Genomic DNA, 230,686 nt, shown 5'->3' on the forward strand with positions numbered 1-230,686 from the left:
CGCGCGCTCGCCTCCATCACGACCAACACGGCCTCGACCGACCCGCAGGCGCAGGACGTGATGAACCACGTGGTCGGCAGCATTCCCGATCATCTGGCAATCGGCAGCCATGTGATGACAGCAAGCGGTCTGGTGTTTGACGGCTTCCTTCTCATGGCCGTCGCCGCACTCGGCGCCACCGTGTCCGCGGTCGCCGCCCGCAATATGTGACCGACCGGCCGGGGCTTTCATGATCCGGTTCAGAAACGTTACCTACCGGCACGGACCGGGACAACGCCAGCCCGGCCCCAGGTCCGGTCGCGAGGCGGTACCGCCCGTCCTTGACAATATCGGCTTCAGCATCCCGCAGGGTGCGTTCTACTGGCTGACAGGCCCTTCAGGCGCCGGCAAGTCGAGCCTGCTGCGTCTGGCTCATGGCGAGGTCATGCCCTCATCGGGCGAAATGGAAATCCTCGGGGTCAATCCGGCCCGCGTCGGGCGCCGCCAGCGCGCCCAGCTCAGGCAACGGATCGGCTTCATCCCGCAGGATCTGCGATTGCTGGCCGAGCTCGACGTCCTCGATAACATTGCCCTTCCGCTGCGCCTGGCAGGCGAAGACGATACCCATATAAGACGTGAGGTCCAGTCGATCCTCGAATGGCTTGGCCTCGGACCGAAGCGCCATCGCTATCCCGATGCCCTTTCAGGAGGCGAGAGGCAGCGTGTGGCCATCGCCCGCGCGCTGGTCGGGCGCCCTGCGCTTCTCCTGGCTGACGAGCCAACCAATGCTCTGGCCGAGGGCCAGAGCTGGCAACTGATCGAAGCGTTGCAGGCCTTGAGCAGGAGCGGCACGACGGTCGTCGTTGCGACCCATAACGAAACGCTGCTGCGCGCCCTTCCGCTGCCTTCCATTGCTCTCTCGAATGGCAAACTGGTGCATCCACTACTACCGGGTACAGGGGCCGATACCAGCGGGAATGTCTCCGCGTCAGACAGAACGCTGCTGACGCGATGAGACGCACCCTGCCCGACGGGCTGCATCTTGGCAGACGCGACCATGGTCTGATTCCTGTCATCGCGGCTGTCACCGCCATTGCGACCCTGGCCCTCGGCGGATGGAATGCTGCGCGCAGCCTGTCACAGGAATGGGCACATGGTGCGGCGCAGCAGGTGACAATCGAAATCCCGAACATTTCGGGCGACGCGCAGGCGGTTTCAACGAAACTCGTGGCTGTGCTGAAAAGCGATCCGGGCATTGAGGCGGTCGAAATTCTACCCGACGCCAAAGTGCAGGAAATTCTGCGACCCTGGCTCGGGGCCATGCAGGCAAATCTCGCCGACCTGCCCGTCATTCTCTCGCTGACCCGACGTTCCAATACGCCGCTGACGGACCTGCCGGTCATTCTCGACACCATCGCGCCGTCTGCCATCATCGAGGATAATGTGCGCTGGGGCGAGAGGCTGATGCTGCTGGGTCAGAGCCTGCAGGCCTGCGCCTGGCTCGCTGTCATACTGGCAGGCTTCGCCACGGCCGGGGTGACGACCCTGTCGGTGCGCATGACCCTGATTGCGAGACGACGGACAGTGGAAATCCTGCATAGCCTTGGCGCGCGCGACGGCCTGATTGCGCGGCGCATCGCATGGCGCAGTGCCGTGCTCGGCGTATCGGGGGGACTTCTTGGCACCCTGCTCGGCGGAGCGACGCTTGCGATTCTTCATCGCCTCATCCAGCCATTTCTCGATCAGTCGCGCGCGGGCCTTTCGATCTGGCCGCAAGGCTATGAGGAATGGATGAGCCTCTGGTCGGGTCTGCCTTCATCGCTTTTTCACTCTCTCGCCTCTGTTCCTCTGCTGGTTGCCGCGCTCAGCTTCATTGTTGCGCAGGTCACTGTCCGCCTCTGGCTGCGGAGGCTGCCGTGAGGTTCTGGCTTGCGCTGCCTCTGATGATTTTTGTTCTCGCCATCGTCTGGTGTGCGGGGTTTGCCTGGTTCTGCGTGGATGCCCTGCAGCCACCGGCCCATCCAGTGCATTGCGATGGTATCGTGGCCCTCACCGGGGGGCGTGACAGAATCGAGGCCTCACTAAGCCTGCTCGATAAAGGCGTAGGAGACAGATTGCTGATTTCCGGTGTCGGGCCTCATGCCACGCTGAGCCAGCTTGCCGAGCATGCCCCCGTGCCACTGACGCCCGAGCTCGCCGCTCGTATCACGCTGGGCAGACGCGCTGTCTCGACCATAGGCAATGGGTCGGAGACGGCCAGCTGGGCGCGTGAGAACAGGATTCACTCCCTGCTGGTCGTCACCGCAGGATATCACATACGCCGCGCCATGCTGGAGCTGCATCGCGCGGCGCCCGGCATCATTCTTCATCCCTATCCGGTGCGCTCGCCGGTTCTGCGACGGAGACCGGATCGGGCGACAGTCCTCCTGCTCTTTCACGAATACATGAAATGGATCGGCTCCAATCTCGGCCTGTCACGCGGCGTGAACATGGCCCCTCGCGCCTGACCGGAACGCACCGTTCGGACATTGCCCGACCGATCTCTCAGTTCCGGGTAGCTGGCGTAGGGCAGCAGAGAGAATTCCCTCATGCCGTGCGATGCTCTAGTGAACGTCGCACAGGGAAGCGACCATCAGGGGGAGTGCATGACCCGCATACGCGCATCACTATTCGTCACCTATTTCATTATCCTCACCCTGCTGATGGGACTGGGGGCCATGCCGATCCGCCTCCTGCGTCGCCGGTCGCTTGCCTTACGCTATGCACAATGCTGGTCAGCCCTGACACTATGGGGGCTCAAGAATTTTTGCCGCATCAGGATCACGGTCACTGGCAAGCACCACCTGCCCACGGGTCCCTGCCTTATTGCCTCACAGCATCAGTCCTTCTTCGACGGTTTCATCTGGATGATTCTGGTTCCACGACCGGCCTACGTCATCAAGCAGGAACTGACGCGCATTCCCTTCATCGGTCCGATGCTGGTTCTCTCCGGCATGGTCCCGGTTGAACGGGCTGCCGGTGCGAAGGCCCTGCGCGCCCTGATGAAGACCACACAGGAGCATTTCGATTCGGGGAGGCAGATCATCATCTTCCCCGAGGGCACGCGGACTCCCCCCGGGGAGCGCGTCCCCCTCCAGCCCGGGGTCGTGGCACTGGCCAAACAGGCTTCGGTACCCGTCATCCCGGTCGCAACGGATTCAGGGCTCCATTGGCCGCGCCGCGGATGGCTCATGCAGCCGGGGGAGATCACCGTGGCAATCGGCGAAGCGCTTCCCGCCAGTGCGGGCCGCCACTCGCTGATCGACTCGATCTATCGCAGCTGGGACAGGCTCAGCGCAGCAAGCGGCCTTCCCGTCCCTGTGGATAACTCTGTGGACTCGAGGCGTTGAACAGGGGAGCAGCTGTGGGAAAGGCGGTGCGCAACATGGGAAGCGCCGCTCATCGGGATAGCGAGCCAGGAAGAAGGCGAGTCAAGAGACAATCGCCATAAAACCTAGAGTTTCCGCGAAAAACTCGCAGGTATCCGTTACGGTGGGCGCATCTAACACACGGGCAAGGGCTTTCATAGCCCTCACAGCGAGACTCTTTTTTTTCCGCAAGACGCGCCATCCGGGATCTGGGGATAATTTGTGCAGTTTCTCATGACAACTGTGAAATTGAGGCTCCGCTCATCGCGATGGCACAATATTGGATGGCGAATGCGGGTATGAAAAAGGCTCTCTTCTTCTCCTTTCTCAGTGTGACCATTGTGTTACTCGCGGTGCTTGGTCTGGATGCTTATGGCATCGGCCATCTCGCGAGGCGCGTGGAGTCGTCCGTGCCCGAGCTGGCGGCAAAAGGGTGGCATCTGTCGTGGCGCGCGGAGTCGCGGCAATGGCGTCCATGGGGCTCGAAACTCATTCTGTCGGGCGTCTCTCTCCATGACAATCAGGGTCATGGCTGGATTGGCCAGTCACTCTCACTCGGGCTCGATCCGTTTCATCCATCTGACGTCATTCTGCGCTTTTCAGGGCCTCAGCTCCTGCGCGTCTCCAGCGCAATCGATCTGACAACGGGAGAGGCGACGGGACGCTTCTCTCCGGGTTCGAATACTCTCTTCCTGCGAACCCCGCTGGTCACAGCTTCGGCGCTGCCGGTCACGGAGATCGAAAGCGTGATCCTTCGCGACGTGACAATAAGAGTCGTTCCCGGCCTCGATGCCGAAAATCCTGTGCCTGCCTGGGGAATCGACCTTCACGCCGGTTCCGCCTCGCCACAGTTTCGCGGCAGCATTGCTTCGGAGTCCGGCGCGATGGCCCATCTGGCGGCCCTCATGCCGCTTATGCCGCCACCGCGCGATCTTCATGTGGCGATTGCCGCACTCCGCCCGCGGAAAGCTTCGCTCGGGATCTCCGGGCCATATGAACGCTATTTAATTCAGGACGCTGCAATCACACTCGGACCGCTATCCTGCGTCGCCCGTGGCACGCTCGGCAGCGATGGGGCCGGCACTCTCTGGGCGCACCTGTCTGGCTTGCAGGGCTTTACCCGCTACTGGATTGCCCGCGCGCCGGAAATCCTGCGCGCCCTGCCGGCCAGCGCCCCGTTCCTGCATAGCCTTGATGAACAATCGGCAAGGATACCAGACCAGTTTGACCTGCCCGTTCCGGTAGGCGGCGATGACATTTTATTGCAAAATCACTTTTCCACGATAATAACAGGGCATTCTCGATGAACCGGAGGGGAAGCTGACGCCTTATGGGCGGTGGCAGTTAACCATTCCCCTTCACGACTGGCCTTGATGGCCGCGGATCCCTGCAATGCCTGACATGAGTGCTCTCTTCCTCGCACGATTGCAATTCGCGTTTACCGTCGGATTTCACATCGTCTTTCCCGCCTTCTCCATCGGTCTGGCAGCGTTCCTGGCCGTGCTCGAAGGGCTTTGGCTCAAGACGGACAAGCCCGTCTATCTCGACCTCTTCAAATACTGGCTGCGCGTCTTCTCGGTCGTGTTCGCCATGGGCGTCGTCTCAGGGCTGGTGATGTCCTATGAGTTCGGCACCAACTGGTCGCAGTTCTCGCAAAAGGCGGGGCCAATCCTTGGTCCGATGCTGGCCTATGAGGTCATGACCGCCTTCTTCCTCGAAGCAGGCTTCCTCGGCGTGATGATGTTCGGGCTCAACCGCGTGGGCAAAGGGCTGCATTTCGCGGCAACCTGCATGGTCTCGATCGGCACGCTCATCTCGATGAGCTGGATCCTTGCATCCAATTCCTGGATGCAGACGCCCCGGGGTTACAAGATCGACGCCGCGACGGGTCGTTTCCTGCCAGCAGACTGGTGGGCCATCGTCTTCAACCCGTCTTTTCCGTTCCGCCTCGTGCACATGGCGCTGGCCGCTTTCCTGTGCGTGGCCTTCATCGTGGGCGGCGTAGGGGCTTGGCATCTGCTCAAGGCCAAGCGCCAGAAGCGCCAGCCGACCGATGCTGTGAAGGTCATGTTCTCCATGGCCATGTGGATGGCTGCCATCGTGGCCCCGCTGCAGATCCTTGCGGGCGACGCCCACGGCCTGAACACGCTGAAATACCAACCTGCCAAGATCGCGGCGATGGAAGGCGACTGGGAGAGCGAGAGCCGTGCGCCCGAACTGCTGTTCGGGGTACCGGACATGGAACATGAGGTGACCCGCTACAAGATCGGCATTCCGCTCGTTGGCTCGCTGATCCTGACGCACAGCCTCGACGGCAAGGTGCCGGGCCTCAAGGATTTCCCGAAGGACCAGCGCGCGCCGATGTATGTGGTGTTCTACACCTTCCGCGTGATGGTGGCCCTTGGCAGCCTGATGGCCCTGCTTGGATTCTTCTCGCTGTTCCTGCGCTGGAAGGGCGGGTTCTATACCAACCCGATCCTGCTGCGCGGCGCGCTGCTCATGACGCCTGCCGGGTTCATCGCCCTGCTTTGCGGTTGGGTCACGACCGAAGTGGGCCGCCAGCCCTTCACGATCTATGGGCTGCTGCGCACCGTCGACAGCGTCTCACCCGTGACACTGCCGAACATGGAAATGTCCATGGTGGCCTTCGTCATCGTCTATTTCATCGTCTTCACCGCCGGTATCGGCATCCTGCTGCGCGACTTCGCCAAGGAACCGAGCTCGAACGAGCCTGAGCCCCCGCGCGATCAGCCGCATCGTGCCGCTGGTATCACCCAAGTCTCTCACCACCCGGCGGAGTAAGCGATCACCATGAACACCCTCGCCTATTGGTTGCCCATTATCTGGGCAACCCTCGCCTCTCTGGCCATCTTCATCTATGTCTGCCTCGACGGGTTCGACCTGGGCATCGGCATCCTGTTCCTCGGCGAGCACCGCAAGGAACATCGTGATGTCATGGTCAACACCATCGCCCCGGTCTGGGACGGTAACGAAACCTGGATGATCTTCGGGGGCGCCACGCTTTATGGCGTGTTCCCCGTGGCCTATGGCACGATCCTGCCCGCGCTTTATCTGCCCATTCTCTTCATGCTGCTCGCGCTCATCCTGCGTGGCGTGGCGTTCGAGTTCCGCGTCAAGGCAAGCGGTATTTTCGGCATGGGGTTCTGGGATCGGTCCTTCTGCATCGGCTCGCTCGTGGCGTCGGTCATGCAGGGCATCATTCTCGGTGAACTGATCATGGGCGTGAAGGTCGAGAACAATACCTTCGTTGGCAGCGCCTGGGACTGGGTCGCCCCCTTCCCGCTTTTCTGCGGCTTTGCCGTGGCTGTGGGCTATACCCTGCTGGGTGCAACCTGGCTGGTGTGGCGTACGGAAACCGATCTCAAGGCGGTCATGCAACGTCTTTCGGCGCCGCTCGGTCTGGGCATGCTGGTGCTGATTGCCATTGTCTCGGTCTGGACGCCCTATCTGCACGCGAACTACATGCACCGCTGGACCGATTTCCCCGAGATCGTCTGGGTGGCCCCCGTACCCGTCGCAGTGATCGCTCTGGCTGCGCTCTTCTTCCTGTCGCTGCGCAAGCAGACAACGCGCCTGACGCCCTTCCTCTGCGCGCTGGGTTGGTTCTTCCTGTGTTTCTCGGGTCTGGGCATCAATGTATGGCCCTATATCGTGCCGCCCACCGTCACGATCTGGTCGGCGTCATCCCCGCCGGAGAGCCAGCTGTTCCTTCTGGTCGGTGCGTCGATCCTGCTGCCGATCATTCTGGCCTACACCATCTATTCCTACTGGGTATTCCGCGGCACCGTGACCGCCGATCAGCACTACCACTGACTCAGACCACACGCAGTCGACCCCATCCGAACGACGCGGTTCGGATGGGGCCTGCCTCAAGGGAGATCGATCATGCCAGTCACTGCTGCTCCACGGTCCTTCCTCGCCCGGCTTGGCTGGTTTGTCGGGCTATGGGCAGCCGGGGTCGTCACGCTCGCCATCGTTGCGACCCTGATCAAGATGATCATCTTCCATCAGTTCTAGGCAGAAGGCGTGAGATGAGGGCGTACATCGACTGCCCTCATCCCGGCATTATGGGCCGCCTCGAGCCCCTCTTCCGTATCCTCGAAAACGAGACAGCGAGCCGGAGCAACATTGAGGCGTTCGGCAGCCAGAAGATAGAGATCGGGAGCAGGCTTGCCGTGCTTCACGTCTTCGATCGTGACCACAGTATCGAAGAGTTCCAGCAGATCGAGCGTCTGCAGGGTAGACGTCACCGCCGATTTCATTCCCGCTGACGCAACAGCCATCGGCACATGGCCGAACTGCTCACGCGCAATCGTGGCGGCAAAACCATGCTCGCGCAGCTTGTCCAGATGGTTCTGGTAGAGCAGCTTGCAGCGCGCCAGCAGGGTTGGCCGATCCAGGGTAAGGCCGAAGCTCTGTTCATACGCATTGAACAGCTTGTCACTCGACAGCCCTGTTCGGGCAAAATACCAGTCCCGTTCCAGCGTGTAGCCCACCTCACCCAGCGCTTCCTGAAAGGTCAGGAAATGCACAGGCAGGGTATCGGCGATCGTCCCGTCACAATCGAAAATGATCGCGTCGAATACGTGATCGTCCAAGGAAAATTCGGACGTCGCAGGATTGGTCCCATCGTCATCGGATATGGCCGCACTCATGATCGGTTTGCTTTCCTTCAGAAATTATCCTTGGCCCGACGCAGCGCGGCAAATTCGGCGACATCGCGCGCTCTCAGGAATAGATTGGTCTGGCGCTCTAGCCCGAGGGTCACAGGCACTGTGGGGCGCCCTTGCGCACGCAGCGCGTTGACTTCCTGAGCGCGCTGTTTGAGCGCCATAGTATCGGGCCCGTGAGCAAGCGCGAAAGCCGCGTTGGACGCCGTATATTCATGCCCGCAACAAATAAGGGTTTCATCGGGGAGAGAATCGAACCGCCTCAGGCTGTCGAAAAGCTCCTGTGCAGTGCCTTCCAGGAGCCTTCCACAACCGAGGCTGAAGAGCGTGTCACCACAAAACAGGGCGGGAACGGATCGGAAATAGAAGGCGATGTGACCGCGTGCATGACCCGGTGTGGCGATCACCTCACCCAGATCATGCCCGATCGCGATACGGTCCTCGTCATGAAGCAACAGATCGAGTGGCGGCAGGCGCGCCTGGTCGGCCTCAGCCCCGGCAATGCGTGCGCCATATTTCCGGCGCAAGGTCTCAGCCCCGCCGATATGATCGTCATGATGATGGGTCAGGAGGATCAGGTCCAGCCGCCCCTTCCCAATCACATCGATCACTGGTGCGGCCTCCCCCGGATCGACCACAGCGACGGCGCCGGTCTGGGGATCGGTCAGTAACCACGCGTAATTATCCCGTGCGAAGGGAACGGCTCTGATTTCGAGACTCATTGTCCTGTCTTCCTTCTGTTCGCTGATTTGGCTTGTTAGCCATAGCCTAGCCTCACTCGAAGGCTAACGTATCCTCACGCCTGTGAGATCAAATCGGTCAGGCACGTATCCATCTTGCTGCCCTCCGGATGACCGTGACCAACGTGGTGAGACGCGAATAAAATGCTTGGTTGTCGTCAGCGCAGTCTTCTTTGCGCTTAGATGCACAGGCGAGGATCCGCCTGCTACGCCCATGCTTCAATCGCGTTCCGGCGGCGCTCTCTACTCTGCCCCCTCTGGCCGCCGGGGCCGGTTCGGTCTAGCCTGCGCGCCATGCCGAAGCGTATCGCCCAGCCCATTCCACCCGATGCCGCCGGTTTCTATGCCAGCCGGCGCGGCGAGCAGGTCACCTCGCTTTTGATGGCGCGGCTTGCGCCTTTACTCCCCGACCCACGCGGCCTGCGCGTTCTTGGCCTCGGATTTGCGCAGCCCCTGCTCGCTCAGTGGCGCGGGCTCGATGAGGCAAAATGGGTGGCTTCGGCGCAGCTCGATACCCCGCTCACGCGACGTCATGGAACCTCCTTTTCCAACCTTCCCTCCTGGCCCTCCTGCCTCGTCGCACCGGACTGCCTGCCTTTCGACGATCTGAGTATCGATCTGGTTGTCATGGTCCACGGGCTGGAACTGGTCGATCCACAGCCACTCCTGCGCATGGTGTGGAAGCTGCTGGCCGATCATGGGCGGCTCGTTCTGGTCGTTCCCAACCGGACAGGGCTTGCCGCCAAAGATGACACGCTGCCTTTCGGGCATGGCAGCCCTTTCTCGGCCAGCCAGCTTGATCGCGCCTTGCACCGCGGTCTATTCCGGGTCGAAGCCAGCGCGTCTGCCCTCAGCGCGCCGCTCGGCCTGTTGTCGCTGGGCGAAAAGACCGCGCTAATAGCCGACAAGGCCGTTGGCGCTTTGGGGCGTCGCCTTGGCGGCGTACATCTGGTCAATGCCTGCAAGGATCTCTACTCCGGCATGCCAGTGGAAGCGGAGCGCGCGACGCTGGGTTTTGCCCGTCGTGTCACGACCCTTGCCAGCTCGGCCAGAAGCTACCCAAACCTGCCGAAACGGCGCAAAGCTTGACCCGAAACGCAGGTATCGTAAGACTGCGCTCATGTCCCTGATTCAATCGATCAAATCCGTTCTGGCACCGCCGCACCGCGCTGCCTTCCCCTTTCTCGCGCTGACTGGCGGGTTGACCCTGCTTGGCCGCGCGACACCGTGGCGTGCTACGCGGATCATCGGCAATCTGGCGCTGGGCGGGTTCGGATTCTGCCTGTATTTTTTCCGTGACCCGAAGCGTTTTCCGCCTGCGCGCACAGACCTCGCTCTGGCTTCGGCCGATGGCCGCGTGGTATCTGTCGAACTCGCCACACCCCCTGCAGCGCTGGGCATGGGCAGCGAACCTGTCTGGCGCGTGGCGACCTTCCTCTCGGTTCTGAACGTGCATATCAACCGCATGCCCGCCGCCGGTACGGTCACCAAGATTGCCTATCACGCAGGGCAGTTTCTCAATGCGAGCCTAGACAAGGCCTCCGACCTCAACGAGCGCAACGAGGTTCGCCTGACCTTGGAAGATGGCCGCCACCTGGCGGTGGTCCAGATTGCGGGTCTCATCGCACGTCGTATCGTCTGCTATGTGGATGAAGGCAGCGTGGTCGAGCCGGGTGATCGCTTCGGTCTGATCCGCTTCGGCTCGCGTACCGATCTGTACCTGCCGCCCGGCGTGACCCCGCTGGTCAGCACGGGCCAGATCATGGTCGGTGGCGAAACCGTCATCGCCCATCTCTGAAACGCCCCTGATCATGTCCGAAGCACGCCCCGCACCTGTTGCTGACCTTCAGGTGCAAAGCTCTGGCGGTGAGGGCGCTGCCCCTCTGAGAACGGGGCGCAAGCGCCGCCGCCTGCGGCGTATCCGCCCCCGGCGTGTGCGTGTGCGTGGTCCGTCCTTCAACCGGCTCATCCCGAATTTGCTGACCATGCTCGGGCTGTGCGCCGGGCTCAGTGGCATGCGTTACGGGCTTGAGCAGCAATTTGCCTATGCGGCTGCCGCTCTGGTGATTGCGGCCTGTATCGATGGACTCGACGGACGCATTGCCCGGCTTCTGCATGGCACGTCGCGTTTCGGCGCCGAATTCGACTCGCTTTCCGATTTCGTCTGCTTTGGGGTGGCACCGCCCTTCCTGCTCTATCTATGGACGCTGCATGAAAATGGCGGACGCTATGCGTTCGTACCCTGCATCTTTTTCACCGTCTGCATGGCCCTGCGTCTGGCCCGGTTCAATGCGAGCCTCGATGACGACGAAAAACCGGAATATTCCTACAGCTTCTTCACAGGCGTTCCCGCGCCTGCAGGGGCAGGCATCGTCCTCTTTCCCATCTTTCTGGGGCTGGAGGCGGAGAAGATGCACTGGCCTCTTATTGACGGTCTGGCGCGCTCTCCCCTTCTGGCCGCAGGCGCTCTCATCCTGACGGCGGCCCTGCTCGTCTCGACACTGCCGGTCTGGTCTTTCAAGAATTTCAAGATCGCCTCACGCTATGTGCTGCCGCTCATGCTCGGCACGCTGCTTTATGCCGCGATCCTGCTGGCCGATCCCTGGCTTGCCCTGGCGGCAGCAGGCATTCTCTATCTGCTCATGCTGCCTTTCAGCCGACGCAGCTTCCATCGCCTGAAGGCTCAGGCCGAGGCGCTTTCGGAAGATATCCCCGAAGCCTGAACCGCGCCGAGCGGACAGGCCGGATCAGGGGGCGACGCCTCCCCCTGACAAGCCCGGGCTCAGAAAGCGAGTTCGACCTGACCACCAAACTGACGCGCCTCGTTGTAATAGCCCTGGAGGCCCGTCGTAACGCCCAGCGTCTTGAAATACACATGCTGCTCGGCAAACAGGTTACGCGCCCAGAGTGAGAACGTGGCCTTGCTGCCGGTATTCCCCAGCCGCACATTGGACACCGCCACACGCCCGTTGACGATCAGGCCGCTATCCCCCTTTGGCTGATAGACGTTTTTAGGATTGCCTATCCCCAGATAGACCGGATCGGTCGTGCTGGCATAATAGCCGCTGTCGATATTTCCATCGAGATGCGCAAGCAAGGTAAAGCCCTGAAACGGTCGAACGTAATCCACCTGAAAGCTCCCCGAATGCGCCGGCGTGTAGCTCTGGTAGATCGGCACCAGCATCGGGCTGACCACGCCGATCGAGTTCGGATAGGGGTTCGCGGTTGAGGGGATATGCACGTAGTTATAGGCGTAGGAGAACCCGATCGTCAGGTAGCGCAACGGGGTGACATTCAGCTCCGCTTCGACACCGCTCAGATCGCCATGGCCGGGCGCGTTGATGGTCGAGGTCGTCGTGCGCGTCGTCAGCTGATTGCCGATCTGATAAGGTCGGCTGAAATCGACCTGGATATCCTTGTAGTCCCCCCAGTACCCCGCAACATTGAAACGCGCGCGGTGATCGAGAAACTCGGTCTTGGAGCCGACTTCGAACATCGAGACCGATTCAGGGCCGAAGGCTTCGTAATCCTGCGCACGTGAATTGGCACCACCCGGCTTGTAGCCGGTGCTCCATTTCCCATAGAGCAGCACATGCCTGGTCAGGTCGCCGCTGATTTCGAGCAAAGGATCGACGCGCGACCATCCGGCATCGAAATCGATCGGGCCCGAGACGCCCGCCGTATTCACGGGGGCCTTGTTATTGACCGTGGTCAGCGTCCCCTGCTTGCCGTCATGCGACCAGCGCAGCCCTGCGGTGAGATGCAGGGCGTCGTGCAGTACGGGCGGGGTATAGACGGCGTTACCATAGACACCCCAGCTCCTGGACGTCACATGGCTGGCGCGATCGATGGGTTGAAGGCTCCAGTCATCATAGGCCGGGCCGGAAAGCAGCTTGTAGGCACTGCCCGCCGCATCGGTGAACTGGTTGGTGTAGAAGGCCTGCGCATTATCGGAGGCATGCTCGCGATAATAGACGAAGCCACCCTGGTATTTCAGGCGCTTGGTATGTCCGAAGGCCTGGATTTCCTGACTGATCTGGTTCTGCCAGAATCCCGCGAGCGAATTACGCGCAAAGTTCATGCCGAGGAAATTGCCCGAGATATTGGACATACTCCCTGAAGCCATGCCGTTATCGAACTGGCTCTGACTGAGGGAGCGATAAGCCGTGATCGAACGAAATGCCAGATATTGGGGTATCGCCTTGTAGTCGAGCGTCATGCGATGCCCGCTGTTTTTTCCGATGCTCGGCCGCTCGGGCACGCCGATATTGGCCTCTTTGGCGCGCGCAGTCTGCAATGTCGCGAGTTTGGCGAGCTTGTTCGACCCGCCTTTCAGCAACTGCATCCACAGCGTGGTCGTGCTGTCATAGGAATTGTCATAGGCGTAATCGGCGGAGAAATTATCGACCGGGTGATAGAGCGCCTCAACATGCACGCCATGCTTGTCATACTGGTTGAACCCGCCCGTATCCGGCAGCGGATTCGAGACAAGGGGCGAGCGATGCGCGGTGACCGCATCGACCTTGATGGCGAGATCGTGGAAGGCGGGCAGATCGAGATGCAACTCGCCCTTGTTGCTGCTGTAATTGCCGAAACCGCCCACCAGGCGCATTCCGAATTTTCCGGTTGGCTTGCGGGTAATGATGTTGAGCGCGCCAGCCTCGGTATTACGCCCAAAAAGCGTCCCCTGCGGGCCCTTGAGTACCTCCATGCTCTCGACATCGAACAAGGCAGTACCCAAAGCCTGAGGACGCGCGACATAGACGCCATCGATATACACGCCCACGCCCTGGTCTCGTGCGGGCTGGTTGCTGTCCCCGAGAACGCCGACGCCGCGAATATTCACGACCAGTGCTGAATTACGGCCCGAGAACTGGGCAATACGCAGCGAGGGGATGGAGCCATCACCCAGATCGACCAGAGAGACGACATGACGATTGGCGAGTTGTTTGGCACTGAAAACCGTGATCGATGCCGGATCTTTCTGAACGTTGCGCCCATGACCGGTGCCGGTCACACTGATGCTTTCTGGCGTCGCACCATGCGCTGCGCGCTTCTTCGCCGCCAGATGTGGGGCTTTCGAGGAGGGGGCTGCTGCGACCTGCGCCGGGTCTCTCGCAGCACCATCGGTCGTTTCCTGCCCGGCGGCACCCCGGCGGCTGGCCGGATGACGTTTGGTTTTTCTAGGAACCTCACCCCGACGAACAGATCCGCCGGTCATATCCTGGGGGGCGCCCCTCCCGGAAGGAGCGCTGACCGGATCAGCCCCGCCTGCGCGACCCGATGCCAATCCACGAGACGGATCGTCCTGACCTGCATTCCCCTGCGGGGCAGCGGCGTATGCCGAACCGGTACAGCAAAGAAAGGTGACCACAAGGCACAGTCTCTTACCTCTCAACACAAAACTCTCTCCTGACCGGGCGGTGCCATGACGCACCATCCGGACTCATCTCGAACCGACCAAATTCCCGGCAGGGCAACGCCGAAACAAACCGTAACGGGAGAGTTTCCATTAATTCGAAAAACGAATAGTTTCGTGGCGAAGTAAGTACGAACAGTGAATAGATTATTACACTGTCATAATTTTTTAACTATTTACGATAACAATATTCATAAACCTACCTGATCCGCGCTTCGCCTACGGATGCCTTGCAGAAATGCAGGTCGGGCCTCTGTCAGATTGCCCTATCGGCAAGAAGTGATCTTTCCCGGGTATCTGCCGTGGAGCGGATCTTGCATACGGATTCTCGAGACGCCGCGTCCTCAAACAGGAACCTCTGATCGGAACTGCATGGGCCACAGCAGATCGCAGTCAGCCCCTCTGAGTCGCATCCTGCCATGTCAATCTGAGTGGAATGATCTCCATAAACATCGATGTCTCACCACGCGGATCGGATGGATATGAAAACCCGCCTCCCTGTCACGGGGGCCCCGTCAGAGGGCGCGGTCGACTTCCTCTTCGATGTCATGGAGACGTCGGTAATCGATGCGATAAACGCCTTGCCCGTCATGGATCACCATATCGACGAAGCGCATTCCGCGAATCATGCGGGCGTGGTCATAGCTGCGTTGCAGCAGAACGGCCTGGCCTGTGGCTTCATCCGTGCCGCGCACAGTCACCAGAATTTCGGCGTGGGTGGCATCGAGCTGTTCGAGACTCAACAATGTGAGCGGGCTGGTACTGTCGATCGGATGCACCAGAGTTTCGATGAAGCGCAGTTCGGGCACCTGGGACTGGAGCAGTTTCAGCGGCGAGAAGATGCGTGTCGGGTACCCGCCCTCTCCGATGACGAACTGGGAAAGCGAGAGCTGGACCTCCATGGCCAGAACGGCGCTCTTGCGTGAATTGGCAAGCCTTATGCAGAGCGCAGGCGGGCTGGCCTGCTGGCTGATCACCCCTACCTGACTGAACAGGATCTGGGCGCGCGGCCTCGAGAATCGCGCGAACACGACACCGGTCGACAGCGCATTGATCATCATACCGAGCAGGGCTTCGATTGAGACAAGCGCGTTCGCGATGTGGCCGGTAGGGGCCATGACCCCATAGCCAACGGTTGAAAGTGTCTGCACGCTGAAGAAGAACAACGCCAGCAGATCGAGGTCGGCAGCGTTGTTGATATGCGCATTGCACAAGCGATAAAGCAGCGCAAAAGCCAGATTGATGACCACGTAAGCAAGGGTGGACCACCCCATGAAACGGGGCCAGGACGTGGTCAGGGCGTGGTGGTAGAGATCTGTCCAGAAATTACTGCCGATACCCACACGAATAACAGCCGAGCGGTCATGTTGCTGAACGGCATCCAGCGCATTTTCCTGCCCTTGAAGGGGCAACCCTACCCGTCCCCTGAGCAGCCGGCTCCATTCAACCGGCCCCTTCTGGCGGTGGTCGCCCTTCATGATTTTAAGCCCTTGTTTCGCTCAGGCCAGCCCAGCTTCCTCAAGGCGACGCAACACAAGGGCGCGCCCCATGAGCGGAAGAAGCGCATGCAGTTCCGGCCCGGCCTCTTCACCTGTCAAAGCGAGGCGCAGCGGATGGAACAGGGCCTTGCCCTTGCGGCCTGAGACCTCCTTGAGGGCGTTGATCCAATGCTTCCAGACTTCGCCATCCCAGGGTTCTGCCGGCAGGGTTTGCCGGGCTTGTGCCAGGAACTCCGCCTCACCGCTCAGGGAGGGTGGCGCAATCTCGCCCTGCACCACGTCCCACCAGAAAGCGATCTCGCCGGTCAGATCGACATTGCCGCGAATGGCGTTCCAGAAGGCCTCGCTCGCGCCCTCGGGTAGACGAGTCCTTACTGCCTCGAAGTCGAGGGTGTGGAGCAGGCGGCGATTGAGCCCAAGCAAATGCTGCATGTCGAAACGCGCCGCAGAGCGCGAGACATGGGAGAGATCGTAGCTGGCGATCGATTCCTCCAGTGTCATCGGCACCGGGTCATCCGAGCTGCCGATCTTCGAGAGGTAGGAAACGACAGATTGCGGCTCCATGCCGTCATGACGCAGAGCACGCAAGGAGAGGGAGTCGAAACGCTTGGACAGCTTGCCACCGCCCTCGTCCAGCAGAAGCGGCAGATGGGCGAAGGTAAAGCGTGATGGGCGGCCGCCCAGAGCCTCGATGATGTCGAGCTGCACGCCCGTGTTGGTGATATGATCCTCGCCCCGGATGATATGGGTCACGTCGAGTTCCATATCGTCCACGACCGAGGCCAGGGTGTAGAGCACTGTGCCATCGGCGCGCACCAGAACAGGGTCGGAGATGGCCGTCAGCTTGACCGACAGATCTCCCATGACCAGATCGCGCCAGCTCTTGTGCCCGTCCGACAGTTTGAACCGCCAATACGGCACCTTTCCATTGGCCTCGGCCCGCTCGCGCTGATCGGCGGTCAGGCGCAGCATGGCCCGGTCATAGATCGGGGGCTTGCGTGCCTTCAGCCGCGCCTCGCGCTTGGCCGCCAGTTCCTGCTCGCTCTCGAAACAGGGATAGAGCCGACCGGACGCCTTGAGGGCCTCTATGGCCTTGGCGTAGCGATCCAGGCGCTCGGACTGATGCGCCATTTCGTCCCAGTCCAGACCGAGCCATTCCAGATCGGTCTTGATGCCCTGCTCATACTCCGCCTTCGAGCGTTCCAGATCGGTATCGTCGATGCGCAGCAGGAATTGGGCACCATGCTTGCGGGCATAGAGGGCGTTGGCAATGGCCAGACGGGCATTACCAACATGAAGATAGCCGGTCGGGCTGGGGGCGAAGCGCAGTTTCATGCTGCTTCTATGCCAAGCGCGCGGGCAATTTGCCAGTGCCCGTGCGCGCCGGGCACGATCAGAATGTCAGGCGCATTCAGAAAACGCGCGAGAAACCGGCGCGCTGCAACTCGGCCAGTGCGCCCAATGCGCTGGGTGTGACAATCGCCCGCTTGTCGAGATGATTCGTGAGCTGCGCCGCAAGCTGCTCCTGTGTGGGATTGCCAGGCACGGCACCCAGTGCCAGCAGACGCCCCGCATGAGCCCAGACCGCGTTATGGCAGGCCAGAAACACAACGCCGCGTGCCTGGAGAGCCGGAATACCGCGCCCCGCCGCGCCATACGCGCCCAACTCGTCCTGATGGTGGCGAGAGCTCCCCGTCGCGCTCTGCTTGAGCGGCAGCGGAGATTGCCCCGGTGAGGTCAGGCGGGCGAGATCGAATTGCGACCACGCGGCCTCGTCATACAGCGCAAGCTGCGCCTCGCCCCAGAGCGCCATGACCAGAAGCGCATCGGGATGACCGAAGGCAAAGATCTCGCTGTTCAGAAGATTTTGGGCCTCGACGGGCCAGGATCCGGAGAGGGCAGTCCCCGTCCCGATCATCCGTTCCGCCCCGCGATAGGCACGCAGGGCATCGAAGGCGACATCGTCCCACAGATCCGGATGATCCAGCAGCCGAGGCAGCGTCGCGAACTCACGACGACGCGGCAAAGCGGTCAATTGGCGGCTCAGATCCGGCAGATGGGTTTCGGGGGCCGGGGGCGCGGGGGTCGGTAGCACAGGCTGTGCGGCCCGTGCGGCGAAAGGAAGAACGGCTCCCAATGAGGCAGCGGCAGTAATGAGCTGGCGACGCGGCAGGATCATCAGAGCTCTACCTCCTCGTCATCCTCCACAAGTCGCCGCGGGTCGAGGGTACGCCAGTCACGTTCCATGGGGGTGGCGGGCGTCGCGGCGAAATCCTCGAGTTCCGAGGCCGATTTCCAGCCATCGTCTCCCGCTTCGACCACAATTGCGTCCTCCCCGAATGAGAACCAGGCTTCCAGAACCTCACGCCCGACAGCCCCACCGACGCGGCAGCGTTCCACGCTGTCGCGCACATAGGCGCGGGCATAGGCATTGGCATGGGCGAGGTCCTGGAAGTCCTTGACCTCCTCCACAATACCCTCCTCGGCGCCACCCGAATTATCGAGAATCCTGACAAACCAACCGCGATCGGGTTCCGCTTCTGAGCTGCTCATGCGCCATTCTCCTTGGACTTGCTTTGTATCTTCTGAAGGAGGAATTCACGGCCGACCTTGACCCGCTTCTCCCCGTCATAAGCGACGATATCGGCGGTGGCGTAGGTTTCGTTCCATTTGACCGGGATGAACGATCCGGTGCCGACCACATCGAGCGGGGCGTGGGAGTCGCGCATGGTCATGCATTTCTCGAGGCCGAACCCCGAGGAGACGATGATCTTCACCTCCGTGAAGCCCGCCGCGTTCAATTGCTCACGCATCCACCAGATAGCGGCTGCCGAAACACCCGTCCCGACCAGATCCTTCAGCTCATGATCGGAGCGATAACGCCTGATCGTGCCCGGCGTATGGCGTTCCAGCACGGCATAGGACGACTGGGGATCAAGCCCCTCGATGAAGCGGCCACCATGGGTGTCGAGACGCACACTGATGCGCCCCTGCGCCGCCAGTTCCGGGAAACGATGGCACACGGCCAGCGCATCGGTGATCTCCTGACCGAAATAATCGACCAGCACCACCAGCGGATCGTCGGGATAGACCTCGCGATACATCTCGGCGGCGCGCAGCGTGGAGCCGGCATAGCCGATCAGCGCATGGGGCATGGTTCCCAGCCCGTGATCCTGACCGAAGAACGCCGCCGTTACGTCATTGGCACACCCGACAAAACCACGCGCGCCCTCGCGTCGTGCAGCGCGTGACCCGATGGACGCCGCATAGCCCATCATCTCCTGCATTTCGAACCCGGCGCAATGACGGGCCTCCATGGCCATGAAGGCGGCATCCGGCAAAGCCAGCGCCATCTGATAGGCATTATGCGCAGCCACACAGGCCGAGCCGAGCTTCTGAAGCAGCAGGGTTTCCAGCGGAGCAAGCTTCGTGAAGGGGCCTGTCAGATAGAGCAGGGGCTCTCCTGCCCCGACCCAGCTTCCTTCCGCCGAGATGATGTCGATCGCGACCTCGAAATCCTGCTCGCGGGCCACGTTTTCGAGCCAGGCCACCATGAGCCCGTGTGCTGCAATCACCGGGCGCCGGATGAACAGCGCATAGGTGACCTCACACTCGCCGAAGCGCGACACAATGGCCTGTGTGCGATTGAAATACGCATCCGTCCGTGCCGCGATTTCGCCAGGCGTCAGCGAAAGTCTGGGGCTGAGCGCCGCATCGAGTGCGGCGCGTCCCTCATCCGCCTTGGGCGGGGTCATCCCCGAAGCGCCCCGTGGTCACGGAAATGGCCCGTCAGTTCCTCGGCGAGGAGAAAGGCCATCTCGAGTGACTGCTCGGCATTGAGGCGCGGATCGCAGAAGGTTTCGTAGCGCCCGGCCAGGTCGGCCTCGGTCAGGCACTGGGCGCCGCCCACGCATTCGGTCACGTCCTGGCCGGTCATCTCGATATGGATGCCGCCCGGACGGAGCCCGGCCTTCTGGAAGACGGAGAAGAAACCCTTCACTTCGCCCAGAATGGAGTCGAAGGAGCGCGTCTTGACCTTGTCAGCCGTGCTGATGGTGTTGCCATGCATCGGGTCGCACAGCCATGTGACGGTGCGACCGCTTGCCTGGACCTTGTCGAGCAGAGGCGGCAGGAAATCCCCAACCTTGCTGGCACCCATGCGCGAGATGAGCGTAATGCGTCCCGCCTCATCCTTCGGATTGAGGATATCGAGCAGGTTTTCCAGATCGTCCAGCGTGGTCGTCGGCCCGACCTTGATGCCGATCGGATTGCCCACGCCACGCAGGAACTCGACATGCGCCCCATCGGGCTGGCGCGTGCGATCGCCGATCCAGAGAAAATGGGCCGAGCAATCGTACCAGTTCTCGCTCAGGCTATCGATGCGCGTGAGTGCCTGCTCATAGGGCAGAAGCAGCGCCTCATGAGACGTATAGAACTCGGTCTCGTTGATCTGGGGGGCGCTCTGGTTGAACCCACAGGCCCCCATGAAGGAGAGCGTCTCATCGATGCGCTGGGCCAGATCCTGATAGCGCTCGGCCAGAGGCGAACGCTTGACGAATCCGAGATTCCAGCGATGCACCTCATGCAGATTGGCATAGCCGCCCGATGCGAAGGCACGCAGCAGGTTCATGACGCCGGCAGACTGGAAATAACCGGTTTCCATGCGTGCCGGATCAGGCAGGCGGGCGGATTCAGTGAATTCCGGCCCGTTGATGATGTCACCGCGATAGCAGGGCAAGGTGACGCCGTCCTGCGTCTCCGTGTCGGAAGAGCGCGGCTTGGCATATTGACCCGCCATACGGCCGATCTTGATGACCGGCACCTTGGCTCCAAAGGTGAGAACGACCGCCATCTGCAGGAGCACACGGAAGGTGTCGCGCACGATATCGGCCGTAAACTCGTTGAAGCTCTCGGCACAGGCTCCGCCCTGCAGCACAAAGGCCTCGCCACGCGCTGCCTTGGCAAGCTGGCTCTTGAGGCGCCGCGTCTCACCCGCAAACACCAGTGGCGGATATCGCCGCAGACGGGCTTCGACAGAGTCGAGCGCGGCTGCATCCAGATATTGGGGCGCCTGGCGGATGGGGTGCGACCGCCAGCTCGACGGCGTCCAGCCGGCGTGCGCAGCGGATTCGCGGTTCGGGTGCATGAGAGCGTCTTCCTTTGGTTGAAAAAAGGGAACTTAGTATGGAGCGTAATGGCCCATACGCCTAGGGGCTATCCTGCGCCCTCACCCGGCGGAAGGTGAGATTCCATCGCAGCGCGCCGGTCAGCGGGTGCATGTCCGGTTTGAGCGGGGCGATGCCGTGATAAAACAGCCGTGACCGGCCGCCCCAGACGACGACATCGCCGCTCAACAGGGGGATCTTGCGAACGGCGTCGGTTCTGGCCACCCCGCCGAACAGAAACAGGGCCGGAACCCCCAGAGAAATCGAAACGATGGGGCTTTCCAATGCCTCCTCGTCACGGTCCTGATGCAGCCCCATCCGCGCGCCCGGTTCATAGCAGTTGATCAGACAGGCTTGCGGCGTGAACCCGTCAAAACCTGCCTCCTGCGCCAGATCACGCGCGAGCCGGGCCCATTCCTGAGGCAAATCCGGCCAGTCCTTGCCGGTCAGGGGGTCAACGGACTCGTAACGATAGCCGCTCCTGTCCGAGTGCCAGCCCAATTCGCCACAATTTGTCATGCGGACCGAGAACTGCCGTCCACCCGGTGTCTGCAAACGGCGAAGGGGAGAAAAAGCGGCAATCGTTTCTATCGTCTCGATCAGGCTGCGTTCCTGGTCGAGCGCCCGCCCGGGCAGGAAAGCGGCGCCCGGTCCCAGAGTCTCGGTCTGACGTATCGTCTTGAAGAGGTCGTCCATCACGATAGGCTCTTGCCGCCTCCGATCTCACGAATTACTTGGAGTCTCTGACTGCGCCAGAGATCGGGCTTATTTCCGAAATGGCAACCACCGTTCCTGTACGCCTTGCCGAATGGGACGAAACTGCAAGGGAATGCTTCGATGTCAACGCGCCGACGCGCCGCCTTACTGGCTGCCTCTCTTTTCGCCCTGCCCGCCGGAACGGCTTTCGCCCAGTTCACCGGGCAGAATGCTCCAAACGAGGCCCATGCCCCGCAGAACACGGCCAATGACACGGGCGTGGAATATCATGGCAAGGGCGAGCATCTGACCGCCAAGGGGCGTCACTCCCTGCCGCCCGGCTATCAGGAAACGCCGAGCACCGAGTTCCAGCACGGTCCCGATCCGGATCACGCCGATAATGTGCAGCGCGATGCGGTGACCGGTGCGGATCTGAGCAAGTTCGGCTCGGCCTATTCAAACAGCAGCCCGGTCCAGAGCGGTCAGTTGGGCGACGCCTCGGGCAATGGCTGGGTTGCTCCGCGCTGATCTTCTGACTGCGCATTTTCCCGAAGCATTCTCTTGATGCGCTGGCTTGCAAACCGACGCGACACTATGAGGCTTGCCCTGGCCGGCCTCACGCCCCGGTGAAAACGCTTCCCTGAACCGGGCAGGAACTCCCTGCCTTGGTCCCGGTTCTTCCTTCCGGAATCACCGCCCCCTATGACGGGCGAACCGGAAAGGATGAGACCATGCCCTCTCTCAAGCTGCGCGACGGAAATTCTCTCCATTACAAGGATATGGGTGCGGGTCGTCCTGTCCTGCTGGTCCACGGCTGGCCACTTACCGGCGATATGTGGGAATACCAGACCCTGGCGCTGCTCGAGGCCGGATACAGGGTCATCACCTATGACCGTCGCGGCTTCGGTCAGTCGAGCCATCCCTTTGGTGGCTATGATTATGACACCCTTACCGCCGATCTGGCCGAGCTGATCGAAAGCCTGGACCTGACAGACCTCACGCTCGTCGGGTTCTCCATGGGGGGCGGTGAGGTCGCACGCTATTTGAGCCGATACGGCACGACGCGTGTCGCAGGCGTCGCCCTGATCGCATCGGTCGTGCCCTATCTGCTGCAGGACAGCAGCAATCCCGACGGTGTCCCTGTCGACGTCTTCGCGGATTTCAAGGCCCAGATACGGCGCGACCGCTTCGCCTTCCTGGCCGAGTTCCTCAAGAGCTTCTACGGCGTGAGCATGATCCGCAAACCGGTCAGTCAGGCGCTGATCGACTGGAGCTTCACGCTGGGTATCATGGCAAGCCCGAACGCCACGCTGGACTGTATCGACAGCTTCAGCCGCACCGATTTCCGCCCCGATCTGGCGGCTTTCACGGTGCCTACGCTCGTCGTGCATGGTACGGGCGACAAGACCGTGCCCTATGAACTGACGGGCAAGCGTGTGAAGGATCTCGTGCCCCATGCGCGCTATGTGGAGTATGACAGCGCCCCGCATGGCCTCTTTGCGACGGATGCAGAGGCCCTCAACCGCGATCTTCTGTCTTTCCTGTCCGGCACGACCCTCTGATACGCGTCCCACCCGGGCATTTCCCTGCCCGGGTACCCCGCACGACATCCACCGTGTAATCAATCGCGTCGTTGGCCGTATCGTCGGCCTGGCCGCAGGCTTTGTCGTGTACGGTATGACGGGCCGTGTCATGGGTGAAGCATGAGGCGATGTGAGATCAGCCCCTCGCCTGCGCCATGTCGGGAGAAGGTAAGGTAGCTCCTGTTTCCTCGGCAACATCACCAACCGGGCACCATCGCCAACCGGGCACCATCAATAAAGAGCCACAGCGCCGTTCGCGCTCAAGGTCTATCTTGTATCCATAGTTCATGGACGCATGAGAGGGCCGTCCTTTGTCTCACCTGAGAGGACTGAACCCGGGGCTTATCCCGGGGCTGATCGCGGTCGCCCTGCTGTGCCCTTGCACGGCCTGCGGTTGGGGCGAACGGACGCATGGCGTCATCAACCGCACGGCCATCGATACACTCCCAGATGACGGCCCCGTCTATCTCAAGGCGCGAAAGACGCTGATCACGCGATCGGCCACGTGACCCGACACTTGGCGCGCCGCAAGCGAGCTCTTCTCCAAAATGGCAGAAGACCCGAACCATGGCTGGTTCCGTGAGCAATTCGCCTTCATGACCGCCATCCCACGCTCGCGCATGGAATGCCTGTTCACCCTTTATCGCGAGCATGAACGCCTCGTCCGGAGCGACCCGGGCACGGCACAACGCGTGAACATACGCTGGACCGGCACTTTGCCTTATGCGGTATTGGAGGGATATGGCCGTCTGGTCGCCGATATGCGGCTCATGCGGGCGTTGCGCCTGGAGGGCATGGACACCAAGCCATTCGAGATCGATACGGCGTTTCTGGTGGCCTGGATGGGGCATTATAACGCCGATAGCTCTCAGCCCCTGCATGTCAGCATTCATCATGATGGCTAGGTCGGGCCGAACCCGGCGCATTATACCCGCGATCCAGCCGTTCATGGGCGGCTCGAGACCGATTACGTCAACCTGATCGGCCTTTCGGAACGCGATATTGTCCCGCATCTGCCGCCGGTCGCGCATCAGCACGGCGATGTCTTTACCGCCGTGCTCGCCTATCTCGACCGGTCGCATCGGGATGTCGAAACCGTCTACCGCCTGAACCGGGACGGCGCATTGCGCGACGTCGGCAATCGGGAGGCCCGGAGCCTTGTCTATGAGCGTTGTGCCGCGGCATCGGCGATGCTGCGCGATCTGGTGACCCGCGCTTGGAAAGAGAGCGCCCTCTCCCCCCTTCCGCCAACCCATCCTGACGATCCGGACAGCCTTGGCTACGACCCTGCCACCGGATCGGCTCCGGCGCCTCTGTCGAGAGAACTGCCCGAACCCGTGCGCCACGCGGCTCCCTAGCCTCAGCCGATCACCTTGAGGCACGAGACGCATGCGGCCCCCAGCCGGATAAAGTGTGTGGCTTGCCGGGTTGGGAGCGATTTGGGAGGCGGTTCAGGAACGGGGCGTGCGCTCACGCTGGCGTGTAGGCGTGCGCATGGTGACAAACTCTTCCGCTGTGGTCGGGTGAATGCCGATCGTGCGGTCAAAATCGATTTTCTTGAGCCCGGCCGTGACCGCAATGGCGATGCCCTGCATCATCTCTGCTGCCGCATCGCCCATCATATGCGCGCCCACTACTTTCTGGCTTTCACGCTCGACGATCAGCTTCATGAACGCCTTGCGATCCCGCCCGATCAGGGTCTGGCGTAGAGGACGGAACGCGGCAGTGAATACCTCGATATCCGCCTTCTCCACGGCCTCCTCTTCCGTCAGGCCAACACTGGCGAGGGTCTCCGAGAAGAACACGGCCTTGGGTGTCGTCTCGAAAGACCAGCTTCTGGTCTGACCGGCATACAGGGTTTCGGCCAGGATATGACCTTCCGCAATCGCGACAGGGGTAAGATTGATCCGGTCGGTCACATCGCCGATCGCGAAGATATTGGCGATATTGGTCGCCGATCGCTCATCGACAGCAACGGCGCCATTCTTGAGCGTCACGCCGACGGCTTCCAGCCCAAGCCCATCGATATTGGGTTTGCGTCCGGTTGCGAAGAAAACAAGTCCGGTCTCGATGCTCTTGCCATTGCCGAAGGTGACACGATAGCTGGACTCGCCCAGTTTCTCGATCCGCTCCGGGCTCTGACCCGCATGAACCGTGATGCCATGATGCGGCAGCGCCTCATGCAGTTTCTCGCGCAGTTCCCGGTCGAAGCCGCGCAAAGGCAGGTCCTGACGAAAGACGAGATCGACCTGCGACCCCAGCCCCGCGAAAATCCCGGCGAACTCGACCCCGATATACCCGCCGCCGATGATGCAGATACGCTCCGGGCGCGCTTTTAGATGAAAGGCCTGATCGGAGATGATAGCGTGCTCCGCGCCCTCAATGGGGGGGCGCGTTGGGCGTCCGCCCGTGGCAATCACGATGCGCTTGGCCGTCACCCGCCTCGGTTCCGCCTGCTCGTCCAGCGGTCCCGGGCCGATCTCGATGGTGTTGGCGTCGATCAGTTTGGCCCGCCCGATAAAAAGCTCGACCCCTGCCTTGCCCAGCATGGATTTGTAGATCCCGTCGAGCCGCTCGATTTCCTTGTCCTTGGCGGCGATCAGTTTCTGCCAGTCATGCGCGCCGGTTCGGATATCCCAGCCATAGGCGCGGGCGTCTTCTGCGGCCTCGGCACCTTCGGAGGCATAGACCATGAGCTTCTTGGGTACACAGCCCAGATTGACGCAGGTCCCGCCCCAATGGCGGCTTTCGGCAATGGCGACCTTGGCCCCGTTCTGTGCGGCGATACGCGCAAAGCGGACGCCGCCCGATCCGGCACCAATTACGAAAACATCGAAATCCGGCATGAAGCCCCTCCCCCAAATGAAACGCGGCCGGGAAACCTCCCGGCCGCGCATGGCATGTTCAGTCGTCTGTCTTGCGCCCGTTCAGAACGGGGCGAGAGGGCTCAACGTTCCGCAAAGGCCTTCTCGACCACATACGAACCCTGATTGCTCATATTGCCTTCATCAAAGCCCATGGAAAGGAGGAGCTTTTCGGTATCGGCCAGCATCTCGGGCGACCCGCAGATCATGACGCGGTCATGCTCGGGGTCCAGCTTGGGCAAGCCCAGATCCTCGAAGATCTTGCCGTTCTCGATCAGCGTGGTGATACGATCCGTGACCGCAAACTCCTCGCGCGTCACAGCCGGATAGTATTTGAGCTGCTTGGAAACGAATTCGCCCAGGAATTCGTGGTTCGGCAGATCGTGGCGGATATGGTTCATATAAGCCAGTTCGCCTGAGACGCGTACGGTATGGCTCAGCACCACATTCTCGTAACGCTCATAGCATTCCGGGTCCTCGATCAGGCTCATGAAGGGCGCAAGGCCCGTGCCCGTCGAGAGGAAGTAAAGGTTACGGCCCGGGCGGAGATTATCGAGCAACAGCGTGCCCACCGGCTTGCGACCGACGAGCACGGTATCACCCACTTTCACATGGCGCAGGCGCGAGGTCAGAGGACCGTCTTCCACCGCGATGGAGAGGAATTCGAGTTCCTCCTCGTAATTGGCAGAGACGATGGAGTAGGCGCGCAGCAGCGGCTTGCCTTCAACCTCGATGCCGATCATCGTGAACTGACCGTTTTCGAAGCGCAGACCGGGGTCGCGGGTGCAGGTGAAGGTGAACAGACGATCGGTCCAGTGATGGACGCTCAGAACCTCGCAGGCCTGAAGATGCCCATATTCCTTGCTGGGCGGTGCCAGACGATACTGGCCGGGATGGCCCTCAACAGGCAGGAGCCCCGAAAGCGGCTCGGCAATAATGGGCATCGGCAGGGAGACAGGCGCGTTCATCGGCACTCTTTCGCAGGGAGCAGGGGGCGGGCGGTCTGACACCGCCCAAAGTGGCGAAATTTCTAGAGCATCCTTCCGCCGTTTGAAAACCCCACAGCCTCGTCTGTTCTAAAATATTACGACGATTTCGGATGCGTCCTTGCGATAAACTGCGACACGTTATCGTGCATTTCCTTCAGCGCAGGCAGATGGGCGTAGACCATATGGCCAGATGCATATTGCCTGATCTCGACATTCTTCGCGAGGGCGCGTGGGATCGGGAGATGACGCATCTCGTACACACCCTCGAAGTACGGGGTGCCAAGATCGTAATAGCCCTGGTTCAGCATGACCTGCAGTGACGGGTTGGTTTTCATGGCCATGGCAAGGTCTGGCAGCACGTTCGGCTCCCCGCGTGCCGCGCCGCGCTGGTCGGGCTGCTTGTGGGTGAAGCTCCATTTGCCGATGCTATGGGCGCTTACGCGATATTCCATATAGCCATCGCCGAAGGACGGATCGGCCCCGTAATGCAGCGTCTTGCGCGCGTAATCATTGAACGCCGCGACATAGGCCGATTCCATGGCCGCAGATTGCGGATCATAGGCGGGCCGCTGGGCCAGCGGGTCCAGGCTTGGTCCCGAGAAGCGGCTGTCGAGGCGACCCGTATCCTGCCCCTCCTCACCCAGCAGCGTCTTGGCGAATTCACCGCCATTCACGCGCAGATCGGCCTTGATCAGGTAATCGACCGGCAGACCGGTATAGCGATGCAGCTTCTCGGCCGTGGCCTTGAGCTTCTCGTCGCTGATCCCGGTGCCATCCTGCAGGGCGGAGGTGTAGTCGGTCAGGGCAAAATGCTCGACCTCGGCAAGGAAGGTTTTCAGATCGGCAGGCTGGTCGGGCAGCTTGTGATGATACCAGGCCGTCGCGGCAAAGCTCGGCAGGCCCAGCACATAAGGCTGATCGTTGCTCGGATTGTTCTGGGCGCGATCGATGGAGTTCCCGTAATTCAGGATCTGCGACAGCAGGATCACGCCATTGAGGTCTATGCCCTTTTCCGATGCCAGCGCATTGGCGACGATGGCCGAGCGTGTGGTGCCATAGCTCTCGCCGAAGAGATATTTAGGCGAGTTATAGCGCCCGTGACGGGCCAGAAACTGGGCGATGAAATCGGTGAAGGCGGCGGCATCGGGATCGGTGCCGTAAAACGCCTTGTCGCGATCCTTGCCGATCACGCGACCGAAGCCCGTGCCCGGCGCATCGATAAAGACAAGATCGGTCGAGTCCAGCAGGGAATCGTCGTTATCCACCAGCTTGTACGGCGCGGCGGGGGTGTGCACGTCGTCCGAGGTTACGACGCGCTTGGGACCGAGTGCGCCCATATGCAGCCAGACGGTGGAGGAGCCGGGGCCGCCATTATAGATGAAGGTGATGGGCCGGTTTTCGGGATGCGCACCCTTCTTGAAATAGGCAACGTAGAAGATCGAAGCGACGGCCTGCGGGGCTTTAGGGTCGGGGTTGGCGTCATCCCAGCCGTCGGGATGAACAATCAGCGTGCCGGATTCTGCCTGATAGGGAATAACCTGACCGCGAATGGTTGCGCTACCATCACTCAGAACATGCTGCGGCTTCATCAGATAGGCGGGGCCGTGTACCTCGCCGGGGCCACCATCGGGGCCAGGCGGAGGGGGTGGCGGGCCCATATGCGGCGGCGGCATATCGGGGGCCGCCAGAGCGGTGCCGCCCATCATCGCAGCCAGAGCAAAAAGGGATGAAAGTTTCGGGGCTTGCTTGAACCGCACCGGGTTCTCCTTGTGTCACGTCTCACAGGATACGCCGCAGCGTATCGTTCCGGTTGCGTATAGGAAGGCGAAACGCCCGTAGCCGCAAGTCTCCCGTTGCAGCAAACCGTGTCATAACGCACAAACGGATTTATGGATTCAGCACTCTCCCCCGCCGATCACGCGCTCTCTGTTGCGATTGAGGAAACCGGCCTCTCGCCCAGCCCCAAGGAGGAGCCGCGCCTTCTCAAACTGATCGCGCGCAGCCTCGTACCGGGGACGAACACCATCCTCGCTTCGGAATATGAGCGGCTGATCTGCGACGTCCGGCGGAAAGACTGGGCAGCGCAGCTCATGAACCTCACCCGCCGCGCCGGCGAGCTCTGGATCAGCAAGGCGGATATGCTCGACGCCGTGAGCCGGGTGCATGACCCGCGCGCGACGCCGGAGCTTCTGCGCGCCACGCTGGACGACACCCTGGCCGCGCGTTTTCGCGATATGGGCCATACGCCACGCGATGTGCTTGAGGCCGTGCAGGCCGATCTGACCGATGCAGGCACTTTCCTCTCGGGCGGGCAGATTGATCGCCTGGCCCAGATCATTGCCTCGGCTTTCGGCGTGGAAGATACAGGCTTCGAGGCTGAGCTGATCGCAAGCGAGAAAGCGCGTCGCGAAGAGGAAGAGCGCATCGAGGCACGCGCCGAGGCACGCCGCAAGCGGGAAAACGAGCGCCTCAAGGCATGGGAAGAGAGCCTTGTCGGGTTCGATCAGGTGCCCGCCATCCTGCATTGCACCCCGCGCGAGGCGCTACGCTGGATTGCCGAGAACCGCCTGCTGGTCACCCGCCGCACTCCGCAACCCGACGGTACAGAGAAATTCGAGTTCGATCCCGAAATTCTCAAGCGCCTGCGTTCGCAACTGGCCGAGTGGCGCGGAGGAGAAAAAGGCACGCCGGCTCTTGCCGGGCGCAAGGTGGGGAATGCGGTCATCGCCCGTGTGGCGGCGCTTGATCGTTATGTGGCGCATTTTCGCACGGCGCGCTCGCTCAAGCGCCGTATCACGCTGGTCACCGGCCCGACCAATTCGGGCAAATCCTACACCGCGCTCAATGCTCTGGCGAATGCCGAGAGTGGCCTCGCCCTCGCGCCGCTGCGCCTTCTGGCGCATGAATTTCGTGAGTCCCTGCTGTCTCGCGGCGTCCCTGCCTCGCTCGCCACAGGCGAGGAGCGCATCGAGTTTCCCGGGGCGCGCCATCTGGCCGCAACGGTCGAGATGTGCCCGTTTCATAACCCGGTCGATGTTGCGCTGATCGATGAGGCGCAGATGCTTATGGACCCGGACCGTGGTGCCGCCTGGACAGCTGCCATCATGGGCGTGCCAGCGCGTCATCTGTACATACTGGGCGCACCGGATTGTATTCCGCTCATCAGGCGTATTGCCGAGCTTTGCGATGATCCGCTGGACGAGATCAGCCTCGAGCGCAAATCGCCGCTCCGTGCCGCGAGCGCCCCTCTGCGCCTGCGCGATCTGGAGGCGGGCGATGCACTTATTGCCTTCTCGCGTCGCGAGGTTCTGGACCTGCGCGCCGAGCTGTTGACGCTGGGCAAGCGCGTGGCCGTGGTCTATGGCGCGCTGAGCCCTGAGGTGCGCCGTGCCGAAGCCGCGCGATTCAATAATGGCGAGGCCGAAATTCTGGTCGCGACCGATGCCATCGGCATGGGGCTCAACCTGTCCATCAAGCGCGTCGTGTTCAGCGCGTTGCGTAAATACGATGGCAAGCAGACACGTGACCTGACGGCGCAGGAAATCAAGCAGATTGGCGGGCGCGCCGGGCGCTACGGGCATCATGAAAACGGCGTCGTCGCCGTGCTGGGCGAGGCGGGCACACCGGCCCATATCCGCAAGATGCTCGCCGCACCGCCGGAGCCCATCACGGAACTGCGCCCCCTTGTGCAACCGGATGCCGATATCGTGCGCGCGGTAGCCGAGGAAATCGAAACCGATAGCCTTTACGGCGTGCTCGTGCGCATCAAGCGCGCCGTGTTGCGCGCCGATGACCCGAATTACCGTCTGGCCGATATGGATCAGGCTTTCGAGATCGCCTCGGCGCTGGAAGGTGTGGAGAGGCTCTCCCTTACCCAGCGCTGGGTCTATGCCATGTGCCCCATCGATGAGCGCGATAACGGCATTTCGCGGCTGGTTGGCTGGGCCAGCGATCATGCGGCGGGGCGTCGTGTCCCGCCGCCCGGTACGGGGCGTCTGGTTCAGCCCTCTCAGGCTGGGCGTGAAGAGCTCGAGCGCGCCGAGAAACGTCATAAACGTCTGGTGGCATGGCGCTGGCTGTCCCTTCGCTTTGCCGATGCCTACACAGACAAGCAGGCCGCTGAGGACAACACGACGGCGCTGAATGACTGGATCGAGGCCGTGCTGCGTCAGCAGAGCCGCGAGCGCGAACATCAGAAACGCGCCGTGCCCGGCAGGCGTGGCGGTGCCAGGGGCTACGGTGACCGTGCCGGTGGTGAGCGATCAGGAGGTGACCGTTCAGGAGGTGACCGTTCAGGAGGAAGCTACTCCGGTCCCGGACGTGGTCCCAGACCACAGGGGCGCCACGCCCATGGTGGTGGGCGTGAGGGGGGGAGCGAAAACAGCGAACGCCCAACTGGCGGCGCTCCCGGCAAGAAGCGTTTCAAGGGGGCAAGCGGCGCCCGCAAGGGCTCGAATAACGGACGCAGGCGCGGCTGAGGCCGCTTCTCGGCTCCTGCTATTCCGTGTCGTACCCTCCCCTTGCTGCTCCATAAGCCTCACGGGGCCGGGGACTCACTGCTGAGGCATAAAATCAGAAGCGTCGTATCGCTTCGCCTCAGGGGCAGGGTCGATGCGTGGGCCTGAAAGGGGATCGACGCCTTGCCCTTGCCTCGACAGATCGAGTCGCTCGTCGATTCGCAGAGCGTCTCAGCCAAGCCTCGAGCCCTCCTCAAACCGCCATTTTCAAGACATTTAAGCGCAGCGAGATGATGCCGCGCTAAAAATTTTCCGGAAAACGACGCAAAAAGTTCTTCCATTCTTCACAAAAACCGCGCTAGCGTTTCTTTGCGGCAACGGAGATTGCTTCAAGTAATTCTTCAGAAATAGTTCTGAAGATGAAAGCAAACTTTGGAATCCGCAAAATAGTGCGCATCCTGCGCCATGTGAAGAAGGAATACAGATATGTCGTCTGGTTTTTCCGTAAGCACATTTTCGCCGAAAACTATGACCTCGGTCCGGGTTTTCTTTGCAGATGCCAAATATAAAGGAGTTGGCCCACCGTAAAGGTGCGCCTCGGCCCTCCGCCTCCTGCATGAACAGGCCATGCGCAGGGCCACTCTTCCTTCCAATGCCCCTCAGATACTCTCGGCTTTCCAGTTTCGCTTCTTTGTCGACCTTCCAATACCGGGATTGAGACAGTTGCACGGGTCCAGATCCCGGTAGTGAGACAGTATCGCCTCCCCCGCCTCATAAAGATGCCCCAGATTATGCTCTGCCGGATAACGCGCGCCGCGCGCATCGAGCAGACCAAGCATCTCGTGCTCTACTGCCTCAGCGGATTCTCCCGGTTTCAGCACATAGTCCTGATGCATCACATGGCACAGGAAGTGCCCGTAATGGAGCGTACGGGCGATACGCGCTTCGAGTGACGCTGGCAGGGTTTCGAACCATGCGCGGTCATTGCGCCTGAGCGCTACATCGAGAGCCACGATTTCTCCCGCTTTTTTCCCATGGACCGCGCGATATCGCAGCGCCGCACCGGCGGCAGCGAAACGATGCAGAAAGGCGCGCTTGCCCTCATCAGGGGTACAGGCGAACCATCCTCCTGTCTCGCCCTGCATGGTTATCCTCAGATGCTCCTCTATTTGCGGTGCGAGGCGCGACGACACGCGAAGCATCAGGTGATGCGCGAAACGTTTTTCGAATTCCCGCATCTTTGCGGGTATCTGCTGAGGCAGGAGCCGGCCCAGCTTCTGCATGAGCCGATCGGTCGCATGGTCTGGCAGAAAATCAAATCGGCCGAGCAGATTGTCGATCCACGCCTTGGCGGCAAAAAGACGCGGGATGGACCGCGTGCCGATGGTGCGGATAAGCGCCACCGTATCGCGGCCATATTCCTCGGCGATGCGAAAGGCATCGCGATGCATGTATTCACCTGCGATGGGCAATTCGTCATAGGTTGTCAGCAGATGGCGGCGCAGATCTTCCAGCGCATCCGTGCTGTTCGTGCCGATATAGAAGACCCGGCTATCGACCTCTGCCGGGAAGCTGTCGACGCGCACCGCAAATACGATGAGCTTGCCCGCGCAACCCGATGCCTCAAACCAGCGCTTTTCGTCCTGATTGAAGCGCGCCGGGGTTTCGGCGTCCACATCACGCACATGGGTGACATAGTCCTGATCATGGCCCTTCGCTCCTGACCATTCGATCTCGTCGCGGGTGAGAGCACCGCTTTCAAGTCGGGTCAGCGCCTTGATCGGGTCCGGATCCAGACGGACCCCGAGATGGTTGACGAGTTCGAGTCGGCGATCTTCGGTCACCCGCGCGAAAAGCGCCATCTCAGTATAGGCCGGACCGCGCTGCACCAGAGCGCCGCCGGAATTATTGCTTATCCCACCGAGGACCGACGCGCCGATGCAGGAGGAACCGATGACTGAATGCGGCTCGCGCCCATGGCGAGCCAGTGTGGTTTCAAGCTTGTGCAGCGTCGTACCCGGCAGACAGATCACCTGCCTGCCACCGGCCAGCAGATGCATCCCACGCAGTCGGCGCGTATTGATGAGAATGACCGGGCGATCATACTCGTTGCCATCGGGCGTCGAGCCTCCGGTCAGACCGGTATTGGCCGCCTGGACGATCATGATCTGATCGGCCGCCACGCAAAGCTCTGCCACGCGCCAGAACTCGACGAGGGTACGCGGCCGGATCACGGCACGTACCTTGCCGTCACCGAAGCGGAACCCCTTCGTGTAGGGCGCAGTCGCATGAGGCGCGACAAGCACATGAGGCGTCCCGACAATTTGCCGAAGCAGGACCAGAAGGCGGTCCGCGTGAATTGTAGGTTCGGTCAGGCGCATGAGGCTCATCCTTTCAGCATCGTCGGAAGAGCGCGCGCCCTGCGCCGCAGTGAGGCACAGTGAACTTTTCCCGCCCTGTCGGCAGCCCTTTCAGGCCATACGGCCCGTTTCCGACATCTCGGGCCCTTGCCATCATTCCTTCCGCGTCCCCCGATGTACCGTAGCAGCGCATCGGATTCCGCAGTTTTTCGCTCTCCCCCTGTCAGGACAGAACCTGACCCCGAGGGCTCATCGACGATCGCACCGGCAGGAAAGCGCCACCGCGACCCCTGCGGCGCCAGGGGGCGAGCGTCTGATCTCAGGCCTTCAGCCGATCCGCGTGATCCCGCCCATATAGGGATGCAGGGACGCTGGAATCTCGATAGCCCCCTCCGCCGTCTGGCCGTTTTCCATGACCGCAATCAGCGTGCGCCCGACTGCCAGGCCGGAGCCATTGAGCGTATGCACGAAGGCGGGCCCGTTTTCGGTACGGTAGCGCGCATTCATGCGGCGTGCCTGAAAGTCGCGCGTGTTGGAGCACGACGAAATCTCGCGCCATGCCTTCTGTCCCGGCAGCCAGCCTTCGAGATCGAAGGTCTTCGCGGCGCCAAAGCCAGTATCGCCCGCGCAGAGCAACATGCGCCGATACGGTATGTTCAGCCGCTCCAGAATCGTCTCGGCGCAGCGCGTCATGCGCTCGTGCTCATCCGCACTGGCTTCGGGAGTCGTGACCGAGACCAGTTCCACCTTGCTGAACTGGTGCTGGCGCAACATGCCACGCACATCGCGACCGGCGGACCCCGCCTCGGAGCGAAAGCAGCTTGAGAGGGCCGTCATGCGCAAAGGCAATGCTTTCGCATCGAGAATCTCGCCTGACACGCTCGCTGTCAACGGAACCTCGGCGGTCGGGATCAGCCAGCGACCATCCGTTGTCTGAAAGGAGTCCTCAGCGAATTTCGGCAGCTTGTCGGTGCCATACATCGCTGCGTCATTGACCAAAAGCGGAACGATGGTTTCGCTATAGCCGAATTCCTGCGTGTGCGTATCAAGCATGAACTGACCGAGCGCGCGTTCCAGCCGGGCCAGCGCCCCACGCAGCACGGTAAAGCGCGCGCCGGAAAGCTTGGCCGCAACCGGAAAATCCATCAGGCCAAGCTGCTCACCCAGTTCGAAATGCTGTTTGGGCTCGAAGTCGAAAACCGGAACCTCGCCCCATTGATGAACGACCTGATTCGCCTCCTCATCACGCCCTTCCGGCACGGTGTCATCAAGACGATTGGGAAGGCCTGCGAGAATGGCGCTGATCTCGCCCTCGATCTGAGAGGCACGGACCTCGAGAGACGCGATATGATCACGCAGTTCGACGGCTTTTTGCTCGAGCGCGCCGGTGTCCTGACCGGTCTTCTTGCCCTGGCCGATTTCCTTGGCCAGCACTTTGCGCTGTGCCTGCTGTTCCTGCAGCGCCTGGAGCGCCGAGCGGCGCTCCTCGTCACGACTGACCAGGTCATTGGCAACCGGCGACAGGCCACGACGGTTCAGAGCTGCGTCGAAACCAGCCGGATCGGCGCGGAGGGCGCGCAAGTCATGCATTTCAGTCTTATCCCGTCAGTACGTGGTCTTCGGTTCTTGGTCTTCTGTGTACGGTCGTCGGCGCCTAGTCGCTTTCGGCAGGGCGCGGCTCGGCAAACCGGGCCGTGACGATCGAGATTTCATACAGAAAGATCAGGGGCACGGCGAGGCCTACCTGGGTAATCACATCGGGCGGCGCGAGCACGGCGGCAATCACGAAGGCCCCGACAATGGCATAGCGTCGGAATTTCTTCAGCCCAGCAGCAGTAATGATCCCGACACGTGCCAGGAGCGTGAGCACCACAGGCAGCTCGAAAGCAACACCGAAAGCCAGGATCAGCTTCATGACCAGGGAGAGGTAGTCCGACACCTTGGCCTGAAGTTCGATATGCATGCCATGCGAACCCGCCGGTGCGGTCTGAAACGACAGAAAGAAGCGCCAGGCAATCGGAAAGATGAAGTAATAGGCCAGCGTCGCGCCGACGAGGAAAAGCACCGGGGTCGCGATCAGGAAGGGCGCGAAAGCCCGCTTCTCATTGCGATACAGGCCCGGCGCGATGAAGATCCAGGCCTGCATGGCGATGATCGGGAAGGACAGGAACGCTGCACCGAAAAACGCCACCCGGACATAGGTGAAAAACGCCTCCGAGAGGGCGGTATAGATGAGATGCGGCTCTTCCCCCTGCTGACGCATGATCCGCGCGAGCGGGTCAGCAAGAAACAGATAGATCTGCTCCGAGAAGTGGTAACAGACCAGAAAGGCGACAATGAACGCGGCCAGAGACCAGATCAGCCTTTTACGCAGCTCGATCAGATGATCGAGGAGCGGCATCGCCTTGTCGTCGAGGGAATCGTTGTTCGTCATGGCGCTGCCGGAAATTCTGTCTGTGAGGGCTGGGAGTCGGTGGCGTCGTGACCGGTCGATCCCGTGACGGGAACCGTCTCGTCGAACTGGCCCGACACAGAGGGCGGATCGAGCGCGATACGTCGCCCGTTATGGATGACTCTGAGCGGGGGGATAATGGCCGGTGCATGCCATAGCGTCTCTTCGTGACGCAGGCGTCTGGCTGTGGCAGGCGGCAGAATGGCGGGGCCCGGTCGATCGGTGGGCTTTGTCTCGGCAGCCAGAGGCTCCGTATGGGTCACACCCGGACCGCTGACCGGCAGGGACGGGCTTGGCGCCTGACTGGCCAGGGCGCCCGTCGCACCTGCCGGAGCCGAGAGCGACGGCGGGGGCGTGAAATCGAGGCTCTTGCTGATCGTCTGATCGGAATCGATAGTGCGGGCGATGCGGTCGCGAAAGTCGAACCGCTTGAGATCGCGCAGATGATCGCGCGCCTCGCCCAGATCGGCCTCGCGGATCATCTCATCCACATGGCCCTGAAACTCGGACGCCATGCGGCGTACGGCCTTGATCCCCCGGCTGACGGCGCGAATGGCGGTCGGCATGTCCTTGGGGCCGATGAAAACCAGCGCCACGACAACGATCAGCGCAATTTCCGACCAGCTAAAATCGAACATGTTCCCCACTCATTCCAAAACTGCGCCCTGTACCTGCGCACACCCCGACCAATGCCCGCTTGGTCATGCCTGCAGACTGCCTTTCTGGGTCACGACACGATCATTGCGGCCCGACGCATCCGGGTCGAGCAAAAGCTCCTCCCTGCGTGGGAGCGCCCCCAGATCGCTCAGGCCGAAACTGCTCAGAAAATGGGCCGATGTGCCCCAGAGAATGGGCCGCCCCGGTACTTCCTTGCGCCCTTTGGGCATGATCAGTCCATCCTCGATCAGCGTGTCGAGCACGGTCTGACTCAGCGAAACACCGCGTATGCCCTCGATATCGGCACGGGTGCAGGGCTGATGATAGGCGATGATGGCGAGCGTTTCCATGGCGGAACGGCTGAGACGGCGCGGTTTCTCCACCACGCGGGTCAGAGCAGGCGCGATTTCCGGACGCGTGCGGAACTGCCAGCCGCGCGCGACGGCCACAAGCTCGACCGCATGATCGTCGTAGCGCGTCATGATAGCTTGCAGCACAGGCCCAAGCCCTGCCTCGTCTGCTCCCTGCGCCACCATGAAAGCCTTGAGCGCGTGCTCGGAGACCGGCTCAGCGCTCGCGAAGATCAGGCCCTCAACCAGCCGGGTGAGAGCCTCGAAATCAGACATGATGAACGCTTTCATATCGGGTCGCTCTCTTGGGCGCCATTGCCGGAAGGAGGGCCATGCGTCAGATCCTCTTCCCTGTCCTGCGGCGCACGAAGCATGATTTCGGCAAAGGAACTCTCCTGCCTGAGTTCCACGGCGCCGCTTTTCGCCATTTCCAACCCTGCCACAAGCGCGCTGGCCATGGCCGCCGCCCGCGCGCGCGGTGAGCTTGCGGATTGGGCAGGCAGGAGTGCTGTCAGCTTCTGCCAGCCAGCAATTTCGCTGGCATTGAGCAGACGCTGAAGCGCCGAGACAGCTTCGGTCACGGTCCAGTAGCGAGGCCGGGGCGGGGCATAAAAGCGTTTGCGCCCGCGACGACGCGTCATGGCCAGATAGGCGCCGATCAATCCCATCAGATCGACACGCAGCCTTGAGCGGTCGATACGGGTCATGTCTTCCGAACAGCCGCGCGCAAAAACATGCTCGCCCAGGCGGGGGCGCTCATCGAGCCACAGGGCCAGGGCGCGTATGGTCTCCAGTTCCTGCAGTCTCGTCTGCAGAAGACCGGCAGCCTCTTCGGCCTCGCCATCGGGTTCGTTCTCAGCCGGAAGGAGCAACCGGGATTTGAGCCAGGTCAGCCAGGCCGCCATGACGAGCCAGTCTGCCGCCAGCTCAAGCCGGATCTGCCGGGCCCCCTCAACGAAGGCCAGATATTGCTCGACCAGTTGCAGGATCGAAATCTGCGCCAGATCCACCTTCTGGGCACGGGCCAGATCGAGCAGCAGGTCGAGCGGCCCCTCGAAACCGGTGAGGGAGAGATGGGGCGCGGTTTCCTGCTCCACATCCGACAGAAAGACCGATCCCCCCTCACCCATACCGATCAGAAAACCGCCGGGGTGCAGGCAATGGAGCGCGCATGCAGACGCACACAAAAGGCGCGCGCTGCCTGGGCCGTGTCGAACCCGCCAACGCGCAGGCGATAGAAGACGTGACCATTGATCGTCTTCTGCTCGATCATTGGGGTGCGATCGGCCAGCAGGTCGGTGGCCTGCTTGCTCAGCTTGCCCCAGGTCGCCTTGGCATCCGCCTCGCTGCCGAGTGCGGCAAGCTGCACCATATGGCCGCCGGAAGCCTGTTTGGCGGAGGCCGAGGCCTCCGCAGTGGGGGCCGCCGGGGAGGCCGGAGGGGACGCAGCCGGAGACGTAGCCGAGGTACCGGATGCGGCCTCATGCTTTGGTGCAGGCTGGGTCTCGGATGCGTCATCGGGCCCGGATGACGTTTCAGGAGCCTTGCGGGGCGCGGGCTCCGGCTTCGCCGTCAATGCCGAACCGGTCTCAACGGGTGCTGCGGCGGTATTCCGCGCAGGTGCAGCCCCCTCGCCGCCGGCAGCGCTCTCGGCCGGGGCATCGGGCGCATTCCCAGCCGCATCCTTCGCCGACGGGGCCGCTGGTGTCTCTGGCGCAGCGCGGGCGGCAAGGGCTTCGGGTCGGGGCTGTTCGGGTTCAGGAGCCAGATGCGCTTCGCCCTGCCCTGTCACATCCAGATCGGTACCGTCGCCCATGATCTGCATCCCGCCCGGATCGGCCGGACGATCGCGCACGGGGCCAGGAGGTGGGCCGATGACAGGAATACCGCCCGAATGGCCGCCAAGCAGCGACCAGCCACCCACCCCGATGACCAGCAGGGCACCAAGCCCCGCTGCCCCGTAAACAAGGCGGCGCGTCAGGGCATCCGAGCCCAGCAAGGCCGAGAGCCCGCCCGCAGACCCTGCAGTACGACGACGGAAAACCGGCTCCTCGTCATAATCGGCACTCAGACGCTCGCGGGGCGGCGCACTACGACCCGCTTCCCGCGGGGCGGCTCCGGCGTCATCGGCATAAGAAGGCGGACGCGTGTCAGTAAAGCGCGGATCCCGCGAGCGACGTTCGGCATCGTCGTTCTGGCGAGGGCGCTCATAGCCGCCCTCATCGCCCGTGCGGTCGTCCCGCCAGTCCGGCGTGTCGTCTCTCATCGCATCTCCTCAACCGGCTCGACACCGAGAATGGCCAGACCACAGCGCAGCACGCTGGCAACAGACGCCACGAGCGCGAGCTTGGCCAGACTCGCCGGGCGGTCCTGCTCATGCAGGAAGCGCAGGGTCGTATCCTCACGGCCCTTGTTCCACAAGGCGTGGAAATCGGCCGCCAGTTCACCGCAGTAATAGGCGATACGATGCGGCTCGCGCGTCTGGGCCGCGCCCTCGACAACGCGAGGAAAGGTAGACAGGCGACGCAGCACGGCAAGTTCCACATCCGAGGCGAGGCGCGACAGGTCTGCCTCGAGCAGCGAGGCATCCGACGTCACCTCGGCTCCGAACATCGCCTCGGCGCTGCGCATGACCGAGCGACAGCGCGCATGGGCATACTGCACGTAAAACACCGGATTATCGCGCGTCTGCGCCACGACCGCATCAAGGTCGAAATCCATCTGCGCGTCCGCCTTGCGGGTCAGCATTGTGAAGCGCACGGCATCACGACCGACCTCGTCCAGCAGATCGCGCAGAGTCACGAAAGTGCCCGCGCGCTTGGACATGCGCACGGGCTCGCCGCTCTTCATGATCCGCACAATCTGGCACATCACGACTTCGAATGCGGTCTTGCCATCGGTCAGCGCGCTGACGGCGGCGCGCATGCGCGAAACGTAGCCGCCATGATCGGCGCCTAGCACGTCGATCAGCTCGTCAGCCGCTTCGGCCTTCTTGGCATGGTACCCAATATCATTGGCGAAATAGGTATTGCTGCCATCCGACTTGCGAAGCGCACGATCCACATCATCGCCGAACTGGGTCGAGCGGAACAGCGTCTGGGGCCGCGGCTCCCAGTCTTCAGGCGTCTTGCCCTTGGGGGGCTCGAGCACGCCCTCATAAAGCAGGCCCTTCGCATCGAGGGCGTTGATCGCCGCGTCCACACGGCCACTGGCGAGCGTTTCGGCTTCCGAGGCAAACACCTCGTGATGAATACCAAGCAGGCCCAGATCGGTGCGGATTTCCGCCATCATCACCTTGAGCGTCGCCGCGCGCACGATGTCGAACCAGACCGAGGGATCGGCGGCCTGTCCCTGATCATTGGCCAGCGCCTTGCCATGCTCTGCCGCCAGAGCCTCACCCACGGGGATGAGATAATCGCCCTGATATTGCAGCCCCGTGGGCGTGAGCGCTGCAAAAGCCTCGGCATCGACCGCCGTGCCGATGGCCTGAAGATAGCGCCAGTAAGCCGCCCAGGTGAGCGCGATGACCTGCGCACCGGCATCGTTGATGTAATATTCCTTGGTGACGGCGTGACCCGTCTTGGCCAGCAGATTCGCGAGCGCATCGCCCACCACGGCGCCACGGCAATGACCCACATGCATCGGCCCTGTCGGGTTGGCCGAGACATATTCCACATTCACGCGCTTGCCCGCACCCAGACGCGACTCACCGAAGCGCGGCCCTGCCTCGATCACGCTGCGGACGACCGATTGCAGCACGTCGGGGCTCAGGGTCAGGTTCACAAAACCGGGGCCCGCCGATTCCGCCTTCGCGACGCCGGGCAGTGCGGTCAGGAGCGGGACCAGATCGGCAGCGATATCGGCCGGGCGGCGACGGGCGAATTTCGAGGCCAGAAGGGCCGCATTCGTGGCCATATCGCCGTGGGACGGATCACGCGTCGGGGTCAGTTCGACACGCGCGGCAATATCGTCAGGAAGATCGGCCACCACCGAGCGCAGCGCCTCGCGCACCTGATTCTGGTAGCGGGCGAAAAGGCAGTCTGTGGTGGGCGTGATGGTATCGGACATGAAGGGCCTTGCGTTCCTGACGTGTATTCTGCTGCCTGTATCAACCCAGCACGGAGAGTTCCGTCAACCGTCGATGTTCATCCATCGCAAATCGATCGGTCATTCCGGCGATATAATCGGCGACGACGCGCCGGCGCCCGTTCTCATCGCCTTGTTGCGCCTTGTCGCGCCAGCCATCGGGCAGCAGGCTCGGATCTTCGGCCAATATCTCGAAAATGGCGGTGAGCGCCAAGCGGGCCTTGCGCGTCATGCGCTTCACCTTCCAGTGACGATACATCCGCGCATAGAGGAATTTGCGGATTTCCTTGTTCTCCAGCGCCACCTGCGCGCTGAACCCGACCACCGGGCCGGAAGCCTGACGGATATCGTCAGAAGATTCAGGCTTCAACGCAGCCAGATTGGCGCGTGTGGTGGTGGTCAGATCGGTCACGAGCACATTGATGACCTGCCGGATCGTCTCGTGCCGGATGCGACGCTCGCGGTCATAGCGCTCCCCTGCCCGCGCGCCGCTCAGAGCGCGCTCATAGGCCTGACCAACGATCGGAAGACCCGCGATATCATCGAAGCTCAGCAATCCGGCCCGCAATCCGTCATCAAGATCGTGCCCGTGATAGGCGATGTCATCGGCCAAAGCCGCAACCTGCGCCTCGGCCGAGGCGTAGCTGCCATAATCGAGATGATGCTGGGCGTCGTAATCGAGCAGATACGGGGTGGGCCGCTTGACTGGCCCATTATGCTTCGCAAGCCCTTCCAGCGTTTCCCAGGTCAGGTTGAGCCCGTCGAAGGCATGGTAGCGCCCCTCGAGCAGCGTCACGAGCCTCAGGGACTGGGTGTTGTGATCGAAGCCGCCGAAATCCTGCATGCAGGCTTTGAGCGCGTCCTCCCCCGCATGGCCGAAAGGCGTGTGGCCGAGATCATGCGCCAAGGCCAATGCCTCGGTCAGATCTTCATCGAGTCTGAGCTGACGCGCGATCGAGCGGGCAATCTGGGCCACTTCGAGCGAATGCGTCAGGCGCGTGCGGAAAAAATCGCCCTCATGATTGATGAAAACCTGCGTCTTGTATTGGAGCGTGCGGAACCCTGCAGAATGGATCACACGGTCACGGTCGCGCTGCCAGGGCGAGCGTGTCGGCGCATCCTCTTCGGGGTGGAGACGACCACGCGCGGTCTCGCGACGCACGGCATAAGGGGCGACATCCTGACTGATCATCCACACTCTCCACTTTGCCCGCTTTAAGAGCGTGGCTACGCGCATTATATGGGAAAACATGAGCCAGACCACGCCCCCCTCCGACGCGGCCCAGACGGGTCGCTTTTCGGTCTCGCCCGGTGCCGCCGCCCGGATTGTCGAGATCATTGCCCAGCAGGACGAGCCCGAAGGGCTGGCCCTGCGCGTGGCTGTGCTCGCGGGGGGGTGCAATGGATTTCAGTACCAGTTCAAGCTGGAAACCGGGCGCGCATCGGATGACGTGGTGATTGATCAGGATGGCGCTACCGTGCTTGTCGATCCCGTGAGCCTCGATCTGCTCGAAGGGGCGCAGCTCGAATTCGTGGACAAGCTGATGGGGGCGCATTTCACGGTGACCAACCCCAATGCGGCGTCATCCTGTGGGTGCGGTACGAGCTTTTCCCTCGCATGAGCTTCACTTTTGCAAGCTGGAACGTCAATTCCATACGCCAGCGCGAGAAACACGTACTCGACTGGCTCGACCGCAAGAAGCCCGACCTGCTCTGCCTTCAGGAACTGAAATGCGAGACGCATCTCTTTCCGGCAAGCTTTGCGGAAGCAGGGTATCATCCGGTGGTCGTGGGGCAGAAAGCCTATAACGGCGTGGCGATGCTCTCACGTACACCGGTCGAGATAACACATGAGAAGCTTCCCGGCTTCGACCATGACGTGGCGCGCTATGTCGAGATCCGCGTGTCGGGAATGGTGATCGGCAATCTTTATCTGCCGAACGGCAATTCCGGCGGGGCGACGGGTTTTGCCACCAAACTCGAATTCTTCGACGCCCTCGCCCAACGAGCTCAGGCTCTGCTCAATGCAGAGGAAGATTTCCTGTTCACGGGAGATTTCAATGTCTGCCCCACCGACGAGGATTTTGCGCCGGGCGCGCTGAGCCCCGATGACGCCCTTTTGCGGCCCGAGAGCCGGGCCGGATGGCGCCGCCTGCTCTGGCTCGGCCTGACTGATGCCCTGCGGGCGATCCGCCCCACCGGGAGGGACTACACATTCTATGATTACCAGAACGCCGCCTTTCAGCGGAATGCCGGGTTACGCATCGATCACGCGCTGCTCTCGCCACGCCTGACCGAGCGCCTCGTTTCGGTCACACCCGACCGGGACGAACGGGCAAAAGACCAGCCTTCGGATCATATTCCGCTGGTCGTCACACTGGCCTGAGCGAAAGGCGCGGAAAGCTCGTCGGGATCAGATGATCCCGTCACGATCGGCACCACCATGCCCGGCGATGACGCCGCTGATGATCTGCAATGCGGCAGCGAGTTCCGCGCGGCTCCCGGGCGCGCCCAGACACAGCCGAAGCCCGGTATCGGCCTCGCGCGAAACACCAGAGGCTTCAGGAGGCGTCACCTCCACCCCTGCGCGCAACAGCCGCGCCGTCACGCGTTCGGCTTCGATCGCGGGCATGGGCAGGAAAGCATGGGGCGAGTGTGCGGCACCGGGCCTAACCACAAGAGCGCCAAGTTCGGTCTGTGTCATGATCCAGCGCGCGGAGGCCTCATGCTGGATCGCGCTTGCCATGGCCTCAATGCGGCCATCCTCGACCCATTGCATGAAAATCAGCGCCCCAAGGGCGGGCGGACAATAACCGAAAGCCCTGATCCCTCGAATCAGACGCTCCCTCGGTAATTCCGGAGGCAATGCCAGAAACGCCAACCGGAGGCCCGGGCAGATTCCCTTGGACAGGCTGACGAGATAGAGCGTTCGTTCCGGGGCGAAGCTGGCAATTTGCGGTGGGCGCAAAGAATAGGCGTAATACGCATCGTCCTCGAGGATCAGAAGATCCCGCGCGCGTGCGACCCGCGCGATATCCTGACGACGCTGAGCTGACATTGTCCGTGTGGTCGGGTTATGGAGCGTGGGAAGGGTGAACAGCATCCGGCTGCCCGTCTCGGCCGCTGCGCGATCGAGAGCATCGGGACGTATACCCTCCTCATCCATCGCGACCCCATGCAGCCTGAGCCCCAGATGCTCCGCCGCCATGCGCGCGCCGTAGAATGTGGTCGACTCACACAGAACCGTATCACCCGGCCCGCAAAAGGATGAAAACGCCAGCGCAATGCCGTGCTGCCCCCCATTGCACTGGATCAGGTTTTCCGCGGCTACATCGAGACCATAACTGTCAGCGATCCAACGCGCTGCGGCGTGCCTCACAGGAGCCAGGCCGGGACCCTGAATGTAATGCAGCGCCGGGTCGAGCGCGCCACGCTTCGTGAGCTGAGACAACGCAAGATCGAGCTCGTGCATCAAAGGCACGGGCGGTGGCGTGTTGCACCGTAGATCAATGATCCCGGCCCGCCCCCCGGCGCCGCGCTCGAGGGCAGGCACATCCGGGACAGGAGAGGACGCCCCCCTGACGAAAGACCCCCGACCGACATGCGCCACCAGAAGGCCGCGCCGCTCGGCTTCGGCATAGGCCCGGGTGACGCTCCCACTGCTGACACCGAGGCGAAATGCCAGATCGCGCTGAGGTGGCAGGCGTGCCCCCGCAGCGAGCGCCCCGCGCCTGACGTCGGCGGCAATCGCATGGACCAGCCGCTCGTAGAAAGGTGCCGGACCGGCTTCGATCTCAGGATGCCACATCTGGGGATTCACCCTTACATTGTAATGGTTCAATATACCGATTGCGATTCATAAAATACCGATCAAAATAATACAATCGAATCGATTCGTTATAATTGTATCAGTACAATAGAGGAAATCATGAGACATCCCTGTCGAGCGAGCAGCGCCTTACGCTGCCCGCCTGAACCCAGCCCCTTACCTTCAGGGTTTGGTGCCATACTCGGCGCCGTGACGGCATTGCTGATCGCAAGCATGCTCGCGGGTCTTCCCACGCCCTGCCATGCAGCCACGGAGGATGGCGATGACCAGATCGAACGGATTCCCGTCGCCTATGAGGCCTCCGATCTCACCGATCCGGTACGCGCCAGGAAGTTGCTCTGGCGTCTGGATAGCGCCTCGCTGCAGGCATGCGGTGCCATGGATGGCATGTCGCTCCCGATGCAGAAAGCGGTCGAACGCTCGGCCTGCCACCGCACAAGCCTGACCGCTTCGGTCTCTTCGCTCCATAGCCCGATATTGTGGCAACTGGCCCGGGACATGATCGGGACGCGCGGCGTCACACAGGAGGCACCCTGATCATGAAGCTCGCTTTCCATATGGTCGATGTCTTCGCGACTGGCATTTTCAACGGCAACCCATTGGCGGTTATCGTCGGCGCGGACACTGTCTCCGATGCACAAATGGCGGCCATCGCCAACTGGACCAATCTCAGCGAGACGAGTTTCCTGCTCGCGCCCCGATCGGACCAAGCCGATTATCGTGTGCGAATCTTCACCCCGCATTCTGAATTGCCGTTCGCCGGGCATCCCACACTTGGCACAGCTCATGTCTGGCAATCGCTCCATGGTGCGGCGAGCAGCGAGCGCATTGTCCAGGAATGCGCCGCGGGGCTCGTTTCCCTGCGCCAGACAAGCGGAGGACTGGCTTTCGCGGCACCGCCCATACAGCGTTCCGGTCCAGCGAGTCCCGCCGAGCTTTCCCGGGCCCTTAACGCCCTCAGACTCCATCCAGACGATATTCTCGATGCGCGATGGGCCGATAACGGGCCGGGCTGGCTGGCTCTGCGCCTGCGTAGCGGTGCTCAGGTCCTCGCGGTGGAGCCGGATTGGGGCGCGCTGATCGGCCAGAAACTGGGAGTTGTCGGCGCCTGGGAGCCAGCCGAGCACCCGTATGGCGCGCATGTCGAGATCAGGGCTTTTGTCGGGGAGGACCCTGGGTATGAGGATCCTGTCACAGGAAGCCTGAACGCGAGCATCGCCCAGTGGCTGATCGAGGAGGGGCTGGCCCCCGACAGCTATATCGCTGTGCAAGGAACGGTTTTGGGCCGCGCCGGTGCTGTCTCTGTCGAAAAACGGGGGGAAACAATCTGGGTAGGTGGACGCACGACAACCCGGGTGACGGGCACGATCGACCTGTGACAGGAGACGCCACGGCGCCGCTCCGGCTCGGCCTGTCCCGGGCGGCGGCGGACACCTGACGGGTCAGCGGGTCAGCGGGTCAGCGGGTCAGCGGGTCAGCGGGTCAGCGGGTCAGCGAACATGACGCTGCAGGCAGCGGGGTCAGGCTGTCAATCTGGCCCGACAAGACATAATCCCCGAAATCGATGAGAAGTTTATCCTCCACGCCGTTGGTCCAGAGACGATCACTGTAGGTCGAGTCCGGCAGAAGGGTGGCATCACCGCCACCGAAGCTTGCAACCGATACGGGCACGGCCATGCCTCCTGCGAAAGCCGGGCTGTCGAATCCCGGCGTGGCAGGGGCGAGGGTGCCAAGCGTCACGTAATTGGGCGTTGACCCATCGGCGGATGCGCCGTCGAAAATCTGGCTTTGAAGATGCAAAGCCCCCTTACGGGCCGCCTCAAGCAGTGTCCCCGTAAACTGGACCGGAAAAACCGTTGCCGCCGGCAGGGTGATCGTTTTCGTGTCAGGCTTGGTGAAATGGACCACCACCTGCCCATGACGTTGACGAATGGCCTCACCTGCCGTCTCGCTGGTCGTTTCCCCATCCTGGCTTTGCACCGTGCGAAAAAGGAAACGACGCCCGTTCTTGTCTTCCAGCGTAGCGGATTGATAGGTCACCACGCTCGTGCTGCCATCGCCGCTCATGATCTGGACTTCCAGCTTTTGGCTGGACGACCAGGAATCGCATGCATCGCGCAGCTGGTAGCTCGCCTTTCCTCCCGCTGCGACCAGCGAGCCTGCTTTGAGTCGGGCGAGGTTGAGCGTGTAGCTGATCTTGTGCGGTAGAAGCGCCCCCGCAACCGGCACGGCATCACGCCGCGGGGAAGCCGCGTGCGCGGGGAGTGCGGCAAGGCCGATGACCATAGCCGCAGCGAGGCGTGTCCGTTTCACCCGCGCTTCTCCGTTTTCGCCTCAGGCCTTCTGATCGGCGCCCTTATCGGCATCAGCCCTCTCGCCATCGCCCTTGACCATCGTAGCTTTGGGCTTGGGCGGCAGAATGGCGAGGGAAAGCTCCTTGAGACGGGCAGGCTCGACCGGAGCCGGAGCTTCCATCATCAGGTCTTCGCCGCTTTGATTGAGCGGGAAGAGAATCACCTCACGGATGTTCGGCTCATCGGCCAACAGCATCACGATACGGTCCACACCCGGTGCCGACCCGCCATGCGGTGGGGCGCCGTAACGGAACGCGTTGAGCATACCACCGAAACGGGCCTCGACCACATCCTCTCCGTAGCCGGCAATGGCGAAGGCGCGGATCATGACTTCCGGCAGATGGTTACGGATGGCACCCGAGGACAATTCGATGCCGTTGCAGACGATATCGTACTGATAGGCCTTGATGGTCAGCGGGTCCTGCGAGTTCAGCGCCTCTAGCCCGCCCTGCGGCATGGAGAACGGGTTGTGCGAGAAATCGACCTGGCCCGTTTCCTCGTTGCGCTCGAACATTGGGAAATCAACGATCCAGCAGAAGCGGAAGGCATCCTGCTCGATCAGATCGAGTTCCTGAGCGATGCGCGTGCGCACCTGTCCCGAGAACTTGGCCACGGCATCGCCTTCGCCTGCGGCGAAGAACACGGCGTCACCCGCCTTGAGGCCACAGGCTTCACGAATAGCCTCGACGCGATCAGCTTCCAGATTCTTGGCAATCGGGCCCTTGCCGCCATCTTCCTCGAAAATGATGTAGCCAAGACCGCCCGCACCGGCATCACGCGCCCAGCTATTGAGCTTGTCGAAAAAGCCACGCGGACGCGTACCGGCACCGGGGGCCGGAATGGCGCGCACTTCGCCGCCATTGGCAGCGATACGGGCAAACAGGCCGAAACCGGAATTGGCGAAAGCTTCGGTGACCGTACTGATCAGCAGCGGATTGCGCAGATCGGGCTTGTCGGAGCCGTACAGGCGCATCGCGTCGTCATAGGGGATACGACGGAACGGCGCTGTATCGACCTTGCGGCCCTGTCCGAACTCGGCAAACAGACCGCTCAGCACGTCTTCCAGAACCGCAAACACGTCTTCTTGGGTCGCGAAGGCCATTTCGAAGTCGAGCTGGTAGAACTCGCCCGGGCTGCGATCGGCACGTGAGGCTTCGTCACGGAAGCAGGGGGCGATCTGGAAGTAGCGATCAAAACCCGCCACCATGGCGAGCTGCTTGAACTGCTGCGGCGCCTGGGGCAGCGCGTAGAACTTGCCGGGATGCAGACGCGCCGGGACGAGGAAGTCACGTGCGCCTTCCGGCGAGGAGGCCGTGAGGATAGGCGTCTGGAACTCGGTGAAGCCATGGCCGATCATGCGCGCACGCATGGAGGCAATGACCGCCGAGCGCAGGCGGATATTGGCGGCCATCTTCTCACGACGCAGGTCGAGATAGCGATATTTGAGGCGCAGATCTTCGGGGTAGTTCTCGCTGCCAGCCACCTGGAAAGGCAGCACAGCGGCGTGGGAGCGGACCTCGATTTCACGGGCACGCAGTTCGATGGCACCGGTCGGCAGATGCGGGTTGCGCTGGCCGTCCTCGCGCACCACCACCTCGCCTGTGACCGTTATGACGCTCTCGACGCGCAGGCGCTCGACCGTCTCAAGAAGCGCCGTGCCGGAGGGAATGACGATCTGCGTCATACCGGTCTGATCGCGCAGGTCGATAAACAGAAGTCCGCCATGATCGCGCTTGCTGTGCACCCAGCCGGAAAGACGGACACTCTGCCCGGCGTCACTTTCGCGCAGGGCGCTACAGCTATGGGTGCGATAGGGGTGCATGGGCGTCTTCCTGATTCGTGACCTCGGGGGTGCGGGGGTGTTCCCCCCGCGAATGAAGCGCAGGAAGCCGCTCCACCCCTTCTCTGTCAAGCATCGTCGAAGGTGACGGCCGCCTCGCCCATCTCTTTTGGGCGCGAGGCTGCTGCCAGACCCACTATTTTATCCTGCGCAACATACTCAGCCATGAAATCGAAGCTCTGCGCCGTGCCATCGATCTGCACGGCGTTATGCGGCTGCGGCCAACCCAGATATTCGATCTTGCGATCATATTGCTGGGTCCAGAACCAGGGCGTAGGCAGGTCGCCCCCCGGCAAGCCGAGCATGGTGCGCGCGGCAATACGGGCCTGACATTGCGCCGTGCGCCAATGCTCGATGCGATAGCGCTGGCCCTCATGGCTCATGCTTGCGATATCGCCTGCCGCATAGACATGGGCACCGACACGCATCGCTTCGTCGACATCGATCCCGCCCTGATCATTGATGGCGTAGTCCGGCAGGAAATCGAGCACTGGCTCCGCGCCAATCCCGGCAAGGACAAGCGTTGCGCCGATACGCGTCCCGTCATCGAGTTCGACGCCGCTGACCGCCTCCCCTCCCGTGATGGCTTTGACCTTGCGCGAGGGAATGAAGGCCACCCCCTTTTCCTCATGCAGGCTGCGCATGGCGCTCGCGATATCTTTGCCCAATTGCTTCTCAAAAGGCAGCGCGCTCTGTGACACAACGGTGACCCCCGCACCGCGCTTGCGCAACGCCGCAGCGGCTTCCATGCCGATAAAGCCTGACCCGATGACGACGACACTGGTCTTCTCATCGACCGAGGCGATGATCGCGCGTGCATCTTCAGCGCTGCGCAACAGCTTCACACCAGAAAGGGATGCTCCGGGAATGTCGAGTGCCCGTGCGCGCGATCCAGAGGCGATCAGGATATGATCGGGCGTGAGCGTCTCTTCAGACCCAAGCGAAAGCGTGCGTCCCTCGATATCAAGCCTCGTCACACAGTCGGTGATGCGCTCGATATTATTGGCCTCGTACCAGGAGTCCGGGCGTAAGGCAGGCGGGGCTGCGTCTTTCTCACCACTGCCGAGCACCATCTTGCTCAGTGCCGTGCGATCATAGGGAAGCTCGGCCTCAGGGCTGATCAGCAGCACGCGTCCGGCATAGCCTTCCTCGCGCAGGGTGACGGCAGCGGCTATGGCGGCAGCACCAGCCCCGATAATCGCGACCGTATCGTGCTCGCGCATGGGAGCAGGCGGCTCGCGCCTGATAGCCTGCTTGCCCACAAGAACGCGCCCATCATGGACCTCTACCGGGTAGCGGTTGAGAGGATCCAGAGCGGGTGGCGCGATCAGCCTCCCACTCTCTGCGGAAAAACTCGCCTTGTGCCAGGGGCACACCAACTGCACATCGCCATGCCGTGATTTACAGGCGACGCCCTGCTCCATAGGCGCACCCTTATGCGGACATTTGCCGTCAAAGGCGCGTATCCCGTCTGTGGAGCGGTAGAGCACCAGCGCCTTGTCACCGATGCTGACGGGAGTGATGACCTCGAGGGGGAGGTCATCAAGGGCCAGAACATCCGTCCAGTCCAGCAGGTCTTGGCTCATCTTGCATCCAGTTCGATCAGGAATTTCGAAGCGATACCGGATGCAACGTGAGGAATGGGCTCGGGTTGAGGCGGTTCCTTTCTTTCGCCTGAGAACAGGTATGATCCCGGCCTCGGAAAAAAACGAAAGACCGGTCGATCCGTCCCAGTTCCTAGCCCAGTGCCTCTGTCAGGAAACGGCGTACTGCGGGATTTGTCCGACCGAAGGAAAGCGGCGTGACGCTGACATGATGATCGGCGATGGCCCTGGTTTCCGTACCCGGGGCATCGCCCTCGTGATCGCGTCGCAGATGGAGCCAGTGATAAGCCATGCGGCGTACATCCTCACGCGCAACGATATCAATATCGCGCAGCAATCCCCTGCCCTGCTCGGTCACCATGAGCCCCTTGGCCTCCTGAGCGTCACAAGCGGGGAAATTCACATTGAGGCAGCAGGGTTCGGGCAGAACGAGGGAGGCGAGCTGGCGGATGATATCGGGCGCGAGAACACGTGCCGTCTCCCATGGCACCTCTTTCATCGGGCTGAAAGCCTGGCTGAGGGCAAAAGCAGGCAGGCCAAGCAGCATGGCGGTCATCGCAGCGCCGACCGTACCCGAGAACACGGTTTCGACCCCCAGATTGGCGCCGCGATTGATACCGGACAGGACGAGGCTCGGCGGTGCATCGCCCAGGATCTGCCGTGCGGCAATTGCCACACAATCACCGGGCGTACCATTCACGGAAAAGCGTCGCGGGCCATGCTGATGGACGCGTAGCGGATCATGCAGGCTGAGCGCGTGGGAGATACCACTCTGATCGCGCGCAGGCGCCACGACCCAGACATCATCCGAGAGGAGAGACGCGACCTCGAAGAGCACCGAGAGGCCGGGCGCATCGATCCCATCGTCATTGGTAAGGAGGATGCGGCGAAACAGGGGAGAACTCATGGCATGCGTCCTTTGACTGAGAGGCGGAACAGGCAGGGCCAGCACTCCCCGGAGTCTGGCACAGCGGACGCGCAGGCAAAAGAAAACCCGGCACCAAAGCCGGGTTTTCACTGATCAAGTCGACGAGATTTACCGTGTCGACGGGGTTTCAGAAGGAGTCGTCACCCCAGCCACCACCGCTATCGCCGCCCCAGTCACCGCCATTGTCGCCGCCACTATTGCCCCAGTTATCGGCGTCATAAGACTGGCCCGCATCCTGGCCGCTCCCTGCAAAGGGATCGTTTCCGCCACCGGCGCCATAGTTGTTGTTGATGATCGTCTCACCCCCGCCGAAACCTCCGGCAGCATCACCGCCATGATGGCCCGAGAACAGGCTCTCGATGGCATTGGCCGCCAGCATACCCCCGGCAACACCTGTGGCCGTGGTCAGGGCCGATCCGAGAAAGCCCGACCCGCGCTGCTGGAACATGCCGGGTGAGTAGCCCGGGGGAAGATTGGCCTGCGGCGGCGGGGCATAGCCCTGGCCATACCCCTGGCCGTAACCTTGCTGCGGCTGCCCGCCCCAGCCCGGCGGTGGGCCAGCCTGCTGCGTCCGATTACCCCCACCACCGAACAATCCACCAAACAGGCCGCCACCACCCTGCGGGCGCTGCTGCTGAGCCTGCTGCAACTGGGACTGCGCCTGCTGGAGCTGGAATTCGAGCTGACGGATGCGATTCTGCGCTTCGGCCAGCGCTACCTCCTGCACCACGGCCATCTGGGTCACGCGGTAACGGGCTTCGGGGTATTTCTGGAAATTCTCCCCGATCCAGCGATCGGCTTCCTGATCGATGGGCGGCAGATTGGCCGGGGCCTGAGAGCCACCGAACCCGCTATTCGGCGCCCCGCCGACGCGGGCGACGAACTGCGAAATAAGATCACGCTCTTGCTGGTTCATGGGGATGACTCTCCATCCGGTCAAAATGATAATGCTTATAATGTGGTCGGGGGCCCCAAGAGTTGCAAGAGGCCTATCCCGAAGGCGTCAATCCTGCCCTTGGATAGGAACCAACCGATCTGTGCATCTTGCTGAAGAGCGGGAGCGTGATTGGCTTGTTTCCCTCCTCGGGGTAGAACGGACCGACTGAACAAGACCGGAGCCTCGATCCTTGACCCCCTTGCCCGAAAACGGCGGACGCCCCCTTTCCTTTCAGGATCTGATCCTGCGCCTGCATCAGTTCTGGTCGGCACAGGGCTGCGCCCTGCTTCAGCCTTACGATACCGAGCTTGGGGCGGGCACGCTCTCGCCGCATACAACGCTGCGGGCATTGGGGCGCAAGCCATGGAAGGCCGCTTATGTGCAGCCCTGCCGCCGGCCCTCGGACGGGCGCTATGGTGAGAACCCGAACCGGCTTCAGCATTATTATCAGTATCAGGTGCTGCTCAAGCCGACGCCCGAAGACAGTCAGCGTCTGCTGCTCGACAGCTACCGGGCCATCGGGATCGATCCGGAAAAGCACGATATCCGCTTTGTGGAAGATGACTGGGAAAACCCGACAATCGGCGCCTGGGGGCTGGGCTGGGAAGTCTGGTGCGACGGCATGGAAGTCACGCAATTCACCTATTTCCAGCAGGTTGGCGGCATTCCGACCGTCGTCCCTTCGACCGAACTGACCTACGGCCTTGAGCGTCTGGCCATGTATGTGCAGGGCGTCGAGAATGTCTATGACCTCGACTTCAACGGTCAGGGTCTGAAATACGGCGATGTCTTCCTGCGCGCCGAGCAGGATTATTCGCGCCATAATTTCGAGCTGGCCGATACCGAGATGCTGATGCGCCATTTCCGCGACGCCGAAGCGGAATCCGTGCGTCTGGCTGAAGCTGGCGTAGCCCAGCCCGCCTATGACCAGTGTGTCAAGGCCAGCCATCTGTTCAACCTGCTCGACTCACGCGGTGTCATTTCGGTGTCCGAGCGCGCCTCCTATATCGGGCGCGTCCGCAATCTCGCAAAGCTCTGCTGCGAAACCTGGCTTGCTGGCGACGAGGAGTCGAAATAATGGCCGAATTCCTTCTCGTTCTCGATTGCGAGGAAATTCCTGCCCGCATGCAGGAAAGCGCCGGTCAGGATCTGGCGCGTCTCGTTTCCGAAGCCCTTTCTCCCCTCTCCCCTTCGGACATCACCCCGTTCTGGGGCGCACGCCGCATCGGCGTGGTCATGCAGATTGCCGAGCACATTGCCGAAACCACCCAATCCGAACGCGGCCCGCGTGAGACGGCGCCCGAACAGGCTTTGGCGGGTTTCCTGCGCAAACATGGTGCCGAACGCGATGCCCTGGTGCTCGAAAACGGTTTCTGGGTGCTCAATCGCACGCTGCCCGCCATCAGTGCCGCCCAGCAGATTGCCGCAACACTCCCTGCCCTGTTCTGGCGCTTTCCCTGGCCCAAATCCATGCGCTGGGGCCGTGGCAGCCTGTTCACCTGGGTGCGCCCCTTGCGTCGCATCGTGTGTCTGCTCGATGGAACCCTCGTGCCTTTCACCCTGGCGACCGAGAGTGATGACGCCCATGGTCTGAGCGCGGACGCGCAGAGCGAAGGCCATCGTTTCATGGCGCCGGGCGCGTTTACCGTCTCCTCCTACGCCCAGCTCACCTCCGAACTTCTCGCCCGCAAGGTCGTGCTCGATCCGGAAAAGCGCCTGTCGATCATCCGCGATGGTCTCAAGACGCAGGCCGACAAGGCCGGTCTCACGCTTGTCGAGGATGAGAAGCTGGTCGAGGAAGTGTCGGGCCTGGCCGAATGGCCGGTCGCGCTCCTTGGTCGGATCGACGACGCCTATATGGATCTGCCGCCTGAGGTGATGCAGGTCTCCATGCGCATCAACCAGCGCTACTTTGCCCTGCGCAACGCAGACGGAACGGCAGCCCCGCATTTTGCCTTCATCGCCAATATGGATTTCGCCGATGGCGGTGCGCTGACCATCGCCGGTAATGAGCGCGTGCTGCGCGCCCGCTTTGCAGATGCGCGCCATTTCTGGGATCTCGACCGCAGGACGAAACTGGCCGAACGCGTGGCCGCGCTGGATGGGGTGACCTTCCATGCACGGCTTGGCAGCCAGGGCGCGCGCGTACGGCGTGTCGTGGCGCTGGCCGGTATCGTCGCTCAGGCGATGGGTCTCGATGCGCAAGCCCAGGCTCAGGCCCAGCGCGCGGCCCTTCTTGCAAAAGCCGATCTGACGACCGGCATGGTCGGCGAATTTCCCGAATTGCAGGGTGTGATGGGTGGCTACTACGCCCGTCATGATCATGAGGGCGATGCAGTTTCCGACGCTGTGGCCGAGCATTACATGCCCCGCGGGCTGAACGATGCCACGCCGCGCGCCCCGGTCTCGGTGGCCGTCGCACTCGCCGATCGTCTGGATCTGCTAACCGCCTTTTTTGCCATGGGTGAAACGCCGAGTGGTTCGGGCGACCCCTATGCGCTGCGTCGCGCCGCGCTCGGGATCATCCGTATCATCCGCGATAACGGGCTACGCCTCGACCTGACAGCGCTCATCGCTCAGGCCGCACAGAACCTGCCTGAAGAGCTGCGCGACGGTGGCGAACTCGAGAGCCTGCCCGGCTTTCTGGCCGAGCGTCTGCGTGTGCAGTTGCGCAGCGAAGGTGAGCGTTACGATGTGCTCGCCGCTGTTCTGGCCGGTGGTCTCGATGGTGATCTGGTGCGGCTGCTTGCCCGTACTGCAGCCTTGGCAGAAATGGTCGGCACCGATGACGGGCGCAATCTGCTCGCAGCGGGCAAGCGCGCAGCCAATATCCTGCGCATCGAAAACCGCAAGGACGGCCCGCATCAGGGCGCGCCAGACAGCGCGCTTTATGTTCAGGATGAGGAACGCGCCCTCGGTGAGGCGCTCGCTTCAGCGCAGTCGGCCATTCACGCGGCCCTCGGTCAGGAGCGTTTTGCCGAGGCCATGATCGAGGCAGCATCACTCCGCCCTGTGCTGGATCGCTTCTTCGAGGTCGTGACTGTCAATGACCCCGAGCCTGCCCGTCGTCTGAACCGCCTGCGCCTGCTGGCGCGGATTGGTGAAACCCTGACTGAAATTGCCGATTTCAGCCAGATCGAAGGCTGAGCGTCACCGCCCCACCGTTTCACCCGGTGGGGCAAGACCGTGCCCTACCAGACTGGCGTTTTGATAAGCCGGTCCAAAAGCCCCTATGGCCGCGCCCGTTACGGGATCATGGCCGGAGGTGCCTTCCCCGATGGGAAGGAATTGTTTCACGAAATCGACGGCTTTACCCGCGGTGGTGCGCCTTATCGGCGGGGCTGCCATGGCACGGGGCAATGGTGCGGGTTCCCACTGCACAGATCCTGCCTCTGACGGGGATCCCCGCGACGCTGGAGAGGCAGTCGACGGCACCTCGACATGAAGCGGCAAGACAGTCGAAAAACCGCGTGCCATGCACACACCGCTGCTGGCAGGCATACCGCCGAGCGTCACGGTCGCAAGCGTCAGGCACAGGTTCTTGTTCCTCATTTCGGGACCCTTTACTGCCGGGAGTACGATCAAACCGTTATTCTCGAGCCCAACGCCACTAAAAAAGGAGAGAATGGCAGACGCAACTCATCAGAGGCCCTCCGAAAGAGCCTTCCTTCTTTTCTCCGCGCGTATGAAAAAACGTCTTCTGAGATCATCGAGCAGCCAGCTGCCTGCGCGCCCCGGGGCACGATCGCGCATGGTCGCAGCGAAGATACGTTTTGGGGCCGGGGCATCCGGGTCATCATCGACAATCTCAAGCCTCACCAGCCTGCCATCGCGCAGCGAATCCTCGACGAGATAATCGGGCATACGGCACCAGCCGAGCCCGCCCAGAAGAAAATCGAAGCGCCGACCCAGTTCGACAAAGCGCCAGCATCTTGGGCTCAGAACCCCGTATTGGGGGCCGCCGGGTGAGGACGAATCAGACAGAACGAGTTGAACATGCTCGGCCAGATCAGCCCGTGTCACCGCCCGGTTCAAACGGGCCAGCTCATGATCGGCAGACACGACGGGCACCAGCACAACGTCGCAGATCGGCACGGCAATGAGATCATCGGGTAGGCCGAAAAGCAGCACACAGAGCGCCAGCGAGGCATCGCCCTGACGCAGACGCCGCTCGGCGCCCCCCCAGCCCCTCGGTCGAGAAGCTGACGGGCAGATGGGGAAACTGCTCTTCGAGGGCGCGCAGGCTCTTGATGAAGGCCCCGGTCGGCACGAGGGGGTCGATGGCAACAGCGAGTTCCGGCTCTACCCCGTCCCTGATCGCTGCGGCGAGCGCCCCGAACTGGGCAGCACCGGACAGGACACGACGTGCCTGCGCTACCAGAACCCGCCCCATTTCGGTCAGAATGGGACGATGGCCCGACCGGTCGAACACGACAACACCCTGCGTCGTTTCAAGCGTGGCGACGGCCTGGCTGATGGCGGATTGTGCCCGGTTGAGCCTCCGACCGGCAGCCGAGAAACTCCCCGTCGCGTTGATCGTGACCAGCACGCGCAGCTGATCGAGGGAAAGCGTTCCCAGCATCCATCACCCCACACGATAGAGTCCATCGGTTTTTTATCACTGATAGTGAGAGAACAGACAGGATAGGCTTGCTCTCATGCAACCCAGCTTCTTCATCAATCACGGCGGTGGTCCGTGCTTCTTTCTCGAACCCGGACCCATGCGCCGTGCCTGGGCTCCTCTGGAAGCCTATCTCGCTGGCTTCGCCGCAAGACTGCCGAAGCAGCCGGATGCGCTACTGGTCATCTCCGGCCATTGGGAAGACAGGGTGCCGCGCATTCATTTCGGCGGGTCGCCATCGCTGCTCTACGATTATGGCGGGTTTCCGCCTCACACCTATGCGCTGGAATGGTCCGCGCCGGGGAGCCCCGCCCTCGCCGCTCGTATCGCAACCCTGCTCGACGATGCCGGTATCGAAACCGCACGCGAAACGACACGCGGCTGGGATCATGGCGTGTTCATACCGCTCAAGATCGCCTTCCCCAAGGCAGAGATCCCCGTGGTTCAGCTCTCGCTACAGCAGAATCTCGACCCAGAGGCGCATCTCGCTCTTGGCCGCGCATTGGCGCCGCTGCGGGCCGAAAATGTGCTGATCATCGGCAGTGGCCAGTCCTATCACAATATTGGCGGTTTTTTCTCAGGCACAACCTCCGATCCGGCTGCGGAATCTTTCGATCGGTGGTTGCGGACAACGATGAACAACCCGGCCACGCGCGAGCAGGCATTACGAGACTGGCGCCACGCTCCCGGTGCCCGCGCCGCCCATCCACGCGAAGAGCATCTTCTGCCCCTGATGGTTGCTGCTGGCGCCGCAACAGGAGAAGCAGCCCATCTGGATTTCGCCGATACGGTGCTCGGCAAACCGCTTTCGGGCTACCGCTTTGGATAAAACCAGCCTTCCATGACTGCTCTGGCGCCCTCACCTTGTGCGGGGTGGGCCATATCGCGCTGAGGCATCGACAACAATGCGGTCTGGTTTTTACCGGGCGTCATTGTCGCTTATGATGACCAGGAGACGAATAGCGCCATCCGAAAGACGGGCAATGACGCTCCTCATCGTTTCGATTTGCTCCTAGACGCATTGGAAACGGTCATGGCGAGATTTGCACTTATAATCCTGGCGTTCGTCCTGATCGCTCTTGTCGCCGATATAGGCGTCATCTTTATCAACGGATTCAGCATGCCCTCTGACGAGGCATCCGTAGCAGTCATTCTTGGCAATGAGGTTTATGCCGATGGCACCCCCTCTCCCCGCCTCCAAGCGCGACTGGATCAAGGGGAGCTTCTTTATCAGACAGGGAAGGTCAAACGGATCATCGTCAGTGGGGGCGTTGAGGAGAATGGTCTGAGCGAAGCTCAGGTCATGGCTCGCTATCTGTCGGCGCATGGCGTTCCATCGGATGTGATTGCCATGGACGATACGGGACGCAACACGCATCTGTCCGCCGTAGCGCTATCGAAAATGCTCAGCCGAGAGACTCCCATCATCGTGGTGAGCCAATGGTTCCACATAGCGCGAACCGAGTTGGCGATGCGTCAATGTCACTTCACCAGGATATCCGGCGCAGCACCGCATTATATCGATGCCAGAGATATCTATTCTCTTTTGCGGGAAACACTCGCCCTACCCTATTACGCAGTCACCCATAAGGGCTGTTGACGCCTTGAATTGAGCTATGACGACATTGTCTCGATGGTTTGAGGCAGGCGTAAAATCACGAGCGATCGCGGTGGATGCTGGACGGCTACTCGGTTCCCTCGCTGAGCGACCGCATAGTGCACTATCGGTCAGCACAGGGTATCGAGAAATCGAATTTTTCGAACGTTTCCACCAAATCAATCAGTTGGATTGATTTAAAACACTGCCGGATACTCGGCCTTACAGAAAGCAGTGAGGCAGATCATGACAGAGATCCACGATATCGCGATCATTGGCGGGGGCGCGAGTGCAACTCTCTTGGCGTGGAATTTGCGCCACCGGCACGGCCTGGGCTGCGTCGTGATCGATCCTACCGACCAGCCAGCCCTCGGTCTGGCCTATGGCACACGCAGCGTCGAGAATTTGCTGAACGTCCCTGCCAGCGGCATGAGCGCGCTCGCGGATGAGCCGGGCCATTTTCTTGACTGGCTGAGACGGAAGATCGACCTGCAGATCGACTCACAGGCTTTCATTCCACGGGCCATCTACGGGCTCTATCTGCAGGATCTGTTTCGTCAGGCGCGGCCGCTTCATCTGCGCGCACGGGTCACGAGGCTGTCCGGTGACGCCGACATCACGACATTGCATCTCGATGCCGGGACTTCCGGCGCAGGGTATTGTCTGCGCGCGCGCCATGTCGTTCTGGCGCTTGGGCATTTTGCGCCCCCTCTCCTGCCCGGCATCCCGACAGAGCTGGCGGGCGGCGGGCGCTATCATCATCAGGTCTGGGCGCAGAACGCACTCGAGGCAATCGCACCGGAAGACCCGGTGCTGCTGATCGGAAGCGGACTGACCGCCATCGACCAGATCATGCAGCTTCGGGCGGCAGGGCATAGCGGCAAGATAACGGTCATTTCGCGCCATGCCCGTTTTCCGCAGCGCCACGCCCCGGCGCCGGTTCTTTCAGCGCCTGTGATCGAACCCGGCCAGTGTGCGCCCTGCTGCACCGCCTATCTGCATCGCCTCAATACCGCATTGAAACAGGGCATTCCGTGGCGCGCCTGTATCGACAGCCTGCGCCCGGTTACCAATGATCTCTGGGCCGCCCTGCGGCCTGACGAGCGGGCACGTTTTCGGCGCCATCTGCAAAGGCGCTGGGATGTCGTGCGCCATCGCATGGCCCCCCGCATCGCCGAAGCGCTCGATGTCGAGCTGAAAAGCGGCGCCGTTTCGCTGAGCGCAGGGCACCTGCAGAAAATCACGACCGTCGCAGGCGGGTTATGCGTGACACTGCGCTGTAACGGGCAGCTCGAACGCGTCACTGTCGCCCATGTGCTCAACTGCACCGGACCGAATCTGCGTTATGACAGGGTAGACTCGCCGCTCCTGCGCGACCTGCTTGACAGAAAGCTCGCCCGCTGCGGTCAGGGTGGGATTGGACTGGACACAACGCGCGACGGGAAGGTTATCGCGGCCGATGGCACGGCGCGGCTGCCGCTTCATACGCTGGGGCCTGCGCGACAGGGCACGTTGTTCGAATCCATCGCCATTCCCGAAATACGTGGTCAGGCCTATGATCTTGCCCTGACACTCGACGGGCTTCTGAGCGGAGCCTCACCTCAGGATCTGTGCGCATGATAAGCCGATATACCGATCACGCCGCCAATGAGCGCACATTTCTTGCCTGGGTCCGCACGGCGCTTGCCATGGTGGCCATTGGCTGCATGCTGGCAAAATTCACCATCTTCCTTCGGCTGATCAGTTCCGAGCATCCCGATGCCATGCCGGCCATGTCGGGATCCTCGGCCTGGGTCGGCGTGCTGACGATTTGCGCCGGACTCATGCTTCTGCCCGCAAGCTGGTGGCGCTTTCGCAAGGTGAAGGCCGCTCTCTCTGCCGATGAGCCAAGAGAAATCGCCCTCAACGGGCTGGAAGGGCTGTTCTGCCTGCTCCTCTCCCTGCTGGTCGGCGCCATTCTGCTCTCGCTTCTGGGGGTTCTGCCCTCGTGACACTTGAGCAGCTGCGCATCTTCATCGCCGTCGCCGAACGACAGCACATGACGCGCGCGGCCGAAGCGCTCGCCCTGACTCAATCGGCCGTGAGCCATGCCATCATGACGCTGGAAAACAGCTTCGGGCTGCAGCTCTTCGACCGGGTCGGTCGGCGCATTCTGCTGACAGATGCCGGCAAAATCTTTCTGCACGAGGCCCGCGCCGTACAGGCAAGGGCCGGCGCCGCCCGCGCCTGTCTGGAAGATCTGGGCGGGCTGCGTACGGGCAGGCTGCATGTCTGGGCCAGTCAGACATTGGCAAGCTACTGGCTGCCCGCGCGCCTCAACCGTTTTGCGGCACTCTATCCCGATGTGACGCTGGGCATGACCATCAGCAATACGGAAGAGATCTGCGCTCAGATCAGCGCTGGCACCATAAGCTTCGGCCTGATCGAGGGCGCCCCCATCGGCCCGTCTGTCAGAACCGAAACCCTGGCACGCGATCAGCTGCTGCTTGTGGTGAGCCCCGAGCACCCCTGGGCAGAATCCCCACCTAGGATATCGGCACTCGACCAGACGCCCTGGGTGCTGCGTGAGAGAGGCTCAGGCACGAGGGCGAGCTTTGAAAAGGCCCTTCAGAACTGGGGCCTTGCCACAGACCGGCTCGATATCGTCATGGAGCTGCCCTCCAACGAGGCCATCGCCACCATGGTGAGCACTGGTCGCGCCGCCACGGTGCTTTCGGCGAGCGTGGTTTCAGGACTGATTGAGAACGGTTTGCTCTGCCCCGTATCGATGCCGTTTCCGGATCGGCATTTTGCCCTCGCCTGCGGCGCGCGCGCCCTGTCTCCGGCAGAGCAGGCCTTCTGCACGCTTCTGCGTGGTGAGGCATCGCGCACTTCCTGAAACGCTCAGGCCAGCCAGACGAGACGAACGCGACGATGAGGCTGGGCAAGCACTACGGCATTCTGCCCGAAAAGGCGCGCCAGAATACGCGCCTTGGGGAGTGGACAGGCCACCGCGAAAAACGGCTCAGACCACGCGCGCCAGCTCCCTTCACCGCACCATGAGGGGGTTCGACCCAGTCGCGCCTGCAATTGTCGCATGAGACGGGCGTTGACCCCATCAGGCAGACGCTGCCCGCTGGGGTTGCAGGCGCCGACAAGAACAAGGCTTCTGACGTCATACGGCCAGTCTGATGGCCGCTGCCGGATATGAAGCACAACTGGGCCGATGGCATAGCGGGTGCGACGATAGGCCGCTCTGGCAGCCGGGGTTGGCGGCCTGACGCGGCTCACTCCGCTACCGGATCAGTGATCGTCACGTGCTGCTGGCAGATCACGATCATTGCGATGCACCCAGGAGGAAAGCAGCAGACCAAAACCGAACATCATGGTCAGCATGGCCGACCCGCCATAGGAAATAAGCGGCAGCGGCACGCCGCCGACAGGGATCACTCCCATGACCATGGAAAGATTGACCGCACAATAGAGGAAGAAATCAACCGAAATGCCAAGGGCGAGAAGCCGCCCGAACTGGTTGCGGCTGCGCATGGACATGAGCATACCGCCCACAACCAGCAATGCCAGGAGTCCTATGACGGATACCGCGCCTGCATATCCCCATTCCTCACCGATCATGGTGAAAATGAAGTCGGTCTGTTTTTCCGGCAGGAAATTAAGCTGGCCCTGCGTTCCACGCAGATAGCCCTCACCCCACATCCCGCCCGAGCCAAGGGCGATCTTGGACTGAATGATATTATACCCCGCCCCCAATGGGTCATGCTCGGGATGCAGAAAAGTGTCGATGCGCGCTTTCTGGTAGTCATGCAGATGGGCGTAGATGAACTTACCCAGAAACGGTACGGGGGCGACGAGCAGGGCGATCTGCCACAGACGCATACCGGCAGCGAAGAACATCGTCGCGCCGATCAGACCGATAATGACCGCCGTGCCCAGATTGGGTTCTTTCAGCACAAGCCCGACGGGAAGGAGCGTCAGCAATGCTGGAGGTATCAGGCGCAGCGGATTGCCCATGCGCTTGTGGTCGATACGATGAAACCAGCTTGCCAGCGCCAGAACCAGCGCGATCTTGGCAAACTCGGAAGGCTGGAACTGCAGCCCTGCCAGATTGATCCAGCGCTCGGCTCCCTTGCCCACATGGCCCATGCGAAGCACGAGCGTCAGCAATGTCACCGCACCGAGATAGATGGGTATCGAGAGGAGACGCAGCACGCGCGGGCTTGTCAGCGCCACCACAATCATCATGACCAGACCGAAGCCGAAACGTACGATCTGCGGCCGGGCGAAAGGCTTGGCGGTGCCGCCTCCTGCGGAGTAGAGCGCCAGATAGCCGACCCCGGCCAGAGCGCAGATGAGCAGCACATAAAGCCAGTTGATCTGAAGCAGCTTGCCCAGAAGCCGGAAACTCGGCTCTGGACGCCACAGGCGTTTCTGCCAGTTCATTACTCTGCGTCCGCGACGGCCTGACCGGGGGCGTGATCGTGATTGACCGGATCGCGCTGGAGCGTATCGGTCATGATATCGCGTGCCAGAGGGGCAGCGGCATCGGCGCCACCATTTCCGTGCTCGATCACGACCGCAATGGCATAACGCGGGGCGTCATACGGTGCGAAACAGATGAAAAGCGCATGAGGGCGTTCCTCCCAGGGGAGGTTCATCGAATTAAAATGCCCGCTCTCACGCAGCGCCCGCGACACACGCCTGACCTGAGCCGAGCCGGTCTTTCCCGCCATTGCCACATCCGGGATGTTCAGTTTGGCTTTGGGCGCCGTTCCGCGAGGGGCGTTGACGACATCGAACATGCCCTGACGGATGACCGAAAGATGCGCGTCGGGAATATCGAGCACGGGAGCGGCATCGAGCGGCGTATGCTCTGAGTCGCGCTCATTGATCTTGCGCACCAGATGCGGCGTGACGTTACGTCCGGACGCGATGCGCGAGACATAGGTGGCAAGTTCGAGCGGCGTGACCTGCACGAAACCCTGACCGATACCGGCATTGACGGTGTCACCGCCATTCCAGTGGAAGCCATGTTTCTGGCGCCATTCGGGCGTCGGGATGACCCCTGCCCGCGTATGGGGCAGCTCGATGTCCAGCTTGGTGCCCAGCCCAAAGCCATTGGCCATGGCCTTGATCGGTTCCATGCCGATCTTGCGTGCCGCCAGATAGAAATAGACGTCGCAGCTATACATCAGCGCCTGCTGCATGGTGATGCTGCCATGCCCCCAGCGCGACCAGCAATGGAAACGGACTCCGCCCATATCGTAATAGCCTGGGCAGGTAAAACGGTCCTGCGGGCTGACCAGACCGGATTGCAGCGCAGCCAGTGCCACGGCGGGCTTGAAGGTTGAGCCCGGCGGATAGACACCGGCCACAGTCTTGTTGATCAGCGGCGTGCGGACGTTATTCGTCCATTCGATCCACTGGGCATGGCTCACGCCGGAGTCGAACAGGGAGGGGTCGAAGGACGGTGTGCTGACCATGGCCAGCACCTCTCCATTGCGGCAATCCATCACCACAACACTGGCAGCCTGATCGCCGATGCGGTTGAGCACCATCTGCTGCAACCCGGCATCGATGGTCAGAACGACCTCGTCACCCTGCTGACCGTCGACGCGATCCATCTCGCCCATGACGCGGCCCTTGGAGTTGACCTCCATTTCGACAGAGCCCGGCGCGCCGCGTAACAGATCATCCTGCGTCTGCTCGATACCGGCCCGACCGGCGCGCATGCCCGGCAGGGCCATCATCGGGCTGGAGGCCACGTCGCGTTCATTGGGAGGCGCGACATAACCGACGATATGAGCCAGTTGCGGCCCATAGGGATAAAGGCGGGTCGTACCGACATCGATCAGCACGCCAGGCAGGCTCGGCGCGTTAAGCTCGATACGCGCCATGTCATCCCAGCTCAGGAAGTCCTTAAGGGCTACGGGCACATATTTGCGAATATGACGCAAATCGCGCTCGATCCTTGCCTGATCGCGATCGTCCAGCGCGATGATCTGGCCGAAACGCGCGATTGTCGCGTGGATATCGGTCGTTTCCTCGGGCATGAGGAGCGCGCGCCAATTGACCTTGTTGCCCGCGAGCTGGATGCCGAAGCGATCGACGATCTGCCCGCGCGCCGGAGCGAGAAGACGCTTGCTTGTACGGTTGCGCGCGGCGAGATCGCGCAGGTGATCGCCCTCATGCACCTGCAGATCGTAGAGCTTCTTGCCCAGAACGCCGAGCACACCCGCCTGGGTGGCGAGCACGAGGAGCGCGCGGCGCGTGAAGACACCGCGCGAGGGTGTTACCTCCTCACGCTTGCTGCGGGACCGGGATGACTGCGGGCGCTTTGACTTCATCGCGTGGCAACATATCCGCGATAAAGAACGGGCATGGTTACGCGTTCGCCTGTCGGGCGTCCGGTCGGAAACGCTACGCTGCGACGGAACATCATGCTCAAAACCGGGCCTTCAGGCTTGTTCAGGGTCTGCCACCGTGCGACGCGCCCAGGCAAAAAGGGCGCTCAAAGTCGGATAGATACCAATTGTCACCGCAGCCTGAAAGAGACTCGGCCCCGGTGACAGGAACGTCAACGTCCCGATACACGCGATGATCCATCCAAACAACGACAAAACAAGAGCCAGCCCGCCCAGCAAGGCCCAGGCAAAGAGAAAGCTGATCCGGCTGAGACCGTAGCGCCACAGATGCGCCACCCCGTGAAAGACGAGCAGGGAAAACAGAAATACGCCTGGCGGCCCGAAACTGAGCATTTCGCAAACGAGACCGACGCAGAAGGTCATGAAAGGAGTCATGGACTGGGGGCGATGGGCCGACCAGAAAAATACCGTCGAGGCGGCAATACCGAACGCCAGTTCGCTCTGTCCCGGAATTCCGAGCCCGGCGGACAACACGAACGCACTGATCACAATGAACAGTGACGGCAGCAGCGCACGCATCAGCTGGTCAAGGCGACGGCGTAATGTCGGCCGGGGGGCGATGCCGGGATGGATATCGGGGGCGTGACGATGGGTGACCATGCCTAGCCCTGCCCCCTGATTGGCTTCTGGAACGGCACGAAAGGCAGTTCCGGCGCAACGGGCATGGGGGGCATGAGCCTGACCCGACCAGGCGCATCGGGGCCGGCGTGATCGGCGCTCATATAGTTGAAAACGCGAACGATATCAGGATGGTCGAGCGAGGCTTCGGGCACCACCACCGGGCTGCCGGGGCGTACGTAATGCACGGTGCCCACCACAAGCCCACCGGGCATGCCGGCAAAGGCGCCATGCTCACGTCCGTCCGGTGCGGGCTGCTCGCCCGTCACCACGCGTTCACCCTCTACCGGACGGTTATCCTGCGCATAATAGATCAGTCTCGGATAAGGCGAGCCATCGCCGGCCATGATCGCATTTCCGCGCGAGGCGGTCAGCATGACCGGGATCCGGCTGGCATCGTCATTGATCATGAGAATGCGCACGGTGCGATTGCCGGTTTCAGTGACGCGGCCGAGCAGCCCTGCCGCGTCGAGCGCCACATCCCCCGGCACGATATCATGGTCCTCTCCCACGGCGAGAAGGATAGACCGCCAATACAGCCCTCCGGCATCGCGCAGCGCGTGGCCACTCACGTAGTTCGGGGCGTTGTCAGGGATCCAGTGAAGACTGGCCTTGAGCTGGGCATTCTCATTGGCCAGGGCAACGGCTACGTCATACCAGCGGCGCAGCTTCTGGTTCTCTGCGCGCAGCCGGGCGTTCTCGCCCGCGATGTCGGTCAGACCCACAACCGACTGCTTCCATTGCGAAAAGACGGTTTCAGGCGCGGCCATGAGGCGATAGGCGGGAGAAAGCCCATCGGCCAGAGCCAGACGAGCGGAATCGACAACAGGCCGACGTGTCAGGCCGAGCATGATCAGCCCGATCGCCAGCACGAAAAAAAACGGCAGCATCAGCTTCGCGAGTGCGTGTCGCCCCTGAATCGACAGCATCGACGGGATGCTCCCTGGCTATCAGTACATCGAGATCAGGACATTCCGCAGGCGACGCATCTCTTCCAGCGCGCGCCCCGTGCCCAGCGCCACGCAGGACAAAGGCGACTCCCCAACCGTCACCGGCAGGCCCGTTGCATTGCGCAGCACATCGTCCAGACGATAGAGCAGCGCGCCCCCACCGGTCAGCACAATTCCCTTATCCACGATATCTGCAGCGAGTTCGGGCGGCGTATTTTCGAGCGCCGTGGTCACGGCATCGACAATCTGCATCACCGGCTCGGCAAGGCTTTCCGCCACCTGGGCCTGGCTCACCAGCACTTCGCGCGGCACGCCATTGATCAGGTCGCGTCCCTTGACTTCCTTGACCGGGCCAGGATCACGCGGGTCGTCAGGCAGACATGCCGAGCCGATATCGATCTTGAGGCGCTCTGCCGAACTCTCACCGATCAGCAGATTGAAGGTCTTGCGAATGTAGGAGATGATCGCATCATCCATCTTGTCGCCACCCACGCGCACCGAGCGCGCATAGACGATACCGCCAAGAGAGATGACAGCAACCTCGGTCGTTCCGCCACCAATATCCACGATCATGCTGCCGGAGGGCTCGGTCACGGGCAGGCCAGCCCCGATTGCGGCCGCCATGGGCTCCTCAATCAGCATGACCTTGCGTGCGCCTGCGCTTTCCGCGCTCTCCTGGATTGCGCGACGCTCGACGGCTGTCGAACCCGAGGGAACGCAAACGATGATCTGCGGGCTGGCAAAAGCGCGGCGATTATGGACCTTGCGGATGAAATGCTTGATCATTTCCTCCGCAACTTCGAAATCGGCAATCACGCCGTCACGCAGCGGGCGAATAGCTGTGATGTTGCCCGGGGTACGCCCGACCATCAGCTTGGCCTCTTCACCGACAGCGAGGACCTGCTTCTTCCCTCGCACCTCGGCTATGGCAACAACGGATGGCTCGTCGAGCACAATGCCGCGTCCCTTGACATAAACGAGCGTGTTGGCGGTGCCGAGGTCGATAGCCATGTCTGCCGACATGAGACCCAGCAGACGTGAGAACATTCAAGCCTCCTGGCCGAAAGATTTGCGCGCGCGGGTCGCGCCCTGGCTTCTTGTGACCGGCCCCCTCGCTGGCGAGGGAGGAAAGCCCGGAGGCAGAAAAGTCATGACGCGAGATATTCTGGCGCAGGGCTTACCGGGGCCAAGAGTGGGGAGCAAGACCCCTCGCGGGAAAATTGCAGTTTAATGACCACAATCCCGTTCCCATGCCCTCTGACACCCCAACAGTTACCTTGCGTTACAAACCATCCCTGATCCGCCATTTTCGCGCCATGCTTAAAACGTGCCGCCGACGCCTTGTTGTGAGCAACCTGTTCACGACTGAGTGGCCCGTGAAACCGGGTGAAAACCACTCCGTTCTGACGGTGTTGATTGAATGAACTAGGATACCAAGACAATGACCAAGCGTGTTTCTTCTCTCCGCCCGAGCAAGCTTCTGGCCCTTTCGGCCTGCGCGGGAATGCTCGGCCTGAGCGCGTGCGGCAACCCCTACGATCCAGGCGCGCGTGCTGGCTCGGGCGCCCTGATTGGCGCTGGCGGTGGTGCAGCGATTGGCGCTCTTGCCGGCGGCGGACGTGGCGCAGCCATCGGCGCCCTTGCAGGCGGCGCCCTCGGTGCGGCTGGCGGTGCAGCAACCACGCCAAACCGTCCGCGTTCCGGCTACTGATCTGATTTGACTGAGAGAGACCCATGACTGCGTCTGCACTGACTCCGAACAGCTTCCCGAGACGGGTCGCCGCAACAATGGGAGTTGCCGGTTTGTGCGCGCTGCTCAGCGGATGCGGCAGCCCTTATGACCCCGGTGCGCGCGCCGGGTCGGGTGCCTTGATCGGCGGCGGGGCTGGTGCAGCCATTGGGGCTCTTGCCGGAGGCGGTCGCGGGGCCGCTATCGGCGCCCTGGCCGGCGGCCTTGTCGGTGCTGCCGGTGGCGCTGCCACCACGCCGAACCGGCCGGGCGGTACATACAGTCAGGGCGGGTACTATAATCAGGGGGGCTATTATAATCAGGCACCCCAGCAGGCCTATCCGCAGCAATATGCCCAGCCCGGCCAAAACGGCTATGCCGCACCTGCCTATCCGGCACAGCCCCAGGCAGCCTACCCGCAAGGTTATCCGCAAAACGGATATCCCGCAGCGCAGGGCTACCCAGCCTATAACCAAGGCTATGGCAGCGGGTACTGACGGCGTATCTTCCGGTAAACTGCACGAGATTCCGAAGTGTTGATCAGATACTCCCGATCCCTGTGAACAGGGATCGGGAGTATATCTGCAATAAGCTCCGGCGGAAGGTTGAGGGGCCTTCGGTGGCCTTCCAATGCCAATCGAAGTCCCCTTGGGCTTATTCCTGCGCTCCTAGCCGGGATAAGGCGCGATACACGAGCGGGTACTCCCTATCGAGGGTCCTGCACCTCATAGGCCGCGCTTCCTCCGATTTCGGACATTTACAAAAAAAAGCGCCGATCAGCATGAGCAGTCGGCGCCTTCAGCATGGGCGGATTATCGGACGGTCTGAATGGGAAACGCGGGTCGGCCGCGCGTCCCACACCGCCTCCCGATCAGGCTGTGAGCGCCTCAGGCTCGCTGCGGGTACGCTTGATCAGCAGCTTGTTCAATGCATGAACATAGGCGCGCACGGCTGAAACGACGGTATCGGCATCTGCGCCCTGCCCATCCACCATCTTGCCGCTTTCCTGCAAACGCACCGTGGTCTTTGCCTGCGCATCCGTACCCTCGGTTACGGCACCGACCGAGAACAACTCGAGCGCAGCTTCGTGCGGGAAGATTTCCCCAATCGCCTTGAATGCTGCGTCAACCGGGCCATTGCCTGTCACCTTTGCACTGCGTACAGCGCCGTCGACCAGCAATTCGAGCTCGGCCTCGGCGGGACGGCGCGAGCCTGCATGAATGTCGAGCGAGACGAAGCGGATACGGTCGTGATCGCGGGTTTCGTCATCGACAAGCGCACGGATATCGTCGTCGAACACGGTCTTCTTCTGGTCGGCGAGAACCTTGAAGCGCTCGAACGCATCCTGGATTTTCTCATCGGCCAGCTCGTAGCCCAGGGTCTTGAGCTTGTCGCGAAAGGCAGCGCGTCCCGAATGCTTGCCCAGAACCAACGAGGTCTTGCTCCAGCCTACGCTCTCCGGGGTCATGATCTCATAGGTGGCGGCGTTTTTCAGCATACCGTCCTGATGGATACCGCTCTCATGCGCGAAGGCATTGCGCCCTACGATGGCCTTGTTGGGCTGCACATCAAAACCGGTGATATTGGCCAGCAGGCGCGAGATCCCCAGCAGTCGCGGCGTCTCGATGCGGTTCTGGAACGGGATCTTGTCGCGGCGCGTGCGGATGGCCATCACGATTTCCTCGAGCGCCGCATTGCCCGCGCGCTCACCGATGCCGTTAATGGTGCATTCGATCTGACGCGCGCCGCCAGCAACTGCCGCCAGTGTATTGGCCACGGCCAGTCCCAGATCGTTATGATTATGCGTTGAGAAAATCACCTTCTCCGCGCCCGGCACGCGCTCGCGCAGCATGGTGAAGATGGCCTGCAATTCTTCCGGCGTGGTGAAGCCCACCGTGTCGGGGATATTGATCGTGGTCGCACCATGGCGAATGGCCGTCTCGACGCAGCGGCACAGGAAATCGGGCTCGGTGCGCGACCCATCCTCGGCCGACCACTGCACGTCATCAGTGAAATGCCGTGATGCCGTGTTGCCCTGGGCAATCAGCTCCAGCACCGTCTCCGGCTCCATGCGCAGCTTGTACTTCATATGAAGCGGCGACGTGGAGATGAAGTTGTGAATACGACGGCGCGGCGCCTTGGCGATCGCCTCCCCCGCAGCCTCGATATCGCGCTTGCCGCCGCTTCGGGCCAGGCCGCACACGACCGACTCACGCACGGTTTCGGCAATTTTCTGCACGCTTTCAAAATCGCCGGGAGAGGCCACGGGAAAACCGGCCTCGATCACGTCGACACCCAATTCCTCCAGCGCCTTTGCCATGCGGATCTTCTCTTCGAGATTCATCGAAAAGCCGGGTGATTGCTCACCGTCGCGCAGGGTGGTGTCGAAGATGATGACGCGGTCGTGAGCAACCGTGCCGAAGGAAGGATGGGAGATGGTCATGGCAGTCTCTTTTCGTGGCTTTGGACAACAAGATCGTGAACCCCCTGAACGCGCCGGAAGACCCGGCGGCGAAATGCGCTCAGGGGCAGATAAGTCGAAGCGTACGAAGGAGGAGGCCCGGGCACAGGTCAGCGCGTGCGTCGGCACGGGATCCTATGCTTGAGAAGGGCGTCGGAATGTCCATGACGCTCTTCCTACTGCAAAAGACGCGGTCTTGCCTAGCGCGAGAGCGACAATTTCTAGCCCGCGCGCGCAATATTCGTTGTTGTGGAAGCAAAATAGCGATCGATCGCTGCGCTCATGGCACTGGCCACCTGCTGCCGATACGCGCCCTGACGCAGAGCCGCTTCGTCATGGCGGTTGGACATGAACCCCATTTCGACGAGCACCGACGGAATATCGGCGGATTTCAGCACAACGAAAGCAGCGTGCCGTGCGGGGTGGCGCAGCAGGCCGATACGCGGCTGGAATGCCGAGACAACACTGGCCGCCATATGAGCGGAGCCGCGCCGGGTCTCCTCGTTCACCAGGCTCGCCAGAATATCCTGCACCTCTGATGACATGCCATGAAAGGCAGGCCCGGCAAAACGATCCGCACTGTTCTCGGTCTGCGCCAGTGAGGCTGTCTGCGCATCGGATGCACCATTGGACAATGTGTAGACGCTGGCACCGCGCACATCGGGATCGTGCAGCGCATCGGCATGCATGGAGATGAAAAGCTGGGCCTTGTGCCGATGCGCCAGATCGACACGCCCCTCCAGCGGAATGAAATGATCGTCCGCGCGCGTCATCACCACCTCATAGCGGCCTGCCAGCTTGATCTGACGATACAGTTCCTTGGCCGCCGCCGCAGCGATGTGCTTCTCATAGGTGCCGCTCACACCGATCGCGCCAGGGTCCTTCCCGCCATGGCCAGGGTCGAGCATGATGACGGGACGTGGCGGGGCAGCCTCACCGACCACTGCAGGCGCCCTGGTGGGACTATGGGCCAAGGCATTATGCGCTGGCTTGTGCGCGACGCTCTTGTGAACTGCAGTCTTGTGCCCCGAGGCGAGCCCTTCGAATGGCGTCATCAATGCCCCGGCGATGAACGAGCCGCCGAGCAGATGCGCCACCTGACGGCGGGTCGGATCGAAAACGGGCATGAGCAACCTCAAGCAGCAAGAGCAATATCCCACTCTTCTGGCGCAGAAATGCGGTGTCAACATGGCAGGGCCGAGCGTCTTGCACGGATCGCGGTTTTACGTCATCCTGTGGGAGAAGGATCACGAAACGGTCGATCCGGTCGCAAAGACAGAGCCCTGCACAAAAGGGTTTGTTTCCATGCGCCCCTCCCGTTTTCCGCCATGCTTCATGCGCCATCATGGTTTGCAAGAGCCCTCTCTTCCCGCTGGCATAGCCGCAGGACGTTCACCGGGGTCAATCTTCAAACCCTGGGCGCAGATGACAACTCGCAGGGGCCGCATGAAGTCTGCCAGTCTCGTTTTGTGGAAAACTACCGGAGCAGGCGTAGCCCCGCGTCCGACGCTGTTCCGCGAGCGCTGGTCCGATGGCCCTTTATCACAAACCACGCCTCGACATTCTGCCGCGCGTGCTGGAACAGCCACTGTGTCTGCACAGGGCTCGGATCCGGCCGTGACAAAGGCTGACCGGAGTCTCCCAATTTATGAACAAGCGTATGCTGATCGACACCACCCACGCGGAAGAAACCCGCGTCGTGGTTATGGATGGTGATCGTCTCGAAGATTATGACATCGAAACGTCGTCCAAGAAGCAGATCAAGGGCAATATCTACCTCGCCAAGGTCATTCGCGTAGAGCCGAGCCTTCAGGCCGCCTTCGTCGATTACGGTGGCAATCGCCACGGCTTCCTGGCTTTCAGCGAAATCCATCCGGATTACTTCCAGATTCCGGTTGCCGACCGCGAAAAGCTGCTCGCCCTGCAGGATGAAGATCTTCGCGCCGATGAGCGCGCCGAGAGCGAGCAGGAGGTGCAGGCCAGCACCGAGGCCGACAGCGCCGAAACTGTCGAGACAGAAGAATTCGAAGCCCGCCCGGAAACGGTCGGTGGCGAGCACGATACCGGCGATGAAGGCGCAGCCGCCCGTCGCACGGCGCGCTTCCTGCGCAACTACAAGATTCAGGAAGTTATCCGCCGCCGCCAGATCCTCCTTGTGCAGGTCGTCAAGGAAGAGCGCGGCAACAAGGGTGCGGCACTGACCACCTATGTCTCGCTGGCTGGCCGCTATTGCGTGCTGATGCCCAACGCCCTGCGTGGCGGCGGCGTGTCGCGCAAGATCACCTCGGACAGCGATCGCAAGCGCCTACGTGACATCATTGCCGAGCTGGATCTGCCACGTGGCATGGCCATGATCGTGCGTACGGCCGGCGCCCAGCGCCCCGGTCCCGAGATCACCCGCGACTGCGAGTACCTGCTGCAGCTCTGGGACGATATCCGCAATCACACGCTCTCATCGGTCGCGCCAACGCTGATCTATGAGGAAGCCAATCTGATCAAGCGCGCCATTCGCGACCTGTTCAGCAAGGATATCGAGGAAATCATCATCGATGGCGAACCGGCCTGGAAGAATGCGCGCGAATTCATGCGCCTTCTGATGCCGCATAACGCCAACAAGGTGAAACTCTGGCGCGACCAGAGCCAGAGCCTGTTCGGCCGCTATCATGTGGAAGGCCATCTGGACGCGATCTTCTCGCCCACGGCCCAGTTGAAGTCGGGTGGCTATCTGGTCATCAACCAGACCGAAGCCCTGGTGTCGATCGACGTGAACTCGGGCCGCTCGACCGGCCAGCGCAATATCGAGGACACAGCGGTCCGTACCAATCTCGAAGCCGCCGAAGAAGTGGCGCGTCAGCTGCGCCTGCGTGACCTCGCTGGTCTTGTCGTGATCGACTTCATCGACATGGAAAGCCGCAAGCACAATGCGATGGTCGAGAAGCGCCTCAAGGATGCGCTGCGCTCGGATCGTGCACGTATCCAGATCGGCCAGATCTCGCATTTCGGCCTGCTGGAGATGTCGCGTCAGCGTCTGCGTCCCTCGATTTCCGAAGCGGTACTTGTTCCCTGCCCGCATTGCCAGGGCACGGGTCATGTCCGTGGCGTCGAGAGTGCCGCCCTGCATGTCCTGCGCGCCGTCGATGAGGAAGGCCTGAAGCAGAAGGCCGCTGAAATCAGCGTGCACATCACCTCCGGGATCGCTCTTTATATCTTCAACAACAAGCGCGATTGGCTTGCCGAGATCGAACAGCGTCACCGCATGCGCGTGTCGTTCCAGCCTGATGACAGCCTGACCCCTGCCGATCTGCGTATCGAGCGTCTGCGTCCGCAGGTGCCTGCCGAGCCGCGCGCGGTCCAGGAACGTGCCATGCCGGAGCGTGCCGGTCATGACGCTGGCGTCCAGGTGGAGCCCGCAACCTTCATCGAGCACGAAGAAGAGCCCGAACAGGAGCTCGATGCCGCCCAGTCCGGGGAAGCCCGCGATGAAAACGGTCGCGAGGAAGGTGGGCGTGAAGAAGGAGGTCGCCGCCGCCGTCGTCGTCGTCGCCGCAATGGCCGTCGCTCCGACGAGTTCCGCGAAGGACAGGGCCGCGATGACCAGCAGCGCGACGCCACTGCCGGAATCGAGGAAGAGGCCGAGGTTGAGGAGAACGCTCCAGAACAGGCTCCCACAGAGGAGAGCAGCCTGAGCGAAGCCGAAGCCCTGATCGTGCCGGGACGTCGTCGCATGCGGACGCGTCGCGTTTCCCGCGAGGAACGCGCCGAACCTGCCCGCGAGGCACGTCCGACCGAAGAGCGTCGCAACGCGCCGGAGCGCAAGGAAACGCGCTGGGAAGGGCCGACCCCGGCCAATCCGTTCGGCGGTGCCTCATTCGATATCTTCGACATGATCGAGCAGGCCGAATCGCGTCTGGGTGCACCTTCCGCGCTGAACACGGAGCCGAAGCCGACCCTGGCTGAGTCCATCCCGGCCGAAGCCCCGCAGCCTCCTGCCGAGCCGAAGGCCGAGACGTCGCGTCACGGGATCGAGGCTGAAGGGCGAAAGAGTCGCTCGCGTCCGCGTCGTCGTCCTGTCGCTGCCGAGGTCAACGAGCCCGCGCCTTCCGCCCCGGTGGCAGAAGACGCCCTGCCCGTCCCCGAGCCGGTCGCTGTAGCCGAGGCCGATCAGGAGAAGCCAGCCCCGCGTCGTCGCGGTCGCCCGCGCAAGACCCCGGTAGCCGCCGAGATCGCCGAAGGATCGGGCGAAACTGCCGCGGCGCAGGTTGAAACCTCTGTCGTTGTCAGCGAGCCCGAGGCTCCGAAGCCCCGCCGCGCGCGTGCACCGCGCAAGGCGGCCAAGGACGATGCGGCTCCTGTCGAGACTGAAAAGAAGGCCCCGGCGAAGGGTCGCGCGAGCCGCGCCAAGGCAAAGGTCGAAGAGACGGCGCCGGTGGTACAACCCATCAATGTGGATGAAGTGGCACCTGCCAGACCGCGCACAGGCTGGTGGAAGCGCTGATCATCGTCAGCATTTCAGGCGAAGAAAAACGGGGCGGTTCACACCGCCCCGTTTTTTATGCGCCTTCAGCAGGATCGCGCCATAAGCGTATTTTGCCCCTTTTTGCTGGGGACAACTCGATGACGACGCATTTCGTGGCTGACGGTTGAGCGCGCCGAAACGATAGGGCTTTCGACCGAGGGGCGGTCCCCTGTCTCCCGGGGTTACCCTTCTCGCCATTCGCGGTGGGAGACGCGGCTTCGTGCTTCGACCAGCGCCGTATTGTTCCTCGGCAGGGGCTTTTCCGCGGGATCGGTTTTCCTGTCGTCCCTCTTTGGGAAATCAGCGACGCTCACCTGTGGCGAACTCCCCGCAGGATGTTTTCCCGGCGGAACTCTCCTCGAGCCAGCCAGCCTGCCTCAGATGGGCGACCTGAGCACGGGCAACCGGTACCACAAGCCCGTTACGCAAGTGCAGACGCAGGGATCTGGGTGTTCCCTCCCAGCGCTGTACAGCACGCCGCGCAACCCACCAGCTTCGATGCACCTGCAGACCGTCATGTCCCGATTGCCGGGCGACAGCTTCCCGCAGCACGCCGTGCACAAGGCGCGAGCCCGAAGTGAGATGGCAACGTATGTAATGATCCTCCATCTGAAGCGCGTCGATCAGTTCGGGCCTCGGCCACGACACGCCTATGCGTGTCGCCTCCTCCAGCATCACAGGGCCAGCGGACGCCGCAATCTGGCTCACCCCCGACGGGACCGGAGTGCCCCGGGAGGGGGTGTCTTTAAAAGCTGTTTGCCGGCGCAGGGGAGAGACCCGTTTGCTTCGCCACTGCTGCCAGAACATCACACTCATCACACCAGGCAGTGCAATCGCCAATACCTGAAAATACCAGACCCACCAGCCGGGCAGGCGTGTCTCGATCCCGGGCCAGATCGAAAAAGCCAGATCTCGGGTGATCAGGGTCTGGACCAGACTCAGCAGCACGGTGCCTGCCGCCGCCCCTGCCCAGTGCAGGCGGCCCCAACGCATAATCGGCAGCCTGCGCAATAACATCATTGGCCCGGCGTAAAGCCCGAGCCCCGCCATGATCGAGGCAATCCAGTAGGCTACACGTTCGAGCATGCCGGGATTCTGATAACTTCCATAGGGCCCGAGAACTCCTAGAAAGACCCCTGCTCCCAGGCACAGGGCAAGAGCGCGCAGGAGAAGACGCGGACGAGGCGCGCGTGATTCAGTTTCCTGACCAGGAGAGGATAGAGCGCGGGACTCCAGATCGCCTCGTATCCGTTCCACCCTGCCTGTCTCCTCGCGCCCTCTTCGTCGTGCTGCCCACTGCAAGCCCGCCCTCAGGATGCCTTGCCTGGCGAAGCTTGCAAACCCTGCCCATTGGGACCGTCGCCCGCTCGCCCATTCGCGAAAACGCGCTGGCAAGAGGCAGAAAACGGCGGTTTCTGGCCTTTCCCAACAGGAGCCTGCCCCTCATGTCAAAAAGCCTTCGCTACTCTTTCCTCGCCTTGATCCTCGTCGGCAGCCTCAGCTCTGCCATGGCGAAACCTTCCGTTTCGGAAGGCACGACGCGTCCAGCTGTGGGATGCCAGCATCTCATCACGCCAGAAGGGCTCGAGCTCGGCGTCTGGTATCCCAGCCTGGGCACATCAGAATCACAGATGCTTGGCCCTTATGCTCAGAAATGCGTGGTCAATGGCCCTCTCCAGGGCGAAAACCATGCGCTGATCGTGATCTCGCACGGCACTGGTGGCTCATGGACGAGCCACCTCGATACGGCGGCCGCACTGGCCCAAGCGGGATACGTCGTCATGGCATTGACCGAACCCGGCGATAACTGGCGAGATACAACGCGTGTGACCGATCTTGCTGGCCGGACTCGTGCCATGAGTACCGCTCTCAGTTACATGCTCTCGGCATGGCCGCTCTCAGGGCATCTCGACCGGAATCGCATCGGGGCTTTCGGGTTTTCCGCTGGAGGGCTGACTGCCCTGCTCGCCGCTGGCGCACGGCCGGATCTGACACGCATCGGTCCGTGGTGCGCGGCCCATGCCGCAAGCTTCACCTGCGCCCTGATCCACAAGCAGGGCTCGCCCGTGAATACCCGCCTGCCCGCGTTACAGGACAGGCGCTTCAAGGCCATGGCGATTGCCGCCCCGGCTCTTGGATTCACGATGACGCGCGCCTCTCTTTCCCCTGTGACGCTGCCCGTGCAGCTTTGGCAGGCGATGGATGATACCATTCTGAGCTCCCCCGGATCGGTAGAGCCCGTGCGCGACAATCTGCCATCGTCCCCCGAATTCCATGAAGTCAGCAGGGCCGGACATTTCGTTTTTCTCGCTCCCTGCCGCACTGGTTTCGAAGCAATGGCGATCTGCCAGAGCTTGCCCGGGTTCGACCGAAGCAAATTTCATGAAGCTTTCAATGCCGCAATGAGACGGTTTTTTGATCGTACCCTGCTGGGCGGCACAGAACAGAGCGCGGGCATGCCCACCCGATGATCGATGGCGGCGCGTGCCTTCGGATGTCACAATATCGGGAACAAACGGCATGGTATGTCGGGCGGAAGGCATGACAGCCCTCCTCGACCGCCATGTCTATCAACCATACAAGTCAGCCAACGGCGTCAGCCTTGCCCGCTTAGCTTGTCAAAAACCGAAAGCCCTGACGTCCCCGGCCGCGTGGGTCAGCGACAGACGCTCGGGGCGCCTGTTGCAGCAATATACGTACCGGTCAGCGGGTTGAAGCAGGCATTCTGCGGGCAGGAACTGCCCGAGGCCAGACCATCGCTGAAAACCTGTCCGCCCATGCGGTTCGTTTCCTGCTGTACCGCGCCGCAAAGAGGTGTATTCACAGGGGCAGAGGGGTCGTTGGTCAGTTGCGCCTCATTGGCGGGGGGCGGTGTCTCCACTGTCATGCCAGGGGCAAAATCCTGCGGCGGAATGCGAGCATGGGCCTGGTTCTGCACAGGTTGTGGCGACGGCGCCTCTTCGCACCCGACCAGAAGCGCGAGTGACAGCATGGCTGCTGCGGCTGTCCTGAAATGTGAACGCGTCATAAACCCAGATCCCCCTGTTCTTCCTTTTCCGTGCCCACAGGGTCGAGGCGTCCGGAGCGTATGCCATCGGCGAAACGGAGCGTGATTGCTCCGCCGCGTGGCCGCCCCGAGGCTGTCGTCACCGGTTTGCCTCGTCCATCCTGCACCAGCGCATAGCCTCGCGCCAAGACGGCCTCGGGCGAAACTGCCTCGAGACGTCCCGCAATACCGGCCAATCTTGCGCGATCAAGCCCCAGTCGGGCCGTCAGCGTCTCGGTGCCGAGACGGGCATGGGTGAACCCTGCCCGCTCCTGCTGCATCCGGTGCCGTATACCGGCAGCGAGAGCCGCACTCGCCAGATCGAGGCGAGAGTTCTTCTGTCCGAGAAAATGCGCTGCCGAGGGCACGCGCCCCGTAAGGCTCATGAGCCGCTGCCGCGCGCGCGCGGCTACCATGGGGAGCGCAAGTTCGAGACGCTGCCCACGTTCGTCAAGGCGAAAACGCGCGGTTTCCAGCAGGCTCGGCAGGTCGGGCAGACGCGCACTTACCTGGTCCTGACGCGCTCTGGCCAGTTGCAGCTGGCGCGACAGAGCCCCTGCCAGACGCGCACTACGATGAGCGAGATCCGCCACCATTTCCGAACGCAGCGGAACCGCCATTTCTGCCGCGGCTGTCGGGGTCGGGGCCCGGCGATCCGACACGAAATCGATGAGCGTCGTATCGGTTTCATGCCCGACGGCTGAAATAAGCGGAATGGGGCAGGCTGCCACGGCGCGCAGAACGCGCTCATCGTTGAACGCCATCAGATCCTCAAGCGACCCGCCCCCGCGCGCAACGATCAGCAGATCGGGTGAGAGATCCCGCCGGAGGCCCGAGCTTGAAAATCCCTCAATGGCCGCGGCGATCTGGGCCACCGCCCCTTCGCCCTGCACTGCCACAGGCCAGACAAGCACCGACCGGGGAAAACGGCGCGACAGAGTGGTCAGGATGTCATGCAGCACCGCCCCACGGCTCGAGGTCACCAGACCGATCAGCCGAGGCAGGAAAGGCAGCGGCTTTTTGCGCTCGTTATCGAACAGGCCCTCGGCCAGCAGCTTCTGACGCAGCTTCTCGATCTTGGCGAGAAGCGCGCCCTCGCCCGCGAAGCTCATCTGATCGATCACGAGCTGGTAGCTCGATCGGTCGCCATAGGCCGAGACCCGACCGGTTGCGATCACCTCGATCCCGTTCTCCGGCACCAACCCCAGACGCGACACCGAACCACGCCAGACCACGCCCGAAATCTTGCCGCCCTGATCTTTCAGAGAAAGATAGATATGACCGGAGGGATAGCGTTTGAGCTCGGTAATTTCGCCACGGACACGCACACGGCTGAAACTGCCTTCGAGCGTGCGCTTGATTGCGCCCGAAATCTCGCTGACCGAATATTCGGGGACATTCCCGCCCGCGCTCTGTTCGTTTTCGCTCATGCGCGCAGTCTATGCTACGGAACGCGGGCTAGGACCAGTCAGAACAGGAAGAATGACGATGCGGGTGTTACTTGTCGGATCAGGCGGACGCGAACATGCTCTGGCGGCCTGTCTGTCCCGCTCTCCCGAACTCGAGGCGCTTTATATCGCCCCCGGCAATCCGGGCATGGAGCCGCTCGGCACGCTGGTGCCGCTCGCCGCTGATAACGTGACAGGACTCGTGGCTTTCGCCCTTGAACAGCGAATCGACCTCGTCGTTCCGGGTCCTGAAGCCCCTCTCGTAGCCGGGCTGGCCGATCTCTGCGCCAGCGCAGGAATTGCCTGTGCCGGGCCGAGTCAGGCCGCCAGCGCCCTGGAGGGCAGCAAGAGCTTCACCAAGGACGTCGCGGATGCCGCCGGCATTCCGACCGCGCGCTGGGAGCGCTTCGAGGAGGCCGAACCCGCCCTCGCCTTTGTCCGTCGCCGTGGGGCTCCCATCGTGATCAAGGCGGACGGTCTGGCAGCAGGCAAGGGTGTGATCGTGGCCCAGACGCTGCAGGAAGCCGAAGCCGCCATCATTGATATCCTGACCGATCGCAGCTTCGGGGAGGCCGGGGCCAGCATCGTGATCGAGGAGTGCCTGGTAGGTCAGGAGGTCTCGCTCTTCGCCTTCTGCTCGGATGGCGAAGCCGTTCTCATAGGCGCTGCGCGCGATCACAAGCGCATTGGCGAGGGGGATACCGGCCCCAATACGGGTGGCATGGGTGCGATTGCTCCCCCTCCCCATTTCGATCGCGAGGCACAGGAAAAGGCGCTGGACATCATGGTGCGCCCCATGCTGGCGGAGATGGTGCGCCGAGGCACGCCCTTCCGGGGCATCATCTTCGCAGGGCTGATGCTGACTCAGGACGGTCCCAAGCTGATCGAATATAATGTCCGCTTCGGCGATCCCGAGGCTCAGGCGCTGCTGATCCGTCTCGACTCCGATCTCCTGCCCGTTCTCAGAGCGCTGGCCAAAGGCCGACTGGATGACGCCGCCATCCGGTTTGCGAATGATGCTTCGATTTCGGTCGTTGTGGCGGCACGCGGTTACCCGGGAACGCCAGTGAAGGGGGGAACGATACGCGGGATCGACCGGGCCGAGGCCGTGCCGGGCGTATCCGTGTTTCAGGCAGGAACAGCCCTGAAGGACGGAAATCTCGTCGCCGCGGGCGGTCGTGTACTGACCGTCTGTGCGCGGGGGGAAACCCCGGAAATCGCGCGGGCCCGTGCCTATGAGGGTGTGTCGGCTCTCGAATGGGCCGATGGCATCTATCGCCGCGATATCGGTATCTGACACATGATGGGATGAGCGACTCATCGTTCATCCCGACCAGCCCGCAAGGGCGCCTGCCTCCCGAGCAAAGCTGCTCTCCTGTCAGCGACGCGGCCTCGACATTCTTCCGTTTCTCAACGTCAGGATCCGCCCGGTTTGCGGACGCTCCAGCCTGCCAGATCTCGGGTGATACCGGGACAAGCGATTCATAGCGCGTGCCAAAATCGACAGCCCTCCGACGCGCACCCTGGCTCAATTGCCAGAGCCGAACACCCCCGATCCTCGCTCCTTTCTCACTAGAACCCGCATGCGAAACGCCCGATGAGGAAATCATCGGGCGTTTGCTGTGCTTTCGCTAATCTGTAGGGGAACCGCTCCCTCGAGGACGCGGATCAGATCCTGCCTCAGTGATACTCCGTCATTTCGACAGGGGCTTGGGGCTCGAGTTCCGACGGGTCCATTTGACCTTTTTGCGCAAACGACGTGTCCGCATGATTCCATCCTTCCTTGTCACCCCGGACTTGCAAAGGGGCATGATCGCCCAGGATCTTCATGATCCTGGCTTCGGTAAGGGTAGAGGGGTCGATAGTCACGACAACTGGCTCGTTGCGCAGGCGGCTCTCTCGATACAGCGCCTCCTGCTGCGCTCTTCTCTCGGTTGGCGGTGGATGATCGTTGATCAACCATGTCCACGTTCCGGAAGGGCGATGAAACTCGTTTTCGGGGCGGATCGCCGCATCGGGGTCAGCCCCGATCGCCAGGCGATACTGGTGGATGGATTCTGACGGAATGTCACAAACCAGAAGGTCATCAACGGCGATCTGGGCATGACGGGCGGTGTCGAACACCGCCATGATCGTATGCTGCATCATCGTAAACTCCGTGGCGTCGCGATAGGATCGACGACAGCATCACGTTACACGATAGATCACCAGTAAAACGTTCTTCACGTTATTTTGAGGTTATATATAACAATATTACTGAACGTCCATTGCGCGAGAAGCACGAAACGCTTCGCAGCCGCGACATCGCAAAGCCTCGCTCCCCGTCTGTTTTTACGACTTCGAACGACCCGAAAGAGTGCTCGGTGCCTGCGGAGCATCGAATCTCGCCAGCCATGTGAAAATCATCGGCACTGCAAAATATCGGCGATTGCCATTTCAGCCAGGGATCGTGAAGATGACTTTGCGGGCTTTCGTCCTGGCATCATGAACCGATACGAGCAGTAAAAGCAGGCAAGGAGCGCATAATGATGCCGGATGACCTAGCAGGAATGATGGCGGCCCTGTTCATCATCTTTGCCGTTGCAGTCGTATTACTCAGCCTCCTGATCTACCTCATACCGGCCATCGTCGCATTCTATCGCGACCATGACGCCAAGTGGGTCGTCCTGATCCTGAATGTTGCAGCTGGCTGGACGTTCATCGCCTGGATCGCCCTGTTTGTATGGGCCATCTGGCCCGAAGACGCCGTCAGGCATTCGCGCCGTTCGCCCTGGGGAAACGTCCCCACACCACCTCCCTACCCTGCGCCCCATGGTCTTTCACCCGAGGCGCATCTGGCGGCCATGAACAGGTTGCAGGACCTGTTCGAACGAGGTCTCCTGACCCGCGACGAATTCCGGGCGCATATGAAGGCGTTGCTCGATCCCGCCATTTAGCAGCCCCGATCGCGGGCGCTCCCGTTTGTAGCGAACGTGACAGGGTCGGAGCGCGCCGCGTCATCTGGCTTCGCGCCACGATTGCACCATTCCTGCGCCACCAGGCTGCCATCATTCCTGCCAAGTAATGAATGCCGTGCAAGGAGTGCTTATGAACGCCTCGATCGACCATGATGGGGCGTTTCCTGCGCGCTACGCCGGACGCAATGCCGGAATCGACTGCCTGCGCGGTCTCTCCATACTTCTGGTTGTCATCCATCACCTCGCCCTGCGTTTTCCCCTGACGGAAACCGGCCTGGTTCATATCCTGCCCCTGCGCGTATTGCGCATGCTGAACTGGGGCGGGATCAAGGGCGTGACGATCTTTTTCGTCATCTCCGGTTTTCTGATCACACGCCATATGCTGGAGCGTTCGGTCCGTCCAGCCGCCCTCTCACTGCGCGATTTTACCGGGCGGCGTATAGCGAGGCTTCTCCCCTGCCTTCTGGCGCTGATCGTCGTTGCCTGCATGCTTGGTCTTCTCGGCGTGCCCAGTTTCGTTCCTGACCATCCGGGTCAGACGCTCTGGGGCGCAGCCTTGTCGGCTCTCACCATGCATCTCAATGTCTATGAAGCCGAGACAGGGTATCTCCCTGCCTATTGGGATGTCCTCTGGTCGCTCTCGGTCGAGGAACTCTTCTATCTGGGTTTCCCGCTGATTTGCGTGACCCTGGGACGCACGCCGAGGCGTCTTCTTGTCTGCGCCGCCTTGCTTGCCCTTGCCGCTCCCTGGTTCGACTGGTCCCTACGCAATGCCTCGGAAATCTGGCAGGATAAAGCCTATGGACCGGGGATGAGCGCCATCGCGACCGGCATCGTCGCAGCCCTCCTCCTGCCGCGTGTCCCGGCCTATCCGGAGCTCGACAAGGAGAAGGCACAGCGCGGGCTGTCCATGCTTTGCGGCAGTCTGGGCTGCGCTGGGATCGTGCTTTATCTGCTTTGGGGTGCGCAAATTTGGTCGATACTCTCCTGGGTCACTCCCCTGTTCTTCAATACGGCGATCGCGCTCACGCTCTGGGCCCTCGCGCGCGGATGGGGCGCTCATGTGACGCCTAGACGTACGGCGTGGCTCAGGCAGTGGGGGCAACGAAGCTACGAACTCTATCTGAGTCATATGTTCGTGCTGATGCCGATCATTGCCTTTGCCCATGCAGCGGCCATATCCACGCGCTGGGCGTGGGTCCTCTATCCGCCGACACTGCTGCTGGTGTTCTGGCTGGGAAGCGCAATTGAGCGTTTGTACTCGAGACCGCTCGATCTTTATCTGCGGCGCAGGTTGATCGCCCCCCGATGCGGCGCTGGTCCGCAGGCAGAGTTCGCCCACCCAAACGCGGACGCTATTGCACCCAGATCCGTGAGATCAGCATGTGATTGAGCAGGGAATAATGGTAATTGCCCAGCCGTCTGGAGACGAAATCGACATAACGCATCTGGATGAGCGGGACGAGCGCGCTCTGTTCCATGGCGAGGCTACCTGCCTGCTCCCACAAGCCTCGTGAGCGTTCGGCCTCCAGGCTGTGCTCTGCCTGAACCATCAGCGATTGAAGCTCCGGGTGACAAAACCCGCTGGCATTGGTCGAAGCCTCGCTATGCGGGCGCGCATTCTCGCATCCGAGCAACGCATCCAGAAAGCTCGAGGGCGAAGGGTAATCGGCATACCAGTAGGACAGACTGATCTGGACATGATTGTCCGAATTGCGGGCATAGCCCTCCGCTGTGGCGGGGGTCATCGGTCGTACGCTGGCCTTGAACCCAAGGCTTTGCAGCATGTTGCGCAGATAGACGCCCATCCCCAGCGCAATGGCCTGATTGGGCACAACCAGCGTCACGCTTTGCCCCGCTCTCCCGCTCCGGCGAATCAGGCTCCGGGCACGGTCGATATCGGGCCCCTTCCATACACCCTCCGGCGTTGCCTTGCCGAAGCGACAGGGGATATCAGCCCCGGCAATGCCATGCGGGACAATCTGGCACAGAGGTTCAGCAATGGCCGAGCCGCCATAAAGAATGGCCATGGCATGACGGTCCACCGCGTGATTGATCGCCTCACGCACCTCCAGAGAGTCGAAGGGCGGCTCGTGAACATTCAGCGCCAGATAGTAGAGCCCCAGCAGAGGCTGGAGATGGACCTGGCTTGTGTAGCGCGCGCCCAGTTCGCCCAGCCGGTCCTGCGGCTTGGCATCGAGCATGGAATCGTACTGCCCCTGCTCGATAGCTGTCACCTCAGCCTCATCGGACAGGCCAAAATCATAAAGAATATAATCGACAAAGCCTTCACTCTGCGCATCGGGATTCCAGACCCGGAAATAGGGATTGCGCCCTATTTCCATACGATGCGACGGGTCATAGGCGGTGATGCGATATGGCCCGGTCCCGGGAATGGGAGTGAGTGCCGATTCAGTTGCGGGCGTTTCTTTCGGCAGGATCACGGCGTGCGGAAACGCCAGTTTCTGGAGGAACTCGCCATCGGGCTCGACCAGATGGATGGTGATTTTTCTGGTTTGGGGATCGGCGCTGACCCCTTCGAGCGCGCAATGGGCCGGATCGGTCAGACAGGCTTTCGCACCGACAATATTGCCGTAAAAGGACAGGGCTGTCGGGCTGCCCACGCGATAGATGCGCCGCAGCGATGTTACGACATCATCGACCGTGACCGGCGCCCCGTTCGAAAAGCGCAGATTGTCACGCAGGCGAAATACCCAGACCAGGCCGTCGGGACTGACTTCAGGCAGGGTCTCGGCCAGATCGGGCACGACCTCGAGCCCGCCCGTTCCGTCTGCCTGACGATAGGTGACCAGCCCGTCATACATGTTCACGAAGAGCTGGATATATTCACTGGTGTAATTGATCTGCGGATCGAGCGTGCCGCCGGGGGCGTCGGCGGTGAGGCGAAGGGTTCCGCCGCGATGCGGGCTATCCTGCGTGATCCCGTTATCCCGCGATGCCTCGGGCCCAGCCATCGGCACGTCCGCCTGCACCGTGGGGGTACGCTCCGCCCCGGCGAAAGCCACACCGCAGGATGACGCAGCGAGTATGGCCGCTCCGATCCCGGCTCTCACACCCGACGCCGCGAAATGGCGGGGCCAGAAACGAACGGTGCGCCTTGGTATCAAACCGGTCTCACCCCCTGTGGGCGAGTTGATGAATGCGCGTCACCAGCGCTTCGGTACCGGCAGTCGAGTCCAGTGTGCCTGCATAGCGCCCCTGCGGGTCCATGATCACGATACGGGGCGAAGGGAGGTGATAGGCCGTGCCGTCATCGGCATGGACCAGCTCGTTGGGCGCGTGGAATTCCTTCGCAACACGCTCGATCATGCTGGGCGAGCCGGTGAGCGGCACGACATGATCGCCCAGTGGCAGGGCATATTTCTTCAGATCGTCGGACTCATCATGAAGCGGATCGAGCGTGATGGCGAGCGGGGCGAGCTTGATCCCCTCACGCGCCAGAGCGATTTTGGCATCGCTCATGGTCTTCAGCACCGGGCCGCAAAGTCCCTTGGGGCAATGGGTATCGAAAAACCAGACCAGAACCCAGCTCCCCCTGAAATCACCCTCGGTGACATTGCCCTCACCCAGCGCCACCAGGCGGTAACTGCCCCCAATCTCGTTCCCCTGCGTGGAGACACTGGCACCGAATTTTTCGGAGAGGCGGTATCCGCTCCAGCTCAGCGCCAGAGCAAGGATGAGCACGACGATCGCGATACGCGGCGCGGTCCATGTCCTGCGGGGATTTTTGCTCTTGTTCATTGGTTAATGTGCTTCCGCCCAGTTCGCGCCAATACCTGTCTCGACCACAAGCGGCACGCTCAGCGTCGCCGCCTGTTCCATCTCCAGGCGCACGAATTCCGCCAGAGCCTCGGCCTGAGCGGCACGAACCTCGAACAGCAATTCGTCATGCACCTGCAGGAGCATTCTGGCGTCGAGCCCGCTCTGTGGCAAGCGCCGCCCCAGACGCACCATGGCGCGCTTGATGATATCCGCCGCCCCACCCTGAAGCGGCGCATTGATGGCCTGACGCTCGGCATAGCCGCGACGCGCGCCGTTCTTCTCGTTGATCCCGGGCACATAACAGCGCCGTCCGAGCGGCGTCGTCACATAGCCATCGCGCTTCGCATCGTCCTTGGTCCGGTCCATGTAGTCTCGGATCCCGGGATAACGCGCGAAATATGCGTCGATGTAGCGTCGGGCTTCCCCCGCGGGAATGCCAAGCTGCCGCGCCAGACCGAAGGCCGAGATACCGTAGATAATCCCGAAATTGATGGCTTTGGCGCGACGACGCGTCAGGGAGTCCATTCCCTCAAGCGGAATGTTGAACACCTCGGACGCGGTGCGGGCATGAATGTCCTGCCCCAGCGTGAATGCCTCCTTGAGTGGCCCGATATCGGCCACCTCCGCCAGAAGGCGCAATTCGATCTGCGAGTAATCGGCCGAGACGAGAACATAGCCCTCCTCGGCAATGAAGGCGCGGCGGATACGTCCGCCCTCTTCCGTCCGGATCGGGATATTCTGCAAATTGGGATCGTTGGAGGACAGACGCCCGGTAGTCGTAATGGCCATCTGGAACGACGTGTGCACGCGATGCGAGCGCGCATCCATCTGCTGGACCAGCGCATCGGCATAGGTCGATTTGAGCTTGGCGAGCTGACGCCAGGCCAGAATACGCGCGGGCAGATCATGCCCCGCATCCGCAAGTTCCTGAAGCACGGAGGAATCCGTTCCCCAGGCACCGGCCTTGGTCCGCTTGCCCCCGGGCAGATTCATCTCGTCGAACAGGATCTCCCCAAGCTGCTTGGGTGAGCCCAGATTGAAGCTCCGCCCGGCGAGCTGGTGAATCTCGATTTCCATCTCGGCCATGCGGCTGCCGAAATCAGCAGACATGCGTCGCAATTCGGCGGCGTCGAGCTTGACCCCCGCCTGCTCCATCGCCGCGAGGATGGCGATCAGCGGGCGCTCCATCGTCTCGTAAAGCGCCACCGCCTGACGCTCACGCAGTTGCGGCTTGAGAACCTGCCACAGGCGCAGCGTCACATCGGCATCTTCCGCAGCATATTCCGTCGCACGCGCAATAGGCACTTGCGCGAAAGGCACGCGGTTACGACCCGTGCCGGTCACGCTGTCATAGCTGATGGGGTCATGGGCCAGATGCAGCCGTGACAGCTCATCCATGCCCTGTCCATGCTCGCCCGCCGACTGGGCATAGGAGATCAGCATGGTGTCGTCGACAGGGGTGATCGTGCCGATACCCGCATGGTCGAGAACGAGCAGATCGTATTTGGCGTTCTGGAAGATCTTGAGCACCGACTCATCCGCCAGAAGCGGACGCAACGCCTCGAGCACCGCCTCGACCTTGAGCTGCCCACCCGCCGGGTGTTCCAGCGTGCCCTCATGACGCAGAGGGACATAGGCCGCCTCGCCCGGTGCCACGGCCAGAGAAAGGCCAATCAACGTGGCCTGACGGGCATTGAGGCTGTCGGTCTCGGTATCGACCGCCAGATAGCCGGTCTTGCGTGCCTTGCCGATCCAGCCTTCGAGCGCCTCCATTGAGAAGACCGTCTCATAGGGCCCATAGGGCTTGTCGCCCCCGGAGGCAGGTTCTGATGCCGCGTCCGGGTTTTCCTGTGCAGCTTTTGCAGGACGCGGCGCGGCGAGCGCTCCCAGCCCCATGCGCTGAATGACGGAATGGAACCCCATCTGCTCAAGGAAGGCGCGCAGCACCGGGCCATCCGGCTCGCGGCAGCCCAAGGCCTCGACCGGTTCAGGCAGAGGGACGTCACGCGCCAGTGTGACCAGTTTGAGTGAGATGCGCGCGGCTTCGGCATGATCGATAAGAGATTGCTGGCGCTTGGATTTCTTCATATCCGGCGCCGCAGCCAAGATGGATTCCAGATCGCCGAATTCCTGCACAAGCTGTGCTGCGCCCTTGGGGCCGATACCGGGCACTCCCGGCACATTATCGGTCGGATCGCCCATCAGGGCCTGCACATCGATCACCCGGTCCGGCGCCACGCCGAATTTGGCCTCGACTTCGGCCAGCTTGATCGGCTTCTGCTTGATCGGATCGAGCAGGGACACTGCCTCGCTCACGAGCTGCATCAGATCCTTGTCAGAGGAGACAATGGTGCAGCGCCCACCGCTCTGCTCGATGGCCTCGGCATAGGATGCGATGATGTCATCTGCCTCGTAACCGGGCAATTCGATCATCGGGACGTTGAAAGCCCTGGTCGCATCCCGGATGAGCGGGAATTGCGGGCGCAGATCTTCCGGCGCCTCGGGACGATGGGCCTTGTATTGCGGGTAGATTTCGTTGCGGAACGTATGACGCCCGGCGTCGAAGATCACGGCCAGATGCGTGCCGACATGATCGCGCAACAGGCGTTGCAGCATATTGGTAAAGCCGAATACCGCATTGACCGGCACCCCTTCCGGGCTGCTCATGGGCGGCAGGGCATGGAAGGCGCGGAAAATGAAGCCCGAACCATCGACGAGAACGAGATGGGTCTTGCTGCTCATGCGGCATCCGATCGGCGTGAAGGCTGCAATTCTGGCGTCTCCTGTCTGGGCTGGCATCGTGAGGGCCAGTGTGACTCTGTCGTGGCCGGAAGGTGATGGCCTCCCTCTGGCCAGCGCGTCCCGAGGACGCAATACTGTCCCGATGATACGAGAGTTCCGCCCGCATTCAAGCTGCCCCTCTGCGCGGCGGAATCCTTCTTTACCCTGCCCCTCTTTCGCGCGCCTCGCCGGGATCTCGCTCGGGCTGGCAAAGCTGGGAAAATTTTTGGGCAAAACCGTCCGTCAGAGCGCGCGCCTCCCGGCCCTGCCGCCATGCTTCGGATCCAAAGGCCTGCTTTGGATGCTGCCTGCACTCGTGGCGGGCTGCGTCGCCCCGCCGCCCAGGCACGCTCCCCAGCCACGTGGACAGGAAGCGGCGCTCATTCCGGCAACTACGACCCTGACCCTGTCCGATGGCGCGCGCGCGCCGCTGCGGATATGGGCTGCGCACGGCCAGACACGCGCTGTCGTGCTGGCCTTACACGGCTTTGGCGATAGTCGCGACGCCTGGGAGTTCTCTGCCCCGCAGCTCGCCGATTCAGGGATAGAAACCATTGCCCCGGATGCACGCGGCTTTGGCGAGACAGCGAGCCGTGGCCGATGGAGCAGCACCTCCAGACTGGTTCAGGATGCCCGTGAGGAATTCCGATGGGCGCAGCTTCGGAACCCCGGTATCCCCCTGTTCATCATGGGCGAAAGCATGGGGGGAGCGATAGCCACATTGCTCGCCTCCTCCCCGGCCAGTCAGGGGATAAGCGGTGTCGTTCTCGTTTCACCCGCCATATGGCGCTTCGACCCGCTCTCACGTCTTATCCTGAACAGTATGGACTGGATGGCTCCTGACTGGGTGTTCACGGGCGCTCATGTACCGGGAGAGCATATTGCAACGAATAATCTGGCAGCATTGCGTCGGCTCTATTTCGACCCGCTCACGCTCCATGGCTACCGGCTGGACACACTGCGCGGGCTCGTCGATCTGATGGCGGCGGCCGAGGCCGCTGCACCGCGCATTCATGCCCCGGCGCTGCTGCTGTATGGGGATCTCGACCAGATGATTCCTGCCGCCCCGATGGCCCGGTTCTGGCAGCATCTCCCGCCGCATACGCGCAAGGATCTGGTGCCAGGCGGCCATCATCTGCTGCTGCGCGACCGCAACGGGCGCAACGCCACAGCCGATATCGCCTCCTGGATCCTGACCCCGGACCGCCTCCTCCCCTCGGGAGGCGACAGCGCCACCGCAGCGTGGATGGCCGGTGACCCCGGGCATGAGGGTCCGTTCTGAGGGCGCGGTCTGGAGTGCTGACCTGACTAGGCCTGTCACGTCCGTGGCATCCTCAGGCAGCCTGATTCGCGAATATGCCCGGCGCAGAATTTGGGACTGGCGCGCTTTGGGGAATATGGCTATGAAGCGATCCAGCGGGACCCGTAGCTCAGCTGGATAGAGCGTCGCCCTCCGAAGGCGAAGGTCGAAGGTTCGAATCCTTTCGGGTCCGCCATATCTTTAGAAAAATCGATGCAAGTCAGGGCCTCGCGCTCAGGTATGACTGTTGCCGTCAAAGGCTGAAGAATGCTCCAGTTGCGCGACGCGATAACGAGACTCTGCGCCTGCCGCTGTCATGGTTTCATGGCGTCAGTGTTTGCCGCATGCGAGCAAAATGACCATCAGGCAGAACCCCCACGAATCTATGCGCTATTTCGATGCCCGGGCAGCCAATGGTCTCCAGCGGCGGGCTTTTTCAGCATGGTAGCTCTGCTGCCGTGGATAGGCCGGAGGATGCGCATTTCCCCGATGCTGACCCATCGGAGGAACAAGCTGCCCCTGTTTCGAGACTTCAGATCGGAGAGTCTATCGCAGGCGGGCTGCAGGAGCCCCCGTACCAATCTCCAAGGCGTAGCCGCCCTCCCTCACCGGGAAGAAATGGGGCTTCGACGCAACGCCTTTGGAAAACCCTCTCCCGACGCCCTTCCCCGCCTCCGGGTAGTACAACTCGAGACGCTCAGTCCTGCAAGGCAGCTTCGGCCAGTCGGGCATCCGTCTCGCCCTCGCCGCCACTCAAACCCAGCGCCCCAATCACCGATCCGTCCTTCACGATCGGTACGCCACCTCCGGCAGGAAGCATATTGGGGAGTGTCGCGATCATGGCCTTGCCTGCATGGAGGGCTCTTTCCATGTCCTCCGTAGGGCGCAGATAGAGCGCCGAGCTACGTGCTTTCATCATGGCAAGTTCGATGCTGCCGAGTTGCGTGCCATCGTCTTTCTTGAAAGCAACGAGGTGCCCCCCGGCATCCACCACCGCAACGGCCACACGGACGCCCCGCGCGCGGGCCAGAGCAAGGGCACGATCGATATAGGGGAGAGCGAAATCGAGCTTCATCGGGTCACTTTCTGGTTTTTTCCGGCCGATTCCTGACCGGCCAGCCAGCATAGGGGCAAATGAGGCCCGCGCCTGATCACTCAAAGGCGAGGTTTGTTGCGTCTGCAAACCGGACGCACCGGTAAACCTTGGCAGCGTCAGAAAGACCTTATTCGATGCCGACCGCTCCGGCCGCTCCGACCGCGAGTGCCGCCACTGATACGGAAGAAAGGCAACATGACGACACGGTGAACCCCTTGGGGACAACAAACCCTTCAACTCGCACTAGCAGGCCATCGCTCGGGCGATCATTGTTGCCTATCCCGTTGGAGGGCAGAGCCGATACTCCCACCCGCCCCTACTCGCAGCAGCAGGGCGAGTCAGTGGTGAATGAAACCCATGCCCGTCTGTAAGGCAGTTCGCGCAATTTCCGGCCAGAAACTTCCCCCGGACGGGCCGCCGCCTCGACCCGACCTCGAGCCGCTGACGGAATATGAAGCATCGCTCGACTGCGAAGCGCTGTCATCCATGTCAGGGGGCGTGCGTGAGGCACAACCTGCAAGAATAAGGCTCACGGAAATCATGACGATCGTGCCGCGTCGCTTTCCAACCCCTGTGACGCCCACGGCTTTCGGCGTGCAGAAGCGCTCTTCGCGCATTGCATGATGGCAAGCGCTGGCAGCCTTGCCCGGCGCCGCGCCTTTCCCGCCCATGGCGCGATCAGGAGGCATCGCTGAACTCATCGCCGCGCCCCGTCATCATCCGGAGGAGGCGGAGGCGGAGGCGGACGGCATCCATGAGGCGGATGCGGCGGCGGCCCGTAGCCATCTCCTCCCGGCGGTGGTGGGGGTGGTCTGCCACCCTCTTCATCCCCAGGCGGTCCCCGTCCATCGCGGGGGGGTGGCGGGGGGCGCCTGCACCGTTCGTCTCCACGCTCGCCCTGTGTCGCTGTGACCGTGTTTGCGCCAGCTTCGGGTGAAGCTGTGTAAACCTGGCCGTTATAGACGGTGTTGCTCTGGGCATGCGCATCGGCGATCTGGAGCGTTGAAAAAAGCAGGAACAGAGCGGTTGTCTTGACCCGGTATGGCATGGACTGAAGCGACCTGACGTGAAGTGACCCAGCCCGTATGGCAGGCCAGGTCATATCGCACGAGGAACGAAGGGAAAGGGAGTGTAACGAACCGCTCTGCCATGGATGCACCGGCGCACGGTGTTCCGGCGATGCACGACACGGCCATGAATGGCTTGGCTTGCAGCGCCTCGGCCAGTCTCTTCACAGGCGTTCTGGCCTTTCCTCTATAAGCTGAATGAAGCCGAAGAGGCATCTTCCAAAGATAGGGCACACCGCGCCATATCGCCTGACCCCGTCATTCCGGACCGGCTTCTTGCACATGTCATGCTGAGATTTTCATCAGGACCAGACCGGACAGGATCAGCAGAGCGGCGCTACAGCGCAGTATTGTGAATGCCTCGCCGAACAGGAGCACACCGACCAGAAACGCTCCGATAGCGCCGATGCCGGTCCAGATCATATAGGCGGTGCCCAAAGGCAGGGTCTTCATGGCCCAGCCGAGCAGGGCAACGCTTACGACCATCCCTGCCAGCGTGATGAGGCTCGGCCCCAGACGCGTGAAGCCCGCCGACTGCTTCATGGACGCAGCCCAGATAATTTCACTCATTCCTGCGAAAAGCAGCGCGATCCACGCCATGGCGTTCCTCCATCGATCGGGTTCCGCCGGGCCGTCCCGGTCTTGAAGCTCGCATGGAGGCAGGAACGTCGTCGCTGCTCGCCCGCCTATAGCCTGAACGGCATGGGGGTTCAATGGTGTCGCATTCCTCAGATATCCAAGCCGCACAGGCACCAATCAGCCCTGCACACCGGCAGGACCCAAAGCCCCCTGCCCCTGTGTGCAGAGCGTACGCAGGATCGCCTCAAAAGCGGTGACCGCTCTGTTGGGCGTCGCGCGAGCCAGAGCCATGGCAATGGTGGCGCGCGGCATAGGGCCGGAGATCGGGTGAAACGAGACTCCTCTGGCATGGATCTGGCTCAGATAGGAGGGCACGATCGCGACGCCCATACCGGCGGCAACCATGGGGATGATGGCCGCCACTTGCGGGGCGTGCTGCCCTAATTGCGGGGAGACGCCTGTCTGCAAAAAAGCGGCGATGATCGTATCGTAAAACCCCGGCCCCAGATGGCGCTCGAACAGGATGAGCGGGTCGCCCGCTATATCGTGCAAAGAGAGTTTGCGTGCCTTGTGCCGGGCATGAGAGGAGGGCAGCACGATCATGGTGGGCTCGTCCATGAGCGGATGCACGACGATCTGCGGGTCGAAAACCGGCGGGCGGATGATCGCAACATCGACCTGGCCGTTCCGCAACGCCGCGCAGAGCGCTGGCGTGTTGCTCTCTTCAAGCGTCACCTCAACGCCTTTTCGCGCCTGACGGAAGCCCTGTATGGCAGCCGGGATCAGCGGATGCAGCGTGACGCCCCCGGCCATGCCGATACGCAGGGAGCCTTCATGCCCTTCTGCCAGCCCCCGTGCAAAGGAGCGAAACTCCTCCGACAGGGCGAGAATGGTGCGAGCCCGGTCCAGAAGCTGTTGCCCGGCCTCAGTCAGGGTCACGCCACGCCGCGAGCGCTCGAACAGGCGAACGCCCAGATCTTCCTCGAGCCGCTGCACCTGCTGGCTCAAGGGAGGTTGCGCCATATGCAGCCTCTCTGCCGCGAGAGTGAACGTGCCACTCTCGGCAATCGCGACAAGATAGCGCAGGTGCCGAAGCTCCACAGCCATATCTCCTGAATATGGAAAACCGTTGGACTATATATTTTAAGTCTTCTCCCGCAACATCTAGGCTGTCCTGCGACAAGCAAGGGAGCGAGACCTATGACCTATACGGTAGGGAAGTATCTGGCTGAGAGACTGACCCAGATCGGCATTGCGCATCATTTTGCCGTCGCGGGAGATTACAATCTCGTTCTGCTGGACGAATTGCTCAAACAGCCGGCGCTCGAACAGGTCTATTGCTGCAATGAGCTCAATTGCGGTTTCGCCGCCGAGGGCTATGCGCGTGCGCGCGGCGCTTCGGCTGCCGTGGTCACCTTTGGCGTCGGCACGATATCCGCCATGAACGCCCTTGCTGGCGCCTATGCGGAAAACCTGCCCGTCATCGTGATTGCCGGCGGCCCAAATTCGAATGATCACGGCTCGGGCCATATCCTGCACCATACCCCCGGCACGACGGATCTCGGCTTCGAGTATCGTATGGCGCGTGAAGTTACCTGCGCCGCAGAAATGATCACCGATGCGGCATCAGCTCCGGCAAAGATCGATCATGTCCTGCGCACAGCTCTGCGTGAGCAGAAGCCGGGCTTCCTGAGCATTGCCTGCAATATTGCCAATGCCCCCTGCCCCCGCCCCGGCGCGGCAGGGTTCCTGCCCCATCTGCGCGACAGTGACCCTGCGAGCCTTGCTGCCGCACTTGATGCCTGCGTAGCCTGGCTGGCGGGGAAGGAAAAAATCGTGCTTCTCGTGGGCAGTCGCCTGCGCGCCGCCGGCGCGCAGCAGGCCGCCATCCATCTGGCGGATGCACTGGGATGCCCGGTTACCATCATGGCAGCCGCCAAGAGCTTCTTTCCCGAAACCCATCCCGGATTTCGTGGATTGTACTGGGGAGCCGTGAGCGATCCGGGCGCACAGGAACTGGTCGAGAATGCCGATGCTGTTCTGTGCCTCGCCCCTATTTTCAACGATTATTCGACCGTGGGGTGGACAGCGTGGCCCAAGGGGCCGCATGTCGCCTGTCTCGATTCCGAGCGCGTGACGGTGGCAGATCACAACTTTGATCGCGTTGGGCTCGCACCCTTCCTCGACTCATTGGCCGCAAGGCTGAAAAAGCAGCCGACCTCGCCGCCCGGCGCACCAGCCGCTACCGCCAAACAGCCGCCACCTGTCTTCGCGCCCCTGCCTGCAGCCCCGAATGCGCGGCTGACCAATGACGAGATGATGCGCCAGATTCAGCTTTTGATGACGCCCGACACCACCTTATGTGCCGAGACCGGGGATTCCTGGTTCAACGCCCAGCGCCTTGGTCTGCCGGAAGGCGCACGCGTGGAGCTCGAAATGCAATGGGGGCATATTGGCTGGTCTGTCCCGAGTTGCTTCGGCAATGCCATAGGCTCACCCGAACGTCGTCATCTTCTGATGGTGGGTGACGGATCCTTTCAGCTGACCGCGCAGGAAGTGTCTCAGATGGTGCGAGAGAAACTGCCTGTGATCATCTTCCTGATCAATAATCGGGGATATGTCATTGAAATTGCCATCCATGACGGGCCTTATAATTACATCAAGAACTGGGATTACGCAGGCCTGATGGAGGTATTCAATGCGGGAGAAGGCCACGGTCTTGGATTGCATGCCGCAACAGGTGCGGAACTTGAGGCAGCCATCCAGCGCGCCTGCGCGAATACACAAGGCCCTACCCTTATCGAATGCAGCCTCGAGCGCGATGACTGTACCCAGACGCTCAGACAATGGGGCCAGGTCGTCGCCCGGACGAATGCCCGCCCGCCACACATCTCTTGACGCGTCGCGCTGACCTGCACCCTCAGACCCATTGAAACGAGGCGCCCGAGCGTCTCCCTCCGGAAAGATACCATGATCATCTCTGCGCCTACCGATTATCGTGAAGCGGCCAGGCGGGCCCTCCCCCGCTTCCTGTTCGATTACATCGATGGCGGGGCCGTAACGGAACAGACGATGCGCGCGAATTGCGACGCGCTCCAGGCCATACGGTTCAGGCAAAAGGTTCTGGTCGGCGCAGGCGCTCCGCGGCTCGACACCACCCTTATGGGGTCTCGCTGGGCGGCGCCCTTTGCCCTGGGCCCGGTCGGCGCGACCGGCATGTATGCGCGGCGGGGCGAGGTTCAGGCAGCGCGAGCCGCGGCGCGGGCGGGCGTCCCCTATGCCCTTTCCACGGTTTCTGTCTGCGCCATCGAGGAAGTCGCCCGACATGCTTCCGGGCAGCTCTGGTCCCAACTCTATGTCCTCAAAGACCGGGGCTACATGAAAAACGCGCTTGAACGCGCCTGGCAGGCGGGCATGAAAACGCTGGTTTTCACGGTCGACATGCCCACACCGGGCTCACGCTATCGCGACAGACATTCAGGCATGTCCGGCCCCTATGCCCCATTGCGGCAGTATCTGCAGGCGCTGCGGCACCCGCGCTGGGCGCTGGATGTCGGGCTGAGGGGGCGTCCGCTCTCCTTTGGCAATATCGAGGCCTATACGGGCCGCCCGATGTCGATGACCGATTATATGGGCTTTCTCAGCTCGAATTTTGATCCGACCATACGCTGGCAGGACCTCGAATGGATACGCGAGAGCTGGAAGGGCAAGCTGGTCATCAAGGGCATCCTCGACCCGGATGACGCGCGCGATGCGCTGCGCATGGGGGCCGATGGTCTTATCGTCTCCAACCATGGCGGCCGTCAGCTCGACGGTGCCCCCCCGACAGCGGAGGTTCTGCCTGCCATTGTCGAGGCGGTGGGCGACCGGCTCACCGTTCTGGCCGATTCCGGCATACGTTCGGGACTAGATGTCGCACGCATGATCGCGCTCGGTGCACAGGGCGTGCTTCTGGGTCGCTCCTATATCTACGCGCTGGCGGCAGAGGGACAAAAAGGCGTGCAGCGCCTCATGGCCCTGATCGCCGCCGATCTGAAGGTGACCATGACACTGATCGGCGCCGGCTCGATAGAGGACATCACACAGGACAAGATCGCCAGGCTTTCACGGGATATTGGGGCGCTGCCATCCCCGCACAGAGTCAGTGCCGTTGCGAAAAAGCCTTCGACTCCGACGGCGCGCAAAGCCCGCACTCGGCAGAACATCCCCGCAGGTTCGTGAACTCATTGCAAAGCAAGCGGGATGAGTGATGGCGGATGCCGGTCACGCCGCATCGGGTCCCTGCTCGTCCTTGCTGCAAAGAACATTCCCCGACGTGAGGATGTAATCGGGCGTTGTCGTAGGACACCACCGTCCCGAAGGGCGATCTATCGGTCCCCTTCCCAAGTGGCGCGTGGGGGCACAGAAATCGTGAGCCGTGAACAGGGCAACCCTGGTGGTGCCCCGTCTCTTTAACTCGGGTCGGCTTCAGCCCCGTTCCCCTTCCATGCTTCCCCGGGAGGCCAGAAGGCCGCGGGACCCACGCCCAGAAATATTTTTCGACGGAGATTCTCATGTCCGGACCAGTTTTGAGGGCCGTTCTTGTGGGTTTTGGTTATGTCAGCCAGACCTTCCACGCCCCATTTCTCGCTTCTTTGCCAGAATGGCGTCTGCATGGTGTCGTTTCGCGCCGAAGCATTGCTCCTGACAGCCTTCCCCCGGAGTGCCGGGTTTATAGGGATGCCGAAACCGCGTTTGCAGATCCGGATGTCGATCTGGTGGTGATCGCCACACCCAATGATACGCATTTTCCCCTTGCATGCGCCGCCCTGCGTGCTGGCAAGCATGTTATGCTGGAAAAGCCTTTTGCGCTGTCGCTCCAGGAGGCGCGTGAAATCATCGCGACGGCGCAGCACCACGACAGGCAGCTCTGCGTCTTTCATAACCGGCGCTGGGATAGCGATTACCTCACCATACGCGCCGCGATCGACAGCGGCAGGATCGGCCGTATTGCGCATTTCGAGTCGACCATCGACCGTTTCAGACCTGCCGTGAGGGATCGCTGGCGTGAAGGCAGCGCGAAGGGGGCTGGCGTCCTGTACGATATCGGGCCGCATCTCATCGACCAGACCCTTCAGATTTTCGGCCTGCCCGAACAGGTTTATGCCTCCCTTGCCCTGCAGCGCGACAATGCCCTGAGCGATGACTGGGTGCATCTTGTGCTGGAATATGATCGCTGCCGCGTCATCCTGCATACGGGCTCCCTCGCAGCCGCCAACGCGCCGCGCTTCGTGGTGCACGGAACCGCGGGATCCCTGATGAAACGCATCGCTGACCCGCAGGAATCCCAGCTACGCGCCGGAATGGTGCCCGGCGATGCCGAATGGGGATGCGACCCCGATCCGTTGCAGGTCTTTCACGAAGAGAACAACGCGCAGAAGGAGCCCGCCATTCCGGGCGACCAGCGCGAAATCTACCGGCGTCTCGCCAAAGCGATATCCGGTGAAGGCCTCAACCCGATAAGGCCCATCGAGGCGCTTGGCGTGATGGCCGTCATCGAGGCCGCGATGGAATCGGCAAGAGGGAAACGCGCTGTCAGATTGCCCCTCACAGAGGAAGAAAAATCCGCGTGGTGAGGCGTGCAGCCTGACGCAGATATCCTGTGCCGGGAGCTATCTTCCGGCACAGGACGGAGCTGCGACGGGCTGTAAATACGTCCGTCTCATGGGAGATCTGCGTCGGGGGAAAAGGAGGAAGCGTTCTGATTCCACCAATGCTGATCTCACCACTGAACGTGTTTCCCGCCAATCAGAGCGTGGCGCGCTCCATGGTCTTGTCGAGTGTATTGATTTCCAGAGCCTCGATAAGAAAATCTGTCCCCTCTGCGCTCAGATAGAGCCGATCGAATGGCTGCTCAGGATAGACCAGAGCCGTAGCCGTCTCGAGATACTGGTTTGCGTAAAGCTCGAAAGCGCAGCCATCGAGAATGAGATGGAGATCGAGCGTACGACGATCGGGATAAAGCGTCGTATCGACAGGCGCCGAGAAACGCCCGGTGAAAAAAGCGTGATCAAAGCCCCGCAGCTTGCTGCGGTCGAGCCAGATCTGCGAGGATGGCACATCATATCCGACCGAAAGCCTCTCCCCGCCCGCATTGGCGAAAGCGAGTTCGAAGCGATTGATCGTCGGGCCTACCGGTCCATGCTCAACGGGACGTGGCATGGCCGCCGTCAGGCGGATGACCAGTTCAATCGCCCCGGACTCCGGAAGACCGATCTCCCGTCGGGATGCCTCGTTGAGAGAGAATGCGCTTTCGCTCAGCAGGGACTGACGGAATGGCTCGAGCCCTCGTGGAACCTGAACGAGGCGAGGATAGCCATGGGTATCCTGACGGATCGACATCGTGCGCGGGAGGGTCATGACCCCGCGCCAGTCTGGCGTGGGCAGCTCCTGACAATACTGCCAGTTCCCCATCCAGGCGATACTGACGGCCTCGTCATCCGGCATGTTGCTCCAGACCTGAAGCGCATAGGCATCCTTCGCAAAATCGGTAAGGCGCAGAATGCCATCGCATGGCGTAAATGCTCGCCCGTCGAAATTGCCAATGAAATATTGGGTGACGCTTCCACCCATCGGGCTGCCGGGATTGATCGAAACGAACAACACCCAGCGGCGCTTGCCACCCTCATCCCTGATCTCGATCAGATTAGGGCATTCATAATTGACCGTGGGCAGCCCGGCGGGCCCGAAATGGCTGAGGACCGTCCAATCGATCAGATTTGTCGACCCGTAGAACCCGATCCGGTGTCGATCGACCTCGGCAATTACCATCACCCATTGAGCGCTCGGTTCGTGCCAGAGCACCTGCGGGTCGCGAAAATCGGGGCTTCCGATATCGAGCACCGGGTTGGACTCATATGAGGTGAAACTCTGTCCGTCATCATGGCTGACCGCCAGATACTGGCTCTGACGCGTGGGGAGGGATCGTGTGTAGAGCGCGACGATGTTGGGTCCGTCAAAGCCGTCGAACAACCCGGATGTATTTTCGGTATCAAGCAGCGCACACCCTGAAAATGCCTGCCCTTCAGGCGTATTGTGCAGGGCTATCGGCTGGTCTTTCCAGCTCAGGAGATCATGACTCGTGGCATGACCCCAGCAGATCTCAGCCGAATACGCTGCCTTCGGGTTGTGCTGATAATAAAGGTGGTATTGCGTCCCATCGAAAACGAGCCCGTTCGGGTCGTTCATGAACCCGGCAACCGGCGTGAAATGGATGCCGGGCCGCAGGAAATCCAACGAGTCAGGGGACCGTAAATCCGGTTTCTTACCAGTCATATTTCCTCCGTTTTCTTCCAGGCTAACGAGACAGTCTCGACAGACATGACCACCGGTGCCTCAACTCGATATGCTCCAGCACGTGCCTAATCCCGGTTCACAAAATTGTCGCTGCGGCCCCGATCACGGCGGCGCTCGCAATACAGCCTGTTTCTTTACACTCTACGCTGTCATCAAGTGGCCGCTATCGATCGACGCGCAGAATCTTTCCCAATCTGCACGGGTCTGCGCAGCATAGCCCGTCGAGAAATCCGCGACAGCCTCGGCAAAGCTGTCGCCCGAGCCCAGATAACCGTGGATCATCGCGACATCGCCTGACCGGGCATGGGCACGCGCGAGCGCCCTGCCGCATAGAGCAGCATAATCGTCCAGCCCTTCCTGGGCTACATCGGCCCCGATGGCGGCAAGCCGACTATCCTTGAGGCGGCGCACATAGAACTGCTTGTTCGCCCCGTCGAAACGTCTGCTCTTGCCGGGCTGCTCCGCAGTATTGGTGTGGGTCCATCCAAGGAACGTATCGGAGGTTGCCTGCATCAGTCGCTGCCCGGCAACCACGCGCTGCCCCTGATTGGCGAAAGACGGCCCCTGGACATGAGCGGCAAGAACCGATTCCTGTGCTTCCTTGATCTGGAGCAGCAAAGTCTCTCCATCGGCGGTGGCGAACAGACCGATTGCGCAATAGGTCCCTACGCTGCCGACGCCTACAACCTTGAACAAGGTATCCTTCAGACGATAGCGCGACAGCAACAGGCCCCGCTCGGGAGGCTGGGTCGCGAGATAGCGATCGAATGCTTCTCTGATCGTGTCGTCCTCATCGGGCAGGCGCATGACGAGGGGTGGTTTGACCTTGAGGTGCGGGATATCCTTGTCGAACGAGACAAGACCGAAATGGGCGCGTGCGCTGTCCAGTCTCGCCTCAAGACGGTCCCGTATCGATTTCCTAGTATGCTTGTCCGAAAAATCTTCAATGGCAGAGGCCAGATCGATCCGGTCGGCCCAGATCTCAAGCGGGCTCATCGGCGCAAGACGCGCCATTTCACCCTGGTACGTGGCGGCCATGATGCGAGCATTTGCACGCGCCTGTTTCTCCGGGAGCCCGTTTTCAAGGCTAGCCAGTACGAACGACGCTCCCAGGCGCTTGAGGTCCCATTCGAAAGGAGCCGGATAGGTCTCATCGAAGTCGTTGATGTCAAAAACGGCCAATCCGTCTGTCGAGGCATAGCTGCCGAAATTGGCCAGATGACAATCGCCGCAGCTCTGGACCATGACACCTGTAGAGGCGGTGCTGGCCAGATCGGCCGCCATCACGATGGCACTTCCGCGCAGAAAGGCGAAAGGCGAAGCGCGCATGCGCTCATATCGGATCGGCAGGAGGGACTGAATACGGCTTTGCCCCTGCCCGGCGAGCAGACTGACCGGATCGGCCCGATCCGCAGGGGGAGACCATTCGGCCTGGGCACTTCGCGACAGGATCTTGCGCAGATGGCGCCCTTGCGCGTGTCGCACCTCTCGCGTCTCCAGATCATCCAGATGCATTCTGGTGGGAGTCGTGGGCTTTCGGGCTGCGCTCCCCGATCGTGGTGTGACAGCGTTCATGCTTCGGGCTCCCCCAACGGACCTGTTCATTTGCTCATGGGCAATAAGATCAAACGTCACGAAACCCGGATTGCTTCATGAATTTGCTGTCAGGTGGATCGGGGTCACTCAGAGGACGAGCAAAGCCGCAGCGAGCGCTGGAATGGTGAGGAGCATCCCGTACCGCATGAAGCGCCAATAGCTCATATCGAGATCGTGCTTACGCAAAATGATCAGCCAGAGCACTGTGGCAAGCGAACCACTCAATGTGAGGTTTGGCCCAAGATCCACTCCGATCAGAAGGGCATCCTGTAGACGTCCGCCATGCGAGGCAAGCTCGGGCGCAACCTGCGCCGCCATGAGGCCCGAGGGCAGATTATTGATCAAATTGCTCAACAGAGCGAGGCCGAAACCGGTGACCAGAACCGCGGAGCGTCCATGACCGAAAGCCAGGATCATGTCTCCCAGACGGTGCAGGATACCGGTCTGTTCAACCGCAGAGACCAGAACGAAAAGACTGGCGACAAGCGGAAAGACCGACCAGGAGATCTCGGTCAGGGCCGGGAGAGGCGAGGCACGGCGCAGCAGGGTGACAACCACACCCAATCCCAGACCGCCAATCGCCGTGGCCCAGCCAAGAGACCCGTGAAGGAATGAAACCGCGGTCAGCGCAATACTGATCCCCAGCAGCGCCCAGGCCGTGAATTGCGCAACGCGATCGAGCTGTGGCAGCCCCTCGGTTGTTTCGAAATGCGTGGCGACCGAACGGCGCACCATGGCGTAAAGCGCCACGAAACTGACCCCGAGGGCAATGCAGGAAGGCAGCAGGAACCGACCCAGCCAGGGGACAAGACTCGGAGGGGCGCCTCCATAGATCACCAGATTGGCCGGATTACTGATCGGCAGCAGAAAACTGGCCGCGTTGGCGACAAAGGCACAGGCGAGCAACGCAGGGAACGGGTCTATTTCTGCCTTGGCCGCCACAGCGATCACTGGTGGGGTCAGCAGAATGATGGTCGCATCGTTGGAGAGGAAGGCCGTGGTCAGAATTGCCACGCCGAAGATGATGAGGAACAGTCTGCGGCCCAAACCCTGTGCATGGCGCAGCGCCGCCGCCGCCAACCAGTCGAAGAGTTTCTCCTGCCGCGCAATTTCGCTCAGGATCATCATACCGAACAAGAAAAGATAAACTTCCTTGCCCGATACGACGGCATGCCAGGCGACGTGCCAGGGCTCGAGCCCGCACACGACAACCAGCAGGGCTGCAATGCATGTCCAGAGTGCCTCAGGGAGTTGCCACGGGCGAAAAAGCAGCCCGCCCACCGCCAGAAGACACAGCGCCCAGAGAAGATCGTTTTCCATGGGAGCGTCTCAGGCCGGAACCGCGCTACGGCCCTGTTCGTCCGGATCGCGCGTCTCGGGCATCAGCGTCAGAAAGAACAGCAATGCCAGAACTGCAATGACGGTGAGAGACAGGAATCCGGCGCGATATCCTTCAAGCTGAACGACATATCCCCCCAGCAGGTTACTGAGCGCGCCGCCGATCCCGACGCTGAGCGCCACCATTCCCTGGAGGAAATTGAAGCGCCCGGTGCCATGGGTCAGATCGGCTGCGATAATGATCGCGATCACGCCGAAAATACCGGCGGCAATACCGTCCAGCACTTGGATTGCGATAATGGCCGTGGGCGCATCGAACCACGAAAAAAGTAATCCACGTATTGGCAGGATCGCATAGGCCAGAAGGAAAATGGGCTTGCGTCCGATACCCCCAGCCATGGCCCGTCCCACTGCCCAGGCCACCAACATCATAACGAATTGCGCAACGATCACACAGGCACTGAGCGTAACCGTTTCGGAGCCAGGATGGCTCTTGGCCATGACCTGTCCCGCAAACGGCAGCATGGCCGCATTGCCCAGATGGAACAGAACGATGGCACACAGAAACACCCAGACAGGGCGGCGCCCCAGAAGGGCATCGAGGGCGACGGGAGGATCGTTCGACTCATCCTCACTGCCTCGAGCAACTTTCTGGTCGATCTCCTTCGGGCGGATCAGGAGCAGTGCGACCGCGCTGGCGATGGCCGAACCGCAGACGAGGTAGAAAATCCAGTTCAGGCCCCAGTACTGGCCACACAGACCGGCCAGCGCCGCAGAGGCGAACGAGCCGAAATGATTGATCCCCTGATTGCGACTGATACGCCCGGGCAGGCGTCGGCGCCCGACAAGCCCCAACGAGATAGCGGCCAAGGCAGGCGGAATGACCGCAGCGGCGGCACCCATCATGATCTGGGCGGCAATGACAGGCGCCATACCGGGGAGGGCAATGATGAGGATGCAGGCCAGCGCCGTGATCAGCGCCGATACCGCAACGAGTGCGCGCTTGTACCGCGTGGAGTCCACGAGCAGCCCGGCGGGGATCTGACACAGCGCTGTGGCAAGACCTGTCATGGCCATGGCAACGCCGATCGGCCCTGCCTGCCAGTGACGCGCACTTGCGAGATAAACGGTCAGATAGGGCCCGACACCATCCTGAACATCCGCAAGAAAGAAGTTGGTCGCATCCAGACCGGTCACGCTGCTGGCAGAAGGACCTTTGCCGGTCGTCATGGGAGCGGGGCCGCTGGCGGTATCTGAATTGCTCACTGCTGTTCCTTCATGCCCCGTAACGAAGCGAAATCCTGGAAATCCGGCCCCGATAGGCGCGATCCGTTACTTTCATGCAACGCAAGTTTCCGGCATCGCTGCGGCTGGTTCCGGGTTCTGATATGCCGTTCCCCCACGGGGAACACGACACCACAGGCCGGACGATCCGGGCAGAACGGTGGCAGCGCAAAGATGTTCCTTGCCCCAACCCGAACCTGTTGGGATAAAAGAAAAAAGCCGGGCTTCTGGCACGCACTTCAAGCCGATCCACCGTGGGCGTGGGGCGCTGAGCACCGCTCAGGGCCGATAGGGCGTCCCTGCGTTGTTGTGACAGGAGAACGATGTGAGCATGTGCCTACGGATCATGGCCTGGCTGGGCTGCGTCACCCTCGTCCTGATCGGGCTAGCCCGACCGCTCTGGAAATCCCATATCGGGCTTTTCCTGTATCCGGACCATCGATGGGCGTTCGGCATGATTGCAGATACGCATAGGGCGACCGAGCTTCTGGGCCCCTGGATGTCACCTGTCTGTTTCGGTCTTGCGTCCCTGCTCTGGCTTGGCACCGATCGGTCAGAGGAGCACGGCTGATCCTGTCCTGCCTCGTCTAGCGCTGGTTGTGTCCGGTCAGACCTCGCCATAGCGGGCAGCCCAGCGAGGTGAGATCCAGCGGGCCGCCAAAAACAGGCACAGGGCAAAGATCATGACAGAGCATATGACGCTCGCCATGGCCGCCCCCGTCACGCCGAACAGCGTGAGAAGCGCTGCGAGAATGGCGAAGTAGAGAGCGATCACCGCAAGGCGATATTTCAGGATGATCGCCAGACGCCCCATGACGGTCAGAAGCGTCTCGAGCGGGATGATGCAGACTTCAAGCAGGGCACTCGCCACCATGAGCAATATGATCGGCAGCTCATGGGCGAAGTTGTCATGCAGCATCAGATGCAGAATGGCCCTGCCGCCGAGGATGGCGACCAGAAAAGCCAATACCGAAAATCCGATGATCACCAGCGCCAGTCTTCGCGTCACGTGACGCAGATCCTGCCAGTTCTGGTTGTCGCGAAATCGGACAAATTCGGGATACAGGCTCGGAATCATCATCTGCGCGGGCTTGGCGAGACCATCGCAGATCTGCTTGGTCACGCGATAGATCGCGACATCTCTGGCGCCCAGTATGGCGCCGATGATGAGCGTGCCTCCCTGACGAAACAGGGCGTCCAGGATCTGGTTGACGCTGACCCTGAGCGTGAAGCCCCAGATTCCCCTGATATCGGCAGCGCTCGACAGGCAGGAGAAAAAACCGATATCCCGCCCCATCTGACGTCGCAGCAACACAAGCCCGCCGAGGCTCGTGACGACGAAAAGCGCGAACTGGTGCAGAAACCAGATGAACAGAAAGAACTCGAGCGAGGCGTGCAGCAGATAACCGACCAGATAGCCCGCTGTCCGTACGCAGGTTGAAACAAAATCGAACAGAGCGGCCAGACCGAACCGGTTGCTCAGCCTGATCAGCCCGGTTGACCATCCCGTGTTCATGAAAGCGACGGTTGCCATCATCCATGCGGCATCTTTCCTGACCTCCGGCGCCCATCCAAGAAGCGAGCTTCCGGCAAGCCCGATGACGATCACACCACCCACCAGCCCTGTGGCGCCACTCAGCATGTCCGAACGCATGCAATACCCCAGGACGGGCATGAAGCGACGCCGGTCACGCGCCTCGAAAGCAGCCGCGCCGTAATGCAGCAGGGTCTGCCATGACTGCAGATGAGTCATGTCCGAAACCAGCGTCACAAAGGTGGTGATCAGCAGCAATACGCCAAAGCCATGCAGCCCGAGCGTATGGGCCGCCCAGGCCACATAGGCGAAGCTGCACAGCGCGTTGACGATCCTGCTTGAGATCAGGAAGCCGGTATTGCTGAAGATACGATGCAGCGCGGAGCGTGGTTCAGAAGCCATGGAGCGGCAAAAGATCGTGACGTGCCCGATTTGTCAAAGGTCGGCTTTCATCGGGAGTGTGTTACCGCAGGATGTGACCAGGCCGAATGTGAGATGTCGACAGCCGCAGCTTGCTCAATCTTCGTGTCGCCCGGCTGCATCAGGGAGAGATAAAGCCTGCCGCCATAAGACACGTGAAACGGTGCAACCATCTCCGCCAGAGTGTCGCAGTCAGGGGCGGGCTCAGCCAGGATTTCGCACAGCGCCTCGGCCATCGCGTCAGCATCGCGTACAGGCACGCTTCGCCCGGCAATCGGGCCGGTCAGCAGAGCCTCGACGGCAGGAGAGCAGCGTGTGGAGATCACCTGCCGCCCTGCGGCCAGGGCTTCGAGCAGAACCGCCCCATAGCTCTCGCAATGTGAGGAGAGGACGAAAACGCGCGCCTCGTCCAGATAAGGCCTGATGGACGGGACATAGCCTGCGAACACCACGCGCCCCGCCAGACCGAGTTCGTCCACGAGTGCCTCGAGCCTTGCGCGTTCGGGCCCGTCGCCGCACAGGACCAGCTTTGCGGCGAAGTAACGGTTGGCGACCAAAGAGAACGCCCTGATCAGGACATCGAAGCCCTTGATCGGCACAAGGCGTCCCGCAGCCAGCACAGTCATGGTATGGGCCGGTGGTGCGCAGGGCCTGCCCTCGTCCCACAGGGCGGGAAGAGGCACGACCTCCACAGCATCGCGGCCGATGATACTGCACGTCTTGCGAGCGAGATCTTCGCTAAGCGTGGTGATACGGTCGGCCCCGCGCAACAGCCAGCGCATACGCCAGTCATATCCCGCCTGTTCGAGAGATGACCGACCTTCGCGGCAAACAGGGGAACTGACCTGTGCGACCACGAGCGGGCGATGCGACATCCTGAGCGATTTCAGGGCGGGGATAACCGGCCAATGACTGTTTCCGGGCACGTAGCAACGATCAATGGCCCGCGATGAAAAAACGCTCCGGGCTTTCATCGCCAATGCCCAGGCAAGGACCGTATCGCCTAGCCAGGCCGGAAGTCCGAGATCGACAATCTCGATCGCCGGATCGACAAGTTCACGGAGCGGTCCCTCTCCACGACCGACAATGAGAACGACATCCAGCGACAGGGAAGCCCAGTAATTGGCAAGACCGATCGCGACGCGTTCACTCCCGCCCAGACGGAAATCACGCAGGACAATCCCGATTGAGGAAATGGCGGCTCCAGCCGGGCTGAACGCAGCGGGGGAGGAAATGGACATGAAATATGCGCGCAAGCCTGAGGACCGATTGAGCACCCATGCTGACATGATTTGACACAAGATACAATGCGTTACTTTCGATCACAGACGAAAATGGCCCCGGGCGATTGAACGCCCGGGGCCGTCACGCCGTCACAGAGACTGGATTCGGTCAGTTATGAGGGGTATTCGCCTCGGGTGCCGGAGCATCAGAGGGGGCCGATTTGCCGGGCTGTGTCGAATGTTCGACATCATAGGCCGTGGCTTTCTCCTCATAGCTGCCCTTCGCCCCGGGATGATCCTTGTCGTAAAGGGCGGCTTTCTGCTTCGCTTCCTTGCGGTATTCATGACGCTTGTACATCCCGGTGGCGCAGCCGCCCACGGCGCCCAGCACACCATGATTGACCAGATGCCCCCCGACGGCGCCGGCAGCGCCATATTTCAGGCAGCCACCGGGCTCCGCCTGGGCAACCGAAAGCGTCGCGACTGGGGCCGCTGCAACCATCAGCGCGGTCAGAAGCGCATAGCCAGAAACATGTCGCATGGAAGTTGTCCTTTTATCTGCTGGCCATCCCTCTTTTCAGGGATGGCAGGGTGGATACAACGCGAGCAAAGGCCGGTGGATCAGATTTCGACCTGATGACCGATCTCGACCAGACGTTCGCGCGGCAGGGTGAACCGGTCAGAGGCCCGCACCGCATTGCGATAGAGAAAGCCGAACAGGATACGACGCGGCGACACCATTTTCGGAGTTTTCAGATCGGGCACCACATCGTCATCCCCGGCGAAGAACACGACCTTGTCGAGTTCGAGCGTACATCCCTGTTCCTGCGCCTGACCCAAAACATAATAGAGGTTGGGAATTTCGACGAAACCAAAGGTGACATTGATCTGCCACAGCCCGCTGCCGACTTCTCTGACCGTCATGCGCTCGTCAGCCGGGATGCGCGGCACGGTATCGAACTTGACGTTGAGAATGACCACCTGCTCAGGCAGGCAGTGAAAGTCAGCCACATGGCGCATCACGATGGGGGGCAAGGCGCTCTCGTACCGTGAGAGAAACACCGCTGCCCCCGGTGTCCGAATGAGGTCGCCATCACGCAGTTTTTGCAGCACCTTGTCAGAGCGCTCGCCCAAGGGGGCGAGCCCCGCACGCAACAGGATGATACCCCGGCGCCAGGTCGTCATGATCACGTAAATAAAGAGCCCGATCAGAAGCGGGACATACCCGCCCTTGTCGATCTTGAGCAGATTGGCGACGAAGAACGCCACATCCACAACAGAGAAGCACAAGGCGACGGGGAGGGCTTTCCAGAGCGGCCATTCCCAGCGCTCGCGCATCACGTCAAAGATGAGCAATGTCGTCATCAGCATGGTGGTGGAAACCGCCGTGCCATAAGCCCCGGAAAGAGCGTCCGAACTCTTGAAGCTGAGCGCAATCAGCAACGTGATGACCATGAGCAGCCAGTTGACCACCGAAACATAAATCTGACCGTATTCGCTATCCGAGGTCTGCCGGATATTGAGACTGGGGAACCATCCGAGCTGCATTGCCTGCCGCGTGAGCGTGAAAGCCCCGGTGATGATGGCCTGACTGGCGATGATCGTTGCGAAGGTCGCAAGCACTACCATGGGCAGAACCAGAGCATGGGGCATGGTCGCGAAGAACGGATTGTCCTTGATCTGCGGATGGCTGACGAGAAAGGCCGTCTGACCCGCGTAGCTCAGCACAAGCATGGGCAGGACGATCACCGCCAGGGCCAGACGCACACTCGGACGCCCGACATGACTCATATCGGCATAAAGCGCCTCGGCACCCGTTACCGAGAGAAACACCGCGCCCAGAATGATCAGGCTGTTCGCACCATGCTCGTACAGGAAATGCAGGCCATAGAACGGGTTGAGACCGATCAGCACCGAGGGATCGTGAAGCAGAGAGAACAATCCAATCCCGCCAATGGCGAGAAACCACACCAGCATGATCGGCCCGAAAACAGCGCTGATACGCGCCGTGCCTAGCGGCTGGATGGCGAAGATACCGAAAAGGATGATCGTGGCGACGGGCAGGATGTAAGGCTGCAGGGACTTAGTCACGACCCCGATCCCTTCGATTGCGCTCAGAACCGAAATGGCCGGGGTAATGGCCCCGTCACCATAGAGCAGAGCGGCACCGAACAGCCCCGCTGCAGCCAGCAATGTGCCACGCGTATACCAGTGCTTGCCGAACGCGCCACCGACCAGGGAAAAGAGTGCGAGGATGCCGCCCTCACCCTTATTGTCGGCACGCATGACGACGGTGGCGTATTTGATGGCCACCACCAGGATCATGGTCCAGACCAGCAGGGAAAAGCCGCCAAGCAGGGTCGACCGATCGGTCGAGCCCGTGTCGTTCAGAACGGTCTGAAGGGTGTAAAGCGGGCTGGTTCCTATATCACCAAAGACGATACCGAGCGCCGCCAGAGCCCCCGGCAGCACTTTTCTTTTTTCCTCGGCCATAAGGCTCCCCGTTGGTCGTTATGGGTAGAATTCCCGCACAAATGAAGCCTGTCAGTCGTGGTGATGGGCGTCACCATCCAGCAATTTGACGTCGATGATCATGGCGCCGGAAAAATACATGGGCTTGACGAGATGCTTGATGATGTAGTGCCCATCGCCACCCTGAATATGGACTGGCACCGTGATGTCGTATCCCGAGAGCCGGGCGTCATAGGTGGCGTCAGAACCATTAAGCGTAACAAGGGCGGTCAGTTCATCGTTTGTCATAATTTTCTCCGCAAACCGTCTCGGTCTGGGATGAAACGAGACGCCCTGCTACCCGGTTGCAGGGCTTATCCGGTCTGCCAGCCATAGCCGATGAAGGCAATGCGACGCCCTGCGGGCATATCCTGCACCACGATGATCTGGCGTTCTTCCAGATAGGCCAGCTGGCGTCGCGCCCTTCCGAGAGAATGGGTGCCATAGGCCTCTGCAATCGCTTCATCGCCGGGGCAGGAAGCGCCATCGAGTGCGGCGCGCGCCAGAAGCAGGACTACGCCCTGCACGTCTTCGGGCAGGGAACGGGCGATATCGAGTGCCTGTTGCCAGCTTTCCTCCTGCGCCTGCAGGAAGCTGGATCCGGAACGCACGCTGGCCAGAAGCAGACGGAAAGCGCCAAGGTCGAGCACATTGCGGCTGAGCCGTTCGATACGCGCCCGCAGCTGGAAATCCTGATAAAGCGTCGCCAGGGGCCGATAGGCCGAGTCCGTCTCGGCGATCACAGCTTCCGTCAGGCGCCAGAGCAATTCGGGTGCCGCTTCCGCCTCTGGCACGGCCTCTTCAACCGGGGCAGCCGCGCTATAGGCATCGAGTTGCGCCAGAAGGTCGGGAGCCGGGGCGCGACGCTCTCTCGGGCGGGGCATTGTTTCAACCACGGGCTCGAGAATCAGGCTGTAATTATCTTCTGCAGGTCGGGCCTCGAAAGGGGTCAGCACGGGGCCGGTCGCATGGCTGGCTGTCTCGACGGTCCCGATCGTGACCATGAGCGGCCTGCGGCTGAGCGCAGGCCCCAGCGCCATGAACTGACCGCGCGCGAGATCGCGGAATCCCTCTGCCGTGCGGCGCTCCATACCCAGAAGATCGGCGGCGCGCAGCATGTCGATATCGAGAAAAGTGCGCCCCATAAGGAAGTTCGACGCCTCTGCCGCAACATTCTTGGCAAGCTTGGCCAGACGCTGTGTGGCGATCACCCCCGCCAGACCGCGCTTTCGACCGCGGCACATGAGGTTGGTCATCGCCCCGAGCGAAAGACGACGCGCCTCGTCGGAGGTATCGCCGCTCGCCACCGGCGCGAAAAGCTGCGCCTCGTCCACGACAACGAGGACCGGATACCAGTGCGCCCGCGGGGCCTCGAACATGCCGTTGAGAAATGACCCTGCCGCCCGAAGCTGCATTTCGGCTTCGACCGATTCCAGATTGAGCACCACAGAGGCGCGATGCGCGCGAGCGCGCTCACCGGCTGCGCGCAGTGTGGCCTCTGTCTGCTCCGACGCGTCGATGACCAGATGGCCGTATCTATCGGCCAGAGTGACGAAATCCCCCTCCGGATCGACAATCACCTGCTGGACGAGCGTAGCCGTCTGCTCCAGCAAGCGGCGCAGCAGATGCGACTTTCCGGACCCCGAATTTCCCTGCACAAGCAGGCGGGTTGCAAGGAGTTCGGTCAGGTCCAGCTGGACATCCGCGCCGTCTCGGCCACGGCCCATGGTGATGGATACGCTCATGGCGCTGTCCCTAGCGCAAACCGACCCCGAAGTCAGCCATGATGCGCGGCTTCCCGCTGCGCTGCCAGCCAGCTATCCGCCCCCTCGGCGGCCGCACGCCCGGTCGCAAAGCACGCCTGCAGCAGATAGCCCCCGGTAGGCGCCTCCCAGTCCAGCATCTCGCCAGCCACGAACACACCCGGGTGCTCGCGCAGCATGAGATTCGCGTCCAGTGCCGCGTGTCTGACACCGCCCGCTGTCGAGATTGCTCTGGCAAGTATATCCGGCGCAGTCAAAATGAGAGGACAGGCCTTGATCAGGCCCGCGAGAGCGCGATTGCCCTCTGCCTGTCCCCCGCCAGCCGTCGACATCGCCTCGCGAATCAACCAGCGCGCGACGGGCGAGAGCCCGAGACGACGCAGACGATTGGCCTGACTCTCTCGCGCGCGGAAACCATCCAGTCGTACAGCTAGAATCTCCGCATCCATGCCGGGGCGCAGATCGAGCGCGATGCGCAGACGCCCCTCGCGCGCCAGAACCTCGCGCCAGGAGGCCGACAAACGATAGACTGGCGCCCCTTCAATGCCTGTACGGGTGATGGTGACATCACCGCGCGCGCTCTGGCCTGCTCCGGTGAGCGTGACCGAATGCAATACCTCTCCATGAAACTGGGTGTGAAACGCCTCCGGAAGGGCGGTGAGAAACCCGCAATTGGCAGGCACTAGAGGCGTGACCGACCCAGGAGGCAGCAAGCCGGTCCAGTCACCATCGCTCCCGAGACGGGGCCATGAGGCGCCTCCCAGCGCCAGGATGACCGCGCTGGCCGCCCGGGTCACGGCACCGTCGGGGCTGTTGAAACGAAGCGCGCCCTGCGCATCCCACCCCTCCCAGCGATGACGCAGCGCGAAGCGCACGCCCTTTTCGGCAAGGCGCGCCAGCCACGCCCGCAGCAAAGGAGAAGCCTTCATGGCCTGCGGGAAGACGCGCCCGCTCGACCCGGTAAAACAGGGCTGGCCAAGCGCTTCGGCCCATTGTCTCAGCGCCTCAGGCGGAAACCGGTCGATCATCGGGGCCAGCCAGTGGCGCGCCGAACCGTAGCGGGTGAGAAAATCCTCTAGATTCTCGGCATGGGTCAGGTTCAACCCGCTGCGGCCTGCCATGAGGAACTTGCGCGCGACACTGGGCATCTGGTCGTACACGACAATCTCACGCCCCTGCGCGCGCTGGGGTGCGCTCAGCCATTCGGCAGCGGCCAGACCGGCCGGTCCGGCCCCGATAATGGCAATGGGTTGTCTCGTCTCCATGAGCGGCATTTAGGCCTCTTCACCAAATAGTGCCATAGACAGTCCCGATTACCCCTTGAGCCTTTCAAGGGAACCGCCACATCATCCGGCGCGCTGCCTGTCAGACCGGTATCAATTGTCTGATCGAGCCTGTTATTCCCTTATCGTGATCCTTCAGGACCGCCCATGATCGCTCTGAACTCAGAAGCCCTCTCGACCCTCCCCCCCAGCGTCGAGAGATTTTCCTATGATCGCGCCTCCCTGAAAACCGGGATCGTCCATCTCAGCGTCGGTAATTTTCATCGTGCGCATCAATGCTGGTACGTCGATCGCCTTCTGGCCGAGCCGGGCCAGGAAGGCTGGGGCTTCTGCGGTGTCGGGCTGATCGATGATGCGAACGAACGCCTCAAGCTTGAAGCCTTCCCGGCGCAGGATAATCTTTACACCCTCACCCGCTACGCTCCTGATGGAACCGTACGCCATCAGGTGATCGGCTCGATGCTCGATTACCTTTTCGCTCCGGCCGACCCGCAGGCAGTCCTGGCCCGCATGGCCGACCCCGCCACCCGCATCGTCTCGCTCACCATCACAGAAGGCGGGTATAATCAGGATCACGCCACAGGTGCCTACAAGCTCGCCACCCCGCTGACACAGCGTGAACTTGCCAATCCCGATGCCCCTGAATCCGCCTTCGGCTTCATCGTGGGGGCGTTGCGCATGCGCCGTGATGCCGGGATCGCGCCTTTCACTGTCATGTCCTGCGACAACCTTCGCGATAACGGCGTGGTGGCCAAGCGCTGCGTGATCAGCCACGCCAACGCCCTCGATCCTGAACTGGGAGCCTGGATCGAGACGCACGTCTCCTTCCCGAGCTCCATGGTGGATCGCATCACCCCGGCAGTACTCAAGGAAGACGCCGAACGCGTGAATGCGGAATGCGGTGTGATCGACCGCCTACCCGTGATCTCCGAGGAGTTCGCCCAGTGGGTTATCGAGGACAAATTCGTCAATGGCCGTCCGGCGCTCGAGACGGCGGGCGCGCAGATGGTCCCCGACGTTCACCCCTATGAGCTGGCCAAGGTGCGCATGCTCAATGCCTCGCACTCCATGCTGGCCTATCCCGGCCAGCTCTCGGGGCTCGAGACTGTGCGCGATGCGATCATCGACCCGCAGATCGGCCATCTGGTCGAGAGCTTCATGACCTGCGATGTCATTCCGCATCTCTCCGCCCCTGCCGGGATGCCACTCCCCAACTATCGCGATCTGATCATCGCCCGGTTCAGCAATCCCGATGTGGGCGACAGGCTGGCCCGCATCACAGGCGATGGTGCCAGCAAACTGCCGGTATTCCTTGCCCCAAGCTGGAACAGGCTGGTCGCTACCGGGGGCGAGTTACGCCGCATGGCATTCGTTCTGGCCTGCTTCATTCGCTATCTGCATGGGCGGACCGATCAGGGCGAGGCCTTCACCCCGTTTGAGCCGGCGCTGTCCGAGAGCCAGCATGCCCTCGCCCGGAGCTGGGACAGCGTGTTCAGCATGACGGTGTTCGAGAGCTTCGCCCTCGAGCCGGTTCATATCAGTCTCATTCGTGAAATGGCCGAAAGCATGGAACAGCGCGGCACGGCTGCCGTTCTGGGTGAGGTTCTGGCAGAAACCGGTCTACCGTCCTGAGAACACGGAAGGCGTGACCGCTCTGCCGCTTGGAGATGAGAAGGCAGCTTCATGGTCACGCAATCTGCATCCACCCGATATTCCGGCCCTGATTTCGCAGGGGGCAGCCTATCGACGCTCGCTGCTATCAAGCCTAGCGAAGCCAGAGGCAGGCTCGTATGGCGCTGTGCTTCCGGTCTGGGTCTCACGCTCGCGCTTGGCTTCGCCGCACCGGCAGTACAGGCGAGACCTCTCGACTCCCTCTCCGGCGCGACAAGCTGGATCAACACCCCGCCCCTGACCGCCGACGCTCTCAAGGGCAAGGTGGTCCTGGTCGATTTCTGGACCTATTCCTGCATCAACTGCCTGCGCGAACTGCCCTATGTCGAAGCCTGGGCCGCCAAATACAAATCCTACGGGCTGGTGGTGATCGGCGTCCACGCCCCGGAATTCGCCTTCGAAAAAAATCTCGACAACATCAAGAAGGCCGTTGGCCGGTTTCATATTACCTTTCCGATTGCCGTCGATAATGACCGGGCAATCTGGAACGGCTTTAACAATGAATACTGGCCCGCCGCCTATTTCGTCGGGGGCGATGGCAAGATCCAGGCGCATCATTTCGGAGAGGGCGATTATGCCCAGTCGGAACATCTGATCCAGACGATGCTGCATGAAAACGGCGCAGCCAATGTCCCGGACGACCTCGTCCATCCCGATGGCAAGGGAGAGCAGTCGGAAGCCGATCTCTCTGCCATAGGTTCACCTGAAACCTATATCGGCTATGAACGTGCGAACCACTTCATCTCGACAGGTGGTGCCGTTCAGGACTCAGCCAATGATTATGTGGTCGATTCACCCCCTGCCCTGAATGACTGGGGCTTGACCGGAAACTGGACAATCGGGCCTGAATCCGCGCGGTTGAACAAGCCAGGCGGGAGTATCCTGTTCCATTTTCATGCGCGCGATCTGCATCTGGTGCTCGGACCGAGCAAGCCAGACATGCCGGTGAAGTTCCGGGTCACGATCGATGGCCATGCTCCGGGAGTGATGCATGGCAGCGATTGCGACAGTGAGGGGATGGGCATGGTCACGGGTCAGCGGCTTTATCAACTGGTCCGGCAGCCGGATGACGCCGTGAGCGACCATGTCTTTCGCATCGAATTCCTGTCGCCAGGCGTCGATGCCTTTTCCTTCACTTTCGGCTGACCCTTCAGCAGGCGGCCGCAAGCCGCCTGCCAGATCCTGTGGAAAACGGATCAGAAGCTGGTCGACACCGTACCCGTCATGGTGAAACGTGCGGCAGTCATGAAGGAGTTACCGTAACCGGTATAAGGGGCAAGGCTACCGCTATAGACGGTGCTCGGGTCCTTCGCGCTGTAGATTGCGCCCATCGCACCGGTGCGCACAATCGAGCCAGTCACGTTGGCAAAATTCAGCTTGATGGTGGGGGATTGGGCAATCCCGACCGGCTTGAAGCGATAACCAAGAGAGATCGTATTGGTCACGAAGCCCGGCATGCGCTGGTCGCCCGCGACACTGACGGATTGCGGCCCCGTATAATGCAGGCTCGCATTGCCGAAGAAGCCGGCATATTTGTAGGTCAGACCGAAATTGGCCAGGACGCGGGGCGCCATGATCGCCTGCGTGCCCTTCGAGTTCAGCATGACATTCGTGTAGGGGTCGAACACATTGCTGTCTTGCACGGCGTGCAGATATTCGACCGAGGCATAGGGGCTGAACCCGTGAACCGGTCGCCCCGAGATCATGAAATCGAAACCGCGCATATGTTGGTTACCGATCGAGAATGGCGCGAACTGGTTCATGCCAAGATACTGGTTCACGATGCGATTGGTGACATTGTAATTGAAGAACGATGCATCCAGAATGATGTACTGGTCATGATACCGGTAGCCCAGCTCTTCCTTGATCGAATACTGGTTCTTCGGAATCGGCACGCTGGTATAGAGCCACCCCAGATCCACTGCGCTGGGCTGGCGGTAATCGCCTTCCGCATTCAGATAGACCTGATTATGCTCATCGATGGTGTATCCGACTGAAAGCTGAGGCAACGGTGCCGTCCTGTTATTGGACATGCGACCGTACAAATCCTTGTTCCAGGTATTGGACATGACAAACTTGAAGCCTGCCTGAATATCGAGCTTGTCGTTCAGATATTTGGCGTGATCCTCGACAAACAGACTATGGATTTCCGTGCCTGCATTCTGCTGATCACCGGCATCGATACGATAGGCCGCCCAGTTGGGGCTGGGCGCCGCGCCGTTATCCTGCGTGTAGCTCGTGGGATAGGATTGCTGGGTGTAGTTGTTTTCGTACCAGTATCCGAACGAGACATGATTGTGACGGTCCACGTCTACCCCGAACTTGGCCGTGGCTCCCCGGCGCTCCGTCGCACCCTGAAGGAAGTAACTGGTGACATTGCGCGTGGTGCCGTCGGCCTGCGTGACAGTGCCACCCGGTGAGGCATCCCACCCGCGACCGATGCTGTAATAGGGCTGCAGGTCGAAGGCGAGGGGGCGCGTCAGGACAATATGAATAGGGGCAGAGAGAAAGACCTGATTCCAGTAATCGGTATTATTTTTCCAGTAATTTATGTTGTTCGAATTTGCGGAACGTCCGTACCCCTCGCCAGTATGCTTGTATTTGTAGAATTCCTGCGCCGTCGGGTAATTGTCGATCGTGAAATCTTCCCAGTTCCACGAAACGAAAGCCTTCGCGAAAGACCCGTTCCTCCACTGCTTGTTCAGACCGAAATCGACATGACGACGATCATTGATGCCCGCCCCCATCCAGCTACGCGTATGGGTATTCGAGAACGACACATAGCCTCGCACACCGCTATGGCCGATCTCACCTGTTTCCAGACGGATGAACTCGCGCGAGAGGTTGTTGGTGCCATAGGAAAAATCGACCAGCCCGCCGAATTTCTTGTCAGGCGTATGGGTGGTTTCGTTCATCGTGCCGCTGGCAGCCGACATGACGGGGAGAGCGGTTTCCGAACTGCCGGGCGTGAGAGAGACGGATTCAACGTTCTCCGTATCGATATTCTCGGTGATGTATTTCGCTGCGGCGGCCGGTGCCCCATCGACAAGAAGCGCCATATCCAGATCGGTCAGACCACGCGTCTGGATCTGGCCACCCTGCATGCCATAGGGGTCGGGCGTACTGATGCTGACACTCGGCAGGTTCTGGATCAGGTCCAGCGCTGTGCTGGAAGGATTGCGCATGGAGATATATTCATGATCGACCGTCTGCACATTGCGTGGCGCGTGTTCGATACGCATCATTCCGCCACCGCCATTCAGCGCCTGACGTGAGGTGGTGACCGAGATCTCCTCTGCCTCCTTGGCCTCAACAGCATGTTTGCGCGCAGGGCCGCCAGATGCCCGGGAGTGCGCGGGCGAAACAGGACGAGCATGCGTCCGCGCGTGGCCGGAGGCAGAGACCAGAGGTGTTGCCGCGAGGGCGACGTTCTGGGAGAGGCAGGTCGCCGAAGCCAGAAACACCGCAAGCCCGGCCTTACGCTTCATCCGGCCAAATACGTACGCCATCGAGACCCTCTTCACAGTTTCGGAAAGTTTTCTGAATTATTACTTCAGGGACACAAAGTTACATCCCTGCCGCATCACAACGCAGCTTCCTGTCTGCACGAACACAAGCAGGTATACAAGTCAAAACCATGACGGAATGTGTCGACAATGGAATGATACGGTTGCGTGTGTGGCTTTCGCGGCTGTTGAGTGGGGCTCTCAGGAGGTCACTCAGAGAGGGGCAGCTTCAGCGCATCAGGTGTTCTGCGCGTGCCTGACCAGGCAAAAGCGGAACACGATCCCGCAAACGCCTGAAGGGCATCCCGTGCTTATCCATGCTCAACTCGACGGGAGAGAGGCTCGATAAGCCCGCAACTTGCGCGCTAACGCGATGGCCCCCCGTAGCACGCAAGAGGACGATATCAAAGATCGATATCGAGCCCTATATCAAGGGCTTTCACGCTGTGGGTCAGCCAGCCCAGAGACAACACATCGACACCCGAGGCCGCTATGGCGGGGGCGGTCTCGGGAGTAATCCCACCCGAGGCTTCGGTCAGGGCGCGCCCCTTCACCATTTCTACCGCACAGCGCAACAGCTCGGGGGTCATGTTGTCCAGCAGGAAAACATTCGCACCGCCGCAGGCCAGAGCCGCCTCGAGCTGGTCGAGCGTATCGACCTCGAGCGCAATCGCCATCAGATGGCCCGCGCGCTGACGGGCCGATTTGAGCGCGGAGGCGACACCGCCGCAAAGGGCAATATGGTTATCCTTGATCAGGATGGCGTCATCGAGCCGGTAGCGATGATTACTGCCTCCCCCCGCCTTGACCGCATATTTCTGCACGGCGCGCAGGCCGGGTAGCGTCTTTCTGGTGCAGCAGATGCGCGCCTTGCTGCCCTTGACGGCATCCACAACCTGCCGTGTCGAGGTCGCAATGCCGCTCAGATGCGAGAGCAGATTCAGGGCTGTGCGTTCCCCACCCAGAACGACCTCGGCAGGCCCTTCCACTTCCGCCAGGATATCACGCGGGACGATGCGGGCGCCGTCTGCCTTGAGCGCATTGAAGCTGATCTGCGGATCGAGCAGGGTGAAGGCCAGCCGCACGCCAGCCATACCGGCTACGACACCCTCATGGCGCGCTCTGAAAACGGCGCGAAGGCGCTGACCGGGATGGACGATTGCCTGTGAGGTCGCATCGCCCCCGGTGCCGAAATCCTCGGCGAGACCGGCACGAATGATGGGCTCCCACATCAGATCGGGCAATGGCGGAAGGGATAGGGTCATGCGGGTTCAAGGCTCCGTTCCTGAAGGCCGATATCCTCCAGGGTAAAATGAAAACGTCCGGCGCAGGCAGAATCCTCCCCATCCACACGCCAGTGGCTGCCACGACTCTCCCGTCGGCGTAGCGCAGCGGAGGCGATGGCAGCCCCGACCAGTGCATGATCGTCGCGGCTGGCGAGCGGTGTGAGATAGCTGGTCAGGGCCTGCAATCCCTCACGGTCGCGCAGAATGCCTGCCCCGCGATCCATCTGGGGGCCGAAACTGGCCGAGCTGAGCCGCGGGGGCCGAATGGGGTTCTGGCAGGAATGGCGGTCACGGGCTGCGTTGTTCACATCCCATGCAACGGCCCGCCCCATCACGAAAGCCTCGAGCAGGGAATTGCTCGCCAGCCTGTTGGCACCATGCAGCCCCGTGCACGCCACCTCGCCGCATGCCCACAAACCGGGCACACTGGCCCTGCCATGCAGATCCGTTGCAACGCCGCCCATATGGTAGTGAACGGCAGGGCGTACCGGGATCGGCATACGGTCGGGATCGATACCGTATTGGGCACACACGCGCGCGATACCGGGAAATTGCCGCGAAAAGACCTGCTTCAGGCCTTTCCCGCCGCGACCGCTGCGCGCATCGAGAAAGACACGATGACCGTCGAGACGATGTCGTGCAATCGCTCTCGAAACGCGGTCGCGGGAATGCAGCTCGTCGGTGAAGCGCTCGCCTGTCTCATCGATCAGGACGGCACCGGCGCCGCGCACTGCTTCACTGATCAGGGGGGAACGACCGCCACCGGTCTCCACATCGAGCGCAGTAGGATGGAACTGTACGAATTCCATGTCCGCCAGCCGGGCTCCGGCACGTGCCGCAGCAGCAAGCCCCCGACCGGTATTGCTGGACGGGCTCGTGGCGCCGACATAAAGCGCCCCTGCCCCGCCACAAGCCAGGATACAATGATTGGTAGGGATGAATTGCCCGGTATTGAGCCACACACCGCGCACCCGCCCCTCGATCACATGAATATGGTCGAGCGTCACCCCATCGAGCACAACGATACGCGATGAAGCCCGCACCTGCGCAATAAGCGCCTGCATGATTCCGGCACCCGAGCTGTCACCGCTCACATGGGCGATGCGCGCGCGCGAATGTGCGGCCTCGAGATGCAGATCCAGATCGGTCTCGCCCTTGCGTGTGAAGGCAACGCCCCAGTCAAGCAGGGTCGCGATGGCAGAAGGCCCCGCGCCAATGATGGCTTCGACCGCCCGGGTATCGCACAACCCGTCACCCGCCTCGATGGTATCGCGCATATGCAGCGCCACATCGTCATCATTGCCGATAGCGGCGGCCAGACCACCCTGGGCCAGTGCACTCGCGGCATCCTCCCCCAGTGGCGAGGGGCTCAGGACCACGCAGGGCCGATCCAGATGCAGGGCAGCAGAAAGCCCGGCAAGCCCCGCCCCTGCGATGACCGGCCAGCCTGCAAAGCGGGTGAGCGTCATCATCCTGTGTTCCTCAGACCGCCAGCATGCGCTCGACAGCCCGTCGCGCCTGCGGAAAGAGCGCATCCGGGATGGTGACTTCCTCTTCCATGGTCTCGAGCGCGCGCCGTATCGCCGGCAGAGTGATGCGCTTCATGTGGGGGCAGAGATTGCAGGGGCGAACGAATTCGACCGCAGGATTGAGCGCCGCCAGATTATCGCTCATGGAGCATTCGGTCACCAGCAGGACCTTGGCAGGCTGCCGGACCGCCACGAATTCCATCATCCCCGCAGTTGAGCCTGCATAATCGGCCTCAGCCACCACCTCGGGCGGGCACTCCGGATGGGCCAGCACCACCACGCCCGGATGCATACGCCGATACTGACGGATTTCGAGCGGGGTGAAACGCTCATGCACCTCGCAATGACCCGGCCATGTCAGCATCTCGATACCGGTCTCGTTCTGGATGTTCTTCGCCAGGAATTCGTCGGGAATCATGATGACACGCGGCACACCAAGGCTCTCGACAACCTTCTTGGCATTTCCCGACGTACAGCAGATATCCGTCTCGGCCTTCACCGCGACGGAGCTGTTCACATAGGTCACCACAGGCACACCGGGATAGGTCGCCTTGAGCGCGCGCACATTCTCGGCCGTAATCGACTCTGCCAGTGAGCACCCCGCCATCGAGTCAGGGATCAGGACGGTTTTCTCGGGGTTCATCAGCTTGGCGGTCTCGGCCATGAAATGCACGCCCGCCATGACGATCACCTGTTCCTGCGTGTTCTGGGCTTCACGCGCCAGGGCAAGGCTGTCGCCACGGATATCCGAGATACAGTGGAAGATTTCAGGGGTCTGGTAGTTATGCGCCAGGATCACAGCATTGCGCTCGCGCTTCAGGCGCAGGATGGCCCGGATATCGTCAGCGAAATTCTGCTCCCAGTCCTCTCGCGTCATGAGCCGCGAGACCGGCGCATAGAGTTCGTCGCTGCGGTCTCTGACGAGGGTCATCTGATCCATAAGATCCTCTCCACTGATTTATGCTCTCATTGAGCATAATAGGGATAAAAACGTTAGGACCCTTACATTGGGTCAGGCGGGACCTTTGTCAAAGCCACATTGGCGTGATTGGTGCTAAATTCCCCATGGACGCCTTCACGCCGAGCGGGCGATGGGCAGTTTGGAGCCCATCAACTGACGGGTTCCGATAACTTCGCGGCGGAAACGGTAGAGCCGTGCAGGACGGCCCTGCGGCTGGACGGCCGCCTCGCCCGTTTCCTCGACGAGTTCCTGCGCGAGGATGAGACGTCGGAAATTCTGCTTGTGCAACGGTCGTCCGGCAATCGCCTCGACCGTCCGCTGCAACTGCCAGAGCGTGAAGGTTTCGGGCATCAGCTCGAACACAACGGGGCGGTACCGTATCTTGGCGCGCAGACGCGCCAGAGCCGTGGCGAGGATACGCCTCCTGTCTGAAGGCATGGATCGTCCGGGCACCAGCCAGACCCCGGGATTGCGCGATTCCGGCAAGAGCTCCGCCTCCCAGAGCAATTCATAGCGATGAAGCACCAGCTCATCGTTCCAGGGTTGACCGTCCAGCCCGAAAGTCTCGGCACAGCGCCATTGACGCGCTGCATCGCGCCCGGCCCAACCCGACAAGGCACGGGCAATCTCCGCATTCAGGCTCTCCGCGCCGTTTTCGCGCCAGCTCTCCCAGGGGAAATACTCATAGAGACCACGCCAGCCCTCCTGAGCATCCTCAAGCCTTGTCAGGCCCATATAGGAAATACGGATCAGTCGAGGCTCATCCGGTCCCTCCGTGGCATCCAGTGCCTCGGCGAAGGTGTAGAGTTGCTCGATATGGCCCAGATGACACTGGGTCTGCTGCTCGACCCATAATCTCATGCCGCGCTGCAACGAGCGATGGCCTGTCTCGAGCGGACCTGAAGGAAGATTGCGCCCCTGATCGAGCGTGAGCACGAGCGGTTCCTCGTCCTGGACGGCAATCAGCACCGCGACGAGTTCGGAACGTATGGCGCTCATGCTGTCACCACGCGGCCGGTCGTCAGCACGAGCAGCGCACGCAGGATATCCTCCGGTGCAGGAGGGCAGCCGCGCAGGGCAACATCGCAGCGTTGCATACCGGCCAGCCCGGCCTCCATGATCCCTCCTAGCACGGCGTAATTGGTGGCAAACGGCCCCGCGCCCAGGGCGCAATCCCCGATCGCAACCACACCTTTGGGAGACGGCATTGCAGCCCAGCGGGCCTGAAGGGCGGGAAGCATGGCACGCGTCACCACACCCGTCACGAAAAGCAGCTCCGCATCGAGCGGCGTCTCGACAAAACGGATGTCATGACGCGCCAGATCATAAGCCGCCCCCTGAAGAGCCTGCGTTTCTACCAGACAACCATTGCACCCACCGCCCGCCACGACGTGCAGTGTCAGGGGGCGCGGTGCCGGCGGGAGCGCGCTGCGAGGCCGCCATTTGTGAGCGTCCAGAAGGGCGCGCAGGAATATCATGGACAGGTCCGCTCATCTCGTTCGTGGTGATCAAGACCATAACCCCGGCTCTGGAAAAATCCCATCATGTCACCCGACTTCGCCCAGCATATCCCGACCGAATGGCACCGGGCCATCCTCGATGCGCCTCATGTGAAACGCTGGCTCAGGGGCATAGAGAAGGCCTTCGAGGTGCACAGGGTCACCATACGGGATGCCGTGCGCTTTGGGGATCGCATCGGCTTCGTGTTCGCCGAAGCCGAGGCATTGCACGATGGTCAGCCCGTTCCGCGCTACGCCGTGCTGCGGGGCGATTCTGTAGGTATCCTTGTCGTCGTCAACCCTGGGTTGCCATCTGCTCGCCTGCTTCTCACCAGCGAGCCAAGACTGCCGGTCGCAGAAAGCGCCCAGATATCGCTCCCTGCCGGGATGATCGATGACGGCGCAGTGGAGAGCGCAGCCCTGCGCGAATTTGCCGAAGAGACAGGGATTACCCTTGAGCTCCGTGCAGAGGCGCTGATCGAGCTCGGCACCTACACCCTGTCACCGGGCGGGTGTGACGAGCGCATTACCCTGTATGCCCTCGAACTCGCTTTGAACGATGCTGAGATGGCGGCGCTCGAGCATCGCAGGACAGGGCTTGCTGCGGAGAACGAGCAGATCACCCTGCGTCTTCTGCCGCTCGATGACGTGCCAGCACTCGTCACGCAGGATGCCAAGCTGCGCCTTGCATGGCACCTGTATGTCGCCCGGAACGGGCAGTGAGAGGAGGACCGGACGTGTCCGGGCAAAACTCCCGTCTTCGTCGTTTTGCCCATGACGATGTCCTGAACTTGCGGTAAGGCGAATGAATGACCCAGACCGACGCCCTCCCCCCTGATGCCGACGCCCTGCTCGCCCTTGCTGCAAGACTGGCCGATGAGGCTGCCACGCTGATCAACGAGATTCGCGACCGGGGATTCGAGACGATCATCAAGGCCGACAAGTCGCCGGTCACGGAGGCCGATCAGGCCGCAGAACGTCATATTTTGGCCGGTCTGCGCATGGCACGCCCGGATATTCCGGCTATCGGTGAAGAAGAGATCGCCAATGGTCACCTCGCCGAACCTGGGGAGATCTACTGGCTGGTCGACCCGCTCGATGGCACGCGCGAATTCGCAGCCGGGCGAGACGATTTCACGGTCAATATCGGGCTGATCTATCGCAATCGCGCGGTTCTGGGCGCCATGGCCCTTCCCGCTTACGGGCAGCTCTATACGGGCCTCGTCGGTACTGGCGCGTGGCGTCGCGACAGCCGGGGCAACACCCCGATCGAGGCCGTTCTGCCCCCGCAGGAGGGGCTTCGCATTCTCGCGTCGCGCCATTATGCCGATGACCCGCGCCTTCGGGAATGGCTGGCCGGACGCAAGGTGGGCTCTTTGGGCAATATTGGCTCAGCCGCCAAATTTGCCCGTGTGGCGGAGGGCGCAGCGGATTTCTATCCCCGCCTCGGCCCGACCATGGAGTGGGACACTGCGGCACCGCAGGCTATCGTCGAGGCAGCAGGGGGACACGTGCTCGATGAGCGCGGTGTTCCACTGGCCTATGGCAAGCCGGGCTGGTTCAACCCTCCCTTTCTGTGCACAGGCCGCCAAGCTGAGCCGGAGATGCGCGCATGACCGAAATCCTCAAAGCCGATCCGGACAGCATTGCCCGCGCGGCCTCCCTTCTTCTCGAGGGCAAGCTCGTGGCGTTTGGCACCGAAACAGTCTACGGGCTCGGCGCTCTCGCGACCTCGAATGCCGCAGTCGCGCATATCTTTGCCGCCAAGAACCGCCCGCGTTTCAATCCGCTGATCTCCCATTTTGCCAGTGCAAAAGCCGCCTTCGACCATGTCGAGGCGAATGAACTTGCCTCTCGTCTGGCGGAGGCCTTCTGGCCGGGCCCGCTGACCATGATCCTGCCGCGCAAGAGCGGCTCCACCATCTGTGACCTTGCGACCGCAGGCCTCCCGACCATTGCCGTGCGTGTACCGCGCGGCAAGACGGCCCTGGCTCTGCTTCAGGCTGTCGGACAGCCTGTGGCAGCGCCTTCCGCCAATCCGTCCGGGCGCGTCAGCCCGTCAGACGCCTTTCATGTGCTGCGCAACATGCATGGCCGCATCGATGCCATTCTTGATTCCGGTCCTTGCTCCGTCGGACTGGAAAGCACCGTGATCGATCTCTCTCGCGAGGTCCCTTTCCTGCTGCGTCCGGGCGGGATCACCCTCGAAAAGCTCGAGGCAATCTGCGGCACGATACGCAACCCCGATGATTATGCGACCAAGCTGCCCTCCTCACCTGGAATGCTGGCATCGCACTATGCTCCGGGCCTACCGGTTCGTCTGAGTGCAGAGAGCGTGGACGAGCACGAGGCGCTTCTGGCGTTCGGCCCCACTCTTCCGGGTGCGGGGCTCGTCTATAATCTGAGCGAGCGCGGCGACCTTGAGGAAGCAGCATCGCGGCTTTTTGCCGGGTTGCGTTTTCTCGATGGTGAAGGCCAGAGGCGCGGGCTCAAGACCATCGCCGCCATGGCGGTTCCGCGCCAGGGTCTTGGACTGGCGATCATGGACCGGTTACGCCGTGCCGCGAGCCCTCGCCCGATGGCAGGTGGCGACGATGACGATCTGGAGAGCATGATCGGCTGATGTCGGGCGCTTTCGACCCCAAGGAGCTGAAAGTCCTCTCCGATATCCTTGCCCTCGTCCTTGAGGAACAGGAAGGGCAATCCGTGGCTGCGCTCAATGCGCTGCGTTCGCGCGCGCGCAAGAGCGGCACAACGGGCGGCGCGCTCAAGAACCTGTTTGTGGCCATCGCGCCGAACCCGCCTCAGCGTGCAAAGCCCAAGCCCCGTGCCACCAAGACCGAGACCGGTCCGGATGTGCTGGCCGCGCGCCAGCAGATCGTGACCCTGACGAATAACCTGCGCCAGATGGATCTCGAGCTACGCAATTCACGGGCGCGTCTCGAATCTGTGCGTTCCGAACTCTATCAAACCCAGCAATCGCGCGCCGAACTGCAATCACGCCTCCTGACACGCGAGGCCCGGAAGCCCTATTTCAGTACATTGATCTGGTGCGGATTTGCTGTGGGCATCCTGATCGGTATCGCGGGTACACAGTTCATTCATTCCGTCGTGGATGTGCCGCGTCCGGACAAATCGATCTACCTGCACTGACGCCCGCGGTGAGCATGAGGCCATGCTCCGTCGAGGGCAGAAACGGCCCAAAAAGCACGGCCCATAAGCCCGCCTTGCGTTGTCAGTTCAGTCCTGAAGGCCACCCATGACAGGCGTCAGATGGGCACGGCTCCTGCTGGTTCGACGCACCGGCGGGCGCGGCTGACAGGACAGGAGATACAGCCCCACCGTGAAAATCAGGTTCGACAAGATCATGAACAGATCGACCAGCATTAGCGCGCCCGGATCGGAAACCCCTCCCCAGAGAGAAATGATCAGGAACACGATGGTGAGCGGCCTCATGCCCAGCAGGAGAGATCGCAGCGGATTGGCCTGACCCGGCCTGACAAGCTGGCGCATCTTGGTGATCGACAGAAAAAAGGCACAGAAGATCAGCCAGTTCAGGATATTGAACACCGAACTGCCCAGTGAGGCGAGACCGCAGAAGCTGAGCACCACGATTGCCGCCAGAAAGAAGAGGATCGCACCGAGTTGCAGGCTCATGCCGACATCGGCAGCGGGCGTCTTTTCCGGCAGCCGGTCCGCCACAGGCTGAAAGACCCGATCGAGAAGCCAGAGATCGGCCCGGTTCACAGTTTCGACAAATCTGGACATGTCGCCCGATTTACCCTGCAATCCGTGCAGGTGCATCAGTTTTTTTGAATATGCCTCTCTTGGCGAAAACCGGAGACGGTCCCCGCACAGGGTATTCCCTGTTGCAAGGAAGATGCTGGAGCACGCGAAGAAAATATCCATCTCCAGCATTGTAACAACGAGCAATGGATGGCACTAAAATTCAATACGGTTCAATAACAAGAAATGGTCGCTGCCATGACCCTGCCGGTCGACATCAATCAGCTGTCCAAAGGCTATGACCGCAAGCCGGTGCTGGAGAATATCTCGCTTGCCCTGCCTCAGGGCAGCATCACAGCTCTGCTCGGTCCCAATGGCGCGGGCAAGACAACGCTGCTCGGCTGCCTGCTGGGCCTCCTCGTCCCGGATAAAGGGCGTGTATCGCTCTGGGGCGAGAGTGCAGGAGATCTGTCTGCATTGTCACGCAGTCGCATCGGCTTCGTACCGCAGACCCTCACCGGCCTGACCTGGTTCCGTGTCGGTGAATTGCTCGATTACTTCGCCGCCTATCGGGACAATCCCGAGGCCGCAGAAGACAAACGCTGGGCCGATTGGGCAGGGCTTGATCGCAAATCCCGTATCTCTGCCTTGTCGGGCGGTGAGAGACAACGCCTCGCGATTGTTCTGGCCCTGCGTTTTTCGCCGGATCTGCTCATTCTGGATGAGCCGGTCGCCAGCCTCGACCCCCAGGCACGACATGATTTCATTGCGCTCTTGCACGAGACAGCCCGACAGCGCGGCGCAACGATCCTGCTTTCCTCTCACATCCTGTCCGATCTGGAACGGCTCTGCTCGCGCTTCGTCATTCTGAGCAGAGGGCGCATCGTGACGGCGTTCGAGGATGAAGACCTTCAGCGCAGCATACGGCATCTCGCCCACGCGCCGGACGCGGCACTGGGTCTGAGCATCATGGCGCAGGCGGCCGATGGCAGCGTCTGGGTGAAAGGCTGGACGCCTGCCCATGAAGGGCTCAGCCTCGAACGCCTCCCCGGTGATCTCGAATCCCTGTTTCTGGCGCTCACGCGATGAGAGACTGCCTGACTGCACTGCGCCTCTACGCTTCGCCTGTCTTCCTGCGTGAGAATTTCTTCTGGATCGTGGGAGCGATTTACGCGGTTCTCTGCTTCAGCATGGCCATCGCCGCCCATGCTCATCTGACACAACCCGAAGATGCCCGGATAACGTTCACCCTCGCTATTTCGTCATGGTGGCTCACGCTCCTCAGCAGCTTCACAGCCATTAATGCGCATTACTGGCGTCAGACACGCTCGCCCATGACTTTTCTCATGCCCCGTCTGCGCAGGGCGGAGTATCGGGCGGTCCTCGTCGTACTCCTTGTCGCGTTTTTCATCCTCTCCATCCCGCCTCTGCTGCTTGAAGCCCGGCTTCTGAACACGATAGCTTTGGAGGCCCTGGCTCTCGCTCTTTATTCCGGTGCCGATCAGGTTGGGCCTAGCCAGTTGCGCCGCAAACCGCGCCGTGTTCGACTGGTCGCGACACGTATCCTTTTTCTCTTCGTCCTCGCCCCAAGGGTACAAAGGCTGATTTTCGACGCCCCATGGCCTGCAGCCCTGGCGCTATTGCTGGCAAGTTCAGCCGTTACGCTTCATGAGCTCCGGTTCACGGATTTCCGCCTAGACCCCGCACCGCCCCTTTCAGACACATCTTCACGGTTTTCGGATATGGCGGCCCGCTTTCGCGGGCGGAGCGGCTTCCTGATGTGGCGGCCGCCTTTCCTGCCCCGGGTCCCGGTCAAAAATCTTGCACGGTTCGAGCGTCCCGTGACCCTGATCATCGGCAGTGTCGGGCTGACACTCTGCTTCTCACTCCTGAGCGTTGCGGTGCCAGCCATCACCCTGTTTCACATGCCCCCACCCGGGTATTTTCGCCACAGCCTCCCCCAGAGCGCGAGACAGGTCATGATGTTCGCGGGTATTGGGCTCTGCTTCTGGATGCGTGAACGCGGCGACTGGCCGTTTCTGCTGACCCTCACACCTTTTGGCAGCAAACATAACTTCGTTCGTGAAATCCTGCGTCTTCATCTGGGTTGCGCCCTGATGGCCGGGGCGGCAACAGGCCTGACAACGGCGGTCATGCTATGGATGGATGAGCGCATGTCTCTCCCGCTCGGTCTGGCGACGGGCATGGCGGATGCATTGCTTCTTGTGGGGTGCACCTGCATCCCCGCCCTGGCCTTTCTGACCCCGCGTCTCAACCGGCCATCCATCATCGCTCTTCTGAATATAATGTGCGTGCTCGTTGTCTTGCAGTTTGCGGCACTGACCATGAGTGAGAGCATGTCGCCTCTGCGCTGGCTGCTGCCTTGCTGTGCTGTTGCGGCAGCGGGTCTGGTCTACCTCATCGTGCCGCGTACCCTTGCGGGTCAGGACTGGCCGATCGAGCCCCCACGCTAGAAAAGCCTCTGCATGTCACTGCGCGGGAAAGGTCAAGGCGGGGCCAAGCATGGACAGACGGCATCAGAGTGATACCCTGCCTCTGTTACACGATTGACCGCTATCCGGAGTGATCCATGCCTGTGCTGCCCCCTCTGCGTAACGCGCTGCTCGCGTCGAGCCTGCTCATGGCGCCCGTCCTGCTTCTCAACGCGACTTCAGGCAGTGCCCGGGCCGAAACGCAGGCTGTCTCTTCCCGGTCGGGTAATCCTTCGCCTGCTGCAACGGCCATGTCGGGTGCAGTGCGTGAAACCCTGTCCAACGGGCTGCGTGTCGTGATCGTCCCTGACCGCCTGGCTCCGGTGGTACAGACGCAGGTCATCTATCTCTCCGGTTCCGCCGCAGCCCCCGCAGGGTTTCCGGGGACGGCCCACGCGCTCGAACACATGATGTTCAACGGCTCGAAGGGACTCAGCCGCGATCAGCTCTCCACGGTAAGCGCGCGTATCGGCAATGTGAGCAATGCCTTCACGACAGAAGACACGACCCAGTATTATTTTCAGGCCCCGGCCCATTATCTGGACGTGCTTCTCAGGATCGAAGCCGACCGTATGCGCCATGTGCTCCTAAGCGACGCCGACTGGTCCCATGAACGCGGGGCGATCGAACAGGAGGTCGCCCGCGACCTGTCCATGCCCTTCGAGCGATTCACGATCCAGCAGAATCAGGCCCTGTTTGCGGGCACGCCCTATGAGCACGACGCCCTGGGCACGCGTGAGTCTTTCGACAAGACCGATTCCAGGCTGCTCAGGGGCTTCTATGACAGCTGGTATCAGCCCAATAATGCCATCCTTCTGATCGTGGGCGATGTGGACCCGACCGATACGTTGCAGAAGGTCAAGGCACAGTTTGCTGCCATTCCCGCCGGCAAGCTCCCCCCGCGCCCGGTCATTACTCCAGGTCCTGTCAAACCCGCCACCATCACGCTCGATAGTGACTATGCCACGGGTATTCTCAGCATCGGCTTTCGCATGCCCGGGTCGAATAGCCCGGACATGGCCACAGCCCAGATCCTAGCCGATGTCCTCAGCAGCCAGCGCGGCGCGCTTTTCGCGCTCGTCCCGCAGGGCAAGGCGCTTGCAACGGAATTTGCCTATAATGCCCGCGTGCAGGCCGGCGTTGGTAATGCGCTCGCAGCCTTTCCCAAGGGACAGGATCCGAGTGCCCTCCTCGCAGAGATCCGCGGCATCCTGAACACGATACGCAGCAAGGGCGTCCCGGCTGAACTGGTCGACGCCGCCAAGCGCAAGGAACTGGCCTCACTCGAATATAACGCCAACAGCGTGAGCGAGCTGACCCAGAGCTGGGCCTCCGCCCTGGCCTATAACGGTCTGGAGTCACCGGAGGATCTGATCAAGGCCTATCGGGCGGTCACCCCTGAGATGGTCAATGCCCTGGCGGCCAAAGTGCTGGACCCCGCCCATGCCATTACCGGCATCCTGACCCCGTCGGGGCGCAAGGCACCGGATATCAGCACAGGCAAGGGACCTGAGTCGCTGCTGCCTCCCCCCTCCGGCACTGTCAAGCTGCCGGACTGGGCCGCGAGCGCCCTTGCCGATCTTCCCGCGCCGCAGAAACTCACCCAGCCTACGGTCTATACCCTGAGCAACGGCATCACATTGCTGGTCCAGCCAGAGCATGTCAGCCACACGGTCGTTCTCTATGGCAGCATCCGTCACAATAACGACCTGCAGCAGCCCAAGGGGAAAGAAGGCGTGGCCGGTCTGACCAGTGATCTTTTCCTCTATGGAAGCAAGACCCATGACCGGCTCGCCATGGCCACAGCGCTTGACGCTCTGGCCTCCGATGCCAATGCGGGGCTCTCTTTCTCGCTCAATGCCCTGACGCCGCAATTCGACAAGACGCTGTCTCTTCTCGCCGAGATGGAATTGCATCCTGCCTTTCCGATCGAGGCTTTTTCCATCCTCAAGCAACAGGCCATTGCCACTCAGGCAGGCGTGCTGCAATCGCCGGGTTACCGTTTCCAGCGTGCCCTGACCAAAGCTCTCGCCCCTGCAAACGATCCAACATTGCGCGAGACAACGCCTCAATCGCTTTCCTCACTGACTCTGCGGGACGTCCAGGATTTCTATAACGCCGCCTATCGACCGGACCTGACCACCATTGTCGTGATCGGCGATATCACACCGGAAAAGGCGAAATCCTCCGTCGAGGCAGCCTTCTCGGGATGGACCGCTCATGGCGCCAAGCCCGTGGTCGATCTTCCGCCCCGCCCCCAGAACAAACCGTCCCAGGCGGTTGTGGACGATCCGGGCCGTGTGCAGGATTCCGTCTATCTCGCCCAGACCATCGCGAGCGGCATCCATAATCCGGATCGCTATGCTCTTGAGGTGGGCAATGAAATCCTTGGGTCAGGCTTCTCATCGCGCCTCATGCAGGATCTGCGCGTCCGAACCGGCATGGTCTATACGGCCGGGAGCGATCTTGGCTGGTCTGCCAATCGTGGGGCTTTTCTCATCACCTATGGCTCAGATCCCGACAAGACGACCAAGGCGCGCGATGCTGCGGTTCACAACGTGACGGCCATGCAGAGCGCGCCGGTCTCGGACGATGAACTCCTGAACGCGAAAGCCTCCATCCTTCGCGCCATTCCCATGGATCGCGCCAGTTTCGGCGGCATTGCCGGGCAATATCTCTCCCTCGCCGATCTCGGCCTGCCGCTCTCGGAACCCGATGACCGCGCCTCAGCCGTGTATCGCATGAGCGCCAGGCAGGTGCAGGATGCCTTCCATCACTGGATCCGCCCTCAGGACATGGTCCAAATCATTCGCGGCCCGGCGCCGCGATAATATGTCACCCCTCACGCATATGGAGCGCCGCTCCATATGCGCCCGGAATATTCGACAAGCCGCACGATCACGACGAGAAGGGAGAAAGCGTATTCCTGTCGATGGCAAGGCGAAAGGAATGACAGTCGTCCCGTCTAACGCGGCCCCATAGCAGGTAGCCACCGGAAAACCCGGCCACGCAGACACTCGGCGAAACGGATGAGGAGAGCGGGGGCAGGCGACCCCGCACCGTCCGGATGAGCCGATCAGAACCCTTCGGGCGCCGAGCCCGAGGCCTCTGCGATCGCCTCGCCTTCTTCCTGCAGATAGGTGCGCAGGTCACCGCCGGACGCAGTGTTCAGATCACGCTCGGTGATCCCTTCCAGCCCCGCTGCTGCAACACAGGCCTGTACCGCCTGATCCGGCGTGCCCCATTGCGTATGATTGGCTTCGACCCAGCTATCGAGCCATTCGTCGACATCTTCGCTGGTCATGTTCAGCGTGTTCCGAACAAACGGTCACCGGCATCGCCAAGCCCCGGACGGATATAGCCCTTTTCATCCAGGCCACGATCGATCGAGCAGGTCACGATGCGCACATCCGGGTGACGGGCCGTCAGGCATTCCACGCCCTCAGGCGCTGCCAGAAGGCACACGAAGATGATCTTGCGCACACCGCTGGCCTTGATACGGTCGATAGCTGCAGCGGCACTGTGGCCGGTGGCCAGCATGGGGTCGACCACGATGCATTCGCGATCCGCCACGTCATCGGGCAGCTTCATGTAGTATTCGACCGCTTCAAGGGTATCGTGATCGCGATATAGCCCCACATGCCCCACGCGTGCCGCGGGAATCAGGTCAAGCATGCCATCGAGAATACCATTTCCGGCGCGCAGGATCGAGACGAAGCAAAGCTTCTTCCCCGAGAGCTGACGCCCTTCCATGGTTTCGAGAGGTGTCTGGATCTGGACAGGTTCGGTGCTGAGATCGCGCGTTGCCTCATAGCACATGAGCAGGCTCAGCTCGCGTGTGAGGCGACGGAATCCCGCGGTCGAAGTGGATTCCTGACGCAGACGGGTCAGCTTGTGCTGGACGAGCGGGTGGTCGAGCACGACCACAGAGGGAGGAAGGGCAGTCATGGCGCCATCCTTAGCGTCAAATCGTTGCGATGTCAGCTTGGTTCGAAGCGCAACGCCACACCATTCATGCAGAAACGCAACCCGGTAGGTTTCGGCCCGTCCGGGAACACGTGACCCAGATGTCCCTTGCATTGCGCGCAATGCACCTCGATGCGTGTCATGCCATGGGTCTTGTCCACGGTGGTTTCGGTCATGCCCTCACGCGGGCGAAAGAAGGATGGCCACCCGCTCCCGCTCTCATATTTCGTATCGGAATCGAAAAGCGGGGCGCCACATCCGGCGCAGTAATAGACGCCCATACGCTTCTCGTCGTTCAGAGGGCTCGAGCCCGGTCGCTCCGTACCGTGTTCGCGCAGAACGCGATGCTGCTCGGGGGTCAAGGGCAGGCCGCAGCTTGGCATCTGGATATCATCACTCATGATTGCGATCCTTCTTTCCGACAGACGTGACATTCCCGCATCGTATGCGGGGCTGGCTCATGATATGGAGGATCAACGTCCCAATTTCATCGGGTTTGCCGAAATCCCCTCCGATATCCTCTGATTCTGCCCCACCTGGTGGATGAGCCGCGCCATGAAGACGGACATAATCCGGCGTACCTGATGATGCGCTGACCGAGCCGCATAGTTGGCACCCGGCCCCACAGCGTCGACCAGAAGTACAGGTACCAGCTTACCTGGCGCCAGCAGAGAGGCGCAGGTCCCGAGGCTGGCCGTTACGACAGCGCTCCAGGAGCAGGTGAAATCGAGCCTCACGGGCGCAGGAGTTGCGGCAATACATGCACTGAACCTGATTGGAACAGATGGGGTCTCGCCACATAGCGCATGAAGCGTCCACCCTGTCTCTTCTGGCGACGCGAGACAGGGCCTATCGGCAAGTTCACGAGGCGATGACGGTGATCCCGCTCGCCCCAGAAGCGACGGCGCAGCAAACAGACCGCTCTCACAGCTTTCGATGCGCCTGACACGATCACTGTCCGCCTGCATCCCCTCGCACCGGGAGATGAGAATCATAGGGGCGTCGCACTGTCTGAAATCGGGCGGGTCCATTCTGACCCGGAGCGAAACATCCAGCACGGGCATCGCGGCTAGCATCGTCCGAGTAACAGGATTGACCCGGGAAGTGAGGACCGCGGGTCACGATCCGGGTTTTCGATCTGGAGCGCGAGACGTGTCACATTTCCTACCAAGAATAACTCATGAGCGAGATCTAACTCGTCGAGTAGCCTCGCTTGTTCCTGTCGGGGACGCGGATCTCCCCTATTCTTTTAAGAGGGGCCGAGCCTTGCGGCCTGTTACCAGCGCTTTTGGCGCCTTTGCGATCACGATGCGATGCCCCGCTGGCGACTTCGGTTCCCCCCTCCGCTTTTGCCCGGTCAGGCGCGAGAGGCACAGGCACCGCCGCGCCATGACAGGAAATTCAGCAAGAACAAAAAACGACGAGACGCTTCCCGTGGCAGTTCGCATCTGCACTGAAATGCGGCATGGTGCGCGCAAATTTGCAGGAGGCTTTTCATGTCCGCATCCCTTCCCGGCACGCCCCGCCCGGTCATGCTCGTCATTCTCGACGGGTTCGGTGACAGCGCCATTCGCGAGGACAACGCGGTTGCCCTCGCCAACACGCCGAACTTCGACCGTCTCTGGGCCAGTTCTCCCCACGCCTATCTGAAAGCCTGTGGTGAGGATGTCGGCCTTCCTGAGGGGCAGATGGGCAATTCCGAAGTGGGCCATCTCAATATCGGGGCAGGCCGTGTGGTCATGCAGAACCTGCCGCGCATCAGCCGTGCGGCGCGTGATGGCTCCCTTGCCAGCAACCCTGCTCTTTGTGGCTTCATCGACGCGCTCAAGGCGAGCAAGGGGACGTGTCACCTCGTCGGGCTGATCTCCCCGGGTGGCGTACACGCGCATATGGATCATGTGGTCGCCCTGGCCAAAATCGTGGCAGGGGCCGGCATCAAGGTTGCGGTCCATGTCTTCTCGGACGGGCGCGATACCCCGCCGGATTCCGGCACGGGCTATCTCCGCAGTCTCGCCGCCGAGCTGCCCGAGGGCGCTTTCATCGCCACGGTGAGCGGGCGCTATTACGCCATGGACCGCGATAACCGGTGGGAGCGTGTGAGCCTCGCTTATGACGCCATCGTCTCGGCGAAGGGCGAACATGCCGACGATGCGCTGGGCGTTCTGCCTTCTCATCAGGCCAAGGGCGTGACCGACGAATTCGTGGTGCCCACCGTGATCGGCGATTATGCCGGGATGCAGGATGGCGATGGCGTTCTCTCGGCCAATTTCCGCGCTGACCGTATCCGTGAATTGCTCGATGCGATGGTCTTCCCCGATTTCGACGGGTTTGAACGGTCCAAAGTCGTGAAGCTGGCTTCTGTCTGCGGCATGACGGCCTATAGCTCGGCCCTCGCGCCCTTCATGAGCGTGATGTTCCCCAAGGAATCCATGGAGCACCTGCTGGGAGATGTCGTTTCCCAGGCAGGTCGTGGCCAGCTGCGCATGGCCGAGACAGAGAAATACCCGCACGTCACCTACTTCCTCAATGGCGGGCGCGAGGCCGTGTTACCGGGGGAGGAGCGTATCCTCGTCGCCTCGCCCAAGGTCGCGACCTACGATCTGCAGCCGGAAATGTCGGCCCCTGAACTGACTGACCGTGCGGTCGAGTCCATCGAAAGCGGCAAGTTCGACCTTATCGTGCTGAACTTCGCCAATCCCGACATGGTGGGCCATACGGGCGTACTCTCAGCCGCCATCAAGGCGTGTGAGGCCGTGGATACCGGTCTGGGACGCATCGTGGCGGCCATCGACAAGATGGGCGGCGCTCTGATCGTGACAGCGGATCACGGCAATTGCGAAACCATGCGCGATCCGGTGACGGGCGGTGCCCATACAGCCCACACACTCAATCGCGTGCCGGTCATCCTGCATGGCGCTGCGGGTGTCACGACTATTCATGACGGCAGGCTGGCGGATCTGGCTCCAACCCTGCTCACCCTGATGAAGCTCGATAAGCCGGCGGAAATGTCCGGCAAATGCCTCATCAACGGCTGAGTCGTTCATGCCGGTCACGAAACCTGTCCTGACCGGCCTTTGCCTGCTCGCTGCCTTCTGTGTACCGCGTCTTTCAAGCGAGGGCGCCGAAGGCTGGCACACCCAGCCCCGCCTCGTTCTGGGCCGCCTCAGCTTGGTCAGTCAGGCTGCAGCAGCCCACGCCCCCGTTAAAAAGCCTGCGGTATCGACCGCAAGCCAGCGCGCCCTCGACGCAGCAAAGCGCGACCGCGCTGCACTTCTCGCTCGCAAGGCGCGCGAGGCATCGCTGATTGATGCCCAGCGCAAGGCCCAGGCCAAGGCCACACGAGATGCCGCCATCGAGGCCGATAAGGCACGCCATTTCTCGGCCCTGACCGATCGGGCGGCCAGCGAGTTGGCCGCCACAGAAAAGACCATTACCGCCCTCACCGACGATATCGCGCGCCTGACCGCGCAGCAGGAAGCGCAGCGCGCGGCGCTTGCCCAACGCCGTGCCAGTCTCCAGGCCATCCTGCCTGTTGCGCTGCGTCTGTCACGCTATCCGGGCACGTCTTTCGTAGCGTTGTCGGGTCAGGCTGACGACTCCGTTCAGGGTCTTAGTCTGATCGCAGGCCTGACACGCCTCACCGCGCGTCAGGCCGATGACCTGCACGGACAGCAGGTTCTGCTGGATCAGACGGCGCAGGAACTCGCCCAGCGAAACAGCGCGCTCGAAAAGGCGCGCGCCACCCTCGCCCGTCTGCGCGACGTGAATGCGCGTAAGATGGATCAGGCCACCCATCAGCAGGAAGAGGCCGAGGCACGCGCCAGACAGGCGCGCGACGATATCGCGGCGGCGACTGCGAAGGCCGCAACGCTGGATGACGCCCTGAGCGCCATCGACAAGGTACAGGCCAGCTTGCGGGCGCGTATGGAAGAGGAGGCGCGCGCGCTCGAGCGCGCCAATCAGAAGGCAAAAGCCGAGGCGATGTCGGCTCAGGCCAGAAAACTCTCGGAGTCTCACGGTTCGGGCGTCAGCCATGGCGGGGGACATGGGCCGGTTTCAGGGACCGTCACGACTTTCTGGCATCAGAGCACCGAAAGCGGACCAGCGACGGGCCTCACCTATGCCGCCTCTGCGGGAAGCGCCGTCAGCGCGCCCTGCGCCGGGCAGGTCGATTTTGCCGGTCCCTTCCGCTCCTTCGGTAACATGGTCATTCTCGATTGCGGGCGGCATTACCGCTTCGTGCTCTCGGGGCTGGGTGCGCTCTCGGTGTCCAGCGGGCAGGCAGTGGGCCGCCACGAAACGCTCGGCAGCATGGGCCCCGGAGGGGGAGCGCTCTTCGTGCAACTTCGCTCGGGCAGCAGCATCATCGACCCGCGCCCCTACCTGTAAGGGGGCTTCAGGATGGGTTCGCCGGGGAATGATCGGATCGCTCTTGGCGATTCTGCGTTGTTTCGACAGAGTGCATCAAGAACGCTATAGATTGAGCCTCTCCATTCGGCAGGGACGCCGTATCGGCCCCCTGCCAACAGACAGACGCTAACAGGATCGGCTTCGGAGTATGCGCTCCGCACCGGATTCAAGGGATGAATTGCATGAAGCTCCGCACTGGTCTGCTGCTCGGAACGGCATTCCTGGCCGGAATCACCGCCGGTCCGACACTGGAAGCCGTCATGGCGCCAAGCCTTGGGCAGATGATCAGCAGCAAGGCTTTCGCCAAGGAGGTCGTGGCCGACCCCGATAATCACAGCGAGACCCTGCGCCTGCTCACCCTGTTCGGCACGGTGCTCGATCTGGTGCGCGCCGAATATGTGGAGCCGGTCAGCGACAAGGACCTGATCACCAACGCGCTCGACGGCATGGTGGGGGGGCTCGACCCCCATAGCTCCTACATGAACGAAAAGCAGTTCAAGGAGATGCAGATCCAGATCAGCGGCAAGTTCGGCGGTCTGGGCGTGCAGGTTCAGCAGCAGAATGGCCATATCCGTGTGGTCTCGCCCATCGACGGCACCCCGGCCTCCCGCGCCGGGCTGAAGCCCGGTGACTACATCACCGAGGTCGACGGCAAGTCTCTCGAAGGGCTGACACTCGATCAGGCCGTAACCAAGATGCGCGGTGACCCAGGTACCAAGATCACCCTGACGATCGTGCGCGCCAAGGAACCCAAGCCGCTCAAGATCACCATGACCCGTGAAGTGGTCCATGTACAGGTCGTGCGCTCGTCGCTCTACGGCAATATCGGGTATATCCGCATCTCCGAATTCGACGACGATACCGAAACCGCGCTGCATGAGGCCTATGACAAGCTCAAGGCCAAATCGGGCAACAAGCTTCAGGGTCTCGTGCTCGATCTGCGTCTGAACCCGGGCGGCAAGCTCGATCAGGCCATCGCCGTCAGCGATGATTTCATCCCCGAGGGCGAAATCGTCTCGATCCGCGGCCGCCATGCGGAGAACAACCGCCGCTGGGATGCCAAGGGCACCGATATCACCGGCAAGCTGCCGATTGTCGTGCTGATCGACGGCGGCTCGGCCTCTGCCTCCGAAATCGTGGCCGGTGCGCTGCAGGATCATCGCCGCGCCGTCCTGGTGGGCGAGAAATCCTTTGGCAAGGGCTCGGTTCAGTCGCTCATTCCCGTCCCGGGCCATGGCGCGGTGCGTCTGACCACGGCGCGCTACTATACGCCTTCGGGCCGCTCCATTCAGGCGCTGGGCATTGCGCCCGATATTGTGGTGAAGGAGAGCAAGGACGACGATGGCTACGGCTATCGTGAGGCCGATCTCGCCCATATCATCACTAACACGGGCGGCAACAAGAACAAGGCTCCGGCCCGCACGGATCTACCTTCCATCTCGGGCAGCATCCCTCATGCGCCTGCCGATAACTGGCCGCGTTTCGACCCGGCCAAGCCGGCCACCGACTTCCAGCTTCAGCAGGGGCTGCGTGTGGTCCGCGCCATGGCCTCTCTCCCCGACGAGGCCCTGCCGCTGGGCCAGCCCGCGGCCGACAAACCGGCGGACAAGAAGGAAGACAAGCCGACCTCGCCGCCCCCAGCGCCTCCTCAGGCGCAACAGACCACGCTACCCCATCACTGATCACGATCACCTCTCCCGGCCCCTCCCAGAAGGGGCCGGTTTCTTATGGACTCACCGCCATGATCGATCCGCAGACCCTACCTTATCGCCCCAATGTCGGCATCATGCTGTTCAATCGTGAGGGTGCCTTGTTCCTGGCCAGACGCACGGATCTGCGTGATGTGTGGCAATGCCCCCAGGGCGGTATCGACGATCATGAATCTCCAGAGGAAGCGGCCATAAGGGAATTGCGTGAGGAAACGGGACTGCGCCATGGCACATTACTGGGTAGCTATCCCGGATGGCTTTCCTATGACCTGCCCGCGCATCTGATCGGCAAGGCACTCCACGGCCGTTATCGTGGCCAGACCCAGCGCTGGTTTGCAATGCGCATGACCGAACCGGACACAGCGATCAATCTTGCAGGAGACGGGACGGAACCCGCCGAATTCGACAAGTGGGAATGGGTGGCACCCGATGAGGTGCTCCGCTTCAATCTGGGGTTCAAACGCGCCTTGTATGAACAGATCCTGCCGACACTCTCCGCCCTCGCCCCGCCGCTCCCGGCAAAGGGCTAGGCAGCAGCCTTCCGACCGTCCCGGTCGGGCCCGAATGCCCCCCTCACAGGGCGGCTTCGGTCACACCGGCTTCAACGGGGGCCATATCAAGTCCTTCCACGAGGTCGAGGGACTGATTGCGCACGAGACGGGCATAGAGTCCCCCCTGTGCCTGCAATTCGGTATGCGTACCGAGCTCGACGGCTGCTCCGTCACTCATCACGATGATCAGATCGGCGCTTTTTACGGTGGAGAGACGATGCGCCACGATGATCGTGGTGCGGTCGCGTCGCAGGTCGGACAGGGTCGCCTGCACTTTCGCCTCGCTCTCGGAATCGAGTGCACTCGTGGCTTCATCGAGCAGAAGGAGGCGCGGATCACGCAGCAGGGCGCGCGCCAGGGCGACGCGCTGCCTCTGCCCCCCTGAGAGTCGCTGGCCGCCGGGGCCGACGCGCGTATCGAGCCCCATGGGCAGGGTGTCGGCAAAATCCACCGCCGCCGCGAGGGCGGCGGCTTCGACCTCGGCACGGCTCGCATGCGGGCGACCGATGCGAATATTATCGAGCACCGACATGTCGAAAAGCGTCGTATCCTGACTCACATAGGCTATCGCGTCGCGCAGATCGTCCAGTCGGAGGTCGCGCAGATCGACCCCATCCAGCAGGATTTTGCCGCTGCTCACATCATGAAGCCGAGGGATGAGCGAAAGCGCTGTCGACTTGCCTGCGCCCGAGGGGCCGACCAGCGCTACAGTCCAGCCGGGACGCACGTCGAAGCTGAGTGCTCGCAATCCGGCGCGCCCATCTGGATAAACGAACCCGACCTCTTCGAAGGTCAGACGCCCATGGCCCGGCGGCAGGCTGCGCGCATCCGCGCGTTCCGCCACGGCGGGCGGCTCGTCGATGACGGAGAAGACACGTTCCAGCCCGCCAAGCCCTTCCTGAAGCGCGGCGTTGAGCGAGCCCAAGGCCCTGAGCGGACGCGATGCCGCAAAAAGCGCGGCGATGAACGCGGTGAAATCGCCCAGCGTAGCCCCGCCCATGGCGGCGCGCCATCCGGCAAAACCGAGTACGGCTGCAATAGCCGTTCCGCCCAGAACCTCCAGTACCGGATCGACGCGGGCACGCCCGCGCGAAATGCGCCAGAACGCCTCGTGCAACAGGTCGAGAGAGTGATCCACGCGACGGGATTCGCTCTCTTCCATGCGATAGACCCGCACCTGTCGCGCCAGGGCAAAACTCTCATTGAGGAGGGTCGCGGTTTCGCCAATCTGCTCCTGCATGCCCCCCGAGGCCCGACGCACCCTCTTGCCCAGTTTCTGGATCGGTACGGCGGCAACGGGATAGAGCACCAGCGCAATCAGGCTGAGCTCCCAATCGGTGTAGATCATCGAGGCCACAAGCCCGACCACCGTCACCACGTCGCCCAGCGCGTTGACGGCGCGGATCATGGCCTCACGTATCGAGACGGCGTCGGTGGTGAAACGCGCCGCCCATTGCGCAGGCGCTTCCTTTTCGATGCGGGCAATGTCGGTGCTCAGCGCATGGGCGAACATGCGTGATTGCAGGCCGCGAATGACCACCAGAACCAGGCTCTGGACCGAGAGGGTCTGACCGTATTGCGTGGCGGCCTTGAGCCCTGTGACGAGCACGACCAGCGCAGGAACCTGATAGAGAATACGCGGATCGTGCACCGCGAACATATCGACGGCTCGCTTGATCACCAGTGGATAAAGCGCTGTCAGCCCGGCCGTCAGAACGGTCAGTACGACTACGCTGGCCAGACGCCCGACATGCTGGCGCACTTCCTCACGCCAGATACGAAAGAGCATCTGACGCCCCTGCGCCCCCTGAGGGTCAATGCGTCGCAATTGGGGCTGATTTGCGGGCTGCGCTGTTTTCATCCCTGCCGTTTACCTTTCTCGGCCTTGCGGGGAAAGGGGCAGACGGTTTTTGAGCTCGGCCAGACAGGCCTTACGATCAGGCAGACATCCCCTGTCGCGCCACCATGCCTGAAGACTGGCGAGAGCCACGCCGATTGCGGGACCCGGGAGTCCTCCGGCTTCCAGCACGTCGCGTCCCGCCAGCGGAAATACCGGACGCTCCATGCCGATCAGTCTGGCGCGTAGCGCATTCCATGCTTCCGGCGGTGTTTTGTCATCCTGCGTCTGAAGCAGCCAGCTCCGGTCGAGCAGCGTCTGATGTTCCACCATGGCAAGCAGACGCCGGAGCGCATCGTCATCGCATTGCGGGGACACGATATCCGTCTTGTTAGACCGATCTGGCCCTCGCATGAGGGCGAGGCGTTGCGCCTGCTTGCCAGAGAGGCGCAATCTCTCTGCAAGGTCTGGCGCGTCACTCAACAGACCCAGCCTCAGAACACCATCCTCAGGTACACCGAGCGATAGGCCTCGGACCAGCCTCTCAGTCTGGGGTGACGCGATGATGCGGTCCAGCACATCCGCTGCCTCCATATGGTCAAGGCAGCGTGCCAGATGCGGCCCGGTGAGGATGCGCAGCATCTCGCTCGCGAGACGCTCGGCCGATAGCCCGCCAATCATCCCGGCAAGGCCACGTATGGCCGTCATCGCCTCCGGATCGGGGCGATCCCCGCCGAAACGCGCATCGAAGCGGAAGAAGCGCAGGATACGCAGGGCATCTTCCTCAATGCGTCGCCCAGCTTCTCCGACAAAGCGTACTCTGCACGCAGCGAGATCGCTACGCCCGCCGAAATAGTCGTGAATCACACCGAAGCGGTCGCAGAACATTGCATTGATGGTGAAATCGCGCCGCGCCGCATCTTCCTGCCAGTCTGTGGTCCAAGCGACCTCGGCATGACGCCCGTCCGTCGCGACATCGCGCCGCAGGGTGGTAATCTCGTATGGGATCCGATCGATCAGCGCCGTGATCGTGCCATGCGCAAGCCCGGTCGGAATAGTCTTTATTCCCGCGTCCTCGAGAAGGGCTTGAACCTCGTGAGGAGGCTCGGGGGTCGCCAGATCGAGATCATGGACATGCTGCCCCCCGAGCAGAAGATCGCGCACCGAACCGCCAACGAGACGGGCCCCGGGCAAAAAGCGCCAGAGCCGGTCCAGGCCGGAGCGCTGGGGAAGCTGGTCGAGAAGTGTCACGGCAGACCCGGTCGAAAAATCACTGAAGGATATCCCGCCCTCTAGGGCGCTGGCATCGGAGCGAGGGGGAAGAAGATGTCATGGCTCCATACCCCCATGCAGGGGCGGCATCCCACATGGCCGGGAACGGCCAGCGCCACAAGCTCATAATAGACCGGGCGCGAAAGGCGCGCGAGAATGGGCTTGTCGCCCTCGCCGCGTCGTACCTGCACATAGGGAATGGCGGCGCAATCCTCTGACGGGGGATGATCCCAGTCCACGATCAGAGGATGGGACGGACCCACACAGAGCAGCTCGTCCATGTTGGTGCGCAGGCACAGATTCTGCTGGCGCCCGCATCCCCCCCGGAAATCGAGCTCGCGCACGATAAAAGGCGCATCTTCCACCTGGATGATACCGGCCTCGGTTGGGGTGCGCAGCCAGAAATCCCCTGCCCGATCGCGCGTGAGCATGGAGCCGAACAGACAGAGCATCTCCTTGCGCTTCACGGGCGAGCCCCGATAGAGCCAGGTTCCGTCACGACGGATAATGAAGGGAAGCGCGCGCGGCGCTGTCTCGCCGTCCCTGCCCGTTTCCTTGCCGGAAGCGTCGATGCGTTCATCGTTCTCGCAGGTCATCGGCAGCTCAGCGCAGCCCGATGCCCGTTTTGCCCCACCTTCCCTCAACGCTCTCTCCGCTCGTGGTCCAAAAATCTGGTCTCATGCTGCAAGTTGGGTCGTCTTATGGCTTGATGAAACCCCCGGAACTGTCAGATTGGCAAATATGAGCCAGAACGATCTCTCTTCCTTCCCCGCCCGGCCCTTCTCCGATACGACACAGGCGGAGCTCGCCATGGCAGAGCGCCTGACCGCACAGCTTGGCGCGGTACGCAGCGCCATCGGTCAGGTCGTGCTCGGCCAGCGCGACGTGATCGACCGGCTTCTGGTCACGATCCTTTCCGGAGGTCACGCCCTTTTGATCGGCGCGCCAGGTCTGGGCAAGACGCTTCTGGTCAGCACGGCAGCCCATGTGCTTGGGCTGGACACACGCCGTGTCCAGTTCACACCCGATCTGATGCCCTCGGATATTACGGGCAGCGATATTCTGGACGAGGATGAGAACGGACGGCGCTTCTTCCGCTTCGTGAAGGGGCCGATCTTCACCCAGCTTCTTCTGGCCGATGAGATCAATCGCGCCAGCCCCCGCACACAATCGGCCCTGCTTCAGGCCATGCAGGAATATGAGGTCGCCCAGGCAGGGACCAATCATAAGCTGCCCCGGCCTTTCCATGTTCTGGCAACCCAGAATCCGATCGAGCAGGAAGGCACATATCCGCTTCCCGAGGCCCAGCTCGATCGCTTCATGCTGCGCATCGCCCTCAGCTTCCCCGAGCGCGATGCAGAGCGCGAAATGCTGCTTCAGACCACGGGTGCCGAGACCGCCACCGCCCCCGTCCTGCTTTCAGCGCGCGACCTGATCGATGCGCAGGCGCTCGTGCGCAGTCTGCCGGTGGGCGAAAAAATCCTTGAGGCGATCCTGACACTCGTGCGTGGCCTGCGCCCCGAAACCGCCTACAAGCCCGACATCGCGTCCTCTCTGCTCTACGGCCCCGGCCCGCGCGCGGCCCAGGCCCTGATGCTGAGCTGCCGCGCTCAGGCGCTTCTGGATGGTCGCCTGAGCCCGAGCCTCGACGATCTGGCAGAACTTGCAGAACCGGTTCTCGCCCATCGCATGGCGCTCAGCTTCTCCGCACGCGCGTCCGGGCAGAAGGTCGAGGCTCTGATCGCATCGGCCGTCGAGACGCTTCTCTGATCGTGAGCGGTTTTTTCGCGACATGGCGACGCAAGGCCGGGTTGAGCGCTTCAGGCTCTCGGCCCAGTACCTCCCCTGACCGGCATCCCGATACGCAGGTACCGGCCGAGGCCGAGGCCCTCCTTCCCCCGCTCGTGATCGAGGCGGAACGTATTGGGCGGCAACTACGCGCAGGTGTGCATCATCAGCATCGCGCCGGAGCGGGCGAGGATTTCTGGCAATACCGACCGGCTCACGACCACGAACCCGCCCACCGCATCGACTGGCGGCAATCAGCGAGAAGCGACCAGCTCTGGGTGCGTGAGCGCGAGGCCGAGGGCGCGCAGCTTCTTACCCTGTGGTGCGATCCTTCCCCCTCCATGGCCTGGCGCTCACGAACTACCCTGCCCCTGAAGCAGGATCAGGCCCGACTGGCCACACTCTCCCTCGCCGCTGCCGCACTCCACGGAGGAGAACGCGTCTCGTTGCTCAACGGGCCGGAACAGGAGCGCTCTGTCAGCGGTGCCCATTCCCTGACGCGTCTGGGCCAGAACCTGACCGTCGGTCCCGCAGCGAGCCTGCCCAATCTCGATACGATACGCCCCTGGGGCCAACTCGTTCTGGTCAGCGATTTCCTCTTCCCGCCTGAAACGCTCGAAGCATTGCTGCGCGACATCGCCGCGCGTCCGGCCAGAACCGAACTGCTCTGCATTCTCGACCCGGCTGAACGAAGCCTGCCCTATGCCGGGCATATCAGCTTCAACAGTCTGGAGGGAGAGGAGCGCCTGACCCTCCCTGCCGTCGAGACGCTGATGGAGTCCTATGAACAGGCAATGAAAGCCCATCTCGACCAGATGACCCGTCTCGCCGAGGCGCATCGCGCGGGGTTGACCCTTCATCATACCGATCAGCCGCTTCTTCCCGCCCTGCTCGCGCTTTATGCCCGTCTCAGCGGGGGGAAGCTGCACGCATGATCTTTCTCACCCCCCTTGCGCTGTTCGGCCTTGTCGCGCTGCCGCTTCTGTACTGGTTGGTCAAGGCGACGCCGCCTCCCCCGAGAGAGCAGGTCTATCCCTCGCTCGAGATCCTGCGTCGCCTGACATCGGGACGCGCCGATACCGCACGCTCGCCGCTCTGGCTGCTGATCCTGCGTCTGGCAGCCGTTGCCTTGCTTGTTCTCGGCCTGGCACAGCCTGTCTGGCTTGGACGCAGTCTGACCTCCGGCGCCGATCGTGCCCTCGTTCTGGTGCTGGATAATGGCTGGGCGGCCGTGCCCCACTGGCAGGAACGTCTGCGCGCGGCCCGCAGCCTGGCGGAGCGCCACCTCAGGGCCGGGCAGGATGTGACATTGCTGCTGAGCGCGCCCGATCCCGATGGAAGCATGGCCGCGCCCTTCACTACTCGGGACCGGGCCCGTTTCGAAGAACGCCTGCTGGCCCTCTCGCCCCATTCCTGGCCAACCGACCGCGCACGCCTGGCGAGCCAGCTCAGGAACCTCGATCAGACGGGCGCCCAGTCTCCTGCGCATGATATCGTTTTCCTCTCCGATGGGGTTGCGACAGGATCAGACCGAGCGCTGACCTCTGCTCTCGCTCACCGTTCCAACCCGGTGAGCGACATGCGCTGGACCGGCTGCGACACCATGCTTCTGGCCGCGCAGCAGGACGATCACGGCGTGCTGTCGGCCACAGTGAGCGCCCTCGCCTGCGCCGCCCCGAAAGCGTCCCCCGTCAAACCCGGGGCACTGACCCTGCGTGTCCGGGCGGAAAATGGGGGCACGCTCGGTCTCTTCCCTCTTGGCGCAGCGCCTGACAAACCCACTATCCTGCCTCTGCCGCCATTGCTGCGAAACAGAGCCAGCCGCATCGTTCTGGAGCGCGATACCGGGCCGCTTCCCGGCCCCTCCGCCATCGCCCTGCTCGATGAGGGCGATCACCGCCATCCGGTTGGTCTGTTGACACAGGGCAGCCAGGACACACCCCTCACCGGCCAGGGGTTCTTCCTCGCCCAGGCGATCAGCGGCGTCGGCACGTTGCATCGCGGCACCGTTCCCGAGCTGCTCAAGCAGAAGCTCTCGGTTCTGATCGCCACAGATGGCACGCTCGCCGATGAAACCACGCGTCATCTGGTCGCAGACTGGGTGCGTCAGGGTGGCGTACTCATCCGGTTTGCCGGGCCGGTTCTCGCCTCTGACCCCCAGGCTGCCCTGCATGACATGGCAAGAACACTTCTGCCTGTGCCTCTGATCAACGGGATGCGTCAGCTTGGGGGGCCGATGTCCTGGGGCAAGCCGCAGATCCTCTCGGCCTTTGCGGAGCACTCGCCTTTCGAGGGGCTGACCCTGCCCAAGGAAGTCACGGTAACCCGACAGGTTCTGGCCGAACCAACACCGGAGCTGGGCAGTCATGTCTGGGCGCGCCTGAGCGATGGGACGCCGCTCGTGACAGCCAGCGCCTTCGGCCAGGGAGAGCTGGTCCTGTTTCATGTGACTGGCACCGCAGACTGGTCGAGCCTGCCGCTCTCAGGGCTGTTCCCGGAGATGCTGGAACGTCTGGTCGATCGCTCTGCCGGCCAGCAGGACCCAGCCGTGCTTCGCACACTTGTCCCCTTTGCCATGCTCGATGCCCAGGGCAATCTGGTTCCCCCGCCGGAAGCAGCACGCCCCATCGCGGTCGAGGCGCTGGGCCATACCGCCCCCGATGTACAGCATCCTCCCGGCACTTACGGTCCGCATCTCGCAAGCAAGGCCTTCAATCTGGGTAATGCCCTGCCTCCGATCTCGGATGAGCCCATGCTCGGCAAGGCGCTTACCCCTGATCGCGTGTCACCCGATCATGTTCTCGCTCCGTGGCTGCTCGGCGCTGCTCTGCTCCTGCTGCTGGCCGATTGCCTGATCGCCCTCTGGCTACGTGGGCTGATCGGACGCCTGACCGTGATCGGTTTCCTTATCGGTGCAACGCTTCTGCCTGTGCCGCACGCCTCGGCGCAAGCTGGTACCGCGCCGCATGCCCAGCCCTCGGGCGAGGATGACGAGACGCCCCCCCATCAAAACGGCGTCACCCATGGCATCGTGCCCGGCGCCGCACTCGAGACCCGTCTGGGATACATCCTGACGGGACATGACGATATCGATCAGGCCTCACGCGAGGGACTGCAAGGGCTGTCGAACTACGCCTCCGATCGCTCCTCCGCCGTAATGGGTCATCCGGACGGCCTCACGCCGGGCAAGGACGATCTCGCCTATTATCCGCTGATCTACTGGCCGATCACCGAAGACGTGCAGGAAGACCCGAAGCGTTCCGTTGCGCTCAACAGCTTCATGGCGCATGGGGGCATCCTGATGCTCGACACGCAGGGCGTAGGCTCGGACCTCTCGACACGCGATGAGGGGCAGACACGTGCCGCCTTGAAACGCGCCACGTCAGGCCTGGTCGTGCCGCCGCTCTCGAAGCTCGATGACCATCACGTCCTGGCTCACAGCTTCTATCTGCTGCATGACTTTCCCGGACGTGTTCAGGGCCTGCCCGTCTGGGTGGCGCGCAGTGGTGATGACAGCAATGATGATGTCAGTCCCATCATTATCGGGGCTGGAGACTGGGCCCATGCCTGGGCCATGGATGCGCAGGGCAATACACCCTATGCCGTCATTCCGGGCGGGGACGAACAGCGTACTCAGGCCTATCGTTTTGGCGTCAATCTGCTGCTCTACGCGCTGACGGGGAATTACAAGGCCGATCAGATGCGCGTTCCCGAACTTCTGAAGAGGATGGAACAATGAGCCATCTCACCTTCATGCCGCTTCTGCCGCTCTGGCTGATCGCAGGGTCGGGCGCCATGATCGCCCTCCTGGGCCTGTACATGCTGTTGCGCCGCGCCCCCGGCGCGGTCGCGCGCGTGCTTGCCCTGCTGGTGATCCTGCTGTGGCTCAGCGGTCCCAGGCTCAGCCGACCCTTCTATGAGCCGGCGCCGCAGGATGTGCTGCTCGTTGTCGATCACTCTCCCTCCATGGCGTTGCGCCATCGTCTCGACAGTGCCGAGAAAGCCGTCGCGCAACTTCAGCAATCGGCACGCAACATTGCCGGACTGACGCTTCATACCGTCACGGTCGCGGGCGGAGATCATCACGGCACGCGGCTTTTCGACGCCATTGCGCAGGCCGATCTGCCTCCGGGGCGCTTCAGTGGCGCCATATTGGTCACGGATGGCATGGTGCATGACGCCCCTGCCAGCCTGCCCACCCTGTTCACGCGGGAGAACAGTCCCCTTCCGCTCCATGTATTGCTGACTGGCAAGGGCGAGGAAACCGACCGGCGCCTGCGTGTTCTTCAGGCCCCCCCCTATGCGCTTGTCGGCAAAACGGCGACCTTACGTGTGCTGGTGGAGGATCTGGGGGGCCCGGCGGGACAGGATGTCACCCTCACCTTGCACCAGGGTGACGCCCCCCCACGACAGATTGCGGCACGCTCGAGCGCGCCCGTCGATATCGACATCCCCATCCATCAGCCGGGCGAGTTGCTGGTCACCCTGACCGCCTCACCGCTGGCGGGGGAATCGAGCACGCGCAACAACAGCGCCATCGTGCGCATCAACGGTGTGCGTGACAGGCTGAAGGTCCTGCTCGTCTCGGGCACGCCCAATCAGGGTGAGCGCGTCTGGCGCCGTCTGCTCAAGGCCGACCCCTCCGTCGATCTCGTGCATTTCACCATCCTGCGTCCGCCGGACAAGGATGACGGTACCCCGCTTTCCGATCTGGCGCTCATTCCGTTCCCCATCAAGGAGCTGTTTCAGGACCGTATCAAGCAGTTCGACCTGATCATTCTGGACGGCTTCCATAATGCTGGAATCCTGCCTCAGGATTATCTGGCGAACATCGCCGATTACGTGCGCGAGGGCGGAGGGCTGCTGCTGACGGCCGGCCCCGAATTCACCGAAGATGGCACATTGCAGGACACGCCGCTCGCAGAGGTACTGCCTGCCCATGTGCCGGGCGATGGTATCGTGAATGAGCGCTTCGTGCCCCAGCTCACCGATGCCGGCAAGCGACACCCGGTCACCTCCGGCCTGCAACCCGGATGGGGTCCGTGGTATCGTGCCCTCTCCTCTGACCGGGTGCACGGTACAACGTTGCTCAACGGTCCGTCGCAACAGCCTCTGCTCGTGCTCGATACGGTGCAGAAGGGGCGCGTGGCCCTGCTCCTCTCTGACCAGCTCTGGCTCTGGTCACGCGGCGAGGGCGGCGGCGGCCCTCAGGCGGAACTGCTCAAGCGCCTCTCGCACTGGCTCATGAAGGAGCCCGATCTGGAAGAGAACCAGCTCCGCGCGACCTTGAGCGATAACAGCCTGCGTATCGAGCGTCACAGCAATACCGCCCGCCTCGACCATCCCGCCATGGTCACGGCACCCGACGGCAAGGTCACCCCTCAGCCCCTCACCGCCGAGGGCAACGGTGTGTTCGGCGCGCGCATTGCCACTAATGGTGCGGACGGGCTCTGGGTCATCCATCAGGATCGGCTGACCGCAGTGGCGGCGCAATCGACGCGCAACCCGGTCGAAGATGCCGATCTGCGCGCGACCGCAACCCGTCTCGCGCCTCTGGCCGCACAGTCTCATGGCAGCACGCAATGGCTCGGGACGCTCAGCCATGCCCCAGAAATCCGGCAGGTTTCGCCTGACGCACGGGGCGCAAGCCTTGCCGGATCGGGCTGGATCGGCTTTCCGCGCCAACTCGTGCCGGTTGCATCGTCCAGCCGCCTGACCGCGCTCTGCCCCTCATGGGTGGCACTTTGCGGTGTGTTGGCTCTTCTTTTTCTCGGCTGGTGGCGCGAAGGCCGACTTCGCCGCCGATAGGGAGTCGCCAGCTTGTTAACGATCCTTTATAGTCGGCCCATGCGCCACTCGAGACGTCACATGAATGTCCAACGACTTTTTCCCCTGATGCTGACGGCAAGTCTTGCCGCCACACCGGTCCTGTTCGTTCCCTGGCATGCTGCGCATGCCCAGTCTGCAGACGATGCGGAAGCGGAACAGGAAGCCGAAGAGGCGCAGAAGAAGGCTGAGGCACGCCGTGCCGCCAAGGCAGCCGCTCCGCCATCGGCGCTCCCCGGCGCAGATTCGCAGGAACAGGATGCGGGCCACGCCAATGTGGACCTTAATCCGACCGAGGCGCTGTTCGATGCGATCAATCGCGGATCGCTGAACGCCGCCAAGGAGGCGCTCAATCGCGGCGCGGACATGAACGCGAAGAACGTGCTGTTCCAGACCCCACTCGACATGGCAATCGACCTGAACCGCAAGGACATCATGTTCCTGCTGCTCTCGATGCGGACCTACGACAATGACAGCCGCCTCGCTGTCGAGACGTCTCATTCGCAGATCGAGACCGATGCCAAAGGCAATGGCCATCTGACCATCAAGGGCAAAGGCCGCAAGGGCGCATCCGCCATGGCCGTTGCGAGCAAGGGACATCCGGCGATCTCGGGAGGGCAGCCCCAGCCCGATATCGGCTTCCTCGGTTTCGGCGGTCGCTGAGGACCTGCTCGCTTTCTCTCGTCCATGACCCACGGCACGGGTCAGGAAGCAGATCGGTCATCAAAAAGAGCGGATCGGGTTCCCGATCCGCTCTTTCCGTTTCAAGGCTGGAATGGAAGAAACGAGCCCCCTCTATCGTTGGCCGTCTCATGACGCGGGCTCTGTGTCCATTCCGGCATGGAGATGCTTTCACCGAGGATTGGCGTCAGAGCGTCGCGCCGTAACTCGAAACGACAGGTACCGGACAGACGCCGCCAAGACGCCCCCTCCACCCGGGCGAGCAGGCGCGGCTCGAGTGGTGCCGTGACCCACTCACTCGCCCCAGCCTCCAGCATGATCTTGCCAAAATCCGACAAGCTGGGACTGAAAGTCAGGCTCATCCTCGCGCAGCGCATAGATTGGCACCACCTCCGCACCGAGCACCCGGCCCGTGCTGGTAACGCGTAGGGTCGCGGTCAGCGTTTCCCGGTCTAGCGCGAAATCCGAATGGGCAAAGCGCGTATAACTGAGTCCGTGCCCGAAGGGGTAAGCCACCCGACGTTCGATGCGCGAGAACCAGCGATAGCCTATATCGGCGCCTTAGATCCTGTAATCCCGATACACGACAGGCCGATCGACTAGCTGGACGGGATTGGACACGACGCTCTGCGGATCGATCCGCGCGGGGCAAGGCAGATCCTCTTCGCTCAGCGGGATCGTGAAAGGCAATCTTCCCGAGGGGGAGACATGACCGAACAGGAGCGCGGCGATCGCCTCTCCGCCGACCGCCCCGGCATAGAATGCATGGAGAATGGCGGGCACACTCTCCCGCCTCGGCATCAGCACCGGACCTCCGGTCTCCAGAACCACGATGACCCGGGGATTATGCGCTGCGATGCGTGTGATCAGGGCCTCCTGATCATGCGGCATTCCCGAACCAGCCGGACACTCGGCCCGGCCATGGCAGGCTGGTCGATGCGCCTCAGCCCACGTTCCGCAGCGGGGCCTGGGCGTGCTCGGTACGCAAGATGTCGATCTGGACGATCTCGCCCTGACGCTCGAAATACCAGAAAGTCCAGCCATTGCACGAAGGGGCATTGGTCAGAATGGCCCCCATCTTATGGATGGAGCCGCGATGGCTGCCTGAGACAAGACTGCCATCGGGCATGACCGTCGCACTGACGCGGCGCTGACGATCAAAGAGTTCGGTCCCGGCGGGCAGGGCGCCCTGCTCGACAAAACTACCAAACGGTACGCGCGGCATCTCGCGCTTGGCGGGGGTGATCGCCAGTTGCTCATCCGAGAGACGGATTTCTGCCTCCACTCGGGCACGCGCCGCCTCGATATAATCGGGATGACGTTCAATCCCGATGAATCGCCGCCCAAGACGCTTGGCCATGGCGGCAGTCGTTCCACTGCCCGAGAAGGGATCGAGCACGATATCGTCCACGACGGTGGAAGCAATGAGCACACGATGCAGCAGGCTCTCGGGCTTTTGCGTGGGATGCAGCTTCAGCCCATGGGCGTTGCGCAGGCGCTCATTGCCGGTGCAAAGTGGCAGATACCAGTCGCTGCGCATCTGCATGTCGTCATTCAGCGCCTTCATGGCCTGATAGTTGAAGCGATATTTGCTCTCTGGGCCACGCGCGGCCCAGATCAGGGTTTCATGCGCGTTGGTGAAGCGTCGCCCACGGAAATTGGGCATCGGATTGGCCTTGCGCCAGACGATGTCGTTCAGGATCCAGAAGCCCAGATCCTGCATGATGGCGCCCAGCCGGAAAACATTGTGATAGGAGCCGATCACCCAGATCGTGCCATCCTTGGTCAGCAGGCGCCGCGCCTCGGCGAGCCATTCACGCGTGAAATTGTCGTAGGTCGCGTAATCGGCGAATTTGTCCCAGGCGTCGTCCACCCCGTCGACCACGCTCTCATCGGGGCGGCGCAGTTCACCCCTAAGCTGCAGATTATACGGCGGATCTGCGAAGATGCAGTCGATGCTCGCATCGGGAAGGCTGCGCATCGTGTCGATGCACTCGCCGCACAGGATCTGATCGAGGGGGAAATCCTGCATTAGATGGCTCCGACCGGTTGGGCTGCGCACGCAAGGAGGGCGCGTATGGGGGCGAATTCGCGCCGATGATGAGGGGTGACACCGGTCTGTTTCAGACCGGCCATATGCAGGGCCGTGCCGTATCCGGCATTCTTTTCCCAACCATAGGTCGTGTGACGTTCCGAAAGCCGTGTCATCAGCCGGTCACGAATGACCTTGGCGATGATCGACGCTCCGGCGATGGAGAGGCTCTTGCGATCGCCGCCCACCACTGCAAGGGCGGGACAGCCCAGAGCAGGCAGACGATTACCATCCACGAGCGCCATGTCAGGCATGAAGCCCAGATGAGCCAGAGCACGCTGCATCGCCAGATGACAGGCCTTGCCAATATTGATCCGCTCGATTTCCGGGACCGATGCCGCGCCAAGACCGATCCTGACCGCAGGGTGGGCCATCAGCGCGGCGAAGGCAGCATCGCGCCGTTTCGCGCTCAGGCGCTTTGAATCGTCGATCATCGCAGCAAGGGGCGGCTCGGGGGGAGTGAGAAACACCAGAGACGCTGCGATGACCGGCCCTGCGAGAGGGCCGCGCCCGACCTCGTCAAGGCCGACTATCCTCTGTTCCGGTGCCCCATTGGCAAGTTCGAGAGAATAGTCCGGCATGCGGTGTTGCAAAATCCCTGGCGATAGAAACGAAACAGACTGCTCGAGTCGCACAGTCTTACGAATCGCTTTTGAATCACCCGAATCGCCCTGTAAACCCCATTCGCGCGCCGCTGAATCTTTTTTGTTGTGTCAATACGAGAAAAGGGGACCACATCACTGTGGTCCCCCTTCGTTTGACGGCGACACTGCCCAATCAGGGCCGCGTTCTATAAGCCTTGGCTCACTTCTTCTTGGAACGACCGAAGAAGAGCGCGCCTAGGATCGTGCCGACCAGAATGGCGACGCTGAGAGAAATCAGCGGGCGGTCCTGCACGAAAGCCGTTGCCTTTTCCAGCGTGGTTTCGGCATCGTCGTACAGATCGGCAAATTCCTGCTGGGCCATGCCGGAAAGCTGGTCGATCTTGCCTTCGGCCTGGAGCTTGGCATCGCCTGTCAGGCCACCAGCCGCATCCTTCAGACGGCCCTTGGCTTCGTCGAGCAGACCTTCACCTTTTTTTTCAACTGCATCGGCCATTGTCATAATCCTTTCACTAAACGGACTTGAAAACATCCGTGACGATAGGACGAACGACGCATAAGCAAAACGGTTTCCTGAACCGCATTGCTTAATTAGGGTCCTGACATGGAGCTGCGAGTAACGTGGGATGTTGTGAATTGTTTCGTCTTTGAACTAGAATTTAGCTGACGTCATGATAAGGCGGCCTCAAATAACGTATGTCTCAGACACCAGATGGCGCATGTGACCGCTCCTGGATTTGGGTGATGGAAGACGAGAAGAGATGACTGATCAGACGGGCCCCGACCGGACCCAGCCTGCGCGCCATGCTGCGCCCCACCCTTCTGCCTCGCCCTCACCGGGCAAGCCGCGCCGCAGGCGTCGGCTCCTCTTCATTATCGGCGGCATTCTGGTTGTGCTTCTGGCCGTGGCCTTCCTCAGGCCTCACGGCACGAAGACTCACGGCACACGCGGCAGTCATCGTGGCAGCGCCAGCGCGCAGCGCAATGGCGACGCCACACCGGTTGCGGTCGCCGTGGTGAAGACAGGCGACATGCCCGAAATCCTGACCGAGCTCGGCACGGTGGTGCCCATCACAAACGTGACGGTGCAGGCCCGCGTGAGCGGCTACATCATGAATGTGGAGTTCAAGGAAGGGCAGCACGTGAAGGCCGGTGACGAGCTGGTGCTCATCGATCCGCGTCCTTATCAGGTTGCGCTGGAGCAGCAACTCGGCACGCTGAAGCAGGATCAGGCCCAGCTGGCCGATGCCCGCATCAATGCAGGGCGCTATGACAAGCTGATCAAGCAAAACTCGATTGCGGCCATGACCGCCATCGATGCGCAATACAAGGTCCAGCAGCTTGAAGGCACGGTCAAGCTCGACCAGGCCAATGTCGATAATGCGCGCCTGAACCTTTATTACTGCCATATCATCGCCCCCGTCGATGGGCGCGTCGGCATCCGCGCCGTCGATATGGGCAATTACTTCACAGCCGGGCAGTCAGGCGGCTTGACCATTCTGACGCAGATGCAGCCGATCTCGGTCATCTTCACCTTGCCTCAGGATCAGTTGCCGCAGGTCATGGACAGGCTGCATGCGGTTGGTCAGCTTCCGGTCGAGGCATGGGACAGCGCGAACCTGAACAGGATTGCCACCGGCACCGTCAAGGCGCTGGATAGCCAGATCGACACCGCGACGGGCACGGTTCGCATGCGCGCCATTTTCAGCAACGAGGACGAGCACCTCTTTCCGAACCAGTTCGTCAATGCCCGCCTGCTGGTCGATACGCTGCACAACGTCATCCTGCTCTCGTCCAATGCGCTTCAGACCGGTCCGGACGGGCAGTTCGTCTATGTCGTCAAGGACGACAACACGGTCGAGGTCCGCAATGTCACGACCGGTATCGCCAGCAATGACGTGACCGTCATCAAGACCGGGCTCAAACTGGGCGAGCGCGTGGTGACCGATGGTACCAACCATCTGCGCCCCGGTGCCAAGGTGAGCATCCCTGCCGATAGCGGAAATGCTGCGGACAACGCAGGCAAAGGCGAAGCCATGACTGCGCCCGCCCCCGCAGCCAAGCCCGCGCAGTAAGCCCGCCCATGAATCCGTCTCGCCTTTTCATCGATCGCCCGGTCGCCACATCGCTCCTGATGCTGGCGATCATGCTGACCGGTCTGCTCGGCTATCACTTTCTGCCGATTTCGGCCCTGCCTCAGGTGGAATATCCGACCATCACGGTCTCGACCTTCTATCCGGGCGCAGGACCGGATGTGATGGCGACCTCGGTCACGGCGCCGCTCGAAACCCAGCTTGGCCAGATGCCGGGCCTCGACCAGATGACCTCGCAGTCATCGGGCGGCGCTTCGGTCATCACGCTGCGCTTCGGGCTCGACATGTCGATGGATATTGCCGAGCAGGAAGTCCAGGCCGCCATCAACCAGTCCAATTCACTCCTGCCGACCGACCTTCCGGCGCCGCCGATCTATGCCAAGGTCAACCCGGCCGATACCCCCGTGCTCACTCTGGGCATCACATCGCGTACCCTGCCCCTGACCGAGGTCCAGGATTTCGTGAATACGCGCCTCCAGCAGCGCGTCAGCCAGATTTCCGGCGTGGGTCTCGTCACGCTTTCGGGGGGGAATCGCAAGGCAATACGCGTCCGGATCAACATCCCCAAGCTGACTTCCTACGGTATTGCTATCGACACGGTGCGCACCACCATCGGCACCGTCAACATCAACTCCCCTACGGGCACGTTTGACGGGCCGCATCGCTCGACCACACTGCGTATCGACGGTCAGATCTCCTCAGTCGACCAGTTGATGAACCAGATCATCGCTTATCAGAACAATGGCCCGATCCGCCTGCGCGATGTCGGCACCGTTGTTCAGGGCCCAGAGAACGATCAGCTTGCTGCCTGGTCGGACAAGACCCCGGCACTGATCCTGAACGTGCAGCGCCAGCCGGGCGCCAATGTGATTTCGGTGGTCGATAACGTGCTGGCCGTATTGCCCCAGTTGCGCAAGACCCTGCCACCCGGAATCGAGATCACCCCTCTCACAGACCGCACCACCACCATTCGCGCCTCGGTGGCGGATGTGGAATTCGAGCTGGGCATGGCCATGCTGCTCGTGGTGGCCGTGATCTTCGTGTTCCTGTTCAACGTGCCTGCCACCATCATCCCGAGCCTGAGCGTGCCGCTCTCGCTGATCGGCACGCTGGCGGTGATGTATCTGCTCGATTTCTCGCTCGATAATCTCTCGCTCATGGCTCTGACCATCGCGACGGGCTTCGTGGTCGATGACGCCATCGTGGTGATCGAGAATATCGCGCGCTACATCGAGATGGGCGAAGATCGCTACACCGCCGCCGTCAAGGGCTCGCAGGAGATCGGCTTCACCATCATCTCACTGACGGTGTCGCTCATCGCCGTGCTGATCCCTTTGCTGTTCATGAGCGATGTGGTCGGGCGCCTGTTCCACGAATTTGCGATGACGCTGGCCATCACCATCGTGATTTCGGCCATCGTCTCGATCACCCTCGTGCCCATGATGTGCGCCCGCCTGCTGAGCGAGCGCAGCCATGACGAACATGCGAGCACGCGCTTTCAGCGCGTCGCGGCCCGCGTTGGCAATGCCATCGAGCGGATGATCGCCACCTATGCACGCTGGCTCGATTTCGTCCTGCGCCACCAGACGGGAACCCTGCTTGTTGCGTTGGGAACCTTCGTGCTGACCGTGTTCCTCGCCGTGATCATCCCCAAGGGGTTCTTTCCCCGTCAGGATACCGGCGTGGTGCAGGGTATCACCGAAATGGCGCAGGCCATCTCGTTCGACAGCATGAAGAAGCATCAGGAGGCGGTCATAGCCGCCGTGCTCGACGATCCGGATGTGGCCAGTGTGTCGAGCTTCGTCGGTATCGACGGGCAGAACATGACGCTCAATGTCGGGCGCATGCTGATCAACCTCAAACCCCTCGAACAGCGTACGAGCGGGCTCTCCGCCATTCTCAGGCGCCTTGCCGACCGGGGCAGTTCCACCCCCGGGGCTCGGCTGTTCCTTCAGCCTGTCCAGGATCTGTCGCTCGACTCCACGGTTTCGGCCACGCAGTATCAGTTCCTGCTCGAAAACCCGGATTACGACACCTTCAAGACCTGGGTGCCCAAGCTGCTCACGGCGTTGCAGCAGGAACCCGCTTTGGCCGATGTCACCTCAGACCTCCAGGCCGAGGGGCTTGTTGCCCATGTCGATCTCGATCGCACCAATGGGGCGCGCTACTCGATCACGCCGCAGACCATCGATAACCTGCTCTATGACAGCTATGGTCAGCGCCAGATCTCGACCATCTACACGCAGTCCAACCAGTATCGCGTGATCCTCGAGACAGAGCCGCGCTTCCAGCATGATCTGGCGAGCCTCGGTCAGCTTTATCTGCCCGGCATCTCCAGCGAGGCAGGTCAGAGCTCGTCCGGTCCGACCCGCCTGCCCACATCGGGTCTCGTGCCCCTGCATCAGGTGACGACCATTACCAAGGGACTCGCCCCGCTGCTGATCACGCATTTCGGGCAGTTCCCGGCCACCACCGTGTCGTTCAACGTGGCCGAGGGCTATTCGCTGGGTGCAGCGACGAACGCCATCGACCATGCCGCCTCGACCATTGGCCTGCCCCCTGCTTTCCAGACCGCGTTCCAGGGAACGGCCGCAGCATTCCGATCCTCGCTGAGCAATGAACTCTATCTGGTGATTGCGGCGCTTGTGGCCGTCTATATCGTGCTGGGCGTGCTCTATGAGAGCTTTATCCATCCCATCACGATCCTCTCGACCCTGCCCTCCGCGGCCATCGGGGCGCTGCTTGCGCTCTCGCTCTGCGGCATGGATCTGGATGTGATGGGGATCATCGGCATCGTGCTGCTGATCGGTATCGTCAAGAAAAACGCCATCATGATGATCGACTTCGCGCTTGAAGCCGAACGTCTGGATGGTCTGCCTCCGTTCGATGCCATCCGTCGCGCGGCGCTGCTGCGTTTTCGTCCGATCCTGATGACGACACTCGCCGCCTTCTTCGGTGCCCTGCCGCTCATGCTGGGCCACGGTGTGGGGTCGGAGCTGCGTCGTCCGCTCGGCGTGTCGATTGTGGGTGGGTTGCTGCTATCGCAGCTTCTGACCCTGTTCACCACCCCGGTCATCTATCTGCTGATGGACCGCATCGCCGCCGCCACGCGCCGTCGCTTCGGCCTGCGCTCCATGTCCGAACGTCTTGCCGAACAGGGTGGCGAGTGAACATCACACGCCCCTTCATCCTGCGGCCGGTAGCCACCTCGCTCCTGACCGCAGCGATGCTGATTGCTGGGCTTCTGGCCTATACCATGTTGCCCGTGGCCGATCTGCCTAATGTGGATATGCCCGTCATCATGGTACAGGCGCAGCAATCCGGCGGTTCCCCGACCGAAATTGCGAGTACCATCGCAGCCCCCCTGGAGCGTCATCTTGGTGCCATAGCGGGTCTGTCGGAAATGACCTCGCAATCCATGGTTAATCAGGCGCGGATCATCCTGCAATTCGATCTGTCGCGTGACATCAATGGGGCCGCGCGCGATGTCGAGGCCGCCCTGCAAGCCGCCCGTGCCGATCTGCCCACCACGCTGCGCACAAATCCGAGCTATCAGAAGGCGAACCCGAACGGCGCGCCTATTCTGGTCATGGCGCTTACCTCCCCCACCAAGACGCCGGCCATGCTCTATGACCAGGCGACCAACGTGCTGCAACAGCAGCTCAGCCAGGTGCAGGGTGTGGGTGAAGTCGAAGTGGGCGGCGGCGCCCTGCCCGCCGTGCGTGTGGAGGTCAACCCCCTTCTGCTCTACAAGTTCGGCATCGGTTTCGAGGATGTGCGCGCTGCACTGGCCTCCGCCAACGCCCATACGCCCAAGGGTTTTATCGATCAGGGTGGCTATCGCTTCACGCTCGATACCAATGACCAAGCCGAAACGGCACAGGCCTATCGTGATCTGATTATCGCCTATCGCAATACGCGCCCCGTACGACTCTCGAGCGTTGCCGAGGTCAATGACAGCGTCGAAAACCTGCGCACACTGGGCGTCTATAACGGGCAGCGCGCCGTGGTGGGGCTGGTTTTCGCCCAAGCCGGGGCGAACGTGGTCAAGACGACCGACCAGATCAAGGCGCGGCTTCCGCTCATCCGCGCAGCGCTGCCCCCCGATATCGACCTGCATATCGCCGTCGACCGCTCCAAGACCATTCGCGCCGCCCTGGACGATACCAAGCTCACCCTCATCCTCGCCGTGGTGCTTGTCGTGCTGGTCGTGCTCGTCTTCCTGCAATCGGCCCCGGCCATTCTGGTTCCGGCGATTGTGGTGCCAACCTCGATTATCGCGACCTTCGCCGCCATGAAGCTGCTGGGCTATCAGCTCGACAACATGTCGCTCATGGCGCTCACCATCTCGACCGGCTTCGTGGTGGATGACGCCATTGTGGTGCTGGAAAATATCACCCGCTACCTCGAGAAAGGCCATTCCCCGCTCAAGGCCGCGTTGATCGGAGCGGGTGAAGTCGCGTTCACGGTTGTGTCCATCACCCTGTCGCTGATTGCGGTGTTCGTGCCGATCATTCTGCTGGGCGGGATTGCCGGGCGTCTGTTCCATGAATTCGCCATGACCATTTCGATCACGCTGGTGATCTCGATGATCCTGTCGCTCTCCCTCACTCCCATGATCTGCGCCATGCTCCTGCGCCCGGCGAAAGAGGCCCATAAGCGTGCGCGCATTGCTGTCATCATCGACCGCGAAATCACCCGCATCACCGATGGCTATGTCGCTTCGCTCGACTGGTCGCTGCGCCATCGCTGGCTGATGCTGCTCAGCCTGCCACTGACACTCTTCATCGCAGGCGCCCTTTTCGTGAAGATGCCGAAAGGCTTTTTCCCTGACGAGGATACCGGCATGATGATGGGCCATATCATCGGCGATCAGTCGGCGTCGTTCAGTCAGATGAGCGAGAAGACCTATCAGGTAGCCAGGACCGTCTCGAAAGACCGCGATGTCGCGGCTATTGTGGGGTTTCTCGGTGGGCGTCAGGCCAACCAGGCCAATCTTTTTTCGTCGCTCAAGGATAAATCCGCCCGCAATGATACCGTGACCCAGACGATCGAGCGCCTGGGCCGCAAATTCAGCCACATGGTGGGTGCCGAGGTCTTTTTCATGGCACCTGGCGCCGTTCGTGCAGGCGCCCGCGGTGGCAATGCCTCCTATCAATACGCCCTTCAGGGGCCCGATGCCGATGAGCTGTTCACCCTCACACCCAAGGTGGTCGAAGCCTTCCAGAAAATCCCGGGACTGATGGATGTTTCTTCCGATCTGAGCGAGGGCGGTTCGGCGCTGGATGTGAAGATCAACCGTGATCTCTCCTCGCGCTTCCAGATCACCCCGCAGCTCGTCTCGAACATCCTGTTCGATGCCTATGGCCAGCGGGCGGCCTCGGTCATCTACAAGCCTATCAACCAGTATCGCGTGATCATGGAGGCGGCGCCGCGCTTCTGGAAAGATCCGACCACGTTGCAGCAGGTCTGGATCAGCACCTCGGGCGGAACAGCCTCCGGCAGTGTGGCCTCGAACCGGATCCGCGTCGTGACAACCAGTACCGCCTCGACCAGCGTATCGACCGCCGATTCAAACTATCAGAACCAGATGGCGAATAGTCTGGCGGGGGGCAGCAATGCCTCGTCTGGCTCCGCGGTGGCAACGAGCGCTGAAACCATGGTGCCGCTCACGCTGACCTCCCATATTGTGCCTGGCACAACCGCACTGAGTGTGAACCATCAGGGGCAGTCCGTCGCGACCACCGTCTCATTCAACCTCAAGCCCGGAGTCTCGCTGGGCGATGCGGTGACCGCCATCAATGCAGCACTGATCAAGCTGCACGTGCCGTCAGACATCCAGGGTGGGTTCGCGGGTAATGCAGCGCTGTTCCAGAAATCGGTCAATGACGAGCCGCTTCTGATCCTGGCCGCTCTGGCTGCGGTCTATATCGTGCTCGGCGTGCTTTATGAAAGCCTTGTTCATCCGCTGACCATCCTGTCCACCCTCCCCTCGGCAGGTGTCGGGGCCATTCTGGCACTGCAGATCTTCGGAGAGGAGTTCTCCCTCATTGCGATGATCGGGGTGATCCTGCTGATCGGCATCGTGAAGAAAAACGCGATCATGCTGATCGACTTCGCCATGCAGGCGCAGCGCGAAGGGGCCTCCCCGGAGGAGGCCATCCGACAGGCCAGCGCCCTGCGCTTTCGCCCGATCATCATGACCTCGCTCGCGGCGGCGCTGGGCGCGGTTCCGCTCATCATCGCCAATGGCTATGGTGCTGAGCTGCGTCGCCCGCTGGGCATCTCCATTCTTGGTGGTCTGGTGGTGAGCCAGGCCCTCACCCTCTACAGCACGCCCGCCGTGTTCCTGACGCTCGATGCGATGGGACGCAGGATCTCACGGCTTTTCCAATCCGCCTTCATGCTTTTTCGCCGGCCCCATCAGGATCAGACCCAAGGATGACTTCCTCTCCGTCCCGCTCAGCCCGACGTATGTCCCTCCTTGCCGCGTGCTGCATGCCCCTGCTTTCGGGCTGCTTCATGGTGGGCCCCGATTATCATCGCCCCCATGCGGTCATCTCGGCCCACTTCAAGGAAGCCCCCACACCCCCAGCCGGGTGGGGTGTGGCCAGGCCGCAGCTTGCCGAAGCGCCCAAAGGCGCCTGGTGGGAGGTGTATCATGACCCTCAGCTCAACTGGCTTGAGTCGCAGGTCGCGATATCGAACCAGAACGTGAAGCAATATGAGGCGCAGTATCGCAAGGCCGAGGCGACGATCGATTCGATCCGTGCGCAGCTTTTCCCGACACTGTCCGGCTCGTTCAGCTTCAGCCGCAACGCCCAGGGCAGCGGCTCTCGCAGCGCGAGTTCGGGATCGGTGGTCAATTACTCCAGCACCACAACGGTCAATACGTGGAATACCGGCCCCTCGGCTTCCTGGACGCTCGATGTCTGGGGACGTATCCGCCGTCAGATCCAGCAACAGGTGACGGCTACGCAGGCCAGTGCGGCCGATCTGGCCAATGCGCAGCTTTCCTACCAGTCCCAGCTCGCAAATGCCTATTTCAACCTGCGCTATCAGGACAGCCTGAAAAAACTCTATGAAGACAATGTGGGGTATTTCCGTCAGGCCCTGACCATCGTGCAAAACCAGGTCGATGCCGGTGTCACAGACCCGAGTTCGCTCTGGCAGGCGCGATACCAGTTGCAGCAGACCGAAGCCCAGGCCACACAGGCCGGAATTACCCGGGCACAATATGAGCATGCTATTGCCGTTCTGATCGGTCGGGCGCCTGCCGATCTGACGATCCCCGTGGGGGCGCTGCCGCTCACCCTGCCTTCGACGCCCAATGCCATCCCATCTGTCCTGCTTCAGCGCCGCCCTGATATCGCTGCGGCGGAGCGGAACATGGAAGGATATAATGCCGAGATCGGCTATTATATCGCGGCGTTCTACCCCGAGATCTCGGTCAGTGCGACCTACGGCTATAGCGGCAACCCGCTCCAGACCCTGGTTCAGGCAGCAACGCGATTCTGGTCACTTGGGGCGTCGTCAACCGAAACGCTCTTCAACGGTGGTGCCCGTACCGCAGCCGTGCGTGAAGCCCGCGCCGATTACGACGCGTCCGTGGCGACCTATCGCCAGACCGTACTGACGGCGCTTCAGGGTGTTGAGGATAACTTGTCGAATCTGCGCATCCTTCAGCAGCAGCAGGCTCAGCAGGATGTCGCTGTAAAGTCGGCTCAGGAGGCGGTACGCGTTTCGCTCAACGAATACATGGCAGGAACGCAGACCTACACCACTGTTCTGACAAGCCAGCAGAATGCTTTGAGCTATGAGGTGCAGGCTCTCGGTATCCACCAGAGTCAGGCTATTGCCCATGTTGACCTGATCGTGGCGATGGGCGGGGGCTGGGATGTTTCGCAACTGCCCAGCAAGGCCTCGCTTCAGACAAACAACCCGCTCCTGCCGGAATTCATCTCGAAAACCAGCCAATAGGGATACCCCGCCTCACCTCCCGGCACAGACTGGGAGAGAAACACGAAAAAGGGGGAGAGCCTTGCGGCTCTCCCCCTTTTTTATGGCGCCTCCGAGGAGAGCGTACTCAGGTCACAGCCTTGCCGACGAAGACGGCAATGACGAGGAAGAGCACGAAGAGAGCGATGAAGAGGAAAAAGAGGATCTTCGCGATGCCTGCCGACGCCGCAGAGATACCGGTGAAACCGAAAAGCCCTGCAATCAGGGAAATGATCAGGAAAAATATGGCGAGCTTGAGCATGGCGAACCCCTCTTTGTTCTGTTCGGGGTCAACGCGATCTCGCAATGAAAGTTCGTCCGGTATTCATCCACCGGTTGAGGCATCTCTCACCGGGTTTCGGGGAACACAAACACGACCACGAATTCCTCGCACCACAGCTCCATGGTCTCACTGAACTGGTTCAGCCGACGGAAATAGCGCTCATGCTCGCGACGCCAATAGGCAAGGCTTCTGTCTCCCTCGCCTTCCTTGGCGGCGAAATCCGCGCTCACATCGCAGTAGCGTCTTTTTTCGAGCGAGCACGTGCGAATGATCGCTCGGGGCTGGTCCCGTCCGTCGCAGACAACATTGAGTTGACCGGTGACGGTTTGCTGCCCGTCAATCGCGGCCCAGCATGTGCCGGTCTTGATGCCGCGCAGAACAAGTTCGAGGAGTTCGTCGGCCAAAGCCGGGTTATCGCCAAAGGAAAAGCGCTCAAGGCTCTCCCAATCCGCCGGCGGTGCGGAAAGAATATCGGTCATGATGCCACAGAAAAAGGCGCCGTCGACGAATGTCAACGACGCCTTGAACAAGCGAGAGCCACTTTATCTTGAGCAGGGTTTGTTCAGTGTCCCACTGCTGTGACGCTCTCACCTCGGGCAAGAGCCTCCTGCGTGTAGCGACGGGCCTCGTCAGAGATACGCAGTGTGACCGTCATGCCAGCCGCGGCGAGATAGATCAGGGCAAAGGCCCAGATGATCCCTTCCATACCGAAGCCGAACACGCTCTCGCAGATACCGGCGATGGCAGGACCGACCCAGGTACTTGCGCCTGCGCCAAGACCGAGGATGGACAATGCCGCAGCCTTCTCCTTGGGGCAGATTTGAGGCATCAGGCCCGAAAGCGGCACGAAAGCGGCAACGGTAGCACCGTAGAAGATACCCACAGCGGCGGCGGCGGCGAAATTCCCTGGATACCAGACCGGAATGTAATAAAAGAGCGGGATCGAGACGAAGCCGCCGATACCGCCGAAAACGGACACGATGAAACGATGTCCAAGCGCATCGGCCAGCATGCCGGAGACCAGATTGAACAGGATGTTGCTCAGGAAGATGAGCGACAGCAGGTTGAGCCACTGGCCCTGGGTGAAGCCGAGATGGTCGATGAAGAAGGCAGGCATGATCGCAAGAAAGGCATATTCCGAGGAGGTGTCGATTGTCCTCACGATACCTGCAATCAGCGTTTTCGGTTCACGCCACATGATGCTGATGGAGCCGAAGAAGATGTCGCGCGTGCTCACGTGATCCGGCAACAGACGCTTCTTTCCAGTCGGTTCATGCGTGAACAAGAGGGCGACCAGACCGCCGAGGATGACGAGACCCAGCGAACACCAGAACGTTGCAAGCTCACCAATCGCCGGAATGGCGTAGCGGGCAAACTGAGAGCCAAGTGTCGGGAGACCAGCCGAGAAGGAGAACCAGAACCACCCGGCGGCCGAGCCCAGCATGGTCGCGGGCGTGGCAGCCGCAATCCAGACAAGGAACCCATACGCGAAGAGCGGATAGGCGAAACCGCGCAGCGTGTAGAACAGGAGCGTCATGGTGAAGTTGTTCGGCCCAAGCCCCAGAGCGAGAAGGCCGACTTCCAGCACGGCCCAGAGAATCAGGCCGATCCACATGACACGTTTTGGGCCGTAGAGATCCGATAGCGGGCCTGAAAACCACGCCGAGATCATGACCGTGATGCCATAAGTCGTGAAAAGCAGATTCACGTCACCCTGTGTATGCCCGTTATGCAGCATGAAGGTGTCGAGATAGCCCGCCTCCACACCATCGCCGATCATGAACAGCAGCAGGCCGACGAAGCCGAAAAAGAGGGGGCGTGGAATACCGAGGATCTCTGCGATCCCGCGTCTCTGGGTTGTGCGTGCCTCAGACAAAGAAGCTCTCCTGTATCTACACGCAGCGCGAGCGTACCGGACCTCATTGCCCGGGCGGCATGGGATGCGTGGTGACTGGTCCTACGAGAGTGCTCGGACCGTATGAAAAACCAGAATGGGGGAACGCGTCAGGGCGCTCGGATATTCATTCCGGTTCCCGATCCTGTGAAGAAAGGATCGGTATCGGCATAGCTCAGAAATCCCGCCTTGGGCGTTTGGATTGATGCTGCCGATTGGTTGGGTTGGTCATAAATGATTTGAAAGAAATTTGTAAGCCAAAAACAAAAAGGCCGGGCAGTTTCCTGCCCGGCCCTTCTGACGCTTCTGAATTCCTGACGGAATCAGGCAGCCATCGGCTCTTCACCCGACTGATTGAACACCGGGCCGCTATCCTTGCCCTTGGCGTCAACATCGCGGTCGACCATTTCGACAACGGCCATATCGGCGTTGTCGCCATAGCGCACGCCAGCCTTCAGCACGCGGGTATAGCCACCCGAACGGCCCTGGTAGCGCTCTGCAATGGTCGAGAACAGCTTGGTGACGATGGTCTCGTCGCGCAGCTGTGCGAAAGCCTGACGACGTGCATGCAGCGTGCCACGCTTGCCGAGCGTGATCAGCTTCTCGACGATCGGGCGAATTTCCTTCGCCTTGGGCAGCGTCGTCGTGATCTGCTCGTGCTTGATGATAGCCACGGCCATGTTGCGGAACATGGCTGCGCGGTGGGTCGAGGTTACGTTGAGCTTACGCCCAGCAACACCATGACGCATGATCGGGTTTCCTTACTCTGCTTTCTACCGGATAGGGCTCAGAACGTCTCGTCGAGACGCTTCGCCAGATCCTCAATGTTCTCGGGAGGCCAGGCCGGAACATTCATTCCCAGCGACAGACCCATGGAAGTCAGGACTTCCTTGATTTCATTCAGCGACTTGCGGCCGAAATTCGGCGTACGCAGCATTTCCTGCTCCGACTTCTGAACGAGATCGCCGATATAGACGATGTTGTCGTTCTTCAGGCAGTTCGCGCTACGGACCGAAAGCTCAAGCTCGTCAACCTTGCGCAGCAGGTTGCGGTTGAACGGCAGATCATCACGCGGCTCTTCCTGACGGACCGGGCGCGGCTCGTCGAAGTTGATGAAGAGCTGGAGCTGATCCTGCAGGATACGAGCAGCCAGTGCGAGGCTGTCTTCCGGCGTTACAGCGCCATTCGTCTCGACCGTGAGCAGAAGCTTGTCATAGTCGGTCACCTGACCCACGCGGGTCGGCTCGACCTTGTACGACACCTTGCGGACCGGGGAGTAGATCGCATCGATGGGGATAAGCCCGATCGGCGCGTCTTCCGGACGGTTGGCGGCGGCCGGAACATAGCCCTTGCCCATGTTCACGGTGAATTCCATGCCCAGCTTCACGCCGTCATCGAGCGTGCAGATCACGAGGTCGGGGTTCATGATCTCGATGTCATGACCGGCCTGGATCTGTCCTGCACGCACTTCACCGGGGCCCGTAGCCGTCAGCACCATGCGCTTGGGGCCTTCGCCATGCATACGCAGGGCAAGCTGCTTGATGTTCAGCACGATGTCCGTCACGTCCTCGCGGACGCCCGGCACGGACGAGAACTCATGCAGCACGCCGTCGATCTGGATCGCGGTGACGGCAGCGCCCTGAAGCGAGGAGAGCAGCACGCGACGAATCGCGTTGCCGAGCGTCATGCCAAAACCACGCTCCAGCGGCTCGGCAATCACCGTGGCTGTCTGCGTGGGCACGGAGCCGGGCGCGACTTCCAGCTTTTCCGGCTTGATAAGGGACTGCCAGTTCTTCTGGAGGACCAATGTCGTGGCCTTTCAAACAACTTGTCCCGCTGGGGCCCAACGGAACATCAACCGCACCGGAGCGCGGTCAGAACGTGCCGGTGGCCTCTCCCGGGGGACAGACCACCTACGGACGGGTGGTGACAGACAACCGGCCCCCGGAGGGGCCGGAGCCAATCAGACGCGACGACGCTTGCGCGGACGGCAGCCGTTATGCGGCACCGGGGTCATGTCGCGGATCGACGTGATGGAGAACCCGACGGCCTGAAGGGCACGCAGAGCGCTCTCACGGCCCGAACCCGGACCCGAAACTTCGATTTCCAGCGTCTCCATGCCGTGGTCACGAGCCTTGCGGCCTGCGTCTTCCGCGGCAACCTGAGCTGCATACGGGGTCGACTTGCGCGAACCCTTGAAGCCTTGGGCGCCAGCCGAGGACCATGCAATCGAGTTACCCTGGGCGTCGGAGATGGTGATCATGGTGTTGTTGAACGTCGAAAGAACGTGCGCGACACCGGAGATGATGTTCTTGCGCTCCTTCTTACGGATACGCGGAGCTGCGGCCTTGGCCATAATGAGGTCGTCCTGTCAAACTGAGCAGTGAGCGGAGGGCGATAGGCCAGCCCGGGGGCCGGACATCGCCACACTCCGCCTAGGATGCGCGGATTAGCGCGTCGCTTTCTTCTTACCGGCGATGGCCACGGCCTTGCCCTTGCGGGTGCGGGCATTCGTGTGGGTACGCTGGCCACGGACAGGCAGACCACGACGGTGACGGAGACCGCGGTAGCAACCAAGGTCCATCAGACGCTTGATGTTCATCGCGGTTTCGCGGCGGAGGTCACCCTCGACGCGGTAGTCACCATCGATCAGTTCGCGGATCTTCACGATCTCGTCGTCGCTCAGCTCGTTGACGCGCTTGGCATCAGGAACTTCGAGCTTGGAGCAGATTGCCTTCGCCGTCGACGGACCAATGCCGTAGATGTAGCTCAGGGCAATGACTACCCGCTTGTTCGTCGGAATATTTACGCCGGCAATACGCGCCACGCCACTCACTCCCTGCCTGGCCGGAAGGCCAGGCTCTCTTTCTGCTTCGACCCAGATTTTGGGCCAGTTCAATCGAAACTGATCAGTCCGCTAAAGAATCGACCGCCTCGCAAGGCATCGATCACCGCGCCTGTCAGCACCTGTGTCGAGGGCGCGCAATATATCGAGCACCCCCCTTGAGTCAAATAAAACCGTTCACATTTGCGTGATCACCGCGCAGGGGTCGTAGTCCCCAGCTTGAGCGCAGCGACAATCGCGTCATGGACGGCGTCCATGCTCTGCATTCCGTCGATACGGATCAGCCTGCCCGCATTCTCGTAATAAGGGAGAATGGGGGCCGTCTGATCGCGATAGACCTGAATGCGGTGCCTCACGGTATCAGGCTCGTCATCGGCACGGCGCGTGCCGTCTGGTGCGCGACGCTGTGCCAGACGACCCACGATCTGCTCGGCATCGACCTCGAGCAGCAGGACCGCGTCGATCTTCATCGAGCGCGCTGCCAGCATCGTGTCGAGAGCCTCTGCCTGGCTCTCCGTACGTGGAAAGCCATCCAGAATGAACCCATGGGCGCAGTCGGACTGCAGGGTCCTGCTCTTGATCAGGTCGATCATCACCGGGTCCGGCACGAAGGAACCGGATTCGACGATTGACTTCACATTGAGGCCGAGCGGCGTGCCCGCCGCCATCTCGGCACGCAGCATGTCGCCGGTCGATATCTGCTTGAGACCATAGCCCTGCTCGAGACGCTGAGCCTGGGTCCCCTTCCCCGCGCCCGGCGGACCAAGAAGAATGATGTTCATCGACGGCGTGCTCCCCGACCCATGTCAGATTTGCCAGCATTGCGACCGCGCTGCTTGCGAATCAGTCCCTGATAACGGTGAGCGACGAGATGCGACTGGACCTGAGTCATCGTGTCGATTGTCACCGATACAATGATGATCAAGCTCGTGCCACCGAAGTAGAAGGGCACGTTGTATCGGCTGATCAGGATCTGGGGAAGCAGACACACAGCCACGAGATAGAGAGCGCCTATCGTCGTCAGACGGGAAAGGATCCGGTCGAAATAGCGGGCAGTGTTCGATCCGGGACGTATTCCAGGGACGAAGCCGCCCTGTTTGCGCAGATTCTCGGCCGTCTCTTCAGGGTTAAACGTTACTGCCGCATAGAAATACGAGAAAAACAGGATCATCGCGGCGTAGAACAGCATGTAGAGCGGCTGTCCCTGCCCCAGTTCCTGACCCAGCGTGTTCAACCAGCCGGGCATGCCCTTGCCGTTCATGAAGCCCGCAATTGTCACGGGGATCAGAAGCACAGATGACGCAAAGATCGGGGGGATGACGCCTGCGGTATTGACCTTGAGCGGCATGTGCGAGGAGTCGCCACCGAACATGCGGCTTCCGACCTGACGCTTGGGATACTGGATCACCACCCTGCGCTGCGCCTGCTCCATGAACACGATGAATGCGATAGTCGCACCCGCGAGAACGAGAAAGAGCAGCACAAAGAAAGGCGAAAGCGCCCCGGTATAACCGAGCTGAAAGAGGCTCGCGAGCGCATGGGGAAGGTTCGCCACAATACCGGCGAAGATGATAAGCGAGATACCATTCCCGACACCCCGCGAGGTGATCTGCTCCCCCAGCCACATCAGGAACATCGTGCCGCCAACAAGCGTCACCACGCAGGACATGATGAAGAAGGGTCCCGGGGCCACGACGGCCAGCGCTCCCGTCTTGCTGGTCATGTGCTCAAGTCCCACGGCGATGCCATAAGCCTGAAACAATGCGATCAGCACGGTGAGGTAGCGCGTATAGGCGTTCAGCTTCTTGCGCCCCTGCTCACCTTCCTTCTTCAGGGTCTCAAGCGAGGGCAGCGCCGTGGAGAGCAACTGTACGATGATCGAGGCGCTGATATAGGGCATGATGTTCAGAGCGAACACGGTCATACGCCCAAGCGCACCACCGGTGAACATGTCGAACATGCCGATGATGCCGCCCTGATTCTGATTCAGGAGCTGACCCATCACGGTCGCATCGACACCAGGGACCGGAATATACGTGCCCAGGCGATAGATGATGAGCGCGCCCAGCGTGAACCAGATACGCTTTTTGAGTTCGGTCGCCTTGGCGAATGAACTCAGATTGAGATTGGCGGCAAGCTGCTCGGCTGCGGAGGCCATCCACCGGTCCTTTCAACAAAAACAGCGTCGCCGCAGGCGCGGGACGCTGTTCAGGATTACCGTCGTTCGTCGCGCACGAAAAGGTGCGCGATGAGCGTTTCGGGCGATCAGGCTTCTGCCGGAGCTTCAGCCTTGGCGGCAACCTTGACAGAGCCACCAGCCTTCTCAACAGCCGCAATTGCAGTTGCCGAGGCGCCGGAGACTTCAACGGTCACGGCGCGGGTCAGCTCGCCCTTTGCCAGCAGGCGGATACCGGCATACTTGCCAGTGCCCACCAGACCAGCGGCGCGCAGAGCCTCTTCCGTGATCGTCGCGTCTGCCTGAAGCTTGCCATCAGCCAGTGCACGGTCGATCGCGCCCAGATTCACAGGAGCAAATTCCTTGCGGAAGATGTTCTTGAACCCGCGCTTCGGCATACGACGGTACAGCGGAAGCTGACCACCCTCGAAGCCGTTCAGCGAGACGCCTTCACGGGCCTTCTGACCCTTGACGCCGCGACCGGAGGTCTTGCCTTTGCCCGAGCCGATACCACGGCCCAGACGCTTCTTGCGGTAACGCGCACCGGCGTTATCGCGCAGTTCATTCAGGTTCATATCAACCCTCCACCTGGATAAGGTGGGCAACCTTGCGGATCATGCCGCGAACCGAAGGAGTATCCTCCAGTTCACGAACACTGCCGATGCCGCGCAGGCCCAGACCCACGAGGGTCTCAGCCTGGCCGGGCTTGCGCCCGATAGCCGAAGCGATCTGCTTGACGCGAACAGTCTTGTTCTCAGCCATTGGTCGCCTCCACTGCCTCGTCAGACGATGCATCACGCTTTGCAAACAGCTCAGAGGCCTTCTTGCCGCGGCGGCTTGCGACAGCGCGGGGGCTGCTGCAACGCTCGAGAGCGGCGAAGGTCGCCTTGACCATGTTATGCGGGTTACGGGTCCCGAGGGACTTCGCAACAACGTCATTCACGCCCAGCGATTCGAAAACGGCGCGCATCGGGCCGCCTGCGATGATGCCGGTACCGGCTTCAGCTGCACGAACCACGACCTTGCCGGCACCAAAATGCCCGTAGGAATCGTGATGCAGCGTGCGGCCTTCCTTCATCGGAACGCGGATCATCGTGCGCTTGGCGCGCTCGGTGGCCTTGCGGATTGCTTCCGGCACTTCACGGGCCTTGCCCGCTCCATACCCGACGCGACCCTTCTGGTCACCAACGACAACCAGGGCAGCAAAAGCGAAGCGGCGTCCACCCTTGACCACCTTGGCCACGCGGTTGATCGTTACCAGCTTGTCGACCAGATCGTCGCCTTCGCGTTCCCGCTCGCGACCACCACGGCCGCCTTCTCTTGGCTCACGTGCCATGTGTGATCCTTCCTTAGAACGAAAGGCCGCCCTCGCGGGCAGCTTCGGCCAGCGCCTTGACGCGACCATGATAGAGATACGCACCGCGATCGAACACAACCGCCGTCACGCCGGCGGCCAGAGCGCGCTCTGCAACCAGCTTGCCAACGACCGAAGCCGCATCGACATTCGCACCCGTCTTGCCGGACTCGCGAAGAGTCTTCTCGAGGGTGGAAGCGCTGGCGAGAGTAACGCCCTGAGCGTCGTCGATCACCTGTGCGTAGATGTTCTTGCCAGAACGGAAGACCGACAGACGCGGCCGGCCACCGCTCTTGCGGCGAAGCTGGAAGCGAAGCCGCTGACGGCGCCGTTCCTGCAATCCATGCTGCGTAGCCATTATTTCTTCTTGCCTTCCTTACGACGGAGAACTTCGGTCTCGTAACGCACGCCCTTGCCCTTATAGGGTTCCGGCTTGCGGAAGTTACGGATGTCGAGCGCAACCTGACCAACACGCTGCTTGTCGTTCCCTTCGACCGTGATGGCCGTGGGACGGGGCGTGGTGATCTTCACGTCGGCGGGGATCGGGTAGACGACGTCGTGGGAATAACCCAGATTCATCACCAGATTCGAACCCTGCACGCTGGCGCGGAAACCCGTACCGGTGATTTCGAGCGTCTTGCTGAAACCTTCGGAAACGCCCTTGACCAGGTTGGCGACGATGGCGCGGGTTGTGCCCCACATCGTCCAGGTCTCACGCGAGCGGTTACCCACAGGAAGGATCGAAACCTTGCCGTCTTCCACCTTCGCCTGAACGAAGCGGGTCAGAGGCATACTCAGCGAACCGCGCTTGCCCTTGGCGGTCAGGGACCCGTCAGCAATGGACACATCCACGCCAGCAGGAATGACAACCGGATACTTGCCTACTCGTGACATGTGATCCTCCTCAGAAGACGCGGCAGAGGACTTCGCCACCGACATTCGCGGCGCGAGCCTCGATATCCGAAAGGATACCGCGCGGGGTGGACAGGATCGACACGCCGAGACCGGCATACACGCGCGGCAGCTCCTTGATCTTGGAATACACGCGACGGCCCGGCTTGGACACGCGGTGGATTTCCTTGATCACGGGCTGGCCGTCTGCATATTTCAGCTCGATGCGCAGCTGGGAGACACCGGCGCGCAGCTCTTCCGTGGTGTAGCCACGGATGTAACCTTCGCGACGCAGCGCTTCCAGAACGTTCGCACGCAGCTTGGAAGCCGGCGCGATGCAAGCCGCGTGACGTGCACGCTGGGCATTGCGAATGCGGGTGAGCATATCACCCAACGGATCGGACAGGGACATTCGCTTCTACCTTACCAGCTCGACTTGACCATACCGGGGATCTGGCCGGTGGAGGCCAGGTCGCGCAGGGCGATACGGCTCAGCTCGAACTTGCGGTAGTTCGCGCGGGGACGTCCCGAAACCTTGCAGCGCAGACGGAAACGAACGCGCGACCCGTTGCGCGGCATTTCTGCCAGCTTCAGGGTTGCGTCGAAACGCTCCTCTACCGGAAGGCTCCGGTCCTTGATGATATCTTTCAACGCGGTCCGCTTCGCCTTGTCGCGCGTCGCCATATAGGCGCGCTTGGCGTTGCGGTTCACGGCGGAGATTTTTGCCATGCTAAATCTTCTCCCGGAACCTGTCGGGCCAATCCCAACGGTTTTCCAAACAGCGTGTGTATATAGGGAGCCGGGCTTCCTTTGAAAAGGAAAAAACCCGGCTCAACCCGATAAATCAGGCAGTGAAGGGCAGATCGAACGCCTTGAGCAGCGCTTTTGCCTCTTCATCGCTCTTCGCCGTGGTGACGAAGATGATGTCCATGCCGCGTACGGAGTCGATCTTGTCGTAGTCGATTTCCGGGAACACGATCTGCTCCTTGATGCCCATGGCGAAGTTGCCACGACCGTCAAAGCCCTTGTTGGGGGGCAAACCGCGGAAGTCACGGATGCGCGGCATCGCGATCGTCACGAGACGATCGAGAAATTCGTACATACGCGCGCGACGCAGGGTCACCTTACAGCCGATCGGCAGGCCTTCACGGATCTTGAAGCCGGCGATTGCCTTGCGGGCAACCGTCTTGACGGGCTTCTGACCGGAGATGGCTGCCATTTCGGCAACAGCGGCATCGAGCTTCTTCTGGTCGCCGGCGGCTTCGCCAACGCCCATGTTCAGCACGATCTTTTCCAGCTTGGGAACCTGCATGGCGTTCTTGTAGCCAAACTGCTCACGCAGCTTGTCACGGAGAACGTCGTTGTAACGCTGCTGCAGGCGCGGCTGGATGCGGGTAATGGTCTCGCTCATTGTCGCCCCCTTAGCCTTCGATCACTTCGCCGGTCACCTTGGCGACACGGACCTTGCGTCCATCCTCGAGCTGACGGAAACCGACGCGAGTCGGCTTGCCGCTCTTCGGATCGACGAGCTTCAGGTTGGACAGATGAACCGGCATTTCCTTGGCGATGATACCGCCTTCCTGGTTCATGCGGGTCGGCTTCTGGTGACGCTTGGCCACGGCAACGCCACGCACGATGGCCTTTTCGACCTTCGGCAGAACGGCCAGGACTTCGCCACGCGTGCCGCGCGATGAGCCGGAGAGGACCAGAACCTGGTCACCCTTCTTGATACGAGCAGCCATTATAGCACCTCCGGAGCCAGGGAGATGATCTTCATGAACTTGCGCGCACGCAGCTCACGAACCACCGGGCCAAAGATACGCGTACCGATCGGTTCCATCGACTTGTTGATCAGCACGGCCGCGTTCTTGTCGAAGCGGATGGCGCTGCCGTCAGCACGACGAACGGGGTAGGACGTGCGAACGATGACGGCCTGATGCACGTCACCCTTCTTCACCTTGCCGCGGGGAATCGCTTCCTTGACGGACACGACGATCACGTCGCCGACCGAGGCGGTTTTCCGCTTGGAGCCGCCCAGCACCTTGATGCACTGCACCTGACGTGCGCCGGAATTATCGGCGACGTCCAGATTGGTCTCGGGATGGATCATTTCTCAGTCCCCTCTTACGCTGACGCCTGAGCCGGTGCCGCAGCTGCTGCCTCAAGGGCCGCACCGTTGCGGGTAATCACCGTCCAGGTCTTGCGCTTGGAAATCGGGGCGCATTCTTCGATGCGCACCGTGTCTCCGATCTTGCACTCGTTCAGCTCGTCATGCGCCGCGTACTTCTTGGAACGACGAATGAACTTCTTATAGAGCGGGTGCATGATACGACGATCGACAAGAACGGTAACCGTCTTGTCCATCTTGTCGCTCGTCACTCGCCCTGTCAGGACGCGCCTTGGCATCGTCCGTCTCCTCTCAGGACTCTGCGGCAGACGTTTTTGCGCCCGCCTTGTTCTTCGATTGATGCGCCACCGTCTTGATGCGAGCAATCGCACGACGGAGAACGCGAACGCGTCCGACTCCCTCGGACTGGCCCGTGGCAGCCTGGAACCGGAGGTTCAGCTGCTCACGCTTCAGGTCCAGAAGAAGGGCCTGCAGTTCATCAGGGGACTTGGCGCGAAGATCGGCTACCTTGTAAGCGTCAGCCATTCTTATGCCTCCCCGATACGGGTGATGAACTTGGTCTTGATCGGCAGCTTCGCTGCGCCAAGAGCCAGGGCCTCACGTGCCACTTCAGGCGGCACGCCTTCGATTTCAAACAGCACGCGACCGGGCTTCACGCGGGCCACCCAGAACTCGGGCGAGCCCTTGCCGGAGCCCATGCGGACTTCGGCAGGCTTCGTGGAAACCGGCAGATCCGGGAAAATCCGGATCCACACGCGACCGGCACGCTTCATCGCACGAGTGATCGCACGACGCGACGCCTCGATCTGGCGTGCGGTGATACGTTCGGGTTCAAGAGCCTTAAGGCCGAACGCGCCGAAATTCAACGTCGTTCCGCCCTTGGCCAACCCATGAATGCGGCCCTTATGGGCCTTGCGAAACTTAGTCCGCTTCGGGGAAAGCATGGTGTCGTATCCTCATGCGCCTCGCGGCGCTTGTCATAATCTACTGCTCAGCGCTGCGGCGCTTGTTCCGCAGCACGACGGTCCTGAGCCATCGGATCATGGGCAAGGATTTCACCCTTGAAGATCCAGACTTTCACACCGCACGTACCATAGGTCGTCTTGGCAGTGGCGATACCGTAATCGATGTCGGCGCGCAACGTGTGAAGTGGCACGCGACCTTCGCGATACCACTCGATACGAGCGATTTCCGCACCACCGAGACGGCCGGAGCAGTTGATTCGGATACCCTGCGCGCCAAGACGCATGGCAGACTGAACCGCACGCTTCATTGCACGACGGAAGGCCACGCGGCGCTCCAGCTGCTGTGCAATGTTCTCGGCAACCAGGGTTGCGTCGATTTCGGGCTTGCGGATCTCGACGATGTTCAGCGCAACGTCGGTCTTTGCCAGGCGGCTCAGATCCTTGCGCAGAGCGTCGATGTCCTGACCCTTCTTGCCGATGACGACGCCGGGACGCGCTGCATAGATCGTGACGCGCGGCTTCTTGGCCGGACGCTCGATCACAACGCGGGAGACGCCTGCACCCGACAGCTTGCGACGCAGATAGGCGCGCAGCATCAGGTCTTCATGCAGCAGACGGGAATAGTCATTGCCAGCGTACCAGCGGCTATCCCAGGTGCGGTTTACGCCGAGCCGGAGCCCGATCGGATTGACTTTGTGTCCCATATCAGGCTGCCTTCTGCTCTGCTGCGTCCTTGCCCTTGCCCTTCGGCGCAGGCGCTTCGTCTGCAGCGCGCTCGGCAACGACGATCTTCAGGTGGCTGAAGAACTTCTCGATGCGCGAGGAACGACCACGGCCACGAGCGTGGAAACGCTTCATGACGATCGACTTGCCAACTTCTGCGGTCTTGACCACGAGCTGATCGACATCGAGCTGGTGATTGTTCTCTGCATTGGCCACGGCGCTCTCGAGGGTCTTGCGAACCTGCTGAGCGATACGGCGACGCGAGAACGTCAGCGCTGCGATTGCCTTGTCTGCCGGCTGGTTGCGGATCATCGCCGCAACCAGGTTCAGCTTGCGCGGGCTGACGCGGATGTTGCGGGCAACAGCCTGCGCTTCCGTATCAGCGAGTGTGCGAATGTGCTTCGGCTTGCTCATGATCAGCCCCGCTTCGACTTCTTGTCGGAAGCATGACCGGGGAACGTGCGTGTCGGCGAGAACTCACCGAACTTGTGCCCGACCATGTTTTCCGTCACCTGCACCGGCAGGAACTTGTGGCCATTATAAACGCCGAACGTGAGCCCGACGAACTGCGGCAGGATGGTGGAACGACGCGACCAGATCTTGATCACCTCATTACGACCCGAAGCGCGCGACGCTTCAGCCTTGCCGAACAAGTACCCGTCAACGAACGGGCCCTTCCAGACGGAACGTGCCATCTCTGTTTGCCCCCTTCTTACTTGCCGGTCTTGCGGCGACGGATGATCAGGCTGTCCGTCTTCTTGTTAACACGAGTCTTGTAGCCCTTGGTCGGCTTGCCCCACGGCGTAACCGGATGACGGCCACCAGAGGTACGGCCTTCACCACCACCATGCGGATGGTCGACCGGGTTCATGACGACGCCACGGTTATGCGGACGACGGCCAAGCCAACGGTTACGACCGGCCTTGCCGAGATGCTGGTTCATGTTGTCGGGGTTCGACACCGCGCCAACAGTGGCCATGCATTCGCCACGGACGAGACGGAGCTCACCGGACTGCAGCTTGATCTGGGCGTAGCCGGCATCCTTGCCGACCAGCTGGCAATATGTGCCAGCCGAACGCGCGATCTTGCCACCTGCACCGGGCTTCAGCTCGATGTTGTGCACGATCGTACCGACAGGCATCGAACCCAGCGGCATGGCGTTGCCCGGCTTCACGTCGGTGCGTTCGCCAGCGATCACCTGATCGCCAACCTTAACGCGCTGCGGTGCCAGGATGTAAGCCAGCTCGCCGTCTTCGTACTTGATCAGCGCGATGAAGGCGGTGCGGTTCGGGTCATATTCCAGACGCTCGACCGTGCCGGCCACATCGAACTTGCGACGCTTGAAGTCGACATAGCGGTAGGACTGCTTGTGCCCGCCGCCACGGAAACGCGACGTGGTACGACCGTGGTTGTTACGGCCGCCCGTCTTGTTCTTGCCTTCGGTCAGCTGCTTGACCGGCTTGCCCTTATAGAGCTCGCTGCGATCGATCAGAACCGTGCCACGTGTGCTCGGCGTCGTGGGATTAAAGTGCTTGAGTGCCATGGTATCCTATCCCGCGTCAGCCCAGCTTCGCGGTGAGGTCAATGGACTGACCTTCCGCAAGCTGAACATACGCCTTCTTGATGTCCGAACGGCGACCAGGACGGCCCTTGACCATCTTGGTCTTGCCCTTCTGCACCAGCGTGTTCACGGAGACGACCTTGACGCCGAAAAGCGTCTCGACCGCAACCTTGATTTCCGGCTTCGCGGCGGTCATCGCCACGCGGAAAACAACCTGGTTACGCTCGGAGAGGGCCGTCGCCTTCTCGGTGATGAGCGGCGCGCGAACGATGTCAAACATCGCTTCACGCGTCATGCGCTGCGCCTTTGTGCGGCGCGCAAGAACGATGCCCGTGGTCATGCCAGGCGCTCCTTGAGACCCTCGAGCCCTGCGCGCGTCAGCACGAGAACATCGTGGTTCAGAATGTCATAGACGTTGGCGCCGATCGTGGGCAGCACGTCGATCTTGGGCAGGTTGCGCACAGCGCGACCGAAAGCCACATCAACGGCCCCGTCGACGATCAGGGCGGAGGACCAACCCAGCGCAGCCAGCTTTGCAGCGGCTTCACGGGTCTTGGTCACACCAGCGGCCTGATCGATGACGATCAGCTTGCCGGCTGCTGCCTTCTGCGACAGCGCAGAGATCAGGCCGAGGCGACGCACCTTCTTGGGCAGGTCATAGCCATGGTCGCGAACGACCGGACCATGAACGACGCCACCAGTGCGAAACTGCGGTGCGCGCAGCGAGCCCTGACGTGCCGAGCCTGTGCCCTTCTGGCGGTACGGCTTCTTGGTCGTGCCAGAAATCTCGCCCATGCCCTTGGTGCGGTGCGTGCCAGCGCGGCGCTTGGCCAGCTGCCAGTGAACAACGCGTGCCATGATGTCCGTGCGCGGGGTAGCGCCGAACAGTTCCTCTGGCAGGGTCACCGTTCCGGCGCTGCCATTATCGAGGGTTTTGATATCGTATTCCATCGCCCTCAGTCCTTAACCGGCGGCCGCCGCAGTCGCTGCCGGGTACGGCGCATCTGCATGGCGGGCCTTCTTGATCGCATCGCGGATCATCACCAGGCCATTCTTGGCACCCGGAATCGAACCACGAACCATGATCAGGTTGCGTTCGGCGTCAACGGCTGCCACTTCGAGATTAAGCGTCGTGATGCGCTCGTCACCCATATGACCGGCCATTTTCTTGCCCTTGAAGACCTTGCCCGGATCCTGGCGCTGACCCGTCGAACCATGCGAACGATGGCTGATGGACACGCCGTGGGAGGCTTCAAGACCAGCGAAGTTCCAGCGCTTCATGACGCCGGCGAAGCCTTTGCCCTTGCTGGTGCCGGTGACGTCGACCTTCTGGCCAACGACGAAGTGGGCCGCAGAGAGCTTCGTGCCAGCCTCAAGCACGGCATCTTCTGCCACGCGAAACTCGACAAGAGTCTTCTTCGGCTCCACCTTGGTGCGAGCATAATGGCCACGCATCGGCTTGGTGACGTTCTTCACCTTTGCCTTGCTCATGCCGATCTGCACTGCGGTGTAGCCATCACGCTCCTGCGTGCGGGCGTCCACAACCTCGACCTCGTCGAGATGCAGCACTGTGACCGGCACATGTGTGCCATCTTCCTTGAATAGCCGGGTCATTCCCAGCTTCTTTGCGATCAATCCGGTACGCATCGTCTGGACCTTAAAGTTTGATCTCGACGTCAACGCCAGCGGCGAGGTCGAGCTTCATGAGGGCGTCCACGGTCTGCGGTGTCGGCTCAACAATGTCGAGCAGGCGGCGATGAGTCCGAATTTCGAACTGCTCGCGGCTTTTCTTGTCCACATGTGGGGAACGGTTCACAGTGAACCGCTCGATATGCGTCGGTAGCGGGATAGGACCCCGAACCCGCGCACCCGTACGCTTCGCCGTGTTTACGATTTCCTTCGTGCTGTTGTCGAGCACGCGGTGATCGTACGCCTTTAGGCGAATGCGGATGTTCTGGTTGTCCATCTTACCAATAATCCAACTCGTTGGGGTTCGGGTCTTACCCTGCTCCCTCCTGGTCCCTTCTAAAGCCGACCCCGGCCGGATTACTCCGACCGGGGCCAACCAAATCAGGGCCCGTGCTTACAATCAGGCGCTGATCGAGGAGACCACGCCTGCACCGACGGTGCGGCCGCCTTCACGGATAGCGAAGCGGAGACCTTCGTCCATGGCGATCGGAGCAATCAGCTCGACGTCCATGGCAACGTTATCGCCCGGCATGACCATTTCCGTGCCTTCCGGCAGCTGAACGACGCCCGTGACGTCGGTCGTGCGGAAATAGAACTGCGGACGGTAGTTTGTAAAGAACGGAGTGTGACGTCCGCCCTCTTCCTTCGTGAGGATGTAAGCCTCGGCCTTGAACTTCTTGTGCGGGGTGATCGAACCCGGCTTTGCAAGAACCTGACCGCGCTCAACGTCTTCACGCTTCGTGCCGCGAACCAGCGCACCGATGTTGTCACCGGCTTCACCGCGATCGAGCAGCTTGCGGAACATCTCGACGCCAGTGACGGTCGTCTTGACGGTGTCCTTGAGGCCGACGATTTCGACTTCGTCACCTACGTTCACAACGCCACGCTCAACGCGACCCGTGACAACCGTACCACGACCCGAGATCGAGAACACGTCTTCGATCGGCATCAGGAACGGACGGTCAACCGGACGCTCCGGCTGCGGGATGTAGGTGTCAACCGCTTCCATCAGCTCGAGCACGCGATCTTCACCGATTGCTGCGTCGCCGTCTTCGAGCGTCACCAGAGCCGAACCCTTGACGATGGGGATATCGTCGCCGGGGAACTGGTAGGACGAGAGAAGCTCACGGACTTCCATTTCGACGAGCTCGAGAAGCTCGGCGTCGTCAACCTGGTCAACCTTGTTCAGGAACACGACCAGCGCCGGAACGCCAACCTGGCGAGCGAGCAGGATGTGCTCACGCGTCTGGGGCATCGGGCCGTCAGCAGCGGAGACGACCAGGATTGCGCCGTCCATCTGGGCGGCACCCGTGATCATGTTCTTGACGTAGTCAGCATGGCCCGGGCAGTCGACGTGGGCGTAGTGACGGTTCTTGGTCTCGTACTCAACGTGAGCGGTGGAGATCGTGATGCCGCGAGCGCGCTCTTCAGGAGCAGCGTCGATCTGGTCATACGCACGGAAGGTCGCGCCGCCGGACTTGGCGAGCGTCTTCGTGATTGCAGCCGTCAGTGAGGTCTTGCCATGGTCAACGTGACCGATGGTGCCAATGTTGCAGTGCGGCTTCGTCCGCTCAAATTTAGCCTTAGCCATCATTCTCTCCATAACCCACCGCCGAAGGTGCGGCGGGGAAGATTGCTAATTCGTACCAGGCACCTCCGAAGGAGGCACCCGGGGAAATCGGTTAGCCTGTTCAGCTTACCAACGATAGTGGCTGAATGCTTTATTTGCTTCAGCCATACGATGCGTGTCTTCGCGCTTCTTGACGGCGGAGCCGCGATTGTTGATCGCGTCCATCAGCTCGTTGGAAAGGCGTTCCTGCATCGTGTTTTCACCGCGCTTGCGCGAGGCGTCGATCAGCCAGCGGATGGCAAGGGCCTGACGGCGCTCGGCACGGACTTCGACGGGGACCTGATAGGTCGCACCGCCGACGCGGCGGGAGCGAACCTCTACGGCCGGCTTCACGTTGTCCAGAGCCGCATGGAACATGGCGACCGGGTCAGCCGTGGCACCGCCACGACGACGCACGGACTCAAGCGCACCGTAAACGATGCCCTCGGCTGTGGACTTCTTACCATCGTACATCAGAGCGTTCATAAAACGCGTGATGACGACATCTCCGAACTTCGGATCGGGAAGGATCTCACGCTTTACAGCGCGATGACGGCGACTCATGCCTGAATTTCCTCTTACTTCGGACGCTTCGCGCCATACAGCGAACGGCGCTGACGACGCTTGGCGATGCCCTGCGTGTCAAGCACGCCGCGCAGGATGTGATAACGCACACCCGGCAAATCTTTTACACGGCCGCCGCGGATCAGCACGACGCTGTGTTCCTGCAGGTTATGGCCTTCACCCGGAATGTAGCTAACGACCTCATACCCGTTGGTCAGGCGCACCTTTGCCACCTTACGCAGGGCCGAGTTCGGCTTTTTCGGGGTAACCGTATAGACGCGCGTGCAAACGCCGCGCTTCTGGGGGCAACCCTGGAGGGCCGGCACTTTATTCCGCTTGGCGGCAGGCTCACGGCCCTTGGCGATCAACTGGTTGATGGTCGGCATACGCCCTTCCCGATCCTTGCTCACTGCTAGATCGAGCGACGCCCGATCTGCTTGCTTCCAACAAAATTCAGCGCGCGGCAGAATGCCGCCCGCTTTTGACTCTTTCACTACCGGCCTGAGCCTCACCCGAGGGCGGCGGCACCGTTAGCGTTTGATGCTGTCTATCAACGGCTCAGACGCCTTAGGAGACGGGGGTAGCCGAGGGCGCGGACCCTATGGCCGTTTCGGATGAAAGTCAAGCATACTCTAGCGTTCTGCCCGATTCTCGTTCGATTCCCGTCTCGAATCGCCGGATACGAAATCGGGCGGGTATTACCCCGCCCGATCCCAAACGTAAACTAGTTTTTCCGAGACGCCACAGGGGTTTCCCCTGTGGCAGTCATTAGGTTCTACTCAGCCGCGTCGTCGGTCACCTCGGGGGCGGCCCGGCTCACGCGCTGGCGGTCTTGGGAGGCCGCCATGGCACGCAGCTTGTTCATGACGCTGCCCGTACCTGCCGGGATCAGACGCCCGACAATCACGTTCTCCTTCAGGCCGTTCAGCGTATCGACCTTGCCGGCTGTTGCCGCTTCGGTCAGCACGCGTGTGGTCTCCTGGAAGGAGGCCGCAGAGATGAAGGACTGCGTCTGCAACGAGGCCTTCGTAATGCCCTGCAGGATGGGCATGCCGCGTGCAGGCTCCTCACCCATCTTGACGCGCTTCTCGTTCTCGACCTCGAACTCGATGCGGTCCACCGTCTCGCCGATCAGATAGGTCGTATCGCCCGGCTCGAGGATTTCCACCTTCTGCAGCATCTGACGAACAATGACCTCGATGTGCTTGTCATTGATCTTCACGCCCTGCAGTCGATAGACGTCCTGAATCTCATTGACGAGATAGTCGGACAGTGCCTCCACGCCCATGACCTTGAGAATGTCATGCGGCACGCGGGGACCATCGACCAGCGGATCGCCCTTCTGTACGAAGTCGCCTTCCTGCACCGAGACGTGCTTGCCTTTCGGGATGAGGTAGTTGGTCTCTTCCCCGGTCTCGTCGTTCTTCACAATGATGCAGCGCTTGGACTTGTAGTCCTTGCCGATCTCGATCCGACCTTCGGTCTCCGCGATGATCGCGTGATCCTTGGGACGACGGGCTTCGAACAGTTCGGCCACGCGCGGCAGACCACCCGTAATGTCACGGGTCTTCGATCCTTCGCGCGGGATACGGGCCAGCACGTCACCGGCATGCACGGTGGCGCCGTTCTCGATCGACAGCAGTGAGTCGGGCGACAGGAAGTAGCGCGCCTCATTGCCATTGGCGAGTCGGACCACGTTGCCCGCCGCGTCCTTGAGCTGCAGGCGCGGACGCAGATCCACACCCTTGCTGCCCTGCTTGTAATCGACGACCACCTTGGAGGTCAGGCCCGTGACTTCGTCCATACGCTCGACGAGGGTGATGGAGTCGATCAGGTCGAGATACTCAACCGTACCGGCCTGCTCGGTGATGATCGGCAGGGTGTAGGGGTCCCACTCGGCCATCTTCAGACCGCGCGTGACTTCCTGGCCTTCATTGACCATCAGACGGGCACCGTAAGGCACACGGTAACGTGCACGCTCGACACCCTTCTCGTCCGTCAGCAGGATTTCGCAGTTACGCGACATCACGATGGTGACGTTCTGGCTGTTCTGAACCACGTTGCGGTTGCGGATGGTCACCTTGCCGTCACGCGACGCCTCAACCATCGACTGCTCTGCACCGCGCGTAGCCGCACCACCGATATGGAAGGTACGCATGGTCAACTGCGTGCCGGGCTCACCGATGGACTGTGCAGCGATAACGCCCACGGCTTCACCGATATTGACCGGCGTACCGCGTGCAAGGTCACGGCCATAGCAATGTCCGCACACGCCAACACGGCTGTCACAGGTCAGCACCGAGCGGATCAGGACGCTTTCGACGCCTGCCTTCTCGATGATCTCTGCCTCGGCTTCCTCGATCAGCGTGTTACGCGGGAAGAGAACCGCACCGCTCACCGGATCGGTCACGTCAGCCGTCAGGGTGCGACCCAGGATACGCTCGGAAAGCGAGGAGATGACCTCACCGCTATCCATGACCGCACGGATCGTCAGGCCACGCTCAGTGCCGCAATCGTTCTCGACGATGATGCAATCCTGCGCCACGTCGACGAGACGACGCGTGAGGTAACCCGAGTTCGCCGTCTTCAGCGCCGTATCCGCGAGACCCTTACGGGCACCGTGGGTGGAGGTGAAGTAATCGAGAACCGAGAGGCCTTCCTTGAAGTTCGCGATAATCGGCTGCTCGATGATCTCGCCCGAAGGCTTGGCCATCAGACCGCGCATACCGGCAAGCTGCTTCATCTGGGCTGGCGACCCACGCGCACCGGAGTGGCTCATCATCCAGACCGAGTTCGTCGGCTTGCCGATAACCTGGCGCGAGATCTCCTTCATCATCGCCGCCTGGACTTCGTCCGTGCAGCGCGACCAGGCGTCAACCACCTTGTTATAGCGCTCGCCAGCCGTGATCAGACCGTCTTGATACTGCTGCTCGAATTCCTTGATCTCGGCCTGCGTGCGCTCGACCAGCTCCTGCTTCTCGACCGGGATGATCATGTCATCCTTGCCGAAGGAAATACCGGCGCGCGCAGCGTGGCGGAAACCGAGGCCCATGAGACGGTCACAGAAAATGACCGCTTCCTTCTGGCCGCAGTGACGGTAGACGGCGTCGATCACGTCCGACACGTTCTTCTTGGTCAGCTGCTTGTTGACCAGCGAGAACGGGATGGCAGCATTACGCGGCAGGATCTGCGCGATCAGTGCGCGGCCCGGCGTGGTCAGCAGGGTCTGACGAACGGACTTGCCGTCGGCATCCTGCGTTTCCATGCGCAGACGGATCTTGTCGTGCAGCTTGAGCGTGCCCTCGTTCATGGCAAGCTCGATCTCGGCCACCGACGCATAGGCAGACGGTCCGGCCTTCACGAGACGACCCTCGGCATCATACTCAGCCGCATCCGGCGTGGTGTGATACTCCGGAACCTCAAGGCTCAGATAGTACAGGCCAAGGACGATGTCCTGCGACGGCACGATGATCGGCTTGCCGTTCGCGGGGCTGAGGATGTTGTTGGTCGACATCATCAGCACGCGGGCTTCAAGCTGGGCTTCAAGCGACAGCGGCACGTGAACGGCCATCTGGTCGCCGTCGAAGTCGGCATTGAACGCGGTGCACACCAGCGGATGGAGCTGGATCGCCTTGCCTTCAATCAGCACGGGCTCGAAGGCCTGAATGCCGAGGCGGTGAAGGGTCGGTGCGCGGTTCAGCATCACGGGATGCTCGCGAATGACCTCTTCGAGGATATCCCAGACTTCCGGACGCTCCTTCTCCACCATGCGCTTTGCGGCCTTGATGGTGGTGGCGTGACCGTATTTTTCCAGCTTGCTGTAGATGAAGGGCTTGAACAGCTCGAGCGCCATCTTCTTCGGCAGGCCGCACTGATGCAGCTTCAGTTCAGGGCCCACCACGATGACCGAACGGCCCGAATAGTCGACGCGCTTACCCAGAAGGTTCTGACGGAAGCGGCCCTGCTTGCCCTTGAGCATGTCGGAAAGCGACTTCAGCGGACGCTTGTTGGCACCCGTGATGGCGCGACCACGACGGCCGTTATCGAACAGCGCGTCAACGGCTTCCTGGAGCATGCGCTTTTCGTTACGGACAATGATGTCCGGCGCACGCAGCTCGATCAGGCGCTTCAGTCGGTTGTTACGGTTGATCACGCGACGATAGAGATCGTTCAGATCGGACGTCGCGAAACGACCGCCATCCAGCGGCACGAGCGGGCGCAGCTCGGGCGGAATGACCGGAACGAGGTCCAGGATCATCCATTCCGGTCGCGAACCGCTCTCGGCGAAGGCTTCGAACAGCTTCAGGCGCTTGACGAGCTTCTTGCGCTTGGCTTCCGACGTGGCTTCACGCAGGTCCTCGCGCAGCAGATCGCCGTCAGACTTGTCCTGATCACGACCGTCACGGTCAATCAGGCCCGGGCGATCGGTTTCGGTGGAGAGCAGACGCGCCTTCCACAGGATCTTCTTGACCGCCTCAGCGCCGATACCGACTTCCAGGCCTTCATCGGCGTAGTCGTCCATCGCGTCGAAATACTGGTCTTCCGACAGCAGCGAATAACGCTTGAACGGGCTCGTGCCGGATTCGAGAACGATATAGCTCTCGAAATACAGGACCTTTTCGAGGTCCTTCAGCGTGATGTCGATCATCGTCGCAATGCGGCTCGGCAGCGACTTCAGGAACCAGATATGCGCAACCGGCGAAGCCAGTTCGATATGGCCCATACGCTCGCGGCGAACCTTGGCGAGCGTGACTTCCACGCCGCACTTCTCGCACACGATGCCACGGAACTTCATGCGCTTGTACTTGCCGCACAGGCACTCATAGTCCTTGATCGGGCCGAAGATACGCGCACAGAACAGGCCGTCGCGCTCAGGCTTGAACGTACGGTAGTTGATGGTCTCCGGCTTCTTGATCTCGCCGTAAGACCAGGAGCGGATCTGCTCGGATGAAGCGAGCTGGATTTTGATCTGGTCGAAAGACTGGGTCTGGCCCGTCTGACCAAGGATCTTCATGAGTTCGTTCATGCGCCGAAATCCCATTTCACGGAGCGGGCCGGAAGACCGGCCGCGCCCGCGTTAGCAACAAACACAGAGAAGGCAGAGACAAAGCGCATCAGATCGCGCTCTGCTCCAGATCGACATTCAGGCCGAGCGACTTCAGTTCCTTGATCAGAACGTTGAAGCTCTCGGGGATACCGGCCTCGAAATCATCCTGCTCACGCACAATGGCCTCATAGACCTTCGTACGGCCGGAAACGTCATCGGACTTGACCGTGAGCATTTCCTGCAGGGTGTAGGCGGCACCGTAAGCTTCAAGAGCCCAGACTTCCATCTCACCAAAGCGCTGGCCACCGAACTGCGCCTTACCACCCAGCGGCTGCTGTGTGACGAGCGAGTACGGACCGATCGAACGGGCATGGATCTTGTCGTCGACAAGGTGATGCAACTTCAGCATGTAGATGTAGCCGACCGTGGTGCGACGCTCGAAAGCCTCGCCCGTACGGCCGTCGATCAGCTGCGACTGGCCCGACTTGTCTACACCGGCCTTCACCAGCATGTCCTCGATATCCGGGATCGACGCGCCGTCGAACACCGGCGTTGCGATCGGCACGCCCTTACGGAGGTTGCCGGTCAGCTCAAGAAGCTGCTCGTTCGGCAGGGTCGCGATATCGCTTTCGAACACGGCGTCGCCATAGACGTCACGCAGGCTCTCAAGCAGCTCGAGCTTGCGCTCGCCCGTGCGCTGGTAGTCATCGGCAATCTTGCCGATGTTCTGGCCGATATTGGCGCAGGCCCAGCCCAGATGGGTCTCGAGAATCTGACCGACATTCATGCGCGACGGCACGCCCAGCGGGTTCAGAACGAGGTCGACCGGCGTACCATCTTCAAGGAACGGCATGTCCTCAACCGGCACGACGCGCGAGACGACACCCTTGTTACCGTGACGACCGGCCATCTTGTCACCCGGCTGCAGCTTGCGCTTCACAGCCACGAAGACCTTGACCATCTTCATCACGCCCGGCGGCAGCTCGTCACCGCGCTGCAGCTTCTCGACCTTGCTGTCGAAACGGGCCTGGATCTTGCCAACGGCAGCGTCGTATTCGCGGCGCAGCGTTTCCAGCTCGGACATCACGCTGTCATCGCTGACCGTGATGTTGCGCCAGGCGCCACGCGGATGCTCGTCCAGAACCTCGTCGGTGATGACCGTGCCTGCACGGATACCCTTAAAGCCAGCCGCAGCCGTCTGGTTCAGCAGACGCTCACGCAGACGGGCCACGAAGCTGCGCTCCTGAATGGCGCGCTCGTCGTCACGATCCTTGGTCAGACGCTCGATCTCGGCGCGTTCGATCGCCATGGCGCGCTCGTCCTTATCCACGCCACGGCGTGAGAAGACGCGCACGTCAACGATCGTACCGCTCGTGCCCGGGGGCAGCTTGAGCGAGGTGTCGCGAACGTCAGAAGCCTTTTCACCGAAGATGGCGCGCAGAAGCTTTTCTTCCGGCGTCATCGGGCTTTCGCCCTTCGGTGTGACCTTGCCGATCAGAATGTCGCCCGGATTCACCTCAGCGCCGACATAGACGATACCCGCCTCGTCGAGATTGCGCAGGGCTTCCTCACCGACATTCGGAATGTCGCGGGTGATTTCTTCCTGACCCAGCTTGGTGTCACGCGCCATGACCTCGAATTCCTCGATATGGATCGAGGTGAACACGTCATCACGGGCGATACGCTCGGAGATGAGGATCGAGTCTTCGAAGTTGTAACCGTTCCAGGGCATGAACGCGACGAGCACGTTGCGGCCCAGAGCCAGTTCGCCCAGCTCGGTGGACGGACCGTCAGCGATGATGTCACCGGCATGAACCGTGTCACCCACGCGCACCAGCGGACGCTGGTTGATGCAGGTGGACTGATTCGAACGCATGTACTTGCGCAGACGATAGATATCGACGCCCTGGGTCGACCCGGCTTCGTCGGTGGCCCGCACAACGATACGTGCACCGTCGATCTGGTCGATCACGCCATTGCGCTTGGCAACGATGGTCGCACCCGAGTCATGGGCCACAGCGGCTTCCATGCCCGTGCCGACCAGCGGCGCATCGGCGCGTACCAGCGGCACGGCCTGACGCTGCATGTTCGAGCCCATCAATGCGCGGTTGGCGTCATCGTTCTCAAGGAACGGAATGAGCGCGGCGGCGACCGAAACAAGCTGCTTGGGCGACACGTCGCAGGCCGTGACCTGCTCGGGCGGCACCAGGCGGAAGTCACCCGAACGACGGACCGAAACCAGTTCGTCGGTCAGGCGACCCGTGCTCTTGTCCTGAGCCGCATCGGCCTGGGCAACGATAAGCTTGTCCTCTTCCATGGCGGAGAGGTACTTCCAGCCGGCCTGCAGCACACCGTCCTGAACAAGGCGGTAAGGCGTCTCGATGAAGCCGTACTTGTTCACCTTCGCATAGGTCGAGAGCGAGTTGATCAGACCAATGTTCGGTCCTTCAGGCGTCTCAATCGGGCAGATGCGGCCGTAATGCGTCGGATGAACGTCGCGGACTTCGAAGCCAGCGCGCTCACGGGTCAGACCGCCCGGGCCAAGCGCCGAAAGACGGCGCTTATGCGTCACTTCGGAGAGCGGATTGGTCTGGTCCATGAACTGGCTGAGCTGCGACGAGCCGAAGAACTCACGCACAGCAGCAGCGGCAGGCTTGGCGTTGATCAGGTCATGCGGCATGACCGTATCGACATCGACCGAACCCATACGCTCGCGAATGGCGCGCTCCATGCGGAGCAGACCGACGCGATACTGGTTTTCCATCAGCTCGCCGACGGAGCGGACACGACGGTTACCGAGATTGTCGATATCGTCGATCTGGCCGCGGCCATCCTTGAGCTCGCACATGATCTTGACGGTGCGTAGGATGTCTTCCTTGCGCAGAACGCGCATGGTGTCCGGCGCATCGACTTCAAGACGCATGTTCATCTTCACGCGACCCACGGCCGAGAGGTCGTAGCGGTCCGCATCGAAGAACAGGCCCTGGAACATGGCTTCTGCCGTTTCCGGGGTCGGCGGCTCACCGGGACGCATGATGCGATAGATATCGATCAGCGCTTCATCGCGGCGGTTGTTCTTGTCCACGGCCAGCGTGTTGCGGATCCAGGGGCCATGCGAGGAGTCGACAGCAAGCATCGGCAGCTCGGTCACGCCCGATTCCTCAAGCGCCTCGAGACGTGCTTCGGTCAGCTCTTCGCCAGCTTCGGCATAGATCTCGCCCGTGTTCTCGTTGACAAGATCCTGCGCAATGAAGCGGCCCAGCAGATCGGCGCGCCCCACGAGCACGTCCTTGGTCGTCTCCGCAATCTTGCGGCACATGCGCGCGGTCAGCTTGGCGTCGGCCTCGGCCACCACTTCACCGGTATCGGCGTCGTACAGCGGCTCAAGCAGCTTCATGCCACGGAAGGCTTCGGGGTCGAACGGACGCGCCCAGCCCTTGGGCATACGCGTGAACGGCACCGTGCCGTAGAAATAGGCCAGGATTTCATCCTGATCCATGCCACGAATACCGAGAGCCTCTACATCGCCGCCTTCTGCAGCCTTGGCGGCGCGGGCAGCGATGGAATGCTCGCCTTCCAGGGCATAGAGCAGGGTCGTGACCGGCAGCTTGCGCTTGCGGTCGATACGCACATAGATCAGGTCCTTGGCATCGAACTCGAAATCGAGCCAGGAACCACGATAGGGGATAACGCGGGCAGCGAAGAGATACTTGCCGGAAGAATGCGTCTTGCCCTTGTCGTGATCGAAGAACACGCCGGGGCTACGATGCATCTGGCTGACAATGACGCGCTCTGTGCCATTGATGATGAAGGTGCCGTTATCGGTCATGAGCGGCATGTCGCCCATGTAAACCGGCTGCTCCTTGATGTCGCGGATCGAGCGTGAGCCCGTATCCTCATCCACATCCCAGACGATAAGACGCAGAATGACCTTCAGCGGCGCGGCAAAGGTCAGCCCGCGCTGAATGCATTCCTCGACATCGTATTTCGGCTCTTCGAGTTCATAGGAAACGAACTCAAGACGGCCACGTCCCGCAAAATCGTTGATCGGGAAAACCGACCGGAACACTTCCTGAAGACCCGTCTGCTGACGGCTGTCAGGCGCCACGTTCATCTGAAGGAACGTCTCATAGCTCGCGCGCTGCACGTCAATCAGGTTGGGCATCGGCGCGACTTCGGGGATCCGCCCGAAGCTCTTGCGAATCCGCTTGCGTCCTGTGAACGATTTGGTGATTGCGTTCATCTATCCCTGCCCTCTCGCACCAGACCTTCGGGTCGTCCACACGCCAGGAAACCTGACATGGCGGGCGACCGGAACGACCGGCACCGTGAATTCGTAAAGTTGTTGCGTGACAACCGGCCCTTATACAGGGTTTGTCCGCAACGGCAAATCGGGCGGAAACCCGAAAGGATTTCCGCCCTGACCTGTCTCAATCCACAACCGGCTCCGCCCGGGGGCGAAGCGCGGTCCGTGGGCTTGATTACTTGACTTCGACCTTGGCGCCGTTGTCTTCAAGCAGCTTCTTGATCTTGGCTGCTTCGTCCTTGGACACGCCTTCCTTGACGGTCTTCGGAGCGCCTTCGACCAGGTCCTTGGCTTCCTTCAGACCCAGGCCCGTGATGCCACGGATTTCCTTGATCACGTTGATCTTCTTGTCGCCGGCTTCGGCGAGGATCACGGTGAACTCGGTCTGCTCTTCAGCAGGAGCAGCGGCAGCAGCCGGGCCAGCAGCAGCAACGGCAACCGGAGCAGCAGCGGAAACGCCCCACTTCTCTTCGAGCAGCTTCGAGAGTTCAGCAGCTTCGAGAACGGTCAGAGCGGACAGTTCGTCAACGATTTTGTTCAGATCGGCCATGATGATGGTCCTATATGGTAACTGGTTTTCGATTCACAACCCGCGCTCCTGAAGAGGAGCGGTGCTGCGTAAGACAATTCAGGCGGCTTCGCCGGTCTTGGCATAGGCGCCGAAAACGCGAGCAAGCTGGCCAGCCGGAGCCTGGACAACGCCTGCGATACGCGTAGCGGGGGTAGAAATCATACCCACCAGCTGCGCACGCAGTTCATCCAGCGACGGCAGCGCGGCAAGAGCCTTGACACCATCCGCATCAAGCGTCTGGCTACCAAGGGCGCCACCGAGCACCACAAGCTTCTCATTCGTCTTGGCGAACTCGACGATCGCCTTCGCGACTGCAACCGGATCCTCAGACCACGCAAGCGCGGTCGGGCCCTTCAGCAGCGGAAGAATCCCGTCGAATTGGGTCCCATGCAGAGCGAGGCTGGCCAGCCGGTTTTTCGCAACCTTGTACGTCGCACCCGCCGCACGAACGCGTCGACGCAGCTCCGTCACATCAGCTACCGTGAGACCTTTGTTTTCGGTCACGACAACCATGGACGTGCTGTTGAACACGTTGGCGAGGAATTCGACGAAGGCCCGTTTTTCCTGACGGTCCAAATCCATTCTCCTCGTCAGTCCGGAAACCGTGGCTTCCAGACCGGGTTACCCATGGCACTTCCCCGCAATCGGAAAAGTACCGCTCGCCTGTCCATTCAATCGGAACCCAGCATTCCGGCAGGTTGCCCTACCCTTGTCTGCTGGCGCCCCGTCTCCCGCTCGCGGATCTCTCTCAAAATCCCTTAGGCTGTTCCGTAGAACAGCACGCCCGGTCTCGGACAGGTTCGGAAGCGGAGGAAGATCCCCCGCCCCTGCGCCACTACACGGCCAGGCCGCGCAGTGTCATCTCTCTAAATCAGGCCGTGAACGACGCCACGTCGACGCGCACACCCGGGCCCATCGTGGAAGACAGAGCTGCCTTCTTCAGATAGGTGCCCTTGGCACCGGTCGGGCGAGCCTTCTGGACGGCATCGACCAGGGCCTTGATGTTCTCGACCAGCTTGTCTTCACCGAAGGAAGCCTTACCAACGCCGGCATGGATGATACCGGCCTTCTCGGCGCGGTATTCGACCTGGCCGGACTTGGCTGCCTGAACGGCACCCTTCACGTCCATGGTCACCGTGCCCAGACGGGGGTTCGGCATCAGGCCGCGCGGGCCGAGGATCTTACCCAGACGACCGACCAGTGCCATCATGTCCGGAGTCGCAATGCAGCGATCGAACTCGATTTCACCGTTCTGGATCTTCTCGGCCAGATCTTCCGCACCGACAACTTCCGCACCGGCAGCCTTGGCTTCCTCAGCCTTGGGGCCACGAGCGAAAACGCCAACGCGCAGGGTCTTGCCCGTGCCGTTCGGCAGCGAGATCAGACCACGGACCATCTGGTCAGCATGACGGGGATCGATGCCGAGGTTCAGCGAGATTTCGATGGTCTCGTCGAACTTGGCCTTCGCATTGCCCTTGACCAGAGCAACAGCTGCGGACAGGTCGTACTGCTTGTCGGTGTCGACCGTCGCGCGGGCGGCATTCAGCCTCTTGTTCTTGGCCATAGGATCAGCCCTCCACCACGTTCAGACCCATCGACTTGGCCGAACCGGCCAGCATGCGCACAGCGCCGTCGATGTCATTGGCGTTCATGTCCTTGAACTTCTCTGCAGCGATCTCGCGCAGCTGCGCGGTCGTGACAGAGCCAACAGCGGCAGACTTGCCGACCGTCTGGCTGCCCTTGGAGACCTTGGCGGCCTTGAGCAGGAAGTAGGTGTTCGGCGGGGTCTTGGTGACAAAGCTGAACGTACGATCCGCATAGGCCGTGATAACGACCGGGATCGGCATGCCGGGCTCGAGAGTCTGCGTCTTGGCGTTGAACTCTTTGCAGAACTGCATGATGTTCAGGCCGCGCTGACCCAGGGCCGGACCGACTGGCGGCGACGGATTCGCCTTGCCTGCCGGGATCTGCAACTTGATGTAGCCAACTACTTTTTTGGCCATATCCGGGACTCCTCAATGGTTTGCCCGAACCGCGGTTCCAGTGAGGCGTTTCCGATCCTGCGACCGCTTACGCCTCTCCCGCGTTCCGAATGGGAGCGGCCCCTTACCGCCCCTGAGCCGGGGCTGTCAAGCCTTTCGTGGTCGCTCCCACCGTGTCATTGCCGCTCAGATTCTTGTCTTCGGGTCCTGTGCGCGTATCCACGTCACCCGCCGGGCGGGGATGATGCAGCCCGTCATATTGCAGCACACCGATCGGATCGATGGACTTGATCGAGGGCAATGCCGAACGATCCCAGCCACCGCCCAGAGCCTTGATCAGGCGCACGCTGGCCTGGAGCTGGATAGTCTGGGCCTGGACCGCGTCAATGCGCGCTACAAGAGCCGCCTGCTGCGCCACAACCACGTCGAGATAGTTGGTCAAACCACCCGTATAAAGAGCCATGGTCATGCGCTGTGTGCGCAAGGCCGCATCCACAGCGGCATATTGCTGCTTCTGCTGGTCTGCGAAGGCGCTGGTCTGGGAAAGGCCGTCCTCCACATCCTGAAATGCGGAGAGCACGGTCGAGCGATATCGGTCTGCGCTCTCGCGATACTGGGCCCAGGCGCGCTGCAGCGCGGCGCGGCGCAAGCCGCCCGTGAAGAGCGGCTCGACGGCCTGCACTCCATAGCTCCACATCGAGTTTCCGAGACTGGCCAGATCGAAGCCATTATTCATGAAGCCACCATTCAGGCTGAAGGTGACATCAGGATAGAAAGCGGCGCGTGCAACACCGATCGCCCGGCTATTGGCGGCGAGATTGCGCTCGGCAGAGGCGATATCCGGACGGCGCTCCAGAAGCTGCGAGGGCAGTCCGCTCGGGATACGCAAGATGGAATAGGGGAGCACCTGCGCATTGGCCGCTTCGATATGGAAGCTGCCGGGAACAGTGTTCACCATCACCGCTATGGCATGTTCCAGCACCTGACGCTGGGCGCGTACATTGCTTTGCGATGCCATGGTCGCAAAAAGCTGGTTCTCGGCACGTGAGACATCCAGCCCGGCCGCAATCGCTCCAGCCTGACGCAGCTGGGTGATTTTCACCGCAGTCTGATAGTAGCGGATCGAATCGGCATAGACCGCATACTGGGCATCGAGCCCGCGCAGACCCAGATAATTGGACGCCAGTTCGGCTTCGAGCATCAGACGCAGATTGGCGTAATCCGCCGCACTGGCCTGTGCCATGTTCTTCTGCATGCGCGTGGAATTGCGGATACGGCTGAAGAAATCCGGCTCCCAGGTCGCCGCACCACTGTAGAAGACACTCGACTCGGTCGTGGGCGACGTTGCGGTATTGCCGCGCCACAGACGGGTAAGCGATGTCTTGTTGTTCGACATCCCCGCAGACCCGTTGAGCTGTGGGGCAAGCTGCGCCTCGGTCTCTCGCGCGATATCGCGTGACTGGGTGAAGATTTCCGCCTGAGCCTGAAGGTCAGGGTTCGACGCCAGCATCTTCTCCTCGAGGGCGTTCAACTGGGCATCGTGAAACACCTCCCACCATTTTCCCTTCGGCACGTCATCGGCCGGTCGGGCATCCACCAGGACGCCCTTCCCTTTCCAACCATCGGGATAGATGAATTTGGGAGCTTGATAATTCGGCGCAAGGTCGCAACCGGACAGGAGCGAAAGGCTGAACACGGCCCCGGCGATACTCCCGCGCAGGGCACGTCTCGTCGAAGACCCTCTCATCGGCGCGCCCCGTTCTCGTTGCTGCCGCCATCATCGTCTTCTGGCGCAGTCTGGCGCGGCGGAGGCGTAACGTTCTTGCGCGGGGCTGCCGTTGCATCGTTGTAACCGCGCGTCGAGGGAACCACCTTTACCTCATCCCCTTCGAGCATGTCCGCTGTGGGGTTGGCCACGATCTGATCCTTGGCGGCAATCCCCCCCAGAATCTGGATGGTCATTCCATAATTGATCCCGGTTTTCACGTCGATCAGGTGGATCCGATTATCGACCACCGTAGCAAGCTGCGTGCCCTGGGCGCGGAAGATCAACGCATTGACCGGCACAATCAGAACACCCGGCTCGCCCGGTGCCGTGAAATGCGCGGTTGCATAGGAATCGGGCCAGAGCGAGCCATCCTCATTGCTGAGTTCCAGCTCGGTCGTGACCGTGCGCGTTGCCGCGTTGAAGGCCTGAGCGGTAGCAAGGAAGCTCGCGTCATAAACACGTCCGGGAAACTGCGGCAGGGTCAGTTTGGCTGCAAGCTTGTCCGAAATCACCGCCGCATAATCCTGCGGGACAGAAACGAACACACGCATGCGATGCGTATCCGCCACTGTGAAGAGTTCGGAGGCATTCCCGCGCGAATTCAGATCCCCACCACCTGCATTGACGTAATCGCCCACATTGACGAGGCGTGAGGTCACGATGCCATCGAAGGGCGCCACGATACGCTTGAAGTTCTCGAGTGCTTCGAAACGCTCGACTTCATGCTGCGCCTGATCGACCTGCGCTTTCTGGGCTGCAGCATTGGCGGCCTGCACATCGACTTCCTGACGCGACACGGCCTGTGTATCGCGCAGATCGGCCCAGCGCTTGGCCGTGATGACGGCCAGTTTGTAGCGCGCCAGCACGACGTTGTAATTGGCCTTGGCAGCTTCGTACTGCGCGTCGAGGCTCGGCGTGCTGATCTCGGCAAGCAGGTCGCCCGATTTCACATGCGCGCCGTAATCCTTGTACCACATCTTCACATACCCAGAGACCTGCGCATAGATCGGCGCCTGATACCAGGCGGCAAGGTTGGCAGGCAGGTCGAGATGACGCTCCGCCGGTCCAGGCTGCGGGTTGATGAGGCTGACGCGCGCGCGGGCATTGTCGTCGGCCTCCTCGCGCAGTGTGCTGTAATGCATCGAGCGCCCGATAATGCCCCATGCCGCAATCAGAACAGCGATACCGAGCACGATGAGAATGATGAAGCGGCCCCGCTTGCGGTTCTGCTCGGCACCTGTTTTCGGGTGCTGGGTCATGCGTGGGCTCCCTCATCGCCGCGCTCATGCGGCTTTCTGTAATGGACAATGGCAAAAACGCAGGGGACGAACAGGAGCGTCGCTGCAGTGGCTACAATCAATCCGCCAATCACGGCCTTGCCGATCGGGGCGTTGTCGGAATTGCTCATGGACATGGGCACCATGCCGATGATCATGGCGAGTGCCGTCATCAGCACGGGACGGATACGCTCATACCCGGCTTCGAGCGCGGCTTTCAGCGCGTCTCCGTGGATCTCCATACGCTCACGCGCGAAGGACACGACCAGAATGGCGTTGGCTGTGGCTGTACCCATGCACATGATGGCCCCCGTCAATGCAGGCACCGAAAGCGAGGTATGGGTCAGGAACAGGCTCCAGGCGATACCGCCCAGCGCACCCGGCAGCGCCGTGATGATGACGAAGGGATCGAGCCAGGACTGGAAGTTCACGACGATGATCAGATAGACGAGCGTGATCGACATCGCGAGACCGACAATCAGCTGCGAATAGGCATCGGTCATCGTCACGGCCTGACCGCGCACCACCAGATGCGAGCCACGCGGCAGCTCGGACTTCATCGAATCCGCCACGTCCTGCACCGAGCGTGCCACCGTGCCGAGATCAATATTCTCGTTCGCGGCATATATATCGAACACGGGCATGATGTTGTAATGCGCGACTTCCGCCGGGGTACCCGTCTGCTCGATCTCGGAAAGCGCGCCCAAGAGCTGAGGCTGGGCATTGGTCGGGTTGCCGTCGCCACGGTCGATCGGGACCGTCTTCAGATCATTGAGTGTCTGGAGGTAGTTTGCCGGGGTCTGCACATCGATGAGCTGCGCCACGCCCGAGCTGTTCAGGTAATAGACCTGCCCCACCTGCGCACTGCCCGAGAGCACGACCAGCGCGTTCTGCGCGATATTCTGCTCTGTGATGCCGGTGCCGAGCGCGAAACTGCGCTTGGCGTTGATGCTGAGCGTCGGCTGCGTCATGGGCTGCTGGATGGACACATCCGTGATGCCCGGAATAGTGGCCAGCTTGCGACGTAGCTTCTTGGCGAAGGCAAAATTGCCGTAGAGATCGCGTCCCACCACCTGCACGTCGAGCGGCGCAGGCAGGCCGAAATTCAGGATCTTCGCGGTCAGATCGGCGGGCTGGAAGGTGATCTGCGTTCCGGGAAAAGCCTCGATCAGCGCCGCACGAATCTTGCGGCGATACTCGGCCGTCGGGCTCTCGTCATTCTTGAGCGAAACGGTGATATCGCAATCTTCCGTGCCTACGGTCGGGGTGGGAATGAACGCCTGATTGAGCTGCGAGAAAGGCAGACCGCAGTTGTTGAGCACCGCGTCGATCTGACCGGGCAGAACCTCATGCATCTTCTTTTCGATCAGCACGGAGATCTTGCCGGATTCCTCCAGACGCGTCCCGATGGGCGCGCGCATATGCAGCTGCAGTGTGCCGGACTTGATCTCGGGGAAGAAATCCTCGCCCACGAAGAAATAAAGTCCCGAGGACAGGATCGAGACCGCCATGAAGAACGGAACGAATTTCTTCCTCTCCTCGATCAGCCCACCCAGCACGATCTTGTAGCGCTCACGGAAGCGGAAAAACCCGCTTTCGAAGCCACGCTGGAACCGACCGAAGAAGCCAGGCTCCCTGCCGTCATCGCCATGCTCATGGGCGGCCACCTGCGCGGCCAGCATCCAGTTGGCCATGGTCGGCACGAGGGTTCGTGACAGAATGAAAGAGGCGATCATGGCGAAGATGATGGCTTCGGCCATCGGCATGAACAGCCAACCCGCGACGCCAGTCAATTCGAAAAGCGGCAACCAGACGATACAGATACAGGTGGTGGAAACGAAGGTCGGCACGACAATCTGATTGGCCGCATCGATGATGGCCATTTCCAGATCCTTGCCCATCTCCAGATGGGCATCGATATTCTCGATCATGACGGTGGCGTCATCGACAAGGATACCGACCGCCAGGGCCAGACCGCCCAGTGTCATGACATTGATGGACTGCCCGGCGAGACTCAACCCGATGACCGAGCAGAGAATGGCGAGCGGAATGGACGTCGCCACAATGAGGGTGGAGCGCCATGATCCAAGGAAAAGCAGCACTGCAAGGGAGGTCAGCAGCGCGGCGATAATCATTTCGCGCACTACGTCCTCGACTGAATCCTTCACGAAGCCTGAGGCATCAGTCAGGATCTTGATGCTCGTTCCCTTGGGCAGGGTATCGATCACCTGAGGCAGCAGCTTTTTCACGCCAGCCACCACGTCGAGCGTCGAGGCATCGCCGCTCTTCATGATGACCATCATGACGGCCTGACGCCCCTTCACCAGCACCATATTGGCCTGTGGCGGGCCGCCGCGATGCACATGGGCCACGTCGCGCAGATAGACCACCGCGTTGCCTACCTGCTTGATGGGAAGGTTGTTGAACGTCTCGACTTCGCGCGGCTGTGCGTTGGTCCGCACCATGTAATCGAACGGCCCGATACGCTGGTCGCCCGCTGGCAACACGATATTCTGCTTGTTCAGCGCCGTGCTGACATCGACCGCCGAGAGGTTATGCGCCATCAGCTTGGACGGATCGATATCCACCGTGATGTACGGCGCCAGACCACCATAAGGGTTCGGGATCGACACGCCGGGCACGGAGACGAGCTGTGGCCTGATCAGGTTGGAGGCCATGTTGTACAGTTCGGAGCCGTTCAGCTTGTCCGAATTGATCTGTAGCGTCAGCACCGGCACGGAAGACGCATTATAGGCCAGAATGAGCGGGGGCGTGGCCCCGGTCGGCAACTGCTTGATGACGGTCTGCGATACGGAGGTGATCTGTGTCTGCGCCACAGAGGTATCGGTGCCGGGCTGGAAATAGACCTTGACGATACCGCGACCGTAATATGAGCCACTCTCGATATGCTCGATATTATTGACCGTCGTGGTCAGGGTACGTTCGTAATAATAGACCACACGCCCGGACATATCCTCCGGCATGAGGCCCAGATACGACCACACGATCGCGACGACCGGAATATTGATGTTCGGGAATACGTCTGTCGGCGTCTTGATGACCGATCTGACGCCGAAAATCACGATGAAGATGGACAGGACAACGAAGGTATAGGGGCGCTTGAGCGCGGTGATAACAACCTGATTCATGCCATCGACCCATCACCCAGTCCGGCTACCACCCTATGCCTGTGCGCGTAACCCGGCATGGAGTGACTCCATCCGTTTCCCGATATCATCAAGCAGGTTCCTTTTTCTGTTACAGCCAGACATACAAATCCAGCCGGGGGCGACAAGGAAAATTCCTTTTAAGTTCCGTTCTGGAACGACCTTTCATCGTGCTGTCACAACCTGCGCTTCCTGTCTGAGGGGGCAGTGCAGATCAGGCCGGGTCCGGGCTGCCAGAAACCTGAAAGGTCATCTCGAAAGCACAGCCTTTGGCGGCTGTGGTCCCGTCGCCATCCGCAATGGCCAGTTCCACACCATGCAGCCGCAGGATCGCCATGACCAGACTGAGCCCGAGCCCGCTCCCCGGCACGTGACGGCTTTTATCCGAACGATAGAAACGCCCCAGCACGGCCTCTCGTTCCGCCTCCGGAATACCGATACCGGTATCCGCAACGCGCAGATTGATCACGCTTGGGCCGGGCGTGGCCGATACGGTGACATGACCGCCTGGGGGCGTGAATTTCATGGCGTTATCGAGAAGATTGGCCAGAACCTCGACCAGCAGATCGCGATCCCCGAAGGTGACAAGCGTATCGCTTGCGGGCTCGGCCACAACCAGACTGGTCAGGACAAGACCATTCGTTTCGGCAATCGGCTCGTACAGATCGACGATATCAGCCACCAGATCGCCGAGATTCACATAGGCAAATCCTGCGCGACGCCGCCCATTTTCGATTTCGCCAATGCGCAGAAGCGCCGTGATAACCGAGAAACATTGATCCAGATCCTGAGTCGCCTGCTCGATGACGGAATTCAGATAATCCGCGTCATGCGGGCTCGATGTCGCCCTCTCGAGCCGCGCCCTCACGCGTGAGAGCGGTGTGCGCAGATCATGGGCGATGTCATTGCCGACGTCGCGTATCTCATCCATCAGATGCTCGAGGCGGTCCAGCATGCGATTGACCGACCCGGCAAGACGCTCGAGTTCATCGCGCTCACGCCCGGCGGGCAGACGTTCATGCACATCGCCCTGCATGATGCGGTCTATCGCCTCGTGCATGGTCTTGACGCGGGCCAGAGCGCGGTGGCTGAGCACGACCCCGGTCAATAACGCGAACATCACCACCGGAAAAACCGACAGCAGCGCGCCACGGCGGATCATGTAATGCAGTTCGGAAAGCAGGTGCAGCGAGTGCGCCAGCACCAGAATACGCCCGCCTGGCACCTTCACGGCGAGAAACCGCATTTCATAAGGCGCGTCATCGGTGGGGGAGAGTGTCAGACGATGGACCTTGCCATCCACCGTCAACCCCTCAGGCCATGCCTTCAGATCGCCTGCGATATGATGGTAATGCCCGTCGAACAGTCCAACCCAGTTGATCACCACGCGCAATTCGTTGCTGGCGCGTTCACGCACCTGATATTCGAGACGCTCCGGGGTTTCCTGCACCAGCACATCGGCCTCACGATGCAGGATCCCGCTGGAGCGCTCGGATTCGAAATGCGTCATCTGCACGAACAGCAGAACGAATTGCAGCACCATGCCGCCGATAATGGCGGCCACAAAGGCAAGGGTCAGCCGGAACGTGGCCGTGCGGAGAACGCCGAAGCGTGACGTATCAGTGAGAGACACGCAGCATGAACCCCGACCCGCGGATACTGTGGATCAGGGGAGTCTCACCCGTGCCATCGACCTTGCGCCGCAGCTTGCCGATATGGACATCGACCAGATTGGTCTGGGGGATGAAGCGGTAATTCCACACATCCTCAAGCAGCATGGTGCGTGTCAGGACCTGGTTGGGGCGACGCATCAGATATTCGAGCAGGCGAAATTCGCGTGGTAACAATTCGATATCCCGCCCCTCGCGCGTCACGGTGCGATCGATCAGATCCATGTCCAGCGGACCGACGCGTAATGTCGTGGCGCGGGTGTCATTCGGGCGACGAAGCAGCGCCTCGATACGCGCTACCAGCTCGTCCATGGCGAAAGGCTTCGTGAGATAGTCATCTCCACCGGCCTTGAGACCGGTCACACGATCATCCACAGCGGAAAGCGCGGAAAGGACGAGCACGGGGGACTGGACATTCTGGCCGCGCAGCTTCTCGATTACGGAGAGCCCGTCGAGCAGCGGCAGCATGCGGTCGAGCACCATGAGGTCATAGGCTTCGCTCGTTGCGGCCTCCAGACCAGCCTGACCCGTCGAAACGTGGGAAACCGAAAATCCGCGCGCTGCGAGCTCCTCGACCACCTCTTTCGCCAGCGTATCGTCGTCCTCGACAAACAGGATACGCGCCTTGGAGGGCACCTCGAGCGGGACAATAGAGGGGCTGTGATCCGGTATCATGAAGTCCTCTGTGCCGAAACATGGCCCGTTTCGATAGTAAATTCCGCTTAAAGCTCGTCCAGAGTTTCAAGGTCGTCACCCGAAGCCTGCCCGTCAAGACCACGCAGCTTGCGACCCAGAACACGGGTGCGCCGTCTTGCCTCATCGATGGTGTTGCTCATGGCGCCTGCGCCGCGCGCGAGCTTTTCGAGCACGCCATCCATGCGCAGCATTTCCTGCCGGGTGAGCCCCAGAAGCCGCGCGATGGCATCGGTGCGCTCTTCAAGCGCCAAAGTCACATAACCGAGATGAACGGTGCGCAGCAGGGCGGGGATAAGCGATGGCCCCATGACAATGACCCGATGGATACGCCCCACCTCGTCGATCAACCCCGGTATGCGGGCGACCTCCATATAAAGCCCATCGGTCGGCAGATAGAGGACGGCGAACTCGACCGTCAGCGGCGGGTGGATATATTTCTCGGCGATCTTGCGCGCCTCAAGGCGCACGGCATTATCGAGAGCACGGCGCGCGATGCGTTCGGCCGACGGATCGGCACGGTCCACAGCATCGAGCAGACGCTCATAGGCCTCGGTCGGAAACTTGCTGTCGATTGGCAGTCGGGGCGGCACGGCGCTGCGGACTGGCATGCGAAGGGCGAATTCAACCACCTCACTCCCCTCGCCGATCCGGAAATTACTGTCATAGGAACCGCTTGGCAGGATATCGTCGAGGATGGCGCGTAATTGTGCCTCGCCCCAGCCGCCGCGCGTCTTCACGTTGCCGAACAGACGCTTCAGATCGCCAATCTGCGCGGTGACCGCAGAGACCTCTCCTATGGCCTTCTGCATGGCCGCAATCTGCTCGACCACGCGCTGGAATGAGGTCTGCATCTGCTTTTCGACCGTCACGTGCAACTGCTCACTGACCGAGGCCCGGATTTGGGTCAGTTGCTCGGCATTCTCGCGCATCATCTCCCGCAGCATTTCGCCCTGAGCCAGTCTTGACTCAGACAGATCCTGTCCCAGACGCTGGCTCAGCGTGGCCAGCCTGTCCGCGACGTCGCTGCGCTGCTGTTCCAGACGTGAAACCAGGACACGCTCGGTTTCCATCAAGGCCGTGCGATGGAACTCACCCTCTGCCCCGCGTTCGGCGGCATCGCGTTCGAGAAGCACATAGATGCGCGAGAGAAGGTCGCGATCCGTTCCGCGGCGCGAAAGGCGCGACCAGAGAAAAACGGCCACGGCCAGCGTGAGCGCGGCAACAAGCCAAGGGAAAAAACTGAAGAAATCCTGCGACAATTCGGGCTCCGTATCTGGCTCCCAGCATAGGAACAAAATAGGATCAACGAAAGCCGTTTCCCTGTCGTTGGGAAGGTCATCTCCGCAAGGTCGCGCACATGACGAGCCGATTGGAGACGGGAGAGGCGGGTCGCCGCGTTACCGGACTGAAGCGCCCCTTAGGGCAGAGCCACACCGGGAGCGCCTGCACCTGCCTGAAAAATGCCGCGACAAGATAGCCTGTCCTGTCGCGGATACGATCCCGTCACACGGGATCGCTGGCAGGATCAAGGCTGGTGGATATTGCCGTAGGAGGCTGCGCCGATACCCGGGCAGGAACAAGGGTTACCCAGCGGCACCTGCGTCGGCATCTTGCAGGTGTAGATCCCGGCCTTGCAGGTATAGCCATAGCCAACCACCTGCATCCCCGGCGGGGTCGGGCCCGGAGCGGCCGTGCCGGAACAGGCGGCGAGCAGCGACAAAGCCGCCAGCCCTCCCAGGACGCGGGCGGAACGGCGGAGCGGTGCGGGAGCATTCATAGGATCGTTACCTCTTTGTTTGCGGGCCGGTTCCCGATCGAGCCTGCCCTGCCCGGGCAGAACACGATCAACCATGACACACGGCCTCCTTGCAGCGCAGAACGGCCGAGAATAAGGGCGGTTTTCAGGCGGATTTGTCACGATATTGCGCAACGAGCGCAGCGCAGAATGCTGGCAGGTCGTCCGGATTGCGCGAGGTGAGCAGATTGCCATCCACCACGGTCTCACGGTCCACCCAGTTTGCGCCCGCATTGAGAAGATCGGTCTGGAGCGAGGGCCAAGAGGTCAGGGTACGCCCCTTCACCCCACCGGCCTCGATCAGGGTCCAGGCACCATGGCAAATGCTGGCAATCGGCTTCTCCTGCGCCACGAAGCCGCGCAGGAACGCAATTGCGGCTTCATCGATACGAAGCGCGTCCGGATTTGTAGTCCCGCCAGGCAACAGGATACCGGCGAAATCGAGATCGGCGGCCTCACCGATCGTCGCATTGACCGCGATTTTCGATGCAGGCGTCACGTCGCCTTCCATGGCCTGGATCTCTCCTCTCACGGGAGAAACCACCATGGTCCTGAATCCGGCATTTTCGAGCGCCTTGCGGGGCTCGACCAACTCACATTCCTCGACTCCGTTGGTAGCGAGGATGGCAATGCACTGGCTCATGAAACGCACTCCTGATGCCCTTGACCGGGCAGATATGATCGTCATGCCAAGACGCGGTACAGGCGCTGCGGTTCGATCTGCCCTTCAGCAGTTCAGGTCATGGCCCTGAGCCGGGAGATTCACCTCATCCTTCAGAGCCTGAGCTCACCGCCTTGCGGCAATCGCCCTTCCGGCGGCCACGCCACTCGACCATGCCCACTGGAAATTATAGCCACCCAGCCACCCTGTCACGTCAACCGCCTCGCCTATGGCGAAAAGGCCTGGCACGTCGCGGGATTCGAGCGTCTTTGATAAAAGGGCACGCGTATCGATACCGCCCTTCATCACCTCGGCCTTGGCATAGCCCTCTGTACCCGACAGGCGCGGCCGCCACCGTCCGATTTGCTCCGCCAGAGCGATGATCCGCTTGTCGGGAAGATTGGCGAGTGTGCAATCGAGATCGGCCAGGGTGTTGCTTGCAATATGACGTGCAAGGCGCTGGGGCAGATCCTGCAGCAGCGATGTGGGCTCGGCACGCGGCCGGGCCTTCTTGATCTCGCCCAGCGCGCTGCGCGCATCGCGCCCGGGCATCATGTCGATGGCAGGGGCGTCGAGCGGTCCGTCCTGATACGACGAAATCTGCAGGATGGCGGGGCCGGACAGCCCGCGATGGGTAAAGACCATGCCATCCGTGAAGCCCGTCTTGCCGATGCTGGCACGTACCGGCAACGAAACACCGGCCAGATCGGGCAGGGGTGTTTCCAAGGTCAGCGGCACCAGCCCGGGGACAGTCTTGACAATCTCCAGGCCGAATTGCCGTGCAATCCTCAGGGAAAGATCCGATGCGCCGAGCTTGGGGATGGAGAGGCCGCCTGTAGCGAGCACAAGAGATCGCGCCTGCACCTCGCCCGCATCCGTCTGGACACGGAAGACGTCACCTGCCGTCACACCCCGTATGGGGGTGTTGAAGCGCAACACGCAGCCTTCGGCCTCACGGAGCAGCAGGCTCACGATATCCCGTGCAGACTCCGAACAGAAAAGCTGGCCCTCTGCCTTTTCCTGCCAGCCAATCCCGTGTCGCTCGACCAGTGCCAGGAAGTCCCGCGGCGTATAACCCGCCAGGGCCGAGCGCATGAAATGCCGATTGGCGGAGAGAAAATTCTCGGCCTTCGCATCCAGATTGGTGAAGTTGCAGCGTCCGCCCCCGGAAATCAGGATCTTGCGTCCCGGTTCCGCAGCATGATCGAGCACCACGACAGATGCCCCGCCTTTGCGCGCCGTCGCAGCCGCCATCAGCCCCGCCGCTCCCGCGCCGAGAATGGCGGCGTCAAAAACCTCGTTCATCGATATCCTGACTCCTCAGAAATCGAGATCGGCATAATGCGCGGGGGGATTGAACCCGTTGACCCGGTCATTGAGCAAGGAGCGGAAGCTCGGTCGCGATTTCATGCGCGCATACCAGTCCTTGGCCGCCGGGGCCTTGGACCAGTCGATATCGCCAATATAGTCCAGGCAGGAAAGATGCGCAGCCGCCGCAAAATCCGCCATGGAGAGCATGTTGCCCGCCAGCCAGGCACGCGTCTCGGCCAGCCAGCCGATATAATCGAGATGGAAGCGCATATTGGCATAGCCCGCGCGCAAGGCGGTACCGTCGGGATTGCCCCGCCCGGCCAGACGCTTGTCCACCTTCTCGCCCAGCAGATTGCGCGAGACTTCATGGCCGAACTTGCCCTCGAACCATGCCATGAGACGCCTGACCTCGACACGTTCGGCAAGGGTTCGCCCCATGAGCGGGGTATCGGGATAGGCTTCCTCGAGATACTCGCAGATCACCCAGGCATTCGGAATCGACAACCCGTTCTCCTCGACCAGCAGGGGAACGTCACCCGCCGGGTTGAGCGCGAGGTAATCAGGCCGGTTTTCCCAGACTTTCTCTGTCTTGGGTTCATAAGGTAACCGTTTCTCGGCGAGAACGAGCCTGACCTGACGGCTTTGCGGCGAGAGCGGCAGATGATACAAAATGCGCATGCGGTATTCTTAAGCGTCTGCCCTGTTGCGAAGCAAGAGAGCTGAGCCCTCACCCCGCCCCTATTTCCGTCGACGAGCCCCAGAGCGTTCCCCCACGATGACAGACCAGACGACCAGCGCCGAAACCGATCCCGCGCCCGCGAGAGCGCCCATGCGCATCAGGGCACGTGGGCGTTCCTTTCTGGCGCTCGTTCTCTCTCCTGAGGCCCCTCTCTCCGATTGGCTCCTGGGGCTCGACAACCAGATTGCGCGCTCTGTCGGGTTCTTCGCCGGTCGTCCGGTGATTCTCGATCTCGGTCTCGTCACCCAGGATGCCGAGGGCCTCGAGGGATTGCAGGCAGAGCTGATCGCCCGTGGCATACACATGATCGGTCTCGAAGGGGCTGACAGAAGCTGGAGCCAGCTCGATCACTGGGACTGGCCCGCATCGCTCGAGGGAGGGCGCGCCAGCGGTACGGTGGAATTTCCGGAGGCCGAGAGCGATACCCTTGACCCGGTCCTCCCCCCCACCCAGCGCGCTGAGAGTCTGATCCTCGATCGTGCCATACGGTCGGGGCAGTCGGTCATGCATCTGGACGGCGATATCATCGTGCTGGGCTCCGTTGCCTCCGGTGCCGAACTGATCGCCGGCGGCTCGGTGCATGTCTATGGCGCCCTGCGTGGACGGGCGATTGCCGGTGTTGGAGGCCAGCCCGGCGCCCGTATTTTTGCCAGCAGGATGCAGGCCGAATTGCTCGCCATCGACGGTTTTTACATGATTGCCGAAGAAATCGAGGCGACCCTGCATGACCAGCCCGCGCAGGCCCGGCTGGAGGAAGACAGGGTGACCGTCACAAAACTCGCCTGAATGGAACTATTTGCGATCTGGCGATTGCGGCGTGAACCCATTCCTCATTAGTATTAAATTGGCCGCACCATAGGGATTGCGGTGGTTTCCGTTTGAGTTTTGGTGGAGCGCACATGGCTAAGGTGCTGGTAGTCACATCCGGTAAGGGCGGGGTCGGCAAGACGACCACGACAGCAGCACTGGGTGCCGCTCTCGCCCAGTCGGGTCAGAATGTCGTGGTGATCGATTTCGATGTCGGTCTGCGCAACCTCGATCTGGTCATGGGCGCCGAGCGCCGCGTCGTGTTCGACTTTATCAATGTGGTCCAGGGCGATGCCAAGCTCTCCCAGGCCCTGATCCGCGACAAGCGCGTCGAGACGCTTTCGATCCTGCCTGCCTCGCAGACACGCGACAAGGATGCCCTGACCGCTGAAGGCGTGGCGCAGGTCATTGAAGAGCTGCGTGACAAGTTCGACTGGATCATCTGCGACAGCCCGGCAGGGATCGAGCGCGGGGCCCAGATGGCCATGTATCATGCCGATATCGCCGTGGTCGTGACCAATCCGGAAGTCAGCTCGGTGCGCGACAGCGACCGCATTATCGGCATGCTCGACAGCACGACGGAAAAAGCCAAGAACGGCGAGAAGGTTGAAAAGCACCTTCTCATGACCCGTTACGACCCGTCCCGCGCTGCAAAGGGCGAGATGCTGAATACGGAAGATGTGCTCGAAATCCTGTCCATCCCGCTTCTCGGCATCGTCCCAGAAAGCGAGGAAGTGCTGCGCGCTTCCAACGTGGGTGCTCCGGTGACGCTCTCGAACCCCGAATCTGCTCCGGCACGGGCCTATTTCGATGCGGCGCGCCGCCTTCAGGGTGAGAAGCTGGAAATCCAGATCCCTGTTGAGCGCAAGGGGCTGCTCGACTGGCTGTTCAAGAAGAGGGTCGCATGAGCCTGTTCGGACTTTTCACCAAGCGCAACACCAGCGCTGTCGCGCGCGACCGGCTGCAGATCCTGCTCGCTCACGAGCGCTCGGGAAATGGCAACTCGGAACTGATCAGTCAGTTACATCGTGAGATCCTTGAGGTGATCAAGCGCCATGTGGCGGTGGATCAGGACAAGGTTCAGGTCAAGCTCGATGGCGGCCTCGATGGATGCTCGGTGCTCGAGATCGATATCGAGATGCCGCAGATTGACAAGGAAACGCGGCGTTCGGCCTGACATATCAGGCCCGCCCATAATTCGGAGAGCAGGTTTGAGTGGTTTTTTCGGGTCGATGATCAATTCCGCCCTTGGTTCCGTGGGCGACAAGCTCAGGGAAAAGCTGGGCGGGAGCATTGGTGAATATCTCACCAGTGAGCAGGGCATCCAGACGCTGATGGATCAGGCGAGACGCGCCGGTCTGGAGGACAAGGTCCGTTCCTGGATCGGTTCCGGCGAGAATTTGCCTATCTCCGCCGATGAGCTGCGCTCGCTTCTGACCGACGAACAGATCCAGATGCTTGTTGCGAAAACCGGCCTTCCGGCAGGGGCGCTTCTCCCCGCGCTGGCGCAGTTCCTCCCGTCGGTGGTCGATCATCATACCAATGAGCAGGGAACGCCCACGCCGGAGGCATAGCATCATCAGTCTGCTGACCCGGAAGAGCCGGATCGGATACCCGATCCGGCTCTTTGACGTTTCAGCCCTGCTTTCCAGTCGGGAGGGCATCGAGGGGCTTGAGGGGTTCGACAGGAAAGCGGATCAGGAGATAGGGCGGCTTACGACGGTTTTCGCCCTTGTTGAATGAAGGCAGCCGGTTCCACTGCCCGAGGGTGCAATAAATCCATTCCGGGGTGGCACAGATCCCGTCAGGGGAAAGAATACGGGCATCGCGCACGGCCATGGATATCGCACCGTCCGGATCGCGACGCAGAATGCAGTCATGCTCGTAATTGGTGGTGTACAGGCGACCGTGCCGGTCGAAACACAGCCCGTCCGCTGTTCCCTTTTCCCCTTCATCGCGTATCTGCGCACCCAGTGCATCATCCGACAGACTCTGATCTGCGAGCGTTTTTGTCGGGATGCTGTACAGGCGACGGCTGGTCAGGGGGGCAAAGTAGACCCGCGACTCATCGGGTAGCAGGGCAATGCCATCGGCCCCGCCCGAGACCATTTCAGGGTGATGGGGAATGTAACGCCGTGGCTCACCCTCCACGATCGCCATGAAACCCGATACCGCCTGTGTCGAAGGGTGGTGTGCCAGAACGCGCTTTGTACGCCCCGTGGCGATATCGGCAACGATCATGGCGGGTTCAGTCCCGAAGGAAGAGTCTGTCACAAAGACCGTCCCCTTCGCCCCGACAGACAGCGCGACGCGCAGATCATTCATATGGCTATCGGGCCGCATGGCGGGGGCCTCAAGCAGGATCTTGTGCACCACCTGATTGCTTACGGGGTCGATACACAGGATCTTGGCGGCCCCTTGAGGGATATCGTGCCCCGCAAGCTTGCCATCATCGATCACCCAGAGACGCCCGGCCGAATCATGGGTGATTCCATGCACGGACATCAGTCTGTCGGCGGGGCCTTTGTCCGAGGGCAGGCTGAGTTCGGCAGAAGGGTAAGGCACCACCACACCACCCTTGATTTCGCCCAGCGTCGCGCCGGGGTGATTATCGGCATGGCGCGGGAAACTCACGAACATGCGTCCATCGGGCAGAACGACCACGCCTGACGGTCCTGGCCCTTCGAAACGCGCTACCACATCGAAATCTCCGGACGAACTCGTCCCGTCATCGGCGTTTCCCGCTGCAAGGGCGGGTGTCGCCAGCCCCATCGCGGGGGCGAGGGAGGCGGCTGAAAGAAAGGAGCGGCGCTTCATGACGGGATGACCTCATTCGCGGGTGCATAGGTTTTCAACGAACGCCGAGCACTGCATCCGGCTTCCTGCCTAAATTGCTTTTCATGGTGGGGGCCTGTCGCCTATTTGTCACACTCTGCAATAGAGGCGCTCTCGGCCTTTGGTAGCTATTGTTATGTTATATCATACAGAATAGGAACGAAGCCGATATATTCCGTTCCCAGCCTGTTGGATTGTCATGATGTCACCCCGCTCCCTGTGGTCGGCCAGCCTGCTTCTGTCCTGCTCCGTCGTCGCTCTGACCCTTCCCGCTCACGCGCAGTCTGTCGCCTCGAATGCCAGCAGCGTGCAGCCGACAAAGCCTTCCGCCGCACCGGCAACTCGCACGACTGCAAAAGGGTCCAAGGTTACGGCTCCGACGGTTGCAGCAGAGGCGCCCGATGCCGGGTCACGTACGTCTTTCGACGATCATGGCGCAGTGTCTCCCGCCAGTGGAGAAGCGAGCCATGAGGAACATATCATCGTCAACGCCCGTCTCGACGAGATACGCTCCTCGCTACAATCCTCGACCGGTGCCACGACCTATCGCTTTACCCGGCGCGATATCGAGACCAATCCGGGTGGCGATAACGCCCCGCTCAATACCCTGCTGCTCCAGGCCCCCGGCGTCGCGCAGGACAGCTTCGGCCAGATCCATGTGCGTGGCGATCATAACGAAGTGCAGTTCCGTCTCGACGGCGTGCAGTTGCCTGAGGGGCTGAGCGTTTTCGGTCAGGCACTCATGACACGCTTCGCCCATTCCGCATCGCTCACCACGGGCGCGCTTCCCAGCGAATACGGTTTTCTGCAGGCCGGTGTGATCGATATCACCACCAAGAATGGCAGCGCCGATCCGGGCGGGGATGCCTCGATCTATGGCGGGGCACGCGACTATTTCTTCCCGTCGCTGCAATATGGCGGCCATGCCGGGAAATGGGATTTCTTTGCCACGGGTGACTTCGTGCATAACCGCGTTGGCGTCGAGAACCCCACATCGAGCTTCAACCCCATCCATGATCTGAGCAACCAGTATCATGCGCTCGGGCATCTGCGGTACACGGCCGATGAGAACACCCGTATCAGCCTGACGGGCGGCGTCTCGAACGCGCAGTACCAGCTTCCCAATAATCCGGGCCAGCAGCGGCAATTTGCCAATCCGAGCTTTCTGGACTCCTCCCTGTCGCAACAGGTCTATGGGAGCGTGGACAGCGCCAGCCTGAACGAGCGCCAGAAGGAAATCACCGATTTCGGTATTCTCTCGCTGCAGAAGGATATGGGCAAGGTCAGCCTGCAAAGCTCGATCATGACCCGCTATTCCTCACTCGGCTATTCACCCGATCCGCTGGGCGACCTGGTCTATAACGGCATCAGCCAGCATGCCGCCCGCTCGGTCTTCTCAACCGGGTCGCAGACCGATGTGACATGGCATGCCAACCGTCAGCATACGGTGCGTTTTGGCTATCAGGTCTATGTCGAACGCAACAGTTCCAAGACGGACTCCATCGTCTATCAGCAGACCGGCGCCGAGGATGACGGCACGCCCATCTATGACGGCACCACCACCAATGTGCATGACGGCAGCGGGCGCACGGGCTGGATGTATGGGCTCTATGCGCAGGACGAATGGCGTCCCGTGCGCAACCTGACCATCAATTATGGTCTGCGCTTCGATGGCGTGGATGAGTACACCCATTCCAAGCAGGTCAGCCCACGCCTGAACATTGTCTGGCGCGCCTGGCGTGGCGGCGTGCTCCATGCGGGCTATTCGCGCTATTTCACCCCGCCGCCGTTCGAGCTTGTCTCGAACACCTCGCTTTATAAATTCGTCGGCACCTCGAACGAACCCCAGACGCTGCAGAACAATACGGTCAAGGCAGAGCGCGACCATTACTTCGACGCGGGCGTCACCCAGTCGCTGCTGCCGGGCTGGCACGCCTCATTCGACGCCTATGTGAAGCTCGCAAAAAACATGATCGATGAGGGGCAGTTCGGCGCGCCCATCATTCTCTCCGCGTTCAATTACCGTCGCGGTCAGGTCAATGGCTACGAACTCTCGACCAATTACGAGCATGGCCCGCTGTCGCTCTACGGCAATGCGGCCTGGTCGCGCGCTATCGGCAAGGACATCACCACCGCCCAGTGGACGATGGACCCGGACGACCTCGCCTATACCGCCCATCGCTGGATCCATCTCGACCATGATCAGCGTTGGACCGCCTCCGCTGGCGGCAGCTACTCCTTCTTCTATCATACCGGCCATCCCACGCGGGTTTCCGCCTCCATGGTCTATGGCAGTGGCCTGCGTGCTGACGGCCTCGTCCCGAATGGCCGTTCCGTACCGATCTACGCCACTTTCAATCTTTCCCTTGTCCAGTCCTTCAAGGATCTGTTCCGCGTGCCGTTCCTCAAGCGCACGGAACTCCGCCTCGATGTGCTGAACCTGTTCGACAAGAGCTACCAGATCCGCGACGGTTCCGGCATTGGCGTCGGTGCACCGCAATATGGCCTGCGTCGCACCATCCTGACGGGTATCTCACAGCGCTTCTGAGACAAGGCATTTTTCCGGGGCACAACTTCACCGCCCCGGAAAAATACATCCGCCTCCCCAATCCGGTTGGGGCCGCTGCGGCCTAGCTTGCCAGCGGATAATGGCAGGCGACTTTTCGACCATCCCCGACGTGAATCAGAGCCGGCCTCTCAGCCGCGCAACGGGGCTGGGCGATCGGGCAGCGCGTATGAAAACGGCAGCCAGGCGGCGGCGAAAGCGGGCTCGGTACGTCCCCCTGCAATGGCGCTCCAAGGGGCTTTCCCGGTTGAGGGACGGCATCCACAAGCGCGCGCGTGTAGGGATGGAACGGCACAGCAAGGACGGAGAGCGTCTCGCCCTCCTCCACAATTCCGCCCAGATACATGACCGCCATCCGATCGGCGATCTGACGCACAACAGCGAGGTCGTGCGAGATGAACAGACAGGCCAGGTCGAGATCGGCCTGCAGATCGCGCAGCAGATTGATAATCTGCGCCTGCACCGACACATCGAGCGCAGAGACAGGCTCGTCCGCCACGATCAATTGCGGCGCAAGGGCAATGGCCCGTGCAATGTTCAGCCTCTGGCGCTGCCCCCCCGACAGGGCAGCCGGGTAGCGATCGTAAAAGGCCGGTGAGAGCCCGACACGCTCGAGCAGCGCCGTCAGGCTCTGGCGGGACCATGGCCGCTTGTGGATGCGAAAGGGTTCGGCCAGGGCCTGCCCGATTGTCCAGCGCGGATTGAAAGCCGAGCCTGAGTCCTGGAACACCATCTGCAATCTGCCACGCAGAACACGCATGGCCTTTGTAGAAAGCGTCGCCAGATCCTGACCTTCGAAAATGACCTGCCCCCTGTCGGGACGATCGAACCCCATGAGCAGGCGCCCAAGCGTCGACTTCCCGCACCCTGACTCCCCGACCAGAGCGAGGGCCTCGCCTCGTGCAAGCGCGAGCGAGACATCGTCCACGGCACGCAGCTTTCCGCCACTCCCGACGGTATAGGTTCGTGCCAATTCATTGGCCTGAAGCAGCATGGTCATGCGTATAGCACGCAGGCGACCTGATGATTCCCCCGGCTTCTGAAGACGGGCCTCATCTGGCATCGCGCCTCAACCGACGCGCAGCGCGGGGCGAACACACAGCCAGAAGGCCGAGCATTCGGCGCAGGGGGGGCGCCTTCGATAACCGGCAACCGGTCGGGCCTCGGACCTGACAGGGGCGGAATCGCCCGCAGCAATGCCTGGGTGTAAGGGTGCAGAGGCGTCTTCAGGATTGCCTCGACCGGACCGCTCTCGATCACCACCCCCGCATAGAGCACGGCCACATGCGTGCAGCTTTGCGCAACCACACCCATGTCATGGGTGATCAGCATGACACTGGCATCGCGCGCACCGATCTCACGCAGGAGAACCAGTATCTGCGCCTGAACGGTCACGTCGAGCGCGGTTGTCGGCTCATCGGCAATCAGCAATTCAGGATCGCAGGACAAGGCCATGGCGATCATGGCCCTCTGTCTCAACCCACCCGAGAGTTCATGCGGGTAACGCTCTGCCGTACGCTCCGGAGAGGGCACACCCATGCGCCCCAGCAGCGAGACGACACGGGCGCGGGCCTCGCGCCGGGAAAGCGGCAAGTGCAGTCTGATCTGCTCTTCAATCTGGGCACCAATGCGACGAACCGGCAAAAACGCTGACATCGGATCCTGAAAGATCATTGCAGCACGCCTGCCCCGGAAGCCCTGCCATTCACGCGCTGTGAAATGCGTCAGATCCTGTCCATCGAACATCATCGTGCCGGTCAGTCTTCCCGCAGGATGCAGTCCGAGAACACTAAGGCCTGTCAGGCTCTTGCCAGAGCCGGATTCACCGACCACACCGAGAATCTGGCCTCTTTCGAGGGTGAGCGAGACACCGTCGAGCAGCACCCCGGCCCTGGGATGTTCGAGACGCAGATCGCGCAGGGAGAGCAGCGCCTTACTGCCCATGCGACCCCCGCCCGATACGGGGGTCGAGCAGGCGATAAAGCCCATCGATCAGGGCATTGGCAATCACCACAAAAAAGGCGGCGTAGAGCACTGTCGCCATGATCAGTGGCAGGTCGAGCGTGCTCAGCCCCTGATAGGTAAGATGCCCCACCCCCGGCAGGGCAAAAACGACTTCGGTGAGCAATGCCCCTCCCCCCAGAAGCTGTGCGAAATCGAGCCCGAAAAGTGACAGCGCGCTGAGACCGGACAGTCGAAGCGCATGGGCGAACCAAAGCCGCCACGGCCCCGCTCCCTTGGCGCGGGCGGTACGCAGGGAGTCATCCTGCATCGCAGTCAGCAGATCGGTGCGCAGGACGCGGCTGTACAGACCGATGAACGCCACAGAGAGAGTCATGGCTGGCAGGATCAGCCCCTTTGCCCAGGACACGGGATCGGTTGTGAACGGTACATAGCCCAGCGGCGGCACCCATCTGAACAGCCAGGTTTCGTGAAAGCGGCTCTGACTCACAAGATTGACCATTTCACCCAGCCAGAAGACCGGCATGGAAAGCCCCACCAGAGCGAGTATGGAAATCAGCCGATCGAGCAGGCTGCCTTGCCATGCGGCGCCGAGCAGACCGAAAACCAGCGCTCCTGCCACCCAGAAGATCGCTGCGAAAGCGACCAGCGAAAGCGTGACGGGCGCGGCGTCAAAAACCTCCTCCACCACATTCTGCCCGTGATTGACGTAGGACGTCAGGTTCCGGGAGATGAACAGATGGTCCATCATCGTGAGATACCGGACCGGTAAGGCACGATCGAACCCGTAGGCATGACGCACACGTGCCACCACCTCGGGACTGGCGCCGCGCCCTGCGATACGGGCTGACGGGTCCGAGCCCGGTGTTGCAAAGAACACGGCAAAGACCAGCACCGAGATACCGAACAGGACGAGTAGCATCTGGCCCAGACGGGAGAGAAAACCCTTCATCTCTGCCCCTTCGCCCTGAGCTCTGCTTGGGCGGCATCCCCCAGCGCATTCAGGCAGAGCACGGTCACGATGATCGCCAGTCCGGGCGCAATCGCCACCACAGGGCGGCTATAGATCAGCCCCTCGCCATCATGGATGAGGCTCCCCCACGATGCCGCAGGAGCCTGCACACCGAGACTGAGAAAAGACAGAGCCGATTCTGCCAGCAAGCACAGGGCCATGATCAGAGGGGCCAGAACCAGTACGGTCTCTGCCAGAAGGGGAAGGATCTCGCGCAGCACGATACGCCATGACGATGCCCCCAGCCCCCTCGCCGCCAGAACGAAACCGGCATTGGACAGGCTCTTGGTGCGCGCGCGTATGGGGCGCGCCGCGTAGGGCACGTAGATCAGCGCGATGATGACGATCGGCAGCAAAAGGGAATCGGCGCTCAGATGAAACGGCCCGAGAGAGAGATCATGACCGATCGTGACCACGCTCAGGCTGATGGCGAAGAGATAGACCGGAACGGCCCAAAGGATATCGAGCAGCCGCGAAATCAGGAGATCGACCCATCCGCCGCAATATCCGGCAATCAGCCCGCATGACGTGGCGGCAATCAGGGAGAGGCAGGCCGCGCTGATCGCGATCAACAGCGAACTGCGTCCGCCATAGAGCAGTCTTGCGGCAACATCGCGCCCCTGGGAGTCGGCGCCAAGGGCATAAGCCCCCCAGCGCCATGAGGGACCAATGGGCGACAAACCGAGGTGGAGAGGGTTGTCATTGGCCTGCATGACATCCTGCATCGTGCCATTGCGCATGACGGATCCGGCAAGGTTCGATTCCATCGGGTCGACCCCGATGACGTGCGCGTAGAGCGGCGCAGCAAGAGCCGCCATGATCAGGAGGCAAAGGATGCAGGCAGCACAGAGCGCCGAACGACGCCGCAACAGGAACTCCCACAGGGCTGAGACACTCATCGCGCGGACACGACGCTCAGGCATGTTCCATAGGGCCCGGCAGATGGAATATCGGCACAGTCGATTGTCAGCTCTCCCCGGTGTAGCCCACCCACAATGTCAGGACAGATACAGGGGTGGCAGATGCCGGAAATGATTTCAACGCTGGAATGAACGTGGGCCGAGACAAAGCTGGGCAATGAGGCGTCGCGACAGGGCGAGATCGGGAGAGCCAGTCTGTTTGCACGCAAGCTCGAACCCCTGCACCGCCTCGCAGGCGCGGACGAGACCCGGGCGGTCCCAGCGTTCCAGCGCCTTGGTGAAGCTGTCCACCTTCTTGAAGAAAACCGGTGGCCTCAGCATCTTCACAGCTTCCTGTCGCGATTTCCCCTCATCCATCCAGTCGAGAACGCGCAGCAGACGCGTCATGAGAGACAGGCAGGCCCGTGCCAGAGCAATCGGTGAGAGGCCATCGGCCAAAGCACGCTCGAGAGCGATATCGGCCACGGCACGGTCACCGGCCATCGCTGCCGATGTGGCGTCATCGAGCGTGGCCCCAGCCGAATCGCCTATACATTCCTGACATTCATCGAGGCTCAGCTTGCCGCTCTCCCCGGCATAGAGGACCAGCTTTTCCACTTCGCTGCGGACGGCAGCCCGGTCCGCTCCGAGTACCGAGGAGAGCCAGAAAAGCGCGTCGCGATCGACGGCGATTCCGGCCTCGCGGAACAGATCGGCCAGGGATGCGATGAGCGTGCGACCCTCTTCCGGGTAACAGCCAATGGCCGCGATCTTCGGATGGGCATCGAGCGCGGCACGAAGTTTGGCCCGAGAGGCAAGGCCGGGCGCCTCGATCACGAGCAGGGTATCGCTCTCGATTTGCAGAGCCGCCGTCACACGTGCCAGCACAGCATCCTGCGCGTCGCGAACCCAGACGGCACGTCGCCCACCAATGAGCGACAACGCGCCGATCTCCTCCTCGATGCGACCATGCTGTTCCTGGTCGAGCACAGCCACACGAAACGGATCATCCAGGGATTCCGCTACCAGCCGCACGCATTGCGCAGCACGCTCACGAATCAGACCAAGATCATCGCCGTAGAGCAGAACCCCGCGCCACTTGCCGATCTCGGCCAGTGTGCGCGCAGTCGAGCGGGCATCGATCTTCATCCGCCCTCAGTTATCCGTGCTGTTCAGATCGGTACGTCCCGTGGCAGCCGCCGGGAAACCATCCGGTCCGGCCTTTTCATAGGGCTGGCCGTTCTGTGTCGGCATGGCATTGGGGTCGAAGTAGGAAGGAACATCGGCGGCGTTATTGCGCGATGGCTTGATCTGGGATTTGAACCAGACGGCAATCTGCTGACGGATCGACCCGGCAAGGGTCTCTGCCAGTCGGGCCCGGACCGTCTCGTCGTTCAGCGTTTGGGCAAGATACTGCTCGAAGGTCGCATTGAAGCCGTCGAGCTGCGTCACGTCACCCTGCGCCAGAAGCCTGGGCGTCTGCTCGACCGTGTAGAGCGTCCAGTGCGCCGTACCGATCTCGCGGAAACGACCGGCGGTATTGTCGCTATGAATATCGATCACCGAGGCGTTCACGCCAAAATTCACATTGAGCGTGTAGCCGTCAGGCGCCTTCGTGCTGCCGCTACCCAGTTGTTCCTGAAGAGCCAGCCGCAGTTCCTGCCCCTGACGATCGGGGATATTCGCCACCCAGATACGCTGCAACTCATGATTCACGCGCGTCCCGCCTGCGCCGTTACTTCCATAAAGCGGCTGGAAACCGCAACCGCTCAGGGCCAGACCGGCAAGCAGGACAAGACGACGCATGGTTTCAGCCTGCCACAACGAAATTGACGATACGATTGGGCACATGGATGCGCTTGACGATGCGCTTTCCCTCGAGCATCCGCGCCACATTCGGTTCAGCCTCAGCCAGAGGCAAAACCATGTCGGACGGCGCATCGGGCGGCACCTCGATCGTGCCACGCAGCTTGCCCATGATCTGAACACCCAGCGTCACGCTGTCACGCGTCAGGAATTCTTCCAGCGCTTCCGGCCAGGCGCGTTCGACAACCATCGCCCCCTGCGGGTCAAGCAAGGCCACCATCTCTTCCGCCAGATGCGGCATCATGGGCGCCACGAGCAGGGACAGGGCAAGGGCAGCCTCGCGTCGTGCCGCGCCAATCCCCGCCTCGTTCGACTTCTCGGCCTCTGAAAGGGCCGCGCTCAACTCGTGCAGGCGAGCCACGGCCACGTTGGGCGTGAAGCCCTCCAGAGCCTCGGTCACGGCGCGAATGGTGCGATGCGTAGCCTGACGCAGGCTACGTCCGCCCTCGCCGAAGGCGGCATCCGACGGTACCTGTGTCGCAACGGACTGGATCAGACGGTAGAGCCGCTGCCCAAAGCGGGCAGACGCGGACACACCCGCTTCCGTCCATTCCATGTCACGTTCCGGCGGGCTGTCGGACAGGACGAACCAGCGCGCCGTATCAGCACCGAAGCGCTCAATGATCGCGGTCGGCGATACCGTATTGCGCTTAGACTTGGACATCTTCTCCAGACGGCCCTGCTGGACCGGCTGGCCGTTGTCGCGGCGCACATAACCATCGCCCGAACGCACAACGTCTTCCGGCGCAAGCCAGCCATTCTCGTCGCGATAGCTTTCATGGGTGATCATGCCCTGCGTGAAGAGCCCGGCAAAAGGCTCGTCCACATTCAGGTGACCGGTTTCATGCATGGCCCGGGTGAAGAACCGCGCGTAGAGCAGATGCAGGATCGCGTGCTCGATGCCGCCAATATACTGGTCGACAGGCAGCCAGCTATTGGCCGCAACCGGATCGGTGGGCGTGGCAGCATGAGGAGCGGTGAAGCGCGCAAAATACCATGAGCTATCGACAAACGTATCGAACGTATCGGTTTCGCGACGTGCCTTGGCACCGCATTGCGGGCAATCCACATGCTTCCAGCTCGGGTGATGATCGAGCGGATTGCCGGGACGATCGAATGTCACGTCCTCAGGTAGTTTGAGCGGGAGTTGGTCATCCGGCACCGGAACGGCACCGCAGCTATCGCAGTGAATGACCGGGATGGGGCAGCCCCAGTAGCGCTGACGAGAGATACCCCAGTCACGCAGACGCCAGTTCACGACGCTCCGCCCGATCCCCATGCCTTCGAGGCGCTCGATCGCCTTGCGCTTGCCCTCGACAATATCCAGCCCGTCAAGGAAGCCGGAATTGATGAGCGTGCCCTCACCGGTGACGGCCGTCTTGCCGACCGTGAATCCCGCCTGCTGCTCGCCTGTCGGTAGAATGACAGGGCGCACCGGCAGATCGTATTTGCGTGCGAAATCGAGATCGCGCTGGTCACCGCAGGGGCAGCCGAACACAGCGCCTGTGCCATATTCCATCAGCACGAAATTGGCGATCCAGACCGGCACGGTCTCGTCGGGCGCGAAGGGATTGCTGACACGCAGTCCCGTATCGATGCCGCGCTTTTCAGCAGCCTCGATCGCTTCCTCGGACGTGCCAAGACGCTGGCATTCCTCAATGAAGCCACGTACCGCCTCGTTCTCCCGTCCCACCTTGGCGGCAAGCGGGTGATCGGCCGCAATCGCCACGAAGCTCATACCGAAAAGCGTGTCGGGTCGCGTCGTGAAGACCTCGACAGAATCCAGATCGACATCGAACCCTTCCGGCGGCGCATGGAGCGCAAAACGCACCCGTGCGCCCTCGGAACGACCGATCCAGCGCTCCTGCATGACGCGCACGCGCGCTGGCCAGCGATCGAGCTTGTCCAGCCCTTCGAGCAGGGGCGCTGCAAAATCGGTGATCTTGAGGAACCACTGGGACAGACGCTTCTTTTCGATCAGCGCGCCGGAGCGCCAGCCACGGCCATCGACCACCTGCTCATTGGCCAGAACGGTGTTGTCCACCGGATCCCAGTTGACCGAGGATTCGCGTCGTTCAACGAGACCCTTGCGCCACATATCGAGGAACAGCTTCTGCTGATGACCGTAATATTCCGGGAGACAGGTCGCAATCTCACGCTCCCAATCCAGCGAAAAGCCCAGACGCTGCAAGGTGCCACGCATGGCAGCGATGTTGTCGAGTGTCCACTGCCCAGGATGCACGCCGCGCTCGCGCGCCGCGTTTTCGGCGGGGAGGCCGAACGCATCCCAGCCCATGGGATGCAGTACCGAGAAACCACGCGCGCGCTTGTAGCGCGCCACGACATCACCGAGCGCATAATTGCGCACATGGCCCATATGGAGCTGACCCGACGGATACGGAAACATCTCGAGCACGTAATATTTCGGCTTGTCGGCGGCAGGGTGGTCGTCTGCGGCGAAAGCGCGCACAGCGTCCCATTTTGCCTGCCATTCGGGCTCAGCCTTGGCGAAATCGTAGCCGAGTGTTTCTTGTTCCGTCATGATCTTCTGTCGTCTGTTCGCGTCACGTGGTCTTCAGTGCGGGAAAATCAGTCCCGATTGCCGTTATCGGCACGAAGCTGGCGTGCGCGGGCAAGGATGCGCGTTGTGATATCCGAGGTCGTGTTGTTGGCGACCGGGGTATCCACCCATTCACCCCCCTGCTTTTCCTGACGGAATACCGAAACGCGCAGCGCGTCCGAACGCAGGCGACGATCAAGGATGTAAGCCGCAATCTTGAAACGCTCATTCGTGCTGGCAGGCGGCTGATACCAGTCGGTCAGGATCACGCCACCGCTCGCATCGGCCGAGGCGAAGGGCATGAAGCTGAGCGTATCAATAGCACCGCGCCAGAGATAGGCGTTCACGCCGCCCTGAAGCTGGTCATCGCCACCCGTGGCACCGCGATCGACGCCGAGCAGATGGTTGCGGGGCTGGGTCAGGCTGTCGGGATCGCGCCCACCGCCACAGGCGCTCAGCGCCATCAGGGCGCAGAGCGGCAGAACGGGAAGGAACCGTCCCTTGAGTGACGTCGCCTTTGCGGGCGCGTTGAGAGGGGCGATCGGCTGCAAACGAGGTGTCATGTTGTCCCTATTAGACTGGCACTGGCCGCGTGTCGAAATCCCCGATCGCGGTACCCGCGTCCGGCTTCAACCACAGTTCATATCGCGCCCGCCCGATCACGCCAAGCGGGGCGTTGATTTATCCGCTGGGGATTCACCTGCCAGGGATTTACCGGGAGGCCCGCTCCCGGATCCCTCTGCCCGGCAGGACATCTATCCGTTGGGGATGCTGACCCGCTGAAGCATCTCACGCAGCCAGGCCTGCATCGACTGGGGCAGAAAAGCGTGACGAGACAGGATTCCTGCAATGGTGACATCCGGGACAAGACGCAGGAGATGGCGCTTCACGCGTTCTGTCTCTTCACCCATGCCGTGAGAGGCAAGTGCGACCAGATAATACAGAACCCCGGCGGCACTTCTTGGGTAAAGGCTGACGAAGGCTGCCCCAGCCTGTCTGGCCTCTTCGTTGTTTCCCGAGGCTTCGAGCACGAAAATGCTGAAGGGCTCGGACAGAACCGCGAGAGGCTGCGACGCGCGCAGGGCACGGAATTGCTGGATCTCCTCCTGCGCGATCTCTTTTTGTTCAGAGAGCAGCGCCTGGATTGCCTTGAGCGCATGGATGGAAGGCGAGATCGCGATGGCAGGAAAAACGCCCCCTGCGCCCGTATATTCGGCTGTCAGCGCCTTGGCCTCGTCCAGCTGACCGGGTGTGAATGTGCGGGTCAGCATCGACAACCACACCCCGAGCGGATTGGCGCGAAGCTGGATGGCCACGTAACCCGCCGCAGAGGCAATCTCTTCGATATCTTCCTGCGCGGAGGTCACCCAGGATTCCTGGTAGATGAAGAAGCGGATCAGCGAGCGCACATACAGGACAAAGACAGATTCCTGATCGGACTGATAAGCCCGCTCGGCAAGATCGGCCAGTTCAGTCGACAAGGTGAGGTCGCATCGCAGAAGCAGGGTCAGGGCCCTGACCGCCATCTGGAATGCCGACAATTCGGCGATCGGGCGCGACATCATGCGCTGCCCTTCCGACACAAAGAGCGACCACTGGAGCGACTTCATCACGTAGAACAGCAAGGCGCGCTGGGCTCGGGTGTCCTTCGGAAGCTCGAACCTGTCCGCCCAGACGACACTGCCTTCCTGGCGCAGGCTGAGCAGGCGGATGATCACATAGCCTTCCGAAGCGTCGTCATGTTCGGCATTGGCACGCACCAGCCCGGAGATCACATAATCCGTTCCCGGATTATGGGTATTCCCCAGCAAGGGCCCGGTATCGCCCTGCGGCGTCTCGGGGAACGGTACGACAGTGAAGGTCTGAAGCCCGACTAGCTTGACCTCGAGGCGCTCCGTCAGTTCGGCTGCAAGCGCGTCGGCATGCGCGCCTCCGGTCGCCTTGAGCGGGGCGACAGCGATCGAACCTAGGGTACGGGGCGGCGGGCCAGCCGATAGAAACGACCCCTCCCCTCCCCCCGAAGCAAAAAGTCCGGATGTCTCGACATGCATGTCGGCATGCACGAGGGCCGGATCGATCTCACCCGCGGCGCCATGGTGGGTCTTGGCATAAGAGTCGAAAGCGATACGCTCCTGCAGCCCCCGCACCAGCCCCATTGTAGCCGGACCGGGCACGGTGCCGAGCTGATCCTGGAAAAGCTGCACGACCTGATCGCCAAGAGCCGCTGCCTGGGCATATTCGCCCTTGGTCACCCAGGCCTGGATGCGTGCGCGCCAGGCCGCCTCGTTGAGGCCGTCGCGCAGCAACAGGTGATCCGCAGTTTCCAGAATGGCGTCCGGATCCACCTGGGTGCGCAGGGCGCTTTCGAAAAGCTGATAGATGTGGCGATTGAGGCGGGTGCGCTGCCCCTCGATCCATTCATTGAATGCTGGGTCGATACCGTTCAGCTCGCCAAGCAGCACCTCGCTCGGAGGGGGCAGTTCCCGCAGGATGGACTTGCCGCCATTGAGAATACGCTCGACATCGACCGAGGTGAGCGCCGGCTTGAGCGCAAGGGTGTGGCGCTGCACGTCGATCACATCGACACCAAGCGGACTCAGCGCGTCGAGAAGTCGGTGGATTTCCTGACGAAGCGATGCCCGCGCGAGGTCATCTGGTCGGCGGCTCCACAATAACTCGGCCAGATGGGAGCGCGCGACAGGTTTGCGGTCCGACAGGGCGAGAATAGCAAGTAATCCCTTCGTCTTCCCACCGACCGGGAGTACGCTTTCGCCTGTGAGCGTCGTGGCTTCCATGCGACCAATAAGTCGCAGACGCAGCAGGGTGGAATCGGTTTTTGCAACACCACGAAGGGCCAGATCGAACATTACTTCACGCTTTCTTTTCTTGGAGCCTTATATCACATCCCTGTCTCGGTTTTTTTACGAAACGTATTCTCCACCCCAGCATCGCGCGCAGTTGAAGGAAAAACGATAGTGCCGAGAGTGTGCTTGTCGCGGGTAACCCCTGGGGAAGAAACTTAAAGTAAATCTTCATTCTTGCCAGCATAAAGGAGGTGAAACTCTCGTTTGCGCGAGGGCAAAATGACTTACTAACAACAACGATCTTAGAATGACTTGCGAGTATTGCAACCGATCAGGGGGAACAGAAAAAATTGAAACCTCCCCCCTTGCCGGCGGAAAGCGCCCCCCCTAGACTGGCAATGGTGGTCCGCGTAGCTCAGCAGGATAGAGCACAGGATTCCTAGATTAATTGGGCGCCATGCTTGGAAACTTCATGGTGGATCTGCTCAAATTCGGGGAACGCTCTGGTCATCAGACCGTGCCAATCCCGAGCCAAACATAGTCGTGATCGCGGCTATGGAGGTGTAGAGACTGTACGGGCAGCGCCTGTCGTCCGGCTCATCCCGGACCAGGGCGAAGAGACAGTCCAGACCACGAACGACACGCATTGCGTGTCGGCGGCGAAAGCCGAAGTGGTATGAATCCTGGGGCCGTGGGTTCGAATCCCGCCGCGGACACCACCACCACTCCCGATACCCTCCCGTGTGATGTGCCGATTGACCGGAATCACGCCCCCTGTCGTCAGGGGCTCCCAGCGCGTGTCCACGTCATCGCCCGCGTGTGCTGGGAAGAGCCAGCCATACTGTCTTCCCCTCGCAATCCGTCTCAGAAAGCCACCGCCGTCATCTCGGGCGCGAACAATGCATGCAGAAGCAGCGCCAAAAGTACGATGGCAATCAGCACACCGAAAAGTCGACCGAAAAGGCGGAAGCAGACAACCACGAGCAGCAGAAGCAGCAAAGCCAACAAGGCTGTCTGGACCTGATGCGGCACGCCCAGTGCCTGAAGTCCTCTACGGGCCCATTCTTCAATAACAGCGATCACAGAAACGATCAGCGTGAATAAACCGATAATAAGACCAGTAATAACTGCAATAGTACTCTGTATCACGCCCTATCCCCCACTCACGGCCTGGAAGCCCGGCCCCGATCATCTTTTGCCATGGGGTTATCTGCCCGGCATCCTGTGTAGAACACCATATGGATTGAGAGCCTCCGCCACAACGCGGGATTCTCGTTTACGGGGGCTCTTCGCATATCGACCGCGCAGCGGCATGTCCCCTGCCCTGCCGAAATTTGATATCACAATGGCTTATGGCCTAGACCCAAGCCCTGAGCCGGATCCTGGAGCATTGAGAATGAAGCGAATGAGCATGACCACCCTTATTGTCATCGCGATGCTGGCGGGCATTGCGGTGGGTGGCGCCGCTCACACACTGATTGTCGATACAGTACAGCAACAGCATTTTGCCCATTACGTCTTGATCGGCTCGACCATCTTCCTGCGCTTGATCAAGATGATCATCGCTCCCCTCGTCTTTTCAACGCTCGTTGTCGGGATCGGCCACATGTCCGATGCCGCCTCGGTAGGGCGTGTGGGTGCCAAGGCCATGATCTGGTTTGTGGGGGCTTCGCTCTTCTCGCTCACCCTGGGCATGGTTCTGGTCAATCTGTTCGGACCTGGTGTCGGCATGCATCGCCTGCACGGCCTGACCACCTCGCCCATTCCCACAGATGGCATGTCGCTCGACGGCTTCGTGAACCATATCGTTCCTGACTCGGTATTCCGGGCCATGACCGATAACGAGATCCTTCAGATCGTCGTGTTCTCCGTGTTTTTCGGCGTGGCCTGCGCCTCGATGCCGGAAAAGGCGCGCGTGGTCATGGAATGGACCGAGAGCCTCTCCCAGATCATCCTGAAAGTCACAGGCTATGTGATGATGCTGGCGCCAGTCGCCGTTTTCTGCGCCATGGCTGCCACTATCACGACGAACGGACTGCGTGTTCTCATTAATTACGGCAAGTTCATGGGAGAGTTCTACCTCGCCATGGCCCTGCTCTGGTGCGCCCTGATCGCCGCAGCTTTCGTCATCCTGGGGCGCCCGGCGCGGCGCCTGATCTCCCTCATGCGCGAGCCCTTCCTGCTCGCTTTCTCAACGGCGAGCTCCGAGGCTGCCTACCCGCTGATGCTGGATCAGCTTTCGCGCTTCCCCATTTCAAGGCGTATTTCCTCATTCGTGCTTCCGCTGGGCTATTCGTTCAATCTGGACGGGACGATGATGTATTGTACTTTCGCCAGCATCTTCATTGCCCAGGCCTATGATATCAGCCTGCCCTGGAGCACGCAGATCATCATGCTGCTCACGCTCATGCTCACCAGCAAGGGCGTCGCGGGTATTCCACGCGCATCTCTGGTGGTGATTGCCGCAACCCTCAGCCAGTTCAAGCTGCCGGAGGAAGGTGTGCTTCTGATTCTCGGAATCGATACGTTTCTCGACATGGGCCGTTCGGCCACGAATGTCGTAGGCAATTCTCTGGCCACGGCTGTGGTGGCCAAATGGGAAGGCCAGCTTCCCGAAACCCATGCCCAGCCCGTAAAAGGCTGAGCACGGCGCAGCCGTATTTCAGGCGTTCCTGCTGCGGCTCAGGGCAATAAGCCCCCAGCCCCCTGCCAGGATCAGGGCGATAAACGGAATGGCGATGACCGTATAGGTGCCTTCCGGATAATCGAGCGCCATCATGACGACCACAAAACCCAGAAAGCCGAGCGTGAGCCATGAGGTATAGGGTGCACCAGGCATGCGGAACCCGGCACTTTCGGCTTCACCACGATCGACAAGCTGGCGCAGGCGTATCTGGCAGACGAGAATGAAGCTCCACGTGCTGATAATACCTAGAGCCGCGACATTGAGTACGATCTCGAACACGCGTGCCGGGATAAGATAATTGAGTCCGACGCCCACGAGATAAACCGCAACTGTCGTGAGGATTCCCACATAGGGGACAGACTGACGGTTCATCTTGGCCAGTGCCCTCGGAGCCGAACCGCCCATGGCGAGGGCACGCAAAATGCGGCCGGTGGAATAAAGGCCTGAGTTAAGGCTCGACAGGGCGGCGGTGAGAACAACGATGTTCATCACCGTATCGACATGGGGAACGCCAAGGGCCTGAAAGAAGGTCACGAACGGGCTGACGCCCTTATGATAGGCAGTCCAGGGCAGTAGGCAGACCAGCAGGATTACGGAACCGACGTAGAACAGGCCGATACGCCAGATCACGCTGTTGATCGCACGGGGGATGATTTCACGAGGATTGGCGCATTCACCCGCTGCCGTCCCGACTAGCTCAATGGCGGAATAGGCGAAAACCACGCCCTGCATCAGAAACAGAGCGGGCATGATGCCGTGAGGGAAGATGCCGCCATTTTCCGAAATCAAATGAAATCCGGGCACTGTACCGCCAACCGGCATCTTGAGCCCCAGCACAACACAGCCGAAGACAAGGAACAGGGCAAGCGCAATGACCTTGATGAGCGAGAACCAGAATTCGAGCTCGCCGAAATAGCGGACCCCGATCATGTTCATCGTCCCGACGATGCCGAGAGCCACGAGGGCAAACACCCACTGCGGCACATGGTCGAACGTGCCCCAGAAATGCATGTAGAGTGCGACCGCAGTGATATCGACGATTCCGGTCATGGCCCAGTTGAGAAAGGACAGCCACCCGGCAGCATAAGCCGCCTTTTCGCCAAGAAACTCACGCGCATAGGAAACGAAGCTACCCGCACTCGGGCGATACATCACGAGCTCACCGAGCGCGCGAAGGATGAGAAAGCAGAAAATGCCGCATACGAGGTAATCGATCGCAAGCGATGGGCCTGCTTGTTGCAGCCTCGTTCCCGCGCCGAGGAAAAGCCCCGTCCCGATCGCGCCGCCAATGGCGATCATCTGGACCTGACGGCGCCCCAGATCCTTGTGATATCCCTCATCGACCTGTGGGGGCGGATGATGCGGTGACTTGGATGGAATG

Annotated in this window: 210 protein-coding genes and 1 tRNA gene (2 of these 211 only partly in view); 72 read left to right on the plus strand and 139 right to left on the minus strand. The window is 61.5% G+C overall.

Annotated features, from left to right (window positions below; translation table 11 throughout):
- The 9 genes from AA0535_RS02740 to AA0535_RS02780 form a co-directional block, all read left to right on the plus strand.
- A protein-coding gene (locus AA0535_RS02740; protein WP_264814378.1) for a hypothetical protein crosses the window boundary here: on the plus strand, positions 1 to 210 show its 3' portion. 201 nt of this gene lie to the left of the window's left edge; 210 of the gene's 411 nt are visible here — the last part of the coding sequence; its start codon lies off the left edge, out of view; it ends in the stop codon at positions 208 to 210.
- Positions 211 to 229: 19 nt separating this feature from the next.
- Positions 230 to 994, plus strand: a complete 765-nt coding sequence (locus tag AA0535_RS02745; protein ID WP_264814379.1) for a cell division ATP-binding protein FtsE — start codon at positions 230 to 232, stop codon at positions 992 to 994.
- A complete protein-coding gene (locus AA0535_RS02750) occupies positions 991 to 1,899 on the plus strand; it encodes a cell division protein FtsX (RefSeq protein WP_264814380.1) in 909 nt (302 codons plus the stop codon). Before AA0535_RS02745 ends, AA0535_RS02750 begins: the two co-directional genes overlap by 4 nt.
- The gene (locus AA0535_RS02755) at positions 1,896 to 2,486 is read left to right on the plus strand and encodes a YdcF family protein (RefSeq protein ID WP_264814381.1); all 591 of its coding nucleotides are present in this window, start codon (positions 1,896 to 1,898) and stop codon (positions 2,484 to 2,486) included. The genes AA0535_RS02750 and AA0535_RS02755 overlap by 4 nt, the downstream gene beginning before the upstream one ends.
- Positions 2,487 to 2,624: 138 nt before the next feature.
- Positions 2,625 to 3,368, plus strand: a complete 744-nt coding sequence (locus tag AA0535_RS02760) for a lysophospholipid acyltransferase family protein (RefSeq protein ID WP_264814382.1) — start codon at positions 2,625 to 2,627, stop codon at positions 3,366 to 3,368.
- A 317-nt stretch (positions 3,369 to 3,685) separates the two neighbouring features.
- Positions 3,686 to 4,693 (plus strand): DUF2125 domain-containing protein, encoded by a 1,008-nt coding sequence (locus AA0535_RS02765; RefSeq protein ID WP_264814383.1) that lies wholly within the window; start codon positions 3,686 to 3,688, stop codon positions 4,691 to 4,693.
- An 85-nt stretch (positions 4,694 to 4,778) separates the two neighbouring features.
- Positions 4,779 to 6,188, plus strand: coding sequence for a cytochrome ubiquinol oxidase subunit I (locus AA0535_RS02770; protein WP_264814384.1), 1,410 nt, complete (start codon positions 4,779 to 4,781; stop codon positions 6,186 to 6,188).
- 9 nt (positions 6,189 to 6,197) lie between these two features.
- Positions 6,198 to 7,220, plus strand: a complete 1,023-nt coding sequence (gene cydB, locus AA0535_RS02775; protein ID WP_264814385.1) for a cytochrome d ubiquinol oxidase subunit II — start codon at positions 6,198 to 6,200, stop codon at positions 7,218 to 7,220.
- 72 nt (positions 7,221 to 7,292) lie between these two features.
- Positions 7,293 to 7,424 carry a DUF2474 family protein gene (locus AA0535_RS02780; protein WP_264814386.1) on the plus strand — a complete coding sequence of 44 codons (132 nt, stop codon included), beginning with the start codon at positions 7,293 to 7,295 and terminating at the stop codon, positions 7,422 to 7,424.
- On the opposite strand, the gene AA0535_RS02785 is transcribed toward AA0535_RS02780, so the two are convergent.
- Together AA0535_RS02785 and gloB are read right to left on the minus strand one after the other, a co-directional pair.
- A complete protein-coding gene (locus AA0535_RS02785; protein ID WP_264814387.1) occupies positions 7,421 to 8,062 on the minus strand; it encodes an HAD family hydrolase in 642 nt (213 codons plus the stop codon). The two genes, AA0535_RS02780 and AA0535_RS02785, sit on opposite strands and share 4 nt — an antisense overlap.
- 17 nt (positions 8,063 to 8,079) lie before the next feature.
- A complete protein-coding gene (gloB, locus tag AA0535_RS02790; protein ID WP_264814388.1) occupies positions 8,080 to 8,799 on the minus strand; it encodes a hydroxyacylglutathione hydrolase in 720 nt (239 codons plus the stop codon).
- A gap of 312 nt (positions 8,800 to 9,111) precedes the next feature.
- On the opposite strand from gloB, the gene AA0535_RS02795 reads away from it, so the two are divergent.
- The 3 genes from AA0535_RS02795 (at position 9,112) to AA0535_RS02805 (ending at position 11,540) form a co-directional block, all read left to right on the plus strand.
- Complete coding sequence (locus tag AA0535_RS02795; protein ID WP_264814389.1) at positions 9,112 to 9,906, plus strand: class I SAM-dependent methyltransferase; 795 nt, start codon at positions 9,112 to 9,114, stop codon at positions 9,904 to 9,906.
- A gap of 31 nt (positions 9,907 to 9,937) precedes the next feature.
- Positions 9,938 to 10,615 (plus strand): phosphatidylserine decarboxylase, encoded by a 678-nt coding sequence (locus tag AA0535_RS02800; RefSeq protein WP_373319262.1) that lies wholly within the window; start codon positions 9,938 to 9,940, stop codon positions 10,613 to 10,615.
- A 142-nt stretch (positions 10,616 to 10,757) separates the two neighbouring features.
- Positions 10,758 to 11,540 carry a CDP-alcohol phosphatidyltransferase family protein gene (locus tag AA0535_RS02805; RefSeq protein WP_264814711.1) on the plus strand — a complete coding sequence of 261 codons (783 nt, stop codon included), beginning with the start codon at positions 10,758 to 10,760 and terminating at the stop codon, positions 11,538 to 11,540.
- 59 nt (positions 11,541 to 11,599) lie between these two features.
- Here the strand turns inward: AA0535_RS02805 and AA0535_RS02810 are convergent, their stop codons facing one another.
- From AA0535_RS02810 to alkB, 8 genes are all read right to left on the minus strand, one after another.
- Complete coding sequence (locus tag AA0535_RS02810) at positions 11,600 to 14,038, minus strand: TonB-dependent receptor (protein WP_264814390.1); 2,439 nt, start codon at positions 14,036 to 14,038, stop codon at positions 11,600 to 11,602.
- Between the two features lie 713 nt (positions 14,039 to 14,751).
- Positions 14,752 to 15,714 (minus strand): ion channel, encoded by a 963-nt coding sequence (locus tag AA0535_RS02815; RefSeq protein ID WP_264814391.1) that lies wholly within the window; start codon positions 15,712 to 15,714, stop codon positions 14,752 to 14,754.
- A 21-nt stretch (positions 15,715 to 15,735) separates the two neighbouring features.
- Positions 15,736 to 17,070, minus strand: a complete 1,335-nt coding sequence (gene gltX / locus AA0535_RS02820; RefSeq protein ID WP_264814392.1) for a glutamate--tRNA ligase — start codon at positions 17,068 to 17,070, stop codon at positions 15,736 to 15,738.
- A gap of 76 nt (positions 17,071 to 17,146) precedes the next feature.
- Positions 17,147 to 17,914 carry a transcriptional initiation protein Tat gene (locus tag AA0535_RS02825; RefSeq protein ID WP_264814393.1) on the minus strand — a complete coding sequence of 256 codons (768 nt, stop codon included), beginning with the start codon at positions 17,912 to 17,914 and terminating at the stop codon, positions 17,147 to 17,149.
- Positions 17,914 to 18,288: a hypothetical protein gene (locus AA0535_RS02830; protein ID WP_127100220.1), complete on the minus strand. Its 375-nt coding sequence runs from the start codon at positions 18,286 to 18,288 to the stop codon at positions 17,914 to 17,916. The genes AA0535_RS02825 and AA0535_RS02830 overlap by 1 nt, the downstream gene beginning before the upstream one ends.
- A complete protein-coding gene (locus tag AA0535_RS02835) occupies positions 18,285 to 19,490 on the minus strand; it encodes a beta/alpha barrel domain-containing protein (RefSeq protein ID WP_264814395.1) in 1,206 nt (401 codons plus the stop codon). The genes AA0535_RS02830 and AA0535_RS02835 overlap by 4 nt, the downstream gene beginning before the upstream one ends.
- Positions 19,487 to 20,881 (minus strand): class II 3-deoxy-7-phosphoheptulonate synthase, encoded by a 1,395-nt coding sequence (locus tag AA0535_RS02840; RefSeq protein WP_264814396.1) that lies wholly within the window; start codon positions 20,879 to 20,881, stop codon positions 19,487 to 19,489. Before AA0535_RS02840 ends, AA0535_RS02835 begins: the two co-directional genes overlap by 4 nt.
- 61 nt (positions 20,882 to 20,942) lie before the next feature.
- Positions 20,943 to 21,596, minus strand: a complete 654-nt coding sequence (gene alkB, locus AA0535_RS02845; protein ID WP_264814712.1) for a DNA oxidative demethylase AlkB — start codon at positions 21,594 to 21,596, stop codon at positions 20,943 to 20,945.
- A gap of 141 nt (positions 21,597 to 21,737) precedes the next feature.
- Here alkB and AA0535_RS02850 point away from each other — a divergent pair, with 141 nt between their 5' ends.
- From AA0535_RS02850 to AA0535_RS02870, 5 genes are all read left to right on the plus strand, one after another.
- Positions 21,738 to 22,124: a hypothetical protein gene (locus AA0535_RS02850; RefSeq protein WP_264814397.1), complete on the plus strand. Its 387-nt coding sequence runs from the start codon at positions 21,738 to 21,740 to the stop codon at positions 22,122 to 22,124.
- Positions 22,125 to 22,261: 137 nt separating this feature from the next.
- Positions 22,262 to 23,158, plus strand: coding sequence for an alpha/beta fold hydrolase (locus AA0535_RS02855; RefSeq protein ID WP_306310212.1), 897 nt, complete (start codon positions 22,262 to 22,264; stop codon positions 23,156 to 23,158).
- A gap of 332 nt (positions 23,159 to 23,490) precedes the next feature.
- Entirely contained in the window at positions 23,491 to 23,688 is a 198-nt protein-coding gene (locus AA0535_RS02860; RefSeq protein WP_264814398.1) for a hypothetical protein, read from the plus strand.
- A 39-nt stretch (positions 23,689 to 23,727) separates the two neighbouring features.
- Positions 23,728 to 24,084 carry a phospholipase C/P1 nuclease family protein gene (locus tag AA0535_RS02865; protein ID WP_264814399.1) on the plus strand — a complete coding sequence of 119 codons (357 nt, stop codon included), beginning with the start codon at positions 23,728 to 23,730 and terminating at the stop codon, positions 24,082 to 24,084.
- Positions 24,085 to 24,234: 150 nt separating this feature from the next.
- Positions 24,235 to 24,537: a hypothetical protein gene (locus AA0535_RS02870; RefSeq protein WP_264814401.1), complete on the plus strand. Its 303-nt coding sequence runs from the start codon at positions 24,235 to 24,237 to the stop codon at positions 24,535 to 24,537.
- Between the two features lie 93 nt (positions 24,538 to 24,630).
- On the opposite strand, the gene gorA is transcribed toward AA0535_RS02870, so the two are convergent.
- The 3 genes from gorA to AA0535_RS02885 form a co-directional block, all read right to left on the minus strand.
- Positions 24,631 to 26,025, minus strand: a complete 1,395-nt coding sequence (gene gorA / locus AA0535_RS02875) for a glutathione-disulfide reductase (protein ID WP_264814402.1) — start codon at positions 26,023 to 26,025, stop codon at positions 24,631 to 24,633.
- A gap of 101 nt (positions 26,026 to 26,126) precedes the next feature.
- Complete coding sequence (locus tag AA0535_RS02880; RefSeq protein ID WP_264814403.1) at positions 26,127 to 27,011, minus strand: ferredoxin--NADP reductase; 885 nt, start codon at positions 27,009 to 27,011, stop codon at positions 26,127 to 26,129.
- A 116-nt stretch (positions 27,012 to 27,127) separates the two neighbouring features.
- The gene (locus tag AA0535_RS02885; RefSeq protein ID WP_408868475.1) at positions 27,128 to 28,705 is read right to left on the minus strand and encodes a S10 family peptidase; all 1,578 of its coding nucleotides are present in this window, start codon (positions 28,703 to 28,705) and stop codon (positions 27,128 to 27,130) included.
- Between the two features lie 216 nt (positions 28,706 to 28,921).
- On the opposite strand from AA0535_RS02885, the gene AA0535_RS02890 reads away from it, so the two are divergent.
- Entirely contained in the window at positions 28,922 to 31,510 is a 2,589-nt protein-coding gene (locus AA0535_RS02890; RefSeq protein WP_264814404.1) for a helicase-related protein, read from the plus strand.
- A 638-nt stretch (positions 31,511 to 32,148) separates the two neighbouring features.
- Here AA0535_RS02890 and dld read toward each other — a convergent pair.
- The 9 genes from dld to AA0535_RS02935 form a co-directional block, all read right to left on the minus strand.
- Positions 32,149 to 33,870, minus strand: coding sequence for a D-lactate dehydrogenase (gene dld / locus AA0535_RS02895; RefSeq protein ID WP_264814405.1), 1,722 nt, complete (start codon positions 33,868 to 33,870; stop codon positions 32,149 to 32,151).
- 306 nt (positions 33,871 to 34,176) lie between these two features.
- A complete protein-coding gene (serS, locus tag AA0535_RS02900) occupies positions 34,177 to 35,439 on the minus strand; it encodes a serine--tRNA ligase (RefSeq protein ID WP_264814406.1) in 1,263 nt (420 codons plus the stop codon).
- A 64-nt stretch (positions 35,440 to 35,503) separates the two neighbouring features.
- Positions 35,504 to 36,283, minus strand: coding sequence for a twin-arginine translocase subunit TatC (tatC, locus tag AA0535_RS02905; RefSeq protein ID WP_264814407.1), 780 nt, complete (start codon positions 36,281 to 36,283; stop codon positions 35,504 to 35,506).
- Positions 36,280 to 36,939: a Sec-independent protein translocase protein TatB gene (tatB, locus tag AA0535_RS02910; protein ID WP_264814408.1), complete on the minus strand. Its 660-nt coding sequence runs from the start codon at positions 36,937 to 36,939 to the stop codon at positions 36,280 to 36,282. The genes tatC and tatB overlap by 4 nt, the downstream gene beginning before the upstream one ends.
- 63 nt (positions 36,940 to 37,002) lie before the next feature.
- Entirely contained in the window at positions 37,003 to 37,584 is a 582-nt protein-coding gene (gene scpB, locus AA0535_RS02915; RefSeq protein WP_264814409.1) for an SMC-Scp complex subunit ScpB, read from the minus strand.
- 11 nt (positions 37,585 to 37,595) lie between these two features.
- Complete coding sequence (locus tag AA0535_RS02920) at positions 37,596 to 38,438, minus strand: segregation and condensation protein A (protein WP_264814715.1); 843 nt, start codon at positions 38,436 to 38,438, stop codon at positions 37,596 to 37,598.
- A gap of 5 nt (positions 38,439 to 38,443) precedes the next feature.
- Complete coding sequence (locus AA0535_RS02925; RefSeq protein ID WP_264814410.1) at positions 38,444 to 39,574, minus strand: SPOR domain-containing protein; 1,131 nt, start codon at positions 39,572 to 39,574, stop codon at positions 38,444 to 38,446.
- A complete protein-coding gene (argS, locus tag AA0535_RS02930) occupies positions 39,571 to 41,376 on the minus strand; it encodes an arginine--tRNA ligase (protein WP_264814411.1) in 1,806 nt (601 codons plus the stop codon). Before argS ends, AA0535_RS02925 begins: the two co-directional genes overlap by 4 nt.
- 40 nt (positions 41,377 to 41,416) lie before the next feature.
- Positions 41,417 to 42,586 carry a deoxyguanosinetriphosphate triphosphohydrolase gene (locus tag AA0535_RS02935; protein WP_264814412.1) on the minus strand — a complete coding sequence of 390 codons (1,170 nt, stop codon included), beginning with the start codon at positions 42,584 to 42,586 and terminating at the stop codon, positions 41,417 to 41,419.
- A gap of 58 nt (positions 42,587 to 42,644) precedes the next feature.
- Between AA0535_RS02935 and AA0535_RS02940 the strand changes: the two genes are divergently transcribed.
- Together AA0535_RS02940 and xth are read left to right on the plus strand one after the other, a co-directional pair.
- Entirely contained in the window at positions 42,645 to 43,016 is a 372-nt protein-coding gene (locus AA0535_RS02940) for a HesB/IscA family protein (RefSeq protein WP_127100250.1), read from the plus strand.
- Positions 43,013 to 43,780 carry an exodeoxyribonuclease III gene (gene xth / locus AA0535_RS02945; RefSeq protein ID WP_264814413.1) on the plus strand — a complete coding sequence of 256 codons (768 nt, stop codon included), beginning with the start codon at positions 43,013 to 43,015 and terminating at the stop codon, positions 43,778 to 43,780. Before AA0535_RS02940 ends, xth begins: the two co-directional genes overlap by 4 nt.
- 27 nt (positions 43,781 to 43,807) lie before the next feature.
- Here the strand turns inward: xth and AA0535_RS02950 are convergent, their stop codons facing one another.
- On the minus strand, positions 43,808 to 45,202 hold the full coding sequence (locus AA0535_RS02950) for an aminotransferase-like domain-containing protein (protein WP_264814414.1): 1,395 nt from the start codon (positions 45,200 to 45,202) through the stop codon (positions 43,808 to 43,810).
- A gap of 120 nt (positions 45,203 to 45,322) precedes the next feature.
- Between AA0535_RS02950 and AA0535_RS02955 the strand changes: the two genes are divergently transcribed.
- Positions 45,323 to 45,760, plus strand: a complete 438-nt coding sequence (locus AA0535_RS02955; RefSeq protein WP_264814415.1) for a UrcA family protein — start codon at positions 45,323 to 45,325, stop codon at positions 45,758 to 45,760.
- Between the two features lie 2 nt (positions 45,761 to 45,762).
- A complete protein-coding gene (locus tag AA0535_RS02960; RefSeq protein ID WP_264814416.1) occupies positions 45,763 to 46,602 on the plus strand; it encodes a PhzF family phenazine biosynthesis protein in 840 nt (279 codons plus the stop codon).
- 103 nt (positions 46,603 to 46,705) lie between these two features.
- On the opposite strand, the gene AA0535_RS02965 is transcribed toward AA0535_RS02960, so the two are convergent.
- The 5 genes from AA0535_RS02965 to AA0535_RS02985 form a co-directional block, all read right to left on the minus strand.
- Entirely contained in the window at positions 46,706 to 47,536 is an 831-nt protein-coding gene (locus AA0535_RS02965; protein ID WP_264814417.1) for a cell envelope integrity EipB family protein, read from the minus strand.
- A 21-nt stretch (positions 47,537 to 47,557) separates the two neighbouring features.
- A complete protein-coding gene (gene aspS, locus AA0535_RS02970) occupies positions 47,558 to 49,399 on the minus strand; it encodes an aspartate--tRNA ligase (protein ID WP_264814419.1) in 1,842 nt (613 codons plus the stop codon).
- 86 nt (positions 49,400 to 49,485) lie between these two features.
- Entirely contained in the window at positions 49,486 to 51,003 is a 1,518-nt protein-coding gene (locus AA0535_RS02975; protein WP_264814420.1) for an FAD-dependent oxidoreductase, read from the minus strand.
- Between the two features lie 151 nt (positions 51,004 to 51,154).
- Positions 51,155 to 51,928 (minus strand): 5'/3'-nucleotidase SurE, encoded by a 774-nt coding sequence (surE, locus tag AA0535_RS02980; protein ID WP_264814421.1) that lies wholly within the window; start codon positions 51,926 to 51,928, stop codon positions 51,155 to 51,157.
- A gap of 148 nt (positions 51,929 to 52,076) precedes the next feature.
- On the minus strand, positions 52,077 to 52,865 hold the full coding sequence (locus AA0535_RS02985) for a DUF2076 domain-containing protein (protein ID WP_264814422.1): 789 nt from the start codon (positions 52,863 to 52,865) through the stop codon (positions 52,077 to 52,079).
- Between the two features lie 211 nt (positions 52,866 to 53,076).
- Here AA0535_RS02985 and AA0535_RS02990 point away from each other — a divergent pair, with 211 nt between their 5' ends.
- Positions 53,077 to 53,964 (plus strand): glycine--tRNA ligase subunit alpha, encoded by an 888-nt coding sequence (locus AA0535_RS02990; RefSeq protein WP_031240773.1) that lies wholly within the window; start codon positions 53,077 to 53,079, stop codon positions 53,962 to 53,964.
- The gene (gene glyS, locus AA0535_RS02995; RefSeq protein ID WP_264814423.1) at positions 53,964 to 56,033 is read left to right on the plus strand and encodes a glycine--tRNA ligase subunit beta; all 2,070 of its coding nucleotides are present in this window, start codon (positions 53,964 to 53,966) and stop codon (positions 56,031 to 56,033) included. Before AA0535_RS02990 ends, glyS begins: the two co-directional genes overlap by 1 nt.
- A 3-nt stretch (positions 56,034 to 56,036) precedes the next feature.
- Here glyS and AA0535_RS03000 read toward each other — a convergent pair whose 3' ends face one another.
- The 3 genes from AA0535_RS03000 to AA0535_RS03010 form a co-directional block, all read right to left on the minus strand.
- The gene (locus AA0535_RS03000; protein ID WP_264814424.1) at positions 56,037 to 56,438 is read right to left on the minus strand and encodes a hypothetical protein; all 402 of its coding nucleotides are present in this window, start codon (positions 56,436 to 56,438) and stop codon (positions 56,037 to 56,039) included.
- A gap of 90 nt (positions 56,439 to 56,528) precedes the next feature.
- Positions 56,529 to 57,017: a substrate-binding domain-containing protein gene (locus AA0535_RS03005; RefSeq protein WP_264814425.1), complete on the minus strand. Its 489-nt coding sequence runs from the start codon at positions 57,015 to 57,017 to the stop codon at positions 56,529 to 56,531.
- Positions 56,992 to 57,468 carry a LysR family transcriptional regulator gene (locus AA0535_RS03010; protein WP_264814426.1) on the minus strand — a complete coding sequence of 159 codons (477 nt, stop codon included), beginning with the start codon at positions 57,466 to 57,468 and terminating at the stop codon, positions 56,992 to 56,994. Before AA0535_RS03010 ends, AA0535_RS03005 begins: the two co-directional genes overlap by 26 nt.
- Positions 57,469 to 57,544: 76 nt before the next feature.
- Between AA0535_RS03010 and AA0535_RS03015 the strand changes: the two genes are divergently transcribed.
- From AA0535_RS03015 to AA0535_RS03035, 5 genes are all read left to right on the plus strand, one after another.
- Positions 57,545 to 58,336 (plus strand): DODA-type extradiol aromatic ring-opening family dioxygenase, encoded by a 792-nt coding sequence (locus AA0535_RS03015; RefSeq protein ID WP_264814427.1) that lies wholly within the window; start codon positions 57,545 to 57,547, stop codon positions 58,334 to 58,336.
- A gap of 204 nt (positions 58,337 to 58,540) precedes the next feature.
- The gene (locus tag AA0535_RS03020; protein ID WP_264814428.1) at positions 58,541 to 59,107 is read left to right on the plus strand and encodes a YdcF family protein; all 567 of its coding nucleotides are present in this window, start codon (positions 58,541 to 58,543) and stop codon (positions 59,105 to 59,107) included.
- A gap of 243 nt (positions 59,108 to 59,350) precedes the next feature.
- Positions 59,351 to 60,724, plus strand: a complete 1,374-nt coding sequence (locus AA0535_RS03025; RefSeq protein ID WP_264814429.1) for an FAD/NAD(P)-binding protein — start codon at positions 59,351 to 59,353, stop codon at positions 60,722 to 60,724.
- Positions 60,721 to 61,095, plus strand: a complete 375-nt coding sequence (locus tag AA0535_RS03030) for a YidH family protein (protein ID WP_264814430.1) — start codon at positions 60,721 to 60,723, stop codon at positions 61,093 to 61,095. The genes AA0535_RS03025 and AA0535_RS03030 overlap by 4 nt, the downstream gene beginning before the upstream one ends.
- Positions 61,092 to 61,982, plus strand: coding sequence for a LysR family transcriptional regulator (locus AA0535_RS03035; protein ID WP_264814432.1), 891 nt, complete (start codon positions 61,092 to 61,094; stop codon positions 61,980 to 61,982). Before AA0535_RS03030 ends, AA0535_RS03035 begins: the two co-directional genes overlap by 4 nt.
- A 5-nt stretch (positions 61,983 to 61,987) precedes the next feature.
- Here AA0535_RS03035 and AA0535_RS03040 read toward each other — a convergent pair whose 3' ends face one another.
- The 6 genes from AA0535_RS03040 to AA0535_RS03065 all read right to left on the minus strand — a co-directional run bounded on the left by AA0535_RS03040 (position 61,988) and on the right by AA0535_RS03065 (position 68,138).
- A complete protein-coding gene (locus AA0535_RS03040) occupies positions 61,988 to 62,374 on the minus strand; it encodes a DUF3293 domain-containing protein (RefSeq protein ID WP_264814433.1) in 387 nt (128 codons plus the stop codon).
- A gap of 12 nt (positions 62,375 to 62,386) precedes the next feature.
- Positions 62,387 to 63,541 carry a rod shape-determining protein RodA gene (rodA, locus tag AA0535_RS03045; protein ID WP_264814435.1) on the minus strand — a complete coding sequence of 385 codons (1,155 nt, stop codon included), beginning with the start codon at positions 63,539 to 63,541 and terminating at the stop codon, positions 62,387 to 62,389.
- Positions 63,541 to 65,445 carry a penicillin-binding protein 2 gene (mrdA, locus tag AA0535_RS03050; RefSeq protein ID WP_264814437.1) on the minus strand — a complete coding sequence of 635 codons (1,905 nt, stop codon included), beginning with the start codon at positions 65,443 to 65,445 and terminating at the stop codon, positions 63,541 to 63,543. The genes rodA and mrdA overlap by 1 nt, the downstream gene beginning before the upstream one ends.
- 111 nt (positions 65,446 to 65,556) lie before the next feature.
- A complete protein-coding gene (locus AA0535_RS03055; RefSeq protein WP_264814438.1) occupies positions 65,557 to 66,123 on the minus strand; it encodes a hypothetical protein in 567 nt (188 codons plus the stop codon).
- Between the two features lie 2 nt (positions 66,124 to 66,125).
- Positions 66,126 to 67,070 (minus strand): rod shape-determining protein MreC, encoded by a 945-nt coding sequence (mreC, locus tag AA0535_RS03060; RefSeq protein ID WP_264814439.1) that lies wholly within the window; start codon positions 67,068 to 67,070, stop codon positions 66,126 to 66,128.
- Positions 67,071 to 67,091: 21 nt separating this feature from the next.
- A complete protein-coding gene (locus tag AA0535_RS03065) occupies positions 67,092 to 68,138 on the minus strand; it encodes a rod shape-determining protein (protein WP_127100289.1) in 1,047 nt (348 codons plus the stop codon).
- Between the two features lie 457 nt (positions 68,139 to 68,595).
- Here AA0535_RS03065 and AA0535_RS03070 point away from each other — a divergent pair, with 457 nt between their 5' ends.
- Together AA0535_RS03070 and AA0535_RS03075 are read left to right on the plus strand one after the other, a co-directional pair.
- On the plus strand, positions 68,596 to 68,802 hold the full coding sequence (locus tag AA0535_RS03070) for a hypothetical protein (protein WP_199751599.1): 207 nt from the start codon (positions 68,596 to 68,598) through the stop codon (positions 68,800 to 68,802).
- 23 nt (positions 68,803 to 68,825) lie between these two features.
- Positions 68,826 to 69,317, plus strand: coding sequence for a hypothetical protein (locus tag AA0535_RS03075; protein WP_373319263.1), 492 nt, complete (start codon positions 68,826 to 68,828; stop codon positions 69,315 to 69,317).
- Between the two features lie 374 nt (positions 69,318 to 69,691).
- Here the strand turns inward: AA0535_RS03075 and AA0535_RS03080 are convergent, their stop codons facing one another.
- Both AA0535_RS03080 and AA0535_RS03085 read right to left on the minus strand, forming a co-directional pair.
- A complete protein-coding gene (locus AA0535_RS03080; protein ID WP_264814441.1) occupies positions 69,692 to 71,263 on the minus strand; it encodes a 2-isopropylmalate synthase in 1,572 nt (523 codons plus the stop codon).
- Between the two features lie 239 nt (positions 71,264 to 71,502).
- On the minus strand, positions 71,503 to 72,408 hold the full coding sequence (locus AA0535_RS03085; protein ID WP_264814442.1) for an N-acetylmuramoyl-L-alanine amidase family protein: 906 nt from the start codon (positions 72,406 to 72,408) through the stop codon (positions 71,503 to 71,505).
- A gap of 521 nt (positions 72,409 to 72,929) precedes the next feature.
- On the opposite strand from AA0535_RS03085, the gene AA0535_RS03090 reads away from it, so the two are divergent.
- Entirely contained in the window at positions 72,930 to 75,776 is a 2,847-nt protein-coding gene (locus tag AA0535_RS03090) for a ribonuclease E/G (RefSeq protein ID WP_264814443.1), read from the plus strand.
- A 321-nt stretch (positions 75,777 to 76,097) separates the two neighbouring features.
- On the opposite strand, the gene AA0535_RS03095 is transcribed toward AA0535_RS03090, so the two are convergent.
- Complete coding sequence (locus AA0535_RS03095) at positions 76,098 to 76,883, minus strand: LytTR family DNA-binding domain-containing protein (protein ID WP_264814444.1); 786 nt, start codon at positions 76,881 to 76,883, stop codon at positions 76,098 to 76,100.
- Between the two features lie 359 nt (positions 76,884 to 77,242).
- On the opposite strand from AA0535_RS03095, the gene AA0535_RS03100 reads away from it, so the two are divergent.
- Entirely contained in the window at positions 77,243 to 78,268 is a 1,026-nt protein-coding gene (locus tag AA0535_RS03100; protein ID WP_264814445.1) for an alpha/beta hydrolase family protein, read from the plus strand.
- Between the two features lie 185 nt (positions 78,269 to 78,453).
- Here the strand turns inward: AA0535_RS03100 and AA0535_RS03105 are convergent, their stop codons facing one another.
- Together AA0535_RS03105 and xseA are read right to left on the minus strand one after the other, a co-directional pair.
- Positions 78,454 to 78,825 carry a hypothetical protein gene (locus tag AA0535_RS03105; protein ID WP_264814446.1) on the minus strand — a complete coding sequence of 124 codons (372 nt, stop codon included), beginning with the start codon at positions 78,823 to 78,825 and terminating at the stop codon, positions 78,454 to 78,456.
- Positions 78,822 to 80,273, minus strand: a complete 1,452-nt coding sequence (xseA, locus tag AA0535_RS03110; protein ID WP_264814447.1) for an exodeoxyribonuclease VII large subunit — start codon at positions 80,271 to 80,273, stop codon at positions 78,822 to 78,824. Before xseA ends, AA0535_RS03105 begins: the two co-directional genes overlap by 4 nt.
- 58 nt (positions 80,274 to 80,331) lie before the next feature.
- Here xseA and purD point away from each other — a divergent pair, with 58 nt between their 5' ends.
- The gene (gene purD, locus AA0535_RS03115; protein ID WP_264814448.1) at positions 80,332 to 81,588 is read left to right on the plus strand and encodes a phosphoribosylamine--glycine ligase; all 1,257 of its coding nucleotides are present in this window, start codon (positions 80,332 to 80,334) and stop codon (positions 81,586 to 81,588) included.
- A 383-nt stretch (positions 81,589 to 81,971) separates the two neighbouring features.
- On the opposite strand, the gene AA0535_RS03120 is transcribed toward purD, so the two are convergent.
- Positions 81,972 to 82,439, minus strand: a complete 468-nt coding sequence (locus AA0535_RS03120; protein ID WP_264814450.1) for a hypothetical protein — start codon at positions 82,437 to 82,439, stop codon at positions 81,972 to 81,974.
- A 377-nt stretch (positions 82,440 to 82,816) separates the two neighbouring features.
- Between AA0535_RS03120 and AA0535_RS03125 the strand changes: the two genes are divergently transcribed.
- Complete coding sequence (locus AA0535_RS03125; protein WP_264814451.1) at positions 82,817 to 83,227, plus strand: superinfection immunity protein; 411 nt, start codon at positions 82,817 to 82,819, stop codon at positions 83,225 to 83,227.
- Between the two features lie 151 nt (positions 83,228 to 83,378).
- Positions 83,379 to 84,641: an acyltransferase family protein gene (locus AA0535_RS03130; protein WP_264814452.1), complete on the plus strand. Its 1,263-nt coding sequence runs from the start codon at positions 83,379 to 83,381 to the stop codon at positions 84,639 to 84,641.
- On the opposite strand, the gene AA0535_RS03135 is transcribed toward AA0535_RS03130, so the two are convergent.
- From AA0535_RS03135 to polA, 3 genes are all read right to left on the minus strand, one after another.
- Entirely contained in the window at positions 84,604 to 86,223 is a 1,620-nt protein-coding gene (locus AA0535_RS03135; RefSeq protein ID WP_373319274.1) for an ABC transporter substrate-binding protein, read from the minus strand. The two genes, AA0535_RS03130 and AA0535_RS03135, sit on opposite strands and share 38 nt — an antisense overlap.
- Positions 86,224 to 86,383: 160 nt before the next feature.
- Positions 86,384 to 87,010, minus strand: coding sequence for an SCO family protein (locus tag AA0535_RS03140; RefSeq protein ID WP_264814454.1), 627 nt, complete (start codon positions 87,008 to 87,010; stop codon positions 86,384 to 86,386).
- 3 nt (positions 87,011 to 87,013) lie between these two features.
- Entirely contained in the window at positions 87,014 to 89,773 is a 2,760-nt protein-coding gene (gene polA, locus AA0535_RS03145; RefSeq protein WP_264814455.1) for a DNA polymerase I, read from the minus strand.
- A gap of 340 nt (positions 89,774 to 90,113) precedes the next feature.
- On the opposite strand from polA, the gene AA0535_RS03150 reads away from it, so the two are divergent.
- Together AA0535_RS03150 and AA0535_RS03155 are read left to right on the plus strand one after the other, a co-directional pair.
- Positions 90,114 to 91,094, plus strand: a complete 981-nt coding sequence (locus tag AA0535_RS03150; protein WP_264814456.1) for a lysophospholipase — start codon at positions 90,114 to 90,116, stop codon at positions 91,092 to 91,094.
- A 137-nt stretch (positions 91,095 to 91,231) separates the two neighbouring features.
- Positions 91,232 to 91,308, plus strand: a tRNA-Arg gene (locus tag AA0535_RS03155).
- 501 nt (positions 91,309 to 91,809) lie between these two features.
- Here the strand turns inward: AA0535_RS03155 and AA0535_RS03160 are convergent.
- On the minus strand, positions 91,810 to 92,187 hold the full coding sequence (locus AA0535_RS03160; protein WP_264814458.1) for a GlcG/HbpS family heme-binding protein: 378 nt from the start codon (positions 92,185 to 92,187) through the stop codon (positions 91,810 to 91,812).
- 378 nt (positions 92,188 to 92,565) lie between these two features.
- On the opposite strand from AA0535_RS03160, the gene AA0535_RS03165 reads away from it, so the two are divergent.
- Complete coding sequence (locus AA0535_RS03165) at positions 92,566 to 92,832, plus strand: hypothetical protein (protein ID WP_264814459.1); 267 nt, start codon at positions 92,566 to 92,568, stop codon at positions 92,830 to 92,832.
- Positions 92,833 to 93,560: 728 nt separating this feature from the next.
- Here AA0535_RS03165 and AA0535_RS03170 read toward each other — a convergent pair.
- Complete coding sequence (locus tag AA0535_RS03170; protein ID WP_264814460.1) at positions 93,561 to 93,875, minus strand: DMT family transporter; 315 nt, start codon at positions 93,873 to 93,875, stop codon at positions 93,561 to 93,563.
- Positions 93,876 to 94,031: 156 nt separating this feature from the next.
- Positions 94,032 to 94,961 (minus strand): LysR family transcriptional regulator, encoded by a 930-nt coding sequence (locus AA0535_RS03175; RefSeq protein ID WP_264814461.1) that lies wholly within the window; start codon positions 94,959 to 94,961, stop codon positions 94,032 to 94,034.
- Between the two features lie 93 nt (positions 94,962 to 95,054).
- Between AA0535_RS03175 and AA0535_RS03180 the strand changes: the two genes are divergently transcribed.
- From AA0535_RS03180 to AA0535_RS03190, 3 genes are all read left to right on the plus strand, one after another.
- A complete protein-coding gene (locus tag AA0535_RS03180; protein WP_264814463.1) occupies positions 95,055 to 96,752 on the plus strand; it encodes an alpha-keto acid decarboxylase family protein in 1,698 nt (565 codons plus the stop codon).
- A gap of 72 nt (positions 96,753 to 96,824) precedes the next feature.
- Complete coding sequence (gene lldD / locus AA0535_RS03185) at positions 96,825 to 98,075, plus strand: FMN-dependent L-lactate dehydrogenase LldD (protein WP_304500863.1); 1,251 nt, start codon at positions 96,825 to 96,827, stop codon at positions 98,073 to 98,075.
- Between the two features lie 332 nt (positions 98,076 to 98,407).
- The gene (locus AA0535_RS03190) at positions 98,408 to 99,469 is read left to right on the plus strand and encodes an oxidoreductase (RefSeq protein WP_264814464.1); all 1,062 of its coding nucleotides are present in this window, start codon (positions 98,408 to 98,410) and stop codon (positions 99,467 to 99,469) included.
- A 172-nt stretch (positions 99,470 to 99,641) separates the two neighbouring features.
- Here the strand turns inward: AA0535_RS03190 and AA0535_RS03195 are convergent, their stop codons facing one another.
- The 4 genes from AA0535_RS03195 to AA0535_RS03210 all read right to left on the minus strand — a co-directional run bounded on the left by AA0535_RS03195 (position 99,642) and on the right by AA0535_RS03210 (position 105,389).
- Complete coding sequence (locus tag AA0535_RS03195) at positions 99,642 to 101,168, minus strand: glycoside hydrolase family 32 protein (protein ID WP_264814465.1); 1,527 nt, start codon at positions 101,166 to 101,168, stop codon at positions 99,642 to 99,644.
- Positions 101,169 to 101,330: 162 nt separating this feature from the next.
- A complete protein-coding gene (locus AA0535_RS03200; RefSeq protein ID WP_264814717.1) occupies positions 101,331 to 102,704 on the minus strand; it encodes a DUF2252 domain-containing protein in 1,374 nt (457 codons plus the stop codon).
- A 168-nt stretch (positions 102,705 to 102,872) separates the two neighbouring features.
- Entirely contained in the window at positions 102,873 to 104,105 is a 1,233-nt protein-coding gene (locus tag AA0535_RS03205; RefSeq protein WP_264814466.1) for an SLC13 family permease, read from the minus strand.
- Positions 104,106 to 104,114: 9 nt separating this feature from the next.
- Complete coding sequence (locus AA0535_RS03210) at positions 104,115 to 105,389, minus strand: MFS transporter (RefSeq protein ID WP_264814467.1); 1,275 nt, start codon at positions 105,387 to 105,389, stop codon at positions 104,115 to 104,117.
- Positions 105,390 to 105,732: 343 nt separating this feature from the next.
- On the opposite strand from AA0535_RS03210, the gene AA0535_RS03215 reads away from it, so the two are divergent.
- Positions 105,733 to 105,978 (plus strand): hypothetical protein, encoded by a 246-nt coding sequence (locus AA0535_RS03215; protein ID WP_264814468.1) that lies wholly within the window; start codon positions 105,733 to 105,735, stop codon positions 105,976 to 105,978.
- Positions 105,979 to 106,014: 36 nt separating this feature from the next.
- On the opposite strand, the gene AA0535_RS03220 is transcribed toward AA0535_RS03215, so the two are convergent.
- From AA0535_RS03220 to AA0535_RS03250, 7 genes are all read right to left on the minus strand, one after another.
- Positions 106,015 to 107,343 (minus strand): lipopolysaccharide biosynthesis protein, encoded by a 1,329-nt coding sequence (locus AA0535_RS03220; protein ID WP_264814469.1) that lies wholly within the window; start codon positions 107,341 to 107,343, stop codon positions 106,015 to 106,017.
- Between the two features lie 47 nt (positions 107,344 to 107,390).
- Entirely contained in the window at positions 107,391 to 108,602 is a 1,212-nt protein-coding gene (locus tag AA0535_RS03225) for a glycosyltransferase (protein WP_264814470.1), read from the minus strand.
- A 151-nt stretch (positions 108,603 to 108,753) separates the two neighbouring features.
- A complete protein-coding gene (locus tag AA0535_RS03230) occupies positions 108,754 to 109,125 on the minus strand; it encodes a hypothetical protein (RefSeq protein WP_264814471.1) in 372 nt (123 codons plus the stop codon).
- Between the two features lie 80 nt (positions 109,126 to 109,205).
- Positions 109,206 to 111,077, minus strand: coding sequence for a potassium transporter Kup (locus AA0535_RS03235; RefSeq protein ID WP_264814472.1), 1,872 nt, complete (start codon positions 111,075 to 111,077; stop codon positions 109,206 to 109,208).
- A gap of 51 nt (positions 111,078 to 111,128) precedes the next feature.
- A complete protein-coding gene (locus AA0535_RS03240; RefSeq protein ID WP_264814473.1) occupies positions 111,129 to 111,344 on the minus strand; it encodes a hypothetical protein in 216 nt (71 codons plus the stop codon).
- Positions 111,345 to 111,409: 65 nt separating this feature from the next.
- Positions 111,410 to 112,840 carry an ATP-binding protein gene (locus AA0535_RS03245; RefSeq protein WP_264814475.1) on the minus strand — a complete coding sequence of 477 codons (1,431 nt, stop codon included), beginning with the start codon at positions 112,838 to 112,840 and terminating at the stop codon, positions 111,410 to 111,412.
- A gap of 32 nt (positions 112,841 to 112,872) precedes the next feature.
- A complete protein-coding gene (locus AA0535_RS03250) occupies positions 112,873 to 114,132 on the minus strand; it encodes a TIGR03862 family flavoprotein (RefSeq protein WP_264814476.1) in 1,260 nt (419 codons plus the stop codon).
- 156 nt (positions 114,133 to 114,288) lie between these two features.
- Here AA0535_RS03250 and AA0535_RS03255 point away from each other — a divergent pair, with 156 nt between their 5' ends.
- Together AA0535_RS03255 and AA0535_RS03260 are read left to right on the plus strand one after the other, a co-directional pair.
- Positions 114,289 to 115,773 carry a mannitol dehydrogenase family protein gene (locus AA0535_RS03255; RefSeq protein WP_264814477.1) on the plus strand — a complete coding sequence of 495 codons (1,485 nt, stop codon included), beginning with the start codon at positions 114,289 to 114,291 and terminating at the stop codon, positions 115,771 to 115,773.
- Between the two features lie 51 nt (positions 115,774 to 115,824).
- A complete protein-coding gene (locus AA0535_RS03260) occupies positions 115,825 to 116,958 on the plus strand; it encodes a redoxin family protein (RefSeq protein WP_264814478.1) in 1,134 nt (377 codons plus the stop codon).
- Between the two features lie 50 nt (positions 116,959 to 117,008).
- On the opposite strand, the gene AA0535_RS03265 is transcribed toward AA0535_RS03260, so the two are convergent.
- From AA0535_RS03265 to AA0535_RS03290, 6 genes are all read right to left on the minus strand, one after another.
- A complete protein-coding gene (locus tag AA0535_RS03265) occupies positions 117,009 to 119,321 on the minus strand; it encodes a TonB-dependent receptor (protein ID WP_264814479.1) in 2,313 nt (770 codons plus the stop codon).
- A 401-nt stretch (positions 119,322 to 119,722) separates the two neighbouring features.
- The gene (gene nadC, locus AA0535_RS03270) at positions 119,723 to 120,583 is read right to left on the minus strand and encodes a carboxylating nicotinate-nucleotide diphosphorylase (RefSeq protein ID WP_264814480.1); all 861 of its coding nucleotides are present in this window, start codon (positions 120,581 to 120,583) and stop codon (positions 119,723 to 119,725) included.
- Positions 120,580 to 122,076, minus strand: coding sequence for an L-aspartate oxidase (locus AA0535_RS03275; RefSeq protein ID WP_264814481.1), 1,497 nt, complete (start codon positions 122,074 to 122,076; stop codon positions 120,580 to 120,582). Before AA0535_RS03275 ends, nadC begins: the two co-directional genes overlap by 4 nt.
- Before the next feature lie 10 nt (positions 122,077 to 122,086).
- A complete protein-coding gene (gene nadA / locus AA0535_RS03280; RefSeq protein WP_373319265.1) occupies positions 122,087 to 123,064 on the minus strand; it encodes a quinolinate synthase NadA in 978 nt (325 codons plus the stop codon).
- Positions 123,065 to 123,208: 144 nt separating this feature from the next.
- A complete protein-coding gene (locus AA0535_RS03285; protein ID WP_306310213.1) occupies positions 123,209 to 124,093 on the minus strand; it encodes an NUDIX hydrolase in 885 nt (294 codons plus the stop codon).
- A complete protein-coding gene (locus AA0535_RS03290; RefSeq protein ID WP_264814483.1) occupies positions 124,090 to 124,572 on the minus strand; it encodes an NADH-quinone oxidoreductase subunit B family protein in 483 nt (160 codons plus the stop codon). Before AA0535_RS03290 ends, AA0535_RS03285 begins: the two co-directional genes overlap by 4 nt.
- A gap of 66 nt (positions 124,573 to 124,638) precedes the next feature.
- On the opposite strand from AA0535_RS03290, the gene AA0535_RS03295 reads away from it, so the two are divergent.
- The 4 genes from AA0535_RS03295 to AA0535_RS03310 all read left to right on the plus strand — a co-directional run bounded on the left by AA0535_RS03295 (position 124,639) and on the right by AA0535_RS03310 (position 127,746).
- Positions 124,639 to 125,316, plus strand: coding sequence for an NUDIX hydrolase (locus AA0535_RS03295; RefSeq protein ID WP_264814484.1), 678 nt, complete (start codon positions 124,639 to 124,641; stop codon positions 125,314 to 125,316).
- Positions 125,317 to 125,402: 86 nt separating this feature from the next.
- Positions 125,403 to 126,209, plus strand: a complete 807-nt coding sequence (locus tag AA0535_RS03300) for a 3'(2'),5'-bisphosphate nucleotidase CysQ family protein (RefSeq protein ID WP_264814485.1) — start codon at positions 125,403 to 125,405, stop codon at positions 126,207 to 126,209.
- Complete coding sequence (locus AA0535_RS03305; RefSeq protein WP_264814486.1) at positions 126,206 to 127,216, plus strand: L-threonylcarbamoyladenylate synthase; 1,011 nt, start codon at positions 126,206 to 126,208, stop codon at positions 127,214 to 127,216. The genes AA0535_RS03300 and AA0535_RS03305 overlap by 4 nt, the downstream gene beginning before the upstream one ends.
- A complete protein-coding gene (locus AA0535_RS03310) occupies positions 127,216 to 127,746 on the plus strand; it encodes a hypothetical protein (RefSeq protein ID WP_264814487.1) in 531 nt (176 codons plus the stop codon). The genes AA0535_RS03305 and AA0535_RS03310 overlap by 1 nt, the downstream gene beginning before the upstream one ends.
- A gap of 87 nt (positions 127,747 to 127,833) precedes the next feature.
- Here the strand turns inward: AA0535_RS03310 and AA0535_RS03315 are convergent, their stop codons facing one another.
- Positions 127,834 to 128,361 carry a hypothetical protein gene (locus AA0535_RS03315; protein ID WP_264814488.1) on the minus strand — a complete coding sequence of 176 codons (528 nt, stop codon included), beginning with the start codon at positions 128,359 to 128,361 and terminating at the stop codon, positions 127,834 to 127,836.
- A 216-nt stretch (positions 128,362 to 128,577) separates the two neighbouring features.
- On the opposite strand from AA0535_RS03315, the gene AA0535_RS03320 reads away from it, so the two are divergent.
- From AA0535_RS03320 to AA0535_RS03330, 3 genes are all read left to right on the plus strand, one after another.
- Positions 128,578 to 129,408, plus strand: coding sequence for an ABC transporter ATP-binding protein (locus AA0535_RS03320; RefSeq protein WP_264814489.1), 831 nt, complete (start codon positions 128,578 to 128,580; stop codon positions 129,406 to 129,408).
- Positions 129,405 to 130,793: a hypothetical protein gene (locus tag AA0535_RS03325; RefSeq protein WP_264814490.1), complete on the plus strand. Its 1,389-nt coding sequence runs from the start codon at positions 129,405 to 129,407 to the stop codon at positions 130,791 to 130,793. Before AA0535_RS03320 ends, AA0535_RS03325 begins: the two co-directional genes overlap by 4 nt.
- A 116-nt stretch (positions 130,794 to 130,909) precedes the next feature.
- Positions 130,910 to 133,642 (plus strand): M16 family metallopeptidase, encoded by a 2,733-nt coding sequence (locus AA0535_RS03330; RefSeq protein ID WP_264814491.1) that lies wholly within the window; start codon positions 130,910 to 130,912, stop codon positions 133,640 to 133,642.
- Positions 133,643 to 133,887: 245 nt separating this feature from the next.
- On the opposite strand, the gene AA0535_RS03335 is transcribed toward AA0535_RS03330, so the two are convergent.
- From AA0535_RS03335 to msrB, 3 genes are read right to left on the minus strand one after another with little or no spacing between them, the layout of a single operon-like run.
- The gene (locus tag AA0535_RS03335; RefSeq protein ID WP_264814492.1) at positions 133,888 to 134,115 is read right to left on the minus strand and encodes a hypothetical protein; all 228 of its coding nucleotides are present in this window, start codon (positions 134,113 to 134,115) and stop codon (positions 133,888 to 133,890) included.
- A gap of 2 nt (positions 134,116 to 134,117) precedes the next feature.
- Positions 134,118 to 134,759 carry a uracil phosphoribosyltransferase gene (gene upp, locus AA0535_RS03340; RefSeq protein WP_264814493.1) on the minus strand — a complete coding sequence of 214 codons (642 nt, stop codon included), beginning with the start codon at positions 134,757 to 134,759 and terminating at the stop codon, positions 134,118 to 134,120.
- A 32-nt stretch (positions 134,760 to 134,791) separates the two neighbouring features.
- On the minus strand, positions 134,792 to 135,178 hold the full coding sequence (msrB, locus tag AA0535_RS03345; RefSeq protein WP_264814494.1) for a peptide-methionine (R)-S-oxide reductase MsrB: 387 nt from the start codon (positions 135,176 to 135,178) through the stop codon (positions 134,792 to 134,794).
- On the opposite strand from msrB, the gene AA0535_RS03350 reads away from it, so the two are divergent.
- The 5 genes from AA0535_RS03350 to AA0535_RS03370 all read left to right on the plus strand — a co-directional run bounded on the left by AA0535_RS03350 (position 135,177) and on the right by AA0535_RS03370 (position 141,426).
- Positions 135,177 to 135,302: a hypothetical protein gene (locus AA0535_RS03350; protein ID WP_264814495.1), complete on the plus strand. Its 126-nt coding sequence runs from the start codon at positions 135,177 to 135,179 to the stop codon at positions 135,300 to 135,302. The genes msrB and AA0535_RS03350 overlap by 2 nt on opposite strands.
- Positions 135,303 to 136,273: 971 nt before the next feature.
- Positions 136,274 to 137,812: a 2,3-bisphosphoglycerate-independent phosphoglycerate mutase gene (gene gpmI, locus AA0535_RS03355; protein ID WP_264814496.1), complete on the plus strand. Its 1,539-nt coding sequence runs from the start codon at positions 136,274 to 136,276 to the stop codon at positions 137,810 to 137,812.
- Between the two features lie 7 nt (positions 137,813 to 137,819).
- Complete coding sequence (locus AA0535_RS03360) at positions 137,820 to 139,166, plus strand: murein hydrolase activator EnvC family protein (protein ID WP_264814497.1); 1,347 nt, start codon at positions 137,820 to 137,822, stop codon at positions 139,164 to 139,166.
- 203 nt (positions 139,167 to 139,369) lie between these two features.
- Complete coding sequence (locus tag AA0535_RS03365; RefSeq protein ID WP_264814499.1) at positions 139,370 to 140,869, plus strand: S41 family peptidase; 1,500 nt, start codon at positions 139,370 to 139,372, stop codon at positions 140,867 to 140,869.
- Positions 140,870 to 140,928: 59 nt separating this feature from the next.
- On the plus strand, positions 140,929 to 141,426 hold the full coding sequence (locus AA0535_RS03370; protein ID WP_264814500.1) for an RNA pyrophosphohydrolase: 498 nt from the start codon (positions 140,929 to 140,931) through the stop codon (positions 141,424 to 141,426).
- A 43-nt stretch (positions 141,427 to 141,469) separates the two neighbouring features.
- Here the strand turns inward: AA0535_RS03370 and AA0535_RS03375 are convergent, their stop codons facing one another.
- The 3 genes from AA0535_RS03375 to AA0535_RS03385 all read right to left on the minus strand — a co-directional run bounded on the left by AA0535_RS03375 (position 141,470) and on the right by AA0535_RS03385 (position 145,152).
- The gene (locus AA0535_RS03375) at positions 141,470 to 143,236 is read right to left on the minus strand and encodes an ABC transporter ATP-binding protein (RefSeq protein ID WP_264814501.1); all 1,767 of its coding nucleotides are present in this window, start codon (positions 143,234 to 143,236) and stop codon (positions 141,470 to 141,472) included.
- 81 nt (positions 143,237 to 143,317) lie between these two features.
- On the minus strand, positions 143,318 to 144,535 hold the full coding sequence (locus AA0535_RS03380; protein WP_264814502.1) for a CCA tRNA nucleotidyltransferase: 1,218 nt from the start codon (positions 144,533 to 144,535) through the stop codon (positions 143,318 to 143,320).
- Positions 144,536 to 144,576: 41 nt separating this feature from the next.
- Positions 144,577 to 145,152 carry a DUF1285 domain-containing protein gene (locus AA0535_RS03385; protein ID WP_264814504.1) on the minus strand — a complete coding sequence of 192 codons (576 nt, stop codon included), beginning with the start codon at positions 145,150 to 145,152 and terminating at the stop codon, positions 144,577 to 144,579.
- Between the two features lie 145 nt (positions 145,153 to 145,297).
- Here AA0535_RS03385 and AA0535_RS03390 point away from each other — a divergent pair, with 145 nt between their 5' ends.
- From AA0535_RS03390 to AA0535_RS03410, 5 genes are all read left to right on the plus strand, one after another.
- Positions 145,298 to 146,326 carry an AAA family ATPase gene (locus tag AA0535_RS03390; RefSeq protein ID WP_264814506.1) on the plus strand — a complete coding sequence of 343 codons (1,029 nt, stop codon included), beginning with the start codon at positions 145,298 to 145,300 and terminating at the stop codon, positions 146,324 to 146,326.
- A 2-nt stretch (positions 146,327 to 146,328) separates the two neighbouring features.
- Complete coding sequence (locus AA0535_RS03395; RefSeq protein WP_264814507.1) at positions 146,329 to 147,279, plus strand: DUF58 domain-containing protein; 951 nt, start codon at positions 146,329 to 146,331, stop codon at positions 147,277 to 147,279.
- Complete coding sequence (locus AA0535_RS03400; RefSeq protein WP_264814508.1) at positions 147,276 to 150,083, plus strand: DUF4159 domain-containing protein; 2,808 nt, start codon at positions 147,276 to 147,278, stop codon at positions 150,081 to 150,083. The genes AA0535_RS03395 and AA0535_RS03400 overlap by 4 nt, the downstream gene beginning before the upstream one ends.
- Positions 150,080 to 152,152 carry a VWA domain-containing protein gene (locus AA0535_RS03405; RefSeq protein WP_264814509.1) on the plus strand — a complete coding sequence of 691 codons (2,073 nt, stop codon included), beginning with the start codon at positions 150,080 to 150,082 and terminating at the stop codon, positions 152,150 to 152,152. The genes AA0535_RS03400 and AA0535_RS03405 overlap by 4 nt, the downstream gene beginning before the upstream one ends.
- Positions 152,153 to 152,239: 87 nt before the next feature.
- Complete coding sequence (locus AA0535_RS03410; protein WP_370264950.1) at positions 152,240 to 152,833, plus strand: ankyrin repeat domain-containing protein; 594 nt, start codon at positions 152,240 to 152,242, stop codon at positions 152,831 to 152,833.
- Between the two features lie 101 nt (positions 152,834 to 152,934).
- Here AA0535_RS03410 and AA0535_RS03415 read toward each other — a convergent pair whose 3' ends face one another.
- From AA0535_RS03415 to AA0535_RS03435, 5 genes are all read right to left on the minus strand, one after another.
- Positions 152,935 to 153,213, minus strand: coding sequence for a hypothetical protein (locus AA0535_RS03415; RefSeq protein WP_264814511.1), 279 nt, complete (start codon positions 153,211 to 153,213; stop codon positions 152,935 to 152,937).
- Positions 153,214 to 153,412: 199 nt separating this feature from the next.
- Positions 153,413 to 153,742: a glycoside hydrolase family 3 protein gene (locus AA0535_RS03420; RefSeq protein ID WP_264814513.1), complete on the minus strand. Its 330-nt coding sequence runs from the start codon at positions 153,740 to 153,742 to the stop codon at positions 153,413 to 153,415.
- Between the two features lie 52 nt (positions 153,743 to 153,794).
- Positions 153,795 to 154,883, minus strand: a complete 1,089-nt coding sequence (locus tag AA0535_RS03425; protein WP_264814514.1) for a site-specific DNA-methyltransferase — start codon at positions 154,881 to 154,883, stop codon at positions 153,795 to 153,797.
- Positions 154,883 to 155,524, minus strand: coding sequence for a ribonuclease HII (locus tag AA0535_RS03430; RefSeq protein WP_264814515.1), 642 nt, complete (start codon positions 155,522 to 155,524; stop codon positions 154,883 to 154,885). The genes AA0535_RS03425 and AA0535_RS03430 overlap by 1 nt, the downstream gene beginning before the upstream one ends.
- 223 nt (positions 155,525 to 155,747) lie before the next feature.
- Positions 155,748 to 156,041, minus strand: a complete 294-nt coding sequence (locus AA0535_RS03435; RefSeq protein WP_127100424.1) for a CsbD family protein — start codon at positions 156,039 to 156,041, stop codon at positions 155,748 to 155,750.
- A gap of 265 nt (positions 156,042 to 156,306) precedes the next feature.
- On the opposite strand from AA0535_RS03435, the gene AA0535_RS03440 reads away from it, so the two are divergent.
- Genes AA0535_RS03440 through AA0535_RS03455 form a run of 4 tightly spaced genes read left to right on the plus strand, consistent with a single transcriptional unit; the run spans position 156,307 to position 165,618 of the window.
- Positions 156,307 to 157,620, plus strand: coding sequence for an efflux RND transporter periplasmic adaptor subunit (locus AA0535_RS03440; RefSeq protein WP_264814517.1), 1,314 nt, complete (start codon positions 156,307 to 156,309; stop codon positions 157,618 to 157,620).
- 8 nt (positions 157,621 to 157,628) lie between these two features.
- The gene (locus tag AA0535_RS03445) at positions 157,629 to 160,808 is read left to right on the plus strand and encodes an efflux RND transporter permease subunit (protein WP_264814518.1); all 3,180 of its coding nucleotides are present in this window, start codon (positions 157,629 to 157,631) and stop codon (positions 160,806 to 160,808) included.
- Positions 160,805 to 164,083, plus strand: coding sequence for an efflux RND transporter permease subunit (locus tag AA0535_RS03450; protein ID WP_264814520.1), 3,279 nt, complete (start codon positions 160,805 to 160,807; stop codon positions 164,081 to 164,083). Before AA0535_RS03445 ends, AA0535_RS03450 begins: the two co-directional genes overlap by 4 nt.
- On the plus strand, positions 164,080 to 165,618 hold the full coding sequence (locus AA0535_RS03455) for an efflux transporter outer membrane subunit (protein WP_264814522.1): 1,539 nt from the start codon (positions 164,080 to 164,082) through the stop codon (positions 165,616 to 165,618). The genes AA0535_RS03450 and AA0535_RS03455 overlap by 4 nt, the downstream gene beginning before the upstream one ends.
- Before the next feature lie 106 nt (positions 165,619 to 165,724).
- Here the strand turns inward: AA0535_RS03455 and AA0535_RS03460 are convergent, their stop codons facing one another.
- The 49 genes from AA0535_RS03460 to fzlA all read right to left on the minus strand — a co-directional run bounded on the left by AA0535_RS03460 (position 165,725) and on the right by fzlA (position 209,247).
- Positions 165,725 to 165,898, minus strand: coding sequence for a DUF1328 domain-containing protein (locus AA0535_RS03460; protein WP_023978976.1), 174 nt, complete (start codon positions 165,896 to 165,898; stop codon positions 165,725 to 165,727).
- 86 nt (positions 165,899 to 165,984) lie between these two features.
- Entirely contained in the window at positions 165,985 to 166,434 is a 450-nt protein-coding gene (locus AA0535_RS03465) for an ASCH domain-containing protein (RefSeq protein WP_264814524.1), read from the minus strand.
- Between the two features lie 47 nt (positions 166,435 to 166,481).
- A complete protein-coding gene (locus AA0535_RS03470; protein ID WP_264814525.1) occupies positions 166,482 to 167,795 on the minus strand; it encodes an MFS transporter in 1,314 nt (437 codons plus the stop codon).
- 341 nt (positions 167,796 to 168,136) lie between these two features.
- Positions 168,137 to 168,562 (minus strand): 50S ribosomal protein L17, encoded by a 426-nt coding sequence (rplQ, locus tag AA0535_RS03475; protein ID WP_062164123.1) that lies wholly within the window; start codon positions 168,560 to 168,562, stop codon positions 168,137 to 168,139.
- A 38-nt stretch (positions 168,563 to 168,600) separates the two neighbouring features.
- A complete protein-coding gene (locus AA0535_RS03480; protein WP_023978980.1) occupies positions 168,601 to 169,620 on the minus strand; it encodes a DNA-directed RNA polymerase subunit alpha in 1,020 nt (339 codons plus the stop codon).
- Between the two features lie 156 nt (positions 169,621 to 169,776).
- Positions 169,777 to 170,169, minus strand: a complete 393-nt coding sequence (gene rpsK / locus AA0535_RS03485; RefSeq protein ID WP_025822066.1) for a 30S ribosomal protein S11 — start codon at positions 170,167 to 170,169, stop codon at positions 169,777 to 169,779.
- A 93-nt stretch (positions 170,170 to 170,262) separates the two neighbouring features.
- Entirely contained in the window at positions 170,263 to 170,640 is a 378-nt protein-coding gene (gene rpsM, locus AA0535_RS03490; RefSeq protein ID WP_264814526.1) for a 30S ribosomal protein S13, read from the minus strand.
- Between the two features lie 209 nt (positions 170,641 to 170,849).
- Positions 170,850 to 171,440, minus strand: a complete 591-nt coding sequence (locus AA0535_RS03495; protein WP_264814527.1) for an adenylate kinase — start codon at positions 171,438 to 171,440, stop codon at positions 170,850 to 170,852.
- Positions 171,437 to 172,816 carry a preprotein translocase subunit SecY gene (gene secY / locus AA0535_RS03500; protein WP_264814528.1) on the minus strand — a complete coding sequence of 460 codons (1,380 nt, stop codon included), beginning with the start codon at positions 172,814 to 172,816 and terminating at the stop codon, positions 171,437 to 171,439. The genes AA0535_RS03495 and secY overlap by 4 nt, the downstream gene beginning before the upstream one ends.
- Positions 172,817 to 172,923: 107 nt before the next feature.
- A complete protein-coding gene (gene rplO / locus AA0535_RS03505; RefSeq protein ID WP_023978985.1) occupies positions 172,924 to 173,409 on the minus strand; it encodes a 50S ribosomal protein L15 in 486 nt (161 codons plus the stop codon).
- 1 nt (position 173,410) lies between these two features.
- The gene (gene rpmD / locus AA0535_RS03510) at positions 173,411 to 173,596 is read right to left on the minus strand and encodes a 50S ribosomal protein L30 (RefSeq protein WP_023978986.1); all 186 of its coding nucleotides are present in this window, start codon (positions 173,594 to 173,596) and stop codon (positions 173,411 to 173,413) included.
- Positions 173,589 to 174,170 (minus strand): 30S ribosomal protein S5, encoded by a 582-nt coding sequence (gene rpsE, locus AA0535_RS03515; protein ID WP_023978987.1) that lies wholly within the window; start codon positions 174,168 to 174,170, stop codon positions 173,589 to 173,591. Before rpsE ends, rpmD begins: the two co-directional genes overlap by 8 nt.
- Before the next feature lie 13 nt (positions 174,171 to 174,183).
- Positions 174,184 to 174,546 carry a 50S ribosomal protein L18 gene (rplR, locus tag AA0535_RS03520; RefSeq protein WP_023978988.1) on the minus strand — a complete coding sequence of 121 codons (363 nt, stop codon included), beginning with the start codon at positions 174,544 to 174,546 and terminating at the stop codon, positions 174,184 to 174,186.
- Positions 174,546 to 175,082, minus strand: coding sequence for a 50S ribosomal protein L6 (gene rplF, locus AA0535_RS03525; protein ID WP_023978989.1), 537 nt, complete (start codon positions 175,080 to 175,082; stop codon positions 174,546 to 174,548). The genes rplR and rplF overlap by 1 nt, the downstream gene beginning before the upstream one ends.
- Before the next feature lie 10 nt (positions 175,083 to 175,092).
- Positions 175,093 to 175,491, minus strand: a complete 399-nt coding sequence (gene rpsH / locus AA0535_RS03530; protein WP_023978990.1) for a 30S ribosomal protein S8 — start codon at positions 175,489 to 175,491, stop codon at positions 175,093 to 175,095.
- 11 nt (positions 175,492 to 175,502) lie between these two features.
- The gene (gene rpsN / locus AA0535_RS03535; protein ID WP_023978991.1) at positions 175,503 to 175,808 is read right to left on the minus strand and encodes a 30S ribosomal protein S14; all 306 of its coding nucleotides are present in this window, start codon (positions 175,806 to 175,808) and stop codon (positions 175,503 to 175,505) included.
- A gap of 115 nt (positions 175,809 to 175,923) precedes the next feature.
- Positions 175,924 to 176,490, minus strand: a complete 567-nt coding sequence (rplE, locus tag AA0535_RS03540; protein ID WP_023978992.1) for a 50S ribosomal protein L5 — start codon at positions 176,488 to 176,490, stop codon at positions 175,924 to 175,926.
- Positions 176,491 to 176,500: 10 nt separating this feature from the next.
- Positions 176,501 to 176,821 carry a 50S ribosomal protein L24 gene (rplX, locus tag AA0535_RS03545; RefSeq protein ID WP_025840917.1) on the minus strand — a complete coding sequence of 107 codons (321 nt, stop codon included), beginning with the start codon at positions 176,819 to 176,821 and terminating at the stop codon, positions 176,501 to 176,503.
- Positions 176,821 to 177,189 (minus strand): 50S ribosomal protein L14, encoded by a 369-nt coding sequence (rplN, locus tag AA0535_RS03550; protein ID WP_023978994.1) that lies wholly within the window; start codon positions 177,187 to 177,189, stop codon positions 176,821 to 176,823. Before rplN ends, rplX begins: the two co-directional genes overlap by 1 nt.
- A gap of 14 nt (positions 177,190 to 177,203) precedes the next feature.
- Positions 177,204 to 177,485: a 30S ribosomal protein S17 gene (rpsQ, locus tag AA0535_RS03555; RefSeq protein ID WP_023978995.1), complete on the minus strand. Its 282-nt coding sequence runs from the start codon at positions 177,483 to 177,485 to the stop codon at positions 177,204 to 177,206.
- Positions 177,486 to 177,498: 13 nt separating this feature from the next.
- Positions 177,499 to 177,732, minus strand: a complete 234-nt coding sequence (gene rpmC, locus AA0535_RS03560) for a 50S ribosomal protein L29 (RefSeq protein WP_023978996.1) — start codon at positions 177,730 to 177,732, stop codon at positions 177,499 to 177,501.
- 2 nt (positions 177,733 to 177,734) lie between these two features.
- Positions 177,735 to 178,151, minus strand: coding sequence for a 50S ribosomal protein L16 (gene rplP / locus AA0535_RS03565; protein WP_023978997.1), 417 nt, complete (start codon positions 178,149 to 178,151; stop codon positions 177,735 to 177,737).
- Between the two features lie 47 nt (positions 178,152 to 178,198).
- Positions 178,199 to 178,876, minus strand: coding sequence for a 30S ribosomal protein S3 (gene rpsC / locus AA0535_RS03570; protein WP_023978998.1), 678 nt, complete (start codon positions 178,874 to 178,876; stop codon positions 178,199 to 178,201).
- Between the two features lies 1 nt (position 178,877).
- A complete protein-coding gene (rplV, locus tag AA0535_RS03575) occupies positions 178,878 to 179,309 on the minus strand; it encodes a 50S ribosomal protein L22 (protein WP_023978999.1) in 432 nt (143 codons plus the stop codon).
- A gap of 2 nt (positions 179,310 to 179,311) precedes the next feature.
- Positions 179,312 to 179,590, minus strand: coding sequence for a 30S ribosomal protein S19 (gene rpsS / locus AA0535_RS03580; RefSeq protein ID WP_023979000.1), 279 nt, complete (start codon positions 179,588 to 179,590; stop codon positions 179,312 to 179,314).
- Positions 179,591 to 179,607: 17 nt separating this feature from the next.
- Positions 179,608 to 180,438 (minus strand): 50S ribosomal protein L2, encoded by an 831-nt coding sequence (gene rplB, locus AA0535_RS03585; protein WP_127100450.1) that lies wholly within the window; start codon positions 180,436 to 180,438, stop codon positions 179,608 to 179,610.
- Positions 180,439 to 180,454: 16 nt separating this feature from the next.
- Positions 180,455 to 180,751, minus strand: coding sequence for a 50S ribosomal protein L23 (locus tag AA0535_RS03590; RefSeq protein WP_171840724.1), 297 nt, complete (start codon positions 180,749 to 180,751; stop codon positions 180,455 to 180,457).
- Positions 180,752 to 180,792: 41 nt separating this feature from the next.
- The gene (rplD, locus tag AA0535_RS03595; RefSeq protein WP_127100452.1) at positions 180,793 to 181,407 is read right to left on the minus strand and encodes a 50S ribosomal protein L4; all 615 of its coding nucleotides are present in this window, start codon (positions 181,405 to 181,407) and stop codon (positions 180,793 to 180,795) included.
- Between the two features lie 12 nt (positions 181,408 to 181,419).
- The gene (gene rplC / locus AA0535_RS03600; protein ID WP_023979004.1) at positions 181,420 to 182,103 is read right to left on the minus strand and encodes a 50S ribosomal protein L3; all 684 of its coding nucleotides are present in this window, start codon (positions 182,101 to 182,103) and stop codon (positions 181,420 to 181,422) included.
- A 10-nt stretch (positions 182,104 to 182,113) separates the two neighbouring features.
- Positions 182,114 to 182,422 (minus strand): 30S ribosomal protein S10, encoded by a 309-nt coding sequence (rpsJ, locus tag AA0535_RS03605; RefSeq protein WP_007282720.1) that lies wholly within the window; start codon positions 182,420 to 182,422, stop codon positions 182,114 to 182,116.
- 123 nt (positions 182,423 to 182,545) lie between these two features.
- Positions 182,546 to 183,736 carry an elongation factor Tu gene (gene tuf, locus AA0535_RS03610; RefSeq protein ID WP_023979005.1) on the minus strand — a complete coding sequence of 397 codons (1,191 nt, stop codon included), beginning with the start codon at positions 183,734 to 183,736 and terminating at the stop codon, positions 182,546 to 182,548.
- A 105-nt stretch (positions 183,737 to 183,841) separates the two neighbouring features.
- The gene (gene rpsG / locus AA0535_RS03615) at positions 183,842 to 184,318 is read right to left on the minus strand and encodes a 30S ribosomal protein S7 (RefSeq protein ID WP_023979006.1); all 477 of its coding nucleotides are present in this window, start codon (positions 184,316 to 184,318) and stop codon (positions 183,842 to 183,844) included.
- Positions 184,319 to 184,332: 14 nt separating this feature from the next.
- The gene (rpsL, locus tag AA0535_RS03620) at positions 184,333 to 184,704 is read right to left on the minus strand and encodes a 30S ribosomal protein S12 (protein WP_023979007.1); all 372 of its coding nucleotides are present in this window, start codon (positions 184,702 to 184,704) and stop codon (positions 184,333 to 184,335) included.
- A 389-nt stretch (positions 184,705 to 185,093) separates the two neighbouring features.
- Positions 185,094 to 189,344, minus strand: a complete 4,251-nt coding sequence (gene rpoC, locus AA0535_RS03625) for a DNA-directed RNA polymerase subunit beta' (protein WP_264814531.1) — start codon at positions 189,342 to 189,344, stop codon at positions 185,094 to 185,096.
- 88 nt (positions 189,345 to 189,432) lie between these two features.
- Complete coding sequence (rpoB, locus tag AA0535_RS03630) at positions 189,433 to 193,608, minus strand: DNA-directed RNA polymerase subunit beta (RefSeq protein ID WP_023979010.1); 4,176 nt, start codon at positions 193,606 to 193,608, stop codon at positions 189,433 to 189,435.
- Positions 193,609 to 193,846: 238 nt separating this feature from the next.
- Complete coding sequence (rplL, locus tag AA0535_RS03635; protein ID WP_023979011.1) at positions 193,847 to 194,221, minus strand: 50S ribosomal protein L7/L12; 375 nt, start codon at positions 194,219 to 194,221, stop codon at positions 193,847 to 193,849.
- A 78-nt stretch (positions 194,222 to 194,299) separates the two neighbouring features.
- A complete protein-coding gene (gene rplJ / locus AA0535_RS03640) occupies positions 194,300 to 194,818 on the minus strand; it encodes a 50S ribosomal protein L10 (protein WP_023979012.1) in 519 nt (172 codons plus the stop codon).
- 295 nt (positions 194,819 to 195,113) lie between these two features.
- Entirely contained in the window at positions 195,114 to 195,806 is a 693-nt protein-coding gene (gene rplA, locus AA0535_RS03645; protein WP_264814532.1) for a 50S ribosomal protein L1, read from the minus strand.
- A 4-nt stretch (positions 195,807 to 195,810) separates the two neighbouring features.
- On the minus strand, positions 195,811 to 196,245 hold the full coding sequence (gene rplK, locus AA0535_RS03650; RefSeq protein ID WP_025885428.1) for a 50S ribosomal protein L11: 435 nt from the start codon (positions 196,243 to 196,245) through the stop codon (positions 195,811 to 195,813).
- 103 nt (positions 196,246 to 196,348) lie between these two features.
- Positions 196,349 to 197,971 (minus strand): efflux transporter outer membrane subunit, encoded by a 1,623-nt coding sequence (locus AA0535_RS03655; RefSeq protein ID WP_264814534.1) that lies wholly within the window; start codon positions 197,969 to 197,971, stop codon positions 196,349 to 196,351.
- Positions 197,968 to 199,251 carry an efflux RND transporter periplasmic adaptor subunit gene (locus AA0535_RS03660; protein WP_264814535.1) on the minus strand — a complete coding sequence of 428 codons (1,284 nt, stop codon included), beginning with the start codon at positions 199,249 to 199,251 and terminating at the stop codon, positions 197,968 to 197,970. The genes AA0535_RS03655 and AA0535_RS03660 overlap by 4 nt, the downstream gene beginning before the upstream one ends.
- Positions 199,248 to 202,418 (minus strand): efflux RND transporter permease subunit, encoded by a 3,171-nt coding sequence (locus AA0535_RS03665; RefSeq protein WP_264814537.1) that lies wholly within the window; start codon positions 202,416 to 202,418, stop codon positions 199,248 to 199,250. Before AA0535_RS03665 ends, AA0535_RS03660 begins: the two co-directional genes overlap by 4 nt.
- Before the next feature lie 232 nt (positions 202,419 to 202,650).
- The gene (locus AA0535_RS03670) at positions 202,651 to 204,069 is read right to left on the minus strand and encodes a sensor histidine kinase (RefSeq protein WP_264814538.1); all 1,419 of its coding nucleotides are present in this window, start codon (positions 204,067 to 204,069) and stop codon (positions 202,651 to 202,653) included.
- Positions 204,056 to 204,781, minus strand: coding sequence for a response regulator transcription factor (locus AA0535_RS03675; RefSeq protein WP_264814539.1), 726 nt, complete (start codon positions 204,779 to 204,781; stop codon positions 204,056 to 204,058). Before AA0535_RS03675 ends, AA0535_RS03670 begins: the two co-directional genes overlap by 14 nt.
- A gap of 47 nt (positions 204,782 to 204,828) precedes the next feature.
- Positions 204,829 to 206,061, minus strand: a complete 1,233-nt coding sequence (locus AA0535_RS03680; RefSeq protein ID WP_373319267.1) for a DNA recombination protein RmuC — start codon at positions 206,059 to 206,061, stop codon at positions 204,829 to 204,831.
- A 266-nt stretch (positions 206,062 to 206,327) separates the two neighbouring features.
- Positions 206,328 to 206,654, minus strand: coding sequence for a hypothetical protein (locus AA0535_RS03685; RefSeq protein WP_264814540.1), 327 nt, complete (start codon positions 206,652 to 206,654; stop codon positions 206,328 to 206,330).
- Between the two features lie 49 nt (positions 206,655 to 206,703).
- On the minus strand, positions 206,704 to 207,240 hold the full coding sequence (locus tag AA0535_RS03690; protein ID WP_264814541.1) for a type 1 glutamine amidotransferase domain-containing protein: 537 nt from the start codon (positions 207,238 to 207,240) through the stop codon (positions 206,704 to 206,706).
- Positions 207,241 to 207,384: 144 nt separating this feature from the next.
- Positions 207,385 to 208,563 carry a BaiN/RdsA family NAD(P)/FAD-dependent oxidoreductase gene (locus tag AA0535_RS03695; protein ID WP_264814542.1) on the minus strand — a complete coding sequence of 393 codons (1,179 nt, stop codon included), beginning with the start codon at positions 208,561 to 208,563 and terminating at the stop codon, positions 207,385 to 207,387.
- A 15-nt stretch (positions 208,564 to 208,578) separates the two neighbouring features.
- Positions 208,579 to 209,247 (minus strand): FtsZ-binding protein FzlA, encoded by a 669-nt coding sequence (gene fzlA, locus AA0535_RS03700; protein WP_127100472.1) that lies wholly within the window; start codon positions 209,245 to 209,247, stop codon positions 208,579 to 208,581.
- 97 nt (positions 209,248 to 209,344) lie between these two features.
- Between fzlA and minC the strand changes: the two genes are divergently transcribed.
- From minC to AA0535_RS03720, 4 genes are all read left to right on the plus strand, one after another.
- Positions 209,345 to 210,094, plus strand: coding sequence for a septum site-determining protein MinC (minC, locus tag AA0535_RS03705; RefSeq protein ID WP_264814543.1), 750 nt, complete (start codon positions 209,345 to 209,347; stop codon positions 210,092 to 210,094).
- A gap of 113 nt (positions 210,095 to 210,207) precedes the next feature.
- A complete protein-coding gene (gene minD / locus AA0535_RS03710) occupies positions 210,208 to 211,023 on the plus strand; it encodes a septum site-determining protein MinD (RefSeq protein WP_264814544.1) in 816 nt (271 codons plus the stop codon).
- Positions 211,020 to 211,292 carry a cell division topological specificity factor MinE gene (minE, locus tag AA0535_RS03715; RefSeq protein ID WP_127100476.1) on the plus strand — a complete coding sequence of 91 codons (273 nt, stop codon included), beginning with the start codon at positions 211,020 to 211,022 and terminating at the stop codon, positions 211,290 to 211,292. The genes minD and minE overlap by 4 nt, the downstream gene beginning before the upstream one ends.
- Positions 211,222 to 211,689, plus strand: coding sequence for a YidB family protein (locus tag AA0535_RS03720; protein ID WP_373319268.1), 468 nt, complete (start codon positions 211,222 to 211,224; stop codon positions 211,687 to 211,689). Before minE ends, AA0535_RS03720 begins: the two co-directional genes overlap by 71 nt.
- A gap of 61 nt (positions 211,690 to 211,750) precedes the next feature.
- On the opposite strand, the gene AA0535_RS03725 is transcribed toward AA0535_RS03720, so the two are convergent.
- Positions 211,751 to 212,932, minus strand: a complete 1,182-nt coding sequence (locus tag AA0535_RS03725) for an SMP-30/gluconolactonase/LRE family protein (protein ID WP_264814546.1) — start codon at positions 212,930 to 212,932, stop codon at positions 211,751 to 211,753.
- A gap of 217 nt (positions 212,933 to 213,149) precedes the next feature.
- On the opposite strand from AA0535_RS03725, the gene AA0535_RS03730 reads away from it, so the two are divergent.
- Positions 213,150 to 215,498: a TonB-dependent receptor gene (locus AA0535_RS03730; protein ID WP_264814547.1), complete on the plus strand. Its 2,349-nt coding sequence runs from the start codon at positions 213,150 to 213,152 to the stop codon at positions 215,496 to 215,498.
- Positions 215,499 to 215,580: 82 nt separating this feature from the next.
- Here the strand turns inward: AA0535_RS03730 and AA0535_RS03735 are convergent, their stop codons facing one another.
- From AA0535_RS03735 to AA0535_RS03780, 10 genes are all read right to left on the minus strand, one after another.
- Positions 215,581 to 216,516 (minus strand): ABC transporter ATP-binding protein, encoded by a 936-nt coding sequence (locus AA0535_RS03735; RefSeq protein WP_264814548.1) that lies wholly within the window; start codon positions 216,514 to 216,516, stop codon positions 215,581 to 215,583.
- Positions 216,513 to 217,460: an ABC transporter ATP-binding protein gene (locus AA0535_RS03740; protein WP_264814550.1), complete on the minus strand. Its 948-nt coding sequence runs from the start codon at positions 217,458 to 217,460 to the stop codon at positions 216,513 to 216,515. Before AA0535_RS03740 ends, AA0535_RS03735 begins: the two co-directional genes overlap by 4 nt.
- Positions 217,450 to 218,430, minus strand: coding sequence for an ABC transporter permease (locus tag AA0535_RS03745; protein ID WP_264814552.1), 981 nt, complete (start codon positions 218,428 to 218,430; stop codon positions 217,450 to 217,452). Before AA0535_RS03745 ends, AA0535_RS03740 begins: the two co-directional genes overlap by 11 nt.
- A complete protein-coding gene (locus tag AA0535_RS03750) occupies positions 218,427 to 219,413 on the minus strand; it encodes an ABC transporter permease (RefSeq protein WP_373319269.1) in 987 nt (328 codons plus the stop codon). Before AA0535_RS03750 ends, AA0535_RS03745 begins: the two co-directional genes overlap by 4 nt.
- A gap of 114 nt (positions 219,414 to 219,527) precedes the next feature.
- On the minus strand, positions 219,528 to 220,538 hold the full coding sequence (gene holA, locus AA0535_RS03755) for a DNA polymerase III subunit delta (protein ID WP_264814554.1): 1,011 nt from the start codon (positions 220,536 to 220,538) through the stop codon (positions 219,528 to 219,530).
- A 6-nt stretch (positions 220,539 to 220,544) separates the two neighbouring features.
- Positions 220,545 to 221,195: a hypothetical protein gene (locus AA0535_RS03760; protein WP_264814555.1), complete on the minus strand. Its 651-nt coding sequence runs from the start codon at positions 221,193 to 221,195 to the stop codon at positions 220,545 to 220,547.
- Between the two features lie 4 nt (positions 221,196 to 221,199).
- Complete coding sequence (gene leuS, locus AA0535_RS03765; protein ID WP_264814556.1) at positions 221,200 to 223,797, minus strand: leucine--tRNA ligase; 2,598 nt, start codon at positions 223,795 to 223,797, stop codon at positions 221,200 to 221,202.
- A 47-nt stretch (positions 223,798 to 223,844) separates the two neighbouring features.
- Complete coding sequence (locus AA0535_RS03770; RefSeq protein ID WP_233581948.1) at positions 223,845 to 224,279, minus strand: DUF3576 domain-containing protein; 435 nt, start codon at positions 224,277 to 224,279, stop codon at positions 223,845 to 223,847.
- A gap of 291 nt (positions 224,280 to 224,570) precedes the next feature.
- On the minus strand, positions 224,571 to 226,682 hold the full coding sequence (locus AA0535_RS03775) for a hypothetical protein (protein WP_264814557.1): 2,112 nt from the start codon (positions 226,680 to 226,682) through the stop codon (positions 224,571 to 224,573).
- 801 nt (positions 226,683 to 227,483) lie between these two features.
- Positions 227,484 to 227,768 (minus strand): hypothetical protein, encoded by a 285-nt coding sequence (locus AA0535_RS03780; RefSeq protein WP_264814558.1) that lies wholly within the window; start codon positions 227,766 to 227,768, stop codon positions 227,484 to 227,486.
- A gap of 262 nt (positions 227,769 to 228,030) precedes the next feature.
- Between AA0535_RS03780 and AA0535_RS03785 the strand changes: the two genes are divergently transcribed.
- On the plus strand, positions 228,031 to 229,263 hold the full coding sequence (locus AA0535_RS03785; protein ID WP_264814559.1) for a dicarboxylate/amino acid:cation symporter: 1,233 nt from the start codon (positions 228,031 to 228,033) through the stop codon (positions 229,261 to 229,263).
- 18 nt (positions 229,264 to 229,281) lie between these two features.
- Here the strand turns inward: AA0535_RS03785 and AA0535_RS03790 are convergent, their stop codons facing one another.
- A protein-coding gene (locus AA0535_RS03790; protein WP_264814560.1) for an amino acid permease crosses the window boundary here: on the minus strand, positions 229,282 to 230,686 show its 3' portion. It continues 5 nt past the right edge of the window; the window shows 1,405 of its 1,410 coding nt (coding positions 6-1,410); its start codon lies beyond the right edge, outside the window; the stop codon is at positions 229,282 to 229,284.

The organism is Asaia krungthepensis NRIC 0535 (assembly GCF_025995175.1).
Lineage (GTDB): Bacteria > Pseudomonadota > Alphaproteobacteria > Acetobacterales > Acetobacteraceae > Asaia > Asaia krungthepensis.

Bases quoted from the DNA above. Each gene is read 5' to 3' on its own strand.
- rplN (WP_023978994.1), bottom strand. From the start codon at position 177,189: ATGATCCATCCCGAGACCAATCTGGACGTCGCCGATAATTCCGGCGCA.
- polA (WP_264814455.1), bottom strand. From the start codon at position 89,773: ATGAGCAGCAAGACCCATCTCGTTCTCGTCGATGGTTCGGGCTTCATT.
- AA0535_RS03180 (WP_264814463.1), top strand. From the start codon at position 95,055: ATGACCTATACGGTAGGGAAGTATCTGGCTGAGAGACTGACCCAGATC.
- AA0535_RS03265 (WP_264814479.1), bottom strand. From the start codon at position 119,321: ATGGCGTACGTATTTGGCCGGATGAAGCGTAAGGCCGGGCTTGCGGTG.
- rplB (WP_127100450.1), bottom strand. From the start codon at position 180,438: ATGGCACTCAAGCACTTTAATCCCACGACGCCGAGCACACGTGGCACG.
- AA0535_RS03290 (WP_264814483.1), bottom strand. From the start codon at position 124,572: ATGATATTCCTGCGCGCCCTTCTGGACGCTCACAAATGGCGGCCTCGC.
- AA0535_RS03275 (WP_264814481.1), bottom strand. From the start codon at position 122,076: ATGATGACGCTCACCCGCTTTGCAGGCTGGCCGGTCATCGCAGGGGCG.
- AA0535_RS03075 (WP_373319263.1), top strand. From the start codon at position 68,826: ATGACTGCGTCTGCACTGACTCCGAACAGCTTCCCGAGACGGGTCGCC.
- purD (WP_264814448.1), top strand. From the start codon at position 80,332: ATGCGGGTGTTACTTGTCGGATCAGGCGGACGCGAACATGCTCTGGCG.
- AA0535_RS03195 (WP_264814465.1), bottom strand. From the start codon at position 101,168: ATGACTGGTAAGAAACCGGATTTACGGTCCCCTGACTCGTTGGATTTC.
- AA0535_RS03120 (WP_264814450.1), bottom strand. From the start codon at position 82,439: ATGATGCAGCATACGATCATGGCGGTGTTCGACACCGCCCGTCATGCC.
- holA (WP_264814554.1), bottom strand. From the start codon at position 220,538: ATGAAGATCGATGCCCGCTCGACTGCGCGCACACTGGCCGAGATCGGC.
- surE (WP_264814421.1), bottom strand. From the start codon at position 51,928: ATGAGTTCTCCCCTGTTTCGCCGCATCCTCCTTACCAATGACGATGGG.
- gltX (WP_264814392.1), bottom strand. From the start codon at position 17,070: ATGAAACTGCGCTTCGCCCCCAGCCCGACCGGCTATCTTCATGTTGGT.
- AA0535_RS03430 (WP_264814515.1), bottom strand. From the start codon at position 155,524: ATGCCGGACTATTCTCTCGAACTTGCCAATGGGGCACCGGAACAGAGG.
- tatC (WP_264814407.1), bottom strand. From the start codon at position 36,283: ATGACGAACAACGATTCCCTCGACGACAAGGCGATGCCGCTCCTCGAT.
- AA0535_RS03665 (WP_264814537.1), bottom strand. From the start codon at position 202,418: ATGAATCAGGTTGTTATCACCGCGCTCAAGCGCCCCTATACCTTCGTT.
- AA0535_RS03285 (WP_306310213.1), bottom strand. From the start codon at position 124,093: ATGAGCGCCATACGTTCCGAACTCGTCGCGGTGCTGATTGCCGTCCAG.
- AA0535_RS03190 (WP_264814464.1), top strand. From the start codon at position 98,408: ATGTCCGGACCAGTTTTGAGGGCCGTTCTTGTGGGTTTTGGTTATGTC.
- AA0535_RS03130 (WP_264814452.1), top strand. From the start codon at position 83,379: ATGAACGCCTCGATCGACCATGATGGGGCGTTTCCTGCGCGCTACGCC.
- AA0535_RS03440 (WP_264814517.1), top strand. From the start codon at position 156,307: ATGACTGATCAGACGGGCCCCGACCGGACCCAGCCTGCGCGCCATGCT.
- cydB (WP_264814385.1), top strand. From the start codon at position 6,198: ATGAACACCCTCGCCTATTGGTTGCCCATTATCTGGGCAACCCTCGCC.
- rplL (WP_023979011.1), bottom strand. From the start codon at position 194,221: ATGGCCGATCTGAACAAAATCGTTGACGAACTGTCCGCTCTGACCGTT.
- rplC (WP_023979004.1), bottom strand. From the start codon at position 182,103: ATGCGTACCGGATTGATCGCAAAGAAGCTGGGAATGACCCGGCTATTC.
- AA0535_RS03335 (WP_264814492.1), bottom strand. From the start codon at position 134,115: ATGACCAGCGAAGATGTCGACGAATGGCTCGATAGCTGGGTCGAAGCC.
- AA0535_RS03090 (WP_264814443.1), top strand. From the start codon at position 72,930: ATGAACAAGCGTATGCTGATCGACACCACCCACGCGGAAGAAACCCGC.
- lldD (WP_304500863.1), top strand. From the start codon at position 96,825: ATGATCATCTCTGCGCCTACCGATTATCGTGAAGCGGCCAGGCGGGCC.
- AA0535_RS03295 (WP_264814484.1), top strand. From the start codon at position 124,639: ATGTCACCCGACTTCGCCCAGCATATCCCGACCGAATGGCACCGGGCC.
- AA0535_RS02865 (WP_264814399.1), top strand. From the start codon at position 23,728: ATGGCAGAAGACCCGAACCATGGCTGGTTCCGTGAGCAATTCGCCTTC.
- AA0535_RS03740 (WP_264814550.1), bottom strand. From the start codon at position 217,460: ATGGGCAGTAAGGCGCTGCTCTCCCTGCGCGATCTGCGTCTCGAACAT.
- AA0535_RS02830 (WP_127100220.1), bottom strand. From the start codon at position 18,288: ATGAGCAGCTCAGAAGCGGAACCCGATCGCGGTTGGTTTGTCAGGATT.
- AA0535_RS03775 (WP_264814557.1), bottom strand. From the start codon at position 226,682: ATGTTCGATCTGGCCCTTCGTGGTGTTGCAAAAACCGATTCCACCCTG.
- secY (WP_264814528.1), bottom strand. From the start codon at position 172,816: ATGGCCTCCGCAGCCGAGCAGCTTGCCGCCAATCTCAATCTGAGTTCA.
- AA0535_RS03160 (WP_264814458.1), bottom strand. From the start codon at position 92,187: ATGAAGCTCGATTTCGCTCTCCCCTATATCGATCGTGCCCTTGCTCTG.
- AA0535_RS03435 (WP_127100424.1), bottom strand. From the start codon at position 156,041: ATGGCCGATGCAGTTGAAAAAAAAGGTGAAGGTCTGCTCGACGAAGCC.
- AA0535_RS03725 (WP_264814546.1), bottom strand. From the start codon at position 212,932: ATGAAGCGCCGCTCCTTTCTTTCAGCCGCCTCCCTCGCCCCCGCGATG.
- rplA (WP_264814532.1), bottom strand. From the start codon at position 195,806: ATGGCCAAGAACAAGAGGCTGAATGCCGCCCGCGCGACGGTCGACACC.
- AA0535_RS03445 (WP_264814518.1), top strand. From the start codon at position 157,629: ATGAATCCGTCTCGCCTTTTCATCGATCGCCCGGTCGCCACATCGCTC.
- mrdA (WP_264814437.1), bottom strand. From the start codon at position 65,445: ATGAAGTCAAAGCGCCCGCAGTCATCCCGGTCCCGCAGCAAGCGTGAG.
- AA0535_RS03375 (WP_264814501.1), bottom strand. From the start codon at position 143,236: ATGCTCTTTCGTATCTGGCGTGAGGAAGTGCGCCAGCATGTCGGGCGT.
- AA0535_RS03235 (WP_264814472.1), bottom strand. From the start codon at position 111,077: ATGGCCGAGGAAAAAAGAAAAGTGCTGCCGGGGGCTCTGGCGGCGCTC.
- scpB (WP_264814409.1), bottom strand. From the start codon at position 37,584: ATGTCTGATTTCGAGGCTCTCACCCGGCTGGTTGAGGGCCTGATCTTC.
- AA0535_RS03315 (WP_264814488.1), bottom strand. From the start codon at position 128,361: ATGTCCAGATTTGTCGAAACTGTGAACCGGGCCGATCTCTGGCTTCTC.
- rpoC (WP_264814531.1), bottom strand. From the start codon at position 189,344: ATGAACGAACTCATGAAGATCCTTGGTCAGACGGGCCAGACCCAGTCT.
- AA0535_RS03105 (WP_264814446.1), bottom strand. From the start codon at position 78,825: ATGACGCGTTCACATTTCAGGACAGCCGCAGCAGCCATGCTGTCACTC.
- AA0535_RS03350 (WP_264814495.1), top strand. From the start codon at position 135,177: ATGATTGCGATCCTTCTTTCCGACAGACGTGACATTCCCGCATCGTAT.
- AA0535_RS03760 (WP_264814555.1), bottom strand. From the start codon at position 221,195: ATGCGTCGTCTTGTCCTGCTTGCCGGTCTGGCCCTGAGCGGTTGCGGT.
- AA0535_RS03170 (WP_264814460.1), bottom strand. From the start codon at position 93,875: ATGGCGTGGATCGCGCTGCTTTTCGCAGGAATGAGTGAAATTATCTGG.
- alkB (WP_264814712.1), bottom strand. From the start codon at position 21,596: ATGGACGACCTCTTCAAGACGATACGTCAGACCGAGACTCTGGGACCG.
- rpsL (WP_023979007.1), bottom strand. From the start codon at position 184,704: ATGCCGACCATCAACCAGTTGATCGCCAAGGGCCGTGAGCCTGCCGCC.
- AA0535_RS02765 (WP_264814383.1), top strand. From the start codon at position 3,686: ATGAAAAAGGCTCTCTTCTTCTCCTTTCTCAGTGTGACCATTGTGTTA.
- AA0535_RS02975 (WP_264814420.1), bottom strand. From the start codon at position 51,003: ATGAGCCAAGACCTGCTGGACTGGACGGATGTTCTGGCCCTTGATGAC.
- AA0535_RS03140 (WP_264814454.1), bottom strand. From the start codon at position 87,010: ATGAACAAGAGCAAAAATCCCCGCAGGACATGGACCGCGCCGCGTATC.
- AA0535_RS03735 (WP_264814548.1), bottom strand. From the start codon at position 216,516: ATGACCATGCTGCTTCAGGCCAATGAATTGGCACGAACCTATACCGTC.
- AA0535_RS03785 (WP_264814559.1), top strand. From the start codon at position 228,031: ATGACCACCCTTATTGTCATCGCGATGCTGGCGGGCATTGCGGTGGGT.
- AA0535_RS02770 (WP_264814384.1), top strand. From the start codon at position 4,779: ATGCCTGACATGAGTGCTCTCTTCCTCGCACGATTGCAATTCGCGTTT.
- AA0535_RS02880 (WP_264814403.1), bottom strand. From the start codon at position 27,011: ATGAACGCGCCTGTCTCCCTGCCGATGCCCATTATTGCCGAGCCGCTT.
- AA0535_RS03000 (WP_264814424.1), bottom strand. From the start codon at position 56,438: ATGAGGAACAAGAACCTGTGCCTGACGCTTGCGACCGTGACGCTCGGC.
- rpsE (WP_023978987.1), bottom strand. From the start codon at position 174,170: ATGGCACGTGAGCCAAGAGAAGGCGGCCGTGGTGGTCGCGAGCGGGAA.
- glyS (WP_264814423.1), top strand. From the start codon at position 53,964: ATGGCCGAATTCCTTCTCGTTCTCGATTGCGAGGAAATTCCTGCCCGC.
- AA0535_RS03260 (WP_264814478.1), top strand. From the start codon at position 115,825: ATGGTCACGCAATCTGCATCCACCCGATATTCCGGCCCTGATTTCGCA.
- AA0535_RS03135 (WP_373319274.1), bottom strand. From the start codon at position 86,223: ATGGCTGGGCCCGAGGCATCGCGGGATAACGGGATCACGCAGGATAGC.
- AA0535_RS03590 (WP_171840724.1), bottom strand. From the start codon at position 180,751: ATGACGCGTGAAGCGATGTTTGACATCGTTCGCGCGCCGCTCATCACC.
- rpsC (WP_023978998.1), bottom strand. From the start codon at position 178,876: ATGGGACACAAAGTCAATCCGATCGGGCTCCGGCTCGGCGTAAACCGC.
- rpsH (WP_023978990.1), bottom strand. From the start codon at position 175,491: ATGTCCCTGTCCGATCCGTTGGGTGATATGCTCACCCGCATTCGCAAT.
- gorA (WP_264814402.1), bottom strand. From the start codon at position 26,025: ATGCCGGATTTCGATGTTTTCGTAATTGGTGCCGGATCGGGCGGCGTC.
- AA0535_RS03410 (WP_370264950.1), top strand. From the start codon at position 152,240: ATGCTGACGGCAAGTCTTGCCGCCACACCGGTCCTGTTCGTTCCCTGG.
- AA0535_RS03240 (WP_264814473.1), bottom strand. From the start codon at position 111,344: ATGACAAACGATGAACTGACCGCCCTTGTTACGCTTAATGGTTCTGAC.
- rplP (WP_023978997.1), bottom strand. From the start codon at position 178,151: ATGCTTTCCCCGAAGCGGACTAAGTTTCGCAAGGCCCATAAGGGCCGC.
- rpsG (WP_023979006.1), bottom strand. From the start codon at position 184,318: ATGAGTCGCCGTCATCGCGCTGTAAAGCGTGAGATCCTTCCCGATCCG.
- AA0535_RS02885 (WP_408868475.1), bottom strand. From the start codon at position 28,705: ATGCCGCCGCCGCATATGGGCCCGCCACCCCCTCCGCCTGGCCCCGAT.
- AA0535_RS03385 (WP_264814504.1), bottom strand. From the start codon at position 145,152: ATGACCTGCGAGAACGATGAACGCATCGACGCTTCCGGCAAGGAAACG.
- AA0535_RS03015 (WP_264814427.1), top strand. From the start codon at position 57,545: ATGCAACCCAGCTTCTTCATCAATCACGGCGGTGGTCCGTGCTTCTTT.
- AA0535_RS02760 (WP_264814382.1), top strand. From the start codon at position 2,625: ATGACCCGCATACGCGCATCACTATTCGTCACCTATTTCATTATCCTC.
- AA0535_RS03255 (WP_264814477.1), top strand. From the start codon at position 114,289: ATGATCGCTCTGAACTCAGAAGCCCTCTCGACCCTCCCCCCCAGCGTC.
- AA0535_RS02795 (WP_264814389.1), top strand. From the start codon at position 9,112: ATGCCGAAGCGTATCGCCCAGCCCATTCCACCCGATGCCGCCGGTTTC.
- rplR (WP_023978988.1), bottom strand. From the start codon at position 174,546: ATGGCTACGCAGCATGGATTGCAGGAACGGCGCCGTCAGCGGCTTCGC.
- AA0535_RS03745 (WP_264814552.1), bottom strand. From the start codon at position 218,430: ATGAAGGGTTTTCTCTCCCGTCTGGGCCAGATGCTACTCGTCCTGTTC.
- AA0535_RS03200 (WP_264814717.1), bottom strand. From the start codon at position 102,704: ATGCATCTGGATGATCTGGAGACGCGAGAGGTGCGACACGCGCAAGGG.
- AA0535_RS03165 (WP_264814459.1), top strand. From the start codon at position 92,566: ATGCCCGTCTGTAAGGCAGTTCGCGCAATTTCCGGCCAGAAACTTCCC.
- AA0535_RS03070 (WP_199751599.1), top strand. From the start codon at position 68,596: ATGCTCGGCCTGAGCGCGTGCGGCAACCCCTACGATCCAGGCGCGCGT.
- AA0535_RS03065 (WP_127100289.1), bottom strand. From the start codon at position 68,138: ATGTTCTCACGTCTGCTGGGTCTCATGTCGGCAGACATGGCTATCGAC.
- rpsS (WP_023979000.1), bottom strand. From the start codon at position 179,590: ATGGCACGTTCCGTCTGGAAGGGCCCGTTCGTTGACGGGTACTTGTTC.
- AA0535_RS03225 (WP_264814470.1), bottom strand. From the start codon at position 108,602: ATGTCCATTTCCTCCCCCGCTGCGTTCAGCCCGGCTGGAGCCGCCATT.
- AA0535_RS03325 (WP_264814490.1), top strand. From the start codon at position 129,405: ATGAGAGACTGCCTGACTGCACTGCGCCTCTACGCTTCGCCTGTCTTC.
- AA0535_RS03010 (WP_264814426.1), bottom strand. From the start codon at position 57,468: ATGCTGGGAACGCTTTCCCTCGATCAGCTGCGCGTGCTGGTCACGATC.
- rplK (WP_025885428.1), bottom strand. From the start codon at position 196,245: ATGGCCAAAAAAGTAGTTGGCTACATCAAGTTGCAGATCCCGGCAGGC.
- AA0535_RS03675 (WP_264814539.1), bottom strand. From the start codon at position 204,781: ATGATACCGGATCACAGCCCCTCTATTGTCCCGCTCGAGGTGCCCTCC.
- AA0535_RS02835 (WP_264814395.1), bottom strand. From the start codon at position 19,490: ATGACCCCGCCCAAGGCGGATGAGGGACGCGCCGCACTCGATGCGGCG.
- AA0535_RS03205 (WP_264814466.1), bottom strand. From the start codon at position 104,105: ATGGAAAACGATCTTCTCTGGGCGCTGTGTCTTCTGGCGGTGGGCGGG.
- rplE (WP_023978992.1), bottom strand. From the start codon at position 176,490: ATGAGCGAGACCATTACCCGCATCCAGCCGCGCCTGCAGCAGCGTTAC.
- rplQ (WP_062164123.1), bottom strand. From the start codon at position 168,562: ATGCGTCATGGTGTTGCTGGGCGTAAGCTCAACGTAACCTCGACCCAC.
- AA0535_RS03370 (WP_264814500.1), top strand. From the start codon at position 140,929: ATGATCGATCCGCAGACCCTACCTTATCGCCCCAATGTCGGCATCATG.
- rodA (WP_264814435.1), bottom strand. From the start codon at position 63,541: ATGAACTGGCAGAAACGCCTGTGGCGTCCAGAGCCGAGTTTCCGGCTT.
- fzlA (WP_127100472.1), bottom strand. From the start codon at position 209,247: ATGCGCATTTTGTATCATCTGCCGCTCTCGCCGCAAAGCCGTCAGGTC.
- tuf (WP_023979005.1), bottom strand. From the start codon at position 183,736: ATGGCTAAGGCTAAATTTGAGCGGACGAAGCCGCACTGCAACATTGGC.
- rpsN (WP_023978991.1), bottom strand. From the start codon at position 175,808: ATGGCAAAAATCTCCGCCGTGAACCGCAACGCCAAGCGCGCCTATATG.
- AA0535_RS03250 (WP_264814476.1), bottom strand. From the start codon at position 114,132: ATGCCGCTCATGGAGACGAGACAACCCATTGCCATTATCGGGGCCGGA.
- rplX (WP_025840917.1), bottom strand. From the start codon at position 176,821: ATGGCTGCTCGTATCAAGAAGGGTGACCAGGTTCTGGTCCTCTCCGGC.
- AA0535_RS03720 (WP_373319268.1), top strand. From the start codon at position 211,222: ATGGATGCTCGGTGCTCGAGATCGATATCGAGATGCCGCAGATTGACA.
- AA0535_RS03455 (WP_264814522.1), top strand. From the start codon at position 164,080: ATGACTTCCTCTCCGTCCCGCTCAGCCCGACGTATGTCCCTCCTTGCC.
- AA0535_RS02810 (WP_264814390.1), bottom strand. From the start codon at position 14,038: ATGACCGGCGGATCTGTTCGTCGGGGTGAGGTTCCTAGAAAAACCAAA.
- dld (WP_264814405.1), bottom strand. From the start codon at position 33,870: ATGCGCCTGACCGAACCTACAATTCACGCGGACCGCCTTCTGGTCCTG.
- minD (WP_264814544.1), top strand. From the start codon at position 210,208: ATGGCTAAGGTGCTGGTAGTCACATCCGGTAAGGGCGGGGTCGGCAAG.
- nadA (WP_373319265.1), bottom strand. From the start codon at position 123,064: ATGACCCTCGTCAGAGACCGCAGCGACGAACTCTATGCGCCGGTCTCG.
- AA0535_RS03150 (WP_264814456.1), top strand. From the start codon at position 90,114: ATGCTGCCTGCACTCGTGGCGGGCTGCGTCGCCCCGCCGCCCAGGCAC.
- AA0535_RS02985 (WP_264814422.1), bottom strand. From the start codon at position 52,865: ATGAACCAGCAAGAGCGTGATCTTATTTCGCAGTTCGTCGCCCGCGTC.
- rplD (WP_127100452.1), bottom strand. From the start codon at position 181,407: ATGGAATACGATATCAAAACCCTCGATAATGGCAGCGCCGGAACGGTG.
- AA0535_RS02920 (WP_264814715.1), bottom strand. From the start codon at position 38,438: ATGGGTGAGGGGGGATCGGTCTTTCTGTCGGATGTGGAGCAGGAAACC.
- rpsK (WP_025822066.1), bottom strand. From the start codon at position 170,169: ATGGCCAAGGCCGCAGCTCCGCGTATCCGTAAGAAGGAGCGCAAGAAC.
- AA0535_RS03125 (WP_264814451.1), top strand. From the start codon at position 82,817: ATGATGCCGGATGACCTAGCAGGAATGATGGCGGCCCTGTTCATCATC.
- minC (WP_264814543.1), top strand. From the start codon at position 209,345: ATGACAGACCAGACGACCAGCGCCGAAACCGATCCCGCGCCCGCGAGA.
- AA0535_RS02785 (WP_264814387.1), bottom strand. From the start codon at position 8,062: ATGAGTGCGGCCATATCCGATGACGATGGGACCAATCCTGCGACGTCC.
- rplF (WP_023978989.1), bottom strand. From the start codon at position 175,082: ATGTCACGAGTAGGCAAGTATCCGGTTGTCATTCCTGCTGGCGTGGAT.
- AA0535_RS03030 (WP_264814430.1), top strand. From the start codon at position 60,721: ATGATAAGCCGATATACCGATCACGCCGCCAATGAGCGCACATTTCTT.
- AA0535_RS03695 (WP_264814542.1), bottom strand. From the start codon at position 208,563: ATGAACGAGGTTTTTGACGCCGCCATTCTCGGCGCGGGAGCGGCGGGG.
- AA0535_RS03425 (WP_264814514.1), bottom strand. From the start codon at position 154,883: ATGCAGGATTTCCCCCTCGATCAGATCCTGTGCGGCGAGTGCATCGAC.
- AA0535_RS02850 (WP_264814397.1), top strand. From the start codon at position 21,738: ATGTCAACGCGCCGACGCGCCGCCTTACTGGCTGCCTCTCTTTTCGCC.
- AA0535_RS02745 (WP_264814379.1), top strand. From the start codon at position 230: ATGATCCGGTTCAGAAACGTTACCTACCGGCACGGACCGGGACAACGC.
- AA0535_RS03655 (WP_264814534.1), bottom strand. From the start codon at position 197,971: ATGAGAGGGTCTTCGACGAGACGTGCCCTGCGCGGGAGTATCGCCGGG.
- AA0535_RS02815 (WP_264814391.1), bottom strand. From the start codon at position 15,714: ATGAAGGGCGACCACCGCCAGAAGGGGCCGGTTGAATGGAGCCGGCTG.
- AA0535_RS03100 (WP_264814445.1), top strand. From the start codon at position 77,243: ATGTCAAAAAGCCTTCGCTACTCTTTCCTCGCCTTGATCCTCGTCGGC.
- tatB (WP_264814408.1), bottom strand. From the start codon at position 36,939: ATGTTCGATTTTAGCTGGTCGGAAATTGCGCTGATCGTTGTCGTGGCG.
- AA0535_RS02940 (WP_127100250.1), top strand. From the start codon at position 42,645: ATGAGCCAGACCACGCCCCCCTCCGACGCGGCCCAGACGGGTCGCTTT.
- minE (WP_127100476.1), top strand. From the start codon at position 211,020: ATGAGCCTGTTCGGACTTTTCACCAAGCGCAACACCAGCGCTGTCGCG.
- AA0535_RS02750 (WP_264814380.1), top strand. From the start codon at position 991: ATGAGACGCACCCTGCCCGACGGGCTGCATCTTGGCAGACGCGACCAT.
- AA0535_RS03020 (WP_264814428.1), top strand. From the start codon at position 58,541: ATGGCGAGATTTGCACTTATAATCCTGGCGTTCGTCCTGATCGCTCTT.
- serS (WP_264814406.1), bottom strand. From the start codon at position 35,439: ATGCATGACTTGCGCGCCCTCCGCGCCGATCCGGCTGGTTTCGACGCA.
- AA0535_RS03055 (WP_264814438.1), bottom strand. From the start codon at position 66,123: ATGGTCACCCATCGTCACGCCCCCGATATCCATCCCGGCATCGCCCCC.
- AA0535_RS03220 (WP_264814469.1), bottom strand. From the start codon at position 107,343: ATGGCTTCTGAACCACGCTCCGCGCTGCATCGTATCTTCAGCAATACC.
- AA0535_RS03095 (WP_264814444.1), bottom strand. From the start codon at position 76,883: ATGCTCGAACGTGTAGCCTACTGGATTGCCTCGATCATGGCGGGGCTC.
- rpsQ (WP_023978995.1), bottom strand. From the start codon at position 177,485: ATGCCAAGGCGCGTCCTGACAGGGCGAGTGACGAGCGACAAGATGGAC.
- rpoB (WP_023979010.1), bottom strand. From the start codon at position 193,608: ATGAACGCAATCACCAAATCGTTCACAGGACGCAAGCGGATTCGCAAG.
- AA0535_RS02800 (WP_373319262.1), top strand. From the start codon at position 9,938: ATGTCCCTGATTCAATCGATCAAATCCGTTCTGGCACCGCCGCACCGC.
- AA0535_RS03310 (WP_264814487.1), top strand. From the start codon at position 127,216: ATGTCGGGCGCTTTCGACCCCAAGGAGCTGAAAGTCCTCTCCGATATC.
- gpmI (WP_264814496.1), top strand. From the start codon at position 136,274: ATGTCCGCATCCCTTCCCGGCACGCCCCGCCCGGTCATGCTCGTCATT.
- AA0535_RS03300 (WP_264814485.1), top strand. From the start codon at position 125,403: ATGACCCAGACCGACGCCCTCCCCCCTGATGCCGACGCCCTGCTCGCC.
- xseA (WP_264814447.1), bottom strand. From the start codon at position 80,273: ATGAGCGAAAACGAACAGAGCGCGGGCGGGAATGTCCCCGAATATTCG.
- AA0535_RS03085 (WP_264814442.1), bottom strand. From the start codon at position 72,408: ATGCCCGTTTTCGATCCGACCCGCCGTCAGGTGGCGCATCTGCTCGGC.
- AA0535_RS02840 (WP_264814396.1), bottom strand. From the start codon at position 20,881: ATGCACCCGAACCGCGAATCCGCTGCGCACGCCGGCTGGACGCCGTCG.
- AA0535_RS03330 (WP_264814491.1), top strand. From the start codon at position 130,910: ATGCCTGTGCTGCCCCCTCTGCGTAACGCGCTGCTCGCGTCGAGCCTG.
- AA0535_RS03175 (WP_264814461.1), bottom strand. From the start codon at position 94,961: ATGGCTGTGGAGCTTCGGCACCTGCGCTATCTTGTCGCGATTGCCGAG.
- leuS (WP_264814556.1), bottom strand. From the start codon at position 223,797: ATGACGGAACAAGAAACACTCGGCTACGATTTCGCCAAGGCTGAGCCC.
- mreC (WP_264814439.1), bottom strand. From the start codon at position 67,070: ATGCTGTCGATTCAGGGGCGACACGCACTCGCGAAGCTGATGCTGCCG.
- AA0535_RS03305 (WP_264814486.1), top strand. From the start codon at position 126,206: ATGACCGAAATCCTCAAAGCCGATCCGGACAGCATTGCCCGCGCGGCC.
- upp (WP_264814493.1), bottom strand. From the start codon at position 134,759: ATGACTGCCCTTCCTCCCTCTGTGGTCGTGCTCGACCACCCGCTCGTC.
- AA0535_RS03495 (WP_264814527.1), bottom strand. From the start codon at position 171,440: ATGAACATCATTCTTCTTGGTCCGCCGGGCGCGGGGAAGGGGACCCAG.
- AA0535_RS03320 (WP_264814489.1), top strand. From the start codon at position 128,578: ATGACCCTGCCGGTCGACATCAATCAGCTGTCCAAAGGCTATGACCGC.
- AA0535_RS03460 (WP_023978976.1), bottom strand. From the start codon at position 165,898: ATGCTCAAGCTCGCCATATTTTTCCTGATCATTTCCCTGATTGCAGGG.
- AA0535_RS03750 (WP_373319269.1), bottom strand. From the start codon at position 219,413: ATGCCTGAGCGTCGTGTCCGCGCGATGAGTGTCTCAGCCCTGTGGGAG.
- AA0535_RS03420 (WP_264814513.1), bottom strand. From the start codon at position 153,742: ATGCCGCATGATCAGGAGGCCCTGATCACACGCATCGCAGCGCATAAT.
- rplO (WP_023978985.1), bottom strand. From the start codon at position 173,409: ATGAACCTGAATGAACTGCGCGATAACGCCGGTGCGCGTTACCGCAAG.
- argS (WP_264814411.1), bottom strand. From the start codon at position 41,376: ATGTCCGATACCATCACGCCCACCACAGACTGCCTTTTCGCCCGCTAC.
- AA0535_RS03080 (WP_264814441.1), bottom strand. From the start codon at position 71,263: ATGACCATCTCCCATCCTTCCTTCGGCACGGTTGCTCACGACCGCGTC.
- AA0535_RS02950 (WP_264814414.1), bottom strand. From the start codon at position 45,202: ATGTGGCATCCTGAGATCGAAGCCGGTCCGGCACCTTTCTACGAGCGG.
- AA0535_RS03660 (WP_264814535.1), bottom strand. From the start codon at position 199,251: ATGACCCAGCACCCGAAAACAGGTGCCGAGCAGAACCGCAAGCGGGGC.
- AA0535_RS03230 (WP_264814471.1), bottom strand. From the start codon at position 109,125: ATGCGACATGTTTCTGGCTATGCGCTTCTGACCGCGCTGATGGTTGCA.
- rpmD (WP_023978986.1), bottom strand. From the start codon at position 173,596: ATGGCTGAGAACAAGACTGTTCGCGTCAAGCAGATCGCTTCGGCTATC.
- rpmC (WP_023978996.1), bottom strand. From the start codon at position 177,732: ATGGCTGACGCTTACAAGGTAGCCGATCTTCGCGCCAAGTCCCCTGAT.
- AA0535_RS02890 (WP_264814404.1), top strand. From the start codon at position 28,922: ATGGATTCAGCACTCTCCCCCGCCGATCACGCGCTCTCTGTTGCGATT.
- gloB (WP_264814388.1), bottom strand. From the start codon at position 8,799: ATGAGTCTCGAAATCAGAGCCGTTCCCTTCGCACGGGATAATTACGCG.
- AA0535_RS03690 (WP_264814541.1), bottom strand. From the start codon at position 207,240: ATGAGCCAGTGCATTGCCATCCTCGCTACCAACGGAGTCGAGGAATGT.
- AA0535_RS03415 (WP_264814511.1), bottom strand. From the start codon at position 153,213: ATGAGCCTGACTTTCAGTCCCAGCTTGTCGGATTTTGGCAAGATCATG.
- AA0535_RS02935 (WP_264814412.1), bottom strand. From the start codon at position 42,586: ATGATCAGTCAGGATGTCGCCCCTTATGCCGTGCGTCGCGAGACCGCG.
- AA0535_RS03360 (WP_264814497.1), top strand. From the start codon at position 137,820: ATGCCGGTCACGAAACCTGTCCTGACCGGCCTTTGCCTGCTCGCTGCC.
- AA0535_RS03730 (WP_264814547.1), top strand. From the start codon at position 213,150: ATGATGTCACCCCGCTCCCTGTGGTCGGCCAGCCTGCTTCTGTCCTGC.
- aspS (WP_264814419.1), bottom strand. From the start codon at position 49,399: ATGCACCCCTATCGCACCCATAGCTGTAGCGCCCTGCGCGAAAGTGAC.
- AA0535_RS03365 (WP_264814499.1), top strand. From the start codon at position 139,370: ATGAAGCTCCGCACTGGTCTGCTGCTCGGAACGGCATTCCTGGCCGGA.
- rpsJ (WP_007282720.1), bottom strand. From the start codon at position 182,422: ATGGACAACCAGAACATCCGCATTCGCCTAAAGGCGTACGATCACCGC.
- AA0535_RS03770 (WP_233581948.1), bottom strand. From the start codon at position 224,279: ATGGCGCTGAGCGCCTGTGGCGGTGGGCGCGATCCCGACAGCCTGACC.
- AA0535_RS03685 (WP_264814540.1), bottom strand. From the start codon at position 206,654: ATGGTTGATCGTGTTCTGCCCGGGCAGGGCAGGCTCGATCGGGAACCG.
- AA0535_RS03405 (WP_264814509.1), top strand. From the start codon at position 150,080: ATGAGCCATCTCACCTTCATGCCGCTTCTGCCGCTCTGGCTGATCGCA.
- nadC (WP_264814480.1), bottom strand. From the start codon at position 120,583: ATGACCCTATCCCTTCCGCCATTGCCCGATCTGATGTGGGAGCCCATC.
- AA0535_RS02780 (WP_264814386.1), top strand. From the start codon at position 7,293: ATGCCAGTCACTGCTGCTCCACGGTCCTTCCTCGCCCGGCTTGGCTGG.
- AA0535_RS02925 (WP_264814410.1), bottom strand. From the start codon at position 39,574: ATGAGAGACGACACGCCGGACTGGCGGGACGACCGCACGGGCGATGAG.
- msrB (WP_264814494.1), bottom strand. From the start codon at position 135,178: ATGAGTGATGATATCCAGATGCCAAGCTGCGGCCTGCCCTTGACCCCC.
- AA0535_RS02960 (WP_264814416.1), top strand. From the start codon at position 45,763: ATGAAGCTCGCTTTCCATATGGTCGATGTCTTCGCGACTGGCATTTTC.
- xth (WP_264814413.1), top strand. From the start codon at position 43,013: ATGAGCTTCACTTTTGCAAGCTGGAACGTCAATTCCATACGCCAGCGC.
- AA0535_RS02955 (WP_264814415.1), top strand. From the start codon at position 45,323: ATGAGACATCCCTGTCGAGCGAGCAGCGCCTTACGCTGCCCGCCTGAA.
- rplV (WP_023978999.1), bottom strand. From the start codon at position 179,309: ATGAGCAAGCCGAAGCACATTCGCACACTCGCTGATACGGAAGCGCAG.
- AA0535_RS03390 (WP_264814506.1), top strand. From the start codon at position 145,298: ATGAGCCAGAACGATCTCTCTTCCTTCCCCGCCCGGCCCTTCTCCGAT.
- AA0535_RS03400 (WP_264814508.1), top strand. From the start codon at position 147,276: ATGATCTTTCTCACCCCCCTTGCGCTGTTCGGCCTTGTCGCGCTGCCG.
- AA0535_RS03245 (WP_264814475.1), bottom strand. From the start codon at position 112,840: ATGAGCGTATCCATCACCATGGGCCGTGGCCGAGACGGCGCGGATGTC.
- AA0535_RS03025 (WP_264814429.1), top strand. From the start codon at position 59,351: ATGACAGAGATCCACGATATCGCGATCATTGGCGGGGGCGCGAGTGCA.
- AA0535_RS02825 (WP_264814393.1), bottom strand. From the start codon at position 17,914: ATGATCCTGCCGCGTCGCCAGCTCATTACTGCCGCTGCCTCATTGGGA.